This is a genomic window from Paenibacillus sp. 01T47, from assembly GCF_056398245.1.
In genome coordinates this window covers 1-230,686 of sequence record NZ_JBFTPA010000007.1, presented here as the reverse complement: position 1 = coordinate 230,686, position 230,686 = coordinate 1, and the positions used below count along the sequence as shown (strand labels likewise).

Below are 230,686 nucleotides of genomic sequence, written 5' to 3'. Positions count from 1 at the left end.
TTTGTTTCATTGTGTTGTAAAAGTTCCCTTAGCTATAAACCTGCCTGCGCTTGGGAATTTGGATCGTAAAGCCTACAGCCTCGCCCATGGATGGAAATTTAACACGGTGCAGAGCTGGCTGGTGTTTCTCGTTTCCGTCATCATTGGTTTCTATTCACATCTTTTAATCGATGCTTGCACGCACTATTCAGGTATGTTCGTTACTACATTTCCTGTTCTTCGTGAATCAATTGCCGGGATACCGCTATACAAATGGTTTCAGCGAACGCTATCCATCGTCGGTCTAGTTATAGAGGCAATGCTGTTATACCGCTTTATAAATAAAGCTAAATTGGAATCTGCTTATACAGGCGTTGCCACAAAACTCAAAATGGTATATTGGGCAATTGTTTTATTTTGTACATTGCTGACTTTAACATTAAAGCTAATCTTCACATCCAGCTCCAACTATATCGGGATAGCTGTTGTAGCTCCAATTTCAGGGTTTATGCTCGGCATTCTCCTGGCAAGCATCGTTCATCGTCTGTATAGGAGAAAATGAGTCTATCCCAATTTAGCATAAGCTCTCCTGATGAGGGCTTATTTTTTTTGTAAATAGAACCGCTATCGCATGACCTCATGCCGTAAATGATTTTTGCCATATTGGTGTAACATTCAAACTTTATGCTTGTTCTTATTCATCGTTCAGATAAACGGGAGGAACAAGTTTTGAAAAATAAAACGATCGTCGTTACCGGAGGAACAGGGTCTTGGGGGCGGGAGCTCGTAAAGCGGCTGTTAGAGAGAGAACCTAAGGAAATCCGTATTTTTTCCCGAAACGAAGCGCTTCAAGTCGAAATGATGCACGAATTTCACCATCATCCCAAGTTAACCTTCATTATTGGAGATATACGCGATAAATATGAACTCATGCAGGCCTGCCAACAGGCGGATTTTATTTATCACTTAGCTGCCTTAAAGCATGTGCCAATCTGTGAGCAGCAGCCGGACAGTGCCATGAAAACGAATGTAATTGGCACGCAAAATGTCATTCAAGCCGCGATCAAAAACGGCGTGGAGAAGGTCATTTACGTATCAACTGATAAGGCCTCCCATCCATCGAGCACCTACGGCATGACCAAAGCCATCGGCGAGAAGCTCATCGTCCATGCTAATTTAAGAGAGGGCAAGACCAAATTTGTATGTGTGCGCAGCGGCAACGTGCTCGGATCGACAGGCAGCGTGGTGCCTATTTTTAAACAGCAAATTGTACAGGGATTGCAGATCAACCTAACCGATAAAAGAATGACTCGTTTCTTCTTAGCGTTGGAAGAGGCCGTATCGCTGCTGCTCAAAGCAACGGATGAAAGCAGCGGTGGTGAGGTTTACGTCATGAGAATGCAAGGCTGCCGCATACAGGACCTCGCTGAGGTATTAATTGAGGAGCTGGCGGCATCCGACATTCCAATCCGTGAGACAGGCGCTCGCCTTGGTGAGCGTATGTGTGAATCATTGATTTCCGAACTCGAAAGCATGAGCTCCATTCATTTGGATGAGGACTATTATGTCATTTTGCCTCCATTCCCAATTGATGGACTACATGAAACTTACGCCGGTCATACACCCGTGCAATTCGATCATTATCATTCGGATCATGTACTGATGAGCAAACCTGAAATAAAAGAAATGCTGCAAAATGGCGGGTTTTTGTCATGAGAAAAACAATCGTATTGACTGGTGGAGGCACTGCGGGTCATGTATCAGGCAATCTTGTACTCATCCCGCTGTGTTTGGAACAAAATTGGGATGTTCATTATATTGGGTCAGAGCAAGGTATCGAGAGAAAGCTAGTTTCTGACTACGAAGAAGCGACGTACCACCCCATTTCTACCGGTAAGCTGAGACGATATTGGGCATGGGAAAATGTAATCGATGGATTCCGAGTTGTTCGCGGCATTTTCCAAGCTTACCGGCTCATCAAAAAACGAAAGCCTCATGTTGTTTTTTCAAAAGGTGGATTCGTGGCAGTTCCCGTTGTACTCGCAGCGAGGCTTAACAAGGTGCCAATCGTTATTTATGAACCCGATCTGAATATGGGGCTGGCTAATAAAATTTCCTATCCGTTTGCATCAACGATGTGTACGGCCTTCCGGGAGACGGGAGCAAATTATCGCGATTCAAAAGCCGTATATACAGGTCCTATTTTGAAGCAACATTTAAAGTCGGACAACGTTCAGCGTGCGCTCCATGCTTGCGGCTTTACTTCCGAGAAGCCCGTTCTTCTTATTATGGGCGGCAGCCTAGGGGCAGACAGCATTAACCAAATGGTGAAAACAACAAGGCATGAGCTGCTTGCCACCTTTCAAATCGTTCATATTTGCGGCAAAGGCAAGGTTGATCATACCCTCTCGATGGCTGGCTATAGAGCATTTGAATTTGTCAGCAAGGAGCTTGCGGATTTACTCGCGATAGCAGATGTTGTCGTTTCCCGTGCAGGCTCAAACTCCATTATGGAGCTGCTTGCGCTGCAGAAGCCAATGCTTCTTATTCCGCATACGAGAGGTGGAAGCCTCACGGGGCAGTTTATGAATGCACAATATTTTGAGCAGGCCGGCTTTGCCAAGCTGCTGCTTCAAGAGCAAATGACCGCTCAAAGCTTTGTTAAGGCGGTTATGCAGCTGTATGAGCACCGATTCGTATACGCCGAGCATATGAGCAGTTTTGAAAATGGTGAAGGTGCATCTAAAATCATGGAGCTGATTAAAGTGGCCGGGAACCGAGAAGAGCTGATCAACGAGACAGTTTTATAATAAGATGAAAATAGCTGCTTGCTTGGTTGTCTTATTTTTCCTCATTGTCGTGGTCGTATTTAGTTATGGTTTTCTTACAGCCGCTTGACCTGAGGCTCCGCTGGTATGAAACAAAAACAAGATGTACAGCTTATTCTAATAACAGGTATCATATTCCTTACGTATTCTATCTCTCTACATTGCTGGGAAGGAGCCTTTAATGAATATATTAATTGCCGATGATGAGCCCTTTATGCTCAAGATTTTAAAAGCTTATTTTGAGAAAGAAGCCTTTCATACCTTCCTAGCACAGGATGGCGAGGAAGCGCTGAACATTTTCTATTCAAACAACATCCATTTAGCTGTATTAGATTGGATGATGCCTAAAGTAAATGGTATTGAGGTATGCAAAGAAATCAAAAAACAAAGCAAAACGAAGGTATTGATGCTGACGGCAAAAGGGGAAGACGAGGATGAGCTCATCGCCCTTCAATCTGGAGCAGATGAGTATGTCAGCAAGCCGTTTGACCCGCGTATATTGATTTTGCGAGTAAAGAAGCTGCTTCATATGGACAATCAAATTGCGATCGGAAATATAAAAGTAGATATCGATAGCCAAAAAATTTTTAGAGATGAGGCCGACCTGCAGGCTACGAATAAAGAGTTTCATTTAATGAAGTACCTCATTGAAAACAGAGGGATCATCGTTTCACGAAAAGCTCTGCTCGATCGTATTTGGGGGTTCGATTATTTTGGCGAAGAACGAACTGTCGATACGCATATCCGCAGGCTTAGAGCAAAGATCGGTGATCATTTAATCAGAACACATAGAGGGATGGGCTACAGCCTGGAAGAACCGCATGAATAAGCTAAACAAAAAGTTGATTGGGCGCATTTTATTCGTGTTCTGTATCGTCGTTATTTTCTCAATTGTGATGAATTCGTTTTTCTTGCCCAAATATCTTTTGTACAAAAAAAAGCATGCCCTTGCAGCTATAACTGAGCAGCTTGATGCCATGGATACAAAGCAGTTATTGCGCAATATGGAGGCTCTTGAGAACAAATACGATGTTACCATTGTAAACACACCAGTCACAGCAAATTTGAATGCGCTAAATGAAACAATTATAGGTCTTTTAAATAAAAAAGGCATTACGTTGAGCAAGTTTTGGATCACGAATGAAAGCCTTGAGAAGCTTAACGAATATCAAATGGTCAGAAAAATTTACAATCAAGAGAAGCTGAAATCCAGCTTTCTCGTTACCTTTATGAAAAAAGATAAGATCGTTTTTGTAGTCGGTGAATCGATATCCCACTCGGCAGAAACATTAACCATCGTTAATCAATTTACCCTCTATACTTATGCAGGCGAGCTGCTGCTGCTGATCATCCTGTCAGCACTTTTTACAAGAAGCATCGTTCGACCGCTTGCCAAAATACAAGATGCAGCTGAAGGCATTTCAAGCTTATCATTTACCAAGGTTCATATTCGTACGGGCGATGAAATTGAAGCCTTAGCAGAGAGCATCAATCAAATGAGTGATAAATTAGAGCATGCCCATCATGAGCTGGAAGCGAAAAATGAAAATTTACGGCAGTTTATAGCCAACATTTCGCATGAACTGAAGACCCCGCTATCCTTAATAAAGGCTTATTCTTCAGGAATAAAAGACGGAATGGACGACGGTACCTATATTGATGTTATCCAGCAGCAAACCGATGACATTGCGATGCTGGTGGGCAAGCTGCTTGAGCTCTCCAAGCTGCAAACCGATCTTTATCGGATGAACACCTTTGATTTCAAACAGCTGCTCCATCGAACCTTGCAAAAATATCGTTTTTCCATTCAACAGGAAGCTATTCAGCTATCTGTAGATGACAGCTTGCTAAGCCAGCACCATATATTCGCTGATGAGCAGAAGATAGAGATGGTTTTGAACAATTTCATTTCCAATGCAATGAAATATTCAACCAATCAACAAATTCGTATTACTGCACTGAATAAAGATGATTTTTTACATTTCTCGATCACGAATGGGATTGAAAATGATGAACAGCGACAATGGGATTTGATATGGGAACCCTTTTACGTAATGGAGAGCTCCCGCAACAAACAGCTTAGCGGAACCGGCTTAGGCTTATCGATCGCGAGAACGATTTTGCAGAAGCATGAAGCACCGTTTGGCTTTCATATCGAAAACGAGGAAATTACATTTTATTTCTCGTTGCCTATAGATACGAGTAAGAATTAAAGGCGCTGCGACAATCCTGTTGCGGTGCCTTATTTTTTTGTCACATTGACGTAACAAAAAAGGACTATGATTGCACTTACAGATCATCATTGGAAGACATCAAAAAGGAAAAATGGAGGCATTATGCAATCAACTTCAGCACCTATGAGTAGACGGACGTTTTTGAAGAAGAGCTTGCATTTAACTTTGGGGCTGATGGGAACCGCTGGTTTATCCGGCGTATATTCGCATCTAGTTGAGCCGTATTGGATTGAGGTTAAACAGGTGAAGGTAGCCATCCCAAAGCTGCCTGCCTCCTTCAACTCCTTTCGCATCGTTCATATCAGTGACCTGCATCTCGGCTTTCATTCTAAACCTGAACTGCTGACTGAGCTTGCAGAGCAAGTTAGGCAGGCAAAACCAGACCTTATTTGCTTTACAGGAGATTTGCTCGATCAATCCACCGCGTATATGCCGGAAGCCATTGCCTACCTCTCGAAGCTCTCGAAGCTGCAAGCGCCCTTTGGGCAATATGCCGTTCTAGGCAATCACGATGCCTTCGGCAATCGAAGAGCGGTTACCAAGGGGTTATCAAAAGCTGGATTCCATTTGCTCGATAACCAGCATGTCGCGTTAACAAAGGGCTCAGCGCATCTCTATATTGCCGGGGTCGATGATCCGATGGTTGGACACGCAAATATCGATCAGGCTTTACAAGGCATTCCGGACGGTTCCAGTACCATTCTGCTCGCGCATGAGCCGGATTTTGCTGATGAGTATGCCCGCTATCCGGTCGACCTACAATTGTCAGGCCATAGTCATGGCGGACAAGTACGTATTCCTATAGTCGGGGCACTGTATACACCTCCCTACGGGAGCAAATATACTTCCGGATTATATCAGGTTCCAAACAGCAAATTGCAAGTGTACACCACTCGCGGGATAGGAATGACACGCATTCCCGTTCGTTTTCATTGCCGGCCAGAGCTTACCGTTCTTACGTTAAAGGCACAATAAAGAGAATTGGATACTAGCACCAATTCAACATGGAAATAATACGATGGAGTATGCAGCATGACATTAGCCTAGGAAGGTGTGACGGTTATGACTGGAATCATCAAAAACTTCTATGTGAACGGAAATACAGCTCGCGGCTTGACCAGCCTGTTCGACTCGTCTTTGCAAGATTTGGAGCGCTTATTTATTTTGAAAGAAGGACCTGCTTTAGAACGATCAAACCTCATTCGTTCTATAGCTGACGACATCGCGCAGGGTGGCTATGACATTTGGCTGCTGCACTCCCCCTTCGACAATGGCTCGCTAGATGGACTCATCGTTCCCGCACTCCGTCTCGGCCTTGTTGATGGAACACCGCCGCGCTTTATTGATCCCGCTTTGCTAGGAGCATCCGTTCAATACATTCATCTCGGCGAGGCCGCAGATGCAGCAGAGCTGCAAGCGCTAAAGCCAGAGATCGAGATTTTAAGTACACAAATTACGCAGGCGTACGATCAAGCTTATGCTGGCTTTGCTGAGGCGCTTCGTATTCATGACGACTGGGAGACCGTCTATATTCAGAACATGAATTTTCAAGCAGCCGATGAGCTGACAGCTTCGTACATCGATACATTTTATGGCGATAACAGGCTGGAGAAAACAAGCCGTGTTGATCACCGTTTTTTGGGCGCTGCTACAGCTAAGGGCTCATTCGATTTTGTCCCGAATCTGACGGATGGTTTAAAACGATATTTCGTTAAAGGCAGAGCTGGTTCAGGCAAATCCACCATGCTCAAAAAAATAGCTGCAGCCGGGGTCGATCGCGGACTGGATGTTGAGATTTATCATTGCGGCTTCGATCCGAACAGCTTAGATATGGTCATCGTTCGTGAGCTTGGCTTCGCAATTTTCGACAGTACAGCGCCACACGAGTACTTTCCCGATCGTTCAGGCGATGAAATGATCGATATGTATGCCAGCTGCATTACACCTGGAACAGATGAAGCGCATTCAGATACCATTACCGAAATAAAAAACCGTTACGCTGCGCAGATCAAAACATCGGTTCAGCAGCTAGCTCTAGCCAAGACATTACAAGATGAACGGGAGCAATTGTATACGCAAGCTGTTGATTACAAACAACTTGAACAAATCAAAAATGAAGCCAAGCAAGCAATCGGCAATATTTTGGCCGCTGCCGCTCGTTAACATACATGTATTTTCCATAATAAAAAGCCTGCAAAGCTCCACCAATTGGTGAAGCCTGCAGGCTTTTCTGAATAAAAGTTATGATTATTTCGTTTTGTTAAGCAAACCAATAATGAGTGCTACTGCTTCTGCTCTAGTCGCAATCTGCTGAGGAGCGAAACGGTTCTGGCCAACGCCGCTAACAAGTCCCGCCTCCACTGCGGTTGCAACGTATGGAACTGCCCATGCTGGAACAGATTTGGAATCCGCAAAGGAAAGCTTAGCATTTGGATTTACTTTTATTCCACTTGCACGAACAATCATAGCGACCATCTCTGCACGAGACAGCTCCTTCTCAGGACCAAATGTGCCATCAGCATAACCGCTAATGATACCTGATTCAACAGCCTGCGTGACAAACGATTGTGCCCATGCAGGTATTTTATCAGAGTCCTTGAAGCTTAAAGCTTTGCCTGAGTCAGAGAGATCCAGCGCACGAGCCAGCATCGTGATAAACTCTGCACGATTAACTGATTTATTCGGGCGGAACTGGCTGTCTTCATAACCCTTAACGAAACCAGCCTTCACAGCCTCATTGATAGCTGATGCTGCCCAGTGGCCTGCAATGTCCTTCAATACAACTTCCGACTCATTTCCGCCGCTAGTTCCTGTACCAGGATTTGTACCTGGGTTAGTTCCCGGATCTTTTCCTGGATTCGTTTCTGGATTTGTACCCGGACCTGTTCCTGGACCTGGTCCCGGATCTGTTTTTTCCTTCTTCACAATACCGAATTGATCTACGATAAACGGTTTAGCATCGTTCAAGGTTTGGTCAATTTCATACGTTACAGCCGTTAGCTTGTTGCCATCGATCGTGATGCCAACAAAGTTTTGTACTTGGCCGCGAACAGGGCGTGTGCTGTCGTTCGGATCTGCGCCGTATTTAGCCGCATGGTTCTCTTCCGCACGCTCGAACAGATTGTAATAAGCTTCGCCAAGTGCTGGTTTTGCATTCTTGTAGTATACTTTCGGACCTGCTGTTGCAGGAATCATGTAGATTGAACCATCCGGATTCACCGTATACTCAATCTTTTCACCGTTCAGTGTTTCAGTAATCTTCTCTGTTGCTGCTGCTGTTCCATCTTTTTTGATCGGTTTTGTACGGGCATAGATATGGTCATGGCCTTGTACTACAAAGTCAATTCCGAGCTCTGCCATAATCGGTGCGATTTGGTTTCTTACGCCGTTAGCTCCCATAATATCGCTGTCCGTCGCATGGTTTGAAGTCGTATATGGACCTTTGTGAATGTTGACAATAATCCACTGCGAGCCTGCTGCTTTCGCTGCTTCCACATCTTTTTTCAACCACTCGACTTGCGCCTCGGAGAAGTTCGCATATTTTGCCGAAGTCTCATTCGAGTTCAGCACAACAAAGTGTGCGTTGCTGTAATCGTACGAGTAGTATGCGCCCGTTACCGTTGCAGAGTTCTCTGCTTGCTTGATATTAAAATGCTCGTAGAATGCATTGTTCTTATCTTCATGGTTACCTGCTGATGGTGCAATGGTTGTGTTAAGCAGGCTTTCTTGTGAATGACCAAGCAGCCAGTTCCACTGCTCTTCTCTTGTACCCGTATCTACAATATCACCGTTGTGCACAACGAATTGTGCGCTTGGTACTGTAGCAAGTGCTTTCTCCAGCGTTTCAGCCGAAAGCTTCGCCTCATCTTCTTCTTTGGCCTGCGTATCCGCCAAGTCGATGAATGTGAATGCTCCGTTTACTGGTGCAGTTTGGAATGTTCCTACTTCACTCCAAATATTCAGTGCCGCGTCGCCCACACGGAAATTGTACGACGTATTTGCCTTCAAGCCCGTTGCTTCTGCCTTATGGACAAGCTCAGAAGGTGAGTTGGATGAAACGGTAGAACGACCTGCAAAATTAATTGCTTTTGTGAAATCTGGCGCTGCGTTCGTTTTCTCTACCACTTGCAGGTCATTGCCTTTAAGAAGCAGTGAAGTGTACCATGCAAAACCTTTCGAGCTTACTGGGTCACCGTTAAAAGTTACCGTTACTTTGCTTACTTTTTCTTTGCTGTAATCAGGCTTGTCTTCCTTTGTAATACCGAATTGATCAACGATGAATGGCTTACCTGCATTTACTTGCTGATCAATCTCATAAACAACTGCTGTAAGTTTACCTCCGTCAATGTTAACGCCAACGAAGTTCTGTACCATTCCACGTGCAGTACTTGTCGTGTCGCCATACTTGCGAGCATGATTTTCATCAGCTTTGTCGAAGAGATTGAAATACGCATCGCCAAGCCGTGCATCTTGGTTTTTGAAATAAACCTTCTCACCAGCTGTAGCTGGAATCATATATATCGTGCCGTCAGGCTTTACTGCATATTCAATCGTTTGTCCATTTAGAGTTTCTGTAATTTTTTCAACCGCTTCTGCAGTTCCATCTTTTTTGATCGGTTTTGTACGAGCAAAGATATGGTCATGTCCTTGAAGTACAAAATCAATACCTAGTTCATTCATGAGTGGAGCGATTTTGTTTCTTACGCCATTAGCGCCCATAATATCGTTGTCCGTCGCATGGTTTGAAGTTGTATATGGACCTTTGTGAATATTAACGATGATCCACTCTGCGCCTGCCGCTTTCGCTGCTGTCGCGTCTTTCTTCAACCATTCTACTTGCTCTTCAGAGAAATTCGCATACTCAGTTGAGTTCTCGTTCGAATTCAGCACGATAAAGTGAGCATTGCTGTAATCGTACGAATAATAAGCACCTGTTACCGTTGCTGAATTCTCAGCTTGCTTCACATTAAAATGATCGTAAAACGCATAGTTTTTATTTTCATGGTTACCTGCTGAAGGAACAATCGTTGTATTCAGCAAGCTCTCTTGTGAATAGCCAAGCAGCCAATTCCATTCCTGCTCGGTTGTTCCATTTTCTACGACATCGCCATTATGAACGACGAATTTTGCATCTGGCACAGTTTCCAGCGCCTTAGCGATGGTTGAGCCCGATGTTGCTGCCTCGTCTTTTTCCCTCGCCTGTGTATCTGTTAAATCAATAAAGGAGAACGCTCCGCCTGTTGGTGCGGTTTGGAATGTTCCTACTTCACTCCACAAATTCAACGATTGATCGCCGACACGGAAGAAATACGTCGTGTTTGCTTTCAACCCCGTCGCTTCAGCTTTATGAACAAGCTCTGCTAAGGAGTTCTTTGCAATTGCAGAACGACCCGTAAATGCTATTGCGTTCGTAAAATCTGCTGTATCACCAGTTTTTTCTACCACTTGCAGATCACTTTGACTAGCTCGATTCACATCCAACGGCGTGTACCATGTAAATCCTTTCGAACTGACGGGATCACCATTGAAAGTCACCGTCACTTTACTTACTTCTACCTTAGGTGCCTCTTGCAGAGCAATCAGCTTCATATCAAAGAAGAGGTCAGAGCTGCCGGCGCTTTGCTGATGAACCTCAACAGCAAGCTCATTGTTACCGTCTTTTAAATTAGCCTTTAATGCTGTTGTTAGGTCTACATCTGGATAAACAACAGGATCACTCAAATTTGAAGTCGCTAATGTAGAATACTCAATTTTGCCTCCAGGCATGCCCAGACGGACAACCTCTACTCCATTTACATAAACCACTGCACCATCATCAATGGCAAAAGTAGCTAGCAGCTGTCCATAATGATCCATGCTGTTCTTATCTACATTCAGATTCGTCCGAAAATATGTCGTCGGAGGTTTTTTACTTTTATTCGTTCCATAATCTACAATTGTTTTCAGTGCTCCAAAACCAGTTGCACTAATTATGGCGCCAGAATCCTTATAACCAAGCGGGGCACTGCCTGAGCTCCACGCCGAATCGTCATAAGTAGATCTCCATACTGTGTCTAGATCCATACCTTTATCGTAATATTTCCAAACCGAATTTCCCGGCAATAACGTCACCGGTTCATTCGTTGAAGCAGCAGCGACCGGGGATGGTGCGGCTGCTCCGAGCAAACCAAGCAATAATGCCAAGGATAACAGAATAGATAATACCTTTTTGTTGACGTAGTTCATAATAATCTCCTTTGTAAACAATTTTGACAATCCACATAAACATGACTGCCTCATCATAACAAGAAGATATCATTGCTCTATTATCTCAGGGTGAAGGTATTGTAAATATCGCTGCAACTTTTTTCCATATGGTTCCGTATAGAGAATGCCATTATTCATACAGATAACTAGGAGGACTTTAATTGTCAAACAAACCGGTTGGTGCGGCTGCTATTATCGTTGATTCTGAAAATCGTGTTCTGCTGGTGAAACATAACTATGGAAAATACAATTGGGAAATACCCGGCGGGTTATCCGAACAAAACGAGTCTGCGCAGGAGACTGCGAGAAGAGAAGTATTAGAAGAAACAGGTCTCGAGGTAACCGTAGATCGCTTAACGGGTGTATACTACGAGCCGCATTATGATATGCACCACTTTGTTTTCATTTGCAAAATCGTAAACAATCAAGCCCCTCAGCCTTGTTATAAAGAAATTACAGCCTGCCAGTACTGCAGTATTGATGATCTGCCTATACCATTGAGTGACTTTACTTATAAACGTATCCAAGATGCTTTGAATCCAGATCAGACGGAGAGCTTCCACACGATAGGGCCGAGACAATGGTTCGAATAATAAAAGGCTATGAAAAAAGTCGGTGCAGGGATTACGCCTGCACCGACTTTTTTTTATATCACATTCGACTACACTCCGCTTGTCCGAGCAATAATTTCATCAATAAAGCATTGTAATGTACTCGTTAAATAGGAATCCTTGCGCCGAATAAAAATTGTCGTAATATCACGATATGGCTCAGGTACACTATGACAGTAAACGGTGCCGTTAGCAGCCAAATCAATAATCGAGGATTCGGGAATAATCGTTATGCCTACCCCCGCTGCGACACTGCCAATAATCGTCCCAAAAGTGCCAAACTCCATAATTTGTTTTGGAATAATGCCCTCTACCTTCATCCAGCTTTCCAGTCTCCCGCGGTAACCGCAGCCTTTGTTGTAGAGCAAGAGCGGTTTTGTCGTAATGTCGTCCATCGAGAACGCATCACCCTTGGTCACCAGCACTAGCTTTTCTTGAATAACCTCTACTTGCTCGATTAAGGGATGCCTTATTGGCCCGGAAACAAAAGCGCCATCCAGCTTCATATCCAGAACTTCTTGCAGCAGCTGATCCGTCACTCCGGCTTTCAGCGATAATTCTACATTCGGATACTTGCTATAATACGAGGATAAAATATGGGGAAGCGCGATAACGGTTTCCACAATTCCGATTTCCAGGACACCGGAAGGATTTGTTTTATTGTGAAAGGTACGCTTCATTTCTTCCATTTTGGACAAGATCTCTTTCGAATGCTCGAGCAGACGTTTGCCCTCCGTATTTAAAATCATTCCGCGCTTATGGCGATAAAATAATGGCGTATCCAGTTCTTTTTCCAGCAGCTTAATTCTTGCTGTTACATTGGATTGCACGTAATTCAGCTCGAGCGCTGCTTTGCTGATACTGCCGTGTGCAGCAACGGTTTGAAAAATTTTCAAATCCTTAAATTCCAAGTGCACCCCTCCACTGCCATTCGATTCAGATGATCTTATATGTTAGATATCATTATAAATGATGATAAACTTTATTTTCAATCGTTTTACTATCGTCTTGCTACCCCCTATCATTGGAAATAGACAATAACTCGGCATAATTTCTATTAGGGAGAGAGACCACTCGTGCTTAAAAAACAAGTCATTATCGGCTCTATACTTTGCCTCGTTGCAAGTATGTCGTGGGGAGCCATGTTTCCTGTAGCCCACGTTGCTTTACAGCAAATTGATCCATTTTATTTCTCGTTTATTCGCTATTTTGTCGTTGCAATCATTCTAAGCGTGCTCTTGCTAGTGAAAGAGGGTAAATCTGCATTCCGCTTAGAGGGCAGAGGTAAATCTCTATTGTTTTATGGGACAATGGCCTTTACAGTCTACAATATGGCCGTATTCCTTGGGCAGCATCTAATGGGGGAATCAGGCACCGTCGCTGCTTCAATAATGGAAGTGCTTATGCCGATGATATCTATTATGGTAATATGGGTCACTAAAAAAACCGCACCCAAAAAATATATGCTTACGAGTGTAGCCATCGCCCTTGCAGGAGCATTACTCGTCATTACGAACGGTAAATTAGCTTTCTTCGTAATGGCTGGTCAACATATGTTCCCACTCCTGCTTATCTTTGCAGGAGTTGTTGGATGGGTGATCTACTCCATGGGCGGTACGCAGTTTAAACAGTGGTCCATACTCCGCTATTCCACGTTAACCTGTTTGCTCGGCAGCGCCGTTTCTTTTGTTATCGTTACACTTGCATCCACATTTGGCGTGCTGCCTGTACCTACTTGGGAAACGATACTTTCAATCAAATATGAAATGTCCTTTATGATTCTATTGCCTGGATTAGCCGCTTTGTTATGCTGGAATGCAGGCATCAAATTATTATCGCCGCTAAATGGCATATTGTTTATTAATTTCGTTCCGATTACTACTTTCGTCATTATGGCTTTTCAAGGCTACCACATTAGCGCTTATGAGTTTTTCGGCACCTTGCTCGTCATCTTCGCGCTTGTTCGAAACAATGTGCAGCAGAGAAAAGCAATGAGCAAAGCTAATCCGAGCACTTATGCTGCTCCGCGTCATCCCAAAGGTCAGGCGGTCAAAGCTACCTCTTAACCAAACTATAAGATAAACAACACCACTCCTGATGGAGTGGTGTTTTCGTTAACTTCGTTATTGTAAAGAGAGCAGATGGATAAACTTGCAGCTTTATCCCGTAATTTTCCTCATCAGCAGTTCAAGAGGCCCTCTTGAAAATCTCTTACGCCAAAGCACACTACATAGGATGCTAAATAAGAAAAAACAAAATGAGTATATAGAGGCGAATATCAACGATTGGTTTTCCAGTCGATTTAGTGCAATGAGAACACCGATACCAATTACCACATGGTTCACATAATGAGTCAACGTTAACTGCCCTGTTTGTACGATAACGTTTATAAACCAGCTTTTATCATATTTTCCAGTCAAGAACAGACATAGAATTAAGAAGGCAATAGCCGAGCCCGCTGCAGATAATATGTACAAAACATTCGGCAGAATCGGACCTGTGCTGAACAAAAACTCAGCACTTTCGCTGCCCATGCTCGGGATGAACAAATAAGTTAGCATTTTTGACAGCAGCTCCATCGTTATCGTGACACTTGCTCCAATGATCAGCAGCTTAATTCGAAGCGCCTTGTTATGAAGATCTATTCTTCCTATCAAGAGTCCGATGATGAAGAAACAAAACCATGGAAATATAGGATGATAGCCATTAAAAAATAAATTGCGAACAAAACCTTCCAACGTCCAAAAATCCACATAATGCATAAACGGTACAGGACCGCCCCATCCTTTAAAGGTATCGAATACAAGCTGAAGGCATTGAGCTGTTATTAATATAGCTGCGCCCAGTCCATACAATATCCTGTCTTTTACCGTAATTAGCACTGCTGCCATGAACAGATAAACACCATAATAATGTAAAATATCGCCTGTCCATTCCATAACATATAGCAGTAATCCGATTACAAACAAGAACAGCGATCTTTTCCAAATCATTTGGCGAACAACCCTAATCTTTGTTATATCGTGACTAGCAACAGCTTTCCGAGACATGAGCGAAATGCCTATGCCAGCAAGTAAAACGAATAAAGCCGAGGCTCGTCCTTGAAATAACGAAGTAACAGTAATCAACCACGCGGGGCCATTATGCTCAGCATTTGTAATAACAATAAAATTTACGATGAGCATGCCGAACAGTGCCCATGCACGGGCAAAATCCAGCCCAATCAATCGTTTACTTACTTCCACTAGCATCACTTCCTTTGAAAACGCCGCTAACAGCCTCTACCCAGATCTGTTTATAATCAATATGCTCAACCAGCATCATAAAGTTGCCAATGTTATCAAGCACTAAGGCAAGCATATGTGCTTTGGCAGCACTCGCCTGATCCGAAATAATTCCAAAATGTTTAGCTTTCTCCATCAGCATCTCAAAGCCGTGCAAATACCCTTTTTGGATCATAAGCAGCTTCTCGTGATAAAAGGGATACCTTGTTGCCATTAACATATATTCCTGCAATACGCGATTATAATAAGGGTCCTTAGCCTGCTCATCAATCATATGGAGTCCGAGCTCAACAAGCTTCTCCTCAAAATTGTCTTTTATAAAAGTATCCGCTTCAAAAAAAGTCGAGAACTGAATCGCACTGCACAAGTCTTCAAAAATTGCCGCTATGAGATCTTCTTTCGATTTAAAGTAATAATAAATGGATGGTTTAGCTATTCCAACCGCTTTGGCAATCATCGAGTAAGTCGTTTTTGTAATGCCCACCTCTGCAAATAGTTGATAGCTCACTTCTTTGATGGATGCCAATGTTTCCTCGCTTTTACTCATTGCAACTCCTCCTGTACCTTGAATTTGATTTAGAATATCACTCTTATTATTATTTTTCAACCTATCGTTAGGTAGAATTCATAAAAATGAATGACCTACTAATCCTTTTTTTATTTATCAAATGTTTTATTTCTAAATATTGACACCACCTATATCGGAGTGATATATTATGGATCGTAATATAAATATGGATATTTATTACACCTATACCCATTCTATCCTAAGTAAAATGACAAGGAGGCACATTTGCTTTGAACAGTCAGGACGTTATTTTAGGCATGCTTATGAGACGATCATTATCCGGTTATGAAATTAAACAATTGTTCGAGGATATTTTCGCTTATTTCTATAGCTCAAGCTATGGAACGATTTATCCGATGCTGCATCGGATGGAAAAAGAGGCTTTGATCACGAAGGAAAATGTGCTGCAAGAGGGCAAACCGAATAAAAATGTGTTCACCATCACAGAGGCTGGTAAAAGCAGATTTTACGAATATCTGCACAGCCCGATGGAAACGGATACGGTCAAATCAGATTTCCTGATGCGGCTTTATTTTGGCCAGCTGGTAGGTAATGACATGGTAGTTATGTGGTTGAAGCAGGCACAAGAGTATACACAGACACAGCTCGATCAGCTGCGCGATAAATACGCCTTGTATAAAAGCACCATGCAGCCTGGACATATCATATGCATTGAAATCGGAATTAAGGAATATAGTGCTAAGCTGGAAGCGATCCAAGAGGGGTTGGATCGTATGGATAAATTAGAAGAGGAAAAGAGGGTTTAGGATGGAAAAATCACGTTCAAACAATAACCTCATCATTCTTGCCATGGCACTAGGGTTATTAATGGCATCTTTGGACAATACGATTGTGGCCTCCTGCATTAACAAGCTCAGTCAGGACTTTAACATTTTCGATAAAGTCAGCTGGGTATTTACCGCCTACATGCTGGCAGCAACAAGCACGATGCTCGTGTTCGGCAAAATGTCCGACCTATTCGGCAGAAAAATGTTTTATATGATTGGTATTGGCATGTTCTTGATCGGCTCCGCCTTATGCGGTATCGCTCAGAGTGCTGATCAGCTCATCTGGTTCCGCGTCATTCAAGGGATTGGCTCCGGCGCCTTGTTCCCAATCAGCTTCACCATTATTTATACGATATTTAAAGATCCGAAGGATGCAGCAAAAATGTCTGGCGTATTCGGTGCGATCTTCGGCCTATCCTCCGTTGCAGGCCCGCAGCTCGGCAGCTTCATTGCTGAACACTTTGGTTGGAGATGGAACTTCTATATCAACATTCCCATCGGTTTGGCATCCATGATTGTTCTGATGATTGCGCTCAAAGAAACACGTTCCGAGAAAAAACCAAAAATCGATTATTTGGGAACCTTGTTTTTGATCATTACTACGGTCTCCTTAATGCTAGCGCTCGAATGGGGCGGCAAAACCTACGCATGGAGCTCCTGGCAGGAAATTAGCTTATTCACGATTTCAGCTGTAATTGGCGCTCTGTTTATTTTTGTCGAGCTGCGTGCTCCTGAACCCGTCCTTCCTCTGAGCATCTTTAAAAATAAGATGGTCTTGGGCACAAGTATTCTTTGCTTCTGTCAGGGCGTCATTATGTTCTCCGCCATTACGTATTTGCCTAGCTTTACGGTAGGGGTGTTAGGACATAGCAACTCAAACGGCGTATTGACGCCTATGATGGCCTCGTTAATCGGGGGTGCTATTCTATTTGGTTTCCTGCAATCCAAATTCGCCTTCCGTACACTCATGCTGTTCACTATGCTAATGACTATTATTGTAGCTACGCTGCTTTCTACAGTTAGCGCTCATGCTTCCAGCGGCTATATGATTGTACTTATGATTCTGCTTGGCTTTGGCGCCGTCGGTCCTCTAATGAGTGTCGCACAGAGCTCGATTGCTGCAAACGTTGATCCTAAATATATGGGCGTCAGCTCATCTATCGTCGGCTTCTGGCGCAACATTGGCGGCATATTGGGTGCATCTATTATGGCGACGATTGTAAATAACAACTTGCATCGATTAATTACGGCAGGTGCAGATAAGGCTGGCATTCCTTCTGACAAAATCAATACTCTAGCCAATCCAGAACTGCTCATGCGAGCAGGCGGTCAGCTAGACCCGCAAATACGCAAGTTTCTGCAAGAGGCGCTGGCAACAGCGATCAATCACGGCTTTATACTCAGCATTTGTGTGGGCAGCATTGGCTTAATCACCGCTATGTTTGTTGGTGCAAGCAGACTCGGAGCTACAAAAAAAACAACGACCAGCGCTACACACATATAGAGGTAAATAGACACGCAACGGTAATCTGCGATGCAAATTACCGTTGCGTGCATCCTTATTCTTTATCCGTAGGTTTATGTATACCGTCTTCATAAAAGTCAAAGATGAGCTGCTTCTTTGTCCCTCTTACCGCGTAGAAAACGTCAGATATTTTCTTCCCTTTTTTTCTCAGTTCGTTTTCCAGCCATTCCTTCGTCAGCCCATTCTCCTTCATTTCTTTTTCCAAAAGTGAACCATCCATAATCAATTCAATTGGAAACTCCTGTTTGTTTAATTGAAGCTTCATGTCCTTTTTCGTGACAAGCTGATACTCGTCTTTTTTTAATACAGACACCATGCCATTATCCTCAAGAACTGCATATTCAACCTCATCCATATTAAAAATCCCATTTTCTCTTAAAGCTTGATCCAAAGAATCCAAAGTATATCTAACCTTCTTCATATTATTCTCAAGAATCTTCCCGCCTTCAATGAGAACGGTTGGGGAGCCTGAAATCCAGCTTCTTAATTTACGGCTCTTTAAGGCAACGACAGATAACAGATAAGACGTAACCGTCATAACCGCGAGTGACAAAGTAATATGCGACCATTTCAATGTTTCATTGAATGCCAAATTGGCTGCAAGTGCCCCTATCGTAATGCCGGTCACAAAATCATGAAATGTCATGTTGGAAATCGTCTGTTTACCCAATATTCTAGCTACTAGTAAAAGCAGTAAAATAGCAACAATCGTACGTATTAAAATATCCATATAGGTATGCATGCTGTGATTCCACCTCTACTCTTATTGTTACCCAAGCGATTTGAAAAAAATCATGGAACAGCGTATCATCTTTAAAGTGAACAGATTAGAGCCCACTTCTAGTGACGATGAAGATACGTCGCTTTTGTATTGTATTTTGCTATATGACTATTTGTATTGGAGCTGAGAATGATGAAAACCGAGATTATAAACAGATTTATCACTTACGCGCAGGTGGACACACAGTCCGATGAAAGCAGCGAAACCTGCCCTTCCACGCCCGGACAACTGACGTTAGCTAATATGCTAGTAGAGGAATTGAAAGCCATCGGCATGCAAGAGGTTACGATGGATGCTAACGGCTATGTCATGGCTACCCTTCCAGCCAATACGGATAAAGAGATCCCAACCATCGGTTTCCTTGCGCATATCGATACAGCAACTGACTTTACTGGCACTAACGTCAAGCCGCAAATTATTGAACAATATGACGGGAACGACATTATCTTAAATGAAGCACAGCGCATCATTATGTCACCGAACGACTTCCCAGAGCTGCACGGCTATAAAGGTCATACGTTGATTACAACAGACGGCACGACACTGCTTGGTGCAGACGATAAAGCAGGCATAACTGAGATCATGACGGCGATGGCTCATCTCATTAATCATCCTGAGTTGAAGCACGGTAAAATAAGAGTAGCCTTTACACCTGATGAAGAAATCGGCCGAGGCCCGCATAAGTTTGATGTACAAGCCTTTGATGCGGTCTATGCCTATACAATGGATGGAGGTCCGCTGGGCGAGCTTCAATACGAAAGCTTTAATGCCGCTGGCGCTGTCATTATATGCAAGGGCAAAAACGTGCATCCCGGAACGGCCAAAGGCAAAATGATCAATGCCGCCAAAATGGCGATGGAGCTTCACGGGAAACTGCCAGCTAACGAAACACCTGAGCAGACAGAAGGCCATGAAGGCTTCTACCACCTGTCATCCATTCAAGGCGACGTCGAGCAAACGGAGCTTCATTATTTGATACGTGATCATGACCGCAACCGATTTAAAGAAAGAAAGCTGGAGCTTACTCGTATCGTAGAGGAACTGAAAGCGAAGTACGGAGAAGAACGTATTGTGCTTGAAGTCAAGGATCAATACTACAATATGAAGGAGAAAATCGAGCCGGTGATCCAAGTCGTAGACATCGCAGAGCAAGCGATGATCAACCTCGGCATTACCCCGCTAATCGAACCGATTCGCGGCGGCACAGACGGCTCGCAGCTTTCCTACATGGGATTGCCGACACCGAATATTTTCACCGGCGGAGAAAATTATCATGGCCGATTTGAATATGTGTCGGTTAACAATATGGTACAAGCCGTCAATACGATTATTGAAATCGTTAAGCTCTACGAACAAAAAGCTTAATGATCGTCATAAACAAATAGGCTGTCGTCCACATGACGACAGCCTGTTTGTTATTGGATGGTTTAGCAAAGCACATCTTCTTCCTGTTCGACGATGTCCATCTCAAGATTATTTAGGCCATTGTCTTCCAATACGGCAGCCTTATTGCCGTATTCTTTAATAATATGGATCTCACCCCATGAGCAAAGGGAGTCCAATATCGATTTTAAGCTCCATCCGTATTCACTGAGCTCATATTCAACCCGCGGCGGGACCTCATTGTAGCTTATTCGATTCACGATGCCATCTTGCTCCAGCTCTCTCAGCTGCTGCGTTAACATCTTTTGTGTAATGGAGGGCATAATACGTTTGAGATCACTCGTTCTTTTTTTGCCATGCGTTAAATGACAAAGGATTACGCATTTCCATTTCCCTCCAATAACCTCGAGGGTCGCTTCCACTGAAATATTGTATTTTTTCTTAATCATAGATATATCCTCCCCAACCGAGCTATCGCCTACTGTTCATGCATTTATTACTTTTTAGTACCTATAGCACTTCAAAGTACGTACTGTTCATTACTGCCTAAACCCATCATAATAGCACTTACCGGCCGGCAATACCATACAAAAGGGGTTATACAAATGGCATTAGATAAAAAAAGAAGTACCCTGGCGCTTCTAGCGTTAGCCATAAGCGCCTTTGCGATTGGGACAACAGAGTTCATCAGTGTAGGGCTGCTCCCGCTTATATCTGAAGACTTGAATATATCGGTTACAACATCGGCACTAACCGTTACGTTGTATGCTCTTGGGGTTACTTTTGGAGCTCCAATATTAACATCTTTAACATCTACGATTCCGAGAAAAACATTATTGTTTTGGATCATGATTGTTTTTATTGCTGGGAACAGCCTTGCGGCATCGGCAAGCGGCGTTGGTATTTTACTTACCGCACGCGTCATCTCGGCACTGGCTCATGGCGTATTTATGTCAATTGGCGCTACCATTGCAGCCGATCTCGTTCCCGAGAACCGCAGAGCTAGCGCGATCGCAATTATGTTCTCAGGACTCACTGTAGCAACCGTTACAGGCGTACCGTTAGGTACTTGGATTGGACAGCATATGGGCTGGCGTGCTGCTTTTGTTGGCATAGTTCTTATTGGCGTTATCGCTTTTATTGCCAATATGGTGTTGATTCCTTCCGATTTGCGCAAAGGAACTCGAACACCGCTGCGCGAGCAGATAAAGCTGGTTACGAATGGACGATTGCTGCTTGCATTCGCGATTACTGCTATTGGGTACGGGGGTACGTTTGTTGTCTTTACTTATTTATCCCCGTTGCTTCACGATATAACCGGATTTAAGGAAAGTACGGTAGCGGCCATTCTTTTGGTATACGGCATCGCCATCGCCATCGGCAATGTCATTGGAGGGAAAGCTGCCAATAAGAAGCCGATTACCGCCTTGTTTTACATGTTTATTTTGCAGGCTGTCATACTCTTTGTTCTTACCTTCACCGCACCGTTTAAAGTGGTTGGCTTAATTACGATTATCTTGATGGGACTGTTTGCATTCATGAACGTACCCGGCTTGCAAGTGCATGTCGTGATGCTCGCTGAACGTTATGCGCCGAAGGCGGTAGATGTCGCTTCGGCTGTCAATATCGCTGCGTTTAACGCAGGTATCGCCATTGGCGCCTATTTGGGCGGTGTCATTACGGACTCGATGGGACTTATTCATACGGCATGGGTTGGCGGATTGATGGTTCTCGGCGCTGTTATTTTAACCGGCTGGGCAAGAGCTTTAGAAAAAAAAGATGAAACAAAACACAGGAGGGCTTCACTGTGATCGCAAAGAATTTACAGGATACAACTACACTTCACAACGGTGTTCAAATGCCTTGGTTTGGTCTTGGCGTCTTTAAAGTTGAGGATGGCGCGGAGCTGGTTGAGTCCGTCAAAGCAGCGATTAAAAATGGTTACCGTAGTATTGATACTGCAGCTATTTATGGCAATGAAACAGGTGTCGGACAAGGCATTCGTGAAGCTATGGCTGAGTATAACGTGACTAGAGAAGAGCTTTTTGTCACATCAAAGGTTTGGAATGCTGATCTCGGATATGAATCTACGCTGGCGGCTTACGAAACTACACTAAATAAACTGGGTTTAGACTATCTTGACCTGTACCTGATTCATTGGCCTGTAGAAGGCAAATTCCAAGAGGCGTGGAGAGCTTTGGAGACCCTTTACAAGGATGGCCGAGTCAAAGCCATTGGCGTAAGCAACTTCCAGATTCATCATTTGGAGACGTTAATGAAAGATGCTGCCGTTAAACCGATGATCAATCAAGTGGAGCTCCATCCGCAGCTAACGCAGAAAGAGTTAATCGACTATTGCAAGCAACAAGACATTCAAATCGAAGCATGGTCTCCGCTTATGCAAGGTCAGCTGTTAGATCATCCCGTTCTTAAGGAGATTGCTGAAAAGCATAACAAATCCATTGCTCAAGTCATTCTGCGCTGGGATTTACAGCATGGCATTGTAACGATTCCGAAGTCAACGAAAGAGCATCGCATCATCGAAAATAGTAATGTATTTGATTTTGAACTATCTGAGAGTGAGCTGTCCCGAATAGACGCTCTGAACCAAAATCTTCGGGTGGGTCCAGATCCCGACAACTTTGATTTTTAATATCATAGCGGAACAATAATAGGGCTGTCCCAAACGCAGATACATCTACGTTTGGGACAGCCCTTATTTAATCGTGCCTTATTGCAGGATAATGATGAATGATATCGAAATGAATGTACGTAAACCATTGCGTAAACCATTGTCTACATATTTTTGGCGAAAATCATTCGAATAAGATTCAAGTGGAGGGTACTATGGCGAACTTAAACTTTCGAGAAGATGGCACATTCAAAATTGTTCAATTTACCGATCTGCACTGGCAAAACGGGCAGCAGGAGGATTTACAAACCTATTCTCTAATGAAGAACGTCCTGCAAGAAGAATCACCGGATTTGGTGATCTTTACCGGTGACGTTATTTATAGTGAGCATTGTACGGATAGACAAGAGTCCTTTAAAAATGCTGTCAAAGCAGCGGAAGAATTTAATATCCCATGGGCAGCTGTATTTGGCAATCATGATACCGAGGTTGGCACCACCAGAGAAGAGCTTATTCGCTTGCAGCAGGAAAGACCGCTCAGCTTAACCGAAATGGGCCCTAGCCTAGGGGATCGTGCGGGAAATTATGTGCTAGAAATTCATTCTAAAAATAATAGCAGCCCCGCTGCCGCATTATATTTACTGGATTCAGGCGAGTATGCCGATCAGCCCGTTGGCGGCTATGCCTGGGTAACTCATAGCCAGATTGGCTGGTATAAGGAGCAATCCGCTCGTTTGACGAAACAAAACAATGATGTGCCACTGCCCTCGCTTGCTTTTTTCCATATCCCTGTGCCCGAATATAACGAGGTATGGAACGAGCATACCTGCTATGGGCAGAAGCATGAAGGCGTAGCGAGTCCAAAAATCAATTCCGGACTTTTCACAGCATTTCTTGAAATGAAAGATGTCCGCGGTACGTTCGTTGGGCATGATCATATCAATGATTACTGGGGTGAGCTTCACGGCATCCGTCTATGTTATGGAAGAGCTACGGGCTATAACACCTATGGAAAAGACGGTTTTCCACGTGGTGCAAGGATCATACAATTGACCGAAGGGGAAGCTGACTTCCAAACATGGCTGAGACTAGATGATGGATCTGTTGTCGTCAATCAGCCAGAACATCTTCCTGAGAATGGTTAATGGCAACCATTAGGATATTAAACTGAAAATTTGTTACTTATGTTCTTTCCATTGGCATTCAGTAAATTTCATTTCTGTGAAAACGGCATTAAATGAAGATTCTTCTGGACTGCAAGCATAAATACCAATCTGAATATTATCTGCTCCTTCAAAAAGGTGTGCAATACGCATTTGCTTATAGTGAATGCCATCATAAGAATTTTCAATACAATAATCGCTTTCACGCCGGCTTAGTCTGTAATACATCAATTTCTTTGTTGCAGTAATATCCGTAGTTGCCCAATCAGAATATCCTAAGTTCGTTACAACACTTCCCAATCTCTGGTATTCTTCATTTTCATATTCAATAGAAGCCTTTATCCAGTTATCACTATTTTGATAGATAATTACGCCACACTGGTCGAAGCGTTGTTTACTGTCAAATTCCGTTTTTACTAAAAACGAAAAATATTTCTCATTGGTTTTCATTAACAAAGCAGGAGCATTATTGTTTTGAAAGCCATAATAGGTTCTTTGCCAAAAATCTGTTCCAGCTTCTGTTTTAATCACAATTTCTCCATCTGTAATCGTATATTCTTTAGGCTCATGTAACCAGAATAAGTGATCTCTTTGAAATGTTACATCCATTTTGATTCCTCCATAATTCTAATTTATCTATTAGCTGAATTAGCAGCAGTATCCTATTTAGGCAAATCGAAATGTAACTAACCTATTTTTCTTATTCGACGTTGTATTCTAACTGCCCATTACTTAAACGAGGCTACCGATTCATGCCGGTAGCCTCGCCATAGTGATTGTTGAGTTATAGTTACCCGTTTTTCTCCCAAAGCTCGATCAATCGACCTTCTGGATCTTCAATCCAAATAAATTTCCCAAATTCACTAACCTCTAAGTTCTTTGCAAGAGGTACTTTCATATGTTCAAGATGCTTAATAGTCTCGTCTACATTATGTACTTGGAAATTTAACAACACTTGTTGTTCTGTTGGAAAATAGCTGTCATTCTCGCTAAAAAAAGAAAAGATAGTCTCATTTCCGGATTCGGGTTTTATCATCGTCCCATTCCAATTCCCTATTTCAAGCTTCAACACTTCACTGTACCATTTTGTTATCATTTCAAGATTTTTGGTTCTCCAAAATATACCGCCAAAACCTTTTATCATTGTATCCAACTCCTGTCTGTCATTAGATTTTTAGCTATCCGATTACAGTAAATATTCGAGATTTAAATTTAAGTTCCTTTTTCAATTTCCCTGCCCGCGCACAATTTCTCCACAAACTACTACATTATATTTTTCCACTTTTGTGCTATACTAGCTTGTCAGCATTTTAGCAACAAATATTGTTAAATTATCTACTTACTCACGAGGTGCATAAATGTCTCAACCGCCAGCTAAGAAGGCGCTTTTGACTGAGCTTGAGAGCCTACGCGCATTTGGCATACTTGCTGTCATTATGATTCACGCGACATCCTCTTCAGTAGTCAATTCCGATCCTAACTCCACACTGTTTTTGATTCTTGTCCTGTTTAATACGTTATCCAAATTCGCCGTACCTCTCTTCATTCTGATCAGCGGCATATCTCTTTTCTACAATTACAATGATAAACCATTAAACAAACAAACAGCTACGATGTTCTACAAGAAACGCATCACTAAAATTATGCTGCCGTTTCTCCTATTTTCGTTTATGTATTATGCCACTATCATCTACTTCAGATACGGATTTATTAATTTCGAGCAGTTTATCTCTTATTTTCAGACTTGGGATTTTCTCGTTAAATTGCTGATTGGAAAAACCTATGCTCATTTGTATTTTATCTTTATTATTATCCAGTGTTATTTGCTCTTCCCTGTACTTTGGTATGTGATGAGAAAATGGCCGCGTCTCGTCAATTGGTTGATCACAGGCGGACTTCTCATTCAGTGGATTTATATGCTGAACGCCAAGGAAATGGGAATCAAATACGTCACCAGCGGTTTTTTCGCATACAGCTTGTACTTTTGTATCGGGGCTTATATAGGAATCAACTATACGAAATTTTATGCCTTCTGGGAGCGCAAACGCAGCAGCATTGCTTTACGAAGCACATTAATTCTAGTAGTAGCCATTTCCGGTACGCTCAACGTGATCTACTTCTTGCGTGAGGCGCAGGGAAAACTACTATTTAACGATAGCTTTTTGGTGCAAATTAAAAATGAAATTTATATTACATCGGCTTGTTTGCTGCTTATTCATCTTGCCCTTCGGATTAAGGCATCCCGCATGGAATATTTGAAATCGGTACTTATTCATCTCAGCCATGCGTCATTTGGCATGTACTTGCTGCATCCGATGTTCCTCAGATATTACCGTATGATGGATGTGAATGGGAGTCCGCTCGTTTACGGAGCATGGATTGCAGGAGGCTTCTTCCTGGCTTTAGTTGGCTCATGGATCATCGTTGCTTGGGCCGGCAAAGTGAAAGGACATTGGGTTTTATTCGGACCTATCCCCAAACAGAAATCACTCGGACAGTAGCCTAAGTCTGAATTTAAAACATTTATGTGACGCCCCTCTGCTGAAACAAGGCAAAAGGGGCGTTTTCAATAATTTCCCCCTATGCGCGCCAGATCTTTTCCGTTAAACTAGAAATTCTGGTATCGGCAGAATCAACTATACTATTGCAGGTTTACCCCTGAAAACTATTGGAGGTTTCTTTTCTAACATGCATAATGAACATCATTCCAATGTCAAAATTGTAACAGCCGACCCAAGCGCCATCGGCTTATTTGGGCTGGCTATCGTTACGCTCGTAGCTTCCTCACAGAAGCTCGGCTTAACTGACGGTCTAAGCCTCGTTATTCCATGGGCGATTTTTCTAGGCGCCTTTGCTCAGCTCTTTGCTTCTATTCAAGATGCAAAACATAACAATACATTCGGTATGACCGCCTTTGGCGCTTATGCTTTCTTCTGGATGGCGATGGCTGGCAGTTGGCTGATCAAGCTCGGTGTGTTCGGCGCTGAGCTGGCTGCAATCGCAGATAGCAAGCAGCTTGGTTTTGCTTTTGTCGGTTATCTCATTTTCTCGCTGCTGATGACTATCGGAGCAGCGGAGACCAATAAAGTATTATTCTTCATCTTCGTTCTAATTGATTTGCTTTTCCTTGGACTGAGCTTCGATGCATTCGGAGTAGCACCAGACGTGTTCCACGCACTAGCTGCCTATGCTGAGATGGGTATTGCTCTCCTATCGCTATATGCCGCAGGCGCAGCTGTACTGAACACCCATTTTGGACGTGTGTTTCTGCCAATCGGCCGGCCTTTTGGCATCTTCAAGCCTCGTTCATAATCGGAATCTCATCATTATACAATGTTAAAGCCAGCCGCTCTTCGTGCCGATCCGCGATAGAGCGGCTTTTTCTATGAAAATCAAAAAGAGGCAGAGTGCTTAACGATCGCACTCTACCTCTTTTTGTTCACCGTAAGCTTTATAGCAATTTCACAGCTACCGACGCAGCGGTGCTTTCCTTATTCCTTATTGAATCTTCATAGGTTCTCTTGAAATATTCCACATACAAAACATCGAGCAAATAAAGCTGTGAAATCTTCGCAGATAATGAGCCGCCCTGCAGAGGTCCTTCATTCGCTCCGCATAGCAGTGTCAGATCAGAGTAAGAGGTCAGCGGCGACTTAACGAACCTCGTAATCGAAATGACGGTAGCACCGCTTTCTTTGGCCCTTTTCGCTACTTCAATCGTATCCTTTGTAGAACCGGAATAAGAAATAACGACAGCGACATCCCGTTTCGTCATTAAAGCCGCTGACATCATCTGCAGATGCGAATCGATGCTGCATTCCGTTTTGTTTGTGATACGCATAAATTTGATTTTCGCTTCCATTGCCGTCATTAAGGAGGAGCCTACGCCAAAAAATATGACCCGTTCCGCTTGGAGCAAATGCTCAATCGCCTGATCCATTTTTTCGTTATCGATTAAGTTATAGGTCTCGTTCAATGCACTTATGTTGGATGACAGCACCTTAGAGGACACTTGATCCATCGTATCATTCATCAGGACCTTGTCCGTAAGCTGCGGTATTTCGTTTTCCGCGGTGATGCTATGTGCAAGGGCAATCTTAAAATCCTGATACCCTTTATAGCTTAACGACCTGCAAAACCGGAATACGCTGGACTCGCCCACTCCACAGTGATCTGCAAGATCGGTAATCGACATGTAGACGACACCTTCCGAGTTTTCCAGAATGTAGTCTGCTACTTTCCTTTCGGTATTCGTCAGGTTGTTGTATTTCGAATGAATCGTTGTAAAAATATTGATAGTGCGCAACCGATCACCTCCCTAAATCCTGTCCATTCCGCGTAGAAATAATGATGCCGCACCTAATAAGCCAGCTTTATTTCCAAGAGAAGCCTTTACGATGTTCACACCCGCAAAGCTCTCCATAATTAATGCTTTGGTTTGTTTCTCAACCATTCGAACAAGCTCATCCTGCTCCATCACTCCGCCTCCTACAATAATAGCAGGTGGATTGAAAATATGAATGAGTGAAGCCAAACCCGCGGATACTTCGGTCGTCCATGCATGCAATATTTGTTGTAATGGTTCGTTTCCTACCTGTATTTTATCAAAAAAACCTTTTCCGTCTACAATTTCAGGATCAGCTTCTTGGGCCATTCGAATTAAGGCTGTTGTTGAGGCATAGGTTTCATAAAATGATTTGCACGTGCCGCCATTCGTTTGCGACAATGGACGGGTAAACATATGACCGAATTCAGCAGCTGAGCCGCTCGCACCACGATAGATTTGACGATTCATGACGATGGCTCCGCCAATCCCCGTCCCAAACGTTAAGCATAAGAAATCAGTAAACGACTTTGCCGCTCCAAAACACGCCTCGCCTAATGCAGCTGCATTCACATCATTTTCAACCTTCACAGGCTTATGGAACCGATCCTCTACGATCTCTCTGACCTTCATGCCTGTATAGCTTGGGATATTCTCATTGGCATACAAGATGCAGCCCTCATCTGCGTTCACTTGTCCGGCCGTACTAATAGCGACAGCATCAAAATGCTGATATGACTCCATTTGGGAAAGCAGCTTTTCCATGAGATGCTTGCCGCCCATATGAGCTTCGGTCGCATACTCCTTGAACTGAGTGATATGGCCTCGTTCATCGCAAATGCCTATCTTCGTATGGGTACCGCCAATATCTGCCGCTAAAATGTTCATTCCCATGGGCTATTCAACAGCCTTTACGAATTTTTTGGTTATTTCCATCGGTCTTGTAATGGAAGATCCCACTACAGCTGAATAAATCCCTTGGTCAAATAATCGTTTTAGTTCCTCAGGTGTTGAGATACCGCCCTCCGCAATAATCGGAACGGATATCGTATTCACGAGCTTCTCTATCAACTGAAAATCTGGCAAAACATTATCTTTTGTTGCTTCCGTATAGCCGCTAAGAGTCGTCCCAATAATGTCAAACCCTAGCGCAGCAGCCTCGATAGCTTCAGCATAGGTCGAGCAATCCGCCATAAAGAGCTGATCTTTATACTTTTTTCGTAGTAAAGGAAATAATTCCGATATCGTTGATCCGTCCGGCCTCACACGATTTGTTGCATCCATTGCAATGATATCCACGCCTTCGCGGCAAAGTTCATCCACTTCCTTCATCGTAGGGGTGATAAATACGGAAGAGCCCTCATAATCCTTTTTTATAATACCGATGATCGGTAGATCTACCTGCTGCTTAATTTCCCTAATATCCTCTACGCTGTTGGCACGAATTCCTGAAGCTCCGCCTAAAAAAGCTGCATATGCCATTCTCCCCATAATAAATGGACTATGAAGCGGTTCATCCGGCAAGGCTTGGCAGGAAACGACCAGCTTTCTTCTTATCCTATCAAGTACATTTCTATTTGTATTCATTGGACTCCACTCCGCTGCTGTTTTTATTTACTCACTGACTGCCGCTGCCATCTAGGCAAAATCAACATATCATAATACCCTCATTTTGTAAATTAATTTCACCACTATTTAATTTATGAAAATTATTTTCGCCTAAGCATCAATAAAAAGGCCCGATAAGCTCTAAAGAGCCAATCGGGCCTCGCCTATACATGAATTAAAAGCAAATCCTAAATCTTCTTAACAAATTCCGACTTCAATTTCATAGCGCCAAAGCTATCGATTTTGCAATCAATATCATGATCGCCTTCAATTAGGCGGATGTTTTTTACTTTTGTGCCTATTTTGATAACGAGCGAGCTGCCTTTAACTTTAAGGTCTTTAATGACCGTTACAGAATCACCATCGTTCAGCACATTTCCATTCGCATCTTTAATTATTCTTTTATCTTCATCGTTATCGGATTCTGATTGTAAGCTCCACTCATGACTGCATTCTGGACAGATTAGCAGACTGCCATCCTCATACGTGTATTCAGAATTACATTCCGGGCAATTTGGCAAACTAGACATAAGTTCATGTCCCCCATTCCTTATTATACATTCAAGTTCTCCTTGAAGTTGCCTTACAAGTATAGGGGATATTGTCCAATCAATCCACTACCTCTGTCTATTTCTGAAGCATTATTCTTTAATAAACTCCTTCGTACTGCGAACCGTATCGATTGGACGAACTAATTTTTCGATTTCTTCACGCTTAGGCTCTAGGAAAGGAGGCAGCGATAATTTTTCACCAAGCGTCTCATAAGGCTCATCACCCATAAACCCTGGACCATCCGTTGCAAATTCGAATAAAATTTGCGGAGCCACTCTAGCGTACAACGATTCGAAAAAGTGACGGTTTACATAGCCGGAAGACGGCAATCTGAAGCTCTCTAGGCGCTCAATCCATTCATTTAATACGCCGCGGTCTTCTACACGGAATGCCACGTGGTGAACGGTGCCAAAGCCTTGATGCGCTTGTGGAAGCACAGCATTGTATTCCACAATAACTTGAGCTCCGTTTCCGCCTTCACCAACCTCAAATAGATGGAATGAGCCGTCTTGGTCAATTTCTTTGAACAACAGCACTTTCTCCAGCATCGTTTTGAAGTTCTCGAAATTAGAAATGCGAATGAAGATTGGTCCTAAACCCGTAATCGCGTGCTCTAACGGGATTGGTCCTTTTTCCCAAGGCACTCCTGAAGCTATCCCTTTATTATTTTCATCCGAAATCAATTGATAGTGTTGGTCATCAAAGTCAACGAACGAAAGTGACTTCTTGCCAAACATCTCTTGAATACCGGTATGCGTCACATCTAGACGGTTGAATCGCTCTACCCAGTATTGCAAAGCCGCATCATTCGGAATGCGGAATGAAGTTTTTGAAATTTCATTCGTTCCATGCACGCCCTTCGGAATATGTGGAAAATCGAAAAATGTCATGTCAGTGCCTGCGTTGCCTTTATCATCTGCAAAAAACAAGTGATACGTTTGAATATCGTCTTGGTTCACCGTTTTTTTCACTAATCGCATACCTAACACGTTTGTAAAAAAGTCATAGTTGCGCTCTGCACTGCTTGTAATTGCCGTAACGTGATGGATACCTTTTAATTGATTCATTATATATTCCTCCATTCAATTTTAGCTTTCCCGTGGTTCATGAATACAAATCATCTTCTAAAAAAATCTTTAATTTAATTATCTTTAATTTAAGATAAATATAACAGGTTTACTTTTCGATGTCAACAAGCCGGCATCTCACCCTAAACAAAAAAAACAATAAGCCTCGTCCGAATGACTGCGCTCATTGCTTTGTGTTTGTCGATCTATTTATTTAAAGAACACTTTTTCTACATTGTATTTCGCTCTGAATTTATTAATAAGGTATGTTTCGTAGATCTCGCGATCAACCGAATCCTCATTAACATAAACCTCAATTTTAGTAACCTCATTGCGATGATTTTTCATGACGGATACGGAATCCTCAAAATGTTTTTTGATACGGGGTCTTAGCTTCCGTGCCTTGCCGACAAACAGCAGCTCGTCCTTATCGTTGTAAAACATAAAGAAACCGCCATGCTCCCTTGTAATCAGGTGAAAATCAGTAAAGCCATAAATATTGCTCAGCTGTGGATTAACCTGCTTGGTTATGGTTACGTCCGGCGCCGGAATCGTTATGTTGATCATAATGGTTCACTTCCTTCTTAGCGTATAGGTCTATATACTATCATAAAACGACAAATGAAAACCATTAGCAATGCAAATTAGGGGCGAATGAGCCGGTATATAGGGCAGCATTGCGTTTACAGGATCATTTCCTCCATAATGGTGGTAATTAGTGAGCTCAAACAATATGAATCATAATGCCCCTATGACAGTGCAATGACAAGGGCTAAAGAGGAGATTGAATCCAATATGGTGAAACAGCCCTTAATACTCATCGTTGAGGATGAGCCTCGCATGCGGGAGCTTGTTGCAGATTATTTGGAAGAAGAGGGCTACCACATCATACAAGCAGCAAATGGCTATGAAGCGTTAGAGCATGCTCGCCATACGCCGCCTGATCTCGTTGTGCTTGATATTATGATGCCCGGTATAGATGGTTTTGAAGTATGCAAGCAGCTTCGCAGTCACTCCCAGACTATAATTGTTATGCTAACGGCTAGGTCAGAGGAAGAAGATAAGTTATATGGCTACGAATTGGGTGCAGACGATTATGTAACTAAGCCATTTAGCCCCAAAGTATTGATCGCAAAAATTAAAGCCTTATTAAGCCGATGGCATGTTCATGATGGGGTCGCAGAGCTGAAGAAGCATCATGATTTGGAAATTAATGAGCAAGCCCATGAAGTTTATCTTTACGGCAAGCTTCTCGAATTGTCGCCAAAAGAATACGAACTGCTGCTGTTCTTCTACCAGCATCCAAATATCGTATTAACAAGAGATACTCTTCTTGATCGCTTATGGGGGATCGATTATTTCGGCGATGCCCGTACAGTCGATACGCAGATTAAACGTCTACGCAAAAAACTAGGAGACAAGGCTGATTACATTCAAACCGTGCGCAACAATGGTTATAAATTTCAAAAACAAAACATGAGGTATTTATGAAGAGAGAGCGATTGGATTTCAAAATATTTTGGGTGACCTTGGTCGCTTTGATGTTATTTATCATCTTATGGATGGTGCTCCAGACTAAATTTTTCGGAACGTTTTATATCGAGCAGAAGTCGAATGAGCTATCTCAGCAGATGGAAAGCATTTATCATAAGTATGCATCCGGTGTTTACGATCTAAACGTCAAGCCAGAAGAGGTCGTCAGCTTCGAACAACGCTTTTACGGTGTAACAGCCACGTTGTACAAGCAAGGAAGTAAAATCGACGTGTATGCTGGGGGCTACAAAGCCATTCCTGCTATACCTGTGACGCCTTCCATCATCCTTAATAATGATTACGATCTATCGATTCAACTCGATCCCGAGCCTTACGTCCAGCCTCATCTGAATGATAAGAACATTAGAAGCCAACCCCTCGTACCTGCAGCTTATGTTAATCCCTACAGTAATCGGCTGTCAGACGCCATGAGCATTTGGCTGCAAAATAGCGACCGATTCAGCACACTATCCCAAACAGGACATGTGAGCGTAACGAAAATATCATCCTTTAATGCTGATAACGAAAACATGCTACTTGCCGCAGTGAAGCTGCCGAACACAGTAAACCATAGGGGTGGAGATGCGTATTTGATTGCGCTGGCTACACTCCAGCCTGTCGGCGATGCTGTTCAAGTTATGAGCCGATTTTATATGTATTTTTACGCGCTTGCTGCCATCCCTATTTTACTGTTTGCTTATTTCCTTTCACGCACCATTACATTGCCGTTGATGCAGCTGAACAAAGTAGCAAAGCGTCTGGCCAAGCTCGATTTCACAGCATTCGTACGTATGAACCGGAAGGATGAAATCGGCCAGCTCGCGGGAACGATGAATAGCCTTGCCCTTAATCTGCAGCAAACGATGGCCGAATTGCAGGAAGCGAATATGAAATTACTTGATGATATCGAGAAAGAAAAGCAGCTAGAACGCATGCGCAGGCAATTCGTAGCAAGCGTATCACATGAATTAAAAACACCGGTCAGTCTAATCCAAGGTTATGCAGAAGCGCTCCAAGACAATGTAGCAAACGGACTGAAACGCGATAAATATACGGCCGTGATTATCGAGGAATCGGAGAGGATGGCCCGTCTTGTCGCCGATTTGCTGGATCTATCCCAATTAGAGAGCGGCCGGTTTGCACTGCAATGGTCAACGGTCCCGCTTTATGAAACGGTCCAATCGGTACTAACGAAAATGGCTCCACTCTTGCATGAGAAATCCATTCGTCCTCAGCAGATTGGACTAGATGCTGAAGAACTATGGGTGCGATCAGATCGGCAGCGGCTGGAGCAAGTGCTGATCAACCTGCTTGGTAACGCTATACGCCATACCCCCGTTCAAGGACGTCTTGAAATACGTATAAAGACCGAACAGTCATCCGTACGTGTAGCGCTTAAAAATGAGGGCACGCCTATTCCCGAAGAGGATCTGCCTTATATTTGGGACACTTTCTATAGAGCTGACCATTCAGGCAGCCGTGAGCTTGGAGGAACCGGCATCGGCTTGTCCATCGTAAAAGCGATTTTACAACGACATGAAAGTGAGTACGGCGTATTTAATGAAGAGGATGGTGTCACATTTTACTTAACCCTTCCTCTTCGGGATCATAATTAACTCAGGTCATTTAGCTGAAAATATAACAAAAAAACAGTCTAAACCCCTATCATTCAGGAGTATAGGCTGTTTTCGTTTGCAACACGATATTGCCTTTTAACATCACTAAGTATTACTTCGTAATCCTTTATTTCCGAAGAGCATCCGCCGGCTCAGCAGCAATTAGTTTCCGACTAACAATCGTACTCATTAAAAGAATAATGATAAATGTTGAAATGACAGTAATCGCAATTTGCAGGGCTTGTATGATCATTCCGCCCCCTAGCAAAAGACTATATACATAACTGATGACGAAAAACATTCCAATACTAAGAATTGTTGATGTACTAGCTAAAAGGATGTTTTCAGCAGCTAATATCCCCCTGATCCATCCCTTGTTGTAGCCGAGAGCTGCTAAAATTCCGATCTCACGGTATCTAGCGTTTGTTTGTTTAGCAAGCAGTACAATGCTAATAAAAAATGCGATGGATAAAATAAGAATGGACACAGCAAGAAAAAGCTTCTTTACGCTGTTAAAGGTTTTCTCTAGAGCAGCGACTTGCTCCACAGCCGTTTTGGTCGTTATGTTTTGTTTTTCCAAACCCTCTGTTACCGGCACAATATCCGAAAAGCTTGTCGCATCATAAGAAACTGAGAATGGCTTCTCTCCTCTCTCATGCTCATACAGTGATTTCTCCACATCGGAGCTGATGAAAAAATCATCATAACCTGCGTTATAGATACCGCTGATTGTGAGAGGGAAACTTTGTCCGTTATATTTTAGCGTTATTTTTTGGCCAATGAGCTCACGAATATTATCGGTAAGTTTTCTCCCTACACTTGGCGTAATTGAAATCTCGTTCTCCCCATATCTCGGCATTATGCCGTATGACATATTTTCAGTGGCTCTTGGCATGGGTATTTTCTCTTTAAAGCTAACGATCCCTACACTTAGAGTAAGTGCTACGTCCTTGAGTACATATTGATAATATACATTTTCAATTCTATGATCCTGGCTTAATAGCTTGAATGGATCTTGTTTCTCATTTAACGCGATGTATCCATTATTGAACGCGGTGTTTTTGTCTTTAAAATCAGTAATAGACTGACTCATGATGTTGCTGGATGAGAGTGAGACAACAAACAGCGCAATTCCTATTGCAATGACCAAGCTAACTGCTATATAACGAAATAGCCGCACTCTAAAATTTTTAACGGCACGTTTCCAAAAGGAAACCTGGGCACGGTTACTCGTATGCTTTGCTTTGATTTGCTTTTGGACTATCGTTTGTTCTGCTGATGTTACTTGAGATGAAATAACATGTATTTTCCCATTTTCAATAGACAAAACTTCATCAGCCCACGAACATATCTTTTTATCATGGGTAATGACAACGACCAGCCGATCCCTTGCCACTTCCTTCAAGATATCCATAATTTGATTAGCTAACTCACGATCAAGCGCTCCAGTAGGCTCATCTGCAAATAATATTTGTGGATCATTCACAAGTGCTCTCGCTATCGCAACGCGTTGCTTCTGCCCCCCTGATAGATTTTCTACTTTTTCTTCTGCCTTCGTTTCGATGCCTAACTCTTTGATTAATGCAAATACCTTATCACGGTTTTCATGCGCTGGTTTCCCATTCAACTCAGCTGCGAGTAAAATATTTTCCATAACCGTATAGCCGCTTATTAAATTGTAACTTTGAAAAATAAACCCGATATGGTTTTGACGGAATTGACAAAGCTCTACTGATGTCATTTCTGTAATTTTCTCATCGCATACCGTAATGTTTCCTTTGTAATTCATATCGAACCCTGCGAGCAGGTTCAATAATGTACTTTTCCCACTGCCTGATGCGCCAAGAATACAGGTAATCCCTCTATTCCGAAACGTATATCCTATACGGTTTAAAATAGTTTGGTCACCATATTTTTTTGTTACCTCTTCTAAAATAATCATGCTCTGTCACCTGACTTCAACGATTTAAATGTATTGACAGTCCCAATCACCATCGTCGTTATCAAGCTGCAAAACCATGCAATGAGGATAATCAGGCCCGCTTCTATAGCATATGATTTGGCTTCCAAAACACCCGGCGAGCCAGTAATTGAATTCATAGCCATGTTGATGAGTGGTGAGGCCAACACAAATAATACAAATGCCGCTAAGCTAACAAACAAGTATTCCACGAACGTCATTTTTGTTAGATCGCTATTCCTATAGCCGTTTATTTTGAAAATCGCATATTCTCTTTTACGCATAGCTGCTGTCATAAACGAAATGGCAAGCGAAACGATTAGAGACAGAATGCTAATGACAATGACAGCTGAGCCTGACTGCTCTTTCGCCTGAGCATTTAATCGAACCATATCTTCGACCAGTTCAAATCTGCCATTCGGCACAATTCCCATCGCCAGCAGCTCGTCTTTCAATGAAATCATGTCCTCGGCGCTATTTGCTCTCATCGAGAAATTAGACGTTTTGGATTTCATGTTCGCCTGTTCGCGCAGTTCAATAACCGATGATTTACTGAAAAAGAATGAGTCGTTTACTGGATACTCCTTAATCTCACCGTTAAACTCTACCACAGCTGTTGTATCCGCTACACCAACAATTTTGACAGTCGTACCAACTGGCTTTTCAACTGGCTCACCGGAATCCCAATTAAAAAGCGTCCCACGGAGGTCAATCGTTTTGCCGATGAGATCATTATTGGAAACGCCTAAAACATCTGCCAAGCTGTTTGAGACAACCACTTCATTATGATCACCCGTAGGCATTTTACCAGCTATTAGCTTTTTGAATACAGGGACATTGTTTGAGCCCTCAATCTTGTGCTCCTTGCCATCTAAGACTACCGTAATATTATTCACTGCCTGGGCAAATACCGCGTGCTTCACACGTTCATCATTTAAGTATTTTTCATAAAGACCTGCAATGTCCTGATCCACATCGACATTTGGCTTTTGCTCTTGATCAGACTCGCTTGAACTGCCTGCGCTTATAAATTTAGATGCGATCTCAATATCAAAAAGGCCCTCGCCAATCGCAGCGTACAATTCATCAAAGCTGTTTTGACTCGTGTTTTGTATACGGCCTGATGTATTCATTAATAGGAAGCTTGTCGATACCAATATGGCAACAACCAACACCGCGTATCTGCTTATTTTACTCTTTATATTGGTCATTGAGATTGCCATGGTCCGCTTCACAGATAATGCAGGTTTTGCTGTCATCGGAGCTGGTTTTGGCTTAGCTTGTTCGACTTTCGTTTCCAACACGAGCTCACCTTTATCAAACTCAAAAACACTGCTGTTATCGTCAAGCATCGAGCTATCATGCGTGACGATAATGACTGTACGCGTTTTGGCGATTTGCTTCAATATATTAATAATTACACTGGCTGATTTCGGGTCAAGCGCGGCTGTGGGCTCATCAGCAATAAGGACCTCAGGATTTTTCATAAGCTCTCTTGCTATAGCCACCCGCTGCTTTTGACCGCCAGATAGATTTCTGACCTTCTGCTTTGCGAGCTCATTAATTTTAAGCTGCTTCATGAGCTGAGTTATTCGTTCACCTGAAATGGTATCGTTTAAATAGAGAGGCATTTTTATGTTATCCAATACCGATAAATCGTCGATCAAATTAAATTCCTGCCATACGATCCCGATTTTTTTATTGTGATACTCACTCTTATCCTTTTGGCTGAGCGTTTTTAGATTTTGCTTTTTGTAATAAGCCTCGCCTTTAAAATCCTGGTCCAAGCCAGCTAATATTTTGAGGATGGTTGTTTTCCCGCTTCCTGATGCACCTACGATAAAGTTAAGCCCACCCTTGATTTCAAGAGATATATTTTTAAGTGCATATTCCTGGCCGAATAATCTGGATACATTATGAATTTCATACATGTTTATTTCTCCTATCTTTCCTTTATTATTGATGGCAGTTTCTATACTATAAGGGGTCAATGTGTCATTCAGGTGGCGGTGCGGCAATAAATAGGACGAGATATGCAGCCCAATACAAATTTTGTTTGATGCATAGAAACAATGAAAAGAGCGTCAGCAAATAATCTATGTTTCACCATAGGTTATCCGCTGACGCTCAATTGTTTATAACGACTTATTTATTATCGATTAAATAAATGAATTGCACGAGGTTATCGTTCACTTTGCAGGCCATAATCAGCATGTAGTATCCCTTGTCCTCATACGTGCAGGGTTTACAGTGATAAATATAGTCAATAGCCCAATCGCATACTACTTTCTTTACGTATAGTTATTAGGTGAATACCTATATTAAGGAGGCAACACCTATGTTCTATTCGATTCCTTGGATATCAGATCCACGGCATCAACCCTCTTTCTTTGCAAGAAATGCTGCTTATCCAGGTACTTATCCTTATAACCCATACACATGGCAGACGAATTATATCCCCTATAGGCAAACGCCTACTCCATTTTTTAGAATGAAATGGGGTAACGTACAAAGTAATACATGTATAAGTAAAGCCGAAGTAGAATTAAACCAAACTTTCCGAACGCTCTGGGAGCAACACGTCGCTTGGACGAGGATGCTCATTATTAGTATTGTGGAAGGCTTGCCTGATGAAGCGTTAGTTACCGAGCGTCTCCTCCGTAATCCCACAGACATGGCCTCCGTTTTTAAATATTATTACGGAGATACGGTAGCTTCTCAGTTTGACCGTTTAATGAGAGAACATCTTGTTTTGGCTGCACAGCTCGTTAAAGCTGCGAAGGCTGGCAATAATCAAGCAGCTGCGGAAGCAGAAAAGAAATGGTATGCCAATGCAGATGAAATCGCTGGCTTTATGAACAGTATCAACCCCAATTGGCCGAAGTCAGCCTTGGAGAACATGCTGCATGAGCATCTTCGCATGACCAAAGATGAAGCCGTATTTCGATTATCCAAAAATTATGAATCTGACATCGAAGCCTTTGATCAAATTGAGAAACAAGCACTGGATATGGCGGATGCATTTACAGCTGGCATCGTCACACAATTCCCCCATGCATTTCAATAACTAACGGAATGTGAATATAAGCCGGCTTATTTGTTGTTAAAAATGAGAGAGCACCCGCTTGGGTGCCTTTTCACTTTAAACAAATAAGTTCTTCCACCACAGATAACGAACTTCACATTTTTATTTTAAAAGTACACGCGGACGCAGCATCCGCTCCACAATACGAAGCATTTGTTTGCTTGTTAAAAAACGAGATGCTTGAGCTGTTATGAAGTTTTTGATCCCAGCAACAGCATAAGGCCGACCAGCCTCTAATGAGCGAAGCGCCACTTGTACAACATGTTCTGGCGTATCGCGCTTTCCGACAGATGCCTCTTCTGCTCCTACAACGCTGAAGAATGGGGTTTCCGTTGAACCTGGACATAAAGCAAGAAATTGGACACCGCGTTTGCGGTTTTCTTCCCAAAGCGCCTGTGTAAACGACAGTACAAAAGATTTGGTCGCTCCATACACCGCCATATACGGATCCGGTTGAAATGCTGCAGTAGAAGCTACATTAATGACGATACCGCTCCGTTTTTTAAGCATATCCGGTAAAAACAAATGAGTAAGATCCACAACTGCAACTACGTTGAGCATCACTTCTTCATGTACTCGGCCACTAGGCAACTGATCAAACCATCCATGGCTAGCAAATCCCGCATTATTAATTAATATATCTATGCTAAGTCCACGTTTTAGGCATTCTTGATATAGCTTCGCGGGCGAGCCTTCTTTGGATAGGTCTGAGACGATAACCTCCGTTTGAATGCCATGTTTCTTGCTTAGTTTCTCAGCTAAAGCAACGAGCTTAGATTCCGAGCGTGCGGTTAAGATCAAATGGCTTCCTTTAGCAGCCAATTCATGAGCAAACGCTTCTCCTATACCCGAAGAAGCACCTGTAACCAGTGCCCACTTGTTTTGTACTTGTATCATTGTCTCAACCCTCTCAGATATTAAGTTTTCATATAGAAACATTGTTTCCTAATGAAACCATTGTATTTAATTACCCGCTTAATGTCAACTTACTGATCAAAAGTCATGATTGTTGTTAACGCGGCACCCATTTTAGTTGGTGTTATGTAATTGAAAATAGTAAAATGAATGTCAGGAAACATCGTATCTCGAAAAAATTAAAGGTCTGAGGGTGAAGTTAGATGAACAATCCTTCCGATATGCCTTTCACAGATAACCGTACTGTTAAAACCTATCAGGAAACGAGACTGCAGCATACCGAGAATTTAAGACAAAACGTTGTAGAGGCAGCTGCAAGTATTTTGCAGGAACATGGCCCAGAGGCGGTTACGGTTCGCCGAGTTGCTGAGAAAATGGAATGTTCCACTAAAATCATTTACAACTTATTTAATAACAAAGAAGGTTTAGCTAAGCAATTATTTTTGGAAGGCTGCAAGCTGTTAGCCAAGTCCTTTGACTCGGTGCCAAAACAAGCAGACCTAGAGAAATATCTTCATGACTTGAGTGAAGCTTATTGGAGTTTTGGACAATCCTATACAAGCTACTATATGTTGATGTTTGGCGGAGCTTTTAGCGAATTCAAACCGGAAGAGGAAAGTTTAAAAGCGACGATAACTGCTTTGCAACAAGTTATAAACACGATCGCTGAGGCAATAGAGCTAGAACTGATAGCCGAAAAAGACCCGATACTTGTTGTTCATGTGGTTTGGGCTTCATTACACGGAGTCATCCACCTTTACTTAGGTGGTCATATTCAAAGTGAAGCGATGGCGAAAACATTATATGACAGGACGGTATCCAATTTAATTCAGACGTTCTTTCGGCACGCTAGTTGATTAAAATAATACCTTTCTCTATTTAAGACTAGACAAAAAGTAAGGGCACCCGCGCTTGGGTGCCCTTACTTTTTAATTTATCTCGCAGTAGCCCCGCCATCGAGAATGAATTCTGCCCCCGTTGAGAAAGATGATTCATCGGATGCCAGAAAAACGACCTGCAACGGAGGAGGCATTGATGACCGACCCGCCGCCTGTCTTCGCCATAAGCGGCATAACATGCTTCATCCCAAGAAACACGCTGGTGACATTGATGCTCATCATGCGATTAAACTCTTCCATTTACTGAAATGCAAATTAGACCGCGGTGTAGCCGCCATCAACAAGCAGGCTGGCACCTGTTATAAAAGAAGCATCATCGCTGGCAAGGAACAACACGGCTTTACCGACTTCTTCAGGTTTGCCAAGGCGTTTCATCGGATGCAAATCGATAAGATGCTGCGTAATCGCTTCATTCCGCCCTGCGATGAGCGGTGTATCAATGTATCCTGGGCATATTGCATTGACTCGAATGCCTTTAGTTGCATAGTCCGCACTCAGCGACTGTGTCAAAAGCTTAACGCCGCCTTTCGCAGAAGCATACGCAGTAACATTTGCTTTGCCAACGTGGCTATGGATGGAGCCGCAATTTACGATGGAACCGCCTGTGCCTTGTGCAAGCATTTGCTTGATTGCATATTTATCACAGAGAAACACGCCTGTTAGATTGATATCAATGGTTCTATTCCAGGCATCTAAGCTTAATAGATCAGCAGGCCCGTCCTTAGCTATACCTGCGTTTGCAAACAGAACATCCAGCTTGCCATATTTGCTCACTGTCTGGGATACCATATGAATGACGTCGTCCTCGTTGGACACGTCCGTTTTTACAAACAAGGTATCAAAGCCTTCTGTATTCAACTGATCGGAAACGCCCTGCCCATGATCAGAAAAATCCGCAATGACCACTTTCGCCCCTTCTTCGGCAAATAAACGGACGGTTACTTCGCCAATACCGCTTGCACCGCCTGTAACAATAACAACTTTATCTTGGAATCTCACGTTATCAACACTCCTTCTTGTGATTCGAGCCCCTAAACGGTCTCGATTACGTTGTCCACAATCCGCCAATTTCACTCTTACTATATAAGTACGAGTATCTGTACCTTGATTTCATCTTATCATTGATATAAGTTAAGATAAATTTAAACAAATTGAATAATACTTAAGAAAAACTAAAATAAAGGAGATAGGTCATTCATGAATATCGAAAAGCTGGAGTATCTTGTTGAAGTTGTAAAAACGGGGTCAATCTCGGCTGCCGCTCAAAATCTTCATGTCACCGTATCGGCTATTAGCCAAGCGATTTCAAGTCTAGAATCGGAATGGGGGGTTGTTATCCTCAAGCGATCTCGGTCAGGAGCAGTACCAACAGCCGAAGGAATTGTCATTATAAAGAAGGTGTATGAAGTTCTTAACAAGTACAAAGAGCTAGTCGAGACCACGCAGGGCTATTCTAATTCTGTACAAGGCCATTTGCGATTCGCCACCATTCCCGGCCATGCTTTTCTGATTGAGAATGCCGTCATGGATTTTAAAAAGGATTATCCGCAAATACGAATGGAAATTTTCGAGAAGGGCTCTCAGGAAATTATTGACGACATTCTGCATAATCGAGCCGACTTGGGTTTTATTATTTTGTTTGAGAATCGCCTTGTTGAAAATATCGGACTGTCCATTGAACGCTTGATGAGTGTAAAGATGGTTGCTGCAGTAAGCACACAGTCTCCATTGGCGCTTAACAAAACGATTACGCCAGAGGAAATTATGCAGCAAACGATCGTCTTGTATAATGATGATTATGTGAAATGGTTTATGGATGACTTTCAAGCCAAATATGGCGCGGTGGATATTTTGTTTACGACAAACAACCCGAATTCGATTGGCAGGGCACTCCTAAATCATCATGCCGTAACCATCGGCCTTGATTACTCTTTTGTGAGTGATTTGTCCATTATTCGGGATCAATCGGTCATTTTGGAGCTTGATTTAACAGGCCAAGGCGCTGTTTATTTAGGTCTTATTCAGCCTGAAGGACATCACTCTACCCCGATCTCAAAGAGCTTTATTACCCGGCTTAAACATGATCTAGCGGATGTAAAAGCTAATTTTGAGTCGTAAACAACTCTCGCAAATAAGGGCTCATGAACAAATCATGAGGGTCCATTTGCTTTCTTATTTCGGCAAATTCCTGCCACATCGGATAACGCTTAATTAAATTGGCAGCCTTGAGCGTATGCATTTTACCCCAGTGGGGTCTGCCTTCATATCGAAGAAAGATTTGCTCCATCACTTCAAAATAACGTTTGTACGGCATGCCTTTATACATATGGACTGCTATATAGGCAGAATCGCGGCCATAAGCGGGACTAAGCCAGATTTCATCAGCCGCCACATACCGGCACTCAATAGGGAAATGAACATGGAATCGCTCACGTTCCATTGCCTCTTGCATTTCACGAATGACCGACGTCATGGCTTCTTTCGGCAAGCTGTATTCCATCTCATAAAAACGGACGGTTCTTTCTGTCGCAAATATGCGGTGGCTATAGTTCGCTTTCGTCGCAACGGGTACACTTGATGCACTTAACCTGCTTATGGCAGCACTTGCTGTGGGGATCATCTTGCAAAACCCTGATAGTAAGCCAAACAATGTGTTTTCAATTAGCTTTTCGTTTACATATTCAACCCATTTGTTCGTAGGTATGGGCGCATCTGTCTCATTCATCAGTTTGACCTGGCAAGTCTCCGCATAGGGAAACCAAAAAAACTCAAAATGCCGGTTATCCTCTACAAGATTCGGCAATTGCGTCAAGCAGTCCGTCAAAGCCATACGTTTGCTCTCATAGGAAAGTAGATAAGAGCTCCTTAATTGAAGCTTAACCTGAACAATAATGCCTAATGTGCCTAATGAAACCTGTAATGCTCGAAATACAGCCGGATGTGACTGCAGCGTATATTCCATCACTTCTCCTAAGCCGTTCACGACCGTTATGCCAATCACCTGTGTAGCTATACTTCCTAAGCGGAGCCCTGATCCGTGAGTTCCTGTACTAATCGCACCTGCAATCGACTGAACATCTATATCGCCTAGATTTTCCTGCGCCAGCCCTTCTTCATGCAACAGCTCGCCTAACCGCTTCAGCTTCGTTCCTGCCCAGACGACAGCCGTCTGCTCATCAGCATTTACACTCACCACTCCTTGCAGCTCGTCGAGCGATACAAGCACCTGATTAGAAGCAGCAACCGCCGTAAAAGAGTGCGCTGACCCTACAACGCGCAAATATTTGCCACTCTTCAAACACTCATGACGAACGATTGCCACTACTTCATCTATCGTCTTCGGATGCCGAATAAGCTCAGGAGCGGCAGTGACTGACCCCGACCAATTTGTCCAGCTTTTCCGATTCGCTTTCATAGGAAACATTCCCCTTCTCCGCGGTAGGTTAAGTACTCGTCAACAATGCCTTCCCCCGTTATCGCATACAGCTTCGGAAACCGTTCACATAACTCCCCAGCCTTCGCATGCCGGAAAAAGATTGGATCTCCCAGCTCGAGAGCCAAACCGCTCGGACAACGAAGCGGCGTCTGCACCTCACCCGCGCCTTCTAACGAAATCAACGTTAAGCCTTCAGGCAAATGCGGCTGCGGCGCTTTTTCCGCGCTAACAGCGCCCGAAGCGGTGTAACCCCCGCCCAAGCAGGTTACCATATCTACTCTAGGCTTCCGCACGACTTCCACCGCATATCCAGCAGCAGGCAAATACTGAAAATCAGCATAATGATCGAACAGCGTAGGACAATAAAAACCAGAGCCTACGGTGATCTCCGTTACTCCCTGCTCCAATGTGGAGCTGCTTATACTCCCAGTACCTCCAGCATTTACAAAACGCAGTTCCCCGCCTAACGCGTGAATACCTTGCAGCACTTCCTCACGCCTTTCAGCTACTTCTCGAATTGAACGCCGCTTCAGCTGGCGGATGAATGAATTTTTTAACCATTGTCCCGAGACTTGATCCCCTACCCCGGCAATTTGCGCCTCGTACCCCATTACACCATCCAGCCTTACCCATTTGGATTGCATTATCCTATCGACAATCGGCTTAGCCAGTGGCCATGAGGTTACCGGTGATCTCCATATGCCAAAATGCAGTCCGGGATAGTTTGCAGACATATCGATATCCAGACAAACGGCTGCCTGTACGCCAGTGACCGCTGCTAGCCGCTCGATATGCTCCACATGCTGAATGGAATCAACCATAAATACAACCGTTCGGCCACTAGCTGCAGCCTCTAACAGAATTGAAATTTCGCGCGGCTCCCACGCGGGATAACCAAGCAGCAAATCATCAAAACCACGCTTCAGCAGAAAAGCCGCCTCTCTTGCCGTATAACACATGACGCCTTGATATACTTTGTCTGATTGAAGAATACGTCGAAGAACCTCCACAGACCTTATTGATTTACTTGCGACACGAATTTTCTTGTCACCCGCCGCAGCCGCAATGGCTCTGCTATTCGCATCCAATAAATCAAGATTTACATAAGCAAAAGGCTTCGCTGTATGTGCAAAAATCCTTTTATATTGCTCATAGTGAGGGAGCTCGATAGGCCATTCTCCATTCTGTTTATGCATGTTTATTTTTACATTATATTCCTCGTTTCCGGTTGAAATCCTTTTTATTTGCTGGCGCTTAGCTTGGCGGGAACGTGAGCAGCCTTGCGTTTGCCGCAAATCAGATAACAAAAAAAAGAGCTGCCCTTCTCCCGCCAGCGGCGTTTGAAAGACAGCTCTTTTTGTATATTCGAAAATGATCTTACGCTTTGTTGGATGAACCAAACTCACGCATTTTGCCCATAACGGTTTGTTTGATTCCTTCGCGACCTGGAGCAAGGAATTTACGCGGATCGAAAGCTTCGGAATCTGCGCTCAACACTTCACGAACGATTTTTGTGAATGTGATTTGGTTTTCTGTATTTACGTTAATTTTCGCTGTTCCTAGCGAAATTGATCTTTTGATGTGCTCAGTTGGGATACCTGTGCCGCCATGCAATACTAGTGGCAATTTGATTGTTTGGCAAATTTCTTCCATTTCTTTGAAGCCTAGGTTTGGTTCACCTTTGTAAGGACCGTGAACGGAACCAAGCGCAGGAGCAAGGCAGTCAATACCAGTACGTTGTACTAGCTCGAAGCACTCCTTAGGATCTGCATAAATAACGCCTTCAGCAATTACATCGTCTTCTTGACCGCCAACTGTACCTAGCTCAGCTTCAACAGAAACGCCGCGCTCGTGCGCGTATGCAACAACCTCTTGAGTCGTTTTTACGTTTTCTTCAAATGGTGAGTGTGAAGCATCGATCATAACGGATGTAAATCCAGCATCGATCGCAGCTTTACATTTTTCAAAGCTGGAACCGTGATCCAAGTGGATCGCAACAGGAACCGTAATTTTCATTTCTTCAATTAGTGATTTCACGATTGCAGTTACAACTGTGAAACCTCCCATGTAACGAGCTGCGCCTTCAGAAACGCCAAGGATAACCGGGGATTGCTCTTCTTGAGCAGCGCCTAGAATGGCTTGTGTCCACTCCAAGTTGTTGATGTTGTATTGACCAACTGCATAACCTTCTTTTAACGCTTTGTTCAACATTTCTTTCATTGATACCAATGCCATATTAAAATCCTCCTTAGAGTTTAACTAACTATTTTTAATCATGTAAATGCCTGATTATATTGTGACAATTATCACTAATGCATAGTCAGGACCATTAACATTCTGAATACCCGATACTTCTTTATCAATCACCCAACTATTGTACATCTTTATCCTTTAATAAATCAACTTATTTTGCCCCTAAATAACGAACACTTCCCAGCTGCAATCGCTTACACATAGGTTTTTCATCATTTTTTTCTCGAAAATAATAAAGTGAAGCAATAAAGTAATTTTATTCATGATTTACAAGTACTGATCAACATATCAAGGGATGTTTAGAGTTTGTCCAGAATCGAATGGTATAATTAGGAATGTGCGAATTAGCATATTTTTACAAATTGATGACCACAACCAGGAGGAAAAATCATGCACGTTGATCATCTACACAAAGATTCATTTTTTAGAAGGATTTTATTAGTTGTTACTTCCTTTATTTTGGTACTCTCAGCGGCGCCGATAACGCCTGTGCTGGCGAGCTCCGAGCCGGACTCGCTGCCAATCTATGTCGGCTGGCAAAATTTTAATCATACCGGTCCTACTGCAGTTGTATCTAATGATGCGACCAGAGTGCTGAGCTTCCCGGCTATTCCGGGCCGAAATAACACCGCCACAACAGCGAACGGACGATTAAGAGTAGTGCCGGTTACGAATGATTCAAGCGGCATCGTCGTTCGTACAAATAAAATTAAGCTTGACGGCGGCTTTAGCACTTATTTTGTCATGCATTTAAATGGAAGCACTTCGTTAAATAATTTAAACTTTCCGGGACCCGCTGATGGTCTAACCTTTATTATTCAGGATAATCCGACTCCTGTTCTAGGCGGGGTAGGCGAAGGCGTAGGCTATGCCGGTATTCCAAACTCCGTAGGTGTAGAGTTCGATACGTGGAAAAACCTCGGACCTCATAAGGGAATTCAATACAATGATCCCAACACCCCTTTTAATCGCTTAAATCAATATCATCCGATAACGAATCCAACCGGCCCTACTGCCGATCATGTCGCTATTGTAATGAATGGCAACAACCATCATCAACAGGGCAGTGGCGACGTTATTGATAATTTGCAAGGAGCCAACTTCCGTTTGTACGATTACGCCGCAAGCGGTGCTTACGTTCATGTTTGGGTTGATTATGATGATAATGGACTTCTTACTACAACTTATGGTCTAAGTGATGATCGAACGAATGCGGATAACAGATCACTGACTCGTAATGTCGGCACATCCCTTATGAACAAAGAGGTATATGTAGGCTTTGGCGCGAGTACAGGGGGAGCCAACTCCCATCATGATATTCTGGCATGGTATTTCAAAAACTCCTACGTTGACGGAGGACTAAAACCCAACGGAAATTATAAGCAAGGACCAAGTGCAGTTACAATCAATAAAGTATTCTCCACAGGTGTTGGAACACAGACGGGTATTGATATCAAGGTCAACGGCATTAGCAAAAGCGATAACTTGCCTAATGAAAAGGTTGATATTTATGTTAACAATCAATTAGTAGATGGCGAGTATAGTACAAATAGTGAGGGCGTGCTTGTTTATACCTTTGATGATTCGAGTCATCTGCAGGCCGGTAATAACAATATTACTGTAATCACCAGCAACGGAGGCACATCTGCGAGCAGTTCAGCGATTATGACTGCGGCGCCTGTCGCAGATAACATTGTGTTGTCCTATACAGCTAATGGCATTGTGACGATCAATGGCGTTCCGAATGGAGTAGCTGTAACCCTATACGACGACAATCGTGAAGTCATTGCAACTTCGTCAATTGCAACGAACGGAACGGTTCGCTTGACATTGACCGACGATGGCAAGGATATACTAGCTGGCGCCAGCCAAATTGATATTTCATATGCAAAAAATGGTGAAGTAGCCAGCAACGTAACAGCAGTATCTCCTATTTTACGGAGCAGTGCGCCTGAAAAAGAGAAAATCACTACGAATGTACCCAAAAACACAGTAACCGTTAAAGACGTCTCACCGGGCTCGACTGTTAAAGTGTATGGTGACGATGACGAGCTCATCGGTACAGCAACTAACAACGGCAATGAAGAAACAGAAGTGGTAGTCACTATTGATCCGCCAACCAAGCTTCAAGAAGGTGACATCATTGAGGTTACAATTACAGAAGAAGACGGCAAGCCAGAAAGCGAACGAGTAACAAGCATAGCGAAGCTGGAGAGCGACCCGTTGGACGAGAAAAAAATCACAACAAACGCAACGAACAATACGGTAACGATTAAAGACGTACCGCCAGGTACAACCATCAACGTATATGACAAGAACGGCGAGGTTATTGGAACAGCTACTAACACTGGCACGGAAGCAGATATCGTAGTTGAAATTAAAGAACCGCATACGCTTGTGGCAGGAGACAACATTAAAGTTACAGTTACTGAGACAGGTAAGCTCGAAAGTGAGCCAGTGTCTAGCGAAGCGAAGCTTGACAGCGTGCTTGACACAAATAACGTTAAAACGAACGCAACAAATAATACCGTAACCGTCAAGGATGTACCGCCGGGTGCAACCATTCTAGTATACGACGAGAACGGTGATGTTATCGGTAAGGCTACAAATACAGGCACATCAAAAACAGCCGTTGTCGTTACTATTGAACCTACAACCGCGCTTGCTGAAGGCGATATTGTAAAAGTTACGATCACAGAAGACGGTCATCTGGAAAGTAAACCGATATCGAGCGAAGCAAAAACGGAAAGCGCGCCGCTTGAGAGTAACAATTTGGAAACAAACGCAACGAAAAACGCAGTAACCGTTAAAGATGTACCACCAGGTGCAACTATCAACGTATATGACAAGAACGGCGATGTTATTGGTACAGTTACAAACACGGATACGTCCATAGCTACCGTTGTAGTTAACATTGAAGCCCCGCATGTACTTGGTGAGGGAGACTTGGTTAAGGTTGCAATTGCAGAAGTTGGAAAGCTGGAAAGCCCATCCACTTCTAGCACAGCAAAAATAGATAGTGGCTCACCGGAAAGTTCAAAGGTTAAAGCAAGTGTATCGAATGGCAGCGTTAAGGTAGTAGAGGTGCCTGCTGGGGCGACCATTATTGTATACGACGAGAATGGTACAGAGTTGAAACGTGCGGTAAATGCCGGAGAAGAGACGGGAACCGTTGTCATCGGAGGACTTGACCTTGAGCCTGGAACCAAAATTCAAGTGACATTAACGGAAAAAGACAGATATGAAAGCAAGCCCTTGCTTATAACGGTCGAATTCACGACAGACGAAGCTATTGATGATGCACTGAGGGCCCTGCAAATCGGTTACCAAGCAAACGATACATGGGAGAGTGTTACGCTTCCTGTACTCATTGTAACAACAGGGGCAAATGAAACGATGATCGATTGGACTTCCAACAAGCCAAGTTCAATTGAAATTTCATTGCCTGAGAATGGATCAATCAAGACACTTGTTCATCGTCATGCAAAGGATGAGAGTGTTATACTCACCGCTTCCGTTTCTAAAAATGGTGTAACGAAAACCCGCACATTCCTGTTAATTGTCAAAGCCGAGAACCTAACAAAGACAACAATCGAGAATTATCGACAAGTCCCTGTTGTTGGCGGCTCAGACAACGAGGTGAGTGAGCCGGTTGGCATTAATCGTGTTATGTTATCAAATGGAGTAAAAATTGACAAAGCCATTTTTGATCCGGCAGCAGCAGCAAGGTTTATTAATGATCTTAGAACAAAAAACGGAGTATCAACTGTATTTGTTGATGAGGTTGCAGGAGACGAACCAGGTGAGATTGCTGTCGAAATTCCTGGACAATCTATAAGACTGTTAAACACCAACCAAAATACGTTGGATATACGTACAGAATATGCAACTATATCCATTGCTGCAAATGTTATTGACCGCATGGCAGATCGTTATCTTGACTTGTTTTTCCGCTTAATTCCTGTAAAAGATGCTGGTCATCAAGCGGAATTAAATACCAGCATTGTGAATGAGACAGTTGTCAGAGCAGCAGCTGGAAGCCGAAATGTTGCAGTGATCGGCTCCTCCTTGGAAATTGAAACAAACTATCGCGATTACACAACAACACTGTTCTTACCATTTGCAAAGAACGGAATCACCGTGCCTGCAAGCAACTACGACAGCTTTTTAGATTCGCTGCGAGTTTTTGTAGAGCATAGCGATGGAGAAAAAGTGGTAATGAAACCTGCCGTTGTGTACAGCGGTGATACTCCAATTGGACTAGAGATTGAAATTGACAAGTTTAGCATTTTCTCCGTTATTCAGTTAACAGAACGGTCGACAGGTGGAAGCACCGCCATACCCGCTCAGCCTGTGACGGAGCAAGTGAAGAAGACCACCATCGATCCAAAAGCGGGAACCATTGTTCTTGATCTAGTTGATGGCAGCGGTAAGGTGGACACATCAGGCTTTATAGTAAAAATTAGTGGCAAGGCAGTGGATATAAAAGACGTTAGAATGGATGGCAATCAAGTTATTATTCAGCTGAAGAATCCTATTCCCGTTGGTTATGAAGCAACCGTATCTTATAAGCCGGGCAGCGGCTTCACAGGCACTTTGAAGTCTTTCACTGACCTGAACATTGCAAACCCTGGCCATCATAATGCTTATATTAAAGGCTTCCCTGATGGCACATTCCGCCCGAATAACACGATCACGAGAGCGGAGATGTCGGCTCTACTAGCACGCAACAAAAATTTACCAAATGTTTATGAATACCAAGAGCTCTATCCGGATGTTGCAAAAGGCTTCTGGGCCGCAGCTAACATCGAGCAGCTACAAGATATTGGATTAATGATTGGCGATAAGCAGGGCAATTTCCGGCCAAATGACCGCATAACGAGAGCCGAAATGGCAATGATTGCGGCCAAATGGTTAAATGTTGATCTTAACGGACCATTCACGAACACATTTGAGGACGTATCTGATCAGCACTGGGCTGCAGCAGCTATTGCCGCTGTAAACAAAGCGGGGGTTATGATCGGTTTTGAAGACGGCTCGTTCGGTCTGAAGGAATATGTAACACGTGCGCAAGCAGTTACCATTATGAACCGTTTGCTAGGAAGAGGACCGCTTACAGGCGTAACAACACCATCATGGCCGGATGCGACTTCTGCTCACTGGGCATTCGAGCATATTGAAGAAGCTTCCAAAGATCACTATTATACGTACCTTTCGGATGGTAAAGAGCTATTATTTAAGCAATAGCACCATCCTGTCGCTATTGAAGTAGATTCAAGCTCGACAATTCATTCATACTCAAAAGCCAAGAAAATGCTGGGTTGTAACTAGCATATTTCTTGGCTTTTCTCTTACTAGGCAATCAACATGAAGGACTGTAAAGCCGTGTCAAAGTCATGATAAGCGTCATCCGTTGTTGGATTGCATTCTGGTAATCAGATTACGAACTTCATCTGAATACAAGTAAAACAGCCCGGCAAGCGTTCGCAAATCTCCGGTTTGGCGTCGCTCTTGCAGGTGCGCATAATGATCAGGTTTCATACAAGCGAATCAAAAAATAAATGCCTGATTTTCGGCTACGTTATAATTTTGAAGGCTCTATAATAAGAGCATAATCTAAGATTAGGGCGTGCAAACATGGTACCTGCAGAGCGTAACGAAGAATACTACAGGGCGTTATTAGAGAAAAGAACGGAATATGAAGGCGTATTTTATGTAGGCGTCAAAACGACTGGCGTGTTCTGCCGTCCAACCTGCCCGGCACGAAAGCCTAAATTTGAAAACTGCGAATTTTATGAGACGGCACAACAAGCACTGCTTGCCTCCTATCGGCCATGCCAAAGATGCCGTCCGCTTTCCCACCCGAACCATGTATCGGAGGTTGTTCGCCAGCTTGTTGCTGCCGTTGAGGAAAATCCTGAAAAACGATGGAAAGAACAAGATTTCAAAAACCTTTCGGTTGATGAATCAACGGCGCGGCGTCAGTTCAAAAAGCGATTTGGCATGACGTTTGTTGAATATGCTCGTGCCCGCCGCATGGGACTTGCCTTAAAGAATATTAGATCGGGTCAAAAGATCATTGATACTCAGCTATCTGCCGGTTATGAATCCAGCAGCGGTTTCAGAGATGCTTTCTCGCGAATTATGGGGGCCGCGCCTACATTAGTAGAGAATAGCAGGGTTCTGAAAGCTTCTTGGATCGATACACGGCTAGGGCCGATGATTGCAATTGGAGATGAGAGCGCACTTTATCTTCTTGAATTTGTTGATCGGCGAGGGCTGGAGCGCGAAGTAGAAAGGCTTCGTCAACGGACAAAATCCGCCATCATTCCAGGTGTCACGGAACCAATCCAATCGATTGAAAGTGAATTGACCCGCTATTTTGACGGAAAACTGACCGAATTCAAAACCCCCGTCTCATTGCTTGGATCACCTTTTCAGAAGAGCGTATGGGAGCAATTAATGAAAATTCCGCCGGGCGAAACGCGTTCCTATTCAGACATCGCCGCTGCACTCGGTAAACCATCCGCCTATCGTGCTGTCGCTCAGGCCAATGGCGCAAATCAGCTTGCGATTATGATTCCTTGCCATCGAGTCATCAACTCAAATGGTGATTTAGGCGGCTATGGCGGTGGATTAACACGTAAAAACTGGCTATTACATCACGAGAAACAAGGAGAATAATATGACGTTGGAAGAAGTGCGCTGTCCGTGCATAACCAACCGTACTTTTAAAATGAAAGACCGATCCCAGCGTTCTACACGAAGCTGAGATCGGTCTTTCATGACGGATTATCCTATAAGCTTATCCTTTTCTACAACCGTTACTTCAAGACCGCCAAACTTTGTCGCTAGCTTACTATAGATAAAGGCACTTAACATCCCAATCAAGCCGTAAACAAAAATAAGTATAACGGGCATAATAATATAAGGAATTCCTGCTGCCAGTAAGCCTGGCTTGCCAATAGCGAGTCCAATAATTGCGACTAAAAAGCCTAAAGCAACCATAATCGATAATGGAATAATAGCAAAATATAATGTCGCTTTAAAAGCACTCTTCGGCCCTATTTTTATAATTTCTATTTTTTTCATAATACTTCCCCCTCCTTTTAATTTTATTTTTGATATATTTCCCACAATAACATAATGTTACATTATTTTCTTTTTATTTTTTATTAAATTCTTGCAAATTTTCTTAAAGCTGCCCCTCACCAAATACCTCAGCCCGATACTTCTTAGGCGTTACGCCTAAAGCTCCTTTAAACACCCTGCAAAAATAAGAGGAGTTTTGAAATCCAACCTCACTTGCTATTTCACTAACACTTTTCGATGTCGTCTCCAGTAGGTGACATGCCTCTCTTAATCGCCTAGAACAAATGAACTTCGTTAGGCTGCTCCCTGTTTTTTCACTGAAAGTGTGGGACAAATAGAAGGTAGACAGATGAAGCTCGTCCGACAGGCTCTCCAGCATAAACTTATCTCTAAAGTTTGCATCCACCCAGTTGATAATCAGCTTGATCGTCAACGAGGTTTTTGGCTCAGGTGCTGGGGTCTTTATCGGCGCCAACTGCTTTTCGAAGTGACGGAGCTGCTGTAGAAAGGAAATAACGAATAATAGATATTCCTCATGCCATTTGGAGGGAGGGACATTTTTTAACCTTATATTGAGCATCTCATAGAGGTTTATAAAATCATTTTGGGCTGGTGGCATATATAGAACAGGATGAGTTAGCGTGGACTTCCATAGAACAGAAAAAAACTTGTGAAGCGATGGAAAGATCGCGAGTGCCGAAGACACAGGAAAAGGATCAAACATAAACACAGTCCGTACAAAACGCTCGCCCACCTCCAGCCGGTGCAGCTGGAAAGGCTGGAAAAGCAGCAGCGTACCCGGTTTAATTGGAAATTGGCAACCATGGATGTGGGCGATGCCTTCGCCTTCATACACATATAGGAATTCCATGCTTTGGTGAGCGTGGAACACCTCCCAGCTGCGCTGATTGCTTGTCTTAAAATAGTTAAGATGGAAAGGCTCCTTGTTCAAATTCACGTTCGTGCTAAGCTTCATACGATCCCTCCTGCATCATGAAATCTATAATGAAAGCGCTTCTAATAATTGTAGCAAAAGACAGCAACAAAATATCATTTTCTAGCAATGAAATGAAAATTGTAGCGCTTACATTTTGTTATGCTGGAAGTATGTCAGACATTTAAAGGAAGTCCTCATTCTTTTCATAAAAGGTGGTGAAGCCCTGCCCTGCATGCATGCAGCTTCAAGAGACCGAATGTAAAACGATCAATTAAAGGAGGAATGAGGATGTTTCATTTAAATTCAGCTGTAAAAGATTTAAAAACCAAACATTTTTGTACGGCTATACTCTCTTCGGTCATCATTTTCTCATCTCTTGGCCTTTCTTCCGTTGAAGCTGCTGTTGATCCCTCTTTGCCAAACTGGACTACCGCAGGCTACAAAGGCGGGCAAGCGCTGCCAACGGGCGGTACAATTATTGATCTAACCACAAAGGGCATTTTGGCTAACGACGGTGTTGATGATTCGAATGCACTCCAGCAGGTCATTAACGATATTCGTAGCGGTACACTGAAAGTAAATGGTCAAGCAGTTAGTGATTCCAATCGGGCAATTCTAAAATTCCCGGCCGGACAAATCGATCTAAATAAACAGGTTCGTGTGGATGCGAGCTACGTTACGATTCGGGGTGCAGGCAATAACGCTGCGACTGGAACAAAGATTGTTTTCAAGCCGTCAGCTACTTACTCCGAAGACCCCGCAAACCCTGGAGCCCCGTTAATTGACGGGAAGCTGTGGCCTGGTTACGCTGCATTTCGAGTCGAAGACCGCACCAAGCACGCTAACGATTCTACTTATGAAGGAAGCATTAATTTTCACTGGCTGAGCGGAGAACGAGTCGCTTCCAGCGGTGGCGGTACCAAAGGCAGTACACAAATAAAGGTCGCTTCCGGCAAAGGCAGCTCGTTTCAGGCAGGCAACACCGTATATGTGGGAGCTGCGAACACGGTCGCCTTTTATGATCAAATGCAAGGTCCCGAGCAGTATCGCTACAACGGCCATATGCGGACACAAATGTTTACGGTAGCCAGCGTCAGCGGGGATACGCTAACGCTCGATAAGCCGCTTGAATTTGATGTTCCATTCAGCAACGGCGGGCTGCTGCCTGCAGATCCTGGCGGTTCGAACGCGACCTATTACAGTAAAGTAATGAAAGTAACGACGGTAAAAGGCGTTGGATTCGAAGATTTCTACTTTACGCAAGACATTTCCTATACACCTTATGCCTCAACGATAAATGCCGACGATTATGATGCAGCATCAAATCCCGGTGGAGTCGGACTGAAGTACAAAAATGGGGCATTGGAGTATGCCCTGCACGGCATTTTGTTCAAATGGGCGCAAGACGGCTGGGTAAAGGGCATTCAGACTTATATGACAGGCTCTCATCCGATCGTAACCGAATTCGCCAAAAATATGGAGATTCGCAACAATATTATTTTCGGCTCATGGAACAAAGGCAAAGGCGGTCACGGCTACGTTCGGGGCTCCAAGCTGAATGACAGCAAAATAATCGGAAACAAAATCGACCGTGTGCGCCATCTCACGCTTCAATGGTCAGCAACAGGCAATGTTGTTCAAAATAATACACTCACAACAGATATGAACTTGCATGGCGGCTGGGAACGCAGAAATCTGATTGAACAAAATACGATTAATATCCCTTTTGAACACAGCTCATGGGGTGAAGGAGAAGGCGGTCAGGATGTGCTTGAGGGCACTTGGTACCCGATTTGGTATGGTGCTGGCCCGCACGCTACAAAGTGGTCCGGATCGACAGGTGAACAAAACGTCTTTTTCAACAACACGATGGCGAAACAAGAGACAAAAGGCGGCCCTTATGTCAGCTACGCGCCTTACAACCAACTCAATAAAATCTATCAGCTTGGATGGGATGGCACGGCTTGGGCTCATTTACAAAAACCAACAGGCACGTTCATCAGCACATGGGGCGGCAACGAAAAAGTAGATTTCACCTCTTCTTCCAATAAAGGCGTATATGCATGCTTGTCATTCACGGGTGCATCCTTGCTTGGCAGCGGCACAGCGACCAATACGTGCACAAGCCCAGAAACCCCAGATACGCAGGCGCCAACCGTGCCGACGGGCTTAACTGCAGCTGCGGTATCAAGCTCACAAATTAATTTAAGCTGGACGGCAGCCTCAGACAACGTAGGCGTCACCGGATATGATGTATACCGCAACGGTTCACTAATTGGCAGTGCAACCGGCACTTCGTATAGCAATACGGGACTCCTAGCGAGTACAGCTTACAGCTTTGCCGTAAGAGCGAAAGACGCGGCTGGAAATACATCTGCTTCGAGCAATATAGCAAGCGCAACAACACAAGCTGGCGGTGGCGGCGGTACCAGCATTACGCTAAGCCCGTCAGATGACTCCTATGTACATGAAAGCAATGGAGCAAAAAACTACGGTGACACCGCATCCATGTATGTGAAGACGGACACCTCGCAAACTCGTTATTCCCTTCTTAAATTCAGCCTCGGCTCTATAACCGGAACAGTAACGAATGCCAAGCTTCGTGTTTATGGAAGCGCATCTGCCTCGACTACTTTAACGGCATCACAGACAACGGATTCTTGGACGGAAGCCGCAGTGACTTGGGCTAATAAACCTCCAATAGGCACAGCTGTTGGTTCTGTAGTGATGAATACAACCGCTGCGTATTACGAGATTGATGTAACGGCCTACGTGCTGGCTCAAGCAGCCGGGGATGCTATTGTTTCTTTTGTACTCAGTGAATCTGCTGGGAAGTATACCACGCTCAACACCAGCGAGAACTCGTCAAATAAGCCAGAGCTCATTGTTACGAATTAATTTGTTCATCCGCAAAAACAGGTTTATTTTGAAGGAGATGAAGACGTGACTAAGTCTTTTAAGTCCATTGGTCTGTTGATTAGTATTTTTATGATGATATCGATGCTGAATGTTGGCGTCGTGTTTGGTGCCACCTCTACACTCAGTCCTACTGATGACTCTTATGTTTATGCAAGCAATGCAGCTACAAATTATGGTTCTGCTACTTCCATGTTCGTTAAGAATACTAGTGGATCAGAGCGGCTCACGTTTCTGAAATTTAGTTTAAATGGCCTTTCTGGCATTACAAGCGCTAAGCTTCGGGTCTATGCGAAAGCATCATCAACCTCTACCTTAACCGCTTCTCAAACGACAGACAGCTGGACACAAGCAGCACTAACATGGAATACCAAACCTGCGACCGGCAGCCTTATCAATAGTGCAGCTCTAACAACCAGCTTTCATTATGTAGAAATCGATGTAACTGCCTACGTGCAAGGGCAAGCGAGCGGCGATGGTGCTGCTTCCTTTGTATTATCAGAAACGGCTGGAAAATATACAGAAATAAATAGTAAGGAGAATACCTCCAATAAACCAGAGCTTGTTGTCGTCTCCAGCACCGGTGGAGGGGGAGGAGATACAATCGCACCGACTGCACCAACTGGTTTGGGCGCCTCCGTTGCTTCGAGCAGTCAAATTAACTTGAGCTGGAACGCTTCCTCGGATAATGTGGGCGTGATTGGTTATGACATCTACCGCGGCGGCAGCTTTCTCAAATCGGTAGCAGCAACCACAGCCAGTGATACTGGCTTGTCCGGATCGACAACCTACAGCTATTACGTAAAAGCAAAAGATGCGGCAGGCAATCAATCGGTTTCGAGCAATACCGTCAGCGCAACTACACAGTCCGGCGGGATAGCAGCTTGTTCCGGCGCATTAACCTCCGCAGCTGCCATTCAAGCTGCGATGATCAATGCGAGCGCTGGTACAATAATCACGATTGCGCCAGGAGCCTACTCAGGTATTCGAGCTGCAAGCGGTGATCCTAGATTGGATGCTAACGGCGTTCCAACTGGTGTTTTCTATTCGGGCGCCAGCGGCACTTCCGGCAGCCGCATCGTTTTGAAGGGTTGTGACCCAGCTAATCCCCCTATATTGCAAGGACCCGCCACCAATGATGGTTCTTACGGCATTCATCTAACAGGCGACTATTGGGAAATTCGCGATATTAAAGTAACAAGAGCACAAAAGGGGATTATGATCGACAATGGGAATTACAACTTTATCTACAAGGCCGAAATATACAATGTGGGCGACGAAGGCGTTCATTTCAGGGACGGCAGCTCCTACAATACACTGGATAACGCCAACATTTATGAGACCGGAAAATATCAAGCGGGATACGGTGAAGGCGCTTATGTAGGATCAGATGAAGGTGCTGCTTACGAGCATACGGTCATTGGCAATACTATAAGATACACCACTTTCGGCCCTGGAATAACAGCTGAGCATATCGATATTAAAGAGGGTGCTGATGGAACTCTCGTGGAATATTGCACATTTAACGGAACTGGAATTTCCGGAGCAAACTCAGCGGACAGCTTTATTGACGTGAAGGGGGTTAATTCCAAGATTTACAACAATACTGGCAGCCGCAATGGCAACAGCAGCGTAGTCGATGCGTTCCAGAATCGCACCCACGGCTCAAGCTATCCAACTGGCACCAATAATGATTTCAAAAACAATAATGTCCACTTGGACGGGGTCGGGTACATCGTAAACGCAGTAGGCGGTTCAGCTAAAGTAAAGGACAACACAAGATCCGACGGCTCTTCTAATCTGTATAAAGGAAAGTTCACCCTTTACTAAATTATTTGATATGAGAAACAGCAGCCCCTATTTGTTAAGGGCTGCTGTTTTAAGTGAAATGCTTCCTATTTAGTCGTCCCCTACCTAGTGAACGCGAACCTTGTCACCATCCTGAAGCGGATCTCTGCTCTCGAATACAATGGACTGCTGCTCGAACAGCCCATCCGTAACGGCAGATTGTGTATCATTTGAATCAACGACTGTAATGTACGCTTTGCGAACGTAAAAGGCGTTGCCTAATGGTCCACTCCTCTCCTCCATGGCAAACACATATTTTTTGTCACCCTCATCGTGAATCGCTTTATTCGGTACCAGAATGACATCATCTGTCTTCTGAGTCAGCATAACCTCGGCACGCTCTCCTCCCTGCAATTGATTATCCTTTATCGCAACAAGCAATTTCTTCATTGCCGTATGTGAGGCTGTGCTCCCGCCTTCACCTGCTGGGCTAAGAGCATCAGTGTCTTGAATTTCCACTAGGCTGCCCTCGATTTGTCTAGCCTGAGTGCCGCTCAATTGAACATCGAGCTTCGCTCCTTTTTCCAGAGGAGCCGCTGCAGCCTCGGGAACTAGTAATTCAAATTCAAAGCCAAGGCTCGTATTGGCAATCATAACAGCAGGTCCTCCTTCGGATGAAGCCAAACCCTCGACCGCGCCAACCTTGGTTACAATCCCGTCAAAAGGCGCAACCAATGTGCTCGTTTCTGCCAAATTCTCCTGCAGCTTCTGAATTCTCCGCTGCTGCATATCCCTATCTATCTCGTTTACCTTCAGCGCATGTTTGGCGCTTTCGACGCTCTTCTCATCTCCGCTTTGGGAGGCTTCGACATAGCTTTGCTCCAGCTCTTTATTGAGGAGCTGCAGCTTACTAAGAGCGGCCTGCTCGTCTAGTATTTGATTTTTTGCAGCCTTCTGATCATAAACAATCAATACCAGCCCTTTCTTAACAGGCTCCCCTTCCTTAACATTCACTTTGTTTACCCTCATACCGGGCTCACCCGACAAAGCCGTTTGCACCCGCCATTTCACAATACCGCTGCCTTGAAAGGTATGATTAAGTTCACCACGGTTTGGCGTGACTAACACGACCTTGGGTAAGGTTAAGGACATTAGCGTATTGCTAAACAGCGTAAATCCGATTAACAGCCCTATAAACAAGCCAAACAGAAGGCGAATTTTTCTTTTGCGTCCAGGCACTGCTTGGCCAGCTAGTTGTAATTCCATTAAAATCCCTCCGTGAATGGGCTAACCTTTAATTCCCGATAGCTGAACACCCTCTACAAAGTAAGACTCTGCATATAAAAATAACAGCACCATCGGAGTCATATACAGAACGGAGGCAGCAAAAGCAACGCCCCTTGCACCCTCGCTAATACGCGATAAATAGAGTGACAACGGCTGCTTGAATGTGTCCTCAAGAAATATAAGCGGCTGCTCAACCATGTTCCAATTATCAACAAATAACAAAACAATTAAAGCGGCGATTCCCGGCTTGACGAGCGGTACAATAATTTGATAAAAAATGGTTGCATGCCCTGCCCCATCTATTTTGGCTGCTTCAACGTACGTATACGGAATATGCATCATGAACTGCCTAAGCATAAACACGCCAAAAGCGCTGAATATCCCCGGCAGTATAATGGCGGAAGTTGTATTCATTAGCCCCAGCTTATCCGCAATGATATAATTGGGCACTAACGTCACTTGAAATGGCATAAGCATGGTCATCAAATATACGACAAACAGCTTATCCCGCCCCCAAAACCGCAGCTTGGCAAATGCATAAGCGGCTAGAGATGCGATCATCACTTGCAGAACAATAATGGGTACAACAATAAACACGGAATTCCAAAACATATGGAGAAACATCGGTTTATGAACCAATACTTCAGCATATTGACCGAATGATACCCAATCTGGGATCAGCTTTAAATTGATGTATCCGTCTTTTTCCCCTGCCGCAATATTAACCATCTTGCCAATGAGATTGTAGTTATAATCAATTTCGGTCTCTGTCATGAATGAGTTGGAAAATGTAACAACAATGGGGAATAGCATTGCCGCAGCAAGCCCCCCCATAATAACTGACAACACAAGCTTTTTAAATAATGGCAATCCTTTCACCACCCTTTCACCCATCCATGGAATTCCGAAAACGCCGTTCGATGGAAAGCATGACCATTACAAAAGCAAGAATACAGCCTACCATTAGAACTGCAGCGGCTGTCAGCTTCTGTACATCAAGGGATAAAAACATATTATTCATGTAATGCTGCAGCATATAGATGCGGTCATGAGGATAGTTGCCTGCGATCAGATACGTTTCACGAAACACTTTAAACGAATTAATAATGGATATAAGAACGACAAAAAACATGGTCGGCGTCAAATAAACGAGCGTAATATGAATCCATTTATGAAAAATGCCCGCACCCTCAATATCCGCCGTCTCATAATAGTCTTTAGGAATGCTTTGGAGCCCCGCCAAAAATAATATGATGTTATACCCGATGTTTTTCCACGTATATACGATGGCAAGCACACCGATTGACCATTCCGACTTCATCCAATCTATTCGCTCCAGATGCAAGCTCTGCATCCAAGCATTCAATGTCCCATTCCAGTCGAACATGATTTGCCATATCATCACAATAGATGCGACAGGCACGACTAGCGGCAGTACAAAGGCGGTCTGCAGCCAATTTCGAATAAACAGCTTTTGATTCAACAAATGCGCAAACAACAAAGACAAAGCGATAATGAGCGGTACACTAACGCCAGTAAACAGAAATGTATTGGCTGCCGCTTTCCGAAAGGATGCGCTGGCCTGCAAATCCTTGTAATTGTCCAAACCAACAAATGAGCCGTTAACGGTACTATCCTGAAAGGAATAAACAAATCCCATGGCAAACGGGACAAGATAAAATAAGGAAAAACCAATTAGGCTCGGTGCCAAAAAGCAGGCTGCCGCAGCACCATCCTTGCGCAGCAGCCTGATCAGAACACTTTTCATGCTTTTCCTATTCATTTAAAACAGTCGTCACTCTATTTTGAATTAGCTTTGCCACGGCTTCAGGTGTTTTCTGTCCGGCGAAATAAGCTAAGGACTCTTCCCTTACAATGTCATCAATATGAGTATTGTTGAACTGAACCGAATATTTGGCTCCAGTAAGGAATTTATCAAGATCATCAATATCCTTTTGGGTAATTTCAAACACTTTGCCTTTCATCGGCCCGATCGGTTGATCAGACTTAACCGTCCCTTTTTTTAATACATCCTGGACAACCCTGCTGTATGAAGCTTTACTGAGTGGGAATCCGGCACTGCCTGCTCGATGCTGCATCTCATCAGAGTGCATAAATTTCAAGAAATCCCATGCCTCCTCTTTTACAGAGGACTTTGCGTTTATGCCCAGCGTTTGATACGTTCTGAAGGAGCCGCCTGCCTGCTGACCGCTTGCGATCGGCTTTAAGTATAGTTTTGTCTTGTGGGATAGGCCTCCTGTCAAAAACTCGCTTTGTTTTATCTCACGAATATAATCGTCAGGCGAGTTAATTTGGGTGTCTCTAAATATAGGAAAACCTTTATCTCCACTCATAATTTTGTCATCGAACACGGATTTTACTTCTTTCAGCAAATCAGTAAAGGCAGCAGAGTCAAAATTAGCCTTTCCACTCTCCTTATCCACAAACGTCCCATATTGATCATTAACCAGCTGCGTAATCATATATTCTGGCTGACTTGTGCCTAATACGGATTGATTTTCATCTGTATGCTTGACGAGTTCTCTAGCCGTTTCTATAAACTGAGTCCAGTTCCAATGGCTGTCGTCAATTTTAACGCCACTTTTCTCGATCAACGTATGATTGCCGAAGAGACCATAAATAAAGAAGCCAAGCGGCATCCCATATAATCCTCCATTCACTTTCATTCCGTCCAAAATATTGCCGAAATATTGTTCCTTCTTAAAAGTTGGGTCCTTATCGATCAGCTCACTCATATTGACTAGCAGCTGTTTTTTTATATAATCCCCTGATGGCAGTTGGTCCATCTCAATCAGGTCAGGCCCTTTACCGGATAATAAAGCTGTACCTGTCGTTTTTATAAACTTCTCCAAATTGACTTCTAAATCCGCGTCCTCTGTATCGATGTATTTGAGATCAATGGTGATATTGGGATGCTTGGCTTCATATTTCTTTTTGGCTTCTACAAAGAAATCGTTCTGAAAAAAAGTCGAGAACACAATCGTTTTTTTCTCATTGCTGTTTTTCGGTTCAACCGTTTCTTCCTTAGGCGGGTTTGTACCGGTCTGCCCCTCGCTCTTTGTCTGCGTACCTCCTGAATTTCCGCCTGTAGCAGAGCTGCATGCCGATACTACCATCATCATTATCGTCAACAAAATGAACATTGCCTTTTTCATAGGTTCTCTTCCTTTCAACTGCTATCATTGTCTACTGCTTGCATTTCTATCGCTCCGAGGCATTACTTCATCAGTATAGTGACTGGATATATGATAAGTGAGATAGAGTTGTATTGAAGTTGTAAAATATAAAATTGCAAAAAAGCCAATTGCGCATGCAATTGGCTCTCTTCATCTCACTCTATTTACAGTCTAGAATAGTAGCTTAACAACGCCATAACATCCTTGCTAAACCCGACAACCTTATTTTGCCTCACATTCACCGTGACACAATATTTCAGTTTCTCGTCTTCCTTGCTCGTATAATACAATTCCACAACGCTGTCCCAGCGGGTAAAGTCCTCATTCAGCGACAAATTAGATAAGGGGTAACTTCCTTCTATATCGATAAACGCATTTGCGAGAGCAATGATTTTCTCTTGTTCACTTTGACTGCTGGAGGAAGGGGCCCGCACGGCGCCCACCTCGGAAAGTTTAATCACATCACCATCTTTGGCGTTAAGCACGATGTCATACACTTCATTAGGATCAGACAACCTAGTCAGCGTTATATAATACAAGCCGCCAGAAATGTCATCCAGTTCTGTTTGATAATCCAGCTTGGCCTTAGAGCCCTGTTCAATCACCTGCGCCCTTTCCGGTCTAGGGTCAACTCCATACTCCGCTTCATTTAGCAGCTCTCTAAATTTATGCTGGTCAATAGCCATCAGCTCGAATTGCAGCTCATCGATCGTTAGACTCTTTTCCAAATACTTATTGACTGCATTCAAACTAAGCGTCTTCACCGCCTCTTGGGACAGAACACCCTCGTATTCCACATCGTTATTGCCTGTTTCTTTCGTTATTTTTTTAACCATTACCGTGTCTTTGGGGGTCCTGTCCAATACGTTGCCACACCCCGTCGAAATGATTGCAAGCGCTGCGAGCACCATAACCAGAATGAGCTTGTTCATTCCTTAATCCCGCCTTTCGGATGACCCGGAGTGAACACAACTTCTACGATTGTGCCCTGATTTTCATTGCTTGCAATATGGATTGCAGCATGATGTACGCCTGCAATACTTTGACATATCGCAAGCCCTAGACCTGCTCCGTTACTGCTTCTTGTTCTAGACTTGTCCGCCATATAAAAAGGTTCAAATATTTTATCCTGATGTTCCTTGGCAATGCCGATGCCCTCGTCCTGTACCTGCAGAATATATTGGTTTCCGCGCCATAGAGCACGCAGTATGATGGTTTGCTGCGGGGCTGAAGCTTTCAGCGCATTATCTACAAGATTGGAGATCAACACCTTTATCAAATCCTTCTCCACCAGCAGCTCGCACGGTTCGCATTCCACGATCATTCCCACATGCTTCTCGCTCGCCATTACACTAAGCGTCGGCTTTAATTCGGCAAAAATCGCCCCTAAATCGTGCACCTCCATCTGGAAATCGTCCTCCTGCAGCAAAATCAGGTTCATGAGCTTCAATGACAACGACTCTAGGCGCTTTCCTTCCGAATAAATGACATTCAAACTATCCATGAACATTTCCTCGTTATATTTGGTTGTCCTCATAAAATTGGCATAGGCAATAATGGAAGTCAAAGGCGTCTTCAATTCATGTGTAAAATTGTTGATGAACCGCTGTTTCTCTTCATTATTTCGCTCGAGAATCGTTATTTTATCCTCAACAACAGCAGCCATATCATTAAAATTTTGAGCCAGCGTGCCAATTTCATCCTTTGATTTTATCCGGACGCGATCCGAAAAATCGCCTTCTGCAATAACCTGCGCAGTCCGGCTAAGCCGGTCAATCGACCTCGTCAGCCCTCGGCTTACAAAAAACATAATCAGCATATAGAGGATGCAGGCTGCCACATCTACTTTTGCAAAAAACTGATATTGATCTACGCGGTCCTGGTACACAGAAGTAACGTCGATCATATAGGTGAAAACATAGCTTTTATGGTTTATATTCGCAATATTTGATGTGAACAATATCGTTCGCTGATCGATATCCCGCAAAATATAACTAATTTCGTCTACGGCCAGCTTGTCCAGTTCCTCACGCTGCTTTGGGATTTGAAAATCGGTATTGTTAAAGACTGACCGATTTTTCTCGTCCCTAATATCCAAATAAACGAGCTGCTCGTTATTTTTACCAACAAATTCGTTCGCAATTCTCGTTAATACCGTTTTTTCGTAATCAATGGAGTCATAGATTCGAAGGATGGGTACAATCGCATCGACGCTGGAATGAATGCTCATGTTCTGGCTTAAAGCGTTGTTGATTTCCTGCTTAAGCATTCGATTATGGCTCCGCTCGATCACCATAATAGAGGCAGCGTTAAAAATAATGATGAAGACCAGAATAGAGAAGACATAAATTTTTTGCCAAAATTTCATCCTCTTAATCCTCCAGCCGATAACCGAGTTTATAAATCGTCTTGATATAATCCTGCAGCTCTAGCTTCTTGCGCAGCGATTTAATATGCATATCGACCGTTCTCGTCTCGCCATAATAGTCGCCGCCCCATACCTTACTAATGAACTGCTCTCTCGAGAGGGCAATGTTCTTATTTTTCAGCAAAACAACAAGCAGTTCATATTCCTTCGGCGTAAGCTCGACAACTTCCCCTTGACTGGTTACTTCTCGTTTATCCATATTGACTGTAATAGATTGAAATTGTAATACACTTTCTTCTTTGCCGTATCTTCGCAATACCGTCTCAATGCGGGCAAGCAGCTCGATAGCCTCGAAAGGCTTAACCATGTAATCATCGGCTCCCAGTTTTAATCCATTCACTTTATCGTAGACAGAGTTTTTGGCCGTCAAAAAAATAACGGGTATCTGGTACGGCTTAATTCGTTCCATCAGCGCAAATCCATCCAAATGAGGGATCATCACATCCAGCAATATAAGATCAACCTTTTCCCGCTGAAGCAGCTCCAGCGCCGCCAAGCCGTCATAAACCTCAGCCGTATCGTAATTCACAAGGTTGAGATTCATTTTAATAATTTTGGATATATGAATATCATCTTCAACAATCAAGATCTTTTTTTTCATTTCCCGAATCTCCTAACACGTATCATTAATGTATCGCTCTTAATGCTACGATAACGAAGCAACGTTAAAGATGCAATTAATTAACTTTTTTTGTTCTCTCCCAACACTTTTAAATGTCATACGTTATATTTAGTGTAATTAGAAAATGATGGGAGCGTGAAGCGTATGGAAAACGTACAGCAAGCTAATGTTCAAGAAAGAGCTCTTGAAAATATGGGTCTTCTCGATTTGACTGGAGTGAAAGCTGAGGATCTAGCTAATGTGACCTCCATTAGCAACATTGGTATTATAATTGCCCCAGAATCGCTAGCTAGTGCTTTGAATCGCATACCCCAGCAAAATATTGGATGCGTTTGTTTAGTCCCTTCTACGGCAGGCAAAGTGAAAATCTTGTCCGGGCAAGTTTCATTGGGAGGCGAGTTTTTTGCCAACAGCAATGGTGCTCCTGAGGATATCGTCGTCATTGCGGGGCAAGCGGTCATCACTTCACCGGTGGAGAAGATTGGGTTTCAAGATGTCATTTTAGCTGGACAGCTGATACTGCCTAAGGGAAGCGAAGTCGTATTAGGAAGCTCCATATCGCGCATGCTCGGTCAAATCATTTATTATTCCAATACATCCTCCAATGTGCGGTTATTTCTAGGAGATGACACGTTCTCCAACAGCTTCTTTGAATTTGTCGAGGAAAAAATGTGTATGGTGCTGATTGGAAATTTCGAAATGGATGATGATGTGCAACTTGAATTAATTAAAAGTAAAGTTTCCGAGATTGTAGTCATTGGCGATATAACAGCTTCGAAGGCTATTGTGCCTCTACTCCAGTACCTTGCTATTTCAAAAACAGGAACGATCAAAACAAGAGATGATGAATGAGAAACAAGCTATGCCGATAAACGCAGAGGCTTTGTTTCAGCAATTGTATCGTACACATTCAAGGCAAATCTATTCTTATCTGCTCGGACGAACAGAAAGTAAAGAAACGGCCTCCGACCTGCTGCAGGACGTATTCATGAAAATCTGGAACCGCAAAGATGTCGTCGAAAGTATACCCGAGGATCAGCATTTGTATTGGATATTTTCGATTGCTGCCAATCGGGTAAAGGATTATTATCGGAAATCGCAGAGCTATAAACAAGCTGTATCCAAAATCCAGCTGTATAGCTTTCCAAGTCCGAATGGTGACCTATCACAATTGTTGGCTGGCCGTGAGCAGTTTCACGAGCTTGAGTCAGCCATCCGAGAATTGCCCGAGGAGCTTCGTTCTATACTGCTCATGAAGGCTGTTGGCGGCATGAAAAGCGGTGAAATTGGCGCAGCGCTTGGGCTGCCTTCAGGCACCGTTCGCTATAAAATACTGCTGGCACGCCGTCAGCTTGCCGAAGCGCTTGGTATGCTGCCCAAAGAAAAGGCTGTAGGAAGGAAGGGAAATGGATGAGCGATTACGAGTCAGATTTGAAGCTGCCTTCGGATGTCGAGCTAATGCTGGATGAATTGCTGGATACCTGGGCTCATCATGTCCAGCTTTCTTCACAGCAAACAGATGAAATCAACACACAACTTTTTACGGTTTCGGACGATCTAGGCTGCGAATGGTGGCATTCGTTATTTAACCAAATGCCATTTCATAATAAATCCTTTATCGTCCCACCCTATTTATATAAACGCTCTGGATAATCGTCTTAACAAATGGAAAGGGACCGCCTTGGGCGGTCCCTTTTTTAAAATCTCTTTATGATGGATTCATAGGGTTATCTACTTTTTTTAAATCGATTGCTATAGCCTGAACTCCACCTGTATTAGTAATGGTGACATCGGCTTCCACACTATGCGGTTTATTAGAGGCATCACGGTATCCAACGATCCGATACTGCCCCGCAGGCGCATAGAGATTAAACGACTTCGCATTAATTTTTATAAAAGTTAATGTAGATGTTTGATTATGATAAAGCATAATATAACCGCCATCTATGGGAACCAATTCACTGCTTAACGTACCACTGACATTGAATTCAGGCAATTTTAACGTGCTCGGTGTTACCGTCTCACCTTGGATCGTAAAGTTAAAACTATGCGGTAAAATATATGTGCCACCGTCTACCGTTACGTTCACGATTTGATATTTGCCATTCGGTTCATCCACGTGAATTTGTCCAGCAGTCCAATCAACATAGGATTGCGGGCTCTTAAGATCATCCATGGAACGAAGATTTAAATTACCATTTTCAACTATGTTCCCTTTAGCATCCGTAATGCTCAGCGTTGGCAGCCCAACACGTTCTTTCTGTATGATCAGCCAACGGTTTATATTTCGCTGAACACTTAAATCATACGGTGTAGTGCCGTGTTGATTCGCTTTATAAGGATCAGCGCCTGCTTTCAGTAGAGCTTGTACAATACTGTAATTTTGAGCATGGACAGCACGGTAAAGGGAGTTGTCTATCCCCGGGTCAGCTCCGTGCTTTAATAATGTATTAACCAGAGCTGGGGAAGGATACAAGTCCTTTGAAAAAGTTCCATTCTCAGAAATTCCAATAATGCCTGATGCTGACTCCAGCAGCGAACCCGTCCTATCCTTGTGATTTGGGTCTAGACCTGACGTAAGCAGTAAATCCAGCAATTCAGCGTTCTGAAGCACAATTACACTGAAACCTATGTCTGGACCAGCATCCTTAATTGTAGCCCCGCCATTTAATAATGCACGAGCAGCATCCGTTCTGTTATTTAAGATGGCATAATTTAATGGTGTATTATCTAAGTATTCGAAGAGCAATTTACCATTCGGGTCCGCTCCCCGCTTTATCAAGCTTGTAACCGCAGCGGCATCGCCCTTCCTCGCAGCCTCAAACAAACTACGCAGTAAAGCCTTTTTCGCATCTTCAGTCAATCCGAAAACCAGTTGGCTATTTTTTGAATCATATTTCACATCCTTGCCAAGTACAATGGCAATGAATCGTGCCGGTACATAAGTACGTCCGTCCTTTACAATGGGCGGCTGTGTCAAACGAAGCTCTCGATTTCCGATATAAATACGCGTTTGATTTACTTCTGCTTTAAAAGTAACTCCCCCGTGATTCACTGTAATCCGCTTTTTGTCGAATTTCGAGCTGATTTTCAGCGCATCAAAAATACTTTTTGCGTGCAGCATTGCGCTGCCCTTAACCTCGATCGGATTAACGGGCAATTTAATCTCAGCACCATCAACAATGACCTTAATGAGTGGCTTACTGGCAGCGCTGACCGAATTCCCATACTCAAATAACGATAAAGAACTAAATATTAAGACTAGCAATATAGCATTTTTTATTAAACGCACTTCTTCAAGCCCCTCCCATTAGAAATTATTACCATTATATCATTTCTTCTAGTAAAAGTAGGCTTGAATATAGTTTACGCTCCTAAAGTGCCACTTCATTCACATCAAGAATAGTAACAAATCTTCTATTCCAAACCTTCTCATGATGTTCGATGATTTTTTGTGCAGTCAGGACGGAATTATCTAATGTACTATGGCTGTTTTTCGCTAAAATATTGTTCTTGTAACCACGGCTGTAGGCTGCCCGAATGGTGGTGTCCAAACAAAACTCCGTTTGTGCTCCAGCAAATATAAGCTGCTCAATCGACATTTCCTCCAAAGTAGAAGCCAGATCAGTATCATAAAACGAATCCCAGCTTGTTTTGCGAATCACGGTGTCTTCAGCCCTTATGTCGAGTCCATGATGCAGCTTCCAATCCGGTGAATCTACATAAAATTCATCATCTGCGTTGTCATAATCCGTATGCTGGATAAAAACGATTGGGACATTACCCTCCCGCGCGGCAGTAATCCACTCATTGATCCGCGCTACCAACTCTTCTTTTTTGTAAAGATAATTTTCCGGCAACGAAAAAAAGGCTTCCTGTACATCGATTACGACCAATGCTTTTTTCATGAAAACTTCCTCCACATTCGTTATATTCGCAAGAAAAAAACCTAAAACATAGGTATTACTGGTATAATTTTTAACTATAATCTCTGTTTAATAGGAAGACAAATATTATTTCAGCTGGCTCCCAGAGACTGCTTACTTGGAGGCTTCACCATGATTGATATCCATTCTGAAGAACGTCTGACAAAACTGCTTGAAAGATACGGCAATAACTCACACACGCATTTATACTACCTTGGTGATAAAGAATGGTTCTGGGATTCCGATTACGAGGCTTTGATCGTGTACCGCACAGCCTTAAATAGAAGAATTGTACTTGGCGACCCTGTTGGAAACCCACGGTTTACTAGGCGCGTTATTGAGCAGTTTGTAGCGGACTGCACTGAAAATAAGCAAATACCCGTGTTCTATCAAGCAAAATCCTCATTTCTATCGCTGTATGAGAAGCTTGGGCTGCGATGCTCCAAAATCGGTGAAGAAGCACAGGTCGACTTATCTACCTTTCAACTGAATGGAAAGCAATGGCTTAAGCTGCGAAATCGCATGAATAAATTTGGACGCTCCGGGTTTACCTTCGATGTTCTGCACCCGCCATATTCCGACTCATTCCTCCATCGTCTTCAAGACATTTCAGATGAATGGCTGGGTAATCGGAAAGAAAAAAGCTTTTCTGTAGGCTCTTTCGCAAAGGAGTATGTCATGCGTTTTCCAGTCGCGGTGCTTGTTGGGCCTGACGGAAATTATGAAGCGTTTGTCACCATTGCAGGGGATCATCAGCCATTTATTAATACAATGGAAGAAGAATCTGTTTTTCGGCGATTAACGGTGGATCTCATGCGTTATACAAAAGCATGTCCGCATGGCACAATGGATGTTCTATTTGTTTCCCTATTCCTTTGGGCCAAAGAACAAGCCTATGATGTTTGCAGCTTAGGCATGGCTCCGCTTGCTAACGTTACTGATTCGCACATCATCAAGCTTCTCTATAAGTATGGGAACAAGCTGTATAACTTCAAGGGGCTTTATGAATATAAAAATAAATTCGCTCCAAACTGGGAAAATGTCTACCTCGTTTCGCAGGCTACAGCTACTTCCATAAACGTTGCGCTGCTAGCATTAATCATTCATTCTAACGATTCCAATAAACAATCACCAAGCCAAATTCCGCCTAAGCATTTTATACATAAAGTGCTGTCTTCAAAGAAAAGGGCTTAGCTGTAGAGCAATGATGTCACAGCATTACTATACCGATTTTATAAGCATTCAAAAATAAAGGGCACCTTTGCGGGTGCCCTCGTTCTTTCTGGTAAGTATTACACACAGCTATTCTGCATTACACTTTTTTAAATTCGATCCATTCAATTTGCAAGCCTGGTTTGATGAATTCCAGCTTCAGTTCATAAAGACCTGCTTCCAGCTCGACTTTCACAAGCTTCTGCTTGATCCATTTGCCTTCCGTCCCATTCGTCTGAATAGTCGTCATCAATTGATCATTCAGTGTCACGTTGCAAGCACTTTGAGCCAGTTCAGGCTCAGGAGACATAATGCTGACAATAATCCGGTATTGGCCAGCTTGATCCACTTTCATAAAGCTTGATCCTGCTGCCGCTGGTTTAACTTGTGCATTCTCGGAAAGTACTTGTGCTTGCTCCGGAGATAGAGATGCATTCGCTTTGAATGTATCGACCTTCTCTTCAATGACTTGTTTTCTCGAGAATACAGGCGCATACATAATGAACTCACAAATGTTCATTGCAGAGCGTTGAAGCTCGCCCCTTGTTAACGTTCCATTCTCCAACGATTCAATCGTATTGTCATCCCAGCCATTGATTTCCGCGCCATAGTTAGGAACAACCATATACAGATCATTTTGTGCACGAACCATCCAGTTCGTATATTTACGATCCGCTGATCCTCCATTGACGACATCGTTCATGATGGCCCACCAGTCAGTCATGACAATACCTTTAAAGCCCCATTCGCCGCGAAGCACGGTAGTATTCATATCATAATTAGAAGCCGCCCAATGTCCGTTAATTGGATTATAGGAGGTCATAATCGAATTCGCGCCGCCCTCTTTTACCGCAATTTCAAAGCCTTTCAAATAAATTTCACGAAGAGCGCGCTCTGATACGATAGCGTCTACTTTACTGCGATGCTTTTCTTGGTTGTTGCAGGCAAAATGCTTCAGCGTAGCATTAGAGCCGCCTTTCATAATTCCTCGAGTACATGCTGCTGCAAATACGCCGGAAATGAGCGGATCTTCTGAGAAATATTCAAAGTTGCGGCCATTCAGCGGGCTGCGGCGAATATTGAGGCCAGGCCCAAGCAGAGCATCCACGTTGTTGCTTAACAATTCTTGCCCTTCCATAACGTAGAGCTCTTCGACCAGCTCAGCATTCCAAGTTGCCGCAAGTAAAGTGCCAATAGCAACCTGGGTCGCTTTCTGGCCACTATCCATGCGAATACCTGACGGGCCATCTGCTGTACAAGCAACCGGAATTCCGTAATTAAATAAGCTGTCGCTTACTCCGCCAAAAGCCGAAGCTGTACCCGGCGTAACAAGCGGGCTGCTCATGCCCTCTCCTCTGACAATGGCAGCCAAATCTTGATCGCTAAGCTGAGCGATAAAGGCTTCCATGCCAACCTTCTGCTCATAAACATCTCTTAATTTAAATCCTTTGTTTCCAGTTTGCTTAAGTGTTGCAGGAAGATTCTTCTCAATTCGTTCTGCTAAGGAAACGCTGCGAGTGGGTACTTCTTCCGTAATCAGCTCATATGAACCGTCTTCCTTCCGAGCGCCCGGCTTCATTCTGCTAAAGCCCTCTATTGGTGCAAGCGCCTCTTGCAGCTGCTCTACGACCTCAAGAGCTTCCACAACGTAACCGTCTTTACCTTGTACGCTTATTGCAATAAGGTTTTTAACGCTTGTTCCTACATAAAAGCGATACGTTCCCGCTTCTAGAACATAAGCGGAAGCATGCCCTGTCACACCAGCGTCATCATAAGATGCCATTGTATCTACAGGAAAACTCACTGTAAGGCGCTCTGATTCACCTGCTTGAAGCACTTTGGTTTTGCCGAATGCAGCCAAAGTTTTAGCCGGTTGTCCCAATTTCCCTTGCGGTGCTTCATAATAAACCTGCACGACCTCTTTACCCGCGTAGTCAGCTCCTGAATTGGCAACCGTTACGTCAATTTCAACGTATTTTTTCCCATCTTTAGTGGTCAATATTGCTTGCTCAGCATCGACTTTAAATGAGGTATACGAAATCCCGTATCCAAATTCATATTGAACCTTCTCTGGGCAAAATGTTTCAAAATAACGATAGCCTACATAGATATCTTCTTGATAAAAGTTTTTAAATTCATTGCCGTAGTTTCGAGTGGATGGATAATCATCGATGGAATAAGCAATGGTATCCGTCAATTTACCGCTCGGAGTCACTTCTCCGGCCAGAACATCGGCAATGGCGTTGCCGCCTTCCATGCCGCCCTGCCAAGAGTAGATCGCACTTGAAATGGGGTGGACATAACTTTCATCGTTCATCCAGCTCATATCAATAATGTTCGATACATTCAGCACTACAATGGTTTGCTCGAAGTAGGCGGTTACCTGCTTCAGCATCGCTTTTTCGTCCGAGGTCAGCTGATAGCTTCCCGGTGCATCGGCATTATCCTGATCTTCTCCCGCTGTACGTCCGATCACAATGATCGCCTTGCTCGATTTAGCTCTTGCGCTCGACACTAGTTCATCAGTTAACGGCATTTCCTTCTGGTGCCACGGCTCAGCAGCCCAGCCGCCGCCGCCATTATCGAATGGATTTTGCTCAATCCACTTTTCATAGACAGCCGCAAGCTCTTCATTGACTGTCAGGTTCTTTTTACCGCGAAGACCATCTAATAAATTCGTTGTATAAGAAACATGGACGCTCCCGCCTGATCCTGTACCGCTGCGGTAGTAATTCACTTGGGTTCTGCCAAAAACAGCAACGTTTTCGCCATCTCGAAGCGGAAGCACCTGTCCTTCATTTTTTAACAGTACCGCGCCTTCTGCAGCTACGGTTCGACTAAATTCAGCAAAACCTTCTAATGGAACTCCCAGACTCTGTGTACTCATTTTGTTTCCTCCCGGTTGTCTATTCCACACATATGGCTGGTTCGATAGAAAAGTATTTATTCTCTTTCTACATTTCTAGTTTTCACGAACCCATGCATGTTCCCTATAAAATCCTTTAAAAAATAAAAGATATACTAACAATATACAAGCACAGCTTCTAAAAAAGCAAAGTTAACAGTTTTTACCTCATTGGTGATCATGCAACAACCTTGCTATTCTTTTCACTTCAACAATGTTATTATTCTACAGTAAGTTATTTTACTTATAAATGAAGGAGGGATACTTGATGAAGAAGAGATCGATTAAATCATTATCTGTTGGAATCGGGTATTCTACTGCTGTTTTTTTCTAAAATTGATCAAGACGGGATAGCTCTGTCTACAATCATAAAAAGTTAAAATACAGTGAAATAGATAACCTATTCATAGTTATTTATTTTCCATTTATAAGGAGACGTTACAAACGATGAATTTAAATAATCATGTTGTTCATAGATATAATCCGGAAAATATAGCGAAGCCGGTTGGCAGCTATAGTCATGTAACGAAAATAAGCAGAAATGCGGAGATGTACGTGTTTTCCGGCCAAATTGGCATTGATCAGAACAACAATATTCCTACCGATTTTAATCAACAAGTAACCAATACAATGAGTAATATTGTTGATATCCTCTCTTCCCAACAATTAACTCCTGATCATGTCATTAAAATCAACATTTGGGCTACGGAAGAAATAGATTGGGATCATTTCTATTCCATTTGGGATAAAGTGTTTGGCCAAACGCCTCCCTCCATGACGGTTGCTTATATTAAAGGATTAGGTTTGCCCGAATTAAAAATTGAATTAGACGTTTGGGCAGCGGGCTAGAGCCAGACTCTTTGCACATAAATCAAGCTAAAAGAGGCTCCGCAGATGACATGATCATCTCGCGGAGCCATTTTTTTTTACACTCTAACCCTTAATAACATAGAGTTTCTCTTCTATTATTCATACTGCATCGTGACGACGCCGGCAAATTGGGACACGTTTTCCTTTGTAACTTCTAATGTATTCACTTCTGTCGTTCGCTGTCCTACAGCCTTAATGAACATATCCGCCTTGGCGAAAACAGATCTTCCTAAAATCCCTAACGCCTTCGTACTGTAATGCATCGGAATCGCAACGGTCGCTAATGCGCTCGTGATTACCCGATAATGTATCGGAAGTTTTCCACTGCTTGAAGGTTAGGTGTGTCGAGCCGGTTAATATGATTATAAAAGCTGTACGGGAATTTAAATGTGTGACCAAAATCCCAATCCGTATGTTGAAAGCCTTGCAGCCAATATTCATCTTCAATAGGCAGCCACTCTGATCGACATGCCAGTGGAAGAGGCCAACGGTCTACTGAAGAGAACAATTTTGGCGGCTGCTCCGGATTTATGTGATGACTGGTACGAAGAACTTTAACCAGCTTTTGAAGAGAGGGAATGCCTTTCAGAAAATATTCGACATGACCAAGCTCATGCAAAATTGTTAATGCTTGCGAAAAAGTTAGCATATGTCCAATTAGATCATGGTGAGCCTCTGATCTGTAAATGGTTTGAAAAGACGAAAGTTCATTTATGATAAATTCGGATAGCTGCTCTGCATTTTGAATAGCAGGAAACCGATCGCTCTCTGCTACTTCAAGCCGCTTCACGTCCGATGCCGAATACCCTAGCCATGACCTTCCGGGAATGGTTTTATTAAAAGATGCAATCAAGCTCGTAATGCCTTCAATATCATCCGCATGCCCCCAACCGTCAAGTTCTCTGATCGCCATCAAACTGATAGCTGCATAGATAACATTGTGTCCGACCCAGTGGAGCCCATCCATTGTAGGCAGTAGAGCTGCTAGAATTTGTTTTTCGGCTATTTCGGCATCCAGCTCTCCTCTGCTGCGAGCGATATGCTCGTATGCTCGACTGCGAAGCATCACGCCTGATTCTGCTGCAATTCGAGCTGACGTCTCGGCTGGCATCAGGTTTTCTTTTACGAAAAAATAGCTTGCGATTGCTGCCGCCCCAAAATGCGCCTCCCATATATCACCCGTTCGACCCTTGCACTGCGATATGATCGATAGGCCTCTTTCTAAGATGCGATTGTCCATCTCCCCACCCCACCTTTAAGCATAAACTTTATCTTTTAAATAAGGTCACGTTTCTGCGCCTATCTCAATGATCTTTTGTTCGATTGTATTCCAGCGCCACCGCGGAAAATATCCCTGCAAATGCACTCCGCCATACCACTCATCTATTCCTTTATTCGCAATCCAGTCCTCTTTTCCATCCAACACCTTTTTTCCGAATTCGGTTAACGTAACGATACAATCGCGGAATGATATCGATGAATCGAGATAAGAAGGGATCGTCTGTAATCCGCCGATTTGTATTAATGGATACGGATCTCGAGACATTTCCTTTAAAATATGCCAGTATTGCAGATCACCCATACCCAAGGCGTTGAGTTTGTTTCCAACATGCTGAAATAATTCATACGGACTGTTTATTCCCCCCTGGATCATCGCAAGCGTTATCTGCTCTACGATACCAAGCCCATTGTGGGTAGACGGGAACCGTGATAAATGAAATTGGAAGGCATCATGCGCAAATGGCAGCACGGACGTATCTTGACTTAACAATTGCTGCAACTGTTGTGGATTCTGTGACGTATAGGCTTGCCAAAACGCTCTGCCTAAGTCCAGCTCCTCTGCCCCAATCAATTTCCAAGTTCCCGATAACGTCTCCATTTGCTCCCGAGAAAGCTGTCCCAACCCGCGAAACAGTTCAATTCCTGGATATTCCCCGATGCACAATAAGCTCAGCTTTGTTTTCAGCAAAGGCTGCCCTGAGAACGAATGGAGCAAATAGCACAGCATCGTCTGATCGAACAAATCATGCTCAAACCAAAGCACAATCTCCTCATATTTATGAAAATCAGCCAACACTTTCTCCTGCGCTTCACTACCCTGAACAAACTCAGAGCGAGGGATTCCCATTGTTTGTTCCAAATATTGTGATCGTCTAGAACGATGGTCTACTGCAGCAGAATCTAAAAATACAGGACCATGAGGGTACACTTCCCGCCATACTAAAATCTCACCCTGCACGATGCCTTGCCGCAGCTTCTCTGCTACTGAATCTCCGTTTACAATATGAAGCACACCTTTTCCTCCTACATACAAATGATTATATACGGAGATCAAATCGGCTACTGGCAGAGCACCCTTCAATTTACGACGAGCATCAAAGAGCCGTTTCTTTAATATCGGAACCGAAGTGCCCACAAAGCTCGAAATTTCTTGAAGAGAATACCCTTGAATATAAAACAATTGAACCGCAATTCTCATTTTCGGTGTTAATAAAGCTATAGAATCATGAACGGACTGCTGCAGCTCTCTTTTCTCAATAATATCAGAGACACTAATTTGAGCCTCTGCCGATTGCGCTACTTCCTCGTAAGGCACGATGGGATGATGCTTTCTACGCGTAATACGATAACATTGCCGTATCACAATAGCTTTGAACCATCCCGGAAATGCTTCTCCTACTCGCAGTTTATTTAAATGCAGAAAGGCTTCAGTGAATGCTTCTTGCACTGCATCTTCCGCTAGTTGAAAATCGTGCAGCTTCTCGTACGCAACCGCGTTTGCCATTGCTGTATAGTGCCGGACAATAGATTCAAAAGCTTGCCGATCCCCTTGTTTTGCGTCTTCAATATACTGAAGCATGCTCCCGCTCCTTTCTTCCGTATGATATAGAAGTGCCTACTATCTATGGAAAGGTTACAGGTAAAGGTCAAAACAATAAAATACATATGACATTATGAGAAGGAGAGAAAAAGGCCTTCCTTTGCAGGACGGCCCTCTCTTTGTAAACATGAATCATGCGAACTATCGTTTTCACTCGATTTGTGTGATAAGGTCCAGCTTTATGGGCTCTTTAAAAGGTAGATCCATTTTGCTCCTTGGCATGTTTCTGCTTCTGCACCTGTCCCACTAACCCATAAAAGAACAACTCCATCAATTGATCCATACTCCTAGTTATGTGTTCTTGATTCGATGACTCCCAATGACGACCAATTTCATTCTTAAACATAGTGAAGTAACGCATCGACATCTCTTCTGTTTGGCCTTTATGGATATAACCCTCTTGCTTGCCAAGCGCGACAAACTTCTCAAAAAAGTGCACGACCTTCTGCTCGCTATAGCTCTCCATCATTTGCATCAATCCACTCAACTCAGAGGATGGGGCCTTTGGAAATTCATCCGCTAACATGTTTGAATTTTTGGCCTCCAACAGCATGATTTCTTTAGTTTTTTCAGGAAAAGACAGTTCCGAATCAAGAATGTTGTCATACACCACCAACTGCTTGTCCATCCAGTCCATCAATGTATCGGCATAGAGCTGTTCTTTTTTACTTATTAATCAGAATGGCCGCTTTGAGCAATCTTACGATTAATGCCGTAAATTCGGCATGCGTCATACTCGCTATTAACGGTTCCTGCCGTCAATCCGTCTTACGTTCACATTGCCATCTTTCGGTGAACGAATCGCAGAGAGAATTAATCCACTAGAATCTTAAGATCTTAATTAATGCTCTTCTCTTCCCTCATTTTGACACGACAAAACTGACAATAGTGCCTTGATTCGGAACACTCCGGATTTGCAATCCCTTGCCGTATAGTTGTTTCAATCGCCGATCCGTATTGTACAAGCCGATTCCCGCCTTTACGTCCAAGCGGCTGTCCAAGACGCGCCGTACAGTTTCCTCATCCATCCCTATACCATTATCTGTGACCGAAATTTCCGCCTCATGTTCTTTTGCGGTAATTCGGATATGAATTTCTCCGCCTTCAACACGGCTTAGCAGGCCGTGTCGTATTGCGTTCTCGACAAGAGGTTGGATGCAGAGCGGTGGAACTTGCAAATGAATTCTTGCATCCACATCCCAGCGAATCTTTATTCTGTCCTCAAAACGTTCCTTTTCGATATACAGATATGAGCGGACAAGACCAAGCTCATTCTCAAGCGGAACGAGTCGTTCCAAATTCCGAAAGTCAAAGCTTGCCCGCAAGTAATGGCCGAATTCTTCAAGCAACGCTCTCATTTTCTCATTATCGATTTCGCTGAGTGCGGCTATCGAATTAAGCGTATTGAACAGAAAATGCGGTTGAATTTGCGCCTGAAGCCAAGCCGCTTCCATGCGCAGTCTTTCGCGCACCGATTGCCTCAATTCAGTCAATGCCCGTACCCTGGATTTCAGTTCCAGCGCATCTACCGGTTTCCTCAAGTAATCGTTGGCTCCCGACAGGAATCCGGTATCTATATCTTCCGGTCGACTGCGGGCGGTCAAGAGCAGAATGGGTAGCTCCGTGACGGAAAAGCGCTCACGAATGATACGGGACAATTCGTATCCGGACATGCGTGGCATCATGATGTCGGTAATGATCAAATCCCATTCTCTCGTATTCAGTATGGCAAGTGCGTCACGCCCGTTTGCAGCCGTGACGACTTTATACTTTTCCGAAGTAAGGAGGTTGCTCAATATACTTAAATTGACAGCATCGTCGTCTATGACCAGAATGTTTGGCCGGTCTGAACCGGTCGCCGATTCCAGTTTGGAAATGTCACCGCGAAGTCCAAAGGAAGCGGAAACCACCGCTTCTGCATAAACACCCGATACCGGAGCAATCATAGCCTTCTCGTAATGTCGGATGGATGAATCGGATAACTGCAAGGTAAAGCTGAATACCGAACCATGGCCCGGAATGGAGTTAACCTCCAACGTGCTTCCGTGCAACTCCACCAACTGCTTGCATATACTTAACCCGAGCCCGAGCCCGCCTCCAATTGCCGTTATGCCAGGGTCCCCCTGCTCGTAGGGAGCAAACATCCTTTGCTGTGTCTCTAGATCTATCCCGATGCCGGTGTCGGCGACGACAATGCTCGCCTTACCGTCCTTGACCTCGCCCTTTATTATAATATGTCCTTGATCAGTATATTTCACCGCATTGTGAAGCAGGTTGAACAAAATTTGTGTAAGCCGGTTTTCATCGGCCATGACACTAGGAAAGTTGTCGGGAATGTCGCTGACGATGCGAATCGACTTGCCTTCCGTCATAAAACGAAGCATATCGGTTACACCGGAGGCGACTCCCTGAACGTGGACACTCCCTATATGCAAGCGGATGCCATTCTCCTGAAGCCGCGTCATGTCCAGCAGATCGTTAAGCATGTATGACATTCGCTTGCCTACGGAAATAAGCAGCTTCATGTTCTCTTTGTTTTTGTCGTCCTGATCTCTAATACCGTTATCCAGAACGGTTTGGGCGATGTTAAGGATGCCATGCAGCGGATTCCGCAATTCATGGGATGTGTTGGCCAGGAAATCGTCTTTCAGCTTGTCCGCTTTCTGAAGCTTCTCGGCGAGCTTCGCCGTTTGGGCGAAAGTATCGGAATAACGTTTGAACCAGAAAGACGCAAAAGCGAGGAACGCAACGATCAGGTCGATCGGATAATAGCCCATATCTAGCAGACTCTTGAGGTACCCTCCAATAATATTAGTCAAAACAGAGGTTAGACCAACGACCAAATAAATGGCGTTCTTATCGCTCTTCAGGGCCGTACGCAGCGAGAACATCAGACAGTACAAGCAAGCGAGCAAATCTATGGTGTAGTATACAGCTAATGCGCTCAGTGCGTACCTGGCTGGCAAAAACACAATCAGCAGTGTGGCAATCAAACAAAGCAAGGGGAACCAGCGGAACACTCTGTTTTCCGCATGCTCTGGCAAGAGACTTTTGGCAAACTGCAGTAGGAAGGCTCCTACTCCAATAAAGGACAGAAGAACGAGTTTAATGGACCACTCATAGTTGATGGCCGGCAGCCAAACTAGCAAAAGCTTATCATCGTCGAGCAGTGTCATGACAACGGCACTAACAACAAGCATAAAGAAGTAGATCAAAGCTTTTTGTCGGGTGCCGATCACATACAGAATAAGCGTATACAAGGCCTGAATCATCAGAACGACACATACGACTAACTGCATGTTGATGGAAAACCCTACTTCTTTGTCCACCGCAAGTTCACTGCCTAACTTGATTGATCCTACCACACCGCCTCGTATACTGTTGTCATAATTCGCAACTTGTATGACAATATCGATTTCGCCTGTATCGGCCTTGAAAGTAGCGGTATAAGGCATGCTTCGGGCTGTATACTGCTGTTTGATCTTTGCCGGCTGCCCCTCTCTCGCCAAAAAACGATCATTCACATATAGTTCAGACGAAGTACGCACGTTCGAAACGCGAATGCCATAGGTTAGATCATTATCCGGGTTGACCTTGACGCGCAGACGATAGGAGCCATAGCCGTATGGCGAGTTGTTCTCGGATAAAGACAGGTTCCACGTTCCGGGAACATGAATGAACATTCTTCCCTCTTCGGATGAGATTGTGTTCGACTCGCTTTGCATCACAAACTTGCCGGGATAGAACTCCCAATCTCCGTCTACTGTAACCGTGCGATCCTTGGTGAAGTCGAAGCCGCGCAAATCCAACTCGCCCCGAACCGCACGAGGGTGCTCTGGTGACGCCTGAAGAAAAGCCCAGATGATTCGAATTAGCAATAAGGTGATAAAGAATGACCCTGTAACAAGGACCGCTTTTCTTTTTGTCATCATAATCCAACCTATTTCGACAAAACCAAAGTAATTCCTTTGATTTTAAATATTAAATCGCGAAAAATGGAACATAAGCCTAATGATTTCAAAATTTTTATATCTCAAGCTTATTTCCCAAAAGTAGCGATCGGACCATAAATAATTATCTAATAAACGTGCATCAATTTCTTATTGCTCCAAATCATACAAGGAACGATCCACGGCTTGAATATAAGGTGTCCAATCTCCTGTCGTGTAGAGGATAAGCTGGTGCATCGCACGTGTACATGCCGTATAGAAAAGCTTGCGTTCGCTTTCCCGATGATAGGTCTGCGAAGAAGCATCGTAGATCAGTACGGCATCGAATTCCACTCCCTTGGCAAGATACGCAGGAATGACATGCACTCCATTCTCGAAGGTAGGCGTCTTCTTCGTAATGAGCCGAAGCGCCTGACAGCCCGCGTCTGTCAACGCTTCGTAGGCATCACAGCTCTCGGTCGCTGTCTTCGTAATGACGGCGATAGATTCGAAGCCTTCAGCTTGAAGGGCAGCAAGATCTGCCGCGATTCTTTCCACTCGTTTCTCACTGCTATCCGCCTTACAGAGAAGCGGCTTCTTGCCACCTCTTTCGAAGGGCACGATCGCCTCCCCGTATGGCAGCAATAACCTCGTAAATTCCACAATTTCTCGGGTGGAGCGATAACTGCGAACGAGAAAGAAGCGTTTCGTTTCTGTTTCGCCATAAAGCCGTATAAGCGGCGAATCCATCTCGTGCAAGTTCGTCGCCTGCGTAAAGATCGCCTGGCCGAAATCACCGAGCACCGTCATTTGAGCACGGGGAAACAGCTTTTTGAGAAATTCATACTGAAAAATCGAGTAATCCTGGCCTTCATCGACAAATACATGCCGAACCTCCGTATTGGTCCGAATACCCTCAATGAGTTCTTTTAAATACAAGTATGGTGTCGCATCCTCATAAAACAATTCGAGCTTGCTCAGCTTCTCTTTCGTTTGCTTGCATATTTCTGTCCAATCACTAGGCACTACGGTTTCATTCGTCATTTCCTGATAGGCATTATTATCACTAAACAATTGATCATAAATACCAACCATATCTATAAATAACAACCGTCTCACACTTTGCCTCAGCGGTTTAAAGTTTTCTTTCACAACCATTCGGCGCAGCAGCTCTTCCTCCTGCTGTGCAAAATCAAATACATCGTCCTCTTGCTGGTGCTTATTATTCATGATGTTATAGGCTTCGACATACTGCTCTGCAAACTCGAAGATCCCTTTGTCTTTACGCAAAAACTGATAGGCTGCCGCATATTGATCATTATCGAGGTAGTTGAGTTCCTCCTCCACCCAGCTCTCGTCCCGCTCCTTACGCTCCAGCATGACCAGCTCACGCATTATCCACTCCTGCAGTAAAACGACACGATTGACCAAGCGGATGGAGGGGTCGTAGCTGTAAAATTGCGATTTCATTTGCTCCGCGGTAATTAATTCACGATCTCGGAACTGAATCGCCTGAAATCGCATGCCTTTCTGGCCGAGCCATAAGGCATAGTTTCGGAGAGCTTGAAGGAAAACTTCCGACGACTTATATTGAATCCCCTTCATTCTCGCCTCGTATCCCGGATCGGATTCTTCTGTCAGCACATATTCGAGCTGATCGAACGGGTCCTCCAGACGAAATGTCCGTCCAAGCCAATATTCCAGATATTCTTGAAAGGTCGTCTGCTGCATATTTTCCTCGCCAAGCTCGGGAAGAACGGTGGCAACGTAACTGTTAAACATCGGATTGGGCGAAAAAAGCACGATTTGGTCCGCTTTCAGCCTCTCGCGGTGTTTGTACAGCAAGTACGCCACACGCTGCAGTGCCGCAGAGGTTTTCCCGCTGCCCGCGGCTCCTTGCACAATGAGCATTCGGCTATTATCATTGCGAATAATCTCATTTTGCTCCTTTTGAATGGTTGCAACGATACTTTTCATCTGTGCATCTGCGCCTTTGCCAAGCACCTGCTGAAGCAGTTCGTCACCTATAGTTAAGCTCGAGTCGAACAAATTCTGAATCTGCCCGCCTCGAATCTGGTATTGCCTTTTCAGTTCCATTTTCCCAGCGACATGCCCTCCTGGTGTTTCAAAGGCAACCAACCCTGGCGAATAGTCATAGTATACACTCGCTATAGGTGTACGCCAGTCATACACTAGGAAGCTCATACCATCTGCATCGACGAAGGACGATACACCGATATAAACTTTCTCCTTGGATTCAAGACCATCCTCATGAAAGTCGATACGCCCGAAATATGGAGAAGGCAGCAAGCGGTTCATACTCTTCCACTGCCTCTTCAGCTGCTGGTGGCTTCGTTCCCGTTCTGACAACACCGCAGACTGCTGCTTAATCGTTAAGAAGGTCTCTTCAAAATCTTCATCTGTGCTCGTATCGACCGTAACCTCTTCCCAAAATCGTTTGCGGATGTCCGCCGCCTGATCGCGAAGCTGATCCACTTCAGGCTCTAGCTCAGCGATACTTGCTTGCAGCTGTTTCGTAACCATATCCAACCGTTCCTGCTCTTGCTGCCAATCTTTTGCATTCATCATCCTCCTGAACACGCTCCTTGTTAGTTTGGTCTGGAGAAGAAAAAGAACATTTGACAAACTGTAAATCCATGTGATAAGATAAGAGTGTAGATAAGATGTAATAAATCTGTGAACTTCACAAAAACTATTCAGTGGTTCATTAATATTAACATAGTGCTTCTTTGTGCGCAATTTATTTTATATAGTTGACCTCGGCAGCGTCTGCCGGGGTCTTTTTAATTTAGCTCATAACATCCCAAGACCATATCTCTAACGAACTGTATGATGCTTATTATGCAGAAAACGGCTTCCGTTCCATTTTAACGAATCTTATTAACGTTATTGCATGCTTTGTAACGTTTTATGAGCTGCTTTTCTCGAAATAACGATTCTGGGGTTCTATACAATTCCAATCCACTACAAATGATTAAAATAAGACCTGCAAGGTTCGTAAGCTGTAAATATGCTAAGGGGAGGACATCATTCTGCCTAAGCTTCATAAAAAAATAGGAGCTGCTCCAAGCGTAGATAAATCTACTTGGGACAGCTCCTTTTCTTTTGCAACGATAAAGAACTAACTTTTCAAAAAATCCGGTTTAATGAAATTAGGATTCGGGTATTTATAAAATCCTTCTCCGGTGGCTCTTCCAAGCTTTCCTTTATCTACGTACTCTGACTTCAATAGCGCAGCCACTTTCTCAAAATTTTGATCACCTGTAGCCTGCGCTTTTGCAAATCCGATATTGTAAGCGGTATTGATGCCTACAACGTCCAAGATGGCAAACGGGCCTAGTGGCGCTCCTGTGGCTACCATCCATGTTTTATCAATCGTTTCTACATCAGCAACTTCTTTGACTAGGAGCAGCTGCGCAGCTTCCAATAGAGGAACTAATAAAGAATTCAAAATATAACCTGGCTGTTCTTTATGTAAAGGCAAAGCAACCATTCCGATGGCTTTCGCAAACGCAATAACTTCATCGAATACCTTCATATCTGTTCCCGGATGCCTCATGATTTCCGCCGTATTGTTTTTCCAAATCTCATTTGCAAAATGCAGCGCTAGAAACTTTTCCGGACGAGCTGTTGCATGCGCAAATTGGCTTGGCAATAAAGTTGAAGAGTTTGTTGCAAAAATCGTTTTGGCAGGAGCTGCCTCTCCCAACTTCTTGTAAAAATCAATTTTCATTTGTACGACCTCAGGAATGGCTTCAATGACAAGATCAGCATCTGCAACAGCTTGTGATAAATCAGAGCTGAACGAGATACGGTCATAAGCTGCATTTACCGCTTCACTCGTAGCCCCAAGATCTTCTTGATACCGCGGCTTCAAATTTACAATTCTTTCTTTGGCACGCTCTAGAGCCTCATCGTTAATGTCATATACAGATACATTAAACCCTTTGAAAGCAGTTTGGTACGCGATTTGGCTTCCTAATACGCCGCTGCCGGCAACGGTGATATTCCTGTAATTCATAACACTTCTCCTTCATTTGTTATAGGTCATATTTGCACATGCTTAATCGATCTTTAATATTCCCTAACTCAGGAAGCACATGCAAATAAAGCCTCGACCCTAACCCTGAAAGGTCATATTGCCTTCTATAAATAAACTTGTCATATGACAAAACTGATGACAACGCTCACTATTTGTCATTTGAATAATAATTTATATTTGATAGTGGCGTTAAATGATGCGGGAGAACTGCGTAAGTTTAGAGCCGCCAATCATTTTGAAATGGGAAAAGGGGAAGTAAAACGTGCGGATAGTCAAGAACATACGTAAAGGTTTAATGCTAGGTTTAGCTTTTGTGGTTATGGTAAGTTGGGGGTCTACCCTACATTCTTCAGAAGCTTACGCTGCTAGTGTATTACCTGTGAATCAACCTATTGAGTCCATTTATGAGGATGCAACCAAGATAGACTTTGATGATTGGGATGATGGTGTGTCCGGAGCTATTCCAATTGGATTTTCGTTTGATTTCTACGGGACAAAAAATGAACAGGTTTATGCTAATACCAACGGCCTCCTCATGTTCAACAATCCTACCAATGATTTCGGAACACCTGAAAGCTTAGAAGAACTGCCTTTGGAGAGTCCCAATCATTATATTACAGCTTTTTTGGCTGATCTTTCGCTAGAGCTGGATGGTACAGTCCTCTACAAAACGATTGGAGAAGCACCAAATCGGAAATTTGTATTACAATATACGAATATGCGCTTTTGTTGCAACTCTAATATGAACCCCTTCGGAACCTTCCAAGTCATCTTATATGAATCTACTAATGTTATTCAACTGCAATACCCTAATCTTATGGCCACCAATTCAGACGATAAAGAAATCAGAATCAGTTTAGCTAATAAATCATTTGGTTCAAGTGCCTTAATCGGAATACAAGAAAGTGACATTGGCGACTATGTAACGTATTCTCTGAGAGAGAAGAGCCTGACTGAGAAGCAAGCCATTCAATTTATTCCGGATGATCAAGGCAGCTATACAATGATTCGTCATGCTCAGTATGAGCCGATTTTATTGAATAATGAACTGTTTCCGGGTTATACCCACCTCATAGGTCCAGCAGATGGTACATTCGCTTCCCTATCTCCAACTTTCCAGTGGGAGACTGCTGCCAATGCCGTTTCGTATGAATTCATTTTAGGTAATGATCCTGAATTTAATTCTGGGTGGAGTATTGAACATATCGCAGAAAACAACTTAGATATGAAGGAATTCGAAATAGAGTTAAAAGAAGGAACAACCTATTATTGGAAAGTTGAAGCTATGAATGACGATGGTTATACAACTTACTCCAATACTTACCGTTTTGTAGCTTCCTCTATTCAGCCTGCAACTGTTGAAACGGACCTAGAGGTAAGTCAAATCAACTCTATGTCGGCTGTCGCAGGAGGAACAGTAACTTCAGATGGTGGCGGCGAGGTTGCCGAACGGGGAATCGTATACTCCACTCATCCGAATCCTACTGTAATAGATGGAAAATCCGCAGCTGAATTAGATGGGACAGAAGCCTTTTCTGTTCATCTCACAGGACTTCAATCCGCTACAATCTATTATGCACGTGCATATGTGATAAATGAAATTGGAGTAAGCTATGGTAATGAGGTTGATTTTAGAACATTGAGCTCTAGTGCAAGCTTGAAAACATTAACCTTAAGCAATGTGACATTAGATCAAACGGTAAGCGAAAATGTATACGCCTATACGGGCAATGTGCCTAACTCTTTGTCCAACATTACCATATCAGCTACGGTCAGTGATTCAACGTATGGCACTGTGACAGCAAGTGTATACAATAGTGCCAATGTACTTGTAGCAGGTCCGATTAGCTTAGCAAATGGAGAAACAAGCAGTGAGCTTCCCCTTAATGTAGGCAGCAATCGGATTGAACTATTCGTCATTGCTCAGGACGGCACTGGAACTAAATATACAGCAACGATAACAAGAGCTGCTCAAGACAATGGTACAGTAGAAAATGGAAATAACGGCGGTGGTTCAAGCAACAGCTCCGAACCAGTCATCTCCACGAATGGGAGCCTAACGCTTCCTATTGGAAGAGCCGGCGAGGTTAGATTGGACAATGAGCTCATTATAACCATTCCAGCCAGTGCTAGTAACAAGGAGCTAAAATTAACAATTGAGAAAGTATTAAATTCTCAAAATCTGCTTAGCAAACATGAGATTCTCGCGAGCTCGATCTATGAGGTTCTAAAAAACTTCCCTGAAAACTTCAATAAACCCGTTACTTTGACGTTTGCATTCGATTCAGCCAAACTGAACAGTAATCAAACGGTCGCAATCTTCTACTTTGATGAAGTGAAGAAGGAATGGGTGAAGGTTAATGGCGGCAAAATTAACGGCAGCCATATTGCTGTAGAGGTTGATCACTTTACGAAGTATGCTGTACTCGTTGTAGACCAAGCAACGGGATTGCCAGTATCAGACTCGTCCAACTTTAGTGATACTACAGGACATTGGGCGGAAGCTCAGATTAAACAAGCGGTAAGCAAAGGGATCGTCAAAGGTTATAGCGACGGAACGTTTAAACCAAATGCTACAGTAACACGCGCTGAATTTGCAGTTATGCTGATGAATGCGCTAAAACCTGCCGACAATGATACAAAACTGAGCTTCACAGATCCTATTGCAGAATGGGCTCAGAAGGCCATTGCGCAAGCATCCGAAGCGAAGATTGTAAATGGCTATGAAGACGGCAGCTTCCGTCCAGCAGCGAGCATATCTCGGTCAGAATTAGCGGTTATGATGGCTAGAGCTGCTAAAGCAGATACAACAGCTGCTACAGTGACAAATTTTGCTGATGATAGCCAAATTCCAGCATGGGCAAAAGGTTCAGTAGCCGCAGTGAAGGAATTGGGAATCATAAGCGGACGCAGCGGCAACCTATTTGTGCCCAACGATACGGCAACAAGAGCCGAAGCAGTAACTATCATTATCAATTTGCTACAATTAAAGAAATAAGCATAAACAAGAACATGCCTAAGACCGTCCTTTGGACAGTCTTAGGCATATTTTAAATAATAGGTAGCTACAAAGCTTTACCTATCCTCTTTTTAACAAACACCAGTACTATTCACCGCAACCACAATCTTGCGTATACAGAAAATCTAGTCCTCTTTATTCAGCTTACTATACAGGTTGGCTAGCTGCTCCCGCTCCTGCTCAGTCAATTTGTCTAATAGATTTGTACGCAGCCGTTGCCCCTCCAGCTGTGCTCTTTTAAGAATATCTGCACCTTTGTCGGTAATGCCCAAATAAATAATTCGACGATCAGACTCATCCATTAATCTGACGACTAATTTCTTGGCGACAAGTTTTTCCGATAAATAACTAAGCGTAGGCGGGGTAAGCCCTAATATTTTTGCAATGTCCGATGGCCTGCTCTTTCCGTTTTGTTTAAGATGGCCGAGCACAAGCACATGAGAAACACCTAAGTCCTCATTGAATGACTTGTTCCACTGAATAATCATTTTATTGGTGAATTTATCCATGTTATGTATGAGATTGAAGATGGTTTGCTCTTCCATAAAGACCTCCTTGGTGCACATAAATGACAGCCCTTAATTAAAATTAAGGGCTGTCATCATATTACACATTATTGAGCTGAGTATCCACCATCAATTACTAACTCAGATCCTGTAATATACGAAGAATCATCAGAAGCTAAGAACAACGCTGCTTGAGCAATATCGTCAGGTTGGCCTAAACGCTGTAGAGGTGTGGCCTGGATTAAGCGGTCTAACAGGTCCTTTGAAGTGCTTAAAGCTTGTGTCATTGGTGTTTCAATGATCCCCGGAAATAGTGCGTTTACCCGGATGCCTTGACGCCCAAAAGCTGTAGCCGCCGCTTTAGAGATCGCGCGAACTGCACCCTTAGAGGCTGAATAGTGATTAAAACCTTGGCCGATCAAAGCCGTGTACGAAGAAATATTAACGATGGAGCCTTTCTTTTGGGCTGCCATATAGGGAGTGACATGCTTCATCCCGGCAAATGGGCCAAACCCATTAATGGAGAGCATTTTCTGCCAATCCTCGATATTGATTTGCTCGTATGGTTTTTCAGAAGAAATGCCTGCGTTGTTGACGAGAATATCAATTTTACCAAAACGATCATGAACATCCTTTGCCAGCGCCTGCCAATCATCATCAGAGGCAACATTTAATTTCATACCGTAAACATTCTGTTTTTGACTTGCCAATTCAAGAGCTGCCTCATTAATGTCTGCGGCAATAACGATAGCTCCTTCTTGTGCAAACAGATTAACCATGTGTTCGCCTATACCCGATGCCCCGCCAGTAATAATTGCTACTTTATTGTCCAATTTCCCCATATCGCATTCTCCTAACGTAATTTGATTGATCTGCTATTTGTTCCTATCATTAAAACCGCATAGCGAATTTCTATAATTCATGTCAGCATATTTTGGCTGGCCGCTTCAGTCGCAATCTTCAGCTGTCATGGATGCTGTGCCAGTTTCATATATTGCTCGAAATCAGGGACGGATGGGTTTGCAATATAATGCCCTCCCTCAACCTGAATCGTCTGTCCCGTAATAAATCTGGATTCATCTGAAGCCAGGAACAGGACGGTATGTCCAATATCATCCGGTTCTCCGTGATAAGGCAGTGCGTTATATTTAGCGAAGATATCCAATACCTCCGAGGGCATATTATTTTTAGCAGCTGGCGTCAAAATCAATCCAGGTGCTACTGCATTACAACGAATGTTATTCTTCCCATATTGGGTAGCGATATATTTGGTAAGATTTATAACGCCTGCCTTCGAAGCTCCGTATGCAACCCGAACTTGATCTCCATGAAAACCCGCCATAGAAGCTGTATTGATAATCGAGCCTCCACCAGCATGGATCATATGAGGGATAGCGAATCTGCAGCCGAGTAAGACACTCTTTAAATTAACATTCATAAGCCGATCCCACTCATCCAGATCAACGTTAACAACATCTATATCCTTCTTCAGGTTTGTCGAGCCGACATTGTTGAACAGGCTCGTGATTTTACCATATTGTTGTACCGTAAATTCAACTGCTTCCTTAATGGACACTTCGTCCCCGGCATCAAGAAATACGCTTACGGCTTCGTCGCCTTGGATTTTAATATTTTCGGCAGCTTCTTTGGCCCCCTCAGCATTAAAGTCGGCAATGACTACTTTTGCTCCCTCTTTTGCCATCAAGTTAGCTGCGGACAAGCCTATGCCTGAAGCTCCTCCAGTGATAAGCGCCACTTTCTCGTTCATTCTTCCCATTATTCGTAAACCCCTTCCTTAGAGACACTCACGATAAAGTAATATGATTGCATTATATTTAGACGTCTAACTATTTGATGTCTAAATATTATCAAATTAATAATTATCGTGCAAGGGTACAATTTGGTATCGTAAATTTGCACTTGTGTGGTTGTATATTAGTGCCTTCCTCGGCAGAATAACGTCCTTTTATAAGTAAATATTGACTTTCCTGCTAGGGTAAGGTTTATGTTTATGATAAGTTATTCCGGCCGGAGTACTCTATGAAAGGATGTTCCAAATGAGAATCAGCGAATTCGCACAATTAAATAAGGTTACCGCGAAAATGCTTCGACATTACGATGAGGTAGGGCTTCTAAAACCATCAAAAATCGACCCTTTCACTGGCTATCGCTGCTATGACCCTGAGCAAGCTCATTATTTAAATTGGATCATCATACTTAAAAATCTTGGATTCTCTCTGCATGAGATCAAGGAAGCTTTAATCGCACCTACCGAAACCTCAAAAATTATTAACCAGTTGATACGCAAGCGCATTGAGATTACCTCTGCTTTAAATGAGCAAATACAGAAGAAAATCGCAATTGATCGACTCATCTTAATATTGGAGAAGGAAGGGTTTAATATGGATAAACAAGTTCATTTGCTAAAAATCGAACAAACGAGCGTCCATGAAATCAAAAAGAACATTCCCATTATGGAAATGTTTCTGGAAACAGCTGCTAGTATCACGGAATTATGCGCAGAAAATGATGATATTGCCGTTTTTCGATTTGACATCAGCCACTTCAAGCAGGTCAATGATGATTTTGGCTTTGATGTTGGTGATCGTGTCATTGTCGCTTGTTTTCAAATCATTGAATCTAATATCAAAGCTTTTTTAAGTCAGGCAGCCATTGGCCGTGCTCATGGCGATGAATTCGTTGTATTTGCCAAAGCCGGAAAGGAAGAAATCCAAAAAACTGCCCAAGCTATTATTGATGATATGATAAACTTTGATTTTTCAAGTATTGGCTGCAACAAAAACATGGGCTGCTATATCGGTGGATTAGTCGCAAATTCCAAAAATGTTACCAATATACGGAGCATTATTGAAGACTCCATCGAAGTTATTAACCATGCAAGAAAAATAGGGACAAACGCCATCGCGATAGAATCGTACAGCATATGAACGTATATCAGCCCTTTTGCTTTACGCAAAAGGGCTTTTTTAAGTCGATATGAATAGATGTTCTACTTACTATTCGTTCTCTATTGTTTTCAAAAAAGAAAGCACCGCAGCATTCATCTGCTCTAGCCCCGGTTGTTCAATTGGAAAATGGCCTGCCCCTTCTAAAGCTACATATTCCTTTTTACTTTTTATTTTTTCAAAAAATGGTTTGCTGAAGCTATACGGAGTCATAGGATCCAATTGAGGATGGACGAGCAAAACCGGACAAACATCAAAATGCTCAGGTTTTATTGCAGGTTTCATATTTAAGAACGTTCTTAATAAGCGCAAAGGGATCTTCGTTCCTGCGGCATGAGCATCATTCATAATAAGCTTGGTCAAATCGACATTGTTCGTAATTAATTTCATACGAGATACACGATTAACAGAGATATGTAAGGAATCTAACAGCTTAGGAAAACTGTCCATCGAAAATTTCCCCAACCGGCTAATGAGTTTGTTAGGAGCTAATTGATCACGAACGCTGGAATCACTCGTATCAACAAAAGTTGTTGCTATTAATCCTTTCACTTTCTTACTCTGTACAGCGGTGTGATAAGCTAACATGCCTCCTATGCTAGTACCCAGCAAGATAATCGGTTTACCGTCTTGCTTCAATTCCTCATCAATCAATGCCGTAAGGATGTCAATCCAAAGTTGATAATCTAATTGTTTTGTCGATTTTGTATAGCTTAAGCCATAAGGCGGCAGATCCGGAGATACGACTTCGTAACCGTATGTTTGCAGTATTCGTGCATACGGAGCCAGCAATCTGCCATTCCCGCCAGCGCCATGGATGAAAATAATTTTTAATTTTGCATCCGGAGCAGGCATTCGATCCAGATGAATATGAACATTGTTCCAAGTCATCCATTCTTCTTTTGGAAATCCGTTTTCATTTATCTGCATTTCTTCAGGAAAAAACTTCTGATATTGCTTCCAGTAATCCACCGATTGATTATAGGTTTGAGGCGTATTCATGAATTTAAAAATCCCTCTTCCTTGATTTAAGTCAATGACCAGTCATACTCCTCCTAGTTAAAATGAAAACAATACAGGATCTATAGGAGGCTATCTTATGACTATCACCGTACAAGAAAAATCAAATCAGCGAACTGCTGCTCTAACGGCTGGCATTTCACTCATCATCATGACTCTTGCCTCATTTTTTTCCTATGGCTTTGTCCATGGGAGCCTTATTGTGGAGGGCGATGCCAGCACCACATTCAACAACATCGTATCATCAAATAACCTCTTCAAAGGAGAAATCTTTGGCTGGGTCATCATTATGATTTCTGACATTCTAGTCACCTGGGCTTTTTATGTGTTCCTAGAGCCATTGAATAAAAGCCTTTCCTTGCTAGGTGCATGGCTCCGTCTTACCTATACGACAATACTCGGTATTGCCATTTTAAACTTGATTCTTGTATTTCTGCTCTCGAAAAATACAGACCAGTCGGTCTCATTCAACATCGAACAAACGCAATCACTTATGATGCTATTTCTTGAGGCATTCCAATCGATTTGGTCTATTGGTTTGATCGTTTTTGGCGGGCATTTGTTCATTGTGGGCTATGTGGCTTTAAAATCAAACCGTATTCCTAAAGTGATCAGCATTTTATTGCTGCTTGCTTCAATAGGCTATATCGTCGTTCACCTTAGCAAAACGTTTCTTTCACAATACGATGGGGTAATTGATGTACTTAATGTCGTATTTATGGCGCCAATGATTGCAGGAGAGCTAGGCTTTGGAGTTTGGCTGCTGCTCAGAGGAGGAAAACTTCCCAAAAGTGAAAAATAGCTTCCTTAACTATCGCTGGTGTTGACCCGTTTCTTGATTCTGCTTAGTGACTCTGGCGTTATGCCAAGATAGCTTGCCAATTGATGTTGGGGTACACGATCGACGAGATGAGGCCTTTTTCGTAATAGCGCTTTGTAGCGTTCTTCAGGTGCAGAAGCAATGAATGATGTCAACTCATCTTGCACCTCACCCAGATTTTCTTCTACCATTATGCGTACCATTGATTCGAGTTGTAAGTGTTTATTGAACATGCCTTTTTCATCATCGAGCTCCCCAACCACCAATATACAATCTTCAAGGCAAGTTAAGGTGTACGCGGACGGCTTATTTTGCTGATGACGATTAAAAATCGATACGGCTTGCTCTTCTGTGAAAAAATTCGATGTAACCTCTTTTCCCGCTTCATCTATTAAGTGCTGTCTGACAATGCCCTTCAGCACGAAATAACACTTTGTGGGAACATCTCCTTGTCTAAGGAGTACTGTTCCCTTTTTATATTCCTCGATAAGGATGTCATCAACGATAGCCTGTTGTTCCTCATCGCTAAGAGACGTGAATTTAGTCATATACTTAAACAATATGCTTTTCATTTCGTTATCCTTTCATCAGTACCGCTTTACGGTTCAGCATATCATCTAGAAAGCCAATTTTAAAGCGCACCTGCCCTTAAAATAATTCAAAGCGCCTTGCTTGCTGCAACCTTATTATTGGGGATTCGAAGCTTCCGTTTATGGGTCGTAAATAATATGAAGTACCCCAGCGTTACGAGGATACAGATTAGAATGTCAACGGCAATCAGGTTCTGATAACTCCCAAAATAATCGAAAGATAAGCCTCCGATTAATGCTCCCACTATACCGCCTCCCTGATGGAATAGAAGAAGGACTCCCGTATGTTTTCCTTTCCCTTTTGCAAATTCATTAATGACAAGGATTCCTCCGGGTACTGCGGTTAAATAAGTAATTCCAAACGCAATTGCAAATACAATGGGTGAGCTTCCCAAGTGCATAAAGAGGAAAATAAAACCCAAAATACGTATGCCATACAATATGGACATCATCATTAATTTATTGTATCGATCTAGAAAATAGCCGCAAAAGAGAGCCCCCGTAATTTCCATAATGCCAAGTATACTCATGGATAAGGCGAGCATGCTTGGTGACACTTCTGCCAACTGATGTATAGCTACCAAGTTCATTTCGACGGAACCCATATTAATACCGCAGGTAAACAGCGCAATAGCGACAACGACAAAGATAGGAAGATAGACAAATTTCTTAGGTGATGTTGTTACTTTAAACGGTATATCATGCTCTACGACCTCTACTGGATGATCCGTTTGAGCTTTATTTATATTTTGCTGTTGAGAGCTCTTAATTCCAAGCCAAATAACAGGTAATGTCACAACTATTCCTAGGGCAAAAGAAGCCATAAAGGCATCCTTCCAAGTCAGCCATCCCGCGGATACGAAAATTGGCGTAATAATCGCTAATCCTACAGAGGAAGCACTCCCAAGCAGTGCCATTGCTTTAGCACGATGATGCCTAAACCATTCAAACATCAATATATAACTTGTCGTCAGCCCAATACCAGCTAAACCAGAGATTACACCATATCCAATGAAAAACAAGATAGGCTGGTTCCCTAACACGACAACGCCAGTACCCAAGGTACTCAAGACTGCACTTATAAACAATATCCTTTTTGCACCGTAACGATCTACAAGCCAGCCACCCAAAGGAGCGCATATCGCTGTAATTAATAAATTAGTCGACCATGCCATCGAAATAAATCCCCTGCTAATCTGTAAATCCATTGCTATTTGCACCTGAAAAAAAGACATGCTGAACCTGGTCAATGCACCAATAAATCCAATAATCCAAAGAGACCCTAATCCAATCCATGCATAGCTGGATTCCTTAAACCATGTTGTGCCCATTATCGTTTCACCCCTGCCGCTCATAAAAGATACCGTTCGGTATCTTTTATGATAACATAGATGTTATGTTTTGCAAGAGTGCAAATTCGTTTGATATACTACGTGTACAAATACAGTTACGTACGAGGGGGATGACGATGGAGAAAGGTGAAAAGACACGCCATTACATCATAACGAAAGCCGCTGAACTTTTTAACCAAAAGGGATATTCGGGCTCATCCTTATCTGATATAACAGAGTTGACAGGCATTAAGAAAGGCGGCATTTATCGTCATTTTTCCAGTAAAGATGAGATTGCATATGAAGCCTTTAGTTATGCCGGGCGTATTGTTGGGGCTCAGCTTGCTCATGCAATCAGTCAGCAGGAAACGGCCTCTGGCAAGCTGCTGGCATATTTAAATATATACGAGAAAGTCGTTGAAGCGCCTCCCTTCATCGGGGGCTGCCCCCTCCTCAACACTGCTATCGAAAGCGACGACAGTCATCCAGGCCTACGCGAGAAAGCCCAGCAAGCATTGCAAGGTACGCTGGAAGCCAAAAGAAAAATTATATCCGAAGGTGTGCAAAGCGGTGAGTTCAAAGAAGACCTTGATATAGAGGCGCTGGCTACCTTCTCCCTTTCCATCATGCAGGGCGGCATTATGATGAGCAAGCTTGAAGGCAATAATCGGCATATCCGGATGAATATTAAGAGCTTTGCTGCTTATTTAAAAACAGCATGCTTACGCGAATCCAGTTAGATGATTTCAAGCCAAAAAAGAGCCTCGTGAGTAGTCACGAGGCTCTTCTTAATAATTTGTAATGAGCAAACATTTAGGAAACTTGACTACCGTTATTCCTATTTCATACTTTTTTTCTCTTCCTACGCCTCAACAGCTGTTTTTCGGTTCAGAGCTATTTTAGTTTCTTCTACTTCCTCGGCTTGCCCTACACGCTTAATGAAGAAGGAAAGCACCAGACCTACTACTCCGATTCCAATGATGACAAGATACGCATCGTTAATACCTTGAATAGAAGCCTCCATCATAATATGCTCCTTCGAAAAATTAGCCGCGTCGCCTGCTGCAGACATATCTAGAAGATGTGCCTTTGTCCGGCTAGCCATAACCGTAACAAGCAGAGAAGTACCTATTGCGCCAGCTACCTGCTTGATGGTGTTAGATATTGCAGTACCGTGCGCATTTAGTCTTGCTGGCAGTTGGTTCAGACCCGCCGTAGTGATTGGCATCAGGAACATTGCCATACCGAAGCGTCGTCCTGTGGACATCAGCACTAAATACGTATAGCTAGTCGAATCGGTCAGATTAACGAAGCCGATGGTTGTGATGATCGTAATAGCCATACCGATGATGGACAGCCATTTTGCCCCAAACCGGTCGAATAGCTTTCCTGTTATCGGCATCATTAGTCCCATTAGAAGCGCGCCAGGGAGCATAAGCAAGCCTGACTCCAAAGCGGTGTATCCACGTGCACTTTGCAAATAGAGTGGAAGCAGCATCATATCTGCATACATGACCATGGTTACAGCAATATTAATAATGGTGGTTAGGGAAAACATGCTGTATTTAAAAGCTCTTAGATCCAGAAGCGGATCCTTCGAAATCAGCTGTCTCCATGTAAACAAAATCAAGGCAACCACACCCGTAACAAGCGATGCAATCACTTCTGCGCTTGACCAGCCTTTGCTTCCAGCACTGCTGAAGCCATAAAGAACGGTACCAAATCCGACTGTTGACAGAACGACACTCAAAATATCAATTTTAGGATAGGTTCGTTCAGCTACATTTTTCAGGAAAATATAAGCAACTACAATAATGAGGACGACAATTGGAAGCATTCCATAAAACATCGTACGCCATGAATAATGCTCCATGATATAACCAGCGACTGCTGGTCCAATTGCAGGAGCAAAAATAATAGACAATCCAACCATTCCCATAGCAGCTCCGCGCTTATCCGGAGGAAATACGGTCAGAATAACATTCATTAACAGCGGCATAATAATCCCCGCTCCAGCGGCTTGAATAAGGCGGCCAGTTAGCAAAATGTCGAAGTTAGGCGCAACTGCCGAAACAATCGTACCAACGAGAAAAATGATCATGGAAGACTGAAACAGCTCACGGGTCGTAAAACGCTGCATTAAGAATGCAGTGATTGGAATAAGTACCCCGTTAACCAGCATGTATCCGGTTGTCAGCCACTGCGCTGTTGACGCCTCAATGCTAAAGTCAATCATCAACTCTGGCAGCGCAACGCTCATTATCGTCTGATTCAGAACTGCGATGAACGCACCCAGTATCATGACAAACAATAAGGGACCTTTCTTAATTGAATTACTGTCAAAAGCTAAACTTGTACTCATGATGTTCAATCCCTTCAAATTGTTCGTGAATTTAATAAACACTTTGTAGTATAATAAACTCAATGTAAAAGATTATAATTACATCGCGCCTAATTTACAAACTACAGATTTTTTGAAAATGTTTATTAGTTTACAGATCATCAGATTCTGTCGTCTATACCGAGAATAAACTACATAAATAACTATTCTTGTCGTTTAAATCATTTGTAGGGAAAGGAAATGAGTACCTATGTCAACAACATCACCGCGAATGGATCCACGTGTACTTCGCACGCGTCAATTGATTCGAGATGCCTTTGTAGATTTGCTGCAGGAGACGGATCTAGAAAAAATAACGGTGAATCGTATTGCGGAACGCGCGACCATCAATCGTGTTACTTTCTATCTTCATTACCGAGATATTCCGGAAATGCTTGAGAGATTATCAGACGACATGATTAATGAAATACATACTATTCTTCATGACATTCGAAATCAGCCTCGTTCTACTGATTTGGATTGGTCCATTCTGCTTAAAGTGCTCGAGCATATTGCTGAGAACTCTAAGTTTTATAAGGTTCTGCTCGCTTCGCAGCGCATACCAATCTTCACGGATAAGCTTTCGAATTTAATTGTTGATCTTATCACCAGCAGAAGAGAGTACCAAAACAACAACTCATCTAAACCGGCCGTAATCGTATCAAAAGATATTGCAATCTGGTACGGCTCCTCCGCCTTTATTGGTACAATTGTCTGCTGGCTTCGCAATGATATGCCTTATACGCCGCTTTTTCTCGCCAAGCAGCTTTCTCAGCTATTCCGTTTGCATCAAAATACGGACCAGCTCGTAGATCTGGAATAACTTCTCCGAAAACATAAATAAGCTCTCAGTAGAACTGATTCGTTCGACTGAGAGCTTATTTATGTTTTCAGTATTGTTGCTTTAAATGCGATATGGTTGCGAACACATCAACACTCCATCACCTTTTTGTCTTGGACAGCATGTAGTTTTACCATCGCTAATCGCGCAATGGGTTGAATGACTAAGCTCTCTGCAATTAGTACTATTAAGAAGTTTCTTGGCCAGTTGGTTAAGAAGTTGCTAAAAATTTCTGAACTTAAACCGTTTCCTACAATATGACCAATAAGCGTCATACAAGCCGACATTCCTAGTACAGTAAATAAGATACGGAACATAATTTTGGAATTAAAGCTGTCCGTAGGTTCAGTAAATTTATCAACCAATTTTTCGGCGATACGGCCAATAAACACAGGTTCCAAAATCATGACAATAATCCACATGATTGGTAACGTTTTAAGAATCATGAAGACAACTTCTCCATTAAATTCTCGGGAAGCTAAAATTATATTTAATGACGTCATAAACAGAACGGTCAATGTACAAATAATTGCACCATACAATGCTCCCTCTTTTCCGTTTCTCGGCAATCTTGTTTCTAAGTTCATTCTTTTCTTCCTTTCAAAAGACATTTCTTTGTTTAATCATTCGATAAATACAGATCAGATACAGTCAACATAACTAATTTTCTGTATTAAAGGTCTTCAATACATTTGGCAACATTTTAGCGATCGTTTTTAAGGGAGCTGATGATTTTTGCGTTAAACAAAGCAGCATAGCACCTTCGATTGTAGCAGTCATCATCAAGGCAATAGCAGCAGCTGATTCATCAGAATAACCTTCAGCTATAAGTTTCACATAGTAAATATATTGAATATTTTCATACAGCACACTGCATGCTTTGCGGACAGGCTCACTCACTGTGGCCATTTCACTGACAATACTGCTAAATGTATAACCGGTAATCGTACCTTCTGTTTCTAAGTTGTGAATTAGTTTTTCGATCATGCCTTGTGTGGCTTCTATGGTTGATGGATACCTTCTAAAAATATTTTCGATATCTGTCGTAATGGCTTCGTTTAAAGCTTGCAAACAAGCAATTAACAGTTCTTCTTTACCATTTGGAAAATGATGATACAGCGCTCCTTTTGTAACGTTGCAGACTTTTAAAAGTTCATTCAGACCTACACTTTTGTATCCCTTTTGCTGAAATAGGACGGTAGCCTTCTCAATGATTAGCGATTTTGTATTCAATTTAAAACACCTCCCCCAAAACCATACCGACTGGTCTGTTTGGTATTATAACAAAATATTTATCCCCGATGTAAGTGTTTTTTTACACTTCATTCCGAATATTTTTGCGCCGGACGCCTTTCGCTCTTCCGATATGCCTTCGGCGACATTCCATTCCACTTTTTAAATACCTTGTTGAAATAGCTTTGATCGTTGAAGTTCAGCCATGCTGCGATATCGGCAATCGGATAATCGGTCAGTGTGAGCAGCCTCTTCGCTTCCTCAATCCGTTCACGCTGGACATACTCGGAAATAGTCAGTCCAACCTCCTTCTTGAATAGGCTCGACAAGTAGTTGGGGCTAAGATTCGCACTCTCGGCTAGCCGTTCAAGAGTAATGTCACCGTATAAATGGTTAGCGATTTCGTGAAGACTATCCTGTATTGCGGGTGAGTGGTGACCCCGGCGAACCTCCGAGACCCGGTCAACGAAGTCGAACAGTACCTCGGTCATGATGGCGCTTATCGCTTGCAGCGTATCCTTCTCCTCCAGCTGCTGAATATAGAAATCACTCAGCGTAAACGCATCCTCCTCGTGCATTCCTCCTTCAATTGCAGCTCGGCAAATCAGGGCGATTCCCGTAATCATGAGGTTCTTCTCGCTTCGAATCCTGCTCCGCTTGGCCAGCACGCCAAACTCGTCCTCGGCAATGATGGATTCCATGACGAATGTTCTTATTCTCTCCCGCTCTCCGCTACGCACATAGTGCAGCATGACACGCTCATGCGACAGGTTGGCGTGTAGCATACCGCTTCGACGTCTTCGCGACAGCTCCGCATCCGGCTCTTTCTTCTCCACAACCGATTCCTGCATCGACATTGCATCCGCTAGAAGACTAATCGACGAGTCAATGAGTTGCCTGCGAAGCACATAATAAATCATTCGGCTACATGCGGCTATGCGCTCCGTGGAGAGCAGCGCAATCTCTTCGTACAACTCCAGCAAATGCCTCCGGTTATCAATGGGGAGGGAGCTTATGGTCTCGTTCCATTCACCCTCTTGCGGCTTCTCATTCATGTACGGACCGACGACAAGCGTGCCAGTAAGCTGGTTCTCATCCATCGCATTCACAAAAAAATATTGGAGCCGTGATCGGGTAAAATGAACCGGCTGCTCTGCAGCATAAAGTGCATAAGCGTAGCCCGCCACCTGTTCACGAATGGACGTAAAGTAAGGATTAGACTGAAGCGAACGGTCTACAAACTCCGCTTCAATTGTCCGACCCGGATGAATGATAAATACAGGGATTCCAATCACATCAGAGAGAAGCTGGCCAAAAACGACCAGCTCAGAGAGCTTATTCATACGAACCTCCATAGGGTACGATTAAGGTTAAAAAAGAAGATGATAAGAAAGTACTACAAATCGTTGATAAATACAATTTTCATAAATGAAAGCGCATTACAATGAAGAAAGCAAAGATCCTTTGCTATTACACTCGAAAGGGATGAACTCATATGTTGGAAAATAAAATAGCTATCGTTACTGGAGCAGGGAGCGGCATCGGCCGTGCAAGCAGCTTGAAAATGGCCAGCAACGGCGCAACGATTGTCGCTGTTGATTTTAATCAGGAATCCGGTCAAGAGACGGTTCGAATGATTCAGGAACAGGGCGGGAAAGCCATATTCGTACCGGCCGACGTGTCAAAAAGCGAGGATGTTCAGCGTTATGTAAAAGCGGCCGTCGATACTTACGGGCGTATCGATATTTTCTTCAACAATGCCGGCGTTGTACAGAAGTTCTCGAAGCTCGCGGATATTGATGAGAACGAGTTCGACCGAATTATGAACGTTAATGTCCGGGGCGTCTTCCTCGGCATGAAATATGTATTAAAGGTAATGGAGGAGCAAGAAAGCGGAACGATTATTAATACCGCTTCGACAGCTGGGGTCAAAAGTGAGCACAGCGCATCCGCTTATTCCGCAAGCAAGCATGCGGTTGTCGGCCTGACGAAAGGTGCGGCAATCGAGTATGTGAAAAAGGGCATCCGTATCAACGGCATTTGTCCGGGTGGTGTGGAAACGGCTCTGACGAAGAGCGTAGAACAGGCTTTCATGTCCGGTGGATATGTGCCAGAGGAAGTCGGAAATATGCGTATGGGCCGCTATGCTAAGCCGGACGAGCTGGCGGAGGTCGTCACATTCCTTGCTTCCGATCGCTCCAGCTACATGACGGGCTCCATCGTACTGGTCGATGGTGGGCTGACACTTTAAACGAATGAGAATGCGTCTTTGCTGAATTCAAACCGTTCAAAGTATACGCCAATAAGGTTCCCTCCATCCAGACTATAGTGAAAATAGGGCATCCCCAATACGGGTATGCCCTATTATTCTTGGCTTTACAGTTGTAACTCCGTCTATTCTTCTTCCCCCAAAAACGACCCCAAGCAGCTATTTTTTCAACTTTGATATAACCTTATGTTTGAAACTGTCATGACCGCTGGCAGCGCTGTTTCATCCACCGTCACATTGTCATACCAGCCCCCAACAGCAAGGTTAAGCACCAAATAAAAAGGCTCGTCAAAGGGCATAATACCCGGCTCCATAGGGCGCTCGGCGAAGCAATGCCCATCTACAAGCCACCTTATGGAGCCAGCATCCCATTCCAATGAATAATCACGGAATTCGTTAATGGTTCCCTGTTCAAGCTGGTAGGAGAACTCATCGGTAACTTTATGGTCCCAATCCTTCCCGTAGTGCAGCGTTCCGGATACTTGCCTCGGCAAGCGGCCTTTAGCTTCCATAATGTCAATCTCGCCAGAGGCAGGCCAAGGCCCGTATGCCTGATGCTGCGGGAGCAGCCATATGGCAGGCCATAACCCCTGTCCAACTGGCAGCTTTGCGCGAACGATAAGCTTTCCATAGCAAAAGGAGAGATGATCTTTTGTATCTATGCGGGCCGAGGTGTACGCAAATTGCCGACCGTCTTTTTCAATGGATTCACGTCGCGCGCATAGGTTTAGCCCCAATTCATCGATATATAGACTGTTAGCATGTCCGGTATAAAACTGCTGTTCCCCATTGCCCCAGCCCGGGTCTATTGGTTTGCCATCGTTATCAAGCAAATCGTTGCCAAGGCGAATGTTCCATGCGCTCAAATCGGTGTTTCTATTTAAAAAATCCTGCTCCCATAAAAGCTTGCTCATCCCATGCACACTCCCTTCATTTATTCACAGCATACTTAATTTTGACGCCCAGTCAAACAAATCCAAAAAAATGGGATAGGGTCAAAAATCATGGCCTTTTTTTCCTAGGTCTATTTTCATACGATGAAAAGGAAGGGGGCGCAGAACATGTTTCAATACAGGACGGGACAAATAAAAACTTTTTTTAGGCAATGGCAATTGCAAAGCATGGTAATCCCAGGCATTATATGGATGTTCATCTTTTGTTATATTCCAATGTTTTGGCTGATTATTGCATTTATGGACTTCAGTATCGCCAAGCCCATGCTGCAATCACCCTTTGTAGGGCTGAAACACTTTCAAGATTTTATTACGGATGACCGTTTTTGGCGCTCGATCCGCAATACTCTAGGGATGAGCAGCATCAAGCTGCTGCTAGGTTTTCCCATTCCCATCTTTTTCGCCCTGATGCTTAATGAAATACGGACGATTCGATTTAAGCGCACAGTACAAACCATTTCATACCTGCCACACTTTATTGCCTGGACCATTTTTGGCGGCATTATGCTCAATTGGCTGGGCGAGGGCGGTGTAATCAATCAACTGATGATGGCGCTCGGACTGCAGGATCGCGAAATTCTGTTTAATAGTGACGCTAAATATTTTTGGTGGATTACCTATTTCTCCGATACGCTGAAGGAAACGGGCTGGAGTGCCATCATTTATATCGCAGCAATCGCTGGCATTGATCCAGGGCTATACGAGGCAGCGGAGCTCGATGGCGCCAACCGTTGGCAGCGGATGTGGCATATTACCATTCAGAGCATACGTCCTACCATCGCAATTTTGTTCATCCTCGCTGTCAGCGGGATACTAGGCAGCAACTTTGAACAGATCTTTATGTTGAAGAACAACATGAACATGAAGATGGCCGAAAGCCTGGATTTGTACATCTATAACATGGGCTTGGTATCTGGGCGCCATTCCTTCTCAACAGCCGTTTTGTTTGTCCGCTCCATTGTGGCGTTAATGCTATTATTTTTGGCCAATTACACATCCAAGAAATTAACTGGCGACAGCATTTTTTAAGAAAGAGAGGGCAGATACATGGAAAGACGCAGAAGTTTGCGGCGAATTGGAGTATTTGAGGTGTGCAATGCGCTGCTGATGCTGGCAGTTTGCTTCATAACGCTGTACCCGATGTGGTTTGTATTTATAAATTCACTTAATGCACCGGAGCAAGCCATGCTGGGCACCGTAAACTGGTTTCCAAAGAAATTTTCACTAGCCAGCTACAGTGTTGTATTCAATGATAAAAGTCTAATGCACGGCTTCTACATTACTACGCTGCGCACGGTGATAGGAACAGCGGTACATGTGTTATTTACCGCCATTGTAGCTTATGGAATGAGCAAATCCAACTTAATCGGCCGCAAAGTCTATCTCAAAATCGCCTTGATTACGATGTTGTTTTCAGGCGGCTTAATCCCTTCCTTTATTCTGATGACAAAGCTAGGCCTTTACGACAGCTTTTGGGTATTCATCATCCCGGCTATGTACACTTTTTTTAATATGGTTATATTCATGAGCTTCTTCCGCACTATTCCCGACAGCTTAGAGGAATCCGCAAAGGTAGACGGTGCTTCTGATTATGGCGTTCTGTTTCGAATCGTATTGCCTAACAGCATGGCCGTACTGGCTACCATATCGCTTTTCTCAGCCGTCTATCACTGGAATGATTATTATCAGGGTGTAATCTACATTCGCTCGCAGGATCAGCTGCCTATGCAAACCATACTGTACAAAATCATTGCGGAGAATTCCATGTCCTTCATGCAGCAGCAAGCTATGGCTCAATTCGGCGCAAGACTGCCTGGAAACTCCATCAAATTTGCATCGATGATGGTGGCAACGCTGCCAATTCTCGTGTTCTATCCCTTTATTCAGCGCTATCTGGTCAAAGGCGTAATGATTGGCGCGATTAAAGGGTAAGTGCTGTGCGTTTCTCTAAGCGATCGTTAGCGAGGCGTATGGGACCTATAAAAAAACAGTAAAGAAAGGGTGTTCATATCATGAAGCACAACCTCATCAAGCTAAGCATGGTAATTGTTTTAGCCGTAATACTTACATTAGGCTTGGCCGCATGTACCAAATCGGAGAATAACGAAAATAAGCCGACCTCAACCCCTGCGGAAAGTACCGAGCAGCCACAAGGCGAATCAACGCCGAGCCCCGAACAGCCTGCTTGGCAGCTGGATACCAGCCCAGTCGAACTCTCGTGGTTCGTAGGCGCATCCTGGTATGCCCACAGCTGGGGAGAGAGCTTGACTTCCAAGTACGTAACCGAAAAAACAGGCGTCAATATTAAGCTCGAAGTTCCTTCTGGTGAAGCGAATGAGCATATTACCTTGATGATGACCTCTGGCAAGCTGCCAGACTTAATTTCTATGGGCTCTTGGGAAAACGCTGTCAAGAAACTATGGGAAGGCGACCATGTATATGCTTTAAATGAATTGGCAGAGCAGTATGATCCCTACTTCTTCAAGGTGGCGGGAGACGGCACACTGAAGTGGTATCGTCAAGAAAATGGCAATACGTATGGCATTCCGAATGACTCCTATAGCCCTAATCTCATGCATGAAACAGGCATGACAGCAGCCAATCAAACCTTTTTGGTGAGAAAAGATCTGTACGAGGAGATGGGCAAACCAGATTTGAGCACGCCGGAGGGCTTTCTAAATGCACTGCAGCTGCTCAAGGATAAGTATCCCGAGTATAAAGGCCAACCGATTAGTCCCTTCTTTGCACAGGGGAATGTTCCTTATGGGATGAGTGAATACCTGCAAAATCTACTCGCTGTTCCGCATGAAAAAGACGGCAAAGTATACGACCGCATTACCGATCCAGATTACCTCACTTGGCTGAAAACCTTCCGCACAGCATACGAGCGCGGACTGATTAATGTAGATTTCCTAGTGGACTCCGATACGCAAGTAGAGGAAAAAACGAACAACGCCCGCTACTTCATGATGATTCGCGAATGGACGGGAATGACGGCTGTCAATCCGATGCTGGCCGCTAGCGGGAACCCGGATTCCAACTACATTGCAGTAGATGGACCGCAGAACAGCAAGGGTGATTCTGCAAAGCTGTTCCCTGGCAACATGGACGGCTGGATGGTTACAATGATTAGTAAATCGACTAAAAATCCTGAACGTGCTATCCGCTTCCTGACGTATCTAGCTAGCGAAGAAGGCCAACGAGACTTATTCCTTGGCAAGGAAGGCGAGACGTGGGAAATGGTGAGCGGCAAGCCGCAGCTGAAGGCTGAAATGGTGAAATTGCTTGAAACTGATATTGAAAAGTTTGAAAAGGAATACGGCATTATGGATACCTACTGGATGATGCGGAACCCTGTTATTATCAACCAATGGAGACCGGAGAAAGCTCCCGTCATTAAGCAAATGGAGGACTTCGCCAATGCGCAAGCCGATATTGACAGCGGCATCTACAAAGGCTTAGATCCACTGGGTGATTCTGAGGTAGCGGTAGCCTGGTCACGCATCTCTCAAAATTGGGAGGAAGTGCTGCCTGAGCTGATTACGGCTAAGGATGAAGCAGCTTTTGATAAAATCTTTGATAATTTTCTTGCCCGCCGCGTGAGTTACGGTTTCGACAAGGTAATGGAATATCGCCAAGCCGAGCTGGATGTACGAAAAGCAAAAATGGCGGAGTAATTACATCTATACGCTATTTACTGCCGGCTGCCGAAATGGTGGCCGGTATTTCCGACTTTACTTACACATTTGTAAGTAACGCCTTGTTACCTACCAGCCGGTTTGTAATATATGGTATATTACGGAGGTAGGGAGGGCCGTTAAATGAAGTATATGCTGACCAAAATGAGAAAGCTTTACCGCAATGCCCGCATATCCCAAAAGCTGTTTCTAGCCTTTAGCCTAGTCATTGCGATCCCTGCCATTTTGGTGTCCTTTTTATTTATCCGTATACAGGAAGCCCAGTTATACAAAGACGCTATGGCCACCGGCAGCAGCCATGTCGCACGGCTGAACGAACAGCTGCGCAGCAAAATGGACATGTTTGAAAACGCTTCCTCAACCGCGCTGACACAAAAGGCATTCGTGGATTTTATCCACTCCAATATGCGCGGGGATGGCCTCCGCCTCGTGAAATTTAAACAAAATCAATTTGAGCAGATGCATAATATCATTGAAAGCCATGAGATGATCAGTGAGCTCAGCTTTTATGTCGATAACCCTAACCTGTTCGAAATTTGGCCTGAAATCTATCATTATGACAAGTTTTGGCCGCAGGATTATTGGGAGACCCTTCGAGATGAAGGCGGCGCAGCATACCGCCTGTTTGCTTTTAAGGATGGCGAGCATACGCTAGCCTATTATCGATTGGTACGGCTTCAGGGCCAGCAGAATAAGTTTCCTACCATTATGGAAATTCGTGCCGAGCACAGCGTATTTTTCAACGACCTGCTGGAGGAGAGCGGAGGAGATTTCTTCTCGGTTGTCATGGACGGAACCAACCCTTCAAAAAATATATACAATCCGCAGCATCTATTTTCTCAAACCGCTGGGGAGGGGCTGAACAGTATCCTTGGCAGTATTCATCGGCAGCTGGACGTACTTCAACAGGATAGCCCCATGAAGGTCCAAGTAGGAGATCAAACCTACTACGCGCTTTATCGTTATATTGCTCCACTGAACGCTTATGTTGTAGATATTGCTTCCCATCAAGCACTGATGAAGGGTCCGCGCAGCTGGTATGCCTTTGTGGTAGTGATTGCTTTATGTGTATTGCTCCTGATCATGCTGCTCGTATCGCATACGACCCGCCGCATTTTCCGCCGATTGGACAGCGTGTTATCTTCTATGCGTCAGGTGCGGAAAGGCCAATTGGATGCGAAGATTAATATCGGCCTAGATGAACACGAGACCGGTGATGAAATCGATGAAGTAGCCATCAGCTACAACAAAATGCTGGACGAAATTAGTCGTCTGATGACGCAGGTGGTGGATAAGCAGCTCATTGCCAAAAACGCACAGCTGCACTCGCTCCATTCGCAGATCAATTCTCACTTCTTGTATAACGCGCTGGAATCCATTCGGATGCTGGCGGAAGTTCAGCAGCAGCCTGCAATCGCCGATGCGCTCGTATCGTTAGGCTCACAGCTGCGCTACAGCATGCAGTGGCGAAGCGATACCGTCGCCCTCCGTGAGGAGCTCGCCAACATTGAAAGCTATATCAAATTCATTAACTTTATGGAGGGCGGCAGCATCGTATTGACGGCGGATCTCCCGCAGGAGGTGCTTCACTATGCTATTCCTAAAATGTGCATGCAGCCCATCGTTGAGAATGCGGTTCATCATGCGGCACCTTTAGGCGGCAGTGTACACATACAAATGACCGTACAAGTCGAGAATGACAGCCTATTACGAATTGAGATACGCGATGACGGTGCGGGTGTTGATCCGAAGATGCTGGCTAGCCTGCAAGCTGTGCTGAGCGGCGATTCAGATACGCCAATTGTGACCAGCAAAAACGGCCTCGGCCTCGAAAACGTGCATAAGCGCCTGCAGCTTCATTATGGCAAGGGCTGCGGTCTTTCAATTGAAAGTGTGCAGGGCGCTTATACCTGTGTAACCTTACGTTTGCCTTGGGAAAATGTGAATCTTGGAGGATGGTAGGGCATGATCAATATTCTAATTGTAGATGATCAAAAGCACATACGCGATGGCCTGCAGGCCATGCTGCGCCAATTTCCACTGCAGCTTGATGCTATTTATTGTGCCGCTAACGGAATTGAGGCGCTGCACTTATTGCGTCAGCATAACATTCATCTGGTGATTACCGATATTATGATGCCGGATATGGACGGACTGGCGCTAATGGAGCAAACCAAAGAAGAGCATCTCAACGTGGATTACCTCATAATTAGCGGCTATAGTGATTTTGCTTATGCCCAGAAAGCCATTGGGCTTGGGGCAAAAGGCTACCTGCTCAAGCCGGTAAAACGGGAGGATCTGCTTACCGCAGTAGAGCATATTGGTCAGGAAATAAAGGCACGGCAAGCCCTTTCCCGCAATATGGAGCATATGTCCCGCCGCGCTGAGGAGACAGACCGTAAAGAGCTTTGCATGTTTATGCAAGGCGCAGTGAACGATGAGGCATGGATTCGGCAGGTTCAGCAGCAAAACCCAAAACTTTGGCATAATTACCGTCTGTGCCTGCTGCGGGAAGAACTGTGGATCAACCAACCGGGGGCAGACAGTGCTCATAGCATCGAATCTATTGCTTACCGTGTCTATGGCAGTCAAGGATATATATGCCTGCAGCACCGCCCATACCTGATTCTTGCGGTCGATGCGGCCACAGATACGAATGCTTTGCCTGCTGCACTTAAGGCAAGTCAGATTGATGCCACAGCGGCTATGACAGGACCGCAGCAAGGTTTAAAAGGGCTGCCAGGAAGCTATACACAGGTGCTTGAACTATATCGCCATAGCTACTTGTTCCCTGATAAGATGTGTATCCTACCCGCGCATATGGAGAGGCTGGAGTCGCAATGGGAAATTCCCTATGAAGAGCTATATGCCCTGTTTCAGCTTATTGGCACCAAAAACAGCGGGAAGATTGCCCAAGGCATTTCTACGCTATTCCACAAAAATGTGCTGCAGCGTTACCATATACGGTACACGCAGCAGTTATGCAGCGCAACGGTGCAGATGCTGGAGGAGTATGAGCGGGTGATCCGTCCCTACATGGGGGAAGAGGCGCTTGATATTGAATGCTTGCGGAATCTATTCGATTATCCGGGCATTCGAGATTATATTCAGGCGCTGCAGCAGCAGCTGCTTCGGCTGAATCAGTTTTATTATGATTACAAGTGCAGCTATCGCAAAACGCAGGACTTAAATGAAGCCATTCGTTTTATACACGAGTGTTATCATAAGCCGCTGGATCTCGCGATGGTATCTAACCACGTATCGCTTAATTACGCCTATTTTTCCAACCTGTTTAAAAAGAACATTGGCAAAGGTTTTGCAGAATACCTGCGCGATGTGCGATTAGATAAGGCCCGCCGCTTACTAGCCGAAACCGATCATAAAATTATCGAGGTAGCCACAATGGTTGGGTATGAAAGCTACAAAAGCTTTACAAGGGCATTTCGCGATGTTATGAATATGCAGCCCACGGAGTACCGGCAGCTGATGCGGCGGAAGCTTGAAAGAGAAGGAAAATATCAGGGCAAAGCACTATGAGCCTTCGAAAATAATCAAAATCCAAAAAATTGGGTCATAACAAAAACAAATGGACCTTTCCAGCTGTTAATTGTATTCGATAGAATAAAGGTGCACTCCAATGTAAGCGGTTTCCTCCGAGTACTTACAGAATCAATTACCTCAAAATAAAGGAGCCGCAGGGGTAACCATATTTTATTGAAGGAGGACAATAATGAAGGTACTTCACCATTCACAGAAACGGTTTAAGCAGAAGGTACTGAGCCTGTTCTTGGCGGTAGCGATGATGGCGAGCGTCGGGCTATTGCCATTTTCGAAAATTCAAACCGTCGATGCAGCAGGCACCACCGTTACCTCTATGGCTTACTTTTCAGCAGGAGACGGGCCTGTCATTTCAAAATCAGGGGTTGGGCAAGCGAGCTACGGTTTTGTTATGCCTATTTTTAACGGGGGCTCCGCCACATGGAACGATGTTTCCGATGACGTAGGCGTAAATGTGAAAGTAGGGGGCAACTGGGTCAATATTGACAGTGCCAGCGGCTACGTCTATAACCAAAACTGGGGGCATTGGAACGACAGCGGCACGTATGGCTACTGGTTCACTCTCTCCGCAACAACAGAAATTCAGCTGTATTCTAAAGCTAATGGAACGGCCCTTAACTACACGTTTGTGTTCCAAAATATAAACAAAACAACGATTACGGCTATGACCCCTACCCAAGGGCCACAAATTACAGCAGGCTTTACAGGAGGCGCAGGCTTTACTTATCCTACCTTCAACAATAATCCAGCCATTATTTATGAAGCCGTAGCGGATGATTTGAAGGTGTTTGTAAAACCCGTAAACAGCAGCACTTGGATTGATATCAACAATAATGCTGCTAGCGGTTGGATCTATGATAGCAACTTCGGCCAATTCACCGAAGGAGGCGGCGGCTTCTGGTTTACGGTAACAGAGTCTATTAACGTAAAACTTGAATCAAAAACCTCTTCGGCTAACGTCATTTATACGATAACCTTTAATCAACCCATTCGAAATTCATATGTCATTACTCCCTACGATGGAACAACCTTTACGGCAGATTCGAAAGGCGTCATAGGCATACCGCTGCCAAAAATTGATGGTGGCGCGCCAATAGGCACTGAGCTTGGAAAATTCGTCTACCAAATTAACATCAACGGGCAATGGGTGGATATGGCGAACTCCAGCCAGAGCGGATTCTCATATTCCGGCAATGGTTACAATAACATGTCCGATGCCAATCAGTGGGGATATTGGGCCGACTATATCTATGGCCTTTGGTTCCAGCCCGTCCAGGTGAATATGCAAATTCGAATCGGCTACCCATTGAATGGGCAAGCAGGCGGAAGTGTTGGCAGCAACTTCGTTAACTATACCTTTATCGGCAATCCGGATGCTCCCCGTCCAGATGTATCCGATCATGACGATGTGGCAATCGGAACGCCAAGCGACCCAGCCATTGCCGGCATGAATCTCATCTGGCAGGATGAATTTAGCGGTACAGTGCTCAATACGAACAAATGGAACTATGAAACCGGCTATTATATCGGTAACGATCCCAACAGCTGGGGCTGGGGCAATGCAGAGCTGGAGCACTATACCAATAGTACACAAAATGTATTTGTACAGGACGGAAAGCTGAATATCCGGGCGTTGAACGATCCAAAATCGTTCCCGCAGGATCCAAGCCGATATGCTCTATATTCCTCAGGCAAAATAAATACGAAAGATCATCTATCCTTCCAGTACGGCAGAGTGGATATTCGCGCGAAGCTGCCTACAGGCAATGGTGTATGGCCCGCGCTCTGGATGCTACCAAAAGATTCAGCTTACGGTGCATGGGCCGCATCTGGTGAAATTGATATTATGGAAGCCAAAGGACGTTTGCCTGGCACAACTAGCGGCGCCGTGCACTTTGGCGGACAATGGCCAGTGAATCGATATATTGCTGGGGAATATCATTTCTCGGAAGGGCAAACCTTTGCCAATGATTATCATGTGTATACGATGATCTGGGAAGAGGATAACATTAAATGGTACGTGGATGGGGAATTCTACTTTAAGGTCTCCAGAGACCAATGGTACTCCGTAGCTGCACCGAACAATCCGAACGCTCCATTCGACCAACCTTTCTACATCATTATGAATCTCGCGATCGGCGGTCATTTTGATGGCGGTTTAGCACCAAGTCCATCTGATATTCCTGCGACGATGCTGGTGGATTATGTGCGGGTTTATAAAGAAAACGGTGGCCAAAATCCTACGAACGTGCCTGTTACCGGTGTAACTTTAAACCAGAGCACTGCACAGCTGCAAGTAGGACAGAGTGTACAGTTAAACGCCACTGTTGCACCCTCTAATGCAACAAATAAACAGGTCACTTGGAGCGTTTCGGGTGCCAGCATCGCTTCCGTAAATCAGAACGGTGTGGTGACAGGGCTCGCTCCAGGAACAACAACGGTTACGGCAACAACGGTTGACAGCAACAAAACAGCCAGCTCTACCATCACGGTTGTACCTGCGCCATCAACCGTTATCGTCATTGGCGATGCGGTGCGGGGCCTGAAAAAAGCAGGCAATAACTTGACGTTTTATGTGAATGGCGCAACCTTTGCCGATTTGCACTATAAGATAAATAACGGTGCACAGCAAAACGTAGCCATGACCTCGTCAGGAAACGGCAACTATACTTACCCTGTAAACAACCTGCAATCTGGGGATACCGTCGAATACTTCTTTACCTATAATCCGGGACAAGGCGCGCTGGATACTCCTTGGCTCACCTATATTCATGGGGTAACTCAAGGAACACCGGAGTAAACCGGAGAATCCTGGCTAGACAATTCTTTACTGGCCTGCTAGGAGTAGCACGCGAGGTCATTTGATAGGTTCTTTAACAGGCGAGGGTGAGTCTTCCCCTCGCCTGTTCACTTTGCAGCCATCTCTCTCATTGGAGGCCAATGAGCAACTAAACATGGAGCAATCTCTTTTATAGAACCGGATTATCTGTCACTTGGAGATTGCGGTTGGCTGGATGCCCTTAGAGGAAAAGCATGCAACGAACGTCAATTATATCTAAGCACTGTTCGCTGTATCACTTATTTTTTTTTGAAAAAAGGCAACCAATGGGTGCCTTTTTTATCATTCTAGATCCCAACCCGGCAGCCGTGTATCCATGCACTCATAATTCTTCAGGACTGCTCCCTGTTCGCAATCTGCTCTTGGGCGAGACGGATCATTTCCCGAACCATGGAACCGCCAATTTTGCCACCGACATGGCCCACTGATTCCGTAGTCAATTGACCATTGTTTCCTGGATGCAAAGGCACTCCAAGCTCCTTCGCCACTTCGTATTTTACGTCGTCCGGTTGATTCGGATTCACGGCATAGCCTTCGCGTTTCATTACATCTGCTTTGAAAGCTTGCATCCCCTGTTCAACCCCAGGCACCGCATATTTTCTCCTTCTTCTTGCCATCATACAACACTCCCCTCGATATTTTCTCTCTAACTTGCCCGGAAGCACAAAAATTCATCCCTCTTCCGCATCAGCACGAGAAATGCAGGACCATCAAACAGTTGATAAACTGTTGAAATTTATACGCACGACCGCAGTGGAAAATATCTTGGAGAATCTTTGTTTTCCTCTATACTCGACTTCTATTGGCCACCTACCATGAAACATAGAAATTCGACCTACTTAGAGCACAGCTCAGCTTAACGGATCAATCGTCGAAAATTATAAAAGGAGCAGCCGCAGCATGCTCCTTTGTTAGTGTTCTAATGAATTCTTACTTCATTTTGCAAGAGCTTTATCCATTCATTTCGAGACAAAGATTAAATTTATTTTTCCAATAATCTCCTCATTCAATTTGACAGATGTATCTGCTAATAATTGGAGGAGCACGGATTCAACAAATCTTTGCGGTTGGCCTTCCTCGTCCAGAAGTACTAAGTTCTTGAAGCCGTGAATGATGCTGGGGAAACTCTAGGTTAATGCTGGTGCTTTGTCGGGTTCGACGCTAATCAAGCAGACGCTCGGCTCGTCAATGTTACCATGCCAGAGTCGGGCATCCTCCTTACGTAAAAATCGCCGTCCGATTCCCATCAGAGAACGTGAATGGCAACAATTTTGGAGTCATCACGTAAGTGGCAGTCCTTTAATAGACCAATTCCGCCAGCACCTTGCCAAGCCGGTCAAGCAACTGCTCATTAGCTTCTATGCAGATCGGCTTAGATTTTTCAAACTCTTCTTTATCCTTGAAACGTTGACGGAAGGTGACTCTGGTGCTGCCTTCAATGCTCTCAAAGGCAGCCGTTATCCGAAATTCGTGACCGGACACATGATCAAGCACAATCCGCTCTGACGGTACGATTTCAACAAAGACGTTATGGTTAGGATAATCCACTCCATCCGGTCCATGCATGATGAACCGCCATGTGCCTCCCGGCCTGATATCACACACTTGATTCGTATTTGTGAAGCCTTGCGGCCCCCACCACTGGGCTATCAAATCGGGGGTTGTCCAAGCTCGAAACACGAGCTCCCGCGGGAAATAGTATTCGCGAGTAGTTATAAGTTCATTTTCAACTTTTGTCATGTTCCTACTCCCCGTCTACTGTTTTTCCAAGTGCGTCCAACATGATGTTTGTACCATGCTCCCGTATTTCTAGCGTATCGTGTCCGTCAAAGAACGCACCTTGCTCCGTGAAAATCAGCTTTGTACCGTCCTCCACTTTAATAAGCTCTATCGTTGTAATCGAGACGGAGATGCGCGTGCTTCCCGAATTCAGCGTGTACGTGTAAACAATGCGCTGCTCTGGAACAAGCTCCTGATAGTAGGCGTCAAAGGTAAAAACTGGCCCTTCCGGCGGCCCGCCGCTGCTGTACTCACGCCCGCCGACCTGAAAATCGAAGATCTCTGGCTTCGAAAACCACTTCGCTTTGACAATTGGATCGGCCCATGCGTGATAAACCCTCTCCGGTGAAGCAGCATAAGTCCGCTCGACGACAAAAGTTCCATGTTTGACAAATCGTTCGTTCATTGATTTTCCTCCTTATGTTTTGGACTTCCACTCTCTTTGGCAAGAAAGTCCCCTAACAGGCTCAAATGTCGCTCCCAACTCATTTGCCGTTCAATGACCGGTTTCTCGAACTCCATCTTCATCGCTTGCAGAAGGCTCGTGAAATCTTCAACTGTTAATTCCGCTTGACCTTGCATAAGCTTGGATACATGTCTTAGCTGCTCCAATAGTTTCTGCTGTCGTTTGATCTGTTCTTTGATTTGATTGATCTGCAGGTTGACGATCTCAAGCGGGCTGATCTGCCCGCCACTTAAGGCCAGCTTAATCTCCTCGAGAGATAACCCCAGCTCCTTAAGCGATAATATCTGGTGCAAGCGTGATAAATTCGATTCACTATATAGCCGATGACCCGATTCTGTCTGGTCAGATGGCGATAACAAACCGATTTGATCATAAAAGCGCAGCGTTCTTACGGTCAACCCCGTCAGGTTGGCGAGATCCCCGACCTTCCAATGTTGCTTCATTAACCATCTCCGATCTTTGGCGCTAGCTATATACCGGTAGCTCTATTGTAAAACATTACGTTACGTAAGGTGCAAGTGGAATTGTATTTCTCTCCCAATCTTTTTTGCGTCGATGATTTTGAACACAGGTTATTTTGTCTAATGGCGAAAACTCCGCCGCGGCGCTATTTTATGCAATTGTAATAAAAAAATACGCTTGGGGTTCCAAGCGTATTTTTGTGTTTTTTTATTTTCTCTCTGCTTCAGACGAATATCGCTGCCGCTCGTTCCGCTCGATTTACTTCTGACTTTCCTGTTGGTTCAGCAAATAAAACAGATAATCGGTCGGGAACCCCGCATATCCTTGCTGCCTCAGCATCGCGGTCACATTGCCCCGATGATACGTCCCGTGGTTGACCACATGCTGCAGAATCTCAGAGAACCGCGTATTGAGACGACCGTACTTCGGATGCTCGATCGTCATCTCCTTGTCCGGGTCTGGCGTTCGCTGCAGCAAATCTCGGTACTGTTCGGCGACGCCGGCGAACAGCTGCCGTGTCTCGTCCACTGTTTTGCCTTGCGCTTGCTCCGCCCAGACCGACATCCTCGGAAAAATGTTCTCGTTCGAAACTCCCGCGAGCACACACAGATAAAGCTGTTCGAACAAGTACATATGCCCGAACGTTTGTGACACGGACGGGAAAACGCTCGTCACTTCCGCATGGAACACATCCTTCGGAAGCTGCTCTAGATGTCCGAATAAACGCTCGTTCGCCCAAACGTGATAATCGTACAATTGATGCGTTTGTTTAAGCATGGGTGAATCCACCTTCCTTTGTTCATCGTCGTTCGGCTGCTGCAGCCTTTCCACTATCATACACCGGGTTCGCTGACAACTGTTGTCAGCGAAGTACAATCGGAATCGTCTGCATAATGCTTTGCGATTCCTATCGCTAATTCCTGAATGCGATATTTCAGATCCAGCGGCTCCCGAATGCGAATGGCCGTGCCGAACGTCATCAGATACATTGGAAGGTACTTGTTCATTGTTGGGATATCGAGCAGGAACTGCGCCTCTCGGTCGGTCCGTTCCGTCAAATAGTGGCGCATATGCCAGTGTCCGCAAACTGCGTTCAACGTGACGGGGTCCCCCTCGATGCGAATGACTGTCAACGGTCCGTCCGCTTCTCGTTCTCGCTTGGACTGGTCATGGAAATAGGCGGACGCAGAGAAGTGCTCCGGTTTTTCGAACCGCATATCGGTCGGCTCCAGCCGTGCGATACGATCCACGCGGAACGTCCGAGCCGCTTGCGCACGATGGCAGAACGCGACAGCGTACCATTCGTTTCGGACATAAGCCAGCCCGTAGGGATCGATGTTACGTTCGTCGGCCTGTTCCGTATTTGGTTTGCGATAAGTGATGCGCATTGTTTGTCCGTCATCCGCCGCCTGCTCCAGGTCTCGCAACAACGGAACGACGGAAGGTGGACGCGACGGAGCAATCACATCCATGCCGCTCGTCTGACGGGTTAGATCGTGAAGCTGATCTTCGTGCAGCCCGTTCTCCACTTTCTTCAACGCGCTTTCCAGCTGTTCTGTATACGGATAGCCAGCGCCTTGCGTAAATTTAAACGCGTCTACAAGCGCCTTCAGCTCTAAGGGATTGAAGAACAATGGTGTCTCCTTGAAGCTTTCCATAATGCGAATGCCGCCGTCATGGCCCGATTCCGCGACGACCGGCACCCCGCTGGCGCATAGTGCGTCGATATACCGGTACACGGTGCGGACGCTGATCTCCAAACTGTCTGCAATCTGCGCGGCGGTGAGCTTCCTTCCGGATCGCAGCATCCATAGCATAGACAGCATGTTATCCCATTTTGCCATAGTGACAGCCTCTTTTCATCGCGTAATTGAACCTCATTTCACTTTGTAAAAACTAAATATTTCGTTCCTCATACTCAAAGGGTTCTTCGCAAGAGTACATTTCATGAAAAAACCCTTTGTACGGGATATCGTCTTCCAAACATTTTATAAGATACGACAGCTCCTCATCACACTTTGGTTCCTCACCGTTGTTCTGCATGACCTCGAATGCGTCAATAATATTTTCCAAGAGATTTACTTTGATAAATAAAGGCACCTTATCCAACGCCGAATCTTCGAGCTTGGTCTCGGATCTGTATCCCGCGAGGACTGTTTCAAAATAATCATCCATAAACTTTTTACGTTTACCGGCGTCTGGCTCAAATTGTATCCAGCCCACTCCGCTTGTCCAAAGGCCTGCCAAGTCAAACATATACCAACCGAAACATGAATTATCGAAATCATATACGGTTATTTGTCCGGTATCAAAATCGATGGAATAATTCCCATCGTTGTAATCAAAATGGAGCATTCCGAAAGTATCCTCGTTGCTGTCCAATCCTTTTAAGGTATTAAGGAGCTCTACCAGCTTCTCTTTAAGCAGAGGTAAGGAGTCTGGTATCCGCTTATCAATATATTCAGCATTGTATTTGTCAAAAAAACTATGCCGACGATGAACAGGCATATACCCTTTCGATATTTGATGCAGTTTTCCCAGGACTTTGCCGCAATTATAATAACATTCGGTAATTGGAGCTCCTTCTCGGTACTGATAATTATTTTCTACAAGCATTTTTCCCTTAGCCTTTTCAAACAGACAGACAAAAAAGGTGTGGTTATTATGTGTAATCTCCTCCAGCAGATTCCCATTCCGGGAGCTGATTACATTTGAGACACTTCCCCCATGCTCGAATAAATATCTAACATACTCAACTTCTCCCAGAAAATCTTCCCGGCTTCTGTCAGGTAAAAAAGCGATTCTAAGGATTTTTGCGTCGGCGCCCTCTTTCACACAGGTATATACGACATTCCTTCCTCCAGCATGTGCCGGAATCAGCTGAATTTCATAGCCTTCTAATCCGAACAACTCCGATACTACTGTAAGCAAATAGGTATCACCGATTGAAACAACCTCGTTATAATTCATACAAGTTCCTTTCCGCACAAACATTTATTTTTTCTTACTCTATAAAAAGAACGTACCACAATAGCGGCACGCTCAATGGACTTTTTTGATCATTTTACTCTGATGGGCGCAAACCATTCCATCTGACAGTACTCGCCATCGTATGCATCCGTGTCGATTTTTTCTACGAAAAATTCGCGATCCAGAAGCTCATATTTCCCTTCGTTCTCCTTTGCAAGCCTATTGATAGCATGATATAGCGCCTCTGCGCGCAGTTCACTAATCTCCTCATAATGATGGTTCCCTATATAACGAAAGCCGACGCATAAGGAAGCAGGGACGGTGTCACCTGAAAAGCCGTCAGGAATATCGTTCAGATTCTGTACGCGTATAGACGGTAGATAGTGCGTCCAACTAAGTGATGGATCAAGTGTCTTTGTTAGACCATAATAAATATTGGGTTCTACTGGATTTGGCACTTTATGCCGATTGTTCCACCAAAACTGCTTAGCAGCCTCGGGCGCTTTTGTCGGCGCTTCAGCAATTTCAATTCGATACATTTGCCCAATTAAATGAAACGATGGCATCATGACCATATTCGGCCCGTATACCAAGTTTCCGCAAACATTGTTTTTCGGAAATAGATGAAGAGGAGCTGTTATATGAATGTTTCTTCCGGAATGTCTGCATTCGCCAGGCGTAAGCCCATATTCGCGTTTAAACGCGCGTATGTAGGTTTGCTCATGTTCATAACCACATTCGATTGCAATGTCGAGAATTCGTTTCTCGGTAAGCATCAAATGCTCCAAGCTCGCGGCAAGCTTTCGAGAGCGGATATAGCTTTGTAGCGGCACGCCGAAAGCGAACTTGAAGAGTCGACGCAAATGAACAATGGAAATCGGGAGATCGACCAGATATTCTGCCTCCCTAGTACCAGAAACATTTTCTTCTATTCGTGATAGAAGCTCAGACAAAAGCTTGTATAATTCCATGCAACACTCCTAGAATTTGATTGTTCCTTATCATTAAAATACATAAGGACTATTAGCAAAATTATACCATGATATGGAAAACGTTGTTGTTTTCTGCATATAAAAAAGGGGCTGTCTCAAAAGTCATTTTGCGATTTTTTGAGCACTACTTAGAACTTATTTTCATCGAGAAAAAGAACCTCAAGCTCCACTATACAGTGGAATTTGAAGTCCTTTCATTTGAAAATGGGGATGTTCCCCTGTCATGCAAAGACTTTTGCGGCAGCGTCTGCAGCAGCTTCATCTAAGTGCAGAAATGCACTTATTTAACCAAATCTTCTTCAAATCTGCTCAATTAGAGGTATTTGTACACCTATTTGCAACATTCCAATCTTGTTTGTTAAAAACAGGTGCACTTTTACACTTATTTACTCTCCACTATTGGTTCGCGCACATTACAATCATACGACGATCATCGCTGATGCCGGATATGGTCAGTCTGAGTTATTATGCGCTACAAGCAGCAAGCAAGGGAAAAACTGAGCTGCGAGGAAGGATATTCGCTGTCGGTAAGACGAATGATTAAACCCGAAAGTGTTCTAGGGCAGATAAAGAATAACCAAGGATTCCGGCGTTTCTGCTTCGCAGCTTACCTAAGGTAAGTCTGGAGGTCGGGTGGCTTTCGCTTGCCCATAATCCTATGAAGCAAGCAACCATAGACCAGAATAGAAAATAGCAGTACAGGAATAGCTCTCCTGTACTGCTATATATTTACCAATACACCCGTTCAAAGTGAGCTATTCCTCAGCGAGCTTGATGCTTATGGGACAGCCCCTAGACATTCTTATTACTATTCGAGCTTACAGGCCTCAAGCCCTATACAGTCCAAATTTTCGCTGTTGCTTATTTAATATTCTTTTTTAATTACAAAAAACGAACCTCGGATTGTTCCAGCTAGTTTAGACTTCTGCCTCGCAAACTTAAACTTTCCTTCTAACTCCATTGGTACTTCCATCCCCTCAGAAAGCTTAAAGCCAACGGCCCGCTTCTTAGCGTCATCAACCGTATACATGACGTTGATTCCAAGACCATCCTCATAAAAAACGTAAGCAAATTTAATATTCTCCACTTGAAAACGCGACGTTTCTAAAGGCTTGGCCGCAAACGCAATATCACGCTCTTTCAAAACTTGGTTCACATAATCAAGTGTATCCTGACTTTCGCTAGCCGGCACAACCGTAAATTCATGTTTGTATTTATTCATAAAGTAACGGGCTTCATTAGCGCGCAAACCAGCAAGCGCTTCTGCTACAGGTGAAGACTCTAAACCAACTGTAGATACATTTTTAAAATCAACGATATAAGACATGCCCATCTCTCCTTTTATAACATTATTTCCAACAAAACTTGTCATTATTTATAATATCATTCCTTATCCCCACCGTTCTACTACGCAAAGCGGAGAAAACAGAAATGATAGGCGGTACGGGTTCAAAAGCCTTCTTTACCTGCTTTGGTTCATAAATATGGACGAATCGTCACTTATGCTGATCACTAATTTGACTTAGAATTACCGTATAAGATTGAAAAAGGCTGTGACTAAAATGTTAATCAAAAGAGACAAATGGTTGCAATATCGCATCTTTCGCAGCAGGTCCTCTCTCGCCGGACGGTTGCCACAAACACAGTTACTTAAGAAGAACACCTTATCGAAAATGCTGCTTCAATATCAAAGCGTCGTACTGAAACCTCGCAACGGGAGTTATGGAAGGGATATCGTGTTCATCAAACGGAACGGTACGAATGTCTATCGTATTCATAACGAGCAGAATGCAGTCACCATGAGAAACACTGATAAAATACTCAAATGGCTCCGTAAAAAAAACAGTGCTCATGGATATATTGTCCAAAGACGTCTGCAGCTTGCTCAAATAGGACACAAGCCATTCGACATTCGCATAATTACACAGCGGAAAAAAGGCTCTTCATCACCCTGGAACGTGACAGGCTCATACGCAAAAGTAGCGGCGCAAGGATATCTAGTCACAAATGTGACTAGCCGCACCATTCCAGTGCTTGAAGCGCTAAAATTAGCCCGAATCGGAGATCGGAGCTTGCTTGTCAAAGCGGAACGGATCGCACTATTGGCTGCCAAAAGACTTGGAGAGTGTTACCCCAAGCTTAGACAAGTCGGGTTCGATATAGGCATCGACAGAAAGCATCGAATTTGGATCATTGAAGGCAATTATCAACCGGACTTGCGCCCTTTTCGGCTCTTGAAAGATTCCTCGATGCAGCGCAGAATATCATGGTATAAGAAACATTAGAGCGAAAAAAAGACGACCAGCCTTTTATCCTTGGCTTGTCGTCTTTTCATTTTTATAACCTATTCTTGATCATGCCCCGTTTGGGATTTTACTTGCGTCTACTTGTACTTACAACACGCGTCACTTGGAACTTATTTACCCCTACCTGTATAATGGCAAACTTGCTGAAAGAAGTGCCGGAAGAAGTATACGGCTCCGCCTCAATATTTCCACTCGGTGTTCTAACCGTTGCGGTGATTCTAGTCACCAAGCAAACTCCACGGCTAGAAGCCGTCCAAGTCTCATCACGCTGAACCGCATAATTGTCGTCACTACAAAAGATGGATGCATATTCAACTTTTCCAAACGCATTAAACGATGTGGAGTTAAATATCTGAACAGGGTCGTAACCCGTAGGTCTTCTATTTCCCATCTCCAAAACCTCCTTGATATTGGTATCGTTCATTAAATGCAAATTAATAGATTTTGGTAAGGTATAAATGTGGACAAGGAAAAAAAAGCACGTTTGTCCAATGGTCGCGAGGATACGGCAGCATATGATGATGCACCTCAAACAAAAAAAAGAACCACCCTCGTAGTTAAACAGGTGGTTCGAGACTATAGGTTTAATACAGCGAGCGCTATTACTATGCTTCTCTTAATCACCACTCATAAAAGTTTTCCTCGACCAGCAACTCAAATGAATCCGTTACTAACTTGATCTCCCCGGTATCGTGGTAACAGATGAATACCTTTCCTGACCGATCGATGATAATCGGGTCGCCGGAACCATCCATAGAAATGACATAACTAGTTCGTAAAACCCCTGCGCAGGGAAGCTCCTTGAATTGCTCTCGGAACTCCAGCGTCAAATCAGTAACCGTTTCATTTCCGAGACTAGACCCATTAGAGAATGCATGTACCGCAAGACCTGCATATGCTCCGCCAAACGTCCTTATAAAATGTACGTAATCTTCATGAAAGCTTACATTCAGCCGTTGCTGTGCCTTAGCAATTTCCTCTTGGCTCGCCGGAATGCCTACTAGTGTGCTATTATCCTCCCGATGAAGGAAATTCTTTAATCTTTCCATTAACGCATCCTTCATAAGTTAATCTCCTTTGTACACTTTCTCTTCTACTAGTGTGACAAATAGCTATAACTCTCCCTCAAGAAACTTAATGAGGTACATTTCAGGCTGCACGAGGAACTCTGTAAAGCTGCACAAATCCGCATACTCCTGGTGCTCCACGTCATAACAGCCTACCAAGCCTTTTTTCTTCGGATTCCACACTAGCTGCAGACCAGAGTAATTGTCGATATCGGCTGACAGACGCAACAGCTTTTGCCTGCCAACTTTCATCTCAATCGTATCAGTTAATGTAAAAAAATCGATATACCCGATTTTATATTCATTTTGAGCTAGCTCAAGGCGCAGCTTGTCTCCAGTAAGAAAGCTGACCAGTTCATCGGTCAGTTTATATTTTTTTAGCTCAAACTTTTTATTTTCCATATTATGAAGCTCTGCCGGCTCCAGCGATTTCAAATAGTCAGCCAAGATTGTATTCTTATTGCTGACCGCAATCGTATACGGGCGCTCACCGTCCTTTTCTGCAAAAGTCACGTCCGCACCGTGTTCAATCAAAAATTTGACCATGGCCAAATTACTCATGCGCGCGGCAACGGTTAACGGAGTCGCTTGATAAGGATAGACCATATCCGGTTTATTATAGTTGATGTCCACCCCATGATCGAGCAAATAGGTGAGTGTCTTATAGTCATGATCCGATACAGCTTGACGCAATACAGCACCACCATGCAACTTTATATCTAATCCCAGCTCATGAATGAGCCGGATATTGCTTTTGTTGCCATAGTAGGCCTGTGAATAAGCGCCAGACCCGATTTGATTGAGCTTGTCCAGCTTGGCTCCTTGCGCTGCAATGTAGCGAATGATGTCTTCCTTGCAATAGCGAACTGCTCGCAAAAAGGCCGGATTATGTTTGACATTCAGGTTGACGCCATGCGCTACCAGCAGCTTTACAACATCCATTTGCTGCAATATAAGCGCCAGATCAAGCGGACTTAACGTGGTATAATTGCTAAGTATGATGCCAGCTTCAATATCCCAGCCTGCTGTAATTGCAGCTTGCAAAGCAGGAATATTTCCTTTGTAAATGTGCATCGCGATTTCCGGCAGATCCTCGAACTTTCCAATATCTTTTAGATTTATCATTCACTAATCGCTCCTACACCTAGTTCAACTGTTATTTTCTGAAATTGCTTCGCACCCTTTTGACAAGAGCCACTGCTTCATAACGGCAAACGCCTGTTGTACATCCTGTTCATAGAAAACAGCCACCTCTTGTTGGTAGGCATAATTCAATCGTACATAGCCACCTAGTTGCCGGTAGAACAGGAAGCATGCATATGGGGTCTCAATGGACAAATCCGGTGGAAAATCTGCTTGGCACATTCCGGCCAGATCGGGCAACGAAAGTCGGTTCTGCCCTTGTGGCAAACGTAAAAAGAGATGGCTCCGAGTGCCCGTCCACGGTTCATAATAGACAGCCTCCTCTTGACTAATTCCATACACCTGACGATATATTTCGTCCAGCACCAAGGCGTACATCCCTTCGTCTTCCTGCTCCCGTTCCTGCAGTGAAATCGCCTTAACGTGCTCCGCATGCCGAGGCAGCCAGAGAAGTAAAGCCGTCTGGGGATGCACGGCCAGAAAATCACCGTCCACTGTTGTGCCTATAACGGTACACTCACCAATCTGTTGCTCAGTAATGGGGCTGTCTTCGTCATGCTCCCATAACCCGTACTCAGCAAAGGGTTTAAGCACCTCCGTATCCGGCAGCTGGACATTCAACCACCCTCTGTAAGTCCCTTCGCCAAATCGCCGCAAAAACCGGAGGTAGCCCGGTGGATAAACAGCGGCGTCTTCCTTCGCAAGTGCTTGGTTTTGACCATCTGACAGCGGTTTTGGCCGAGATACAATGTACATAAATACTCCCCCCTATTTGGACTATTAAGTCTGCCGCTGTTGGCAGTCGGATTTACTTCATGGAAAATTCTTTTCAAAATTCATATGTCCCAAATTGTTTTCTGAGAGATTCTTCGTGCGGTATCCACTCGGAATCACTCCATAAAGACATTTTTACGAGTTCTGACAGCTTATCTACGGCTTGTACTGGACTCGTAATGCTAATGAAGTCGTCAAAATCCTCATTACGAATATCCAACGTTATCCGCAGGTAGTCATCATTAATACGCTCTTCTTTGAGTTGTTCATATTCATCCCTCATCCACTGTTCACAAAAGATTTTTTCGGCCCTAATATCTCCATTCTCGAAAAACGACAACTCGAATAATTCCTCATTCATATATCCGGCGGTCATCACTGGCTCTTCGATAAGCCGGGACAATGTTTTGCCAACCTCCTTCACCGTACCCCATACAAAATAATCGTGGAGCACGCTGATCCAGTTTTCATTGCTTTTGCTTATGTACATGACGACTTTGATCTCTTGAGTCTCATTATTTGGCTCGCCTAATACTGTGGCATACCCTTCACTTAGCTCTCTTAATGCATCGACAGTCTTCTCAAGGTTTTTCGACTTAATATGCAAATTCGCAAATGATCTTCCCACGAGATCGCCTCCTCTAATCGCTTTCTTACTCAGTCTGATTTTTTTATATCTTATAGATTGGTTCTATATATGTATCTTATTTCCATTATAGTGATCGCATGTCCTGAGTCTACCTACTTTTCACCTGAATTTTGGAAATAAAGTTTCCTACAATACTCTCCAACTTTCCACAACAAAGTTTTTCGCCGTCACATATGGCATGGTTCCCCGCTTTGTCTGTAACGGCCAGCTTTTGAACAAAGACCATCCCGATAAAAGGATGGTCTTTGGAATCTCTAATTTATTTTAATTGCCTCAATATAAAGTTCGATTATCACTTCATTTCCGACAATAATTCCACCCGTTTCAAGAGGCGAGTTGAATTTCAAACCAAATTCATTACGATTAATACTGGCTGTTGAATGAAAGCCTACACGTTCCCGGCCGCGAGGGTCTTTGTTTAGTCCTTCAAAAACGGTATGAAAAGTGACAGGTTTGGTTACTCCATGCAGAGTTAGATTGCCCGTAAGTTCATACTGCCTTTCGCCAGTATAGACGCAGTTGGTGCTTTGAAACGCAATAGTTGGATACTTGTCAGCATGAAGAAAATCGTCGCTCCTCAAATGTTCATCTCGTTGTGCTTGACGAGTTGTGATACTATTTGCTTCTATGGAAGCCTGGATACCCATGGTTGTTAACTCGTTGGGATCAAAACTTATAATCGCTTGGAAACGCTCAAATACTCCTTTAATTTTATTAATCATTAAATGCGTCACCGAAAATTCGACGGAGCTGTGGTCCGGATCCACTTCCCATTTGATATTACTCATGAATAAATTCCACCTCTATAATAAGATTATGAGAAAGGTCACCCTATCTCTAAAACACTGCGCTATTCTCATACACCTAATATACAAAAACGCTACTGACAACGTAATGTCAGTAGCGTTTCAGCATTTTTTCGGCTTCCTCGTAAATCCGATTTCGGAATGATTCAGGCTCTACTACCCTTACGTTCCCTCCCCAGCTCAGAACCCATTGCATCAAATCGTCCAGATGACGAACGCGTAATACTACATCCAATCCATCCTGATGCTCTTCCATACCCTCAATAAATCGATTATTCGATTCCTTCACTTTATCTACGACATTATGATTAAATCGGAGGTGCACTCGCAGATGTCGATCATCTGTAGGGCGATACTCCCTTAAGTTAAAATGGGCAGGCGGTTCGAATCGATCTTCCAGATCGACAAGTTCGGTTATTCGGGATAAACGGAAATGGCGAATGTCTTGGCGTAAGTCGCAATGCGCCACGAGCATCCATAACCCTTCAACGAGTACGAGGCCATAGGGAGCGACAGTACGATCGCTATGGCGATTCCCCGTGGAATCCGTAGTTCCTTTCGAATAATGAAATCTGATCTTTCGCCCATCTAATATCGCTCGGCGAATCTTATCGAGGTTTTCCTTTTCATTTGACGGAGCTGCCTGTTTGCCTGGAGCGAGCAATCGCAGCGCCCTGCGTATACGGGAGGTCTCATTGCGTACACCGTCTGATAGAATGGCCTCGATTTTCTTCTTAGCGGCTTTAGCTCTGTCACGATAATCATCATCAAATCGTTGCTCGATAAAGTCCGTTCCTATAAGCAAGGTCACGGCTTCCCCTATCGTGAAACTGATCGGCGGTAGAAAATATCCCTCCATTAAGGAATACCCTGTGCCTGTAGTGCCTATAATCGGCACGCCCGCTTCGCTGAGTGCCTGAATATCACGATAGATCGTCCGCACGCTAATTTCAAATAGGGCCGCCAAATCTTCGGCACGTACCACTTGTCTACCTTGCAGCTCCAGCACGATGGCTAATAAACGATCTGTTTTGTTCATTGACTGCCCCCTTGAAACGTAGTGCTGTACAACAGATACTTACCCCTACTTATGGTACGGTTCAGCATATCACAAGTAAGGCGAAAATATTAGGAGTTCATCGCCGCTTATAACTCCAAATTTCGAACTTATTACTCAGTCAAATTTTATCATTAACGTTACTGTTAAGAATGATGGGCTATTCCTTATAAATATAATCGCTTAAAAAGCCAAAAGCCTGCCATTTTGGCAGGCTTCTTTCATTATGACGTTACTTTCTCTAGGTTCACAATTATTATTGGCCCTCGTTTTCTCATCAAATCTACAAGTTTATTTAAGCACCTGTAAGAGACTCTGTCCAAACTGCGGCATTTTCAAATTAAAGTTATCTGCAACCGTTGCCCCAATATCCGAAAATGTCTTACTTACTGGAAGCTCACTTTGCTGAGTGAAACTCTTGCTGTAGATGAGTAAAGGAACATATTCACGGGTATGATCTGTACCCACATGAACAGGATCATTGCCATGGTCTGCTGTAATCATGAGAAGATCATCTTCGCTCAGCTCGGCAAGAACTTCATTTAATCGATCATCAAATTGTTCTAGCGCTTTCCCATACCCGATCGGGTCTCTACGATGTCCATAAAGTGCATCAAAGTCAACAAGATTCAGAAAACTAAGTCCTGTAAAATCAGTATGAATGGTCTCCATGAGTTTATCCATACCATCAATGTTTGATACTGTGCGCAATGACTTGGTGACACCTTCACCATCATATATATCTGAGATTTTGCCAATCGCTAATACATCGAACCCAGCATCCTTGAGCTCATTCATCACGGTTCTTCCATAAGGCTTTAAGGCATAATCATGACGGTTCGATGTTCTCTTGAATTTACCAGACTCTCCGAGGAATGGCCTGGCGATCACTCTGCCTAACATGTATTCCTCACGTAGCGTAATCTCTCTGGCTATCTCACAGCTTTGATAAAGCTCTTCCAAAGGAACAACCTCTTCATGAGCCGCAATCTGAATCACTGAATCTGCTGAAGTATAGACAATGAGTGCACCAGTGTTCATATGCTCTTGCCCTAGTTCATCGAGAATAGCTGTACCGCTAGCTGGCTTATTCCCAATAACCTTTCGACCCGTTTTTTGCTCTAATTCGTTAATTAATTCATTTGGAAATCCTTCAGGGAACACTTTGAAAGGAACATCGATTTTAATGCCCATAATCTCCCAGTGCCCAGTCATCGTATCCTTCCCGTTCGACGCCTCCTGCATTTTGGTGAAATAAGCTAAAGGCTGCTCTACTTTGGGTACTCCGGGTATTTGGTCAATATGGCTTAACCCTAACCTAGATAAAACAGGAACATGCAGCCCATTCATTTTTTCTGCAATATGCCGTAATGTATGTGATCCTGTATCCCCAAATTTTTCAGCATCCGGAGCTTCACCGATGCCTACAGAATCCATAACGATGACGAAAATCCGCTTAAACCGAGGTGTTTGTTTCATGTTAATGCTCCTTCTATTTTAGCTGTGCTCAACTAAAATATGATTCCGATAACGATGGCTGATAAAACGCTTACAAGTGTCGCACCATATAACAACTTTAATCCAAATCGAGCAACCACATTCCCTTGTTTTTCATTCAAACCTTTTACGGCACCCACGATTGTACCAATGGATCCAAAGTTAGCAAATGAGATTAGAAATACAGAGACGATGGCTGTCGTACGATCACTAAAGCCGTCTTGAATTTTTACAAAATCAAGCATAGCCACAAATTCATTCGCCACTAATTTGGTCGCCATGATACTGCCTGCACTAACAGCCTCAGACCATGGTACACCCATAACAAATGCGATTGGTGCAAAGACATAACCTAATGCTTCTTGGAACGAGATACCGAATATTCCAGCGAATACGCCGTTAATTAAAGCAATTAACCCAACGAAACCAACCAACATAACCCCAACCACGACGGCTACCTTAAAGCCATCCATGATATACTCGCCCAGCATTTCGAAAAACGTCTGTTTTTCTTGTTCCTGAACTTCAACGATATCCTCTTCAGGTTTAACCTCATATGGGTTGATGATGGATGCAATAATAAAACCGCCAAATAGGTTTAGTATTAATGCAGCTACAACATATCTAGGCTCCAGCATCGTCATATAGGAACCAACGATTGACATGGATACCGTCGACATTGCTGATGCACATAATGTGTACAGACGCTGCTTAGACAATAATCCGAGTTGGTTTTTCACCGAAATAAACACTTCATTTTGTCCGACAATGGCAGCCGCAACCGCATTATAGGATTCCAATTTCCCCATACCATTTATTTTACTTAAGACCAGACCAATATACTTTATAATAAACGGCAGTATTTTATAATGTTGCAGAATCCCGATAATCGCTGACATAAATACGATAGGCATCAATACAAAGAGGAAAAACGTGTGTGCCCCTTCATTTGCCATTCCACCAAAAATAAAGTTAATCCCTTCATTTGCATATCCCAGTAATTTATCAAAACTATTGGCAAAGCCCTTAATTAACAATTCCCCTATACTCGTTTTTAGTAGAAGTATTCCTAAAACAATCTGAACAACAATCATGACAATAATTGGTCGATATTTAATCTTTTTCTTATCATTACTTGCAAGCCATGCCAGTATTAGTACAAGAATTAGACCAGCAACAGAGATGAGATAATGCATCTTTACCCCTCCAAATTTTTGTTTATTGTTTTACTTTACTCCGCTGTTTTCCCCTCCACATGAACCCCTGTTCCAAAATAATCGCTAACAGGCTTCCGCATATTAACCCATTATTTAAAATGGCGATCACGATCGGAGATAAATGGATTGTGGCTGATGAAGGGATAAACATTAAACCCACACCCACTAGCAGGGAAACTCCACTAACAATAAAAGGTCGCTCTTCATGAATGACCTTTCGCAATTCCCTCAACGATATTCCAACCATCTTCACAAAAATAACGAATGTAACAGCATAGCCAATCGGAGCTGGAATGCCGGATATGACATTCATAATTGGCGGAAACAAGGATAAAACGATCACTAAGCTGCACCCTATTAAGAACGGCCTACGCTCTCTCATACCTGTCTGTTCAACATATCCCGCTGCTCCCGAAATAGGCACCGAGCCAATCGCTCCTAAAGAGCCGCCAATAAAATGTGTAACCCCGGAAATAATTCCAGCACGCCAATAACGGCGATGATCCGTGGATTGCTTTTGCTCTATCACGGTTTCCATCAACCGGATGGATGCAATCGCATTGGTTATTAACAGCAGTGTTAATAACAACGCAGTAGTAATGGTCCCACCGTCAAATCGCGGCCATCCAAATGGCAACATTTCGGGTAGATTAACTAGGTTTTCAGCTTGTGAAAAAACCGGCATATGACCAAAAACTATAAATAATAGCCAACCTAACAATATACTAATGATCACCGAAAATTGTCGAAGTAACGCAATGCGGCAGCTCCCTAACCAAAAGGTAATGCAAACCACAATCACACTAAGCAAAAACACTTTAACATCTAACGTCGTATGGCTAGATGTAATTCCCATCATCCCTTTCATAAAAGAACCGCTTAATTGAAAGATCAATAACAGTAAATATATAAAAGTGATGGTTGGTGTAAATAATCGGGCTATTTTATCCATTAGCTTAAAGGCTGAAATTAGAATAAATAACACACCGCTAATGATCATTCCTCCACTTAAAGCTTGCAGAGCATCAATGTTAGAAGAATATAATACCCCCACTAAACTCGCGTAAATGGTAAAAATGCTCCACCATAACCCTGCCGGACCTTCATGAATAGGAAGTTTATGACCAATCAGGCCTTGTAAAAAGCCCGCTATCCCCAAAGTAATAATTGTACTCTGGATGAGTCCAGCAGTCTCAATGGGTGTTAAGTTATATAAATCTGCGATAGCAATTGGTGCAGCAATTGCGCCTGCGATCATAAAAATCATCCACTGCAATCCGGACAGAATTACTCTCATTTCTTTCTCACTCTCTTTTCCTAACCCTTAAACCTATAAACTAGTGTCGTCAATGATTGTATTAAGAGCTATTTCTACCATTTCATAAAAGGACTGTTCACTTTCTTGATGAGTTAAGTGCTCCTGCGTTAATAATTGACTGCCCACGGTCAAAATGGACAGTGCTTTTACACCATATTTAGCAGCCAAAGTATAGAGCGAGGTGCTTTCCATTTCTACTGCTAATACGCCAAAGTCCATAAATTTGTGAAGTCGATCCAACGTTTCACGATAAAATTCATCAGAATTATAAATGTTGCCAACAAAGACTTTCGCTTGCTTACTTTGTGTGTGTTGATATGCTTTCATTAGCAATGAGAAATCCGCCGTAGGCGCATAGTTACAGCCATGGAAAATCTTCTCTGTCAGATTGCTGTCTGAAGACACTGCTTGGGCTAATACAATATCACGGATATTTACTTCTTCTTGCATCGCGCCACATGTGCCAATGCGAATCAATTTCTTCACTTCGTAATCGATGATCAGTTCCGTTGCATATATGCTCATCGATGGGTTACCCATCCCTGTCCCTTGAACCGATACGGGCACACCTTTGTATAACCCAGTGTATCCATACATACCTCTTACTTCGTTATAGCAATAGGCTTCCTCTAAAAAATTCTCTGCTACAAATTTTGCACGCAAAGGATCTCCTGGAAGCAAAACACGTTCTGCTATTTCTCCTTTTTTTGCACCTAAATGCCTGCTCATATGGTTTCCTCCAATAATCTGAATACTGCACTCAGATTTTCCGAAATCGCTTCCATTTACCGACGGGAAAATAGATGCTTTAGTATTTTCCAAACGAATTTCCTTAAGGAAGGTCAGCCTTAATCGTTTAGAACCTGCTTTGAGCATAAGGTTTTTTATCATCGCAAACTAGACCAAAATCTTACGTAGGGTACGGAAAATAATTGGTCAAATTATAAAAGTAATTCTTTACGAATATTGTCGAGATCTCTTTTAGATGGAATCGTAGAAATCGTAACAACAGGTACTGTCTTTAATAAAACCGGGAAATTACTAATGACGAAATCGATTTGATGATGCTGCACCATTTCGTCGGTTAGTCCTTTCATAATGGAAGTATTAACGATCAACTGATCCCCAATTTCCTTTTTAATCAAATCCGCTATGTAATGACGAATTGAAAATTCTTCACCAATCACTAAGAAGGCCTTTTTTCTTTTATAACGCAAGCTTGAACGAACAATTAAGGTTAGTTTTGTTAAATGGAAATCATTATACAGGACAGACGGATATGCTTCATTCCACGTTTTCATGCAGTCTTGCAATTGTTGATATATCTGCTGGCACTCTTTTTGAACATATGTCGATAAATTGCTTTTTGAAATCATCATCCATTCAGGAATGGCATTATCCATTAAAAGCTTGTCAATGAAGTCATATACCTCCAATGTAAATCGTTCTTCCATATCCATATTCGGATATACTTTTGCCAGTAATGTAAAAAGCAGATTACCCATTTGATACTCTTCTTTATCCTTGTATAATTCGAATTCTTTTATCGGTGTCATTTCCGATCCTTCGTAATAATGGTATTGGCTGAGTCTCACGCGTGATTGCATAAAGAATATTTCACTTTCAGGAAATTCTATAGAAAGCTGTTCTTCTAGACTCTTCGCAAGAGCTTTCACCGGCAAATAAAACATCCCTTTTTCCCAGGGATATCTGACCTCATCGACTTTTACACATTTCCCTCTCGTAACTCTATCTACTACAATCGCCAGCAAAAAGGATAATTTCCTTTTGGAATTGATAAAATAAACTATATTTTTCTCATTCTCTATATTTGTGATTAACTCATTAATATAAGCAAAGTCAATATTCTCAAAGGGCCATCCTGTAAAGTCATAGGCATCACAATACAACTTCCAATAAAAATACCGTATATTCATTTCATTCCCTTTGATCTTAGGGCTGGAATAAGTAATGTGCAGCTTATACGGTTTCAGATCATTATTATTTAAATATACAATCAACTTCTTCAAAGACGAGGTGCTCATAAACATTTCACCAGCAAGCTCCTCCACTGAGAATCGTCCGTCAGTGGTAAACAATAGATTCATCAGCCGATAAAAGGTGGTTTGTCTGAGCATAAAAGAAACCACTTCACTAATCGTCTTCCCTCGTCCATCACGTCGAAGAAATACTCCCTTTCCTCTTGTCACCTCAATGGTAATATCAGGTGGCAGTTGCTTGCTTATCTCTTCAACCATCTTACGTATGGTTTTATCTGAGATTCCTAAACTTTTCTCAACTTCGGCTAAGGTAAACCACCTTTGTTCCGTATCAAGCAGTGTTAATAATTGGCTGGCTAATTTATATTCCTTATCCATACTCCCACCCTATTTCAATTTAATTTGAATGTTATAGGATAAAACAAGGACAATTTCGCTTGCCCTTTTTGATGTTCTTTTTCCGTAATTCCAACAAGCCCCCTTAACGAAAAATCGATTCTCCCAGAAGGAAGAATCGGCTTTTTGATCTGTTTGAATATTATCTATGTTAAGTCTCACCCTAACCCAATTTTGCTATTCAGTATCAAACAGGAATTTTGTTCAAAATAATTCACCTTACTTATGATACGGTTCACCGTAGTGTATCTAAAGGAGATTTATTTAAACATTGATTTGATCGCTTCTTCAATTGTACTTTTTGTTTGAATAATTCTTTCGAAATAATTTAATATGTAGCTAATCAACTCTAAACCAGTCAAATTCTTAGTGTTTACATATTTGTAATAGAATTCATTAGAGTAGGTATTAAATTCACTAGATTTAGATGTTGGATATATAACACTGTCAAACTGTTCAACAGTGTTTAACATAGCAAAATCAAACCATAATTCTTTCCTGTCCAGTTCTTGTGCTATCTTTAATGCATATTTTTTTGATGTTTCTATAAAAAGCCTAAATTGTTTACCTTGTAATTGTATTCCTACTATTACTGGCACATCTTCAATTTTGGTAACTACATACTTAATTTCAGTAATGCCTGATTTATTTGTAAATCCAGATCCAGTAAAACACTGTTTATCCTCTGCCTTTTTCCAATTTTTCAATTCAACTAAACTGATTTCATTAAATTTCCTTTTAACACTCATTTTTAACTCAGATTCCAAAATATGATGTACTAGTTTGAGATAAAAATCATGTAGCCTAATCTGTTCTAGATCCTTTATTAACTTATTTTCTTGGGAATAAAAATTATATTCTTTTTCTACCACATATTCATATACAATGTCTGTTATGTTATGTAAATTATCTATAAAATTTATATAATCATTTACAGCATTAGTTTGATAACCCTCGGTTTCAATATTTAGTATTTTATCCCTTATTTCTGTGGCTAACTGACAGTAATTAAAATAAATCCATTCTTTCCCCTTAACTTCAATTGTTTTTGTTTCATTATCTACAAAACTAGGCTTTACTAAACTCAATAATAAATAGTATTGATTACTGTCATCAGTAGTATATCTTTCTAACTGTTCATAATCAGGTATACTTTTAACCTTATTTTCAATAACTAAAGAAGCATGTTCACCAGAATTATTTTCAAATTGCACTACAATATCTCTATGTTTAGACTCCCGTTTAACATCTACTATATTCTTTATTGGAATGTAACCTTTTAAAATCTCCACAAAAGCTTCTTTGTAATTTTCAATTAACCATGCGATAAAATTAGAGTGAAATAACTCCTTAGACGATAAAGATAATTGAAACATAATAGATTTCTTTAATTCACTAATCTCTTTAGTAAACATAATTACCTCCAATTAATTCGATTATTTCACATAAATTATAACACTATATGACCAAATACACACAAAAAGAGGAAGAGAAGTCATCCAAATAGGATGATTCCCCTTCCTCTTGCGTTAGCAGATGCCTAGCTACATCTGAGCTTATCTTAATCCGTAAACTCTCTACGTTTTTATTCGCATCAATCGTAATTTCATCAATAAGTAAATGTAATAATTGCTTGCGTTGCTCCCTTGTCATCGCTTGCTGAAAGGCTTGTTGAAACTTCATCATAATAGCTTGAACTAATTCTTCCGTGACATGTTCACTTCCCTCATGGGTGAGTTTAGCTTCAACAGATTGTATTCTGGCTTTCATTTGTTCCCCTTCATCCATTAATACTGCCATCCGTTTACGAATAGCGACTAGGTCAACCCCTCCCATTTCATACAAACTAAGTAGTTTTTCTTTTCGCTCCTCAAGACCACGAAGTTCAGTGGTCAAACGCTCATGCTCATCTCGAATAGGTTTGCTGTCGACATGGTGACGTTGATTTAACCTTTTTACTACGTTTCTAATTAATCGCTCACTCTCAGCTAGTACATTTATCTTTTTTAGTACGTAGTCATCAATACGTTTAATCAATAAGCCATTGGAGTGACAAACCATTTTACCTTTATTTTTCCATGCTCCACACACATAGTATTCGCGATATCCACGCTCACCACTTTTGAGCTTGTACGAATTTCTACCGAGTACCATCCCTGCACCGCATTCAGGACATTTAAGGATACCCGTAAGTGGGTGTTCCCCACTGTGAATACGATTCGGTTTACTGCTCCTTATACTCAGAAGGTGTTGTGCCTTATTCCAAACTTCTTTAGATAGAATTGGCTCATGTTGTCCTTTTTCCATTACTGGCTGCTCATTGATATTATTTCTGCGTTTTTTAGTCCAATCTTGACGTACATTGTAACGAATCATACCAATATACACAGGATTAGTAAGTATTGTTTTAATGGCATTAATAGAGAATGTATTGTTCTTTTTACTACGATGCCCTTCTTCATTAACAAGGTTAGCAATGGACCTATACCCATGACCACTAATATACAATTCAAAGATACGTCTAACTGTACTTGCTTCCTTTTTATTAATGACAAGCTGCGTTTGCTTGCGTTTACCTTGAATGGAGATAACTTCACTATCATAACCAAGGACAATGCCTCCATTCCATTCCCCTTTACCAGCACGAGCAATCATCCCCATCTTTACATTTTGAGCAATGGTATCTCGCTCCATTTCAGCAAATAGAGCGGTTAGATGTAATTGTGCTTTTCCTGCCGTTGTACTTGTATCAACAGTATCATCAAATGGCTCTAACGTAATTCTCCGCTCATCCATTAAAGCTACAATATTTAAGATGTCCTTTACATTCCGTGCTAGTCTGTTTAGTTTCCAAACATACACGACGTCAAATTTTCTCTGGTTAGCATCTTCAAGTAATTGCTTTAGGGCAGGACGATCTTTTATATTTTTACCACTGATTCCTCTATCCACATATTCATCGAATACTTCAAAACCTTCTCGACTACACTTTTCACGAAGTAATCTTACTTGTTCATCAATACTGTAACCTTCCCTAGCCTGCTCAATAGTAGAAACCCTAGCATAAATAGCTACCTTACATACTGCTTTATTAATTGTATTCAACGTTATATTTCACTCCATTCTGTATAATATAAGCTACTCAGAGGTAGACTCTTTAACTAAATATCCTTCGATCATTTCAGCAATAAGATCAATAAGTAATTCATACTTGTACTCTTCCTGATTAGGTTCAAACATGCTGTAACCTCCAACTATGGATAATATACACAGTTATCCATGTCAAAATTATAATATTTATTTAACTTTTCTTTTATTACATCTTGTCCCCCACGTCCCCCGATTTTTCACGAAACAGATAGCGAAAAAAAGGTGGGAAAACATCCTTACGCTTGATCTGTTTTTCAGACAAACATTAGGGTGTTTTCTGAAAAAGGTGGTGCTATCCCTTCAAAAAATTGGGGGATTGGGGGACACCCTACAATGCCAACTTCTGAATGGCTGCTTGTCCTTCCTCTTGGAACAAATGGACGTAGCCACTGGTTGTTTTGAGGTTAGCGTGTCCCAAAAAGTCTTGGATCGTAAGAAGGTTCACCTGCTCCTTTAGGAGGGCTGAGGCAAACGAATGCCTCAGCACGTGGCAGGTTACCTTCTTGTCCCAACCTAGTGTTAATGTTGCTTCCTTCAAAAGCCGATTGACGTAGCTGGGTGAGAGTTTATTGGATCGTGAAGTATAGAATAGTAATTGATGTTGACTATGCTTAGCCATCCCTAGTAGATAAGCTATCAAAATACGCTTCAATTGAGGATGCAAAGGAATGCTTCGCTGTTTATTACCCTTCCCTTTACGGATAAGTATCTGATTACCCTCAACATTGATATCTTGTATCTCTACAGAGAGACATTCAGTAATTCGCATACCTGTTAGATATAACGTGATGACTACCGTACGAACAACTCGATGTTCAATTGTTTTAACTAATTGCTGTACTTCTTCCTTGGTTAAGATGACTCGCTTTACCTGCTCTTCTGGTAATCGTTCGAGGTAAGCTGCACAATTCTCTGTCACCCAGCCCTTTTTATGACAATACTTAAAGAATGATCGCAAACTATTCATCTGACGGTTACGTGTTGATGCCTTAGCTCCTTTATCGAGTACAGCCTGAAGATACTCCTGCATGTCTAGGGAAGTAACATCCTGAACGGTATCTATAGATTTATTGCTAAGAAAGGTAACAAAATGACCCAAATCCTTTTGGTATTCACGAATTGTGCCTACACTTTTATGTTGCTTTTGTTGCTCGTGTTGATAGCATGTCATAGCATCCTTAATATTCAAGTACAACTCCCCTTTACATATCATCTATAGAGATAAAATCATCTTCAATTTCAGTTGCGCTAGATAGCTTACGATTGTGCTTAGGTAAGCTAAATGATGAATATCCCTTCTTTACACCGATAAAATCTTCTTCGAAAATAACACAGTATACCATGACTCCTTTCTGTTTCTCAGGAAGTTGGTCCCGCTCATTTGGAGCAAGGATTTGTTTTTTGGTCAGAAGTTTTCCTTTATCAAATTTTAGACAGTTCCAGCTTTTTAGTTCATCAAGAACAACTCTGGCACTACTAAACCCAAGCTCCTTACAAATGTTCCTAAAAACAGCAGGCAATATATAGCAGTAAAGTTTTTCATCTACCGTTTCAATTTTTCCAAACTGTAACTGGTTAGAGGTAAAGTTTTCATTATTCACCTTGAAGTGACGTAGATGCTCAATGATGTAATCCTTTAACTCTTTCATAAACTTTTTAGCAATATCCCGATCTTCAAATACTGACTTTTCTTGAGCTACAAGTACTTGTTGGATCGCAGAAAGATTCAAGGATAGACCGAGTGAGTGATTAATGAATTTGGCACTTGTTAAGATCAAGGCAAATTTTTCAGCTATTCTTGTACGATATTGTGTTTGTGGAAGGTCTTGCTGAATCTCTAGGCTGAACTGTTTCCACACTTCGCGCACCTTTTCAATCCCGACTTGAAGCAAAGCCCTGCTGAACACAGCGCCAGCGTGCCCGAAATGTTGCGTGAACCCCTGCTTGATTGACTCCGAGTGCTGGGCGTCCGTTGTCCATTGCACGTGGTGGAAATCAAAAATTCGGACACGCAATCCTACGTTACTATTGGCTTGATCCAAGATGGAAGATTCCCCTGTAAAGAAAATCGTACTTGCCCACGTTTTCAAATCTTTTAATTCAGATTCTTTGTTTAATCTAGCCTTTTCTTTATTCTGAGCTAAGGAATAGATTAAGTTAGTCAGTTGCGATTGATTCATGTCAGTAGCACTTGTTTCATCAAACACAATCGGAACCCCAAAATTTCCATTTAACGTAGATTGAATGGCATTGATGGTTCCATTACAGGATTGAATTAAGCCATTTTGGTTCATTAATGGGCTACCGAATGCGGATACAGCAACGTAAGCGGCTGTAGTCTTACCTGTTGTGGAATTACCGACAATATTAATAAGCAAGGTATCTACGCTGTCAGAACCATTTACATTGAGTAATCCGACAATTGCAGCTGAGAAACCTGCTGCCATTATCATCTCAAGTTCGGCATGCCCCAGAATTTGTTGTTTAACCACTTGTTTCCATGACTCTAAGTAACCTCGTGGCTCTAATGCAAGGTTGCCCACGTACTCAGATTCAATGGACTCTTGGCTGGAAATCATCTGATCTAAGCGGTAAGCTGACTGTCCTAAGTAATTGTGCCAACCAATGTGTTGATACGTGTAATAATGTCTCGCCCTTTTCTCACTTAGTAGCAGAAATTCAAGCACATCATCTACATTCTTTGCATTGATATCTAATCCAATATTAAGGAGCCCTTTCATTTCACTTTTTAACAGCTGACTACGGGCGATTTCTATTTCAAACCAGCTATTGAAATTATAGAAGGCTAGAATTAACTGATATTCATCCGTGTCCAAGTTACTCTTTACTCCTACAATGCGACAAGCATTGACTATTCGAATATCTATAGGTTCTTCACCCTTTTTCTGAATCGTCTTAAAGAGGGACTTTTTAGTTAAGAAGTAAGGCTTCATTCTAAACGCTCCCAGCGGTGGGATGATTCGTTTCATTGGGTTCTGCTCCTTTCTTATGGGAGAATGACCGTTCGTGGTCATTCTCCGCTCTATGGTTATATTAAGAAATAATTGCAAATACCTGTGATTTATGTTTTTTATATTTCACCTGTGAAAACGAAATGGATGTTTGTTCAGCAAACGACAAGCCTAGTATCTCCGTTAGCTGTTCAACAAGTTCCTTAGAGTAGACGACCCGTCGTTTTTTACCAGGCTTAAGTTGAAACGATCCTTCTGCTGAGGAAGCAGTAGTAATGATAATTTGATTAGCTCTTGTAGCTATCTTCACAAACTGTTCTACACCTAACTCTTTAAGCATCTCATTGGAGATAGAAACCCTTCTACCGTGTTTTGCCGTATTAACGATGCTAAGCAAACTATCGGACACCCGTGCTTTAATCCGTTGCTTGGCTGAAATCCATTCTACATCTAGGTCAAATTCCTCTAATTCCCCTTTACCATTATCTGGACCATCCTCTTCGTAATCAGGATTATCATCAGCTAGATCACCATCCAAGTAATCTGTTTCATCATCTAGCTCGTACTCTTCTTCATCGTCTTGATCATCACCATCCTCGTACTCTGATTCATCATCTAACTCTTCCTCTTCTTCGTACTCTGATTCATCCTCCAGTCCTTCGCCTTCCCCGTAATCCGCTTCATCATCTAGCACGTCTTCTAGCTCGTACTCTTCGCAGTCGGATTTATAGACATTATCGCTAAGATCCAGTGTATTGATTTCTACATTTTCCACCTCCTTTGAAAACTGGTTTCTATTGCGTCTTTGCCCTCTTATCATTATCAACCTCTCCTTTGCGTAATTTTGTAACCTCTCGGCTATGTAGATATAGGATACAAAATTAATAGATTCCAAGCTTCGGTCAATTTTTGACTTGAAAAAATGACCATAAACCTAAGAAAAATTAAATAAACCCTGTATTCTATTTAGTAGAGCTTTCTCTACAATAGTTAGAATACAAGGCTTTAATTATTAATATCGTTCAACTCTAAATCTGGCTAGAACTCACACATTATATCTTCGATGGGTTGTAACCTAACTTCTTCATCTTCTGAGACTCTAATATCATTGACTAGTGAGATCATCGAAGAATGCTGGACCATTATTGACGTCAATTCACTATATAATTCGTGTAACAGAGCATCCCTATCACCTTCCAGTAAATTCGGAAACTTCCTCTTAGAGTAAATATCTACTACTATCTTCGATAGGTCCTGATTCAACGCTTCCCAATATTGTTGCTTTAATTGCAGTTGTTCGTTCTCTTTATTGATTTCTCTTTTCACATCAAACAATTCTAGAACTATTTGACGCTTATGTTTATGTAATTTCACATCCTTTTGTAAGGATACTATTTCCTGTAAATATCTGTCCTTATCATCACCATTGAAATGTGATTCCACAATTTCTTCTAAATTTTTATAGTATTTATCCATAATATCCAAGTCTAGTAAATCATACGATTCTTTATCTATTTTTTTTATACTTTGCTTAATATTCAACGCTTCAAGTTGAATTAGCTTATGTGCTGTTTTCTCACTAAATTTGTATTTTTTATCTGTTGATTTAAATGCGTCTAGGGTTAGTTTAATTCCAGATAGTTTTGAGTTACAATTTCTAATAAAATTCGATTGTTCATTACTTACTGTACTGATGTCATATTCATATTCTCGAAGGTATAGTTCAAGTTTTAGTTTAACCACATCAGACAAGTTTAAATTCTCCATCTACTCACTCCTAACTATAAATATCTTACCTTTTTTATTTATTGTAAGCACTATTTGATTTATAACAACACTTTTCGAAATTTATGAAAAGTGTATTGTATTTAGAAAAAAAAGAAGCAGATATTCCTACCTCTTTTAATATCAATAAATAATGTTAATCATTATTTATTTTTAGTTTGCTCATTAATAATCGCTGAAGCGACTGCAACAATTGCAGTAATCACAACTTTTTTCCACATTATTATCACCTCCATTAATGAACATCTATAGTCCATGTTTGATCTACAATCTCACCATCTTGTGTACAAACTAAAAAGAGTGGACGATACGTTATTGCTTCTACAGCAACAGCGATCATCCACTCTTTATCATTTTCGTATGTATAGGTATAGTACAATGATGGATCTTGTAGTTGTTCTAAAGTATCCTTTGGAATTAGCTGTTCATCAATTTCATCGTGGTACAACTGAACGGCTTCCATTCCCACTTGTTGAGGATTAACTTCTACATCAAATCGTTCCTTCATGTAAATGACTAGATCATTTAACTCGAACCTCTTCTGATTCATTTAGATGTACCCCTTTTCCTTTAATGAGATGTATGTGCCGTCACCGATAATAAGGTGGTCTAACAAAGGAATACCCATGATGTCCCCAGCATCTACTAATCTTTCCGTAATTGCAATGTCTTCTTTGCTCGGATCACAGATACCTGATGGATGATTATGAGCATTGATGATGGTAGCAGCATTACTTAGAACTGCTGTTTTCATAACCTCACGGGGATGTACAATGCTTGCATTTAGACTTCCAATGTGACAGACAGAAATGTTGGTTGGTTGATTCTTGATGTCTAAGCAAAGTACAACTACATGCTCTCGGTCTGCATTCTCAAGAAAATGACTAATGACTTCGTATCTATCCTTTGGGCTGCAAATGCGTCGTTGTTGGTAAAGAAAGCTTGATTCTTTGACTAGCTTGATGCCGACTATGTCTACTCTTTTAGCTTTATTCATTACTTTCCTTCAAAATATATGAAAGAGGCAGTAGCAAATTTATTATTGCTACTGCCTCTTTTTAAATAGTATACATTTAAGTTTTACTTTAATGCATTGTATACGAGTAATTCATCAATAACTTCAAAACTGTTTCGATATTCTTTTTCAATTTGATCGTACATTTTTTGAACTTCTGCTCTTACATCAATTAACCTTCCTTTAGCACTTTCAAGTTTGTTGGTAATATTTTTTTGCATTTCTAATGAAGGCAAAGGAATTTTGCAATTTAACAAACTATTTGAAGATATTCGAGGTCTCCCAATACCGGTTACTTTTCCTATCACCTGACCATAAAATAAGTCACTCCGGAAAATCCATGCTAAATAATCAGCTGAAATTCTTTCACTATATTTTTCATTGATATACATAACGGCACATTCAGAAGAACAAATTCCTTCTTTTACATCTGAACCAATTACTGCTACTTTTCGTAACTCTGGTCGCATTCTGGCAAAAATAATGTCACCTAAATAGAATTTATTACAAGTACTCTTAATATCATCACCAAAAACTTCTTCTACTTCTATTACTCCAGTTTCTTTTTCCATATTAGCTAAACCAATATATTTGAAAACTTCATTTGGAAAATTAAATGAATTAACCCTTTCAGATCTGATAGAGACTACCTCTTTTAATAAAATAATATTCTCAGCCTTATTTAGGGCCTTATTAGAAAGTTTTACAATCGGATGATAAGGTAACATATCCATTCGAGAGGCTTTCCAATCACTTAATCTATTCTCTTTAGCACTAGAAATAAAATCTACTTTGTTCACGAGGGTGAATTTTTTTGAAGTACTATCTAATTCCTTATTACTCAAATAATCTTTAAATACATCAAAAGCTCCTTCAAAATCATTATTTACATTTTTTTCGCCTAGATTATTCTTCACATAATCAATATCTCCATTTGGTTTGCGTCCAGTATTTACAATTTCATAAAACAATGTAGATTCATAATTATCTACTTCATGATTTAGTACCTTTTCAAGAACAACTATTGAAGTTTTTACAGTAGCATATGGTAAAAATGCACCATCTGGAAGACTAAACACAGCCTTCAGTTTAGCACTATTTCTAATATATTTTCTTACATCAATGGTTTTTTCTGAATTAAGTACACTCTCATCAATTACCATCACTAAGATACCACCTGGCTTTAATAGCTCTAGATTACGTTCCATAAACAAGATACTTCGTCTACGTGAATTTTTATCACCTAAATTATACTGTTTTAAAACTTCATCATTTGTTATATCAGAACCAAATGGCGGATTAGAGAGAATTAAATCAAATAATTCACTTTCAATAAAACTTTCTTCTTTATTTAAAGATCCTCCTATGCAATTTGCCCATGCTATTTTGCCATGTTGTTGAGTGGATAAATAGATATTAATAGCAGATAACCATGCCATCTTCTCATCATAATCTGAACCAAAATATTCAATTTGAAAATTTTCATTAAAACTATTTGATAACTTACTTAATTGAAGTAATAATCCTCCAGTTCCAATTGCTGGGTCACACGCTGAGATTTTCATTAACCCTTTTCTATTTATTAGTTCTAAGCCCAATTTAGCCATAAATTCTGCACATTCAGATGGAGTGAAAAACTGTTGGTTCTCATTTTTATCAAATGTATTCTTTAAAATTTCCTGAAAAGCTGCTCCTTTAATATCTTCAAAGGATTCTTTAAATTTATATGATCCCCATATTTTGGATATATTGTAAATTCCTTCACGATCTGTTGAAAGTTTTTTTTGAGATTCCGGATAAAGATCGCAGAAGTTAGGAGAGTTTATATTCCTTTTAAAAAGATCCAGGAGTCTCATGTATACACTATCAACATCATCTTCATTTGAAATTTGAAATTCATACTCACACTTAACTCCAGATTCGACTTCAATTTCATCGTAAATTTTCAAGATGACCAGCTTTACTATATCGTCTAATCTTTGCATGATACCGCTACTTCTAGAATTTCTTAAAGCATCATTAGCATTTTTGATAAGTCTTATTGTTTGCTCACCAGATAAAACTTCTAAATCTTTTTGGTTTAAATAATTCATTTTACTACTCCTTTTTGTATGAAAATTTAAGCAACACGTAACTGAGAAATATTTATCTCTAGTTTTGATTACTTATATCAACAATTACTTTATAATACTAGGTAAGCGTAATTAACGTCAAATCTAAAGGAGAAAACTTGATAACTTATGGCAAATCAATTTTCATTACCTTTTAATAACGTTGTAACTATTAAAAAATCTGGTAATATTGAAGCTGAATTTTTGATGGAAAGTACTAAGGACTATATAAATGATGGGATTTGTATAATTTTAAAAGAAGATGACTCAAATGATTTAGAAGGTGGTTACCTCTTTAATTTTATAAGCAATTCGGAAGGGTTAATAGATATTTATTCAATTAATTCGAGAAAAATGGTTTCTTTAAACAATTATGAAGAATTAGAAAAATTTATTAATCATCATTCTGGTAGAAATTTCAATAAAGAACAATGGCTAATAAGTCAACAATTAAATTTCCTTTTATTTAATGAAGAAATAGCCCCTAATTAATTTAAAGGGGCTACTGTCATATATAAGCTCTGAGGTTTATTACCCTCTTCAAGTTTTAATATCTCTGTTAATGAGATTCTGAATAAAGTCCAATCAAATTTTTCATTCATAATTACAACATATGTTGATTGTATTTGTTTCTCTCTCAACACATCTCTGGTAATATTTGTTATTTTTGTTTTACTTCTTCTATTACCGGCTAAAATTAATATACTTACATCTTCTTTAATTTCGTGATATATTTTTTGAACTTCATTACTATCATATTCGTTAGAATCGAATATTATTTCTTGTTCATGTCCTGAAAAAAGTCTTACACACTGCTTTACAATCTGCTGAATACCAAATAGCTGAACCTCTTTTTTGAATTTTTCATATAAAATTGCCGCAGTATTTTCTTGGTTAGTATTAATTCTTAATATTTTCCCTATATTTCCTTCTTCTTGTTTAAATGTTGTTGTATTAATGGGAACATAAACACCCGATACGTCAATAATTTTATTACCTAATTGACTTGAAATATTTTTTAGCCATCCACAATCTCTCATTTTAGCAATTTCATATGCATCAAATAGATATATCTTTGAAATTTTGGGGTAATCTAATTCTGTTTGTTTAGATTCAATTGACTCCCATTCCCAAAGAATTATACATAAGAGATCTGCGTTTTTTTCAATATTTCGTATAAGTGCATCAAAATTTGCTGATTTCTCTTCAGAAATTCCTTGAATAGACTTCATTTCAATTCTTAACACTACCTCATGTAATTCGTTTCGTATAACTAAGTCTGGGTATTGATTAGCTAAAACAAAACCCACATCGTATTCTCTTAGATAATATTTATCTTTAAGTAGATTATTTAATTCAAAAGCAAATTGGTATTCTAATAGTGTTCCTATACGTGTTCTAGCATCTGTTAAATTTCTCTGATTAGTTGGTAATAATTCTGTTTTAAGTTTGGATGACATTTTATGAAATCTGCCCGTATTAATCTTTATTTGCACTTCTGGTAGAATTGTATTTTGGAATATATCTATAACTTCTTCAAAGTTCGCACTTCTATTTTCTATAACATCTTTTAAATTCATTAATCTAACCCCCTTGTAAAAATTATAACTTAAATTTGAATTTAGAAAAAGCTCATTTACTTATGGTACGGTTCCCCCCGATTTATCTTCACTCCGCGATAAATCTGCTCAATCAGCACCAGACGCATCAGCTGGTGCGGCAAGGTCATGCGCCCAAAGCTCAGCTTCTGCTGGGCGCGCTTCATCACAGCGGGAGACAATCCCGTACTCCCGCCAATAACAAAAGCCACGTGGCTGCGCCCATACGTGGCTAATTTATCGAGCTGGCCCGCGAGATCCTCGCTTGACCAGAGCTCGCCATCCAGCGCGAGCGCGACAACATGCGTATCAGGCTTAAGCTGCGCTAGAAGCCTCTCGCCCTCTCGCTCGCGCACAATCGCTTCCTCCGCCGCACTCATCGTCTCCGGCGCCTTCTCATCGGGCACTTCCGTGAGCGTAAGCTTCACGTAAGGCCCTAACCGCTTGGCATATTCCGCTATGCCAAGCACTAAGTACTTTTCCTTCAGCTTACCAACAGCAGCTATCTGTATATGCATTTCTACACCACCAAAAAAGTAGCTGGTTCTTCACAAAAATCACATTTGCGCGGTGGATCCCAGTCTGCAAATTGTGTTTCCTTCAGATCTACTACGTCTGGTGCATCCTCATACTCATCTACAAAACGGTCCAATGCTTTCTCAATATGCTCTTTACATACACAATACATCGTCTGCACGCTTCCTATCCCTAGTTGATGGTCGTCCTTATTGTCTATACACAGCATATCAGAAAACGCCTCTCCATGTGAAGACGACAATTTTCGTATTATCTCCGCACGATCCCTTTCCCAGTATGCTCCCCACATCCACGCACAAAAAAAACCGCAGCACACAAATGGGTTACCATTTGCATACCGCGGCTCCTTCGAGCTATTCCTAAGATTCCAGCTCAATAAGCTTGAACTAACCAATCTTTATCCAGCTTATGCACTCGAACTTATTCCTCATCTGTCTTCTCAGCCAGCTTAAACTTCGTAACCTTCAACTTCCCATCACGGTAAAAGCTAATCTCAATCTCGTCACCAATCTTCTTCTGTTGGTACAAATATTTGCGAAGGTCCATCGTACTGCTGATCGGATGACGATCCAGCTTAACGATCACGTCATTGAACAGCAAACCTGCATCCTTAGCAGGACCAACCGCTTCAAGCACGATTACACCATCGTAAACCTCGTCTGGCAGCGTAAGCTTCTGTCCGCCCTCAAGAATCTGATCATCGCCTGGGTCAGCCTCTTCTTCGTCATGAGGGACATCGCCCTCCGGCAAAATCCCGCCTTCGCCAGGATTGCTGTACGCATCCTCAAAGTCCTGCTGCTCCCAATATTGCTCCAAATCCATCGTGTATACGCCAAGATATGGACGCGGCACATGGCCCAGCTTAATTAAGCTTTCAACAATCGGCATAGCCAGATTGATTGGGATAGCAAAGCCAATGCCCTCTACGCCAAGATCAGCTATTTTCATACTGTTGATGCCAACTACACGTCCATTCAAATCGATAAGCGGTCCGCCGCTGTTTCCTTGGTTTATGGATGCATCAATTTGAATAACCTCTTGTTCCCAGTCGTATACTCCATCTTGATTAAGTGATACCGGCACAATTTGTCTTGTCTTGCTCACGCTGCCCGTTGTCACAGACTCTCCGAGTCCGAGCGGGTTGCCGATCGCAATAATATATTCAGCAGGGCGAAGCGCAGACGAATCGCCAATTTCTGCAACGACTTCGATTCCTTTTGCGTCAATTTCCAGCACTGCAAGATCCGTAATTTGATCTTTACCGACAATACGTGCCTCACGCGCTTCTCCATTCATCAGTACAACCTTTACCGCTTGTGCCTGATCAATGACGTGATAATTCGTAATAATAATCGCTTTGCCATCCTTCTTGCTAATGATGACACCTGAGCCCACACCCGCTTCGCGAAGCGTACCTTTGCCTTCTTCTTTTTCCGGCTGCGATTTGTCTTTTCCAATGCCAAGAGAGAACATTTGCTGATTAATGACGCTTACGACGGCCGGTCTTACTTTCGCTGAAGCCTGTATAGGACGCTCAAGCGGATCAATCACTTGTATACCACCCGTTACCGGTGCGCCGCCGCCGCCGCTGGTCGTACCACTGCCTCCGCCGCCAAACACAGCACCGAACAACAACGTTGCAGCTACCGCGCTCGTAATAGAAGATACAAATGCAATACGAACGTTGGACCACTTGCGTCCACCGCTCTTATATCTAAATGCAAAGTCTCCTTTCTTACTCTCGCGAGCAGCACGCTTGGATACTTTGGTTGAATAAAAATCGTCGTCGAATAAGCTCATTACTATCGCCCCTCTCAATGCCTCGGACATCAAGACTATTTTTTTGAATCTAGGAATGTTTTCGGAAGAAATGACTAAAATAATAATAGAATCATGCGATGCTTATCAGAAGTTTTTTGTTGCGCTTCAAAAGTCGTTCCACTAAAGGAGAAATGATATATGAAATCCAAAACGCCTGTCGCTTGGGAACATGTTCAGCTTGCTGCAAAGCTAGCAGATTTAAAGGATGATCACTACCGTACCGTTCTCACCTTAAGTGCGATGCTAGAATTGTTTATCGATAAGGGCATACTTACTAGAGAAGAGCTAAGTGCTAAAGCGGATGCGCTTGATGCACAGCTGGAATCCCTTATTTCTGCTTCACTACATCCCATGACGTAGGTCGGTCGTGATAGGTTGCGCGTAGAGGGTGTTCTTCTTTCTTATAAAATATTCCATGGTCCTCTAATATAGTATTCACGGTCAGCATTGCCAAATCCATTAAATTATGGTCAAGGCTCAAATGAGCCAAATAAACGCGTTTTGTTCGATCTGTCATGAGCTCTAACAGCGCTTCGCCTGCAGCTACATTGGATAAATGGCCAACATCACTCAATATCCGGCGCTTCGTATTCCACGGATATCGCCCCATACGAAGCATTTCCGTATCATGATTGGCCTCAAGCACAAGCACATCGGAATCAATAATTTGACGTTTGACCTTTTCACTTACATACCCTAGGTCAGTAGCTAGGCTTAGCTTCTCGCCATTCTCTACAAAGCAATAACCTACAGGTTCTGCTGCATCATGCGAGATTGGATACGATTGAATGGCCATTGAACCGAGGTTCACCTCTTCACCTGTCTCCATAAACACTCGCTTCTCTGGTGCAATCGTGCCAACATGCCTCTCCATTGCAGCCCACGTTGCCTCATTGGCATAAATGGGCAAATCATATTTCCTTGCAAAAGCACCCAATCCCTTAATATGATCGGAATGCTCATGTGTGACGAACAGCCCGTCCAATTGATGACCCATTACTCCGCGCTCGCGCATGAGTTCATCCAGCTTCTTCGCGCTCATACCGGCATCTACAATGACCATCTTATCATTCCCTTGCACGATGGTTGCATTGCCGGTCGATCCGCTTCCTAGTACTGTGAATCGAAGTCCCATAATTGCTTTTTCCTGTCCCTTCTCCTGCTCCCGTTAACGTAAACCGTTCGCTGCCGCTTCCCCTTGCTCATCATCCGTTGCAACCTCGCCGCTGATGGCATGCACGTAAAACTGATGGCCGTCCTCCAGCATAACACGCCATGACGGCACCGACACTTGACGCTCCGAATCAAAGATTTGTCCTTTATAGCCAAGCTGGATATCGGTAATGACCGCACCATCGGGTAAATAAGTTTCAATTAAGCTCGCTACCACCTTGGCAGCTGGCAGCACCTGCTTGGCTTCACCAGATCCGAGCAGCTCTACGCGATCCTGCAAAAAAGAAGTAATCTTCTGATCCTTAATATAAAGCTTCAGCTTCACATCAAACATCGGACGTCCCTCTACTACCCGATAAAAAACAGACTCGCCTACGCTGCTGTTCAGCAAATCAAATGCATATTGATCAAGCTCAGGAATACGATCTCCCAGTGTCTTTATTAATTCTTTTTTGGAATAGATGATCGTACTATCCACCGGTTCTTTCAATATGACTGGTTCCGCATTTTTGCGGCTGTCAGAGTGGAGCAAATAAGTTAAGTCTTTGAGCTCAGGTGTTTCCAGCGATAGATTGGCTTCTAACGAAATTCGCTTCTGCTGCATGAGCAGTAACTTATCCTGCGGCAGCTCCGCCGTATTTACATTAATGTTCAACTGTTCCCTGATATCCAGCCATAGCTGATAACCAAGTAATACATTGAGCAGCAAAAACGAAATAATAAGCACGTTTTTCGCTCGTCCCCAATCCAATCGCCTTCACCTCCTGCTTTTGCATCCCATTTCTATGGTCCATTAAGCGAACGAATTTGGCTCGCACCTGCTGATAAGCTTACCGCTCCTGCAGCTTTAGCTGCTGTTGCTGTCGTATCATTTGGCTTCTCTGAATTGCCATCAGCCTCGCCTTGCACAGCGTCCTCATCCTTCTGCTCAGGCGGTGTAAATCCGCTTCGATAAGCCTCTACCAATATTTCTTCCGTACCGTCTTTCAAGCGAACAGCCCATACCGGTATGAACCGAAGTCTGTTCTCATCGATTGGAGCAGCTTGCAGCGCTGGGAACAAAGCTGTCACTTCGCTGCGTCTATCGTAATTACTGAGCGTTTTCTCCAGCTCTTCCCCGCCTGACAACCAGCGAACATTCCTCGATTCCGACTGCGCTCCAAGTGTAATAAGTGTCCTCGAATATTCGGTTACGACACCTTGCTGAAGCCTTAATCTCATGTACCCATAGCGGAACGGCTTCGTATCCATAACAGGATACTGCTCGACATATTGCTTAAATCTAATATCCTTGCCTTCGCTGCCTGGCATAGCATTCACAAAACGATGTGTGCCGTCCCATCCGCCATGCTGATTGACAAAATCTACTGAGGCATACACATTGTCGCTAAGCAAGTTTTCCGTAATTTGCGGAGCGCTTGGATCTGTATAGCTGATCCACTTGCCGTTCTGTTCTACCTGCAATCCCCGCTTGCCGTCTGTATAAATTTGCGAACCGCCTCGGTCTTCAATTGCTCTTGTTGTGCTTTGATCGAAAAATAAGCTTCGTTTCATCAAATCCGGCGAATACGTCTCGTAAGGAAATACGATTTCCGTTGACTGAATCGGCGCAACCGGAATATAAAGGCCGTCTGCTGTCATGGTGTACTTAGGCTGGAACTGCCCAAACCCCACATAGTCCTGCACATCGCGTACCGTCAGATCCGCACGAACGGACTCATAAACCATCTCGCCATCAGCGCTAAAAAAGAACGTTCGAATTTCCTCGGTGCCCGACGTCTTGAAAATCCAGATGCGGTCAATTGTTTCGTTCAAGAACAGCAAATCACCTTCCAGCTTAAGCAGCTTCTGCAGCAGCTCTACTGGAATGCCGTTATCAAAGCGAAGCTCGATACCGATATCATTTTTGCGAATTTCTTCCCAGTTGAGCACATCCGAAGGGCTTCGCTGGAACCCTTTAAATTCTCTACCCTGAATGCGCTGGTTAAGAATCATCTCGTAGAACTGTGTCCCCGGATAGATGATGGTATGCTTATTGCCGCCTAAGTGGATAACTAACGCTTCTGGAAAAATAACACTCTCTACGCTTGTCGGTTTTCCTATTGGCTCCGAATTAACATAATCCTGATCGCTTCTTACCGTAGCGCCAAGACCAGGCATGCTGTATGCAAGCAAATAGCTTTGAAGGAGACTAAGCACGACTAGCAGGATAAGCGTTGTTGTCTTTATTTTTTCTTTCATGCCAGCTCGCCCCCTTCCTGTAGAAGTGGAAGAGTAAATGTAACCGTAGTTCCTTCATTTAGCTCGGAATCAAGTGAAATCGTACCGCTATGTGCCTTCACAATTTCCCGGGCAATCGAAAGCCCAAGGCCTGTTCCGCCCATATTGCGTGAGCGAGCTTTATCTACACGATAGAAGCGGTCAAAAATACGATTCAAATCCTTTTTCGGAATTCCAATGCCAGTATCCTTCACACTAATTGAAAGTGATGCCGAATCGGCCGGCTTCTTCGCCGTTAATTCAATCGTTCCACCGTCCAGCGTATATTTGATTGCATTGGAGAATAAATTATCAAGCACCTGATCAATCTGATCGCGATCCAGCCAAGCGGACTCCAGCCCTTGATCAACGCTCACTGCGGCTTTAATCGACTTCTGCCTAAGCTGAAATGAGAAACGATCTGCCACTTCATCAAGCATGTCATGAACATTTGTCTGTCTGCGGCGCAGCGGCGCTTGGTTTGAATCGAGCCGCGACAAATGCAGCAGATCTGTGACGAGCCGAATCATCCGCTCCGTTTCATTGCGAATAACGCCAACAAACCGCTCGGATAACTCCCGTTCATCCAGTGCACCGTCATTAAGTGCTTCTGCATAACTCTTAATTGTAGTAAGCGGTGTACGCAGCTCATGCGATACATTCGCGACAAACTGACGCCGCGATTGCTCAAGTTTCTCTTGTTCTGTCACATCCTGCAAGACAGCTATCGTTCCGGTAATGCCCTTATCCCGACGATGAATAGGCGTAAATGTTACTTTAAGCAGCCCTTCATCATTATCGTTCATCTCCTGCCCATCCTCATCACGTTCAATAAGCAGTGTCTGACCGCGTCCTTGCTGCAGCTCTTCGAGCCGTTCCTCGGATAGATCGAACAGCTCGGACAACTCAAGTCCTTCACAGGAGCGTACGTCGAGCAGTTCTAGCGCTCTCCTGTTCCATACGATGACCTTGCCATTCTCATCCGCTGCAACAACGCCATCGCTCATGTTGGAGAGAACGGAATTCAGCTTCTCATTTTCCTCTTCATTTACCGATAGAGCTTCTTTAAGCCGAATCGTCATATCGTTGAAGGCAACGCTCAAGCTGCCAATTTCATCATCACCAAGCACGGGCACCTGAAGATCGAATTTCCCTTGTGAAATCGCCTCTGCTTGCCTCGTCAGACCTTGAATCGGGCTCGTAATGGTATGAGCAAGCAATATGCCAAGCACTCCCGTGAGCCCAAGCGCAATAAGTGTCCCTGAGAAAAAGATCTGATTGACCCTGTTGACGGTCTCATACAGCTCGTTCATCGACGCAACGACATATACAACCCCAACCACCTTGTTGTCATTAATCGTCACTGGTTGGGCAATCATCTTTTTGCGTGTATTATCATCATCTATAATTTCTTGCTCATTGTCTGTAATGTTCTGAAGTGCCCGGCTTACAGCAAGCGATTTGTTCTTCTGGCCAATATAGGTCTCGTTGCTTTGAACGGACGTCGCTACCATCTTCCCGTTCGAATCAAGCACCTGCACCTCGGCGCCGCTAATGCTGAACAGATTGCGAACGACCAAACTAAGATCCTCTGTCGTGCTTTCCGCAGAATCACCCTCAGTATCTGGTTTAGCCGCTAAGCTCGGAGCTGCAAACTTAGATAAAATATCCGCTTGCTCCTTCAAATTTTTCGTGAAGCTGTCAATTAAGGAGTTTTTGACCGTACTTATAAAATAAACACCGATCAACTGCATAGCCACCAATATAAGCAGCAAATAGATGATGACCAGCTTTACTTGGATTGTGCGAAAAAAACTTTTGCCCTTCATCCTGGGCCGAAGCCTCCGGACTTGGAGTTGCGCATCATATAGCCAAGGCCGCGCCGTGTCATAATGTACTCAGGGCGACTTGGATCATCCTCAATCTTCTCGCGCAATCTTCTAATCGTAACATCAACCGTTCGCACGTCTCCGAAATACTCAAATCCCCATACTGCTTGAAGCAAATGCTCCCGCGTCATCACCTTGCCGCTGTTGCGGGCCATATAATAAACGAGCTCATACTCACGATGTGTCAGATCAAGCGGCACGCCGTCCTTATAAACGACATACATATCTGTATCCACAAATAGGTTGAACAGCTTAAAGCCCTGCTGCTCCTGCTCGGCGGAATGATCGGCAGTGCCAGCATGATCACCGCTTGCAGCTTCTTCTGTCTTTTGCTGCCTGCGCAGATGCGCCTTCACTCGCGCAAGCAATTCCCTTGTGCTAAATGGTTTTGTCACATAATCATCAGCGCCCAGCTCAAGCCCAAGCACCTTATCAATTTCCGTATCCTTAGCCGTCAGCATAATGATTGGCATTTGCAGCTTGGCACGAACCTCACGGCATACATCCATACCGTCCTTTACAGGCAGCATCAGGTCCAGCAAAATAAGATCAGGAAGCTCCTCGAACGCAAGCCGTACCGCCTCACCGCCATCGAAAGCGCAAATAACTTGATGCCCTTCCTTCTCCAAATTAAACTTTATAATATCTGCAATCGGCTGTTCGTCATCGACCACTAATATTTTTCCGTGCATCGCTACACCCGCCCGTCGCTTGTCCTTTTTATTACCTTCTATTTTAACACTGTTATCCCTTGCTTCACAATGAAACTTCCCTCATGTTGAAAGGTTTTTCCTCAGTCCGCCATCACTGCATGAATCAGTTAAATACTCCATGTCCATACACATCATTTATATACGCAAAAAAGAGAAACACTTCGCTTATAGCAAAAGTGTTTCTCTCTAGTAAATTATGGGTATATGTTATAAGTACTTTAATGGATTTTGCAAGACGCCGTCCTTGTGTACTTCAAAATGCAAATGAACGCCAGTAGAGTTTCCTGTACTGCCCATGATAGCAATCTTTTCACCCTTCTCAACAATATCCCCTACTTTGGTATTGTAAGAACTAAGGTGACCGTATACGGTTTTGTAGCCGTTCTTATGATTGATAATAACCGTCTTGCCTAGTCCTGGCTTCGTACCAACAAACTCAACTTTTCCTGTATCGGATGCAAGAATGTTCTTGTTGCCAGTAAGGTCAATACCGTTATGCATGCGTCCCCAACGTTTCCCGAACTTACTTGTCATTCTAGATCCGGAGACAGGCATTGCAAAACGTCCTGATCCTTCTCCCAAAACAACCTTCGTTCCTCGTTCAACAATCTTTGGAGTCGCTTCTTTAATTACTTCTTTCGTGAGAAGCTCTTCGGATACGACGTAACCGTTTTGCTTCACGATACGATAAGTCATTCGTTTAGAGCCAGCCGTACCATTTGCTATCGTCTTCGACTCGCCAACACGCATGCTCGCATTTTTCTTAATTTCAACAGGTGGTTCAATCGTTTCTACTTCAACTAAATTCTCGGTTGTCTTTACTGTCAGCTCCGGTTGGAGCACCGTTAGATCAAGAACATCGCCAATCGTTATCTTATCATCTTTAATCCATGCGTTATTCTTATAAATAACCTCTGGGGAAATATCAAATTTCTGTGCGATACAGCCAACGCAATCGCCTGCTTGTACCGTATATTTAGTTGGTTGAATACTGCCTTGAACGAGCATCTTATAAATGGCTTCTGCTTCCATGATCTGTTCTGGATCGGTATCGATTGATTCCATCATTACCGCTTCGATGAATTCAACTTCTGTCACTTCACGCCCAGGCTGCTTAGAGGCTGCCTTCGAATCAAGCGCTGGCGGCTTTGCATCTTTTGCATTGAACGAAAGCGACTTCACTTCCTTTGCTTCCTTCTTCGCTGCGGCAAGCTTCGGTGCAAACTTGCTTTGCACGCGCAATAAAACTTCATCTGCTGTCTGTTGGTCTTTCACTATGCCGATGACTTTTCCATCAACCTTCACTTCGACACCAACCGCATGAGAGGTAAACAACCCTTCAAGCTTGTCCAGCGTACCAGCAGTTTCTGGAGTTCCTTTGAATGCATGATCAGGCTCATAGGTAATTGTTCCTGTATCAAGCACCATGTTAATGCCCGGGTTAGCTTGCTGAACCTCTTCGGTTTCCAGCAAAACTAGCTGCTCTACTTCTTGTGGATCACTTACGGTTCCAACGGCTGTTCCATTCATATATACGTTATAAAATTCGACTGTGTTTGCTTGAACATATTGGATTCCGCTAAATCCGGCTACTGTGAGGAGTACGAGCGCCCCGCCCGCTAACTGAACCGGCTTTTTTCGCCAAAACGGCTTGTTTGCCTGATCACTTGCGGATTGTTGCTGTGTCTTGCCATCCAGTTGTTGCGATCGGTCATGCCGAAAGTACTGAATCGCTTGATTCCATACTTTCTGAATCCGACCCTTGTCCCTGAAAACGGTCATGATTGTCTCCTTTTCGCGCTAATGCAACTTTTTTTCCGATTTCCGACATAAAAAAAGACGAATTATCCTGTCGGATCGTTCGCCTAATACTGTAACATATGCCCAACAATTGGAGCAACCTTTACACCCTATTCACAATATTAATATTTTTTCAGAATCTCCATCATTTGCCCATATTCGGTCTTGTCGAGGTGTTGTGCCATTATTTGTTGAATCTCTGTCAACTCTTGTTCTGTCAGCCCGTTTTCGATATATTGAGAGATTGTTTGCCACGATTCTTGCGGTAATTTTGTCATAAGCAGACTGAATAGTTTTTCCTTATCCTCATCGCTCATTTGATCCTTTACTTCAGTCAAATCATCCGTTGTCATCGCTGTTTCGGTATCATCAACACCAGCTGTTCCCTCTTCAACACTGCCATCTTCAGGTTTTGCGCCACTTCCTGCTTCGGTGCCCCCGCCAATGCCCATATCGGTAAGCGGAGCATCCGTTGCTTGCCCAAAGGCGTCGATGGCTGCCGGTGGATCAGTCTGCTCATTTTCACCTGCATCTGTTGCTGGAGTATCCTCACCATCAGCTATAGTCTTCTTCTCTTCTTTATCTGCAATATCCGTCGTTACTAGCGGATCTGCTCCCCATAGTTTGCCCCATACGCCTGACATTGCCATCGGCGGCACTTCAAGCGGTAAATTGAATTGTTTTAATATCGTTTCCACATAGCTGGTTACAATATATCCCGTCGTCCAAATGGATAAGAAACTTACGATTAATCCTGCTGCTACAATTTTCGCCAGCCATTCTACTTTTTTCAACATTGCCGCACCAATCCCTTCGTCCAGCAGCTGACAAATTGTTATTTAGCAGCTGCACTTTCCATAATCTGTTATATACCATTATGGTCAACATTAGGGACAACCATTCTTCTACACTCTATTAATTTCCTATAATTTACGTGTTTTAAAGCAGGTTTTCATCATTTTTATATACAAAAAAAAGGATGGCCCGCAGGCCACCCTTTGTAAAAAACATTTTATTCGTAAATCGGACGAACCGGATTTGTTTGCTCGCGGTTACGGCCAACGGAGAAGATCGCAATTGGAATACCTGTAAGCTCGGATACACGGTTCAAGTAATTGCGAGTATTCACTGGAAGATCCTCAAGTGTTTTCGCGCCAGAGATATCCTCTGACCAGCCTGGGTGCTCCTCGTAAATCGCTTCGCACTCTGATACCATTTTGAGGCTTGCTGGGTAAGTATCAATCACTTCGCCGCGCAATTTGTAGCCTGTGCAAATTTTAACTGTTTCAAGGCCTGTAAGAACGTCTAGCGAGTTCAGAGAAAGACCTGTAATACCGCTAACGCGGCGTGCATGACGAACAACTACCGTATCGAACCAGCCAACGCGGCGTGGACGACCTGTTACTGTACCGTATTCATGGCCTTTGTCACGAATCATTTGACCGATTTCGTTGTCTTGCTCTGTTGGGAAAGGACCATCGCCTACACGAGTTGTGTATGCTTTTGCAACACCAATAACTTGCTGAATTTTTGACGGACCAACGCCAGAACCGATACAAACTCCGCCAGCTGATGGGTTGGATGATGTTACGTACGGATAAGTTCCTTGGTCAATATCGAGCATAACGCCTTGAGCGCCTTCGAACAAAACTTTCTGACCAGCATCGATAGCATCGTTTAGAATAACTGAAGTATCTGTTACATATTTGCGAAGCACTTCTGCATAACCAAGATAGTCGGCAACGATGGAATCCGCATTAAGATGCGCTCCGCCATATACTTGCTCAATCAATTGGTTTTTCTCGATGATAATGCTGCGAACTCTGGATTCAAATTCCTCAGCATCCATCAAATCAGCAATACGAATGCCATTGCGTGCCGCTTTATCCATGTAGCAAGGGCCGATCCCTTTGCGAGTTGTGCCGATTTTATTATCGCCTTTACGATCCTCTTCAAGACCGTCAAGTACAAGGTGATAAGGCATAATGACATGAGCGCGATCGCTAATTTTCAAATTATCAGTAGAGAAGCCATTTTCGTGAATATAGTTAATTTCGTCAATCAGAGCTTCCGGATTAATAACCATTCCGTTACCGATGACGCAAGTTTTATCATGATTGAAAATACCCGATGGAATCATCGTCAATTTATATTTTTTGTTATCAATAAGGATGGTGTGTCCGGCATTGTTTCCTCCTTGGTAACGAGCGACGACGTCGGCTCCCTCTGCCAAGTAATCAGTGATTTTGCCTTTACCTTCGTCTCCCCACTGTGTACCAACTACAACAACCGTAGACATAATTATACCCCCGTCCGGTGTTTATAAGCACCGAAAATTACCGTCCCAATGCTTTATACACCAGCAAACCTTTTATAAAAGGGCCCGTGTCACAAGTCAAAAGACAGCATTAATAGTGTAGCAGTCCAACATCGAGAAGTCAAACGAAAAACGAACAATTGCATAACTACACATACAATTGTTCGGATATTCACGACGCTTGCATCGGATCTTGATGCGCGCGATCGATACTTACGAATTTATTGTACTTTTTGAGAAACACGAGCTCAACCGTACCTACCGGTCCATTCCGCTGTTTAGCGATAATGATCTCGATAATATCTTTTTTCTCAGACTCTTTGTCATAATAATCATCCCGGTAAAGGAACGATACGATATCAGCATCTTGCTCGATAGATCCCGATTCCCGAAGGTCGGACATCATCGGACGTTTGTCTTGCCGCTGCTCAACGCCCCGGCTCAGCTGAGAAAGTGCAATAACGGGAACTTCAAGCTCACGCGCAATTTGCTTCAGTGTACGTGAAATTTCGGATACCTCTTGCTGCCTATTCTCGCCCGCTTTACCGCGGCCGGAGATCAGCTGCAAATAGTCTATCATGATCATGCCTAGCCCTTTTTCCTTCTTCAAGCGACGGCATTTGGCGCGAATTTCTGCGACCGTAATGCCCGGTGTATCATCAATAAAGATTTGTGCCTCCGAAAGCGATCCAATCGCCATCGTCAGCTTTTCCCAGTCATCGCCTTCGAGGTGCCCTGTCCGCATCCGCTGGGCGTCTACATTTGCTTCTGCGCAAATCATACGCTGTACAAGCTGTGCCGCTGACATCTCCAGACTAAAGATCGCGACGGTCTCGCGTGCGCGAACGCCAACATTTTGTGCAACGTTAAGCGCGAATGCCGTTTTACCTACAGAAGGACGGGCAGCAACGATGATCAGGTCGCTTCGCTGGAAGCCGGCCGTCATCCGATCCAGATCGGTAAATCCGGATGGAATGCCTGTTGTGCCGCCTTTATCCTGGTACAGCTGCTCTACCTTCTCGAATACCTCCATCAATACGTCTCTAATGGAGATGAACCCGCTACCAGAGCGGCGGTTCGATATTTCGAGAATTTGTTTCTCTGCATCTCCGAGAAGTACACCAACATCCTCTGAATTCGCATAACCATCGGATACGATGTTTGTTGCTGTGCGAATAAGGCGCCTCAGCATCGACTTCTCTTCTACAATTTGTGCATAGTAGTCAACGTTTGCTGCGGTTGGCACCGAGTTGGCAAGCTTCGCCAAATAGCTGACTCCACCAATTTCCTCAAGCAAATGCTGATCCTGCAAATGCGCTGTCAAGGTCACGAGATCAACCGGCTGGTTGTTCTCTGCGATTTCAACCATCGCCTCATATATTTGTCTGTGAGGACCGCTGTAGAAGTCTTCACTGCGCACGCGCTCCATCGCTGTAATCAAGGCTTCTGATTGCAGCAATATCGCTCCGATAACAGCTTGTTCCGCTTCTAAGTTTTGCGGTGGAACACGATCAAACATCAATTCAGTGCTCATGGGCCCCTCCTAAAAGGTTTGCATAGCAAACCTACTTCGTAAGCATACGCTAAGGTTTTCGAAGAAAACCTACATCGTAAGCATATAGCTAAGTCTTACATAAAAGCCTACTTCGTAAGCATAAGCCAAGGTTCTGTAACAAACCTTGGCTTATACTTTAGACTGCTCTATTCTTCAGACGCCTGCACGTTCAGCTTTGCTTTCACTTCAGGGTGAAGCTTCACAACGACTTGTGTAACACCTAGCGTACGGATTGGATCATCAAGCTCGATTTTGCGTTTATCTACTTTAATGCCTTTCGCCGCTAATGCTTCGCCAATTTGTTTGCTCGTAATGGCACCAAATAGTCTGCCGCCCTCGCCTGCTTTTGTCTTAATTACGATGGTCATCTCTTCAAGCTTCTTGCCAAGTTCTTGCGCGTCCTGCTTTTCTTTATCCTTGCGCTTCTGTTCAGAAGCATGCTGTACTTCAAGCGTCTTCAGGTTGCCGTCGGATGCCAGCTTCGCAAGCCCTTGCGGCAATAGAAAATTACGTACATACCCTTCGGACAGATCCTTTACTTGCCCTTTTTTCCCTTGTCCTTTAACATCCTGCAAAAAGATTACTTTCATTCAAATAACCCCTCTTCCTTTTCAATTTCTTCTAACACTTGTTTCAAACGTTCCGCTACTTCCACCACAGAGCCTTCCAGCTGAGCGGCAGCATTCGTCAAATGTCCACCTCCGCCCATTCTCTCCATGACGACCTGTACATTCATATGGCCTAGTGAACGCGCACTAATGCCAATAAGTCCATCTTGGCGCTCTCCGATAACGAAGGAAGCAAGTATATCCGTCATATTCAGCAGCGTATCCGCTGATTGCGCGATGAGCAGCTGCGAATATTTACGACCGCTTTCGGTTACTGCAATGGCGACATGCTCATAAAGCACCTCAGCATGCTTAATAATTTCGGCCTTGCGTACGTATTCCTCAAGATCCTCTTTCAGCATCCGCTGAATCATCATCGAATCTGCCCCATTACGGCGCAGGAACGATGCCGCTTCAAACGTTCTCGCACCAGTGCGAAGCGAGAAGCTCTTTGTATCTACCGTAATACCGGCAAGCAAAGCTGTTGATTCCCGTACATCGAGTACAACTCGATCATGAATGTATTGCAGCAGCTCCGTTACGAGCTCACATGTTGATGAAGCGTAAGGCTCCATATAAATTAATATCGCATTCGCGATAAATTCCTCACTGCGGCGGTGATGATCGACAACAACAATACGGTCGGTCTGTGTAAGCAGCTTAGGCTCCTTAACCATCGATACTTTGTGCGTATCAACAACGACTGCGAGCGTCTGAGGTGTGATCAATGCCGAGGCCTGCTCTGGTGAGACAAAGCGTTTGGACAGCTTCTCGTCTTCGCGGATGAGCTCCATCATTTTCTGAATGGCTGGATTTACGCCTTCTAACACAATATAAGCTTCTTTGCCGAACAGCTGCGCCGCCTTCATAACACCGATCGCTGCTCCAATCGCATCCATATCGGGCATTTTGTGCCCCATAATGACTACGTTATGGCTCTCGCGTATCAGATCACGTAATGCATGTGCGACCACCCGTGCGCGCACGCGTGTCCGTTTCTCCACCGCATTCGACTTGCCGCCATAGAAGGATTGCCGACTGCCAACCTTCACCGCTGCTTGGTCGCCGCCTCGTCCGAGCGCGATATCAAGACTCATATGCGCCCATTGACCGAGCTCGATTATATGCTCAGCCCCTGCCGCAAAACCGATGCTCAGCGTAACCGGAATTTTGTGATCGCCGGTAATATCTCTAACCTCGTCCAGCACGACAAAACGAGACTGTTCAAGCTGCTTTAACGTTTTTTGATCCGTCACGAGCAGAAAACGATCCGACGTGAGCCTCTTCAAATAAATATGATACTTTTGAGCCCACTCGGTAATTTCCGTCGTCACCTTCGAGAGCATAGAGCTGCGCTGGTGATCGTCGAGACCTTGCGTAACTTCTTCAAGATTATCGATCATTACAATGCCGATAACGAGCTTCTCATCATCGTATTTGCGGCCAAGCTGCCACAGATCCGTAATGTTCTTCACATAAAGAATACGTTCCTTCTGTTTGAAGATCAGCTGGTAAACTTGCGAGCCTACTGTAGCTTCAATCGTTCCTTCGCGTTCCTTCACTTGCTGCAATGACGGGAAAAGCTCCGCAAGCGGAACGCCAATGACGGTTTCCCGCTCCACCATATTAGCAATATAAGGATTATGCCATTCCACCATACGATCTTCGTTATATAAAATAATTCCGAAAGGAAGCTCGCTGACGACATCGTTTCCTGCCTTTTTAACCCGGTAGGACAACGTGCCTAGATACGATTTCAAATCTTTGCGGAAAGCACGTTCTGCCATTATGGTATAAAACAATACCAAGGCCGTGAGCAGTAATCCGAGCAGCCCAAGCAGCCACTCGAACCATGCAAGTCCCACTGACATGAGCACCATCAATGCAAAGGCCCACATTTGATGCATTCCGTGCCATCGTGTAACCAAAAACTTCGGCATTTCCTATCCGCTCCTGTGCTATGGTTTCGTAAACGACTTGCGGATTGGAAAAGCAGTATCCAGCACGCCGATCAAGCTAAGCGGCGGGATCAATAGCACCGGAATCGCAATAAGAATCGGTACCGCTTTGTTCCATCCTCGCTGATGAGCAAGGAAAAAGAAAAATCCGACAGCCTGAAACGCAAAAACATAACTAAGCAGAGGTACCAAGTTCATCAAAGCCACTGCAAAAAAAGAATCGCTCGTCGTCGACGAGAACAGCTCGATTACATAAGTAATTAAATAAAGCACAACGAGTATACGAGGCAAACGCCAATCTTTGGCACGCGTAAACCTAGGCACTTCCGGGCCGCCGCTCCACTTTACAGCTCTGCGAGCTATAAATTGCGATATAGCAGTGAGTACGAAAGCGATAATAATAAAGGTTACAGGAATAGAATTGACCATCGTACGAGCAACAACCTCAGTTAGATCCGAATTCCATTCTGTAGGAAGCAGCTGCTTTGTCATCAGTTCATCGACTGTTGACCTTATAAATGTTCTGAGCTCTTTAATGAGCGAAATATTCAAGAACGCCTCGAATATGATCAACTCAAGCATTAACTGAGCAAGAACGACGACGCTGACCGTCCGAAGAACCTTTGAGGCAGGCGCTTGTTTCATATACAAGTGGCCCATCACAATAGACGGTATGAGGAAAAATAATCCGATAATAAGTGTAGCTGGCCCGCCGATAATAAATGCCAGCGCCCATACCGGAAGCAGATGCAGCACAAAAGATTTTGGCGACAGTATCGTATACAGTACGACATACGGCACCATAAGCAGCAGCATGGTAATTACGTTAAATAGCGGTACTAGAAGGGACAATAATAAAAGGAGTGCCGCAAAGCTCCACAGCACTGGTTTCAAGCCGGTTCTCAAACCGTTCACCTCTTGCTTATATAATCTGGTTTCTTACGAAACTTTTACAACTCATTATAGCATAAAAGCTAAACATATCACTCACATTCCAGCAGGCTCACTCTTTAGTCGAACTGTCCGCTTAGGCGCTTCCTATAAAAGAAAAAGACGGAACAGCAAGCTTATTCCGTCTTATTGCTTATTATATTGCCCTGCCTAGTTTGAAAATAGTACCTGAAGACGATCCCAATCGCTGCCGTTTCTTATTTATCCTGAAGCACATTATGCTGCTCCATAATAATTTTTTGGCAGTAATCAATAATTTCGCTTCTGCGTACAATGCCGATAAAACGATTCATATCATCGACAACCGGTACAAAGTTTTGCACCTTCGCCAGCGAGATCAGATCATCCATATTGGCATCAATTCGTACCGTCTTGTTGTTCATTCGAAGCGGTACATCAATTAGCTTCACCTTGTTGGTTTGTTCCAGTGATAAGTCAGCATGATTTTTAAAATACCATAACAAATCGCCTTCCGTAACCGTACCTGCATAACCGCCATCATCATTAATGATAGGAACCGCCGTATAGCGATGATACTCCATACGCTCTAGCGTTTGTCTTAACGTTACATCCTGAGTAACACACACAACCTCTTGCTTCGGCAACAAAAAAAACGCGATATTCATTTTTCTTAAACCACTCCGATCCGTTTGCTCTTTCCATTCCCATTGGTCCTAAAGCAGCAAGACGGAGCGGAGCAAGCAGCATTAAGGCTGCTTAGTCGTCGTTTCGCTGCTTGATAATGCACCTACATCTTTGACCTTATCTTCATTGTACTTATCAGGCAATATTAAGCTGGAAGCAGGTGTATCTGCATCTAACCAGTTTTTGATCATGGTCTGTACTTTCGACAAATCTTCTTCATCGGCAAAATAATACCAAGCTCCGCCGCTCTTCAAGCGATGTCCATCACCAAGCAGCGAATGGCTGTAGATTTTGCGATCCTTCGCCATGAGCATGATTTGACCTAAATCGACTAGCTGCTGCGGACGCATATCTGTACTGAAATTATCGCCCATAATATCCATAAGCTCAGGAATTTTGGACCATTGATTCATTTGTTTCGCTTTATCCATAAGAAGATTCAAGAAAATCTGATGACGCTCTGTACGATTGATATCGCCGCCAGCATCCTCACGATAACGAACATAGTTCAGTGTATCCTTACCGTTGTAAGTGTCCTGGCCTGCTTTAATGACAAATTTCTCATGATCAGCATCTTTGTTCACAATATCCTCTTCGATAGGAAGCGAAATTCCGCCAAGCGTGTCGATCACGTTACGGAATCCTTCGAAGTTAATTGAAGCGTAATATTGAATAGGTGTGTCTAGAAACTTCTCAACCGTGTTCATTGCCATTCCCGCACCGCCAAAAGCGTATGCATGCGTAATCTTGTCCTCTTTGTTTTTACCGACGATATCTACATACGTATCACGGGGTATGGAAACCATGAGCATCTCGCCGTCATTTGGACGAACGACCGTATAGATCATCGTATCCGACCGTCCAGTCTCCTTGCCGCGTTGGTCAATGCCGAGCAGCAGGATGGAGAATGGATCTTGTTTCTTATTAATTGTACTCACTGGAACGGGTTCCCGTCCATCGATAGGTTTATAAGATTGCTCGAGCTGCTTCTTTACCTGACCTTCCAGAAACCAATCAAACCCTAGCATAGCCAATGTTCCTCTGTTGAAAAAACCAACAACACCAAGAAGCACTACTGCAGCTGATGCAGCAATTAACCATCTGCGTTTATTCATTTTATTCATAATATGATGACTTCTCCTATCTTATCAATTCTTTTATAAATACGCATTCTTTAGTTTAGACGATAATTTGTCGAAACAGGTTACAAACCTTTTACAAAGTTTTGATACCAATTTTGGATAATATTTTATAAAATAAAGAGGTCTACTGAAAATGTATGACGAATACAATCATTGCAAGTATAGGTAAAATAGAAAGGGTGAATCTCTTGAATCAACCTCCATCCTTACATCCAGACAGCTCATCAACGGGACTTGATCCGAAAGTAGCAGGCTTGCTTTGCTACCTGGCAGGTTTTATAACCGGCATTATATTCCTTGTGCTAGAGAAGAAGAGCCGCTTCGTTAGATTGCATGCTGTACAGTCTATCGTCTTATCGGTCGCTTTCATCGCCGCTAATATTTTGTTAGGCTTTATCCCGATAATTGGTTGGCTGCTAGGGATATTGCTCGGTCTAGCCGCTTTTATTGCATGGATTGGCCTCATGCTGCTCACGCTGCAAGGGAAGCTGAATAAGCTGCCTGTCATCGGTGAGTGGTCAGAGCAGCAGGCAAATAAGTTTTAATAACGACTAGACTACGAAATATAAGGTAAGTAACAGTAAATCATATCCTTTCTTATATTTCAAAAAAAATGGACGGCCTGCTGCCGTTCTTTTTTTTATTCATTTCGAGTTCATAAGAACTATTCATTAAACCAGACAAATAATCTCGTAATCGCTAGGTATCGGCTAATATTGTTCTACTGGCTTCTCTAAATCGGTAAAATTGAGCTTTTGCAGCCGTATAACCCTCTTTCAGCGGTTTGATGAATTGGCAGAAAGTTCGTACTATTAAATAACATCAATTAAATACGAATAAGAAGGATTGTGAACATTTATTATGGGTATAGGACTTAATCTGCTCTTAGTTGCTTTACTAATTGTGTTAACCGCTTTTTTCGTAGCTACTGAATTTGCAATCATTAAGCTTCGTTCCAGCCGTGTCGACCAGTTAGTCGTTGAAGGCAAGAAAAACGCAATTGCCGTTCAACGTGTTGTAAGCAATTTGGATGGTTACCTATCTGCCTGTCAGCTTGGTATTACAATTACAGCGCTCGGACTTGGTTGGTTAGGAGAACCTACCGTTGAAAAACTGCTTCTCCCTCTATTCGAGCAATGGAATCTAAACAGTAATTTGAGTCACATTTTGTCATTTCTAATCGCCTTTTTATTCATCACATTTATCCATGTGGTCGTTGGTGAGCTTGCTCCTAAGAGCATTGCCATCCAGAAGGCAGAGCTTGTCAGCTTCACTGTCGTAAAACCGATTATTCTTTTCTACAAAGTCATGTACCCCTTCATCTGGGTCTTGAATGGATCTGCCAATGCGTTGGTTCGTTTGTTTGGCTTAAAGCCAGCGAAGGAGCATGAGAACGCCCATTCCGAAGAAGAAATTCAAATTATCTTAACAGACAGCTTAGAGAGCGGTAAAATCAACAATACGGAATATGGTTACGTAAATCGAATCTTTGCTTTTGATGAAATTTTAGCTAAAGAAATTATGGTTCCGCGTACAGACATGACCGTCTTATATAAGAACAATACGCTGCAAGAAAACATGGATATTATTCGCAAGGAACAGTATACCCGCTTCCCTGTTGCCGGCGACAGCAAAGACCATATCGTCGGGATGATCAACACAAAGCAATTGTTTCTTCAATATCAAGTAAACAAAGAAATTGATTTGCAAACACTTATACAGCCTGTCATGTCCGTATCCGAGGTGATGCCTGTCAAGACATTGCTAAAACGGATGCAGCAGGAGCGCGTACACTTTGCGATCGTCGTAGATGAGTATGGCGGCACTTCCGGCCTTGTAACGATTGAGGATATTTTGGAGGAAATTGTCGGCGATATCAGAGATGAATTTGATGCCGATGAACGCAAAGATATCGAGATGCTGTCGGATACATCTTATATGCTGGATGGCAAGGTATCGCTCACTGAGCTAGGCGACCTCATAGGAGCCGAGCTTGAGCATGAAGAGGTCGACACGGTCGGCGGCTGGCTGTACAGTGAAATGGAAGAAGCTAAGCCAGGCAAACAATTTGGCTTTCATAATTTGACCTTTACCGTTCGTGAAGTAAGCAAACATCGCATCAATAAAGTTGAGCTGACGATCGGTCCACCTATTCGACTGCTCAAACCTGAGGTAGGTTAAAACAAAAAGGAAGGCGCACTTGGCGCCTTCCTTTTTTCTTTTTCACGCATGCTGATCTGGATTCAGGACATTCTAATAAAAAATGTTCAAGAAAGGAACTTATAATGCTTATCAATATTATATTTGGGTTCTTTGTTCCTTGGATTGCCGGTATATATTTGGGCATAAAAAGCCCCAAAACCTTGCTTCTTATTTTCCCTATCGGAGCGGTCTCCTCTTTAGTCATCAACTCAATTGGTTTTCAATTAAAGTTTTGGGACTTCACGCCTCTTATCCCCAATGACGAGTCCGTTTCCGCCTTGCCGCTTGATATCGGTCTTTACCCGCTACTAGCATGCTTTATGATCTGGCTGATCAATTCACGCCCCGTATTAACCGTGCTAATCTTGTTCTTGTTCATACTGGGCACTACACTGCTTGAGTTTATGGCTCTAATCTATGGCAAAGTATCCTACGGCAACGGCTGGAATATAGGGTATACCTTTTTATCCTACCTGCTGGCTTTCGGTATTGTATTTATATATTTCAAGCTGCTTAAGCGAAATCGGTTATTATAGCATGTTTTCGCCTTTCTTATCTGCTTCATAAAGAATCGAGCGGCTTCTAAACCATTCGAACAGATGAATCACAACGACCTTGATGACTGCATAACCCGGTACCGCGAGTACAATCCCTCCAAGGCCAAACAAGTTGCCTGCAGTCAAAATAACAAAAATAATGGTAATCGGATGGATATGCAGCGTTTTGCCCATGATTTGCGGCGAGATGAATTTGCCTTCGATTAATTGAACAATCGTCCATATAACCACCATCTTCAGGAGCATGACAGGCGAAGTCACCATAGCGACAATTAAAGCTGGTGTAATCGCAATGGCAGGCCCTAGATACGGAATAACGCTTGTGCACGCAGCTACCAGCGCAAGCACAAGTGAGTACTCAAGGCCAATAATTAAGTAACCGATATATAATAGCAGCCCAATACAGAAGCTTACTATAATTTGACCTCGGATATAGCTGCTGACTTGTCCGTTCATCTCTGCCATAATTCGTTTCGTGTGCGGCTGAAGCTTATTAGGCAGGACACTAACGATCGTTTCCGGCAGCCTTTTCCCGTCTTTTAGCAAATAGAACAATATAAACGGAAGCGTCAATATCGCAAGAATAACCTCTTTAAGTGCTCCCACAAAGGAACCCACGCTTGTTAACGTTCCATTCAGAATGGATGTGGCTTGCTCTGTAATATTCGACGTCAGCTTCTCCGGATTTAAATTAAACCACTCTTGTACCTGAATAAATCCAGCGCTATCCATAAACTGCTCAAATTTAACCCGCAATTGCTCGCCATATTTAGGGAAGCTGTTCACGAAGCTCACGGCTTGCCCATTTAATAATGGAATGACGATGACCAGCAAAATTGTAATCAGTCCTGCGCCAACCAGAAACAGCATAATAATAGAATATATCCGTTTGACTCCCTTTCGTTCTAAGAAGTCGACGACTGGATTAAATAAGTAATAAGCTATTCCCGCCAATATGACCGGCAGCAGCAAGGTCTTGAGCAGCACGGTTAAAGGCGTGAAAATGTATGAAATTTTCGTCAGCACCATAATATTCAGTCCAACAAGCAACAAAACAAGCAGAAATAATACGAATTTATTGTTCAAAATAAATCGCTTAAACCGCTCCGTTCCAGTTTTGCTATTTTCCATGGTTATGCTCCCTCTTTTCTTCTCATACAGGTGATCATTTTGGTTTATTGTAGCATTTCTTTAAATATAAACGCGAATGGCAGCGATTCTGCATTTACTTGCAACGACTCGCTTGCTCTTCGCGTATTATGACTTATGCGTACTACGATTCTAGGAGGGATTTCATTGTCCATATTTAAACGACTGCGTGATCTAACTTTATCGAATGTATATGCTCTAATTGAGAAAGCGGAAGACCCTGTTAAGTTGACCGATCAATATATTCGCGACATGCAAGAGGATCTAGCCGATGCCGAGAAAGCAGTCGCAGCACAAATTGCCATTGAGAAAAAATTCAAGCAGCTTTATGAAGAGCAAGCACAGCTGGTAGAGAAGCGCAGTGAGCAAGCCCATCTGGCAGCACAAGCGCAAAACATTGAGCTCGCTCGTCGTGCCTTGGAAGAGAAGAAAACAGCCGAACAAAAATCAACGGAGTACAAAACGAGCTTCGATCAGAATAAATTGCTCGCAGACAATCTGCGCGGCAAGCTGGATGAGATGCGCCAGCAGCTCACTGAGCTTAAAAACAAACGTGAGACACTCGTCGCTCGTTACAATGCAGCCAAGGCACAAACGGAAATTAATAAAGCAATGTCTGGCTTCGGTACCGATTCAGCTGCTTCAGGCATGAAGCGTATGGAAGAGAAGATGCTGCAAATGGAAGCGCAAGCTGAAGCAAGTAACGAATTGAGCGCCAAAGGAAAGTCGCTTGATGCTGAGTTTGAGAAGCTCGGCAAGGATAAAGCGGTCGATGATGAGCTTGCCGCCTTGATGAAGCAATACGAGAAACAGTAATAGCTTAGTCACTTCATAAATATTATCTAGTGTGGCCGCTTATGTTACGAATCGGAGGACCGGTTTTAACGGAAGCGGTCTTTTTTATAAATTGAACCATTGGAGGAACTGACGATGTCTTGGATTGACCTTATTCGAATTCCGATTTGGACAGGTGCTGGAGCAATTTTATTAATCATCATCATGTTTTTAGACTCGCGTTTTACGAAGTACAACGATTTGCAGGAAATTAAAAAAGGAAATACCGCGGTAACGACTCGCTTTGTTCTCAAATTATTTGCTCAAGCGTACATATTGTCCCAATCCATCAGTAAATCAAGTGAAATGTGGGAAGCTCTACTCATTTCGCTCATCTCCTTTGTGCTGCTGCTCATACTGGAGTGGATCGTAGAGAAAATCGTCATCGCTGTCAGCGGTATGAAGCTGGAGCAAGGTATTCATGAGGGTAAAGTCAACTACGCGTTATTCGCAGGCTCTCTTCATGTTGCAGGTGCACTAATTATCGGGTCTATCTAATTATTCAGAAGGAGTATATACGATGAGCTTGTTCAAACGGATCAAAAACCTGATTGCTACTTCTCCGCCGCCCATTGCTGAGAAGAGCATAATGACATTGTCACCTGGCGATGCTTGCGAGGTTTCCTTAACGACTTATAACGTCACAGGCAGAACTCATAATCGTGCACGCAACGCGATTGTCCTCACTCTTCAGGATGGCATAACCATTCGTTATTTAACGATAGAGGAGCGAGAAAGAACCGTATTCACACTGTATGACCCTATAGACGGGCGCTTGGAATCAATTGACGAGGTGCCTACCATTTTGGAGCTGGATGAACGTACTTATCATATGGAGGAGCAATTCTCCGGTTTAATTACGGCGACCGGCAAAACGCCATACATGCAGGGAGGCGAACAGTCTGTCTGGCAATATCAATCGGATGATATGAAGCTGCTTCGTATCGAATGGCAAAACGGGCGCTTCATGCTCTATGAAGGAGAAAGCGTGCTGCCTGCAGATGTTCGCGTGCTGCGCGGCGGCTAGGAGGATAACGATGAACAAATGGTGGCATCAATCTTTGAAATACCTGCTTCTGCTTAGCTTTATCATCCCGCTTCTCACCGCATGCACCATTTCAGATACGGTTAAGGAGCAGTACCCGTTAGAATCAGTCAATGGCTCTGGCAATCAAACCTCTTACGTCTATCGTGCCGCAAATCGTTCCGTTCCTGATGTCGCTTCGGATTTTAACGAGCAGCGTAAACCGAAGCAGCAGAGCGATACAAGTACAGAGCGGATGTTTCTCGTCTATTCCGATGAAGTCATCGATTTGCAGCAGGCTCCTGATGCACCGGAAGATACACTGATCGAAATTAACTCAACGGAATATGTACGTCAGAATTATAGCTCAAGCTTTCTCCAAGCCTATTTAATCGCGAGTGTTCTTGATGATCTGTTTGATAAGGGCAAATACGGCAGCGGCAAATACCGAGGTTATTCGTCAAAGGATACATACAAGCCGAAGACAACGTACCGCATACCTACCGTTGATGATAAGAAGCTTGCACCACCAGTTACCGTTAATCGTACCGGCTCGGTCATGAGACGCTCCAAAGAGGCGGGTGTTTCCTCCTCCTCCAAAGCAAGCACGAACACAATCACCACAAAGCCAGCGACCAAGGGCAAGATTGTGAAAGACAATAAGCAAAAGAGCAGCTCAAGCAAAGTATTCACCAAGCCGCGAACGTCTAAACCTTCCATTAAAGTTGGCAAAAGCAGAATTTCACGGCGACGCTGAAGCTAATAGTGGCCGCTTTGACAGAGAAATATAAGATAACAGCAGCAAATGATCTGCTTTCTAAAATTTCAAAATAAGGGCAGTATCCTCTACTTGGGTACTGCTCTTTTATTATGCTTGACTGAAATCTCCTTTATCGCTTATTGTGAATATAAAATAAAATTATTCATAAAATCATAAAAAAAGAAAAGAGAATCCCTATGCCCAAAAAATTCAGTGAGCAAGAGAAACAATGGATTAGCAAAAAGCTGTTCGAAGAGGGCAAACGCTGCTTCGAAGCTGCTGGTCTTCGCAAAACAAGCATTGAGGATTTAACGAAAGCTTGCGGCATTGCACAAGGCTCCTTCTATATGTTCTTCAATTCGAAGGAGGAGCTCTTTTATCACATTCTGCTTGAAGAGGAGGCTTTAATTCGCAACCGTCTGCTTGCTTCGTTAAATCGGAGTGAACTCGTAACCAAAGAGAGTATTCATCAATTTCTTATTGAATCCTTCCGTCTATTAGGCGAAAGCCCTATGGTTCGTCAAATGTATTTGGAAGGTGAATTTGCTCAGCTTGTACGCAAGCTGCCTCCAGAGCTCTTGGAACATAATTTCTCGGATGATGCAGATGCCTTAATGCCAATTATTCATCATTGGCAAGCAGCTGGCATTCTCGCTCATACAAAGCCTGAGCTTATCGTCAGTATGATTAGAGCGCTTGTCCTTCTTACCTTGCATAAGCAGGAAATCGGGCCCGGCATTTATTCCGATACCATTTCATTTATGCTTGATATTGTTGCGGAAGGTATGTATGCAAAGCGTGATTTAGGAGGCGAAATTATCAGATGATCGAAGTGAATCAGCTTGAGTACAGGTATCCCGGTACAACAAATACGATTCTGCACGGCCTTACCTTTTCAATCGCACCGGGAGAAGTATTTGGTTTTCTCGGTCCATCAGGTGCTGGAAAGAGCACTACGCAAAAAATATTAATCGGTGCACTCAAAGGTTACGCAGGCAGTGTGCGCGTTTTGGATCATGAAATCAAGAGCACTGGTCCCGACTATTATGAACAAATCGGCGTTGCTTTTGAATTCCCCAACTTCTACAGCAAGTTTACAGTCCTTGAAAACTTAAAATTGTTTCGTTCTCTTTATGCAGGCGTTACCTTGGACCCTATGCATCTCCTCTCCCAGGTCGGACTGCAGGATGCGGCGAATATGAAGGTTTCACAGCTATCCAAAGGCATGAAGATGAGGTTGAATTTTTGTCGTGCATTGCTGCATCAACCAAATATTTTGTTTCTCGACGAACCGACCTCCGGCCTTGATCCCGTAAATGCAAAGCGGATGAAAGAGTTGATTTTGGAGAGGAAAGCTGCAGGTACTACCATCGTCATCACAACGCATAACATGCAAGCTGCCGAGGAGCTTTGCGACCGTGTTGCTTTTATTGTCGATGGTCAGATTAAGCTTATTGATTCTCCTAGAGAGCTAAGACTGCGACATGGCCAAAACAGTGTTCGAATTGAATATTTAAAGCAGCATGAGCTGATAACCGAACATTTTTCTATGGCTGGGCTTGCGGGGAATCAGCAATTTATGAACCTTATACGTCATGAAAAAATCGAAACGATTCATTCCTTAGAAGCAACTCTTGAACAAATATTTATTGATGTGACAGGCAGGGCTTTAGTATGAGAATGTGGATGACCGTATGTCATGATCTTCGTTTCCAGTGGCGCCATAAATTTTACTTGATCTACATGCTCGTCTGCACAATATATCTCCTATTGCTCCACTCTATTCCCACAGAATACAAAACAACCGTTGCTCTATTGCTTACCTTCTCTGATCCAAGTGCGTTAGGGTTAATTCTAGCCGGCGGCATTGTCTTGCTTGAGAAAGACCAAGGCATTCATGACAATCTGTTCGTAACACCACTTCGTGTAACCGAATATTTGCTTGCCAAAACCTGTTCTCTTGCCTTGCTCTCGATTTCATCTGCCTGGGCTATACATCTATTTTCCATTGGTGTACCCGCTTCACCCTTTCATTTCACGATTGGCATCCTGCTTACATCCAGCTTTTTCACCTTGTTATCCATTGGCGTAGTTGTACGCTCGCAATCGGTAAACGGTTTTATTCTACGCTCACAGCTCTATGCTCTGCCGTTTGCGCTTCCTCTACTCGACTTCTTTCACATTGGCAATCAATATTTATACATGATCATCCCTACGGAAGGAACCCTCTTGTTGTTAAAATCGATGATCAAACAGCCCACTGTCGCAGAAACGTTGTATGCTATTTTCATTTTATTATTGGGCAACACACTCGTTTTTTTATGGGCTAAACGGTCATTTCAGCAGGTCATTCTTATGAAAATAGGAAAGGGGGATTCATGATGATACTTAAAATTAAAGCTTTTATGAAAAATGATGCGAGGCAAATTAGGATGGATCCTATGCTTATGGCCAGTTTATTTGGTCCCCTAGCCATTATCGTGGTTGCACGTTATGCCTTCCCTCCATTATCCGATTGGATACAGGAGCAGTATGGCTTTTTATTGATGGATTATTCCAATTTCGCGGTAACGTTCCTTATGCTTGTCATACCGCTGCTTCCAGGGACAATGGCTGGGCTTCTTATGCTCGATGAACGGGATGAAAACATGATTGCTTATTATGCGATTACCCCTTTCACACGTAAAGGCTATTTTTTGTATCGATTACTGCTGCCATGCGCACTTGCATTAAGCTTATCCAGTTTATTCATCCTATTATCGGGCATGGCAAAGATTCAAATCGAAAGTTTGTATACCATTGTATTGCTAACCCTAGAGGCCCCATGTTTGGCTTTGTTTCTAGCGACTTTTGCTTCTAATAAGGTCGAAGGCTTAGCCTTGTCCAAAATAAGCGGTTTACTTTTTGCAGGGCCTATTATTGCAGCCTTCACCCCCTTGCCATGGCAATATTTAGGCGCATGGATTCCAAGCTACTGGCCTGCCAAATGCTATTTATTAGGCATAGCAGGCGAGCCTTCAGCAGCTTTAGGGGTATTTGGCATCGGGCTCGCCTATCATCTTATTTTATTAAAGATCATGTTTCATTCCTTTTTGAAGCGGATCGATTAGAAAGGTATGCTGTCCTTTGTTGGCAATTATCCCTGTTCCTCTTTAGAGGCGTCCTTCAAATCATCCTGTACGCTTTTATTCCATAGCGGTACGCCTGAACGATAGGCCGCTCTTCCATTCAAATGTCCGGCTACCGGTCCCGTGATGAATACGAACACAATACCTAACAGCAGCTTGGCGCTCGTATGCTCCAAATAAATCATAAAGTATAGGAAAGCGGCTACCAAAATGAACAACACCCCAAGCGTCGCGCTTTTGGTTGCCGCATGTGATCGTAAATAAACGTCAGGAAGCCGAATTAAGCCAAAAGCACTTAGAGCACCAATTAATGCACCAAACAGAACCATCAGACCAATAATCAGCTCTCCTGCTTTACTTATCATCTCCATGTTCAAAGACGACACCCCTTTCAATATATCTTGCAAAAGCGGTTGTCCCGATAAAGGTCAATATGCCGATCAATAATATGATATCGAAATAATTTTGTGTTTTTAACAGCATGCAAATGACTGCAATCATCGATAATAAAATGACGCCAATCGTATCCAAAGCAGCAATCCGATCCGTTATGGATGGACCTTTGAGCAGCCTGTACATACAGCCCAAAATAGCTAGTGACAGTATAACTAATGATGCAATAAGCAAAGTGGACAGCATTACCGAGTCACCTCCATAATCGCTTTTTCAAAAGAATCCTTGATCTGCTGTGAGAGCAGCTCCGCATCATCCATATCCATCGCATGAATATATAATGTTCGTCCATCCTTGGACACGTCGAGCGTCAGCGTCCCTGGTGTCAAACAGATTAGGCAGGACAGCACTGTGATTTCCCAGTCTGTTTTGAGCTCGGTTTGCAGAGCAAAAATCCCTGGACGTATGGCGAGCCTAGGACGAACGATTAGTCCAATCACAACGAAGCTGGATACAAACAATTCTTTTATGAACAGGACAAGCAGCTTAAAGATTGCCCATACTCTCTTCATATAAAAGTCATGCGTCCAAAAGCGGCTGAGCAGCCCTATAAATAAAATACCAATGATATAACCTACGATAAACCGCGGAGCCGACCAGTCATTGTGAAGAAACATCCATACGAACGAAATGATTAAGTTTAATAAGATTTGCAACGCCATCTCATCTACTCCTTTAATACGGCATCGATATACTGCGCCGGATTGATAAGCGTATGCCCTGCTTCAGAAACGTATTGGTACACCCATTCCGATCCTATGCCCATCGCAACGACGATCAAGCATAACCCTGCTGTGGAAACAATAAATCCTTTATTAACGGCAGGCAGCGATTCGGCGTTTTTCATTTCTGCACCCCAGAAAGCCGCCATAAATATTTTGATCAAGGAATAGAGCACGATGAAGCTTGATGCTAGCGACACAGCTGTAAGCCAGAAATATTTTTCCTGAAAGCCGCCCATAATGATCAGCAGTTTTCCTGTGAATCCACTAAGTGGAGGAATGCCTGCAATGGCTAACGCTGTGATAAAAAACATCCAGCCCATAAACGGATAACGCTTGATCAAGCCTCCCATTTCCTTTAAACGCCCCGTACCAGCAATATACATAAGCATTCCTCCAATGATAAAAAGGAGTGCCTTGGCAACCATATCGTGCAGCAAATAGAACACGACTCCATCTAGCGCTTCCTTTGAGCTCACTGCTAACCCAAAAGCTAGAAAACCAACGCTGATGATGACATTGTAGTTCAAAATACGGCCAATATCGGAATAAGCGGCTGCCCCGAAAGCGCCTAAAACCATCGTTGCAGCGGCCATCCAAGCCATCCAATGATGCGTAATCGCAGGTTCATGATAAAAGATAAGCGTAAATGTCCGTATGAGAGCATATAAGCCTACTTTCGTGAGCAGCGCACCAAACAATGCGGATACCGCTGCCGGAGGCGCACTATAAGAGCCGGGCAGCCAGAAAAATAGGAACAGTCCCGCCTTTAAAGAAAATACGATCATGAACAGTATCGCTATGACGTTCAAGACGCCGCTCTGACCTACTTCAGCTATGCGCTGTGATAGATCCGCCATATTCAAAGTGCCTACAACTCCGTACAAATAGGCGACTGCTGCTACAAATAGTGTTGAGGATAAAATATTAATTAATATATATTTCAACGTTTCGCGGAGCTGCTTCTTCGTCCCTCCAAGCACGATAAGCGCATAGGAGGAAATGAGCATAACCTCGAAGCACACAAATAAATTAAACAAATCTCCCGTAAGAAACGATCCGCTCACACCGACGAGCAGAAACTGATAAAACGGATAAAAATAATATTTTTCTCTCTCCTTGCCGATCGTTCCGAATGCAAAGAACAAACAGAAGGTGCCGACAATCGAAGTAGCCAAAACAAGCAATGCGGCAAGCATATCCCCAACGAACACAATACCATATGGCGGCAGCCAGCCTCCCATATGCAGCGTTTGAATGCCCTCCGTTTTTACTTGATAGATAAGGACAATAGCTGCAGCCAGATTAAAAAGCATACCAATCACACTTATCCAGCGCTGCCCGATCACACTATTTTTAAAAAACAAAAGAATAACTGCCGTACACAAAGGAATGAGAAGCGGGAATACAAGCAGATTATTCATCGTCATTCCCCCTTAACTGCTCCATATCGTCAGTACCCAGCTTCTGATAAGCCTTATACGCGAGTACAAAGAAAAAAGAGGTTACGCCAAAGCTAATGACGATAGAAGTTAGAATCAGAGCCTGCGGCAGTGGATCAACATACGTTTCCGCCTTTTCGCCAAGCAGCGGCGCAGCTCCTGTTTTCAGCTTGGACATCGTAAGCAGCAGCAAATGAACACCATGGGTAAGGATAGAGGTTCCCAAAATGATACGCAGCAGGCTTTTGGACAAGATCAGATACACCCCGACTGTAAAAATAACACCGATTGCGAGTGACATATACAATTCCATAGCTACTTATCCCTCCCTATCGTTAAAATGATGGTCATCGTCACGCCAATAACGGTCAAATATACCCCTAAATCAAACAGCATTGCCGTAGCAAGCTCCGTATCACCCAATAGCGGCAGCTCGAAGTGACCAAAGGCATGACTGAGGAATGGTGCATCAAATATAAAAGATCCTACTCCCGTCAAAATAGCAATCGACAGCCCAATCGCTGTTAATACTCGGAAATCGATAGGAATGACCTCTCGCATCGTCTGCAATCCAAAGGCCATCGTAAGCAAAATAAATGCAGCCGACGCCATTAATGCCCCGATAAATCCTCCGCCTGGGTGGTTATGCCCTGCGAACATCAAATACACTGAGAACGTTAATATAATGAAGATAACGACTTTCGCTATCGTTTTCAGAATAACATCGTTGCTTCTTACTACTGGAAACGCCAGCTTTCCTCTATTGCTTTGCTTAGGCAGAAACACTCTTTCATCCTCTGTATCCAGCTTCAGCTTAATCATGGAATAAATACCTAACGATGCGATGGCAAGGACAACAATTTCAAGCATCGTATCAAAGCCGCGGAAATCAACGAGGATGACGTTAACCACATTTTTGCCGCCCGCTAATTCGTAGCTCTCTTTTAAGAAAAAGTCTGATATAGAATCAAACGCGCGATTTCCGCTTGCACCAAGTGCAATTAAAGTCATTATAATCCCCACACTAAGCGCAATAACGAAATTAGATAGTCGAAAACGCAAGGCGGCTATTTCCTTGCTCAGCTTCGGCAAATGATAGAAACATAAGAGGAACAGCGTCACCGATACTGTCTCGACGATCATCTGAGTCAAAGCTAGATCAGGCGCCTGTAGGATGACAAAAAACAAGGTGACCATATAACCTGCCGCACCCGTTAAAATGATAGCCATCATTCTCGACTTCGTAAACGGTATAGCAATAACCGATATGACTAAGACGATAATAATAACCGCCTCATATACGGATATTGGAGCATAATCCGAGAACTGAAACACATTCACTTTCTCTTGAATCATCGTTAACCCAAGCGACACAATTAGAAATACAAAAATGTACATCAAGTAGTGGCGAATGGAACCCGTCATATAACGGTTGGTCAACCGATTGGAGCCTCTATCCAATACTCGAAGTCCTCCATCATACATTTGGTTCAATGAGATGTGCTGGAAGAGCGGTTGATTGATCCACTGGATACGTTGATGAAACTTGAACAAAAGTGTCCCTGCAATAACAACGCCCATCGTCATAAATATTTCAGTTGTCCAGCCATGCCAGAATTGAATATGCACGAGGAAACGCTCGCCGGGCAGCAGCACATTCGGATGAATCGCAGCCATGGCAGGTTCAATTAAAGAGTACGCAAGCAGATTTGGGAACAAACCGATAACGACAGCTAAAGAAGCAAGAATGACCGGGGAAATAAGCATGCCGAGCGGCGCTTCATGCGGCTTCTTCGCCAACTTCTCAAACTGTGCTGGTCCCATAAACGTTCTAAATAGCAAAATCATGCTGTATACAAATGTAAATATACTTGCAACCCATGCGATAACGGGAATGATAGCCAGCATAAATGAAACGTTGAAAAAGTCCAGCTGCCTAATATTAAGAGCCGCTGTAAAAAACATTTCCTTGCTCAAAAAGCCATTAAACGGTGGCAGGCCCGCCATCGAGAAGGCTCCAATAAGCGCAATGGGGAAGGTTATTGGCATTAGAGCCATAAGACCGCCTAGCTTGCGAATGTCTCTCGTCCCTGTTTCATGGTCAACGATCCCGACAACCATGAACAAAGCACCTTTAAACACAGCATGGTTGATCAAATGAAAGATGGCTGCCATCGTAGCTTTTGCATAAAAGAGTGAATCTGTACCTCCTGTATAGAAAGCCGCCGCCGATCCAAGTCCAAATAAACTCATCAGCAAGCCGAGTTGGCTAATCGTTGAGAACGCGAGTAATGATTTTAAATCCGTCTGCTTCATCGCTCGGAAAGAGCCATAAATCATCGTCACAAGACCAAAGAACGAAACGAGCCAGAACCAAGCCGACTCTCCAGAGAAGATTGGACTGAACCTTGCGACTAAATATAAACCTGCCTTAACCATCGTCGCTGAGTGCAGATACGCACTTACAGGGGTTGGAGCCTCCATCGCATCGGGCAGCCAAATATGGAATGGAAACTGCGCCGATTTCGTAAACGCTCCGACTAGAATAAGCAGCATTGCGGGCAAAAACAATACATGGCCGCTTAGCGTATCAACGCTGCCGATGATCTCACGAATGCTAAAGGTGCCTGACATCACATATAGCAGTACAAAACCAGCCAGCATAGAGAGGCCGCCGAATACTGTAATAAGCATAGATTTTAATGCGCCATATCTCGATTTCTCTCTATGGTTCCAGAAAGCGATCAGCAAGAACGAGGAAATACTCGTCAGCTCCCAGAAACCATACAGCACAATAAGATTATCTGATAGGACAACCCCGAGCATAGCCCCCATAAATAGAAGCAAATAAACATAAAAGGATGTTATCGCTTCCTTATTTTTATCCAAATAATAAATCGAATAAAGGACGACTAACGCGCCAATTCCCGTAATTAATAAGGCAAATAATAAACCTAAACCATCCAAATAAACGGTGAAATTGACTCCTAATGAAGGTATCCATGGGATGGTTGCCGTTATGGTTTCACCGCTTTGAATCGCTGGTATTTTCCATAGAAAATAACTAAACAGCAAAATTGGCAAAGGCAGAATAATCCAACCCGTATGAAGTCCATGCAGCAGCTTTCGCAGCAAAGGACTAATAGCAGCCATAATAAATGGTAAAATGATGATGACAGATAGCAAAAACACTCTCCCCTTCCTCTACATATGACTTCCATAGCTTTTCCCTATTTCTATAAAAGTACTTCCATTTCTGCCGGAGCCTTAAAAAAACGCAAAAAGAGCCCGCTGTTGGCAGGCTCCTCCGATAAAAAAGTTAATTTAGTTGTTTTTTGACTACACTTTAGTATATCGTTCAAGTCTAAAATTGTCAAAAGAATTGAGATGACAAAGCGGGGAGAATGAAAATAGTTAAAATGGGGATTACTCTTACTAAAGGAGTGATCATCATGCGGCGTACAAAAATAGCGATCAGCTCATTCATTTTCATTCTGATTTTAACTGGCGCATGGCATTTGGATCAGCAAATGGATCAGCAGCGAAGCAAACAGGTGCTGCAGCCTGCATCCTTACTGCAATACAAAATATATTCTGCGCATGATTCTATCCATCATTTAGAGCCATATTCCCCTTATTTACCTCGTGAATATATGCGTATCATTCGATTAGAAATACAAAAAAAGCCTACTGAGAAACCTCAGTAGGCTTTTTGATTCCAGACATCAACCTATTCAGTCGTGTAAGGAAGCAATGCGATTTGACGTGAACGTTTAATTGCGATTGTAAGCAAGCGTTGGTATTTCGCGCTTGTACCAGTCACACGACGTGGCAAGATTTTGCCGCGCTCGCTAATAAACTTTTTCAACAAATCAACATCTTTATAGTCAATTTTAGAAATTTTGTTTACAGTGAAGAAACAAACTTTACGGCGTTTGTTGCGTCCGCCTTTACGTCCGCTGAACTTACGTTCTGGACGCTCGTCGCCACCGTTATCTCTTTGCTTGAAAGCCATGATAGGTATCCTCCTTATCGTTGAAAATATTACAATTACACAACAGCTAAAGGCTGTGCAACTGCTCCATTGACATGTGCAGCCTGAGCTACACCATTATCAAAATGGCAAATCATCCTCTGATATATCAATCGGGCGTCCGTCATCCTGAAACGGATCACGGCTGTCGTTACGTGAGTTATTACCAGATGGACGGTTACCGCTGCTTTGGGACGCATTGCCGCCGAAATTGCTTCCGCCGGTGCTTGTACCGCCGCTGTAGCTGCTTCCACCCTCTTCACGCGATCCACCGCCATCTTTGTTGGATTCCAAGAACCGAACGTTATCAGCGATAACTTCCGTCACGTAGACGCGTTTGCCTTCGTTGTTCTCGTAATTCCGAACTTGAATGCGACCTTCAACCGCTGTTAAGCGGCCTTTGCGCAAATAGTTGGCGCAAGTCTCGGCCAGTTGACGCCATGTTACAACCGGAATAAAATCCGCTTCACGCTCACCTTGACCACCGCTTGTAAACGGACGATCTACTGCTAACGTAAATTGTGTAACTGCGACACCTGCAGGTGTATAGCGAAGCTCTGGGTCTCTCGTCAATCTACCAATTAGTATAACACGATTCAACATCGTTTCTGACCTCCCAATCGAACAATCCAGCTTGGATTAAGCGGCGTCTCTGACGATCAACGAACGGATAACTTCATCCGTAATCTTCATGATACGGTCAAGTTCATTTACAACTTCAGTAGTTGCATTGAAATGAACGAGTACAAAATAACCATCACGAAGCTTGTTGATTTCATACGCAAGACGACGTTTTCCGCTCACATCTTGCTTTGTGACTTCTCCGCCATTGGAGATAATGCCATGGAATTTGTCAACGATCGCTTGCAAGGCTTCTTGCTCAACGTCTGGACGAACGATGTACATTACTTCATATTTGCGCATATTGTTTCACCTCCTCTTGGACTAACGGCCCCATAAATGGAGCAAGGAACGAGCTTCTGCTCGCATCTCTATACTATATCAAATCTGAACGCCTATGACAAGCGAAAATAGATGATGGTGCTGCTCAGGCAACTTCTGGCGATGATTCATCCATTTATAGCCGTTATCTGCTACTCATGCAAATTCCATTGCCCGCTAATACTACAACATGAAGGGATAGATCATGTGCATTTATCTATCCGCTCTAAATATAAGCTGGAGGCTGATCATAATGGGTGAAGGTACAATGTTTTCGCCGGGCGACAAAGCTCCGAATGATGGCACATACATCGAGGACGGTGTGAACTCATTTCATATGGGAATCAATAATCCGAAGAAGGTCAAACTCAGCAAAGGGCAGCGTTTTCCTGACACCTCTAACCACGAGCGTAAATGGAAACGAATGGGCCATTAATTTTTCCACATGGTTTTGAATAATAAAACATCAGTTTGGCCATTCTAATTTTTGACGGTGCAAGAGAGGTGTGGTTCCATTGAACCATTTCGGCAAACGCGGAGACACTATACCCGTCTAAAAACGGATTAGCTCTCATCGCGTGAGGATTTCGTCCACTCAGGAGAGAAGCGGAGGGTTGTGCCAAAGACACTTGTCTGTAACACACGCGCATTCGAGCATTGATACACGTTACCGTTCAATCGGCCGTGTATGATTGTGCTCAAAAGGATTTAATGAAGCTTTAGCTGATTTGTTCCGATTGACGAATGATGTTTCAACAGCTTGCAGTGAGAATTGATCGACTCAGCCATTATTCACCGTCAGGAAGAGAGCTCGCAAGAGCTCTCTTTTCTATATTATTTATTCCTTTGTATTTCCTAATCTATTAAAAAGACATAAAAAAACGGTTCCTCTGAAGGAACCGTAAATGTTTAATATAATGGCGGAGAAGGTGGGATTCGAACCCACGCACGGTTTGACCCGCCTAGCTGATTTCGAGTCACGTTGTCGATACGTTATGCGCGCTAAAGCCCCGTAATATATACGTTTGCTTGCGTCCACATTACGGACTGATTCGGTTACCTCTACGTTTATTAAATTAGTTTCTACTATTATATAACACGTTTAGTGCCGTAGCAAACTGTTTCCCATCGATCCCTAATTTATCCATTAACTTCTTTGAAAAGCTTTCATCTTTATAAAGTAACTTAGCAAAACTAATTGAGAATTCTTCTAAAACGTCAATAAAATCAGCAATAAAATCATCACCTAAAACGATTTTCCCATCAGCGACAGTAAAATCATACAAACTTAATATTTGTACTACGCTTTTATTACTTTTTCCATCCTCATGTACAAAGCGATTTCTGATTTTCATCATATCTGATATGTATTCCCAGTTAGAAATACCGTTCAATTCTGAGTGACCTTTACTAAGTAAAAAACTCTTAGCATTTTGAATAATACTCATTTTTTTATGTTTTCTTTTGTAATTTGTGTAACTCTTGTCAGTATCATAAGCAAGACAAGAGGTTGTTATAACCATCTCAATAAATGCACATAGTGAGGTCAACAAGGATATTCTCATTATGTTTCCAAATGCATTGTATTTTAGTATTTCGCTATGATAACTCAAAAGTTCCATTGTCAAATTTTTAGGCTCGTTTTCAACATATTTATGATTGTCATCTAACAAAGTTTTATCGCTAGTTATAGTGCTATTAATATAATTGTTGTAATCTCTGAAGTATTTTAGATTCTTAAGTACTGGATAGGATTCTGCGGCCATGGTTATTCTCAAATTATTATTAATTTCTTCAATGCTTTTTCCCAATCTGTCACTTCCTTTTAGTTTCTTTTGTAAAATATTTGAATGCCTTCATAATATCACAACGTTAGTTTTGATGTTAGGAGCGTCTTTATCATTCGTTTTCGTACTCCGAGCCTCCCGAGTTCTAATGACAACGTGGATACTGCACGCGGTTGTAGAAGACAATACGACAAGGGCCCTTGGGGTCAACGTTACTCGTGACGGCTACTTATGCATAAATATTCACGTACATACCTAGCTGATTGATAATCATCACGGTGTCGAAAACGGTCGCGATCGTAGAGTTTACGCGGATATCCATACGAGGGCGGGCGTGGCGTCTTTTATACAGCGTAATCATGCGCAATTTATGCATATTTAACGTATAATTATGCACGCTGACCCCCCGAAATTTTAAGACCCCTCGCGCCAAGAGACGTCAGCAGGTAAAATGCACTATAACTCCGGTATACTCCGGTATAAAAATCGCTATCATCCCATATGCCGCGTGGTATTACGGTCATTTCACGTCATCGGAGTCGTATGTAGCCCCACGTAGCCTTCATATGTACGGATTTGTCCGGCAATTAACGCTGAAATACCGCGTCACGCATGCATTTACGGACTCTCATACGCTCAGACACGATTATTTAACGTTTGGCTACATACGTACCCCTCGTATTGTTCAAAACGTAACCTTACGTTACTTTAGTTTCATCACGTGAAACCGCGTAAAACTGCGTAAGAATGCGTATACGTACGATAATACGTGATTACGTAAAATTCCCCCGTAAGGTTACATTAACGCAAAAAAGGACCGCTCCTCCACGTAGGAAGAACGGTCCTTTTCGTTATTCTGCGCGAAGTTGAAGCGCTGCAATACGAGCTCTAAGCGTCTCAACGTCCACGGCTTCTTTAACTTTCGCTTCAATCCGGACTTGATCGACGAGAATATCGTTCGCCTGCAGTATTAACTTCGCTGCGGCCGCTGATTTATGCGTAATTGCACTGTCTGCCATCGCGTTAAGTATATCCGGTAGACGATCGCCGGTATGACGAACCATTTCGCGCTTCAATTCCTGTTGAAACTCGTCATCGCGGCGCCATTGCCACAACGTTTTACGCGTCACACCGCACAATTCCGCGATTTCGTCCTGCGTCTTGCCTCCGTTCTTTACTTGCGCGAGCCATTCGATTGCGACCCATTGCCCTGCGTTTAGCATATAATCACGTTCCTTTCTATTTTTGCACGTACTCACACGTTAAATCCGATCTATTACGAAATACCTCTGCCCCTCGCTTGCTTGTACGACGATAACGCGGTCATCAACGCGCAATCCGCTCTCGATCGTAACCTCTTCGCTGATACCATCCGCGCGCTTCAACGTCACGGTATAGTTCGTCAATCGCTCCGCAACTACGAAATCATTCGCATCGATATCGATCTTCATGCCATCAATGCGGATAAGTAGCGGCGAAACAGAGATAACCGTAGCAAATTCGTATTTATCAAATGGGTTCGCGCCGATCCTTCTTATTAAGCCGTGGAGTTTGGACGCGGCTCCGCCTTCATCAATCATTTTAAAAAACCTCCCGTTACATTATCGCAGCTTCAACGCGATCTCACGCCCCCCCCCCATTGCTTGATCTGCGCTATTAATCATGCGATATAACTGCGTTGCGATTTCGTTTACGTCCGATTCCTTGCGTACGTTTAAACCGCCGTTAACGATGATATTCACGCCTCCGCCTGATCCCTCGCCGTTTCTATACTCGCGAGCTTGTCCGCGGTTTAATACGGCTTCGTCCTTGTGGAGTATGGACGGAAATCCGTTATAGGGGACCCGTGATAGACCGCCGGATTCCTTATGTTTCGCGAATAATCCCTGCAGACCCGTTTTTCCATCCGGAAACTGCGCATTATCGCCGCTGACAAACGGAATAGAAGGAATCGAATTCCAAGCCTTCTGCATATATCCGTTTAGTTCCTGCCCGATTGAACGAGTAGCTCCTTCGGTTGCGGTAACGGCAGCAGCTCCGAGTTTTACGGGAATCGGTCCTGGCGTAGCTGCGCCTACTATCATACCGCTAAGGAATGGGTGATCCTTTAACATGCTATTAAGACCCGACAAGATTCCGGTACCTACCGATTGACCGAGTTTAAGTCCTATCTCCGCAATAGTTCCTACGGAATTTCCTAACGAAGCTAACAACGTCGCCGTAATGTTCTCGGATACCGCCGTAAACGTCGCCTGACCGGAGCTCGCCCACCACGTATCAAATACGCTTTTGACATCCGCAGCTACGACCTTAACTTTATCCGCGAAGTTTAACGCCATGAAATCGTCATTTTCGAAGTAGTTCGTATTAATGAATGTACGTAGCTTCTCCATCGCGCTCGACATGGCTGCGGTAATCTGCGGAGTGTACTTTTCGACCGCATCAGCCGCCATCGTCGCGAAGTCTTTAATAATCGGCATCGTCGGTAACAGTGCCGCAATCTGCAACGTCTCAATAGCGCCCTTAAACTGTTCGACCGCACCGGCTGCGTTATCCATTTTCTTCTTCGCAACGTCGAGCGCGGTTACTTGCGACATTTCCTTCCGGAATTTCTTAACTCCGTCAGCGCCTTCGTTGTACAGGATATTACCGGCACGCACCGCATCTGAGCCGAAGATCATTTCTAACGTTAGCGACCGTTGTTGATTCGTAAGTTTCTTCAACGATTTCTGCAACGTTCCGGATATGTCGTCGAGCGATTTAATATTACCGTCCGCATCGTAGAACGCATTAGCGCCCTTAGCCGTCATCAATCCGAGTTTCTTAAATAGCGCGATCTGATCCTTCGTCGTCGGCTGTAAATTCGATAGCATCGTTTTCAGCGACGTACCAGCATCGGAGCCTTTGATACCGTTGTTTGCGAATAGACCGAGCGCCACGTTCGTATCTTCAAACGTAAATCCTACGCCTGCTGCAACCGCTGATACTGCCGCCAATGAGTATCGCAACTCGTCGACGCCCGTAGCGGATGCGTTCGCTGTACCCGCGAGTATGTCCGCAGCTTTAGCGGCGTTTAATCCGTCTTTCTTATACGAGTTAAGCGCGGTCGACATGATCTCGGCAGCATCCGCAAGTCCGAGTCCGCCTGCCGTCGCCAAGTTGAGCGCCGCTTCTAGTCCGCCCGCTTGTACGGTCGCTGGCGTTAAGCCCGCCTTTAACAACTCTTCGATACCTTGCGCTGCTTCTAACGCGTTATATTTCGTAGCCGCGCCCATCTTAAGCGCAAGCGCCTGCATCTTCGCCATCTCATCGTTACTTGCGCCGGTCAGCGCTTGGATTGACGAGAATTGCGATTCGAAGTTCATCGCTTTTTTAATCGAGTCCGACGCGACGGCCACTGCCGATACTCCGGCCGTTAACGCTCCGAGTCCTGCGGAAATCCCCGTCAACTTCGCACCGAAACCGACTATATTTGACGTTGCTCTACGTAGCGGACGTGACATATCGTCTACTAACCGCAAACGTGCCATTAAATCAAATGCCATTACACTCCAACTCCTTTCATTCGGTCTTTGTACGCATGATCAAAATACTCTGCACTCGATTTCGTTGCTCGCGTATAGAATTGCTCTGCCGTTTGCCACGCTTTTGCATCGCTACCAGCTGCGCCTTTGATCGACGCCGCGATACCGTGACGAAACGATTGGAAGCCGCTAATAAGCTTCGCTAGTGCTGCGCGCTGTGCCATTCGTGAGAACCGGATCGCCTTAAGGTCCGCGATCGCCTGCGCGAATTTATCGTCAGCGATGCGCATATCTTGCGTGAACCTTTCTAGCGTAATCTCGCCGGTGCCCAACGCTTTGACGCGGATCTCTTGATAAGTCCCGCTGTACGGTAAAATGCTGGCGCAAATGACGCTCACTTTCACGTATTGCTCTGTCATCCGATCACCTCCGTTATTTTTCTTCGTTATCCCAATAATCGACGGTCGCCTTATAAGACTTGTCGAAGTATTTATCGCTTACTTCCCAACGCTGCTCGCCGCTCTCCGCAGTCTTAATGACCGCAGTTAAACCGTGCCGGAACTCGCCTAGCCCTTCGATTAATTTAGCGAGCTCGTTGCGTTGGGATTCTTTCGGAAAGCGTATAAGGCGTAGCTCCGCGATTCCATCCGAAAAAACATCATCCGCAATGAGCATCGCGTCAACAAACTGACGGACCGTAATTTGCTTGAAATGCAGCGCCCATGCGTTTTTCGAAAAATATCCGCCACTATGGTCCGAGACTGGCCCGAGAATTTCGCTGACCTTTTCGTAAAGTTGCTTCGTGTCCATCCGTCACCTCCTCCGTTTAAATTAAAAAGACCGACGCAGTTACGCGCCAGTCCGTTGATCCTCGATTTTTGTTTTCAGTGCTACATAAGCTACTCGGTCGGTAATAAGCCCTGTCTTTTTCGCCTGTACTCGCGCTGCCTCTACTTCTTCCACGGTTACCGATTCTGCCGGCGCTGGCGGCTCCGCGGGCTTGTCCGGACCATCGCGATGAATACGTTTGGCTTCCGCAAACAGGGCGCGATGTTCAAGACGTCCGGTCGTTGCGGCTGCCTTTGCCATTTGCTCGACGTCCGCTTCGCTAATTTCGGAGCCGTCCGCTAGTTTACGCTGAATGCCGCTAAGCGTGGAAACAATGTCGCGCTGATCCATTACTTTGCACCTCCGGTTTTAATACGCTTAATGCCGTCCGGTAATTTACGGTACTCCTCGATATTAATAAGGTCTTCGCGTAGAATGTTCGGAAGTTGCACCCCGCTGTCGATCATGTGTACAGAGCGGTGATCGCCTGGGCGGGTCTTATCGTCCTCATATCCAAGGTCAGCTATGAGTTTATACATTGGAGAGTAGTCCGCCATCAGCTCATAATAGTCGAGAACTGCGTTATAGTAGGCCGTTTTTGCCTCTGCCATACGGTCGAGAATCGGCTGCAACTCCGTCTCCTGTATCACGCGTATATGCGGACCGTTCCAGTCGAGCACAAGGTCGCGTACGCTAATACGGTCGACCGCGCCTGCCTGACGTCCGTAATCGCTCGCCTGCCGCCATTCCTCTTGCGCGGTTACATGATTACGCTCGGCTTCCGCTAGTTTATCGCGATTAGCTGCCTTCTCCGCGCTCAGATCGACGCCTTCCGCAAACTCACGTTTAAGCAACGCGGACTGTGCGAATTTAGCTTCTGCAACAAGTTCGTACGCGTCAACCACTTTAAGCCGGTAACCCTCGATCACCTTATGGAATCGCGCATCCTGCTCTGTGTATTTCTCGTATAAGTCCCATTTTCTCATCGTTTATTGCCCCCGTTTGATTAGTTTTATAATTACATTTAGGATTCGTCGCCAGAAAGTCGGACGTGTTATTTCCGGTTCCGCAGCCGTCACTTCCGGAAACCATAGATCGCTAAGGCTCGGATACTCGTCCGAATCCTTTTCAAACACGCGGTACAACGATCCTAGCTCCGAAGCCGGTGTAAATGAAACGTTAATTCCCACTAACGGGAGAAACGTCTTAAACACGTCGTCACAGTCCGTTAGCATGTCGACCGTATCGATTTTGTGTGTGGCCAGCAGATCAATAACGGCGTATTTGACGATATGATCGTCCATAGCTGGAAGGATCAACTGGTCTATGCGTTGGCCGCGGTTATCGTATAGGTGCGCGACCATAAAACGAATTCCGTTCGTGTCCGTCAGCACTAATTCAATAAGCGGCCTCATTAAGTACGCTCCTTTACGAGCTGTACGTCGACCGCGCACAACCTACCGTGCCTGTCCGTACCTTCTTCGTACGCCAGTGTCACACCTTCGCGGACGAACGACGCGTTACCGTCTACGACCGCGCTGATATGAAAGAATACGCCTTGCTCGCCGATCTTTCCGAATTTCTTTTCAGCGTTATAGTAACGGACTTTATCTACGTGCTTTGATGAGCTTACCGGTTGATAGTCCGGACCTTGACGTGTGACCTCCGGCTTGCGCTCACTGAATCCGAGAGACGGGCCGATCCTCGCGTATACTTCGGTCATTTCTTCCAGCGGTTGTCCATTCCATACGTTCATCATTCATTGTCCCCTCCGTTTGGTTACTTACGTTTTCGTCGCGGTTGCTTTACGACACTCAGCGCTCGCATTTTTATTTGATGTTCCGTAACGCTGTCCCCGTAAATTAATTCCGTAATGAAGTCGGACTCCGTATCGCAAATCACTACACGGCGTTTGTACGCACTGACCGTTTCAATCGACGATATGAATAACAGCGCAGTCACCTCCGGTTTTTAATGACGCAGAGTTCGAAGTATCGGCACGTCTCTCCGCTATCGTCACGCCAGTATCGGCAACGCGGGTCCGTCTCCGTATTAAGCAGTTGCATGAGCGTACACGTTCGATCCGGATGAATATATCCGCAATATCGCGTCGCTTGATCGGCCCTATCGTTGATGTCGTTCACCTCCGTACGTTTTACCGTGTTTTCGCCGTGTTTAAGACGCACAAATAAGCGCCGAGTAGGATAACACCCTCCGCGCCTGCAACGTCTAAAATGACGCTTAATCTACGCCATGTTGAACGAACGTTTTTTCGTTGATCGAATACTCATTCGGCCAGTTGCCGGCGCTGATTGCCGCGCTAATGAAGAAGTAGACGGCGCCGCGAATCTCCGGCTTAGTCACGCCCCAGTTCGTCGTCGGCGAATACTCACGGCAGCATAGCGTCGATAGCCGTTCGATCATCGCCCAAAAGTTCGCCGGCTCCATGCGCGCTAAATGTTCCGGTGCGTTGGACTCCTTTTCAACAAACCCGTTTATGCGCGATAACTGGACGCCGCGTTCATGGCTGTCGATTACGTATACGGCGAGTTTAAGCGGCCTTTTATCCTCGCGGTACGTTATTAAAGTGATTCCATTGTCTTGTGCTACGGTTATCATTCCGTATCATCCTCGTCGCGTCCGCTGCGGTTTGCGTACGTCTTCGTATTGGAGCCCGCGTGAAGCCCGACCGTTTAACGTCAGCTCGTAAGACTCATCATGCTATCGCGCTAGATCCGCCGAGTATCGGGCGCGTTCAATCGCTTCAATAATCTCGTCACCTATACCGACCAATTGCGCAATCTTGATCTGTAGCTTCAGACTGACTACACGCAATCCGGCCTCAACGCTCGCGATTAACGACCGGCTGACCCCTAACTGTGCGGCGAATTGTTCTTGCGTGAAGCCAAGTTTAATACGTATCGCCCTTACCGCTGTCGAATCCATACACTTCTGCCCCTTTCTGTATTAGAATGTCACCTATAATAATCCCGCTTGGACTGTCGTTAACAGTCCTTCCTACTTATACTTTTTTGTCGCCACTTAAAGTTAATCATCGTTCGGGCTACCGTTGCCCTTCTTTCGATTTCCTGGTCCGTGGATTTGTTGTTGCGCGCTAATGATGTCTAGTTTTTCGAAATCCGTAGGGACCTCGTACTTCCACGACAGTTTTAACATCTCGTATTCATCGAGCCAGAACGGATATTCCAGCCACCACACGTAGTTTAAGTCGCGCTTTGTTTTCTTTTTTACCTTTCCGCTCAGTAAAGCTTTTTCTGCCCGCTGCCGTGCTCGTTGCTCCGTCTTAAGCGAGGTTTTGCATTCATCGCAGCACGTCCGAGACGTATTACGCAGGCTTCCGTCACGCCATAGACACCCGCAATAGTCACAGTGTTTAACGCGCCTATCCTCCGGTGTGTGCGTTTGAATAACTACCGCAGCCTTCTCGCGTGTGAGGCCGACGGTTAGGTTGCGCGCATACTCAGTTGCTCCTGTGCCTGGATTAGCGTGTTTCATTGTTTAATCGCCCTCCACTTGTCTATTTGATTGTTATGTGCTATATTTGACAAATAAAGATAATGGGATAAAAATGTACGTTTTGCCCTATAAGAGGTATATTTATTCTTTTAGGATGTCTATGCCTCCGCTAATACCGCCTCACTCTGTCTCCGTGGTAATAACGCACGTATCTCCTTCTCCGTATAAAAGTACCTTATACTCTCACCTACATCGGTATCGCCCGTTATTGTAAATACTCGCGCGTCCTCGATTATGTCACTCTTAAGCGTCATCCGATAGAAATTCGGTTTCTTCTTAAACGTGCCTTGTTGCTTCTGATTCCGGCTTACGATTTCTACAACGCCTAACTTTTGAAGCTGATTAATTTGCCGCCGCGCCGTTTTTTCGTCTACGCCTACCGTTTCCTCCATCTGCTTATACGTCATGTAAAAAACGCCACTCTCGTTCGCCAGCCTTTTCGAATGTATCAGCATCGCAAACGTTAGCGCCTTTTGATTCTTCCGCGGACAGTTCCGTATAATAGCGTCGACCTCCGCAAACGTTACTGTCAAATCGCGTTGCTCGACGATGAGCGTCTTATCATGATCGTATACGTAATCGACACATTCTCGTAAATCACGTACACAAAGACTCCACTCCGTCGAATAAAACCGTTCGTCCTGCCATCCGAACCATTCCGTTATTGAATCTACCGCGTCGGCTCGCTCAACTCCGTTATGATTCATCAGTCGCGCAAGCAGCAAGAACGATTTATGACGCTGGCCTGGACCGGTCAATCCCGTATAGTAACGATCGGCTGCGTATGATAGCGTGTAGCTCTCCGACTGATCGTATATTACTAGCGGTTTATGGCGGCTGATCGCGTTCTCCATGTCGCCTGCAGCGCGATTGTCATATGCTTGATTTCCCGCAATAATGGCGAGGATAGCGGCGTGAGCCGTCTTCTTTAGCGCGAGAAAATATGCGGCCGACTCTTCTCGGTCCATAACACGCAGACCGTCTTCGACCGTACAGAATCCGCAATAGTTGCCGGACTTCTGATTGATGCCGAGCGGAAGCTTAACTCCTTGTGTCGCGGATGGCCGATACTCTATTTCTCCTCCGGTTGCCGCGGTCAAATCCGCTTTATGCACGATATACTCGAAAAACTGACGCGACGCATCGACCGATATCGCTTTATCGTAGAATAATTCAACGTGGTAACCCTTAGTACCACTAAATGATACCGCGTAATTATGTAGACCGTGAGCATCCAGCGTCTGCGCTATCTTATATGTCACCCATTGTGCCGTATCCGGATCGCGATAATCTATATCGAAGCAGATAAACTTCGTCAGATAGGCGCCGGCGAACGTGCCGACCGGCAGCTTTCCGTTAAGGTGGCTCTGTAGATGATGCTGACGTAGCGGCTTACGGCGATCATTTCGCGTTATATAGCTGCCGTCCTTCATTTGAATAAGGTAATGGTAATGCTGGATGAGGTACAAATCGAAAATCCTGTCTACTATCCGCAGCATTGTTTAATCGCGTCCTCTCCGCTATTTAATCGGCCCTAGTGCCGCGGACAGTTCCGGCGTCTGTTCGTACAGCCAAAACATGCGGCAAGTATTCGGATGGACAGCGACCGTAATATGACGGATACCTTTAGCGCGAAGCTTACGGCTCAACCCCGCGTCGTAGCAAAAGAAATACGTTTTCATAGTGCACAACTCTCCTATCGAAACTAGTAAAATTATGTTAATATAATAGTGTTCCATGGCGGAGACGCATCGCTTAATCCAAGCTGGATTGTTCGATTGTAAAGGAGGTGACCTGATGAAGGTTACCAAAACTACTTTCGAAATAAGCCCACGAGCCATTGCGATAATCCTCGGATTCGTCGCGTGGGTAATCAGCTCCCTTCACTAGGGGGCTTTTTGCGTTCAGCCCCGCCAGTTTTTGATGGAGCCGTTGCGCAGCCTATACTTATATAGTCGCTGGCCGATCACGTTTCGCACACATTGGCGCGAATTAATTTCGTCTTATACTGTTTATACGAACTGCAAATTCAATCTCGCACACTTTTACGTAAACTTTTTTCGCTGATACTGTATTATTCGGAGGCACTTTTGCTCTCGCACATTTTCCCGCTGTTACTTTATTGACGACGACCGATTGCATCTCGCACACTTTTGCGCTGATTAATTTTAACCTCCCTATAATAGAAAGTACCTAGTATCATGAAATTGGGACATCGTGACAAAAAATAATTTAAAACTTTTGAAACCATGCGCACATGTGTTCGTATTATTAGTCAAAAGGAAGCGCCCGACAACGTTTGACACCGCATCGAGCGCCCCACACTTCCGGTATATCGCGTGTGCCTATCCAGTGTTGCCGCACCGTCAGCGACCGAGCCGCCACGCAAGTACCGTACATATATGAACCGGCCGCCACAGCCGAGTACAACCGATGCCGCCGAGACGTTGCAGCGAATCGACGGCGGAGTAAAGCACGATTGCGTTTGCCGCCACAACCGTTTAAAGCCGTTCGCATGGCGCTCCATATCGTTTCCGCGAAATGGTACGAACGTAAAACAATGACGCTGAGCCAGGTCGGGTACGCTCCGCTGAAATGTTAGCGCAAGACAGCGGACAAACTAAAATAACGGAATAACGCATGTGGGAGCATAGGTTATCCGCGACGAATTACCTGCGTTAAATACAGGCTATTCGTTTCGACCGGTAACCAGCCGGCACTTATTCAAGCGGAACGTTAAATGCATCGTACTCTTCGACATAGTAGCATGTAAGCAGCTCGTAGGCGCTAGTCTCCGTCAGACGACGGTACAGGTCCGCAATGAACTCTGCGTCCTCTTCGGCCTCAATCGAGACGACGAACGCTTCTCGTAATTGTGTGTACTGATTATTCGCTGAGGTTACCGCGATAAGAAAGGCAAATCCTTCCGAAACGTACAGGGCGTGTGCGGAATCCGGCAGAAGGAATCCGTCATAGTCCGAAGCATTAATGCGAATCTTAATCGGAGTCAACATACGCCGGCCTCCGATCGGATACGCTTGTACAACGCAATCTTATACAGTAACAAACGTGATGGGCGCGTTGCGGGCGGCTTCCTAGCGGGACGGCCGCGGAGTATATCGAAGCGCGCTCCGTTGTAATCGTTGACTTTACGGAGATAAAACGCCATACGGTGGACAGTCGTTTTCATCGCGGAAACACCTCCAAGTAAATGCGTGTGCGTTCGATCTTGACGTACTCACCATAAACGTTCCTGTGACGCGTTCGGCCGTTTAACCATGGCTGAGGACCGTTATAAACCGGAAGAATCTTAAAGCGACGTTTCATCGAGACATCAATCCTCCTACGAATCCGGATAAAAGCTCGGCACACAGCGCGCCAATGACACGAGCAATTAGACGACCTTTAACAGAACGACGACGGATTTGTGGATTAGGCGCTGATTGTAACGCGAGAATCATGTACGGTCACCTCCTCGAGGGAAGGTATAACGCCAAGCATACGGAGTTGAACATGGTCGATAGTGGTGCTACCGAGAACAGTACGTGGATGGAGTTCGAGCAGGCTGCGAAGAAACGGGGCTTGTACGACTAGGCTGCGGCCGGAATCAAGTAACGTGATATGTGCGAGACGATCTGGTGTGATTACGAAGCGGATATCGGTTAATTTGGGCATTAATAAAACCTCCACTGTACGCTTATGCGTACGTCATTTGTTTTGATTATATTGTACGCTTATACGTACAGTCAATACTTTTTTTAATGGAGGCTAAACGAATGGGCAAAACAGTAACCGTAACCCTTGGTAATACGCTTAAAGAAAGGGGAATTTCGCTCTTTGAACTTTCAAATATGACAGATGTAAGGCGCGCTGCTATTTCAGAGTTAACTAACGGAAAACGAGAAAATATAAACTTTTCCCACATTGCTAAAATCGCGGAAGCACTTGAAATTACAGATATTCGTGAGATTCTTACGTTAGTAGACACGGAGGATTGACAGAAAATACTCGTTAACTCATAAGAAAAAACGGTCACCTTACGCCGCAATGACGTAGAGTGACCGTTTTTTATTCGTATTCGCCTTGAGTTACTACTAATATCGTCCCATAACCGCTAGGGCCGTCCTCGTGAATTTCTACGCGATGAAATCCTCCTACTCCCATAAACGTTGTGGACAACGGTTTAGCTTCGCTTATATCAATCCGCTCAATACCTACAAGTGTGAGCATCGCGGAACGATCGTACTTACTATACTCGCCTTTTATGAGATTAACGCGAATCCAGCGAGCTCCGTTGTCAGCGAATATTATTTCTACGCGACCAACTTCGGCGCCCTCTTCGTCATCCAACATCGCGGAGTAATAATTCTTCGTGACAGGTAATTCCGTCTTGTCCGGACCCATTGCGAAGTCAAAAGTTTCACTGAATAACGGTTCACCCAGAACAGTAGCAACTTCCTCTGGTGTTTTGTCTGCAACGTCGCTTACATTTACATACGAATCCATACCTGGTTCACCAAATACGTATGTCGTTTGCACTAACGCGCCCTCATAGTTATTTCCACAAGCAGTCAACAACGTAAGTACAAATAGCGCAAATATTATCTTTTTCATTGAAAAGTCCCCCTATTATGTTTACAACGCGCTATGTTTATTTTCGCAGATAATGGAAATAAGCACAATGAATAAGAGCATCGTGAAAGTCGGCGGACACGGCGGCTATAACGCAGAATGAACGTAAAATCGGCTTATACCGCGAGCTCTGCGCTACCGGACGATGGCAGGCGAAGAACGGTCCGTTCCCGCAGATTATGTACGTTACAGTGAGCAAGTACCGGCAGAAGCGGTTGACGGCGTTGTTGGACGGGATGGACGCGAAGGTGCTTACAATTGCGGATTTATGACGTTTGATGCCCGCTGATTATGGCGGGTTTTTCACTTCCCAATATGTGGTATAAAGCATTATACTATTCTATAGATAAAACATCTCTGAACGGCAAATTGACGGATAAAAACAATACATACGGGGGTTGAATAAATGGACAATATTCCTAAAGTAAAAGACGGTGATAAGACCGCACTCAGAAACAAGCGAAGCTATGAGGAAATTGCGGAAGCTAACGCGAAATCTACGATTAACTTCTTCAATATTGCGGGTACAATCGTAGTTATAGCTGGTCTAATCGTAGGTTTGTTATCGAGCTGGAATGCGTTAATTACGAATGTCTCTTTGGGAATTATCATCATCGGTATCGGCGAAATCTTACGTTACATGAACAAGTTTAATAACAATACCCGAGGAAATGAAAAATGAAATATAAAGGATTCCGCCAGATGACCGCACCAGTCCACTTCTATACGGCCGCGCTCGATCAATCCACGATCCTTGCGTTCCAGGATAACGAACTAATTGGTAGCGGGTGTATTGTCGAAATTACGGATGAAACGGTGAAAATACGCGAGGAACGATTTATGATCGCTAATTGTACGTTTGTATACGCTAAACATACTGGAGGTGTTTAAAATGTCAGGGTTTAACTGGATTACATTCGTAACAACAATATTCGGAGGTTTGATTCTATTCATTGTTAGTCAGTTGTGCCTTAAAGTTATAATCGAGCCTATAGTCGAGTTGAAAAAGATTATTGGCAAGGTAGCACGTACGCTACTACTCTACGCAAACCAATATCATAACCCTGTCGAACTAACAGAAGAAAATCTAAATAATGACCTGCTTGCTTCTGAAAGACAAAGAACAAGTTCAGAAATAAGATCAATGGCTGGTGAGTTGTTAGGCGCTGTTCAGGTTATACCTGGCTATCGAATGTTTTCCTTTCTAGGACTGGTTCCGAGCCTAAGTAAAATTAAAGATGCAAAAGCGAGTTTAGTTGGATTATCAAACTCTTTATGGAAAACCAAAAGCAACGATAACGTATACGAACATGTCCAAAAAACTGAAAAAGAACTCATAGAATCACTTAGAATAAAAGCCTTTCGTTGATTAATAGCATCTTCCCCACTCTAGATCACTGACTATTCGCATTGACCAACGAACGCTTGTTCGCATATAATAAGCGTGAGGTGAGTGGATTGGCTAACAAATTAACCGGCAACGGAATGTGGGAAGCATCGCGCATGATGTTACCAGAACATAAAGTACGCATAAACGAATATAACCGCGAGTTAAAAGCGAAAGAAAAACCAATACTTGACGCAGATGCCGTTGAGGATATCGAACGCGTGATATCGGCCTCGTTATCGGATCGGACTCTGCTTACATTGCGGATATACGACCGCTTCGAGGACTTAAACGTAATCGGCGTTGTTGACCGTATTGATACGCTCAAACAACGCGTAATGGTCGACGGTGAATGGTTCCCTATGGCGGACATACTAGGCGCTGTACCCATACGCGAAGAATAAATAATACGAATATATTACGTCCACCGACTAGATCGGCGGGCGTTTTTCGTTTGCGTTGAAATGCGTTGAGGCTTCGTTAGATATGCGTCGGAAATTCGTTTATCACTGTAAAGCGTTAAAGTTTATGCAAATATATACCGATATATTAATAATACATAATCTAAGGAGGCGTGTTCTTGTCAAATTACTTTTTAGCTGATGCTTTCACAATATTCTACAATGCAAAGATATCGGAAGGGGTTCGCACTAGAACAGCCCAAGTCTACATTATTAATTGGGGATATTTTATCGATTGGCTATCGGAAGACTGCTTAATTAGCACCATAACGGCGGCAAGGATTAGAGAATATGTTAACTTCATGTTGGACAAAACAAAGTTCAGCAATGCGACCGACGGTAGACGGAAGTCGGGTAACTTATCTAGGCAAACCATCATCTCTAGATTAAGCACTATACGTACGATTTTCAATTTTTTAGCTGATGAAAACTACTTAACTACAAATCCTGTTGCTAAACTTAAATTACCACGCTATGACCGCGAAGATAGAATCACGTTTACAGACGATGATGTACGAAAACTGCTTAGTGCACCAGACACAAACACACCCACGGGGCTCCGTGATCGTACGTTGATGCTACTACTAGCTGACGGCGGCTTCCGCATACAAGAGGCGATCCGCTTAACCTTAGATCTCCTTGATGTAAAAGCTCGTTGTATCCAATTACCTGGTTGGATGAATAAGAATCGTAAACCGCGCGTCATACCTTTATCACAAGGAACTATACGCGAGCTATTAGCGCTAATTAAAAGGAATAGGACATACTATGACTCAGACTTTATTTTTTTATCACAAAACGGAGAGCCCTTGAAAACTGATCGATTTCGCAAATTATTAAAAGAATATGCATTAAAGGTCGGTGTTGATCCTAAACTAGCGTATCCGCACCAGTTCCGGAGCTATTTTTGTACAACATACTTACTTAACGGTGGATCGTTGTTCACACTTCAGCGTATAGTGGCTCATGCCGACATAGAGACAACACGGGGCTATGTCAGGGTGAATGACGAACATGCACGTGAACAGCATACGTTATATTCTCCCTTAGTTCGATTAGGACTTTCCACATTGTAACTAAACGAAAAAAGGCACGGCCACCAACGGAACCATCTCCGCTAATAACCGCGCCTTTTTACATCCTCTGTCCACTAACTCTCCGTAGCTCATCCGCCAGCCGCTTATACTCCGCTCGACTAGCGTTATCATTCGCCGCCATGTATGACGCACTTGCCCGCAGTATATTCATGTAGCGTATCTATATGATACGTGATAATAAATTATTGCTATCAATACAGAGGTCAAGTAAAATAAAGATAGGAGAAAAAACTACAGACGCTGGAACGTCTGCAGCTTTTCCTTTGGGTAAGCATGATTTTTTCTTTTTAAGAGTAGCTGAACCTTCGCGGGATAACGGCTACTTTTTCTTTTGTTCAACATTCATTTTGATAAGTACAACTACAAAACCTAATACAGAAATCAATAATCCACCAAACCCACATAAAATATCTAATGATTCATAAACAGTAATAAACAATCATCCTCCGTATTGCTTACCCACTTATTATTATATCATAATTTTTGGTATGTACAGGTGAATTACCTTATCGTTTTAGAATGCGCCCAAGCGGGCTATAACGCTTATGTTGATCCGCGATCGACTCCGAACTAAGCTGCACGTACTTACGTGTTGTGGCGATTTCCGCGTGCCCCATAAGCTTCTGCAGATGGAATACGCTCATACCGTTCTCTGCTGCCATTGTCGCGAAATTGTGGCGCAGTACATGCGGTGAAACGTTCCGGCCAAGCTTCGCCCGTTCCGCGTAGTTATCAAACGATTTCTGTATCGTCTTCTCACTCAATTGCTCGCCATAGTTCGTTGTGAATACGTATGACGACTCAAAATGCTGCGCTGATTCCGTTATTAGCTGCTTTAGAAGGCGCATCGTCTCCGTAGACATTGGCAGAACGCGGCTCTTACGGTTCTTATTCTTCGATGCCGGCAACGTAATCTGTTTGCGCGCGAAGTCTATCTCGTGCTTTTCTAACGCACATATTTCGCCGAGTCGATATCCGCCGTCTAGGATCATTATCATGATTACGTAATCTCTCCATTGCGCCCATTGACGCTGATCGGGCGCCTTCATAAACCGCCGGAGCTCCTCCTCCGTTAACGGTTGGACTGTATCGACGTCCTGACGCATCAAAGACACATTTAACGCCGGATTACGCTCGATCACCTCTTCCGCATAGAGAACCATGAAGAAAGTCCTTAGAACACGTATACGAACGTTAACGGATGCCGGAGATAAACCGCGCCGATCCTTATTATAATCCGCTTTAAACGGATGGCCGCCGTAATACTCCTTCTCATCCGCGCACCACAACACATAATCGCGTAGAATAGCCGCTGTAACGTCCTGGACCGGTAAATCCGCGCTGTACCTCTCCGTTACCCAATCGATGAAGTAACGCATGTTCTGAACGTATCCGTCGAGCGTACGTTCCTTTAGGTTCTTTGCGCGCTTCACCTTCATAACGAACTCTACCGCTTCTTCTAACGTGAATGACGGCAACCCTACCTCCGCGATAGGTGTACGCCCATTTACCGTTTTACGTCCTGTACGCTTATCCATAACAAAAAATCCCCCTACGCATTATTAACGTAGGAGGATCGAATCAGTTAGGCGCTAATGAATCAGCTAGCGTTCTAACGTATGTATTTCGGGATGCTTACGTACCACATATCGTACTGAAATCGTAGTCACACCGCGTGTTTGCGAGTAATGGCGGAGAAGGTGGGATTCGAACCCACGCACGGTTTGACCCGCCTAGCTGATTTCGAGTCAGCCCCCTTGGGCCTCTTGGGTACCTCTCCGCATGTAAAAATTATTGTATCACAGTGCTTGTCAACGCGCAAGTATTTCCTTAAAACCCATCAGCCGTTCATACTTCTGCTTACGTTAAGCCTTCTTCAGAGGCTTTGGAGCGCAGCACCTTTTTCATGTTTTTTTCAAATTTAGCTCTAGGGATTAGAACGCTGTGCTTACAACCGACGCATTTAATGCGGATGTCCATCCCCATTCGAATGACTTCCATTTCATTAGAGCCGCATGGATGCTGTTTTTTCATTTGAACAACATCACCTAGCTCAAATTGCTTACGCTCCATCTTTTTCGCCTCCCTTTCCATTGCGATGATAAGTGACCATTCGAGGATACGGAATTTCAATACCACTCGCATCTAATGCCTTTTTCAGCTCCATATTTAACTTACGTGATACGATCGGATGCGTATTCGGTCGACACTCAGCAATCACTCGAAGCGTTACCCCTGTTGGAGCAATAGCCTGAATACCAAGCACTTCCGGTGCATTAATTAAATTTTCATCCTTCATCGTGATCATCGTATGTCGAATGACCTCTAGCGCACGATTGACTTCTTCCTCAAAAGCAATCGAAATATCAACAACCGCGATGCTATTATTAATCGAGAAGTTTGTAACCTCATTGATCATGCCATTGGGAACAATATGAACCTCCCCGGTCCAGCTCTGAATACGGGTTGTCCTAAGTCCAATGACTTCTACGGTCCCTTTGAATTGCCCTGTCTGAATCACATCACCTACAGCGAATTGATCTTCGAGTACAATAAAAAACCCCGTAATAATATCCTTCACCAGGCTTTGCGCACCAAACCCGACAGCAAGTCCAAGTACACCTGCTCCTGCGAGCAATGGCCCTAAATTAATTCCGAATTCAGACAATATGAGCATAATGGTTATAAAATAGACGACGTAAGAAGTTACATTTTTCATCAGCTTGCCTACGGTTGTCATTCGCCTTGTGTGATTGATCAACATCTTGTTCTCACGCTCTAAAATAATTCGATCAATGGTTTTATGGATTACCCATACAACTACACGGCCAATGAATAAGAACATGACGATTCGCAGCGCAGAACTACCAAATGCTTGCCATAATTCATTGTTTGTCAACCAATCAACAAATTCATCATATCGTTCTCTGATTGACATCACAATTCCTCCTCATTAACTTTGAATATATTTACATGTCGATTTGCTCATAACCGGCTTCAATCGGCTTAAATATACCTCTAACTTCCACGTTTTCCTGCACAATAACTTCCTTAACCGTTATCAAATCTTCCTCAGGAAAATGAATAGATAATGCGCAGCCGGCTGTAATTTCCTTCGGCGTGGGACATATGTCAATTTCAATATCTGCGTATTCGAGCAGCATTTCTGCACGCAATGCTTGCTGAGTTGAATCGAAGGCAATTAACACAAGCAAGACCTCCATTAAATTAGCATGACAAACTTTCTTGGCAAACAAAATATCAAAACTATCTGACGTATAAAATGGTTGTCCTATCCATATACTAGTAGCATATCGGTATAATCGGAGGGATTCTATGAAGCTTTCATTTATTAAAGAGACGCCTTTGAAGGTACCCTACACCACCGCAAACGTAATTGGCATGCTAGTAAATCGACTTACAGCCATGCTCGAAGAAATGGCTGCTGCACGCCCCATCGTAGTTGTCTGCGTAGGCACGGACCGTTCAACAGGAGACTCTTTAGGACCGCTGATTGGAACCTCACTATCGAAATACCGCAGCCCTCATTTTTCACTATTTGGCACGCTTGAAAATCCGGTTCATGCTATGAATTTAGATGATACCCTTATCGAGATCAATCGGCGGTTCCACAAACCATTTGTGATTGGCATTGATGCCTGCCTTGGTCAAGTATCCAGCGTAGGCAGCATTCAAGTTGGTGTAGGCCCTGTGCGTCCTGGTGCTGGCGTCAACAAGGACCTTCCTCCTGTTGGCGACATTCATATTACTGGTATCGTTAATGTAGGCGGATTTATGGAGTATTTTGTGCTGCAAAACACTCGTCTGCATCTCGTTATGAAAATGGCCGACATTATTTCGCTCAGTTTATTTACTGCTATTGCGAACAATGCGCATATCACGACCAGCGTTCTTGAACAAACCGCAGCTTCGGATAATATTTAATAACAAATAAATTTCCTATTTTGCTTCCAAAATAGCTTTATGCTCTTCAGGGGTTAAAGGGTATACTGATTGGCCTTTTTCAAGAGGTTTTGCATAGACATAAGTATTCTCCCTGCTATGAATACCTGAAAATACGGCTCCATCTTTCTCATCATTGATAATTGCGATTGAAAAGCTGAGATCACTGCCCTGTTCAGCAAAAGCATTATAACGAATGACGCCTACTTTTCCTTTTTGCTTTGTTACAGTAGATTGCATATCAATTAGCTGAGCCTTCAGCTCCGTATTCGCTTGCTGCTGCTCGGCAAGGCCTTGCTTCAATTCAACAATGACATCTTCCATATTCGTCACACCTGTATTCCCCATAACCGCTGTATATTGCTTTCTTAGCTTTTTCAGCCGCCCGCCTAAAACCGCTATCCAAATGAATAATACGATGGCAAATAACGCAATGCCCACCGTAACTGCATTCATCGGATTTGATGTCCAATCTTCCATCTTAGCTACTCCGCCCCCAGTTCAATGCTAAACGCCATATTGCTGTGCAATCTCTCTGATTGCACCTGTTAACGCATCAATTTCTTCATTCGTTGTAAATACACCGACACTTGCTCGTATAGCTCCTGTTTCCAATGTTCCTGCACAAGCATGTGCGAGTGGAGTGCAATGAAATCCAGCTCGCACAGCAATTCGGTAATGCTGATCCAATATGAATGATAATTCAGAAGGATCAACGCCCTCTAGGTTAAAAGCTACAATACCTGTTCTTTGTTCCCCAAGCTCTGGTCCCAGTATTTTGACTCCCTTTACTGGTTCAAGGCCTTGCATTAATCTCTGAGTAAGCATCCATTCCTTAGTATGGATATTGTGCACCGTCTCATTCAGAACATACTGTACACCGGTTTTGAGCCCTGCCAAGCCCGGTGTATTTTGTGTTCCCGCCTCATAACGATCTGGCCTCACTTGAGGCTGCTCTACTGCCTCAGATTGGCTTCCTGTCCCACCATGCAATAAAGGCACCAAGTCAAGCTCAGGATCGATGTACAGCCCTCCTGTGCCTTGTGGGCCGAGCAACCCTTTGTGTCCCGGGAAAGCCAGCATGTGAATGCCCATTGTTCTTACATCTATAGGTAAAATACCTGCACTTTGCGCGGCATCAACTAACAATTTTATTCCATGCTTCCTTGTTAGTTCAGCTATATCTGCAACAGGCATAATTGTTCCTAACAGGTTGGAACTATGATTAACAATAGCAAGTGTTGTGTTAGAACGAATAGCTGAGGCAACATCATCTATGTTAATCTTTCCACGTTCATCTGATTCTACATATGTCACTTCAATACCGATTGTCTGTTCCAGATAATATAATGGTCTTCTTACTGAATTATGTTCAACTGAGGTTGCGATAACATGATCACCAGGCTTCAACCAACCTTTTATCGCCATGTTTAATGACATCGTCGTATTAGAGGTGAATGCTATGTCATTCGGGTTTTTTATGTTAAATAGTTTAGCCAATTGTTTACGCGTTTCAAATAATATTCGACTTGCTCGCACAGCCATAGCATGACTGCCTCTTCCCGGATTAGCAGCGTCATTTAACATAGCATTAACAACTGCTTCTGTTACTGCAGGCGGCTTAGGCCAAGAGGTTGCCGCATGATCCAAATAAATGAGTGATTGGTTATGATTGCTCACGAATTTCACACCTTTCCTAGCTACCTGCTCACAACAATGGCATACCTTAGTTTAATCTTTCAAAAGCAAGATTACAACTAAGGTATGCCATTGTTTGGTATAGTCTATGCCATGTATTGAAGCAATTCTAGCAAACGTTCCAAATCCTGTTTACTATAGTATTGTAGCTCAATTTTGCCTTTATCTTTTTGCTGTTTAATTTTCACTGTCGTTTTAAATCGTTCACGAAGCGACTCCTCTAAATGGTCAATATACGGATCGCGTTTTTTCTGATTCGGCTTCGCTGTATCTTCCGGCTGCTTAGAATCAAGCTTCTGAATCGCCTCTTCAAGCTCGCGGACACTCCACTCTTGAGAAACGGTAAGATCTGCTAATTCCTTTTGCACCTTATCATCTTTAATGCCGACCAACGCTCTTGCGTGACCCATAGAAATTGTTCCACGTGAAACATTATCTTTTATTTCAGTTGGCAACGAAAGCAACCGAACGAAGTTGGCAATATGAGAACGGGACTTTCCGACCTTCATGGACAACTCTTCTTGCGTAAGCTTGAACTTATCGATAAGCGCCTGATAAGCAATTGCAACTTCAATTGCATTCAAATCCTCGCGCTGTAGGTTCTCAATTAAAGCAATCTCCATAACCTGTTGATCAGTAAACGATCTTACTACAGCAGGTATAGTCGCATTTCCACAATATTGTGAAGCACGGAAACGTCTTTCACCTGCTATGATTTCGTAACCTTTCAATACAGTACGAACAATAATAGGTTGAATGATGCCATGCTGCTTAATGGATTCTGCTAATTCTTTAATCGAATCCTCATCAAATGTTTTCCTAGGTTGATACGGATTAGGCCTTAGTTGGGATAAGGTAATTTCAATCACTTTATCATCGTCATTCACAGAAAGCGATGGGATAAGCGCATCCAGCCCTCTACCTAGCCGCTTGCTCATACATAATCACTTCCTTTGCGAGTTCAAGATAAACTTCTGCACCTTTAGAACGCGGGTCGTATGTGATAATAGCTTGTCCATGTGATGGCGCTTCACTTAAACGTACATTACGTGGAATAATCGTTTGATACACTTTTTGTTGGAAATACTTTTTCACTTCTTCAATAACTTGAATTCCCAAATTCGTTCTCGCATCAAGCATGGTCAGAAGAACACCCTCAATTTGAAGCGATGTATTTAAATGCTTTTGAACGAGTCGAACCGTATTAAGCAGTTGACTCAAACCTTCAAGAGCATAATATTCGCACTGAATAGGAATAAGAACAGAATCAGCTGCGGTTAACGAATTTATCGTTAATATCCCAAGTGACGGAGGACAATCAATAAGCACATAATCGAAATCATCCTTAACCATATGCAAAGACTTTTTCAAACGCAGCTCTCTTGATATCGTCGGCACTAATTCGATTTCGGCACCAGCCAATTGAATCGTTGCTGGAATGATTTTCAGACCTGGAACAGCCGTCTCAAACATTGCATCTTTTGGATGGACTTCATTAATAAGCACATCGTAAATACAATTGGTTACGTCCCCTTTGTTAATACCGAGACCACTTGTTGTATTCCCTTGTGGATCAATATCAACTAGCAGCACTTTTTTACCAAGTGATGCAAGACAGGCAGCTAAATTGACAGACGTTGTCGTTTTTCCGACACCGCCCTTCTGGTTGGCTATTGCAATTATCTTCGACAAAACCGGCTCACCTCTATGTGTACAACTTTTATGTGCTATTTTCTTAAGATCCATTAACGTAAAAATGCTAATAACATAAAACTAGTTAATTATCATGAATCATACATGTACAGCACATTTAATAAAAAACTAGCTACAAATGGCATCGCCGCCCTCAGTGAGGACGGCACAAATAAGCATTAAATTATACTATTTTAAGATATAACTCTATCTTTTAGGGATCTGGATCGTAATTTCATAATGATCTTCATGATCCTTTTCATTCGTCTTAATTTGCAATCCAGATCCAGAAACCATTTCAATGGATTGTCTGATTGTATTAAGGGCCAGACGTACGTCCTTAGTAAAAGAAATACGTTTCGCTTTCTTGAGTTTGGTTGACTCTTTTAGGAAAGCGATTCTAACCTCAGTCTGCTTAACATTCAAATCTTTAGTTATGATTTCATCTAATACTTTAAGCTGCAACTCTTCATTATCGAGCGACAACAAAGCCCTTGCATGTCGTTCCGTAATTTTCCGTTCCATTAAAGCCATCTTAATCGTATCATTCAACATTAACAATCTTAATTTATTGGCAATCGTCGATTGACTTTTCCCTAGACGCTGAGCCAAGCTTTCCTGTGTTAATTGATGAAGCTCGATTAATTTTTGATAAGCTATCGCTTCCTCAATTGCTGATAAACCTTCTCTTTGAAGATTCTCAATTAATGCAATGGAAGCTGTTTGTGAATCGTTGAATTCACGAACAATACCAGGGATCGTATCGTAACCTAGCTTAGTAACAGCACGCCAGCGACGTTCCCCTGCTATGATTTCATATCTTCCATTACGCATACGAACAACGATAGGCTGAATAACACCATGCGTTTTTATCGTTTGACATAATTCTTCAATTCGGTCATCATCAAAAATCGTCCGCGGCTGAAATGGGCTTGCGTCGATTTCTTGAATCGGTATTTGCCGAACTTCTTCTTGCGGTATGCGCTGCTCGGACAGGCCGAACAATCGAGAAAATTGTTCTTTCATATCGATAATTACCACCCGATCATGAGATAAACCTTGTTTTTAATCACTTCAAAAGAAATCATAACCCCCATCATAGTAATGGGAAGCATGCGTTTCACACAAAATGTCAGCATTAACACTAGTAAACTAGGAAAATGTCTCCATTCTATTAAAAAGCAATTACAAGGTTTTTGCAATAAATACGCTTCAGCAGTAAGATTGGTTCATTGCCAATTGGATTATTTCGGTTACTAGAACCTCTCTCAGGTAATAATCGTCAACTGCACGGCGAACATCCATAACAAAATTCATTCGGAAATGATAGGAGAGGCTTCAGTTAAAATATAATCAGGTATGGCTGTAAAGCTTGATACGATGCTTATATTTGCCCGTGATACGAACTTCAATGTGTCTTATGAAGACGTTTATTGGTTCGTCTATGTAACGGTATCGTCCAGTCTCTTCATCTACTATAATAATTCGACTATCACTGGACGATCTCCTGCTTGACATCATTTTAGAACAAATAATTGTTATAAGAAAATGGAAGTTCTTTTCCCCAAGTAACCATTTGCAAAATGTTTCACGTGGAACATTAGATGCCAGCTACATAAGTGGCTGTTTTAGTGGAGTGCCTGCTTTTCTAGGGTATTTACGCGGAGTAGCATCTAGCTTCTCTATTAAAACAATATGTCGCTCTGATTGCTCGTTTGGAAGTGATAACTGATGCTGTGATTTAATTTTTCCTTTGAGCTCTCTTAGGCTTAAAGCTGCCTCCCGAACTTCTTCATCCGATTGCGAGCCTTTCATAGCAGCAAACAATCCACCTTTTTTTACGAAGGGCAAACAAAATTCATTTAATACATTTAATCTCGCAACTGCCCTTGCCGTTACTAAATCATACTTGTCACGGTGGTCTGGCAATTGTGCAATATCTTCAGCCCGGCCATGCAAGCATAAAACCTGATCTAAACCAAGCTGCTCTTTCAGATGCGTTAGGAATTGTATTCTTTTATTCAAAGAATCAACAATCATGATTTGCAAATGAGGAAAACAAATTTTCAAAGGAATACTAGGAAAACCCGCTCCTGAGCCTATATCAGCAAGCTTACGAACACTGTCCATCTTCGTATAAAAAGAAAGCGATACGGAATCATAAAAATGTTTCTCGTATACAGCATCTCGTTCGGTAATGCCGGTCAAATTCATTTTCTCATTCCACTCAACGAGCAGGCGATAATAAGTTTCGAACTGTTCAAGCTGAAAGGGAGAAAGCGGAATGCCGCTCTCCTCCATTCGTTTTGTAAACCATTTTAAAGTTTCGTCCATATTATGATCCTCTCGCTGCAGTAACACGGTTGTAATGTTCCAAGTAAACAAGCAGTATAGAAATATCAGCTGGTGTAACACCGGCAATCCTTGACGCTTGACCAATAGATAGCGGTCTGATAACAGAAAGCTTTTGCTTCGCTTCAGATGCTAAGCTGCGAACATCACTATAATCAATGTCATCAGGAATACGTTTTTTCTCCATTTTGTTCAAACGTGCTACTTGCACAAGCTGCTTCTCAATATAACCTGCATATTTAATTTGAATTTCAACCTGTTCCTTCATTTCCTCTGTCATTTCTGGAACGGAAGGTACAACCGTTTCCAGCATCGCATAAGTAACTTCCGGTCGACGAAGCAACGATAACGCATCAGTGCCATGCTCCATTGGCGCTGTACCCGCTGCTATCAGCATTTCATTTGCTTGATCAGGTTTTACTTTAGTTCCGCGTAGACGTTCAATATCCATTTCAACCAATTCTTTTTTACGCAAAAATTTATTGTAACGTTCTTCCGAAATAAGACCGATTTCGTAGCCAGTTGGCGTTAGACGATAATCTGCATTGTCGTGGCGAAGCAGCAATCGATATTCCGCTCTTGAAGTGAGCAAACGATAAGGATCGTTCGTCCCCTTCGTAACAAGATCGTCGATCATTACACCGATATAGCCATCTGCACGACCGATAATAATCGGTTCTTTCCCTTGTACTTTGCGTGCAGCATTAATGCCAGCCATAACGCCTTGTCCCGCTGCTTCCTCATAACCAGAAGTTCCGTTTATTTGTCCAGCTGTGAATAAACCGTCAATCACCTTTGTCTCCAAAGATGGCCACAGCTGTGTAGGAACTACCGCATCATATTCGATCGCATATCCGTTACGCATCATCTCAACTTTTTCCAAACCTGGTATAGAACGTAAAATTCCAAGCTGTACATCTTCCGGCATACTTGTGGAGAGACCTTGTACATAATACTCAGAGGTATTTTTACCTTCTGGCTCTAAGAAGATTTGGTGTTTTGGCTTATCAGCAAAACGGACGATTTTATCTTCAATAGAAGGACAATATCTTGGGCCCGTTCCCTCAATTGCACCTGAGAACATTGGCGCACGATGAAGATTGTCATTGATAATTTTGTGCGTCGCTTCAGATGTATATGTTAACCAGCAAGGCAATTGCTCGTTTGTGGAAGATTCCGTCTCATGCGAGAAAAACTTCGGTTTGTCGTCGCCAGGTTGAATTTCTGTTTTCGAAAAATCAATCGTATCTTTGTGAACACGCGGAGGCGTACCTGTCTTGAAACGTACAAGCTCCAAACCATGCTCCTTCAAGCTTGCCGAAAGTCTGACTGACGGCTGTTGATTATTTGGTCCGCTCTCATACATCAGCTCGCCCATAATAATTTTGCCGCGCAAATAGGTGCCCGTTGTAACAACCGTTGTCTTTGCACGATACTCAGCGCCTGTTTTTGTAACGATTCCTAAGCATTTACCATCCTCAACAATAAGCTCTTCAGCCATACCTTGTCTCAGAGTCAAATGAGGTGTTTCTTCAATTGTCTTTTTCATTAAATGCTGATAATCAAACTTGTCAGCTTGCGCACGCAGTGCATGCACCGCTGGACCTTTACCTGTATTAAGCATCCGCATTTGAATGAACGTTTTATCGATATTACGTCCCATCTCACCGCCGAGCGCATCAATTTCACGCACCACATGGCCTTTTGCCGGTCCGCCGATAGATGGATTACATGGCATAAAAGCAACCATGTCTAGATTTATTGTAAGCAGCAGCGTTTCGCAGCCCATACGTGCAGCCGCAAGTGCAGCTTCACATCCTGCATGCCCCGCTCCAATGACGATCACATCATATTCACCAGCTATATATCTCATTGTCCTTTACCCTCCTAAAGGTTTTCATAGAAAACCACTTCGTAAGCATAACCGAAGGCTTTCATTGAAAACTTTCTTATGCCCCATCATTTCAGTGAAACCTATATGCTGAATAGAATAACGATTAGCTCGATATTCTATTTCCTTAATTAACACTTAGAGCTGCGCTAATCTTAAATCACAGAGACAGCTGGAAACTCTGCCTCATTAGCAAAATCACTTTTTAGCAGCGAACTAACTTTACTTCTTCATTAAAACCACATGTTGTAAGTTTAATTCATATCGGCTGCAAAAGCCTACTTCCATCTATTTCCCTAAGCAGAACTGCGAGAAAATTTGATCGATTAATGAATCTCCAGCCTCATCACCCAAAATTTCACCAAGCGACTCCCACGCGGATCTGGCATCGATCTGAATAAGGTCAATCGGTATTCCTGTATCAGATGCTTCTATTGCATCGACTAGCGATTGCCTTGCCCGCTTCAATAAAGCAATATGTCGAACATTGCTCACATATGTCAGATCACCTGATTCAAGCTGGCCTTCAAAAAACATCTCGCTAATCGTCTTCTCTAAACGGTCTAACCCATCTTCCTCAAGAACCGACATTTTAACGATGGAATCGACCGGAATCGACTCCTCCACCACCTCAATTTCTAATTGACGCGGCAAGTCAGTCTTATTTATGATCGCAATGACTGGGCGACCCTTCATTTGCAACAAAAGTTCCCGATCATCAGCTTGCAACGGCTCATTATAGTTCAGCACTAGCAAAATGAGATCCGCTTCTTCAAGCGCATTGCGAGAGCGCTCCACCCCAATTCGCTCAACAACATCCGTTGTTTCACGAATACCAGCCGTATCGAGCAGTCGAAGTGGAATTCCGTTTAGCGCTACAAATTGTTCAATGACATCACGAGTCGTACCTGGGATATCGGTAACGATAGCCTTATTCTCCTGCGTCAGTACATTCATAAGAGACGATTTACCGACATTGGGACGCCCAACGATTGCTGTTACAATACCTTCTCTTAGTATCTTGCCTTCGTTTGCGGTTTTTAACAGACGATCTATTTCATTAATAGCAGAATCGCATTGGTCACGAATAAACGAGCTCGTCATTTCCTCTACGTCATGCTCCGGATAATCGATGTTTACTTCTATATGGGCAAGCAGCTCAATGACCGTCTGCCGCAAAGCTTTAATCCGCTTCGACAGAACGCCCTCCGCTTGTTTGCGGGCAACGGAAAAAGCTCGATCAGATTTGGAACGAATCAAATCGATAACAGCCTCTGCCTGCATAAGATCGATTCGACCATTCAGGAAGGCACGCTTCGTAAACTCGCCTGGCTCCGCTGTGCGATAGCCGTCCAGCTGCAATACGACATCAAGCACCTTTTTAACAGCAATAACGCCGCCATGTGCGTTAATTTCGACAACATCCTCCGCGGTAAACGAACGGGGGCCTCTCATCAGCGTAACAAGTACTTCTTCAACCTCTTCTCCAGACCTCGGATCGAGAATATGACCATAATGCAGCGTATGTGTATCCGCATCATTTAGATTTATTTTCGAACGAAAAACACTCGCGATACCTGCAATTGCCTCAGGTCCGCTTACTCTTATTATTGCGATTCCGCCTTCTCCGACTGCTGTGGAAATGGCAGCTATCGTATCATGTACCATTGCTGTCAGCACCTCTCAAATGGAAAAACAGCAATGACCATTATGAGCCATTGCTGTGGATAGCGTATTGATTCGTATACATTTATAATGTACAGCTTATTGTCTTAATGCAATAACGACTCGCCGGTTCGGCTCATCGCCTTTACTAAACGTTTTCACCTTAGGGTGGTTCTGCAACTGCGAATGAATAACTTTGCGCTCATGCGGCGACATCGGCTCCAAGACAACTTCTTTCCTTGTGCGGATAACTCGTCCCGCCAAACGGTCGGATAAATCCGCTAACGTTTTGCGGCGGCGCTCCCGAAAATCTTCTGCATCAAGTACGATACGCAAATGACTGTCTGAATAACGATTAGCCACAATATTAACCAAGTACTGTAATGCATCCAACGTTTGTCCGCGACGTCCAATCAGCATGCCAAGATCTCCACTGCCTGTTACAGCAATATGTATACCGTCTCTTGTTTGCTTTCGATCGATGTTTACTTGCAATCCCATCGTGCCAGCCACTTCACGGAGGAAATTCTCCGCTTCAAGCATGGGATCGGGAATAAGCTCAAGCTCAACTTTCGCTTCCTTTGCGCCGAACAGTCCAAAGAAACCTTTGGTTGGCTGCTCAAGCACAACTTGTTTAACGCGGTCTTCAGTTACTTGCAATTGTAATAATCCGTTACGTACAGCATCTTCTACCGTTTTCCCCGATGCAATGATTTTCTTCATTTCGCAGGGGCCTCCTTACCTTTGTCAGATGAACGAACGTATAGGAAGTAGTTTTGAATGATTGTGTAAATGTTGCTGTAAACCCAGTACAAAGGAAGAGCCGCTGGGAAAGAAAGTGCCATTACAAAAATGAGCACAGGGAAAATCGCCAGCATCATGCCCATACCTGGCATTGTTTGTGTTTGCTGCTTCTGCATCATCTTTGACTGAATGAACGTTGTAGCGGCAGCGAGAATAGGAAGAATGTAATACGGATCTTTCTCTCCAAGCTGAAGCCACAGGAATGTATGCTCACGAATATCAGGGTTTTTGTAGATTGAATTGTACAAAGCGATAAAAATCGGCATTTGTACAATTAGAGGCAAACAGCCCGCCATCGGATTTACCTTATGCGTTTGGAAAAGCTTCATTGTCTCTTCTTGCTGCTTTTGCGGATTGTCTTTGTGCTTTTTCTTAATTTCAGCCATTTGCGGCTGTAGCGCCTGCATAGCTTTGGAGCTGCGGTACTGTTTTAGCGTTAACGGCAAAATCAATGTTCTTACAATGATCGTCAGGAGCAATATCGCAAGTCCGTAGGAGTCGCCAAACCAGCCTGCGAACGTATCAAGCGTTAAGGCAAAGTAATAAACGACGTTCTTCTCCCAGAAGTTCCCCTTCAATAGATCAGCAGTCTCGGTTGTCTCTGTTGATGGAGCGCCGCATCCTGCCAGCACACCCATAAGCAGAACAAGACCGAACACTAAAATCATTTTCTTGTTTTTTGTCCAAAACAACAACTTTAAAACTCCTCTCTGAAAGCCATTACATCAAGCGTCAGCGGCAATAGCCGTGCTCTTGCGGCGCAGCATATGTTTCGTGGAAAAATACAGGCATTGTATGACTAATACAATCTTATATTTTCAATCTAGACTATACCATAATTTATGGGACAAAGAAACAACGAGACTATCCATGCATCCGCTTTCTTGGCGCATGCTGTATCACGTTTTTTAGGCATGCGAAGCAAGCCGGCAAAATATCGTTAATCTGCCTGCTTCTCTTTTGAAATACTCGTGCTTTTCAGCAAACCGGCCTTCTTCAATACATGAAGAACGCTCTTCTCCATATCCTTCATCTTCATCAATGTAGCAGGCTTTCTTACTATTAGTATGAAGTCGGTTCTGGGAACGATTCGATTGGCTTGGTGACGAACAATTTCTTTAATCATTCTGCGCATGCGATTACGTACTACCGCATTGCCTATTTTTTTGCTTGCCGATACACCGAGGCGAAATGGTTCCGCCGATGGTTGTTTCGACCAATAGACGACGAATTGCCCATTCGCAAACGATTTGCCGCCTCGATAAATCCGGCTGAAGTCTTCACGATTGCGAAGACGCAATTTTCTATGCACGACTGTTGGCCACCGTTCTCTTGTTCATCTTCTAAGTATAGTCAGCAAGCGAGCAGCCTAAGCTGCTGCTCACTCACTCCTCATCCTCACAAGCAAAAAAAAAAGACCACCGGACGTGGTCTTCTGCTTATGCGCTCAGTACTTTTCTTCCTCTTTGACGACGCGCTGCCAAAACTTTACGTCCGTTCTTCGTGCTCATCCGTTTGCGGAATCCATGCACTTTCGCGCGTTTGCTTACATTAGGTCTAAATGTAGGTCTCATCGTTCTGCACCTCCTATACTGCGTGTTTCCAATCAAGCGTAAACGGCTCTCGCCGTCATAGTTTGACGGAGCAGCATCGTTTCGCGGTGTATATAAGCAGCATTATAAGCATGCACCTATAACGTCTTATATTTAAAAAAACGCTTTTTTTATTAAACCATGCCCAGCCCCAAAAGTCAATGATCAGCTCCAGCACCCTCTTGTTGATAAAAATAATTTCAAGTCAGCTGTGGATAAACGCATGAATTGACTTCATTTTTCAAAAACTAATAACATGTGCACAATCCACAGGCGGGTTAAACGAACTTTGTCGAAATCTTAACAAGATATAAACAATATGTAGTGGTGTAGATAACTTTTATGCACAAGCAGTTGAGAATGTGGATAAAATATGCGATTTCGTTGAAATATAAGGCATCTTTTGCTATGATAATTATGTTTTCACTGTGGATTAGATCAATATTGCCTCAGTTTTATCAACAGCCTGTGGATAACATTGTGAACAAACTCATCCCCTATTTATAACTCATTCACTTATTTCTCTTCATAATGTGGATGCTTTCGTTATAATACCCTTGTTTTCGACATTTTTTCTTGCAACTGCGCCACTTGTGGCGATTTGGATAAGGAGTGACAGTCTGTGGACAGCCATACCTATGATTTATGGCAGCAAGTGTTGTCGATCATACAGACGAAATTGAGCAAACCGAGCTTTGACACTTGGTTCAAAGCAACGAAAGCTAATTTTGTTGATGATTCCATGCTTGAAGTAACAGCGCCGACAACATTTGCGGCCGAATGGCTGGAGGGCCGTTATACGAAGCTAATAAGAACGACACTGTTTGAGTTTTTGGGCAGACAAGTCGATGTTCGCTTCTCTATTGAGGAACCGAAGGGTGCGGAGCCCGCATATATGTTCCCACCGAAAGCGGTGCATTCCCCTGTCATGAATGAGGAAGCGACACCTACTCATATGCTTAACCCGAAGTATACGTTTGATACATTCGTTATCGGTGCTAACAACCGTTTTGCGCATGCAGCATCGCTTGCCGTAGCGGAAGCGCCGGCCAAAGCTTACAATCCATTGTTTTTATACGGTGGAGTTGGGCTAGGCAAAACCCACTTAATGCATGCCATTGGCCACTACATCATGGATCACAACCCGAATACGAAAGTTCTTTACATCTCGTCTGAGAAATTCACCAACGAATTCATTAACGCTATCCGCGATAATCGTGGTGAAAGCTTCCGTACAAAGTATCGCAATATCGACGTTCTGCTCATTGACGATATTCAATTTCTAGCCGGAAAAGAACAGACGCAGGAAGAGTTTTTCCACACCTTTAATGCGCTGCATGAGGAGCGGAAACAAATTGTCATTTCAAGTGACCGGCCTCCAAAGGAAATTCCTACGCTGGAAGAAAGGCTTCGCTCTCGCTTTGAATGGGGACTTATTACCGACATTCAGCCGCCGGATCTGGAGACGCGGATTGCAATACTGCGCAAGAAAGCACGCGCTGAGAATCTAGATATTCCTAACGAAGCGATGATCTATATCGCTAATCAAATCGATACAAATATTCGTGAACTGGAGGGTGCCCTTATTCGGGTAGTCGCCTATTCATCCTTGATAAATGCAGACATTACGTCGCATTTGGCAGCAGAAGCGCTTAAGGATATCATTCCTTCCAGCAGACCTAGAATGATTACGATGCATGATATTCAGACGAAGGTTGGGGAGTTCTACGGGCTGCGGCTAGAGGAATTCAAAGCGCGGAAACGAACGAAGGCGGTAGCCTATCCTAGGCAAATCGCAATGTATCTATCCAGGGAGCTCACCGATTTCTCGCTTCCGAAGATTGGCGAAGCTTTTGGCGGGCGTGACCATACAACCGTTATCCACGCACATGAGAAAATTACACAGCAGCTTAAAATAGATCAGGACCTGTACAAAATCATTCAAAACCTGACCGAAAAGATCAAAAATCATATGTGAACAACTAAGCAAGCCTATGCACAAGCTATGCACATGTGGATAGGCTTGCTTTATCGGTCTTCCAAGGGGTTATCCACATATTCAGTGCCCCTACTACTACGACTACTAAAAATCTTTAAAAAAACATCATCAAATACGGCAAAACGGCTGATGCCAGCCTTTACAGGCAAATGCTCGCTTCGCAGTCAAGTATAAGGTTTGTATAACGTTTAAAATAAACACGAAATCATCAAAACATAACCCATTTACGCCGTTTTCAAAAAAATCGTTTGTGAGAGCTCATACTTGGATGAATTTATAAGAACGCTAGGAGTGAAATCATGAAATTAACAATCTCAAAAAATGAATTAAACGATGCGATCCAGCAAGTAGCAAAGGCTGCTTCCTCACGTCCTGCTATACCTATTCTCGGCGGTATCAAGATTGAGGTTACTCATCTTGGGGTAACACTTACAGCAAGCGATACCGATATCTCTATTCAAAGCTTCATCCCTGTGGAAAGAGATCAATTCGTTATTGCACATGTGGATAAACCGGGAAGCGTCGTTTTGCCCGCAAAGTTTTTCGTGGAGATTGTAAAAAAACTCCCATCCGAGCAAGTCGTTATCGATGTGAGCAATACTTACCAGACGATGATCCGTTCGGGCTCTACTGAAATACAAATGGTCGGACTTGATCCGGAAGAATTTCCAGTACTTCCTTCCATCGAACAAAACGATATATTGCAAATGCCTGGCGATCTATTAAAAGCAATGATTCGTCAAACTGTGCTTGCAGCCTCAGCAAGTGAACAAACGCCTATTTTGACAGGTGTACTTTGGAACTTGCTTGAAGGGGAATTGAAATTTGTAGCAACGGACCGCCACCGTCTAGCAAGCCGTACGGCACAAGTTGAAACAGAAGCACAGCTCAAATTCAGCAATGTCGTCATTTCAGCGAAAACACTAATTGAGCTATCCAAGCTCGTTCCAGAGCAAAATGCTCTTGTCGATATCGTTGTAACAGACAACCAAGTGTTGTTTAAACTCGGAAATGTATTATTTTATACACGTATCCTTGATGGAACTTATCCCGATACTTCTAAAATTATTCCGCAAACGTTCAAAACAGAACTTGTACTTGATACAAAAAATGTGATGGACGCGATTGATCGTGCCTACCTCATGTCTCGTGAGGAAAAAACGAATATCGTACGCCTTATGACGCTTGAAGATGGAACGATTGAAATTTCATCCAGCTCGACTGAGCTTGGACGAGTAACGGAGCAGCTTGAAGCAAAAGAATTTAATGGTGAGCCTCTTCGAATCGCATTTAACTCTAAATATATGCTAGACGTCCTTAAAGTCATTGATAGCGAGCAATTGTTTATTGGCTTTACAGGCGCAATGAGCCCTATTATTATTCGTCCTATGGATCATGCATATAGCATGTATGTCATCTTGCCTTATAGAACAACGGGCTAAATCTCAAATATAAGCAAGAAAGGGCTGACCTATTTTCATGAAAGAAATCGCCATCAAGACGGAATATATAACGCTTGGCCAATTTTTGAAGCTTTCTGATTGCATTCAAACCGGCGGTCATGCGAAGTTTTTCCTTCAAGAAAACACTGTCGTTATTAACGGAGAAGCGGATAACCGCAGAGGAAGAAAATTGTATGCTGGCGATAAAGTAGAAGTTGAAGGCTGCGGCGTCTTTACGGTAGGTAGAGAGTAACGCACCAACGGACCGGGAGGTCAAAACGTGTTTTTAACGAGCATACAGCTGCAAAATTATCGGAACTACAGCGAGATTGACTTGCAAACGCCGAATAAGGTCAATATATTTCTTGGGCAAAATGCTCAAGGCAAAACTAATTTGCTAGAGGCTATATTCGTACTTGCTTTAACGAAGTCTCATCGTACCTCTAAGGATAAGGAGCTTATTGGCTGGCAAGAAAGCTCCGCTCGCATTACTGGTGAGGTCGATAAGAAGTACGGAGCGATTAAGCTGGATCTCCTTTTCTCAGCGCAAGGAAAAAAAGCGAAAATAAACGGACTTGAGCAGCGTAAGCTCAGTGATTTCATCGGTTCGGTAAATGTCGTCATGTTTGCGCCAGAGGATCTTGAAATTGTAAAAGGAACGCCGGGAGTGCGAAGACGGTTTCTCGATATGGAAATCGGACAAGTACAGCCCGGCTATTTGTATACACTCCAGCAATATGGAAAAGTGCTGCAGCAGCGCAACAATTTTTTGAAAGCCTCCTATCCTGGGGGGGCAAATCAAACGATGCTTGAGGTGTGGAATCAGCAGCTCGCAGAGCATGGTGTTAAAATCATGAAAAAAAGGAAACACTTTATACATAAATTACAAACGTTTGCAGAACGAATACATGCAGGCATAACGAACGGGACTGAGCAGCTCACGATTGACTACCGTCCTTCTTTTGATACAGATGCCCAGCAAGATGAATCTGTTTTATTTGATCAATTTATGATAAAGTTAACACAGGTGAAAGAACAGGAGATTCGCAGAGGTGTTACGCTCGTGGGTCCGCATCGCGATGATTTGGCGTTTTTTATCAACGGCAAAGAAGCGCAAGTCTACGGCTCACAGGGGCAGCAGCGAACAACGGCCCTGTCTTTAAAATTGGCAGAAATAGAACTCATTAACGAGGAAATCGGTGAGTATCCGATTTTGCTGCTTGACGATGTGCTGTCAGAGCTTGATCAGAACCGTCAGACACAGCTTATTGAGACATTTCAGAGCAAAGTACAAACCTTTATTACAACGACCGGCCTTGAAAGCGTGAATGTGAGCAGGCTTCAGGATGCCGGCATCTATCATGTGCATGACGGCCGAGTGACACGTTAAATTGCGAATAGGAGAGGTGAGGAAGAGGACATGTACATCCATTTGGGCGGCGAGAAAATAATTCGGGCTGCGGAGCTCGTGGCCATCTTTGATATTTCTATCGAGCAATCCTCTAAACTATCCAAGCAATTCGTTGCGGGAGCACGCAAGCGTAAGGACGTTGAAACGATAGGCGAGGAAGAGCCAAAATCGATCGTTGTAACGAAGCAAAAAATATATTATTCGCCTATTTCATCCTCTACGCTTAAGAAAAGAGCCCATCAGTTTGTGGCTAACGGCTAGAGCGAAGGCGATCAGGAACAGCAGTTGAGAGGAGCAGTGAAGTTGCATGTCTTTGGAACAGCATACGTATGACGAGAGTCAGATACAGGTCTTGGAAGGTTTAGAGGCGGTACGCAAACGTCCGGGGATGTATATTGGCTCCACTAGTGGCAAAGGTCTTCACCATCTCGTATGGGAGGTTGTTGATAACAGTATTGACGAGGCTTTGGCCGGTTATTGCTCAAAAATCGAAATTATCGTGCATGAGAATAACAGCGTAACGGTTATCGATAATGGACGCGGTATCCCTGTAGGAGAGAATGCGAAACTGAAAAAATCGACGCTAGAAGTCGTTATGACTGTTTTGCATGCGGGAGGTAAGTTCGGCGGAGAGGGCTATAAAGTATCCGGCGGCTTGCACGGGGTCGGCGTATCTGTCGTAAACGCACTGTCCGAGCTTGTCATTGTTCAAGTAAAACGCGAAGGCAATATCTATCAGCAAGAGTACCGCAAGGGTGCTCCGCAGTATGATATTAAAATTGTCGGCGAGACAACGGAAACAGGTACTCAAGTAACATTTAAGCCTGATACAGAAATTTTTACGGAAACGACCGTATACGACTATGAGACGCTGCAATCGCGTATTCGCGAGCTTGCGTTTTTGAATAAAGGCATTGAAATTGTGCTTAGTGATGAGCGTACTGGCGTATCCAATACGTTTAAATATGAGGGCGGTATTATCGAGTTTGTAAAATACTTGAACCGCAATCGCGAACCTTTGCATGAGCTGCCAATTTATGTGGAAGGCTCGAAGGATCATATCCAAGTAGAAGTCGCTCTACAGTATAATGACAGCTACACCGAGAATATATACTCTTTCGCAAATAATATTAATACACATGAGGGCGGTACGCATGAGTCGGGCTTTAAGAGCGCACTTACGCGTATTATTAACGATTATGCCCGCAAATCAAATCTCATCAGGGATAATGATTCGAATTTCTCCGGAGATGATGTGCGTGAGGGCTTGACGGCTATTATTTCTGTCAAAATCCCGGAACCGCAATTTGAGGGACAAACAAAGACTAAGCTTGGCAACAGCGAAGTCCGCGGAATTGTAGAATCATTTTTTGCCGAGAAGCTGCAGGAATTTCTAGAAGAGAATCCTTCTGTTTCGCGTAAAATCGTAGAAAAAGGTCTATCTGCTGCTCGTGCTCGTGAAGCAGCGCGCAAAGCGCGTGAGCTGACTCGCCGTAAGAGCGCTCTGGAAGTTGGCTCTCTACCTGGTAAGCTTGCTGACTGCTCATCCAAGGATGCATCGATCAGCGAACTGTACATCGTAGAAGGTGACTCTGCCGGTGGATCTGCCAAGCAGGGCCGCGATCGTCATTTCCAAGCCATTTTGCCGCTTCGCGGTAAGATTTTGAACGTAGAAAAAGCGCGTCTCGATCGTATTCTTGGCAATGCTGAGATTCGGGCAATGATTACAGCGATGGGCACCGGTATAAGCGATGATTTCGATTTAACTAAAGCACGTTATCACAAAATCATCATTATGACCGATGCGGATGTCGATGGCGCTCATATTCGTACGCTCATCTTAACGTTCTTCTATCGCTATATGCGTGAAATTATAGACGCTGGCTATATTTATATTGCACAGCCTCCTCTATTCAAGATCGAGCGTAATAAGGTCATTCGCTACGCGCAAACCGAGAAGGAACGCGAGAAGATTTTGGCTGAATTTGGAGAAGGCGTAAAAGTAAACGTTCAGCGCTATAAAGGTCTTGGAGAGATGAACGCTACTCAGCTTTGGGAGACAACGATGGATCCTGAAAGCCGTACGATGCTCCAGGTAACGATTGAGGATGCAATTGAAGCGGATATCGTGTTCGACACGCTTATGGGCGATAACGTTGAACCGCGCCGCGAATTTATTCAAAAATACGCTAGATACGTAACGAATCTAGATGTTTAAAATAAAGGATCTCGTAAAGAAGCAGCCGCCCATTATGGACGACTGCTTCTTTTTTTAAATCGGCCATAGGCGACTGCATAACGATATACTTTATGAAAAACATTTTGGTCAGGCAGCTTTCGAAAGATAAATGGGTCGGGTAGTGTATTGACTTCCAAAATCCATGGATGCAGTTTTGCATCAATTGCGATGTCCACGCCTAGCTCTTTTATATTGGGGTAGGCACCTTGTAACTGGTGGGCAATCGTAATGCTGACTTTTCTTAATTTGTTTTTGAAGGCAGCAAGTTCTGAAGCATTAGCATGATCGCCCATGAGCCGCTCAAGAGCCATCGGAGTCCCGCCGCTGTGATAATTGGTTACTATTTTCGCAGGATGGGCGAGTCTACCGATAATGCCAGTGGCCTCCCATTCGTTATGAGGGTTTTTCTGAACCATAACGCGAATATCGAAGCGCCGCTTTTGATGTTTTAGCAAATGGATACCTTTTTGAACAAGATAGCTTCGCTTCTTCGTTTGTTGAGCTAGCTTATGGTATAACTGGTCGAGTGTTGAGAAAAACAAGATTTTTGTCCCTAGCTGATAGCGATATCCGAGAGCAGGTACAGTAGTTCTCTCCACGCGGATGACGCCATTGCCGAACGTACCGTTTATCGGCTTGACGTAGACCATACCATATTCACTAAGCATTGACTGAAGGCTGCCGCGTCCGAATAGTTTTGTTGGGGGCATATAAGAGCGCAAATAGTCAGATTTCAACATGACTTTTGTTTTGGCCCATTTGCTCGTAACGCGTTGTATACTCAACGATTTTTCTCCTTTCAAAATGCTGCTTTTACAGGTCATCGATTTGAAATGATGCAGGAGACAGACTTTCGATTGAGTGGTATAATGAAAGTTGGGTCTGTTTATTTTATGGCAGGATTTCATGTATGGAGAGCGGTAATTCACCTATTTTTAGCAAGTAAAGACGAAAGTTTCGCAGGAATTCCAAAAGCATGAGCGCAAAAGGTTTATATGCTCGCTTTTTGAGAAAGTAATATAAGAGTTATGTTGATTTAAGAGTAGCTATAGATGGCGTCAGGGAGGTAAATCATGGCGGAAGAACAACGTATGTCTGTAAGAGATCGAGATATTGGTACGGAGATGCGGGATTCCTTTATGGATTACGCAATGAGTATCATCGTAAGTCGCGCTCTTCCCGATGTTAGGGATGGACTTAAACCAGTGCATCGACGCATATTGTATGCGATGTCTGAGCTAGGCATGTCACCGGACAAGCCACATAAGAAGTCAGCGAGAATTGTAGGAGAAGTAATCGGTAAGTATCACCCGCATGGTGATTCCGCAGTTTATGAGTCGATGGTACGGATGGCACAAGATTTCTCCATGCGTTATATGCTCGTAGATGGACATGGTAACTTTGGTTCAGTTGATGGTGACTCTGCAGCTGCCATGCGTTATACGGAAGCTCGTCTTTCGAAGATGGCAATGGAGTTGCTGCGCGATATCAACAAGGAAACGATTGATTTCATTCCTAACTATGACGGTGAAGAGTCGGAACCAGTTGTATTGCCAGCACGTTATCCAAACCTTCTCGTAAACGGGGTTACTGGGATAGCGGTTGGTATGGCTACGAATATTCCACCTCATAACTTGAATGAGGTTATCGATGGAGTACAGGCGCTTATTGTTAATCCTGACATTACACCACTCGAACTCATCGAACACATAAAAGGTCCGGATTTTCCAACAGCCGGTTTTGTAATGGGCCGTATGGGGATTCGTCAAGCTTATTTGACAGGCCGCGGTTCGGTAACAATGCGAGCAAGGGCGACGATTGAAGAAAATAACGGCAAAGCGCGCATCATTGTGCATGAACTGCCTTATCAAGTCATTAAAGCTCGTTTAGTTGAGAAAATTGCCGAGCTCGTTCGCGAGAAGAAAATTGAAGGTATTACTGATTTGCGAGATGAATCGGATCGTAACGGCATGCGCGTAGTCATTGAGCTTCGTCGTGATGTTAACCCGAGCATCGTACTTAATAATTTGTACAAGCATACACAGCTGCAATCCAACTTTGGGATTAACATGCTGGCACTCGTAAATGGTGAGCCTAAGACGCTTAACATACGCGATATGCTTTATCATTATTTACAGCATCAGATCGAGGTTATTCGTCGTCGTACGGAGTTTGATCTCAAAAAGGCTGAAGCTCGCGCACATATCTTGGAGGGCTTGCGAATAGCGCTTGACCATTTGGATGAGGTCATTGCACTCATTCGCGCTTCCCAAACAGCTGATCAAGCTCGTGAAGGCTTAATTACAAGATTCTCGCTCAGCCATGAGCAGGCGCAAGCGATTTTGGATATGCGTTTGCAGCGCCTGACTGGTCTGGAAAGAGATAAAATAGAAGCAGAGTATGCAGAACTTATGCGTAAAATTGCTGAATATAAAGCGATTCTAGCTGATGAGCAGCTTGTGCTCGATATTATTAGCACAGAGCTTGCTGAATTGAAGGATCGTTTCGGTGATGAGCGTCGTACGGAGATAATGGCAAGTGATGAGGAAATTCTCGATGAGGATCTTATTCCTCGTGAGGATGTTATCATCTCCATTACTCACACGGGCTATATCAAGCGTTTGCCGGTTGGCACTTACCGCAGCCAGAAGCGCGGCGGCAAAGGCGTTGTCGGCATGGGTACTAAGGATGATGACTTTGTTGAGCATCTATTTGTATCCAATACGCATCACTACCTGCTGTTCTTTACGAACAAAGGTAAGGTGTATAAGCTGAAAGCCTATGAGATTCCTGATCTTAACCGTACTGCACGCGGTACGCCTATTATCAACCTCATTCAAATTGAACAGGGTGAGACAATCAATGCGGTCATACCTGTACAAGAATTTGATTCGGAACATTACTTGTTCTTTGCTACAAGGCAAGGGGTTGTGAAGAAGACTCCGCTTGATGACTACGTCAACATTCGGAAAGTCGGATTGATCGCAATCTCACTTCGTGAGGACGATGATCTAATTGGCGTTAAGCTGACTGACGGTAACCAGGAAATTATTATGGGAACTGCGCAGGGCATGTCCATACGTTACTCTGAGCAGGATGTCCGTTCTATGGGACGTTCCGCTACAGGCGTGAAAGGTATCCAGCTTGATGATGAAGATACCGTTATTGATATGGATGTTATTGTACCGGATAACGATATCCTGATCGTTACCTCCAAAGGTTACGGCAAGAGGACACCAGTGGCCGATTATCGTATTCAGAACCGTGGCGGTAAAGGGATTAAGACGCTTAACGTAACCGATAAGAATGGACCGATCGTCTCACTCAAAGTGGTTGAGAATGATGAGGATCTTATGATTATGACTTCATCTGGCACGATGATTCGTACCAGCATGGAAGGCATATCTACGATGGGACGGAATACGCAAGGCGTAAGGCTGATTAATACACGCGAAGATGATACGGTAGCGACTGTTACACGTGTTGCTCGCAGTGAAGAGAATGAAGCTATAGATGAAAATGAAGAGCAAGATGGCGGCGAAACGACGCAAGAATAAATGAAAGCAGACGCAGCTGACTCCGTCGCATGACGGGTCAGCCTAGGTTTGCTTTATTTATGGGAGTACATAATTACTATTCAGGCACAAGGGGAGAGGACTCTCGTGGCAGCAGTAACATTATTACATCTCAAATTAGGCGACAAAATCATTGAAGATGTCCTCACCCCACTTGGCAGTGTTTTATTTCAAAAGGGAAAGATCGTTACCCCAAAAGAAATAGAAATATTGCAAGCATTTCTCGTCACAAGTGTCGAGATTGAATCGAATATTGATTTGAGCAAGACAAAAGAGGATACCGATGAGGATGCAAGCCAAGAACCGAGTTCAGCATTAGTCGCATCTCCCCTTCATGAAGAGTACGACAAAATGATTATTGTTTTACGCCAAGTATTTAACACTGTTGCAGCGGGTCAAGCCATGCCGATCATGGATGTACGCAAGCAACTTGAGAAAATGCTGGAGCACATAAAGAGCTACAACTTGCTGACCTTTGTACCGCGTCAATTTTTGGAGAAAGACTATTTGCTTCATAACAGCATTACGTCTGCATTAACCTCCTATCAAATTGCACAGTGGACTGGCTTTCCTCAAAAGGATTGGATGCAAATTGCATTTGCCGGTTTATTGCATGATATCGGCAACGTCCGAATTGACAAAGCAATCTTGACGAAGCCTAATACATTATCAACAGAAGAAAAAGAAGAAATGATGCGTCATACGGTTCTTGGGTACCAATTGCTCAAGAATGTATCTGCTCTTAATGAGGGTGTAAAGATGGCGGCGCTTCAGCATCATGAGAAGGTTGACGGAACAGGTTATCCGCTCGGCATTGATGCGACGAAGATAAACCCGTACGCCAAGATCGTAGCGATTGCTGATATATTTCATGCAATGACTTTGAACAAGGCATATAGGAAAGCTGCATCTCCGTATCTCGTATTGGAACAAATCCAAAGCGATTCCTTCGGGAAGCTGGATCCTACTTATGTCCGTACATTTGTAGAGAAGGCTACTCAGTTCCATAATGGGACGGTCGTTAAGCTTAGCGATGAACGTATTGGAGAGATTGTATTCTCGGATCGTAATTATCCGACTAGGCCTTGGGTATCCATTGAAGGTGTCATTGTAAACTTAATCGTAGACAGGCATCTTCATATTAAAGAAGTGCTCAGATAAGCGAATTCGTCAAAACTTTAAGTAAGTACAGTGTAACGATAAGGAGACTAAACGAAGTCTTCTCACCGTAACATTGTACTTACTTTTTTTATTGTATTAGAAGAATAATTAATGAAAGTTAGGAAATTATATAATATGTTGTAGCAAGTTATATTGTTTAAACAAGCCATTATGGCAAGCTGCAAAGGTGAAAAGAAGGTATGAAATGCTAATGCAAAAAGTTTTTCGCAAATAATGAAAAAAACACTTGCAATGCCATAGGCGCCTATGATATATTATCTAGGTCGCCAACGAGATACACGGTCGACAAGAGAGAAAAGATTGCTCTTTGAAAACTGAACAACGAGTAATAACTGCCTCGCAAATCCTTCGGGATAAGCGAAAAAAGCGATAAAAAAGTAATGAGCATTTCAAACACCAATTTGGAGAGTTTGATCCTGGCTCAGGACGAACGCTGGG

The 230,686-nt window shown here is 43.5% G+C and carries 220 protein-coding genes, 1 tRNA gene and 4 pseudogenes (1 of these 225 cut by a window edge); 77 read left to right on the top strand and 148 right to left on the bottom strand.

Annotated features, from left to right (window positions below; genetic code table 11):
• From AC1DOV_RS16825 to AC1DOV_RS16795, 7 genes are all read left to right on the top strand, one after another.
• Nucleotides 1-541, top strand: partial view of a DUF4184 family protein gene (locus AC1DOV_RS16825; protein WP_477550520.1) — the 3' portion only. The gene continues 203 nt to the left of window position 1, outside the view; the window shows 541 of its 744 coding nt (coding positions 204-744); its start codon lies off the left edge, out of view; it ends in the stop codon at nt 539-541.
• Between the two features lie 167 nt (nt 542-708).
• Nucleotides 709-1,695, top strand: a complete 987-nt coding sequence (locus AC1DOV_RS16820) for an SDR family NAD(P)-dependent oxidoreductase (protein ID WP_477550519.1) — start codon at nt 709-711, stop codon at nt 1,693-1,695.
• The gene (locus AC1DOV_RS16815; RefSeq protein WP_441878354.1) at nt 1,692-2,789 is read left to right on the top strand and encodes an undecaprenyldiphospho-muramoylpentapeptide beta-N-acetylglucosaminyltransferase; all 1,098 of its coding nucleotides are present in this window, start codon (nt 1,692-1,694) and stop codon (nt 2,787-2,789) included. The genes AC1DOV_RS16820 and AC1DOV_RS16815 overlap by 4 nt, the downstream gene beginning before the upstream one ends.
• 199 nt (nt 2,790-2,988) lie before the next feature.
• Complete coding sequence (locus AC1DOV_RS16810) at nt 2,989-3,636, top strand: response regulator transcription factor (protein WP_477550518.1); 648 nt, start codon at nt 2,989-2,991, stop codon at nt 3,634-3,636.
• A complete protein-coding gene (locus AC1DOV_RS16805; protein WP_477550517.1) occupies nt 3,629-5,020 on the top strand; it encodes a sensor histidine kinase in 1,392 nt (463 codons plus the stop codon). Before AC1DOV_RS16810 ends, AC1DOV_RS16805 begins: the two co-directional genes overlap by 8 nt.
• Before the next feature lie 123 nt (nt 5,021-5,143).
• A complete protein-coding gene (locus AC1DOV_RS16800) occupies nt 5,144-6,016 on the top strand; it encodes a metallophosphoesterase (RefSeq protein WP_477550516.1) in 873 nt (290 codons plus the stop codon).
• Between the two features lie 87 nt (nt 6,017-6,103).
• Entirely contained in the window at nt 6,104-7,204 is a 1,101-nt protein-coding gene (locus AC1DOV_RS16795) for a PRK06851 family protein (RefSeq protein WP_477550515.1), read from the top strand.
• Between the two features lie 84 nt (nt 7,205-7,288).
• Here AC1DOV_RS16795 and AC1DOV_RS16790 read toward each other — a convergent pair whose 3' ends face one another.
• Nucleotides 7,289-11,266: an S-layer homology domain-containing protein gene (locus AC1DOV_RS16790; RefSeq protein ID WP_477550514.1), complete on the bottom strand. Its 3,978-nt coding sequence runs from the start codon at nt 11,264-11,266 to the stop codon at nt 7,289-7,291.
• 182 nt (nt 11,267-11,448) lie between these two features.
• On the opposite strand from AC1DOV_RS16790, the gene AC1DOV_RS16785 reads away from it, so the two are divergent.
• A complete protein-coding gene (locus AC1DOV_RS16785; RefSeq protein ID WP_477550513.1) occupies nt 11,449-11,880 on the top strand; it encodes an NUDIX hydrolase in 432 nt (143 codons plus the stop codon).
• Nucleotides 11,881-11,948: 68 nt separating this feature from the next.
• Here the strand turns inward: AC1DOV_RS16785 and AC1DOV_RS16780 are convergent, their stop codons facing one another.
• Nucleotides 11,949-12,809 carry a LysR family transcriptional regulator gene (locus AC1DOV_RS16780; RefSeq protein ID WP_477550512.1) on the bottom strand — a complete coding sequence of 287 codons (861 nt, stop codon included), beginning with the start codon at nt 12,807-12,809 and terminating at the stop codon, nt 11,949-11,951.
• Nucleotides 12,810-13,025: 216 nt separating this feature from the next.
• Between AC1DOV_RS16780 and AC1DOV_RS16775 the strand changes: the two genes are divergently transcribed.
• Complete coding sequence (locus AC1DOV_RS16775; RefSeq protein ID WP_477550585.1) at nt 13,026-13,964, top strand: DMT family transporter; 939 nt, start codon at nt 13,026-13,028, stop codon at nt 13,962-13,964.
• A 93-nt stretch (nt 13,965-14,057) separates the two neighbouring features.
• Here the strand turns inward: AC1DOV_RS16775 and AC1DOV_RS16770 are convergent, their stop codons facing one another.
• Both AC1DOV_RS16770 and AC1DOV_RS16765 read right to left on the bottom strand, forming a co-directional pair.
• Complete coding sequence (locus tag AC1DOV_RS16770; RefSeq protein ID WP_477550511.1) at nt 14,058-15,143, bottom strand: DUF418 domain-containing protein; 1,086 nt, start codon at nt 15,141-15,143, stop codon at nt 14,058-14,060.
• Nucleotides 15,130-15,729, bottom strand: a complete 600-nt coding sequence (locus AC1DOV_RS16765) for a TetR/AcrR family transcriptional regulator (RefSeq protein ID WP_477550510.1) — start codon at nt 15,727-15,729, stop codon at nt 15,130-15,132. Before AC1DOV_RS16765 ends, AC1DOV_RS16770 begins: the two co-directional genes overlap by 14 nt.
• Nucleotides 15,730-15,980: 251 nt before the next feature.
• Between AC1DOV_RS16765 and AC1DOV_RS16760 the strand changes: the two genes are divergently transcribed.
• Nucleotides 15,981-16,517 (top strand): PadR family transcriptional regulator, encoded by a 537-nt coding sequence (locus AC1DOV_RS16760; RefSeq protein WP_477550509.1) that lies wholly within the window; start codon nt 15,981-15,983, stop codon nt 16,515-16,517.
• A gap of 1 nt (nt 16,518) precedes the next feature.
• On the top strand, nt 16,519-18,042 hold the full coding sequence (locus AC1DOV_RS16755) for a DHA2 family efflux MFS transporter permease subunit (RefSeq protein WP_477550508.1): 1,524 nt from the start codon (nt 16,519-16,521) through the stop codon (nt 18,040-18,042).
• Between the two features lie 55 nt (nt 18,043-18,097).
• On the opposite strand, the gene AC1DOV_RS16750 is transcribed toward AC1DOV_RS16755, so the two are convergent.
• Nucleotides 18,098-18,805, bottom strand: a complete 708-nt coding sequence (locus AC1DOV_RS16750; protein ID WP_477509539.1) for a DUF421 domain-containing protein — start codon at nt 18,803-18,805, stop codon at nt 18,098-18,100.
• Nucleotides 18,806-18,976: 171 nt separating this feature from the next.
• On the opposite strand from AC1DOV_RS16750, the gene pepT reads away from it, so the two are divergent.
• Entirely contained in the window at nt 18,977-20,209 is a 1,233-nt protein-coding gene (gene pepT / locus AC1DOV_RS16745) for a peptidase T (protein ID WP_477550584.1), read from the top strand.
• A 62-nt stretch (nt 20,210-20,271) separates the two neighbouring features.
• Here the strand turns inward: pepT and AC1DOV_RS16740 are convergent, their stop codons facing one another.
• Nucleotides 20,272-20,676 carry a winged helix-turn-helix transcriptional regulator gene (locus AC1DOV_RS16740; RefSeq protein WP_339205642.1) on the bottom strand — a complete coding sequence of 135 codons (405 nt, stop codon included), beginning with the start codon at nt 20,674-20,676 and terminating at the stop codon, nt 20,272-20,274.
• Nucleotides 20,677-20,832: 156 nt separating this feature from the next.
• Between AC1DOV_RS16740 and AC1DOV_RS16735 the strand changes: the two genes are divergently transcribed.
• From AC1DOV_RS16735 to AC1DOV_RS16725, 3 genes are all read left to right on the top strand, one after another.
• Nucleotides 20,833-22,038 carry an MFS transporter gene (locus AC1DOV_RS16735; RefSeq protein WP_477550507.1) on the top strand — a complete coding sequence of 402 codons (1,206 nt, stop codon included), beginning with the start codon at nt 20,833-20,835 and terminating at the stop codon, nt 22,036-22,038.
• Between the two features lie 47 nt (nt 22,039-22,085).
• Nucleotides 22,086-22,880 (top strand): aldo/keto reductase, encoded by a 795-nt coding sequence (locus AC1DOV_RS16730; RefSeq protein WP_477550583.1) that lies wholly within the window; start codon nt 22,086-22,088, stop codon nt 22,878-22,880.
• A gap of 194 nt (nt 22,881-23,074) precedes the next feature.
• Complete coding sequence (locus AC1DOV_RS16725; RefSeq protein WP_477550506.1) at nt 23,075-24,004, top strand: metallophosphoesterase family protein; 930 nt, start codon at nt 23,075-23,077, stop codon at nt 24,002-24,004.
• Between the two features lie 33 nt (nt 24,005-24,037).
• On the opposite strand, the gene AC1DOV_RS16720 is transcribed toward AC1DOV_RS16725, so the two are convergent.
• Nucleotides 24,038-24,631, bottom strand: a complete 594-nt coding sequence (locus tag AC1DOV_RS16720; RefSeq protein ID WP_477550505.1) for a DUF1349 domain-containing protein — start codon at nt 24,629-24,631, stop codon at nt 24,038-24,040.
• A 181-nt stretch (nt 24,632-24,812) separates the two neighbouring features.
• Nucleotides 24,813-25,166 carry a VOC family protein gene (locus tag AC1DOV_RS16715; protein ID WP_477509546.1) on the bottom strand — a complete coding sequence of 118 codons (354 nt, stop codon included), beginning with the start codon at nt 25,164-25,166 and terminating at the stop codon, nt 24,813-24,815.
• A gap of 214 nt (nt 25,167-25,380) precedes the next feature.
• Between AC1DOV_RS16715 and AC1DOV_RS16710 the strand changes: the two genes are divergently transcribed.
• Entirely contained in the window at nt 25,381-26,523 is a 1,143-nt protein-coding gene (locus tag AC1DOV_RS16710) for an acyltransferase (protein ID WP_441878318.1), read from the top strand.
• Nucleotides 26,524-26,710: 187 nt separating this feature from the next.
• Nucleotides 26,711-27,334: an acetate uptake transporter gene (locus AC1DOV_RS16705; protein ID WP_430056472.1), complete on the top strand. Its 624-nt coding sequence runs from the start codon at nt 26,711-26,713 to the stop codon at nt 27,332-27,334.
• 139 nt (nt 27,335-27,473) lie between these two features.
• On the opposite strand, the gene AC1DOV_RS16700 is transcribed toward AC1DOV_RS16705, so the two are convergent.
• The 6 genes from AC1DOV_RS16700 to AC1DOV_RS16675 form a co-directional block, all read right to left on the bottom strand.
• Nucleotides 27,474-28,328: a MurR/RpiR family transcriptional regulator gene (locus AC1DOV_RS16700; protein ID WP_441878316.1), complete on the bottom strand. Its 855-nt coding sequence runs from the start codon at nt 28,326-28,328 to the stop codon at nt 27,474-27,476.
• A gap of 12 nt (nt 28,329-28,340) precedes the next feature.
• Nucleotides 28,341-29,240 (bottom strand): ROK family protein, encoded by a 900-nt coding sequence (locus AC1DOV_RS16695; RefSeq protein ID WP_477550504.1) that lies wholly within the window; start codon nt 29,238-29,240, stop codon nt 28,341-28,343.
• A gap of 3 nt (nt 29,241-29,243) precedes the next feature.
• Nucleotides 29,244-29,933, bottom strand: coding sequence for an N-acetylmannosamine-6-phosphate 2-epimerase (locus tag AC1DOV_RS16690; protein WP_477509548.1), 690 nt, complete (start codon nt 29,931-29,933; stop codon nt 29,244-29,246).
• 209 nt (nt 29,934-30,142) lie between these two features.
• Nucleotides 30,143-30,484 carry a zinc ribbon domain-containing protein YjdM gene (locus tag AC1DOV_RS16685; RefSeq protein ID WP_054025674.1) on the bottom strand — a complete coding sequence of 114 codons (342 nt, stop codon included), beginning with the start codon at nt 30,482-30,484 and terminating at the stop codon, nt 30,143-30,145.
• Nucleotides 30,485-30,595: 111 nt separating this feature from the next.
• A complete protein-coding gene (locus tag AC1DOV_RS16680; RefSeq protein WP_477550503.1) occupies nt 30,596-31,573 on the bottom strand; it encodes a ring-cleaving dioxygenase in 978 nt (325 codons plus the stop codon).
• A 210-nt stretch (nt 31,574-31,783) separates the two neighbouring features.
• Nucleotides 31,784-32,140, bottom strand: a complete 357-nt coding sequence (locus AC1DOV_RS16675; RefSeq protein WP_076266468.1) for a nucleotide excision repair endonuclease — start codon at nt 32,138-32,140, stop codon at nt 31,784-31,786.
• A 228-nt stretch (nt 32,141-32,368) separates the two neighbouring features.
• Between AC1DOV_RS16675 and AC1DOV_RS16670 the strand changes: the two genes are divergently transcribed.
• Nucleotides 32,369-33,064, top strand: coding sequence for a response regulator transcription factor (locus tag AC1DOV_RS16670; protein WP_477550502.1), 696 nt, complete (start codon nt 32,369-32,371; stop codon nt 33,062-33,064).
• Nucleotides 33,061-34,722, top strand: a complete 1,662-nt coding sequence (locus AC1DOV_RS16665; RefSeq protein WP_477550501.1) for a sensor histidine kinase — start codon at nt 33,061-33,063, stop codon at nt 34,720-34,722. The genes AC1DOV_RS16670 and AC1DOV_RS16665 overlap by 4 nt, the downstream gene beginning before the upstream one ends.
• A 127-nt stretch (nt 34,723-34,849) precedes the next feature.
• On the opposite strand, the gene AC1DOV_RS16660 is transcribed toward AC1DOV_RS16665, so the two are convergent.
• Nucleotides 34,850-36,664: an ABC transporter ATP-binding protein/permease gene (locus AC1DOV_RS16660; protein ID WP_477550500.1), complete on the bottom strand. Its 1,815-nt coding sequence runs from the start codon at nt 36,662-36,664 to the stop codon at nt 34,850-34,852.
• The gene (locus AC1DOV_RS16655) at nt 36,661-38,613 is read right to left on the bottom strand and encodes an ABC transporter ATP-binding protein/permease (RefSeq protein WP_477550499.1); all 1,953 of its coding nucleotides are present in this window, start codon (nt 38,611-38,613) and stop codon (nt 36,661-36,663) included. Before AC1DOV_RS16655 ends, AC1DOV_RS16660 begins: the two co-directional genes overlap by 4 nt.
• A gap of 407 nt (nt 38,614-39,020) precedes the next feature.
• On the opposite strand from AC1DOV_RS16655, the gene AC1DOV_RS16650 reads away from it, so the two are divergent.
• A complete protein-coding gene (locus AC1DOV_RS16650; RefSeq protein ID WP_477550498.1) occupies nt 39,021-39,749 on the top strand; it encodes a LysM peptidoglycan-binding domain-containing protein in 729 nt (242 codons plus the stop codon).
• Between the two features lie 120 nt (nt 39,750-39,869).
• On the opposite strand, the gene AC1DOV_RS16645 is transcribed toward AC1DOV_RS16650, so the two are convergent.
• On the bottom strand, nt 39,870-40,664 hold the full coding sequence (locus AC1DOV_RS16645) for an SDR family NAD(P)-dependent oxidoreductase (RefSeq protein WP_441878299.1): 795 nt from the start codon (nt 40,662-40,664) through the stop codon (nt 39,870-39,872).
• Nucleotides 40,665-40,885: 221 nt separating this feature from the next.
• On the opposite strand from AC1DOV_RS16645, the gene AC1DOV_RS16640 reads away from it, so the two are divergent.
• Nucleotides 40,886-41,539 (top strand): TetR/AcrR family transcriptional regulator, encoded by a 654-nt coding sequence (locus AC1DOV_RS16640; protein ID WP_477550497.1) that lies wholly within the window; start codon nt 40,886-40,888, stop codon nt 41,537-41,539.
• Between the two features lie 156 nt (nt 41,540-41,695).
• On the opposite strand, the pseudogene AC1DOV_RS16635 reads toward AC1DOV_RS16640, so the two are convergent.
• Together AC1DOV_RS16635 and AC1DOV_RS16630 are read right to left on the bottom strand one after the other, a co-directional pair.
• Nucleotides 41,696-41,809, bottom strand: a pseudogene (locus AC1DOV_RS16635) (SDR family NAD(P)-dependent oxidoreductase); the annotation flags it as partial.
• Between the two features lie 27 nt (nt 41,810-41,836).
• Nucleotides 41,837-42,580 carry an SDR family NAD(P)-dependent oxidoreductase gene (locus AC1DOV_RS16630; RefSeq protein WP_441964029.1) on the bottom strand — a complete coding sequence of 248 codons (744 nt, stop codon included), beginning with the start codon at nt 42,578-42,580 and terminating at the stop codon, nt 41,837-41,839.
• A 198-nt stretch (nt 42,581-42,778) separates the two neighbouring features.
• Here AC1DOV_RS16630 and AC1DOV_RS16625 point away from each other — a divergent pair, with 198 nt between their 5' ends.
• The gene (locus tag AC1DOV_RS16625; RefSeq protein WP_441878293.1) at nt 42,779-43,699 is read left to right on the top strand and encodes a LysR family transcriptional regulator; all 921 of its coding nucleotides are present in this window, start codon (nt 42,779-42,781) and stop codon (nt 43,697-43,699) included.
• On the opposite strand, the gene AC1DOV_RS16620 is transcribed toward AC1DOV_RS16625, so the two are convergent.
• The 3 genes from AC1DOV_RS16620 to AC1DOV_RS16610 are packed head-to-tail and all read right to left on the bottom strand — an operon-like array spanning nt 43,683 to nt 47,252.
• Nucleotides 43,683-45,005, bottom strand: coding sequence for a D-arabinono-1,4-lactone oxidase (locus AC1DOV_RS16620; RefSeq protein WP_477550496.1), 1,323 nt, complete (start codon nt 45,003-45,005; stop codon nt 43,683-43,685). The genes AC1DOV_RS16625 and AC1DOV_RS16620 overlap by 17 nt on opposite strands.
• Nucleotides 44,993-46,423, bottom strand: coding sequence for an amino acid deaminase/aldolase (locus tag AC1DOV_RS16615; RefSeq protein WP_477550495.1), 1,431 nt, complete (start codon nt 46,421-46,423; stop codon nt 44,993-44,995). The genes AC1DOV_RS16620 and AC1DOV_RS16615 overlap by 13 nt, the downstream gene beginning before the upstream one ends.
• Complete coding sequence (locus AC1DOV_RS16610) at nt 46,395-47,252, bottom strand: class II fructose-bisphosphate aldolase (protein ID WP_054025684.1); 858 nt, start codon at nt 47,250-47,252, stop codon at nt 46,395-46,397. The genes AC1DOV_RS16615 and AC1DOV_RS16610 overlap by 29 nt, the downstream gene beginning before the upstream one ends.
• Before the next feature lie 408 nt (nt 47,253-47,660).
• On the opposite strand from AC1DOV_RS16610, the gene AC1DOV_RS16605 reads away from it, so the two are divergent.
• Nucleotides 47,661-52,517 (top strand): S-layer homology domain-containing protein, encoded by a 4,857-nt coding sequence (locus tag AC1DOV_RS16605; protein ID WP_477550494.1) that lies wholly within the window; start codon nt 47,661-47,663, stop codon nt 52,515-52,517.
• A 390-nt stretch (nt 52,518-52,907) separates the two neighbouring features.
• Nucleotides 52,908-53,954 carry a bifunctional transcriptional activator/DNA repair enzyme AdaA gene (locus tag AC1DOV_RS16600; protein WP_477550493.1) on the top strand — a complete coding sequence of 349 codons (1,047 nt, stop codon included), beginning with the start codon at nt 52,908-52,910 and terminating at the stop codon, nt 53,952-53,954.
• A gap of 108 nt (nt 53,955-54,062) precedes the next feature.
• On the opposite strand, the gene AC1DOV_RS16595 is transcribed toward AC1DOV_RS16600, so the two are convergent.
• Both AC1DOV_RS16595 and AC1DOV_RS16590 read right to left on the bottom strand, forming a co-directional pair.
• Nucleotides 54,063-54,362, bottom strand: a complete 300-nt coding sequence (locus AC1DOV_RS16595; RefSeq protein WP_477550492.1) for a hypothetical protein — start codon at nt 54,360-54,362, stop codon at nt 54,063-54,065.
• A 103-nt stretch (nt 54,363-54,465) separates the two neighbouring features.
• Nucleotides 54,466-55,338 carry a helix-turn-helix transcriptional regulator gene (locus AC1DOV_RS16590; RefSeq protein WP_477550491.1) on the bottom strand — a complete coding sequence of 291 codons (873 nt, stop codon included), beginning with the start codon at nt 55,336-55,338 and terminating at the stop codon, nt 54,466-54,468.
• A gap of 249 nt (nt 55,339-55,587) precedes the next feature.
• Here AC1DOV_RS16590 and AC1DOV_RS16585 point away from each other — a divergent pair, with 249 nt between their 5' ends.
• Both AC1DOV_RS16585 and AC1DOV_RS16580 read left to right on the top strand, forming a co-directional pair.
• On the top strand, nt 55,588-58,197 hold the full coding sequence (locus AC1DOV_RS16585) for a CBM96 family carbohydrate-binding protein (protein WP_477550490.1): 2,610 nt from the start codon (nt 55,588-55,590) through the stop codon (nt 58,195-58,197).
• A gap of 45 nt (nt 58,198-58,242) precedes the next feature.
• Nucleotides 58,243-60,045, top strand: coding sequence for a CBM96 family carbohydrate-binding protein (locus AC1DOV_RS16580; RefSeq protein ID WP_477550489.1), 1,803 nt, complete (start codon nt 58,243-58,245; stop codon nt 60,043-60,045).
• A gap of 84 nt (nt 60,046-60,129) precedes the next feature.
• Here the strand turns inward: AC1DOV_RS16580 and AC1DOV_RS16575 are convergent, their stop codons facing one another.
• The 7 genes from AC1DOV_RS16575 to AC1DOV_RS16545 form a co-directional block, all read right to left on the bottom strand.
• Nucleotides 60,130-61,269 (bottom strand): efflux RND transporter periplasmic adaptor subunit, encoded by a 1,140-nt coding sequence (locus AC1DOV_RS16575; protein WP_477550488.1) that lies wholly within the window; start codon nt 61,267-61,269, stop codon nt 60,130-60,132.
• Between the two features lie 21 nt (nt 61,270-61,290).
• Complete coding sequence (locus tag AC1DOV_RS16570; RefSeq protein WP_475449817.1) at nt 61,291-62,124, bottom strand: carbohydrate ABC transporter permease; 834 nt, start codon at nt 62,122-62,124, stop codon at nt 61,291-61,293.
• 52 nt (nt 62,125-62,176) lie between these two features.
• Complete coding sequence (locus AC1DOV_RS16565; protein ID WP_477550487.1) at nt 62,177-63,058, bottom strand: carbohydrate ABC transporter permease; 882 nt, start codon at nt 63,056-63,058, stop codon at nt 62,177-62,179.
• Between the two features lie 7 nt (nt 63,059-63,065).
• Nucleotides 63,066-64,466: an ABC transporter substrate-binding protein gene (locus tag AC1DOV_RS16560; protein ID WP_477550486.1), complete on the bottom strand. Its 1,401-nt coding sequence runs from the start codon at nt 64,464-64,466 to the stop codon at nt 63,066-63,068.
• A 185-nt stretch (nt 64,467-64,651) separates the two neighbouring features.
• Nucleotides 64,652-65,419, bottom strand: coding sequence for a hypothetical protein (locus AC1DOV_RS16555; protein ID WP_477550485.1), 768 nt, complete (start codon nt 65,417-65,419; stop codon nt 64,652-64,654).
• Nucleotides 65,416-66,855 (bottom strand): sensor histidine kinase, encoded by a 1,440-nt coding sequence (locus AC1DOV_RS16550; protein WP_477550484.1) that lies wholly within the window; start codon nt 66,853-66,855, stop codon nt 65,416-65,418. Before AC1DOV_RS16550 ends, AC1DOV_RS16555 begins: the two co-directional genes overlap by 4 nt.
• Nucleotides 66,856-66,859: 4 nt before the next feature.
• On the bottom strand, nt 66,860-67,516 hold the full coding sequence (locus tag AC1DOV_RS16545) for a response regulator transcription factor (protein WP_076266487.1): 657 nt from the start codon (nt 67,514-67,516) through the stop codon (nt 66,860-66,862).
• Between the two features lie 165 nt (nt 67,517-67,681).
• Here AC1DOV_RS16545 and AC1DOV_RS16540 point away from each other — a divergent pair, with 165 nt between their 5' ends.
• Genes AC1DOV_RS16540 through AC1DOV_RS16530 form a run of 3 tightly spaced genes read left to right on the top strand, consistent with a single transcriptional unit; the run spans nt 67,682 to nt 69,190 of the window.
• On the top strand, nt 67,682-68,389 hold the full coding sequence (locus AC1DOV_RS16540) for a hypothetical protein (protein WP_477550483.1): 708 nt from the start codon (nt 67,682-67,684) through the stop codon (nt 68,387-68,389).
• On the top strand, nt 68,379-68,951 hold the full coding sequence (locus tag AC1DOV_RS16535) for an RNA polymerase sigma factor (RefSeq protein ID WP_339205702.1): 573 nt from the start codon (nt 68,379-68,381) through the stop codon (nt 68,949-68,951). Before AC1DOV_RS16540 ends, AC1DOV_RS16535 begins: the two co-directional genes overlap by 11 nt.
• A complete protein-coding gene (locus AC1DOV_RS16530; protein WP_477550482.1) occupies nt 68,948-69,190 on the top strand; it encodes a hypothetical protein in 243 nt (80 codons plus the stop codon). The genes AC1DOV_RS16535 and AC1DOV_RS16530 overlap by 4 nt, the downstream gene beginning before the upstream one ends.
• A 55-nt stretch (nt 69,191-69,245) precedes the next feature.
• On the opposite strand, the gene AC1DOV_RS16525 is transcribed toward AC1DOV_RS16530, so the two are convergent.
• Together AC1DOV_RS16525 and AC1DOV_RS16520 are read right to left on the bottom strand one after the other, a co-directional pair.
• Nucleotides 69,246-70,829, bottom strand: a complete 1,584-nt coding sequence (locus AC1DOV_RS16525) for a stalk domain-containing protein (RefSeq protein ID WP_477550481.1) — start codon at nt 70,827-70,829, stop codon at nt 69,246-69,248.
• A gap of 82 nt (nt 70,830-70,911) precedes the next feature.
• Nucleotides 70,912-71,445, bottom strand: a complete 534-nt coding sequence (locus tag AC1DOV_RS16520) for a cysteine hydrolase family protein (RefSeq protein WP_477550480.1) — start codon at nt 71,443-71,445, stop codon at nt 70,912-70,914.
• A 150-nt stretch (nt 71,446-71,595) separates the two neighbouring features.
• Here AC1DOV_RS16520 and AC1DOV_RS16515 point away from each other — a divergent pair, with 150 nt between their 5' ends.
• Nucleotides 71,596-72,657 carry a phosphatidylglycerol lysyltransferase domain-containing protein gene (locus AC1DOV_RS16515; protein WP_441878253.1) on the top strand — a complete coding sequence of 354 codons (1,062 nt, stop codon included), beginning with the start codon at nt 71,596-71,598 and terminating at the stop codon, nt 72,655-72,657.
• Between the two features lie 118 nt (nt 72,658-72,775).
• On the opposite strand, the gene AC1DOV_RS16510 is transcribed toward AC1DOV_RS16515, so the two are convergent.
• The gene (locus AC1DOV_RS16510) at nt 72,776-75,562 is read right to left on the bottom strand and encodes a glycoside hydrolase family 3 C-terminal domain-containing protein (RefSeq protein ID WP_477550479.1); all 2,787 of its coding nucleotides are present in this window, start codon (nt 75,560-75,562) and stop codon (nt 72,776-72,778) included.
• A 465-nt stretch (nt 75,563-76,027) separates the two neighbouring features.
• On the opposite strand from AC1DOV_RS16510, the gene AC1DOV_RS16505 reads away from it, so the two are divergent.
• Entirely contained in the window at nt 76,028-76,429 is a 402-nt protein-coding gene (locus AC1DOV_RS16505; protein ID WP_441878249.1) for a RidA family protein, read from the top strand.
• Nucleotides 76,430-76,745: 316 nt separating this feature from the next.
• Here the strand turns inward: AC1DOV_RS16505 and AC1DOV_RS16500 are convergent, their stop codons facing one another.
• The 6 genes and pseudogenes from AC1DOV_RS16500 to AC1DOV_RS16475 all read right to left on the bottom strand — a co-directional run bounded on the left by AC1DOV_RS16500 (nt 76,746) and on the right by AC1DOV_RS16475 (nt 87,302).
• Nucleotides 76,746-77,690 (bottom strand): hypothetical protein, encoded by a 945-nt coding sequence (locus AC1DOV_RS16500; protein ID WP_477550478.1) that lies wholly within the window; start codon nt 77,688-77,690, stop codon nt 76,746-76,748.
• Between the two features lie 45 nt (nt 77,691-77,735).
• Complete coding sequence (locus tag AC1DOV_RS16495; RefSeq protein ID WP_477550477.1) at nt 77,736-79,310, bottom strand: sigma-70 family RNA polymerase sigma factor; 1,575 nt, start codon at nt 79,308-79,310, stop codon at nt 77,736-77,738.
• Nucleotides 79,311-79,521: 211 nt separating this feature from the next.
• Nucleotides 79,522-79,995, bottom strand: a pseudogene (locus tag AC1DOV_RS16490) (TetR/AcrR family transcriptional regulator); the annotation flags it as partial.
• Between the two features lie 196 nt (nt 79,996-80,191).
• Nucleotides 80,192-83,263 carry an ATP-binding protein gene (locus AC1DOV_RS16485; protein ID WP_477550476.1) on the bottom strand — a complete coding sequence of 1,024 codons (3,072 nt, stop codon included), beginning with the start codon at nt 83,261-83,263 and terminating at the stop codon, nt 80,192-80,194.
• A gap of 168 nt (nt 83,264-83,431) precedes the next feature.
• A complete protein-coding gene (helD, locus tag AC1DOV_RS16480) occupies nt 83,432-85,846 on the bottom strand; it encodes an RNA polymerase recycling motor HelD (RefSeq protein WP_477550582.1) in 2,415 nt (804 codons plus the stop codon).
• A gap of 556 nt (nt 85,847-86,402) precedes the next feature.
• On the bottom strand, nt 86,403-87,302 hold the full coding sequence (locus AC1DOV_RS16475; protein ID WP_477550475.1) for a 3-hydroxyacyl-CoA dehydrogenase: 900 nt from the start codon (nt 87,300-87,302) through the stop codon (nt 86,403-86,405).
• A 400-nt stretch (nt 87,303-87,702) separates the two neighbouring features.
• Here AC1DOV_RS16475 and AC1DOV_RS16470 point away from each other — a divergent pair, with 400 nt between their 5' ends.
• On the top strand, nt 87,703-90,321 hold the full coding sequence (locus AC1DOV_RS16470; protein ID WP_477550474.1) for an S-layer homology domain-containing protein: 2,619 nt from the start codon (nt 87,703-87,705) through the stop codon (nt 90,319-90,321).
• A gap of 146 nt (nt 90,322-90,467) precedes the next feature.
• Here the strand turns inward: AC1DOV_RS16470 and AC1DOV_RS16465 are convergent, their stop codons facing one another.
• The 3 genes from AC1DOV_RS16465 to AC1DOV_RS16455 form a co-directional block, all read right to left on the bottom strand.
• Entirely contained in the window at nt 90,468-90,887 is a 420-nt protein-coding gene (locus AC1DOV_RS16465; RefSeq protein WP_339205714.1) for a MarR family winged helix-turn-helix transcriptional regulator, read from the bottom strand.
• Nucleotides 90,888-90,955: 68 nt separating this feature from the next.
• On the bottom strand, nt 90,956-91,690 hold the full coding sequence (locus AC1DOV_RS16460) for an SDR family NAD(P)-dependent oxidoreductase (protein ID WP_441878232.1): 735 nt from the start codon (nt 91,688-91,690) through the stop codon (nt 90,956-90,958).
• Between the two features lie 125 nt (nt 91,691-91,815).
• Entirely contained in the window at nt 91,816-92,625 is an 810-nt protein-coding gene (locus AC1DOV_RS16455; RefSeq protein ID WP_441878230.1) for an SDR family NAD(P)-dependent oxidoreductase, read from the bottom strand.
• 280 nt (nt 92,626-92,905) lie between these two features.
• Here AC1DOV_RS16455 and AC1DOV_RS16450 point away from each other — a divergent pair, with 280 nt between their 5' ends.
• Entirely contained in the window at nt 92,906-93,796 is an 891-nt protein-coding gene (locus AC1DOV_RS16450; protein ID WP_477550473.1) for a diguanylate cyclase domain-containing protein, read from the top strand.
• Between the two features lie 69 nt (nt 93,797-93,865).
• On the opposite strand, the gene AC1DOV_RS16445 is transcribed toward AC1DOV_RS16450, so the two are convergent.
• On the bottom strand, nt 93,866-94,816 hold the full coding sequence (locus AC1DOV_RS16445; protein WP_477509582.1) for an alpha/beta hydrolase: 951 nt from the start codon (nt 94,814-94,816) through the stop codon (nt 93,866-93,868).
• 97 nt (nt 94,817-94,913) lie between these two features.
• On the opposite strand from AC1DOV_RS16445, the gene AC1DOV_RS16440 reads away from it, so the two are divergent.
• Nucleotides 94,914-95,636 (top strand): DUF4386 domain-containing protein, encoded by a 723-nt coding sequence (locus AC1DOV_RS16440; RefSeq protein ID WP_477509583.1) that lies wholly within the window; start codon nt 94,914-94,916, stop codon nt 95,634-95,636.
• 5 nt (nt 95,637-95,641) lie between these two features.
• Here AC1DOV_RS16440 and AC1DOV_RS16435 read toward each other — a convergent pair whose 3' ends face one another.
• Together AC1DOV_RS16435 and AC1DOV_RS16430 are read right to left on the bottom strand one after the other, a co-directional pair.
• Nucleotides 95,642-96,226, bottom strand: a complete 585-nt coding sequence (locus AC1DOV_RS16435; RefSeq protein ID WP_441878222.1) for a Crp/Fnr family transcriptional regulator — start codon at nt 96,224-96,226, stop codon at nt 95,642-95,644.
• 86 nt (nt 96,227-96,312) lie between these two features.
• Nucleotides 96,313-97,575, bottom strand: a complete 1,263-nt coding sequence (locus tag AC1DOV_RS16430; RefSeq protein WP_477550472.1) for an MFS transporter — start codon at nt 97,573-97,575, stop codon at nt 96,313-96,315.
• Nucleotides 97,576-97,712: 137 nt separating this feature from the next.
• On the opposite strand from AC1DOV_RS16430, the gene AC1DOV_RS16425 reads away from it, so the two are divergent.
• Nucleotides 97,713-98,315 (top strand): TetR/AcrR family transcriptional regulator, encoded by a 603-nt coding sequence (locus AC1DOV_RS16425; protein ID WP_441878217.1) that lies wholly within the window; start codon nt 97,713-97,715, stop codon nt 98,313-98,315.
• Nucleotides 98,316-98,437: 122 nt separating this feature from the next.
• On the opposite strand, the gene AC1DOV_RS16420 is transcribed toward AC1DOV_RS16425, so the two are convergent.
• Nucleotides 98,438-99,937 carry a DHA2 family efflux MFS transporter permease subunit gene (locus AC1DOV_RS16420; protein WP_477550471.1) on the bottom strand — a complete coding sequence of 500 codons (1,500 nt, stop codon included), beginning with the start codon at nt 99,935-99,937 and terminating at the stop codon, nt 98,438-98,440.
• A gap of 229 nt (nt 99,938-100,166) precedes the next feature.
• On the opposite strand from AC1DOV_RS16420, the gene AC1DOV_RS16415 reads away from it, so the two are divergent.
• Nucleotides 100,167-100,778 carry a TetR/AcrR family transcriptional regulator gene (locus AC1DOV_RS16415; protein WP_441878213.1) on the top strand — a complete coding sequence of 204 codons (612 nt, stop codon included), beginning with the start codon at nt 100,167-100,169 and terminating at the stop codon, nt 100,776-100,778.
• A gap of 107 nt (nt 100,779-100,885) precedes the next feature.
• Here AC1DOV_RS16415 and AC1DOV_RS16410 read toward each other — a convergent pair whose 3' ends face one another.
• The 3 genes from AC1DOV_RS16410 to AC1DOV_RS16400 form a co-directional block, all read right to left on the bottom strand.
• Nucleotides 100,886-101,383: a DUF2798 domain-containing protein gene (locus tag AC1DOV_RS16410; RefSeq protein WP_477550470.1), complete on the bottom strand. Its 498-nt coding sequence runs from the start codon at nt 101,381-101,383 to the stop codon at nt 100,886-100,888.
• 73 nt (nt 101,384-101,456) lie between these two features.
• Nucleotides 101,457-102,029 carry a TetR/AcrR family transcriptional regulator gene (locus AC1DOV_RS16405; RefSeq protein WP_477550469.1) on the bottom strand — a complete coding sequence of 191 codons (573 nt, stop codon included), beginning with the start codon at nt 102,027-102,029 and terminating at the stop codon, nt 101,457-101,459.
• Nucleotides 102,030-102,118: 89 nt separating this feature from the next.
• Nucleotides 102,119-103,372, bottom strand: coding sequence for a helix-turn-helix domain-containing protein (locus AC1DOV_RS16400; RefSeq protein ID WP_477550468.1), 1,254 nt, complete (start codon nt 103,370-103,372; stop codon nt 102,119-102,121).
• A 152-nt stretch (nt 103,373-103,524) separates the two neighbouring features.
• On the opposite strand from AC1DOV_RS16400, the gene AC1DOV_RS16395 reads away from it, so the two are divergent.
• The gene (locus AC1DOV_RS16395; protein WP_477550467.1) at nt 103,525-104,280 is read left to right on the top strand and encodes an SDR family NAD(P)-dependent oxidoreductase; all 756 of its coding nucleotides are present in this window, start codon (nt 103,525-103,527) and stop codon (nt 104,278-104,280) included.
• Nucleotides 104,281-104,465: 185 nt separating this feature from the next.
• On the opposite strand, the gene AC1DOV_RS16390 is transcribed toward AC1DOV_RS16395, so the two are convergent.
• Nucleotides 104,466-105,212, bottom strand: a complete 747-nt coding sequence (locus AC1DOV_RS16390) for a glycoside hydrolase family 16 protein (RefSeq protein ID WP_477550466.1) — start codon at nt 105,210-105,212, stop codon at nt 104,466-104,468.
• 147 nt (nt 105,213-105,359) lie between these two features.
• On the opposite strand from AC1DOV_RS16390, the gene AC1DOV_RS16385 reads away from it, so the two are divergent.
• The 6 genes from AC1DOV_RS16385 (at nt 105,360) to AC1DOV_RS16360 (ending at nt 115,307) form a co-directional block, all read left to right on the top strand.
• Nucleotides 105,360-106,280, top strand: a complete 921-nt coding sequence (locus AC1DOV_RS16385; protein ID WP_477550465.1) for an ABC transporter permease — start codon at nt 105,360-105,362, stop codon at nt 106,278-106,280.
• 18 nt (nt 106,281-106,298) lie between these two features.
• Complete coding sequence (locus AC1DOV_RS16380; protein WP_477550464.1) at nt 106,299-107,183, top strand: carbohydrate ABC transporter permease; 885 nt, start codon at nt 106,299-106,301, stop codon at nt 107,181-107,183.
• A gap of 80 nt (nt 107,184-107,263) precedes the next feature.
• Nucleotides 107,264-108,928 (top strand): extracellular solute-binding protein, encoded by a 1,665-nt coding sequence (locus AC1DOV_RS16375; protein ID WP_477550463.1) that lies wholly within the window; start codon nt 107,264-107,266, stop codon nt 108,926-108,928.
• 144 nt (nt 108,929-109,072) lie between these two features.
• Nucleotides 109,073-110,911 (top strand): sensor histidine kinase, encoded by a 1,839-nt coding sequence (locus tag AC1DOV_RS16370; RefSeq protein ID WP_477550462.1) that lies wholly within the window; start codon nt 109,073-109,075, stop codon nt 110,909-110,911.
• Between the two features lie 3 nt (nt 110,912-110,914).
• Nucleotides 110,915-112,486, top strand: coding sequence for a response regulator transcription factor (locus AC1DOV_RS16365; RefSeq protein WP_477550461.1), 1,572 nt, complete (start codon nt 110,915-110,917; stop codon nt 112,484-112,486).
• A gap of 193 nt (nt 112,487-112,679) precedes the next feature.
• Nucleotides 112,680-115,307, top strand: coding sequence for a family 16 glycosylhydrolase (locus AC1DOV_RS16360; protein WP_477550460.1), 2,628 nt, complete (start codon nt 112,680-112,682; stop codon nt 115,305-115,307).
• Between the two features lie 371 nt (nt 115,308-115,678).
• Here AC1DOV_RS16360 and AC1DOV_RS16355 read toward each other — a convergent pair whose 3' ends face one another.
• From AC1DOV_RS16355 to AC1DOV_RS16315, 9 genes and pseudogenes are all read right to left on the bottom strand, one after another.
• On the bottom strand, nt 115,679-115,966 hold the full coding sequence (locus tag AC1DOV_RS16355; RefSeq protein WP_477550459.1) for an alpha/beta-type small acid-soluble spore protein: 288 nt from the start codon (nt 115,964-115,966) through the stop codon (nt 115,679-115,681).
• A 438-nt stretch (nt 115,967-116,404) separates the two neighbouring features.
• A pseudogene (locus AC1DOV_RS16350) lies at nt 116,405-116,536 on the bottom strand (tryptophan synthase subunit beta); the annotation flags it as partial.
• Nucleotides 116,537-116,645: 109 nt separating this feature from the next.
• Nucleotides 116,646-117,086 carry an SRPBCC family protein gene (locus tag AC1DOV_RS16345; protein WP_477550458.1) on the bottom strand — a complete coding sequence of 147 codons (441 nt, stop codon included), beginning with the start codon at nt 117,084-117,086 and terminating at the stop codon, nt 116,646-116,648.
• Between the two features lie 4 nt (nt 117,087-117,090).
• Nucleotides 117,091-117,531, bottom strand: coding sequence for an SRPBCC family protein (locus tag AC1DOV_RS16340; protein WP_477550457.1), 441 nt, complete (start codon nt 117,529-117,531; stop codon nt 117,091-117,093).
• Complete coding sequence (locus tag AC1DOV_RS16335) at nt 117,528-118,034, bottom strand: MerR family transcriptional regulator (protein ID WP_477509596.1); 507 nt, start codon at nt 118,032-118,034, stop codon at nt 117,528-117,530. Before AC1DOV_RS16335 ends, AC1DOV_RS16340 begins: the two co-directional genes overlap by 4 nt.
• Nucleotides 118,035-118,311: 277 nt before the next feature.
• On the bottom strand, nt 118,312-118,830 hold the full coding sequence (locus AC1DOV_RS16330; RefSeq protein WP_477550456.1) for a DinB family protein: 519 nt from the start codon (nt 118,828-118,830) through the stop codon (nt 118,312-118,314).
• A 56-nt stretch (nt 118,831-118,886) separates the two neighbouring features.
• Complete coding sequence (locus AC1DOV_RS16325) at nt 118,887-119,897, bottom strand: helix-turn-helix transcriptional regulator (RefSeq protein WP_477550455.1); 1,011 nt, start codon at nt 119,895-119,897, stop codon at nt 118,887-118,889.
• Between the two features lie 52 nt (nt 119,898-119,949).
• Nucleotides 119,950-121,023 (bottom strand): phosphotransferase enzyme family protein, encoded by a 1,074-nt coding sequence (locus AC1DOV_RS16320; protein WP_477550454.1) that lies wholly within the window; start codon nt 121,021-121,023, stop codon nt 119,950-119,952.
• An 89-nt stretch (nt 121,024-121,112) separates the two neighbouring features.
• The gene (locus AC1DOV_RS16315; protein WP_477509600.1) at nt 121,113-121,994 is read right to left on the bottom strand and encodes a helix-turn-helix domain-containing protein; all 882 of its coding nucleotides are present in this window, start codon (nt 121,992-121,994) and stop codon (nt 121,113-121,115) included.
• A gap of 244 nt (nt 121,995-122,238) precedes the next feature.
• Here AC1DOV_RS16315 and AC1DOV_RS16310 point away from each other — a divergent pair, with 244 nt between their 5' ends.
• Together AC1DOV_RS16310 and AC1DOV_RS16305 are read left to right on the top strand one after the other, a co-directional pair.
• Complete coding sequence (locus AC1DOV_RS16310) at nt 122,239-122,559, top strand: hypothetical protein (protein WP_477550590.1); 321 nt, start codon at nt 122,239-122,241, stop codon at nt 122,557-122,559.
• A pseudogene (locus AC1DOV_RS16305) lies at nt 122,483-122,709 on the top strand (transposase); the annotation flags it as partial. The gene AC1DOV_RS16310 and the pseudogene AC1DOV_RS16305, both read left to right, overlap by 77 nt.
• Before the next feature lie 171 nt (nt 122,710-122,880).
• On the opposite strand, the gene AC1DOV_RS16300 reads toward AC1DOV_RS16305, so the two are convergent.
• Complete coding sequence (locus AC1DOV_RS16300; RefSeq protein WP_441963360.1) at nt 122,881-123,342, bottom strand: phage tail protein; 462 nt, start codon at nt 123,340-123,342, stop codon at nt 122,881-122,883.
• Nucleotides 123,343-123,577: 235 nt separating this feature from the next.
• Between AC1DOV_RS16300 and AC1DOV_RS16295 the strand changes: the two genes are divergently transcribed.
• Nucleotides 123,578-124,300 (top strand): YheC/YheD family protein, encoded by a 723-nt coding sequence (locus tag AC1DOV_RS16295; RefSeq protein WP_477550453.1) that lies wholly within the window; start codon nt 123,578-123,580, stop codon nt 124,298-124,300.
• 88 nt (nt 124,301-124,388) lie between these two features.
• Here the strand turns inward: AC1DOV_RS16295 and AC1DOV_RS16290 are convergent, their stop codons facing one another.
• From AC1DOV_RS16290 to AC1DOV_RS16190, 21 genes are all read right to left on the bottom strand, one after another.
• The gene (locus tag AC1DOV_RS16290; RefSeq protein WP_076266536.1) at nt 124,389-124,712 is read right to left on the bottom strand and encodes a hypothetical protein; all 324 of its coding nucleotides are present in this window, start codon (nt 124,710-124,712) and stop codon (nt 124,389-124,391) included.
• 229 nt (nt 124,713-124,941) lie between these two features.
• Entirely contained in the window at nt 124,942-125,385 is a 444-nt protein-coding gene (locus AC1DOV_RS16285; protein ID WP_477550452.1) for an SMI1/KNR4 family protein, read from the bottom strand.
• Nucleotides 125,386-125,433: 48 nt separating this feature from the next.
• A complete protein-coding gene (locus AC1DOV_RS16280) occupies nt 125,434-126,513 on the bottom strand; it encodes an ankyrin repeat domain-containing protein (RefSeq protein WP_477550451.1) in 1,080 nt (359 codons plus the stop codon).
• A 24-nt stretch (nt 126,514-126,537) separates the two neighbouring features.
• Nucleotides 126,538-127,287 carry a hypothetical protein gene (locus AC1DOV_RS16275; RefSeq protein WP_477550450.1) on the bottom strand — a complete coding sequence of 250 codons (750 nt, stop codon included), beginning with the start codon at nt 127,285-127,287 and terminating at the stop codon, nt 126,538-126,540.
• 73 nt (nt 127,288-127,360) lie between these two features.
• Nucleotides 127,361-127,933: a hypothetical protein gene (locus tag AC1DOV_RS16270; protein ID WP_477550449.1), complete on the bottom strand. Its 573-nt coding sequence runs from the start codon at nt 127,931-127,933 to the stop codon at nt 127,361-127,363.
• A gap of 275 nt (nt 127,934-128,208) precedes the next feature.
• Nucleotides 128,209-128,742: a YceI family protein gene (locus AC1DOV_RS16265; protein WP_477550448.1), complete on the bottom strand. Its 534-nt coding sequence runs from the start codon at nt 128,740-128,742 to the stop codon at nt 128,209-128,211.
• Nucleotides 128,743-128,851: 109 nt separating this feature from the next.
• Complete coding sequence (locus AC1DOV_RS16260; protein ID WP_477550447.1) at nt 128,852-129,799, bottom strand: helix-turn-helix transcriptional regulator; 948 nt, start codon at nt 129,797-129,799, stop codon at nt 128,852-128,854.
• A gap of 309 nt (nt 129,800-130,108) precedes the next feature.
• Nucleotides 130,109-131,296: a phosphopentomutase gene (deoB, locus tag AC1DOV_RS16255; protein ID WP_477550446.1), complete on the bottom strand. Its 1,188-nt coding sequence runs from the start codon at nt 131,294-131,296 to the stop codon at nt 130,109-130,111.
• A gap of 32 nt (nt 131,297-131,328) precedes the next feature.
• Complete coding sequence (locus AC1DOV_RS16250) at nt 131,329-132,510, bottom strand: NupC/NupG family nucleoside CNT transporter (protein WP_475445258.1); 1,182 nt, start codon at nt 132,508-132,510, stop codon at nt 131,329-131,331.
• Nucleotides 132,511-132,532: 22 nt separating this feature from the next.
• Nucleotides 132,533-133,828 carry a purine/pyrimidine permease gene (locus tag AC1DOV_RS16245; protein WP_477550445.1) on the bottom strand — a complete coding sequence of 432 codons (1,296 nt, stop codon included), beginning with the start codon at nt 133,826-133,828 and terminating at the stop codon, nt 132,533-132,535.
• 33 nt (nt 133,829-133,861) lie between these two features.
• Nucleotides 133,862-134,578, bottom strand: a complete 717-nt coding sequence (deoD, locus tag AC1DOV_RS16240) for a purine-nucleoside phosphorylase (RefSeq protein WP_477550581.1) — start codon at nt 134,576-134,578, stop codon at nt 133,862-133,864.
• A gap of 212 nt (nt 134,579-134,790) precedes the next feature.
• On the bottom strand, nt 134,791-136,227 hold the full coding sequence (locus AC1DOV_RS16235) for a helix-turn-helix domain-containing protein (RefSeq protein ID WP_477550444.1): 1,437 nt from the start codon (nt 136,225-136,227) through the stop codon (nt 134,791-134,793).
• A 278-nt stretch (nt 136,228-136,505) separates the two neighbouring features.
• Nucleotides 136,506-137,660 carry a PDDEXK-like family protein gene (locus tag AC1DOV_RS16230; protein WP_477550443.1) on the bottom strand — a complete coding sequence of 385 codons (1,155 nt, stop codon included), beginning with the start codon at nt 137,658-137,660 and terminating at the stop codon, nt 136,506-136,508.
• A gap of 43 nt (nt 137,661-137,703) precedes the next feature.
• Nucleotides 137,704-139,350, bottom strand: coding sequence for a recombinase family protein (locus AC1DOV_RS16225; RefSeq protein ID WP_477550442.1), 1,647 nt, complete (start codon nt 139,348-139,350; stop codon nt 137,704-137,706).
• 373 nt (nt 139,351-139,723) lie between these two features.
• Nucleotides 139,724-140,584, bottom strand: coding sequence for a tyrosine-type recombinase/integrase (locus tag AC1DOV_RS16220; protein ID WP_477550441.1), 861 nt, complete (start codon nt 140,582-140,584; stop codon nt 139,724-139,726).
• 13 nt (nt 140,585-140,597) lie between these two features.
• Complete coding sequence (locus AC1DOV_RS16215; protein ID WP_477550440.1) at nt 140,598-142,385, bottom strand: DUF927 domain-containing protein; 1,788 nt, start codon at nt 142,383-142,385, stop codon at nt 140,598-140,600.
• A 64-nt stretch (nt 142,386-142,449) separates the two neighbouring features.
• Entirely contained in the window at nt 142,450-143,187 is a 738-nt protein-coding gene (locus tag AC1DOV_RS16210) for a hypothetical protein (RefSeq protein WP_477550439.1), read from the bottom strand.
• A gap of 218 nt (nt 143,188-143,405) precedes the next feature.
• The gene (locus AC1DOV_RS16205) at nt 143,406-144,134 is read right to left on the bottom strand and encodes a hypothetical protein (protein ID WP_477550438.1); all 729 of its coding nucleotides are present in this window, start codon (nt 144,132-144,134) and stop codon (nt 143,406-143,408) included.
• A gap of 253 nt (nt 144,135-144,387) precedes the next feature.
• Nucleotides 144,388-144,702, bottom strand: a complete 315-nt coding sequence (locus AC1DOV_RS16200) for a hypothetical protein (RefSeq protein ID WP_477550437.1) — start codon at nt 144,700-144,702, stop codon at nt 144,388-144,390.
• Nucleotides 144,703-145,149 carry a RadC family protein gene (gene radC, locus AC1DOV_RS16195; protein ID WP_477550436.1) on the bottom strand — a complete coding sequence of 149 codons (447 nt, stop codon included), beginning with the start codon at nt 145,147-145,149 and terminating at the stop codon, nt 144,703-144,705. It abuts the gene before it with no gap.
• Nucleotides 145,150-145,232: 83 nt separating this feature from the next.
• Nucleotides 145,233-147,260, bottom strand: a complete 2,028-nt coding sequence (locus tag AC1DOV_RS16190) for an N-6 DNA methylase (protein WP_477550435.1) — start codon at nt 147,258-147,260, stop codon at nt 145,233-145,235.
• A gap of 147 nt (nt 147,261-147,407) precedes the next feature.
• Here AC1DOV_RS16190 and AC1DOV_RS16185 point away from each other — a divergent pair, with 147 nt between their 5' ends.
• Nucleotides 147,408-147,770, top strand: coding sequence for a hypothetical protein (locus AC1DOV_RS16185; protein ID WP_477550434.1), 363 nt, complete (start codon nt 147,408-147,410; stop codon nt 147,768-147,770).
• On the opposite strand, the gene AC1DOV_RS16180 is transcribed toward AC1DOV_RS16185, so the two are convergent.
• The 4 genes from AC1DOV_RS16180 to AC1DOV_RS16165 all read right to left on the bottom strand — a co-directional run bounded on the left by AC1DOV_RS16180 (nt 147,767) and on the right by AC1DOV_RS16165 (nt 151,213).
• Nucleotides 147,767-148,858, bottom strand: coding sequence for a hypothetical protein (locus AC1DOV_RS16180; RefSeq protein WP_477550433.1), 1,092 nt, complete (start codon nt 148,856-148,858; stop codon nt 147,767-147,769). The two genes, AC1DOV_RS16185 and AC1DOV_RS16180, sit on opposite strands and share 4 nt — an antisense overlap.
• 56 nt (nt 148,859-148,914) lie before the next feature.
• Nucleotides 148,915-149,394, bottom strand: a complete 480-nt coding sequence (rlmH, locus tag AC1DOV_RS16175; RefSeq protein ID WP_477550432.1) for a 23S rRNA (pseudouridine(1915)-N(3))-methyltransferase RlmH — start codon at nt 149,392-149,394, stop codon at nt 148,915-148,917.
• Between the two features lie 2 nt (nt 149,395-149,396).
• A complete protein-coding gene (locus AC1DOV_RS16170) occupies nt 149,397-149,564 on the bottom strand; it encodes a CxxH/CxxC protein (protein WP_063847536.1) in 168 nt (55 codons plus the stop codon).
• 269 nt (nt 149,565-149,833) lie between these two features.
• Nucleotides 149,834-151,213 (bottom strand): S1C family serine protease, encoded by a 1,380-nt coding sequence (locus AC1DOV_RS16165; protein ID WP_475445278.1) that lies wholly within the window; start codon nt 151,211-151,213, stop codon nt 149,834-149,836.
• 159 nt (nt 151,214-151,372) lie between these two features.
• On the opposite strand from AC1DOV_RS16165, the gene AC1DOV_RS16160 reads away from it, so the two are divergent.
• Entirely contained in the window at nt 151,373-151,594 is a 222-nt protein-coding gene (locus AC1DOV_RS16160) for a hypothetical protein (RefSeq protein ID WP_076266549.1), read from the top strand.
• On the opposite strand, the gene AC1DOV_RS16155 is transcribed toward AC1DOV_RS16160, so the two are convergent.
• The 14 genes from AC1DOV_RS16155 to AC1DOV_RS16090 all read right to left on the bottom strand — a co-directional run bounded on the left by AC1DOV_RS16155 (nt 151,563) and on the right by AC1DOV_RS16090 (nt 168,226).
• Nucleotides 151,563-152,369 (bottom strand): MBL fold metallo-hydrolase, encoded by an 807-nt coding sequence (locus AC1DOV_RS16155; RefSeq protein ID WP_076266550.1) that lies wholly within the window; start codon nt 152,367-152,369, stop codon nt 151,563-151,565. The genes AC1DOV_RS16160 and AC1DOV_RS16155 overlap by 32 nt on opposite strands.
• Before the next feature lie 33 nt (nt 152,370-152,402).
• Nucleotides 152,403-153,158 (bottom strand): two-component system regulatory protein YycI, encoded by a 756-nt coding sequence (yycI, locus tag AC1DOV_RS16150; RefSeq protein WP_076266551.1) that lies wholly within the window; start codon nt 153,156-153,158, stop codon nt 152,403-152,405.
• Nucleotides 153,159-153,190: 32 nt separating this feature from the next.
• The gene (locus AC1DOV_RS16145; RefSeq protein ID WP_477550431.1) at nt 153,191-154,648 is read right to left on the bottom strand and encodes a YycH family regulatory protein; all 1,458 of its coding nucleotides are present in this window, start codon (nt 154,646-154,648) and stop codon (nt 153,191-153,193) included.
• Entirely contained in the window at nt 154,645-156,495 is a 1,851-nt protein-coding gene (walK, locus tag AC1DOV_RS16140; protein ID WP_076266553.1) for a cell wall metabolism sensor histidine kinase WalK, read from the bottom strand. The genes AC1DOV_RS16145 and walK overlap by 4 nt, the downstream gene beginning before the upstream one ends.
• Nucleotides 156,492-157,247 carry a response regulator YycF gene (gene yycF, locus AC1DOV_RS16135; protein ID WP_441878116.1) on the bottom strand — a complete coding sequence of 252 codons (756 nt, stop codon included), beginning with the start codon at nt 157,245-157,247 and terminating at the stop codon, nt 156,492-156,494. The genes walK and yycF overlap by 4 nt, the downstream gene beginning before the upstream one ends.
• A gap of 228 nt (nt 157,248-157,475) precedes the next feature.
• The gene (locus AC1DOV_RS16130) at nt 157,476-159,050 is read right to left on the bottom strand and encodes a LysM peptidoglycan-binding domain-containing M23 family metallopeptidase (protein ID WP_477550430.1); all 1,575 of its coding nucleotides are present in this window, start codon (nt 159,048-159,050) and stop codon (nt 157,476-157,478) included.
• A 140-nt stretch (nt 159,051-159,190) separates the two neighbouring features.
• Nucleotides 159,191-159,865 carry a hypothetical protein gene (locus AC1DOV_RS16125; RefSeq protein WP_441878112.1) on the bottom strand — a complete coding sequence of 225 codons (675 nt, stop codon included), beginning with the start codon at nt 159,863-159,865 and terminating at the stop codon, nt 159,191-159,193.
• Between the two features lie 215 nt (nt 159,866-160,080).
• On the bottom strand, nt 160,081-161,367 hold the full coding sequence (locus AC1DOV_RS16120; protein WP_076266557.1) for an adenylosuccinate synthase: 1,287 nt from the start codon (nt 161,365-161,367) through the stop codon (nt 160,081-160,083).
• A gap of 190 nt (nt 161,368-161,557) precedes the next feature.
• Entirely contained in the window at nt 161,558-162,919 is a 1,362-nt protein-coding gene (dnaB, locus tag AC1DOV_RS16115; RefSeq protein WP_076266558.1) for a replicative DNA helicase, read from the bottom strand.
• A gap of 167 nt (nt 162,920-163,086) precedes the next feature.
• Complete coding sequence (gene rplI, locus AC1DOV_RS16110; RefSeq protein WP_076266559.1) at nt 163,087-163,530, bottom strand: 50S ribosomal protein L9; 444 nt, start codon at nt 163,528-163,530, stop codon at nt 163,087-163,089.
• The gene (locus AC1DOV_RS16105) at nt 163,527-165,488 is read right to left on the bottom strand and encodes a DHH family phosphoesterase (protein ID WP_076266560.1); all 1,962 of its coding nucleotides are present in this window, start codon (nt 165,486-165,488) and stop codon (nt 163,527-163,529) included. The genes rplI and AC1DOV_RS16105 overlap by 4 nt, the downstream gene beginning before the upstream one ends.
• A gap of 18 nt (nt 165,489-165,506) precedes the next feature.
• On the bottom strand, nt 165,507-166,412 hold the full coding sequence (locus tag AC1DOV_RS16100; protein ID WP_076266561.1) for a DUF2232 domain-containing protein: 906 nt from the start codon (nt 166,410-166,412) through the stop codon (nt 165,507-165,509).
• 242 nt (nt 166,413-166,654) lie between these two features.
• Nucleotides 166,655-167,083 carry a CBS domain-containing protein gene (locus tag AC1DOV_RS16095; protein ID WP_076266562.1) on the bottom strand — a complete coding sequence of 143 codons (429 nt, stop codon included), beginning with the start codon at nt 167,081-167,083 and terminating at the stop codon, nt 166,655-166,657.
• Between the two features lie 81 nt (nt 167,084-167,164).
• On the bottom strand, nt 167,165-168,226 hold the full coding sequence (locus AC1DOV_RS16090; protein WP_256710808.1) for an LCP family protein: 1,062 nt from the start codon (nt 168,224-168,226) through the stop codon (nt 167,165-167,167).
• A gap of 197 nt (nt 168,227-168,423) precedes the next feature.
• Here AC1DOV_RS16090 and AC1DOV_RS16085 point away from each other — a divergent pair, with 197 nt between their 5' ends.
• From AC1DOV_RS16085 to AC1DOV_RS16075, 3 genes are all read left to right on the top strand, one after another.
• The gene (locus AC1DOV_RS16085) at nt 168,424-168,789 is read left to right on the top strand and encodes a DUF4870 domain-containing protein (RefSeq protein ID WP_477550580.1); all 366 of its coding nucleotides are present in this window, start codon (nt 168,424-168,426) and stop codon (nt 168,787-168,789) included.
• A gap of 316 nt (nt 168,790-169,105) precedes the next feature.
• Nucleotides 169,106-170,425, top strand: a complete 1,320-nt coding sequence (locus AC1DOV_RS16080) for a hemolysin family protein (RefSeq protein ID WP_076266563.1) — start codon at nt 169,106-169,108, stop codon at nt 170,423-170,425.
• 104 nt (nt 170,426-170,529) lie between these two features.
• On the top strand, nt 170,530-170,982 hold the full coding sequence (locus AC1DOV_RS16075; protein WP_477550429.1) for a CBO0543 family protein: 453 nt from the start codon (nt 170,530-170,532) through the stop codon (nt 170,980-170,982).
• Here AC1DOV_RS16075 and AC1DOV_RS16070 read toward each other — a convergent pair.
• The gene (locus tag AC1DOV_RS16070) at nt 170,977-172,134 is read right to left on the bottom strand and encodes an AI-2E family transporter (RefSeq protein WP_477550428.1); all 1,158 of its coding nucleotides are present in this window, start codon (nt 172,132-172,134) and stop codon (nt 170,977-170,979) included. The two genes, AC1DOV_RS16075 and AC1DOV_RS16070, sit on opposite strands and share 6 nt — an antisense overlap.
• 165 nt (nt 172,135-172,299) lie before the next feature.
• Between AC1DOV_RS16070 and AC1DOV_RS16065 the strand changes: the two genes are divergently transcribed.
• The 8 genes from AC1DOV_RS16065 (at nt 172,300) to AC1DOV_RS16030 (ending at nt 177,880) form a co-directional block, all read left to right on the top strand.
• Nucleotides 172,300-172,968, top strand: coding sequence for a PspA/IM30 family protein (locus tag AC1DOV_RS16065; protein ID WP_076266566.1), 669 nt, complete (start codon nt 172,300-172,302; stop codon nt 172,966-172,968).
• A 114-nt stretch (nt 172,969-173,082) separates the two neighbouring features.
• The gene (locus AC1DOV_RS16060; RefSeq protein WP_076266567.1) at nt 173,083-173,484 is read left to right on the top strand and encodes a DUF350 domain-containing protein; all 402 of its coding nucleotides are present in this window, start codon (nt 173,083-173,085) and stop codon (nt 173,482-173,484) included.
• Between the two features lie 22 nt (nt 173,485-173,506).
• Nucleotides 173,507-174,013 (top strand): DUF4178 domain-containing protein, encoded by a 507-nt coding sequence (locus AC1DOV_RS16055; protein ID WP_477550427.1) that lies wholly within the window; start codon nt 173,507-173,509, stop codon nt 174,011-174,013.
• Between the two features lie 10 nt (nt 174,014-174,023).
• Nucleotides 174,024-174,767 carry a DUF4247 domain-containing protein gene (locus AC1DOV_RS16050; RefSeq protein ID WP_477550426.1) on the top strand — a complete coding sequence of 248 codons (744 nt, stop codon included), beginning with the start codon at nt 174,024-174,026 and terminating at the stop codon, nt 174,765-174,767.
• Nucleotides 174,768-174,967: 200 nt separating this feature from the next.
• The gene (locus AC1DOV_RS16045) at nt 174,968-175,597 is read left to right on the top strand and encodes a TetR/AcrR family transcriptional regulator (RefSeq protein WP_339205802.1); all 630 of its coding nucleotides are present in this window, start codon (nt 174,968-174,970) and stop codon (nt 175,595-175,597) included.
• The gene (locus tag AC1DOV_RS16040) at nt 175,594-176,448 is read left to right on the top strand and encodes an ABC transporter ATP-binding protein (protein ID WP_477511800.1); all 855 of its coding nucleotides are present in this window, start codon (nt 175,594-175,596) and stop codon (nt 176,446-176,448) included. The genes AC1DOV_RS16045 and AC1DOV_RS16040 overlap by 4 nt, the downstream gene beginning before the upstream one ends.
• Complete coding sequence (locus tag AC1DOV_RS16035; RefSeq protein ID WP_477550425.1) at nt 176,445-177,152, top strand: fluoroquinolone export ABC transporter permease subunit; 708 nt, start codon at nt 176,445-176,447, stop codon at nt 177,150-177,152. The genes AC1DOV_RS16040 and AC1DOV_RS16035 overlap by 4 nt, the downstream gene beginning before the upstream one ends.
• The gene (locus AC1DOV_RS16030) at nt 177,149-177,880 is read left to right on the top strand and encodes a hypothetical protein (protein WP_477550424.1); all 732 of its coding nucleotides are present in this window, start codon (nt 177,149-177,151) and stop codon (nt 177,878-177,880) included. The genes AC1DOV_RS16035 and AC1DOV_RS16030 overlap by 4 nt, the downstream gene beginning before the upstream one ends.
• 26 nt (nt 177,881-177,906) lie before the next feature.
• Here AC1DOV_RS16030 and mnhG read toward each other — a convergent pair whose 3' ends face one another.
• The 6 genes from mnhG to AC1DOV_RS16000 are packed head-to-tail and all read right to left on the bottom strand — an operon-like array spanning nt 177,907 to nt 183,707.
• Complete coding sequence (mnhG, locus tag AC1DOV_RS16025; RefSeq protein WP_477550579.1) at nt 177,907-178,269, bottom strand: monovalent cation/H(+) antiporter subunit G; 363 nt, start codon at nt 178,267-178,269, stop codon at nt 177,907-177,909.
• The gene (locus tag AC1DOV_RS16020; protein ID WP_339205809.1) at nt 178,253-178,537 is read right to left on the bottom strand and encodes a Na(+)/H(+) antiporter subunit F1; all 285 of its coding nucleotides are present in this window, start codon (nt 178,535-178,537) and stop codon (nt 178,253-178,255) included. Before AC1DOV_RS16020 ends, mnhG begins: the two co-directional genes overlap by 17 nt.
• Nucleotides 178,537-179,013, bottom strand: a complete 477-nt coding sequence (locus AC1DOV_RS16015; protein WP_477550423.1) for a Na+/H+ antiporter subunit E — start codon at nt 179,011-179,013, stop codon at nt 178,537-178,539. The genes AC1DOV_RS16020 and AC1DOV_RS16015 overlap by 1 nt, the downstream gene beginning before the upstream one ends.
• Nucleotides 179,014-179,018: 5 nt before the next feature.
• A complete protein-coding gene (locus AC1DOV_RS16010; protein ID WP_477550422.1) occupies nt 179,019-180,497 on the bottom strand; it encodes a Na+/H+ antiporter subunit D in 1,479 nt (492 codons plus the stop codon).
• On the bottom strand, nt 180,490-180,828 hold the full coding sequence (locus tag AC1DOV_RS16005; protein ID WP_054025754.1) for a Na(+)/H(+) antiporter subunit C: 339 nt from the start codon (nt 180,826-180,828) through the stop codon (nt 180,490-180,492). The genes AC1DOV_RS16010 and AC1DOV_RS16005 overlap by 8 nt, the downstream gene beginning before the upstream one ends.
• 2 nt (nt 180,829-180,830) lie before the next feature.
• Nucleotides 180,831-183,707, bottom strand: coding sequence for a Na+/H+ antiporter subunit A (locus tag AC1DOV_RS16000; protein ID WP_477550421.1), 2,877 nt, complete (start codon nt 183,705-183,707; stop codon nt 180,831-180,833).
• 260 nt (nt 183,708-183,967) lie between these two features.
• On the opposite strand from AC1DOV_RS16000, the gene AC1DOV_RS15995 reads away from it, so the two are divergent.
• The gene (locus tag AC1DOV_RS15995) at nt 183,968-184,222 is read left to right on the top strand and encodes a hypothetical protein (RefSeq protein WP_477550420.1); all 255 of its coding nucleotides are present in this window, start codon (nt 183,968-183,970) and stop codon (nt 184,220-184,222) included.
• A gap of 23 nt (nt 184,223-184,245) precedes the next feature.
• Here the strand turns inward: AC1DOV_RS15995 and rpsR are convergent, their stop codons facing one another.
• The 3 genes from rpsR to rpsF form a co-directional block, all read right to left on the bottom strand.
• The gene (rpsR, locus tag AC1DOV_RS15990; RefSeq protein ID WP_054025756.1) at nt 184,246-184,530 is read right to left on the bottom strand and encodes a 30S ribosomal protein S18; all 285 of its coding nucleotides are present in this window, start codon (nt 184,528-184,530) and stop codon (nt 184,246-184,248) included.
• A 99-nt stretch (nt 184,531-184,629) separates the two neighbouring features.
• Nucleotides 184,630-185,151, bottom strand: a complete 522-nt coding sequence (gene ssb / locus AC1DOV_RS15985; protein ID WP_054025757.1) for a single-stranded DNA-binding protein — start codon at nt 185,149-185,151, stop codon at nt 184,630-184,632.
• Between the two features lie 36 nt (nt 185,152-185,187).
• On the bottom strand, nt 185,188-185,472 hold the full coding sequence (rpsF, locus tag AC1DOV_RS15980) for a 30S ribosomal protein S6 (RefSeq protein ID WP_054025758.1): 285 nt from the start codon (nt 185,470-185,472) through the stop codon (nt 185,188-185,190).
• Between the two features lie 271 nt (nt 185,473-185,743).
• Between rpsF and AC1DOV_RS15975 the strand changes: the two genes are divergently transcribed.
• Complete coding sequence (locus AC1DOV_RS15975) at nt 185,744-185,926, top strand: YjzC family protein (protein WP_076266580.1); 183 nt, start codon at nt 185,744-185,746, stop codon at nt 185,924-185,926.
• Between the two features lie 640 nt (nt 185,927-186,566).
• Here AC1DOV_RS15975 and AC1DOV_RS15970 read toward each other — a convergent pair.
• From AC1DOV_RS15970 to AC1DOV_RS15885, 18 genes are all read right to left on the bottom strand, one after another.
• Nucleotides 186,567-187,301 carry a hypothetical protein gene (locus AC1DOV_RS15970; RefSeq protein ID WP_477550419.1) on the bottom strand — a complete coding sequence of 245 codons (735 nt, stop codon included), beginning with the start codon at nt 187,299-187,301 and terminating at the stop codon, nt 186,567-186,569.
• Between the two features lie 827 nt (nt 187,302-188,128).
• Nucleotides 188,129-188,500: a phBC6A51 family helix-turn-helix protein gene (locus AC1DOV_RS15965; RefSeq protein ID WP_477550418.1), complete on the bottom strand. Its 372-nt coding sequence runs from the start codon at nt 188,498-188,500 to the stop codon at nt 188,129-188,131.
• A gap of 39 nt (nt 188,501-188,539) precedes the next feature.
• The gene (locus tag AC1DOV_RS15960; RefSeq protein WP_477550417.1) at nt 188,540-188,857 is read right to left on the bottom strand and encodes a DUF2577 domain-containing protein; all 318 of its coding nucleotides are present in this window, start codon (nt 188,855-188,857) and stop codon (nt 188,540-188,542) included.
• Nucleotides 188,858-188,878: 21 nt separating this feature from the next.
• Nucleotides 188,879-190,822 (bottom strand): phage tail tape measure protein, encoded by a 1,944-nt coding sequence (locus AC1DOV_RS15955; protein WP_477550416.1) that lies wholly within the window; start codon nt 190,820-190,822, stop codon nt 188,879-188,881.
• Nucleotides 190,822-191,220 carry a hypothetical protein gene (locus AC1DOV_RS15950; protein WP_477550415.1) on the bottom strand — a complete coding sequence of 133 codons (399 nt, stop codon included), beginning with the start codon at nt 191,218-191,220 and terminating at the stop codon, nt 190,822-190,824. The genes AC1DOV_RS15955 and AC1DOV_RS15950 overlap by 1 nt, the downstream gene beginning before the upstream one ends.
• Before the next feature lie 13 nt (nt 191,221-191,233).
• Nucleotides 191,234-191,611, bottom strand: a complete 378-nt coding sequence (locus tag AC1DOV_RS15945) for a hypothetical protein (protein ID WP_477550414.1) — start codon at nt 191,609-191,611, stop codon at nt 191,234-191,236.
• A gap of 39 nt (nt 191,612-191,650) precedes the next feature.
• Nucleotides 191,651-191,980 carry a hypothetical protein gene (locus AC1DOV_RS15940; RefSeq protein ID WP_477550413.1) on the bottom strand — a complete coding sequence of 110 codons (330 nt, stop codon included), beginning with the start codon at nt 191,978-191,980 and terminating at the stop codon, nt 191,651-191,653.
• Nucleotides 191,980-192,615, bottom strand: a complete 636-nt coding sequence (locus AC1DOV_RS15935; protein WP_477550412.1) for a hypothetical protein — start codon at nt 192,613-192,615, stop codon at nt 191,980-191,982. Before AC1DOV_RS15935 ends, AC1DOV_RS15940 begins: the two co-directional genes overlap by 1 nt.
• Nucleotides 192,616-192,618: 3 nt before the next feature.
• On the bottom strand, nt 192,619-193,044 hold the full coding sequence (locus AC1DOV_RS15930) for a hypothetical protein (protein WP_477550411.1): 426 nt from the start codon (nt 193,042-193,044) through the stop codon (nt 192,619-192,621).
• The gene (locus AC1DOV_RS15925) at nt 193,044-193,388 is read right to left on the bottom strand and encodes a cold-shock protein (RefSeq protein ID WP_477550410.1); all 345 of its coding nucleotides are present in this window, start codon (nt 193,386-193,388) and stop codon (nt 193,044-193,046) included. The genes AC1DOV_RS15930 and AC1DOV_RS15925 overlap by 1 nt, the downstream gene beginning before the upstream one ends.
• Nucleotides 193,389-193,870: 482 nt before the next feature.
• On the bottom strand, nt 193,871-194,248 hold the full coding sequence (locus AC1DOV_RS15920; protein WP_477550409.1) for a hypothetical protein: 378 nt from the start codon (nt 194,246-194,248) through the stop codon (nt 193,871-193,873).
• A 102-nt stretch (nt 194,249-194,350) separates the two neighbouring features.
• Nucleotides 194,351-194,575: a helix-turn-helix transcriptional regulator gene (locus AC1DOV_RS15915; RefSeq protein WP_477550408.1), complete on the bottom strand. Its 225-nt coding sequence runs from the start codon at nt 194,573-194,575 to the stop codon at nt 194,351-194,353.
• Between the two features lie 102 nt (nt 194,576-194,677).
• On the bottom strand, nt 194,678-195,145 hold the full coding sequence (locus AC1DOV_RS15910) for a hypothetical protein (RefSeq protein ID WP_477550407.1): 468 nt from the start codon (nt 195,143-195,145) through the stop codon (nt 194,678-194,680).
• A gap of 119 nt (nt 195,146-195,264) precedes the next feature.
• The gene (locus AC1DOV_RS15905; protein WP_477550406.1) at nt 195,265-196,665 is read right to left on the bottom strand and encodes a TOTE conflict system archaeo-eukaryotic primase domain-containing protein; all 1,401 of its coding nucleotides are present in this window, start codon (nt 196,663-196,665) and stop codon (nt 195,265-195,267) included.
• Between the two features lie 21 nt (nt 196,666-196,686).
• Entirely contained in the window at nt 196,687-196,848 is a 162-nt protein-coding gene (locus tag AC1DOV_RS15900; RefSeq protein WP_477550405.1) for a hypothetical protein, read from the bottom strand.
• A gap of 1,038 nt (nt 196,849-197,886) precedes the next feature.
• The gene (locus AC1DOV_RS15895; protein ID WP_477550404.1) at nt 197,887-198,180 is read right to left on the bottom strand and encodes a cupin domain-containing protein; all 294 of its coding nucleotides are present in this window, start codon (nt 198,178-198,180) and stop codon (nt 197,887-197,889) included.
• A 172-nt stretch (nt 198,181-198,352) separates the two neighbouring features.
• Nucleotides 198,353-198,493, bottom strand: a complete 141-nt coding sequence (locus AC1DOV_RS15890; RefSeq protein ID WP_477550403.1) for a hypothetical protein — start codon at nt 198,491-198,493, stop codon at nt 198,353-198,355.
• Nucleotides 198,490-198,627, bottom strand: coding sequence for a hypothetical protein (locus AC1DOV_RS15885; RefSeq protein WP_179089762.1), 138 nt, complete (start codon nt 198,625-198,627; stop codon nt 198,490-198,492). Before AC1DOV_RS15885 ends, AC1DOV_RS15890 begins: the two co-directional genes overlap by 4 nt.
• 315 nt (nt 198,628-198,942) lie before the next feature.
• Between AC1DOV_RS15885 and AC1DOV_RS15880 the strand changes: the two genes are divergently transcribed.
• Nucleotides 198,943-199,164, top strand: a complete 222-nt coding sequence (locus AC1DOV_RS15880) for a helix-turn-helix domain-containing protein (protein ID WP_477550402.1) — start codon at nt 198,943-198,945, stop codon at nt 199,162-199,164.
• A 70-nt stretch (nt 199,165-199,234) separates the two neighbouring features.
• Here the strand turns inward: AC1DOV_RS15880 and AC1DOV_RS15875 are convergent, their stop codons facing one another.
• Complete coding sequence (locus AC1DOV_RS15875; protein WP_477550401.1) at nt 199,235-199,780, bottom strand: hypothetical protein; 546 nt, start codon at nt 199,778-199,780, stop codon at nt 199,235-199,237.
• A 163-nt stretch (nt 199,781-199,943) separates the two neighbouring features.
• On the opposite strand from AC1DOV_RS15875, the gene AC1DOV_RS15870 reads away from it, so the two are divergent.
• The 6 genes from AC1DOV_RS15870 to AC1DOV_RS15845 all read left to right on the top strand — a co-directional run bounded on the left by AC1DOV_RS15870 (nt 199,944) and on the right by AC1DOV_RS15845 (nt 202,722).
• Entirely contained in the window at nt 199,944-200,087 is a 144-nt protein-coding gene (locus AC1DOV_RS15870) for a hypothetical protein (RefSeq protein WP_477550400.1), read from the top strand.
• A 117-nt stretch (nt 200,088-200,204) separates the two neighbouring features.
• Nucleotides 200,205-200,480 carry a hypothetical protein gene (locus AC1DOV_RS15865; RefSeq protein WP_477550399.1) on the top strand — a complete coding sequence of 92 codons (276 nt, stop codon included), beginning with the start codon at nt 200,205-200,207 and terminating at the stop codon, nt 200,478-200,480.
• Nucleotides 200,477-200,689, top strand: coding sequence for a hypothetical protein (locus AC1DOV_RS15860; RefSeq protein WP_477550398.1), 213 nt, complete (start codon nt 200,477-200,479; stop codon nt 200,687-200,689). The genes AC1DOV_RS15865 and AC1DOV_RS15860 overlap by 4 nt, the downstream gene beginning before the upstream one ends.
• 1 nt (nt 200,690) lies before the next feature.
• Nucleotides 200,691-201,167 (top strand): hypothetical protein, encoded by a 477-nt coding sequence (locus AC1DOV_RS15855; RefSeq protein WP_477550397.1) that lies wholly within the window; start codon nt 200,691-200,693, stop codon nt 201,165-201,167.
• An 89-nt stretch (nt 201,168-201,256) separates the two neighbouring features.
• On the top strand, nt 201,257-201,589 hold the full coding sequence (locus tag AC1DOV_RS15850; RefSeq protein WP_477550396.1) for a YolD-like family protein: 333 nt from the start codon (nt 201,257-201,259) through the stop codon (nt 201,587-201,589).
• 176 nt (nt 201,590-201,765) lie between these two features.
• Nucleotides 201,766-202,722, top strand: a complete 957-nt coding sequence (locus AC1DOV_RS15845; RefSeq protein ID WP_477550395.1) for a tyrosine-type recombinase/integrase — start codon at nt 201,766-201,768, stop codon at nt 202,720-202,722.
• Nucleotides 202,723-203,062: 340 nt separating this feature from the next.
• Here AC1DOV_RS15845 and AC1DOV_RS15840 read toward each other — a convergent pair whose 3' ends face one another.
• From AC1DOV_RS15840 to AC1DOV_RS15815, 6 genes are all read right to left on the bottom strand, one after another.
• Complete coding sequence (locus AC1DOV_RS15840; RefSeq protein WP_477550394.1) at nt 203,063-203,182, bottom strand: putative holin-like toxin; 120 nt, start codon at nt 203,180-203,182, stop codon at nt 203,063-203,065.
• A gap of 67 nt (nt 203,183-203,249) precedes the next feature.
• Nucleotides 203,250-204,281, bottom strand: coding sequence for a tyrosine-type recombinase/integrase (locus AC1DOV_RS15835; RefSeq protein WP_477550393.1), 1,032 nt, complete (start codon nt 204,279-204,281; stop codon nt 203,250-203,252).
• Nucleotides 204,282-204,432: 151 nt separating this feature from the next.
• Nucleotides 204,433-204,523 (bottom strand) — tRNA-Ser (locus tag AC1DOV_RS15830).
• Between the two features lie 80 nt (nt 204,524-204,603).
• Complete coding sequence (locus AC1DOV_RS15825) at nt 204,604-204,816, bottom strand: DUF951 domain-containing protein (RefSeq protein WP_054025760.1); 213 nt, start codon at nt 204,814-204,816, stop codon at nt 204,604-204,606.
• The gene (locus AC1DOV_RS15820; RefSeq protein ID WP_076266582.1) at nt 204,806-205,681 is read right to left on the bottom strand and encodes a mechanosensitive ion channel family protein; all 876 of its coding nucleotides are present in this window, start codon (nt 205,679-205,681) and stop codon (nt 204,806-204,808) included. Before AC1DOV_RS15820 ends, AC1DOV_RS15825 begins: the two co-directional genes overlap by 11 nt.
• A gap of 31 nt (nt 205,682-205,712) precedes the next feature.
• Complete coding sequence (locus AC1DOV_RS15815) at nt 205,713-205,967, bottom strand: putative Se/S carrier protein (RefSeq protein ID WP_076266583.1); 255 nt, start codon at nt 205,965-205,967, stop codon at nt 205,713-205,715.
• 112 nt (nt 205,968-206,079) lie between these two features.
• Here AC1DOV_RS15815 and yyaC point away from each other — a divergent pair, with 112 nt between their 5' ends.
• Nucleotides 206,080-206,688 (top strand): spore protease YyaC, encoded by a 609-nt coding sequence (gene yyaC / locus AC1DOV_RS15810; RefSeq protein ID WP_339205822.1) that lies wholly within the window; start codon nt 206,080-206,082, stop codon nt 206,686-206,688.
• 15 nt (nt 206,689-206,703) lie between these two features.
• On the opposite strand, the gene AC1DOV_RS15805 is transcribed toward yyaC, so the two are convergent.
• The 12 genes from AC1DOV_RS15805 to rpmH form a co-directional block, all read right to left on the bottom strand.
• Nucleotides 206,704-207,186: a DUF4446 family protein gene (locus AC1DOV_RS15805; protein ID WP_477511808.1), complete on the bottom strand. Its 483-nt coding sequence runs from the start codon at nt 207,184-207,186 to the stop codon at nt 206,704-206,706.
• A 27-nt stretch (nt 207,187-207,213) separates the two neighbouring features.
• On the bottom strand, nt 207,214-208,386 hold the full coding sequence (locus tag AC1DOV_RS15800; protein ID WP_477511809.1) for an aminotransferase class V-fold PLP-dependent enzyme: 1,173 nt from the start codon (nt 208,384-208,386) through the stop codon (nt 207,214-207,216).
• Nucleotides 208,387-208,490: 104 nt separating this feature from the next.
• Complete coding sequence (locus AC1DOV_RS15795; protein ID WP_441878064.1) at nt 208,491-209,342, bottom strand: ParB/RepB/Spo0J family partition protein; 852 nt, start codon at nt 209,340-209,342, stop codon at nt 208,491-208,493.
• Nucleotides 209,323-210,096 (bottom strand): ParA family protein, encoded by a 774-nt coding sequence (locus AC1DOV_RS15790; RefSeq protein ID WP_076266588.1) that lies wholly within the window; start codon nt 210,094-210,096, stop codon nt 209,323-209,325. The genes AC1DOV_RS15795 and AC1DOV_RS15790 overlap by 20 nt, the downstream gene beginning before the upstream one ends.
• A 207-nt stretch (nt 210,097-210,303) precedes the next feature.
• Entirely contained in the window at nt 210,304-211,122 is an 819-nt protein-coding gene (noc, locus tag AC1DOV_RS15785; RefSeq protein WP_076266589.1) for a nucleoid occlusion protein, read from the bottom strand.
• A 585-nt stretch (nt 211,123-211,707) separates the two neighbouring features.
• Nucleotides 211,708-212,430 carry a 16S rRNA (guanine(527)-N(7))-methyltransferase RsmG gene (gene rsmG, locus AC1DOV_RS15780; protein WP_477550392.1) on the bottom strand — a complete coding sequence of 241 codons (723 nt, stop codon included), beginning with the start codon at nt 212,428-212,430 and terminating at the stop codon, nt 211,708-211,710.
• A gap of 1 nt (nt 212,431) precedes the next feature.
• A complete protein-coding gene (gene mnmG / locus AC1DOV_RS15775; protein WP_076266591.1) occupies nt 212,432-214,321 on the bottom strand; it encodes a tRNA uridine-5-carboxymethylaminomethyl(34) synthesis enzyme MnmG in 1,890 nt (629 codons plus the stop codon).
• A 306-nt stretch (nt 214,322-214,627) separates the two neighbouring features.
• The gene (mnmE, locus tag AC1DOV_RS15770; protein ID WP_339205832.1) at nt 214,628-216,007 is read right to left on the bottom strand and encodes a tRNA uridine-5-carboxymethylaminomethyl(34) synthesis GTPase MnmE; all 1,380 of its coding nucleotides are present in this window, start codon (nt 216,005-216,007) and stop codon (nt 214,628-214,630) included.
• A gap of 96 nt (nt 216,008-216,103) precedes the next feature.
• Nucleotides 216,104-216,727, bottom strand: coding sequence for an RNA-binding cell elongation regulator Jag/EloR (gene jag, locus AC1DOV_RS15765; RefSeq protein WP_076266593.1), 624 nt, complete (start codon nt 216,725-216,727; stop codon nt 216,104-216,106).
• Complete coding sequence (locus AC1DOV_RS15760; protein WP_441878478.1) at nt 216,724-217,476, bottom strand: YidC/Oxa1 family membrane protein insertase; 753 nt, start codon at nt 217,474-217,476, stop codon at nt 216,724-216,726. The genes jag and AC1DOV_RS15760 overlap by 4 nt, the downstream gene beginning before the upstream one ends.
• A gap of 272 nt (nt 217,477-217,748) precedes the next feature.
• A complete protein-coding gene (rnpA, locus tag AC1DOV_RS15755; RefSeq protein WP_076266594.1) occupies nt 217,749-218,120 on the bottom strand; it encodes a ribonuclease P protein component in 372 nt (123 codons plus the stop codon).
• Nucleotides 218,121-218,247: 127 nt separating this feature from the next.
• Nucleotides 218,248-218,382 (bottom strand): 50S ribosomal protein L34, encoded by a 135-nt coding sequence (rpmH, locus tag AC1DOV_RS15750; RefSeq protein ID WP_054025773.1) that lies wholly within the window; start codon nt 218,380-218,382, stop codon nt 218,248-218,250.
• 640 nt (nt 218,383-219,022) lie between these two features.
• Between rpmH and dnaA the strand changes: the two genes are divergently transcribed.
• The 6 genes from dnaA (at nt 219,023) to gyrB (ending at nt 225,470) form a co-directional block, all read left to right on the top strand.
• Entirely contained in the window at nt 219,023-220,378 is a 1,356-nt protein-coding gene (dnaA, locus tag AC1DOV_RS15745) for a chromosomal replication initiator protein DnaA (RefSeq protein WP_076266595.1), read from the top strand.
• A gap of 320 nt (nt 220,379-220,698) precedes the next feature.
• Complete coding sequence (dnaN, locus tag AC1DOV_RS15740) at nt 220,699-221,841, top strand: DNA polymerase III subunit beta (RefSeq protein WP_076266596.1); 1,143 nt, start codon at nt 220,699-220,701, stop codon at nt 221,839-221,841.
• A gap of 37 nt (nt 221,842-221,878) precedes the next feature.
• Complete coding sequence (gene yaaA, locus AC1DOV_RS15735; protein ID WP_339205835.1) at nt 221,879-222,094, top strand: S4 domain-containing protein YaaA; 216 nt, start codon at nt 221,879-221,881, stop codon at nt 222,092-222,094.
• A gap of 27 nt (nt 222,095-222,121) precedes the next feature.
• Nucleotides 222,122-223,231, top strand: coding sequence for a DNA replication/repair protein RecF (gene recF, locus AC1DOV_RS15730; protein WP_477550391.1), 1,110 nt, complete (start codon nt 222,122-222,124; stop codon nt 223,229-223,231).
• Between the two features lie 30 nt (nt 223,232-223,261).
• Nucleotides 223,262-223,513, top strand: coding sequence for an extracellular matrix regulator RemB (gene remB / locus AC1DOV_RS15725; protein ID WP_054025778.1), 252 nt, complete (start codon nt 223,262-223,264; stop codon nt 223,511-223,513).
• A 46-nt stretch (nt 223,514-223,559) separates the two neighbouring features.
• Nucleotides 223,560-225,470, top strand: a complete 1,911-nt coding sequence (gyrB, locus tag AC1DOV_RS15720) for a DNA topoisomerase (ATP-hydrolyzing) subunit B (RefSeq protein ID WP_076266599.1) — start codon at nt 223,560-223,562, stop codon at nt 225,468-225,470.
• A gap of 32 nt (nt 225,471-225,502) precedes the next feature.
• On the opposite strand, the gene AC1DOV_RS15715 is transcribed toward gyrB, so the two are convergent.
• Entirely contained in the window at nt 225,503-226,276 is a 774-nt protein-coding gene (locus AC1DOV_RS15715) for a YheC/YheD family protein (protein ID WP_477550390.1), read from the bottom strand.
• Between the two features lie 288 nt (nt 226,277-226,564).
• Here AC1DOV_RS15715 and gyrA point away from each other — a divergent pair, with 288 nt between their 5' ends.
• Nucleotides 226,565-229,048 carry a DNA gyrase subunit A gene (gyrA, locus tag AC1DOV_RS15710; RefSeq protein WP_477511813.1) on the top strand — a complete coding sequence of 828 codons (2,484 nt, stop codon included), beginning with the start codon at nt 226,565-226,567 and terminating at the stop codon, nt 229,046-229,048.
• A gap of 105 nt (nt 229,049-229,153) precedes the next feature.
• Nucleotides 229,154-230,227, top strand: a complete 1,074-nt coding sequence (locus AC1DOV_RS15705) for an HD-GYP domain-containing protein (RefSeq protein ID WP_477511814.1) — start codon at nt 229,154-229,156, stop codon at nt 230,225-230,227.
• Nucleotides 230,228-230,686 lie beyond the last annotated feature (459 nt).

What these genes read in the sequence shown, in the direction of transcription:
- AC1DOV_RS16815 (WP_441878354.1), top strand. Translation starts at nt 1,692, where the DNA reads ATGAGAAAAACAATCGTATTGACTGGTGGAGGCACTGCGGGTCATGTA.
- AC1DOV_RS16810 (WP_477550518.1), top strand. Translation starts at nt 2,989, where the DNA reads ATGAATATATTAATTGCCGATGATGAGCCCTTTATGCTCAAGATTTTA.
- AC1DOV_RS16805 (WP_477550517.1), top strand. Translation starts at nt 3,629, where the DNA reads ATGAATAAGCTAAACAAAAAGTTGATTGGGCGCATTTTATTCGTGTTC.
- AC1DOV_RS16800 (WP_477550516.1), top strand. Translation starts at nt 5,144, where the DNA reads ATGCAATCAACTTCAGCACCTATGAGTAGACGGACGTTTTTGAAGAAG.
- AC1DOV_RS16795 (WP_477550515.1), top strand. Translation starts at nt 6,104, where the DNA reads ATGACTGGAATCATCAAAAACTTCTATGTGAACGGAAATACAGCTCGC.
- AC1DOV_RS16790 (WP_477550514.1), bottom strand. Translation starts at nt 11,266, where the DNA reads ATGAACTACGTCAACAAAAAGGTATTATCTATTCTGTTATCCTTGGCA.
- AC1DOV_RS16775 (WP_477550585.1), top strand. Translation starts at nt 13,026, where the DNA reads ATGTCGTGGGGAGCCATGTTTCCTGTAGCCCACGTTGCTTTACAGCAA.
- AC1DOV_RS16765 (WP_477550510.1), bottom strand. Translation starts at nt 15,729, where the DNA reads ATGAGTAAAAGCGAGGAAACATTGGCATCCATCAAAGAAGTGAGCTAT.
- AC1DOV_RS16755 (WP_477550508.1), top strand. Translation starts at nt 16,519, where the DNA reads ATGGAAAAATCACGTTCAAACAATAACCTCATCATTCTTGCCATGGCA.
- AC1DOV_RS16750 (WP_477509539.1), bottom strand. Translation starts at nt 18,805, where the DNA reads ATGCATACCTATATGGATATTTTAATACGTACGATTGTTGCTATTTTA.
- pepT (WP_477550584.1), top strand. Translation starts at nt 18,977, where the DNA reads ATGAAAACCGAGATTATAAACAGATTTATCACTTACGCGCAGGTGGAC.
- AC1DOV_RS16740 (WP_339205642.1), bottom strand. Translation starts at nt 20,676, where the DNA reads ATGATTAAGAAAAAATACAATATTTCAGTGGAAGCGACCCTCGAGGTT.
- AC1DOV_RS16735 (WP_477550507.1), top strand. Translation starts at nt 20,833, where the DNA reads ATGGCATTAGATAAAAAAAGAAGTACCCTGGCGCTTCTAGCGTTAGCC.
- AC1DOV_RS16730 (WP_477550583.1), top strand. Translation starts at nt 22,086, where the DNA reads ATGCCTTGGTTTGGTCTTGGCGTCTTTAAAGTTGAGGATGGCGCGGAG.
- AC1DOV_RS16725 (WP_477550506.1), top strand. Translation starts at nt 23,075, where the DNA reads ATGGCGAACTTAAACTTTCGAGAAGATGGCACATTCAAAATTGTTCAA.
- AC1DOV_RS16720 (WP_477550505.1), bottom strand. Translation starts at nt 24,631, where the DNA reads ATGGATGTAACATTTCAAAGAGATCACTTATTCTGGTTACATGAGCCT.
- AC1DOV_RS16715 (WP_477509546.1), bottom strand. Translation starts at nt 25,166, where the DNA reads ATGATAAAAGGTTTTGGCGGTATATTTTGGAGAACCAAAAATCTTGAA.
- AC1DOV_RS16710 (WP_441878318.1), top strand. Translation starts at nt 25,381, where the DNA reads ATGTCTCAACCGCCAGCTAAGAAGGCGCTTTTGACTGAGCTTGAGAGC.
- AC1DOV_RS16705 (WP_430056472.1), top strand. Translation starts at nt 26,711, where the DNA reads ATGCATAATGAACATCATTCCAATGTCAAAATTGTAACAGCCGACCCA.
- AC1DOV_RS16695 (WP_477550504.1), bottom strand. Translation starts at nt 29,240, where the DNA reads ATGGGAATGAACATTTTAGCGGCAGATATTGGCGGTACCCATACGAAG.
- AC1DOV_RS16690 (WP_477509548.1), bottom strand. Translation starts at nt 29,933, where the DNA reads ATGAATACAAATAGAAATGTACTTGATAGGATAAGAAGAAAGCTGGTC.
- AC1DOV_RS16685 (WP_054025674.1), bottom strand. Translation starts at nt 30,484, where the DNA reads ATGTCTAGTTTGCCAAATTGCCCGGAATGTAATTCTGAATACACGTAT.
- AC1DOV_RS16680 (WP_477550503.1), bottom strand. Translation starts at nt 31,573, where the DNA reads ATGAATCAATTAAAAGGTATCCATCACGTTACGGCAATTACAAGCAGT.
- AC1DOV_RS16675 (WP_076266468.1), bottom strand. Translation starts at nt 32,140, where the DNA reads ATGATCAACATAACGATTCCGGCGCCGGACGTAACCATAACCAAGCAG.
- AC1DOV_RS16670 (WP_477550502.1), top strand. Translation starts at nt 32,369, where the DNA reads ATGGTGAAACAGCCCTTAATACTCATCGTTGAGGATGAGCCTCGCATG.
- AC1DOV_RS16665 (WP_477550501.1), top strand. Translation starts at nt 33,061, where the DNA reads ATGAAGAGAGAGCGATTGGATTTCAAAATATTTTGGGTGACCTTGGTC.
- AC1DOV_RS16660 (WP_477550500.1), bottom strand. Translation starts at nt 36,664, where the DNA reads ATGATTATTTTAGAAGAGGTAACAAAAAAATATGGTGACCAAACTATT.
- AC1DOV_RS16655 (WP_477550499.1), bottom strand. Translation starts at nt 38,613, where the DNA reads ATGTATGAAATTCATAATGTATCCAGATTATTCGGCCAGGAATATGCA.
- AC1DOV_RS16650 (WP_477550498.1), top strand. Translation starts at nt 39,021, where the DNA reads ATGTTCTATTCGATTCCTTGGATATCAGATCCACGGCATCAACCCTCT.
- AC1DOV_RS16645 (WP_441878299.1), bottom strand. Translation starts at nt 40,664, where the DNA reads ATGATACAAGTACAAAACAAGTGGGCACTGGTTACAGGTGCTTCTTCG.
- AC1DOV_RS16640 (WP_477550497.1), top strand. Translation starts at nt 40,886, where the DNA reads ATGAACAATCCTTCCGATATGCCTTTCACAGATAACCGTACTGTTAAA.
- AC1DOV_RS16625 (WP_441878293.1), top strand. Translation starts at nt 42,779, where the DNA reads ATGAATATCGAAAAGCTGGAGTATCTTGTTGAAGTTGTAAAAACGGGG.
- AC1DOV_RS16620 (WP_477550496.1), bottom strand. Translation starts at nt 45,005, where the DNA reads ATGTTTCCTATGAAAGCGAATCGGAAAAGCTGGACAAATTGGTCGGGG.
- AC1DOV_RS16610 (WP_054025684.1), bottom strand. Translation starts at nt 47,252, where the DNA reads ATGGCATTGGTATCAATGAAAGAAATGTTGAACAAAGCGTTAAAAGAA.
- AC1DOV_RS16605 (WP_477550494.1), top strand. Translation starts at nt 47,661, where the DNA reads ATGCACGTTGATCATCTACACAAAGATTCATTTTTTAGAAGGATTTTA.
- AC1DOV_RS16600 (WP_477550493.1), top strand. Translation starts at nt 52,908, where the DNA reads ATGGTACCTGCAGAGCGTAACGAAGAATACTACAGGGCGTTATTAGAG.
- AC1DOV_RS16595 (WP_477550492.1), bottom strand. Translation starts at nt 54,362, where the DNA reads ATGAAAAAAATAGAAATTATAAAAATAGGGCCGAAGAGTGCTTTTAAA.
- AC1DOV_RS16590 (WP_477550491.1), bottom strand. Translation starts at nt 55,338, where the DNA reads ATGAAGCTTAGCACGAACGTGAATTTGAACAAGGAGCCTTTCCATCTT.
- AC1DOV_RS16585 (WP_477550490.1), top strand. Translation starts at nt 55,588, where the DNA reads ATGTTTCATTTAAATTCAGCTGTAAAAGATTTAAAAACCAAACATTTT.
- AC1DOV_RS16575 (WP_477550488.1), bottom strand. Translation starts at nt 61,269, where the DNA reads ATGGAATTACAACTAGCTGGCCAAGCAGTGCCTGGACGCAAAAGAAAA.
- AC1DOV_RS16570 (WP_475449817.1), bottom strand. Translation starts at nt 62,124, where the DNA reads ATGGGGGGGCTTGCTGCGGCAATGCTATTCCCCATTGTTGTTACATTT.
- AC1DOV_RS16565 (WP_477550487.1), bottom strand. Translation starts at nt 63,058, where the DNA reads ATGAAAAGTGTTCTGATCAGGCTGCTGCGCAAGGATGGTGCTGCGGCA.
- AC1DOV_RS16560 (WP_477550486.1), bottom strand. Translation starts at nt 64,466, where the DNA reads ATGAAAAAGGCAATGTTCATTTTGTTGACGATAATGATGATGGTAGTA.
- AC1DOV_RS16555 (WP_477550485.1), bottom strand. Translation starts at nt 65,419, where the DNA reads ATGAACAAGCTCATTCTGGTTATGGTGCTCGCAGCGCTTGCAATCATT.
- AC1DOV_RS16550 (WP_477550484.1), bottom strand. Translation starts at nt 66,855, where the DNA reads ATGAAATTTTGGCAAAAAATTTATGTCTTCTCTATTCTGGTCTTCATC.
- AC1DOV_RS16545 (WP_076266487.1), bottom strand. Translation starts at nt 67,516, where the DNA reads ATGAAAAAAAAGATCTTGATTGTTGAAGATGATATTCATATATCCAAA.
- AC1DOV_RS16540 (WP_477550483.1), top strand. Translation starts at nt 67,682, where the DNA reads ATGGAAAACGTACAGCAAGCTAATGTTCAAGAAAGAGCTCTTGAAAAT.
- AC1DOV_RS16535 (WP_339205702.1), top strand. Translation starts at nt 68,379, where the DNA reads ATGATGAATGAGAAACAAGCTATGCCGATAAACGCAGAGGCTTTGTTT.
- AC1DOV_RS16530 (WP_477550482.1), top strand. Translation starts at nt 68,948, where the DNA reads ATGAGCGATTACGAGTCAGATTTGAAGCTGCCTTCGGATGTCGAGCTA.
- AC1DOV_RS16520 (WP_477550480.1), bottom strand. Translation starts at nt 71,445, where the DNA reads ATGAAAAAAGCATTGGTCGTAATCGATGTACAGGAAGCCTTTTTTTCG.
- AC1DOV_RS16515 (WP_441878253.1), top strand. Translation starts at nt 71,596, where the DNA reads ATGATTGATATCCATTCTGAAGAACGTCTGACAAAACTGCTTGAAAGA.
- AC1DOV_RS16510 (WP_477550479.1), bottom strand. Translation starts at nt 75,562, where the DNA reads ATGAGTACACAGAGTCTGGGAGTTCCATTAGAAGGTTTTGCTGAATTT.
- AC1DOV_RS16505 (WP_441878249.1), top strand. Translation starts at nt 76,028, where the DNA reads ATGAATTTAAATAATCATGTTGTTCATAGATATAATCCGGAAAATATA.
- AC1DOV_RS16500 (WP_477550478.1), bottom strand. Translation starts at nt 77,690, where the DNA reads ATGGACAATCGCATCTTAGAAAGAGGCCTATCGATCATATCGCAGTGC.
- AC1DOV_RS16495 (WP_477550477.1), bottom strand. Translation starts at nt 79,310, where the DNA reads ATGCTTCAGTATATTGAAGACGCAAAACAAGGGGATCGGCAAGCTTTT.
- AC1DOV_RS16485 (WP_477550476.1), bottom strand. Translation starts at nt 83,263, where the DNA reads ATGATGACAAAAAGAAAAGCGGTCCTTGTTACAGGGTCATTCTTTATC.
- helD (WP_477550582.1), bottom strand. Translation starts at nt 85,846, where the DNA reads ATGAATGCAAAAGATTGGCAGCAAGAGCAGGAACGGTTGGATATGGTT.
- AC1DOV_RS16475 (WP_477550475.1), bottom strand. Translation starts at nt 87,302, where the DNA reads ATGAATTACAGGAATATCACCGTTGCCGGCAGCGGCGTATTAGGAAGC.
- AC1DOV_RS16465 (WP_339205714.1), bottom strand. Translation starts at nt 90,887, where the DNA reads ATGGAAGAGCAAACCATCTTCAATCTCATACATAACATGGATAAATTC.
- AC1DOV_RS16460 (WP_441878232.1), bottom strand. Translation starts at nt 91,690, where the DNA reads ATGGGGAAATTGGACAATAAAGTAGCAATTATTACTGGCGGGGCATCG.
- AC1DOV_RS16455 (WP_441878230.1), bottom strand. Translation starts at nt 92,625, where the DNA reads ATGGGAAGAATGAACGAGAAAGTGGCGCTTATCACTGGAGGAGCTTCA.
- AC1DOV_RS16450 (WP_477550473.1), top strand. Translation starts at nt 92,906, where the DNA reads ATGAGAATCAGCGAATTCGCACAATTAAATAAGGTTACCGCGAAAATG.
- AC1DOV_RS16445 (WP_477509582.1), bottom strand. Translation starts at nt 94,816, where the DNA reads ATGAATACGCCTCAAACCTATAATCAATCGGTGGATTACTGGAAGCAA.
- AC1DOV_RS16440 (WP_477509583.1), top strand. Translation starts at nt 94,914, where the DNA reads ATGACTATCACCGTACAAGAAAAATCAAATCAGCGAACTGCTGCTCTA.
- AC1DOV_RS16435 (WP_441878222.1), bottom strand. Translation starts at nt 96,226, where the DNA reads ATGAAAAGCATATTGTTTAAGTATATGACTAAATTCACGTCTCTTAGC.
- AC1DOV_RS16430 (WP_477550472.1), bottom strand. Translation starts at nt 97,575, where the DNA reads ATGGGCACAACATGGTTTAAGGAATCCAGCTATGCATGGATTGGATTA.
- AC1DOV_RS16425 (WP_441878217.1), top strand. Translation starts at nt 97,713, where the DNA reads ATGGAGAAAGGTGAAAAGACACGCCATTACATCATAACGAAAGCCGCT.
- AC1DOV_RS16420 (WP_477550471.1), bottom strand. Translation starts at nt 99,937, where the DNA reads ATGAGTACAAGTTTAGCTTTTGACAGTAATTCAATTAAGAAAGGTCCC.
- AC1DOV_RS16415 (WP_441878213.1), top strand. Translation starts at nt 100,167, where the DNA reads ATGTCAACAACATCACCGCGAATGGATCCACGTGTACTTCGCACGCGT.
- AC1DOV_RS16410 (WP_477550470.1), bottom strand. Translation starts at nt 101,383, where the DNA reads ATGAACTTAGAAACAAGATTGCCGAGAAACGGAAAAGAGGGAGCATTG.
- AC1DOV_RS16400 (WP_477550468.1), bottom strand. Translation starts at nt 103,372, where the DNA reads ATGAATAAGCTCTCTGAGCTGGTCGTTTTTGGCCAGCTTCTCTCTGAT.
- AC1DOV_RS16395 (WP_477550467.1), top strand. Translation starts at nt 103,525, where the DNA reads ATGTTGGAAAATAAAATAGCTATCGTTACTGGAGCAGGGAGCGGCATC.
- AC1DOV_RS16390 (WP_477550466.1), bottom strand. Translation starts at nt 105,212, where the DNA reads ATGAGCAAGCTTTTATGGGAGCAGGATTTTTTAAATAGAAACACCGAT.
- AC1DOV_RS16385 (WP_477550465.1), top strand. Translation starts at nt 105,360, where the DNA reads ATGTTTCAATACAGGACGGGACAAATAAAAACTTTTTTTAGGCAATGG.
- AC1DOV_RS16380 (WP_477550464.1), top strand. Translation starts at nt 106,299, where the DNA reads ATGGAAAGACGCAGAAGTTTGCGGCGAATTGGAGTATTTGAGGTGTGC.
- AC1DOV_RS16375 (WP_477550463.1), top strand. Translation starts at nt 107,264, where the DNA reads ATGAAGCACAACCTCATCAAGCTAAGCATGGTAATTGTTTTAGCCGTA.
- AC1DOV_RS16370 (WP_477550462.1), top strand. Translation starts at nt 109,073, where the DNA reads ATGAAGTATATGCTGACCAAAATGAGAAAGCTTTACCGCAATGCCCGC.
- AC1DOV_RS16365 (WP_477550461.1), top strand. Translation starts at nt 110,915, where the DNA reads ATGATCAATATTCTAATTGTAGATGATCAAAAGCACATACGCGATGGC.
- AC1DOV_RS16360 (WP_477550460.1), top strand. Translation starts at nt 112,680, where the DNA reads ATGAAGGTACTTCACCATTCACAGAAACGGTTTAAGCAGAAGGTACTG.
- AC1DOV_RS16355 (WP_477550459.1), bottom strand. Translation starts at nt 115,966, where the DNA reads ATGATGGCAAGAAGAAGGAGAAAATATGCGGTGCCTGGGGTTGAACAG.
- AC1DOV_RS16345 (WP_477550458.1), bottom strand. Translation starts at nt 117,086, where the DNA reads ATGACAAAAGTTGAAAATGAACTTATAACTACTCGCGAATACTATTTC.
- AC1DOV_RS16340 (WP_477550457.1), bottom strand. Translation starts at nt 117,531, where the DNA reads ATGAACGAACGATTTGTCAAACATGGAACTTTTGTCGTCGAGCGGACT.
- AC1DOV_RS16335 (WP_477509596.1), bottom strand. Translation starts at nt 118,034, where the DNA reads ATGAAGCAACATTGGAAGGTCGGGGATCTCGCCAACCTGACGGGGTTG.
- AC1DOV_RS16330 (WP_477550456.1), bottom strand. Translation starts at nt 118,830, where the DNA reads ATGCTTAAACAAACGCATCAATTGTACGATTATCACGTTTGGGCGAAC.
- AC1DOV_RS16325 (WP_477550455.1), bottom strand. Translation starts at nt 119,897, where the DNA reads ATGGCAAAATGGGATAACATGCTGTCTATGCTATGGATGCTGCGATCC.
- AC1DOV_RS16320 (WP_477550454.1), bottom strand. Translation starts at nt 121,023, where the DNA reads ATGAATTATAACGAGGTTGTTTCAATCGGTGATACCTATTTGCTTACA.
- AC1DOV_RS16315 (WP_477509600.1), bottom strand. Translation starts at nt 121,994, where the DNA reads ATGGAATTATACAAGCTTTTGTCTGAGCTTCTATCACGAATAGAAGAA.
- AC1DOV_RS16310 (WP_477550590.1), top strand. Translation starts at nt 122,239, where the DNA reads ATGCAAAGACTTTTGCGGCAGCGTCTGCAGCAGCTTCATCTAAGTGCA.
- AC1DOV_RS16300 (WP_441963360.1), bottom strand. Translation starts at nt 123,342, where the DNA reads ATGTCTTATATCGTTGATTTTAAAAATGTATCTACAGTTGGTTTAGAG.
- AC1DOV_RS16295 (WP_477550453.1), top strand. Translation starts at nt 123,578, where the DNA reads ATGTTAATCAAAAGAGACAAATGGTTGCAATATCGCATCTTTCGCAGC.
- AC1DOV_RS16290 (WP_076266536.1), bottom strand. Translation starts at nt 124,712, where the DNA reads ATGGGAAATAGAAGACCTACGGGTTACGACCCTGTTCAGATATTTAAC.
- AC1DOV_RS16285 (WP_477550452.1), bottom strand. Translation starts at nt 125,385, where the DNA reads ATGAAGGATGCGTTAATGGAAAGATTAAAGAATTTCCTTCATCGGGAG.
- AC1DOV_RS16280 (WP_477550451.1), bottom strand. Translation starts at nt 126,513, where the DNA reads ATGATAAATCTAAAAGATATTGGAAAGTTCGAGGATCTGCCGGAAATC.
- AC1DOV_RS16275 (WP_477550450.1), bottom strand. Translation starts at nt 127,287, where the DNA reads ATGTACATTGTATCTCGGCCAAAACCGCTGTCAGATGGTCAAAACCAA.
- AC1DOV_RS16265 (WP_477550448.1), bottom strand. Translation starts at nt 128,742, where the DNA reads ATGAGTAATATCAAATGGGAAGTGGATCCGGACCACAGCTCCGTCGAA.
- AC1DOV_RS16260 (WP_477550447.1), bottom strand. Translation starts at nt 129,799, where the DNA reads ATGAACAAAACAGATCGTTTATTAGCCATCGTGCTGGAGCTGCAAGGT.
- deoB (WP_477550446.1), bottom strand. Translation starts at nt 131,296, where the DNA reads ATGAAACAAACACCTCGGTTTAAGCGGATTTTCGTCATCGTTATGGAT.
- AC1DOV_RS16250 (WP_475445258.1), bottom strand. Translation starts at nt 132,510, where the DNA reads ATGCATTATCTCATCTCTGTTGCTGGTCTAATTCTTGTACTAATACTG.
- AC1DOV_RS16245 (WP_477550445.1), bottom strand. Translation starts at nt 133,828, where the DNA reads ATGAGAGTAATTCTGTCCGGATTGCAGTGGATGATTTTTATGATCGCA.
- deoD (WP_477550581.1), bottom strand. Translation starts at nt 134,578, where the DNA reads ATGAGCAGGCATTTAGGTGCAAAAAAAGGAGAAATAGCAGAACGTGTT.
- AC1DOV_RS16235 (WP_477550444.1), bottom strand. Translation starts at nt 136,227, where the DNA reads ATGGATAAGGAATATAAATTAGCCAGCCAATTATTAACACTGCTTGAT.
- AC1DOV_RS16230 (WP_477550443.1), bottom strand. Translation starts at nt 137,660, where the DNA reads ATGTTTACTAAAGAGATTAGTGAATTAAAGAAATCTATTATGTTTCAA.
- AC1DOV_RS16215 (WP_477550440.1), bottom strand. Translation starts at nt 142,385, where the DNA reads ATGAAACGAATCATCCCACCGCTGGGAGCGTTTAGAATGAAGCCTTAC.
- AC1DOV_RS16210 (WP_477550439.1), bottom strand. Translation starts at nt 143,187, where the DNA reads ATGATAAGAGGGCAAAGACGCAATAGAAACCAGTTTTCAAAGGAGGTG.
- AC1DOV_RS16205 (WP_477550438.1), bottom strand. Translation starts at nt 144,134, where the DNA reads ATGGAGAATTTAAACTTGTCTGATGTGGTTAAACTAAAACTTGAACTA.
- AC1DOV_RS16200 (WP_477550437.1), bottom strand. Translation starts at nt 144,702, where the DNA reads ATGAATCAGAAGAGGTTCGAGTTAAATGATCTAGTCATTTACATGAAG.
- radC (WP_477550436.1), bottom strand. Translation starts at nt 145,149, where the DNA reads ATGAATAAAGCTAAAAGAGTAGACATAGTCGGCATCAAGCTAGTCAAA.
- AC1DOV_RS16190 (WP_477550435.1), bottom strand. Translation starts at nt 147,260, where the DNA reads ATGAATTATTTAAACCAAAAAGATTTAGAAGTTTTATCTGGTGAGCAA.
- AC1DOV_RS16185 (WP_477550434.1), top strand. Translation starts at nt 147,408, where the DNA reads ATGGCAAATCAATTTTCATTACCTTTTAATAACGTTGTAACTATTAAA.
- AC1DOV_RS16180 (WP_477550433.1), bottom strand. Translation starts at nt 148,858, where the DNA reads ATGAATTTAAAAGATGTTATAGAAAATAGAAGTGCGAACTTTGAAGAA.
- rlmH (WP_477550432.1), bottom strand. Translation starts at nt 149,394, where the DNA reads ATGCATATACAGATAGCTGCTGTTGGTAAGCTGAAGGAAAAGTACTTA.
- AC1DOV_RS16170 (WP_063847536.1), bottom strand. Translation starts at nt 149,564, where the DNA reads ATGTATTGTGTATGTAAAGAGCATATTGAGAAAGCATTGGACCGTTTT.
- AC1DOV_RS16165 (WP_475445278.1), bottom strand. Translation starts at nt 151,213, where the DNA reads ATGAGCTTATTCGACGACGATTTTTATTCAACCAAAGTATCCAAGCGT.
- AC1DOV_RS16160 (WP_076266549.1), top strand. Translation starts at nt 151,373, where the DNA reads ATGAAATCCAAAACGCCTGTCGCTTGGGAACATGTTCAGCTTGCTGCA.
- AC1DOV_RS16155 (WP_076266550.1), bottom strand. Translation starts at nt 152,369, where the DNA reads ATGGGACTTCGATTCACAGTACTAGGAAGCGGATCGACCGGCAATGCA.
- AC1DOV_RS16145 (WP_477550431.1), bottom strand. Translation starts at nt 154,648, where the DNA reads ATGAAAGAAAAAATAAAGACAACAACGCTTATCCTGCTAGTCGTGCTT.
- walK (WP_076266553.1), bottom strand. Translation starts at nt 156,495, where the DNA reads ATGAAGGGCAAAAGTTTTTTTCGCACAATCCAAGTAAAGCTGGTCATC.
- yycF (WP_441878116.1), bottom strand. Translation starts at nt 157,247, where the DNA reads ATGCACGGAAAAATATTAGTGGTCGATGACGAACAGCCGATTGCAGAT.
- AC1DOV_RS16130 (WP_477550430.1), bottom strand. Translation starts at nt 159,050, where the DNA reads ATGACCGTTTTCAGGGACAAGGGTCGGATTCAGAAAGTATGGAATCAA.
- AC1DOV_RS16125 (WP_441878112.1), bottom strand. Translation starts at nt 159,865, where the DNA reads ATGTTGAAAAAAGTAGAATGGCTGGCGAAAATTGTAGCAGCAGGATTA.
- AC1DOV_RS16120 (WP_076266557.1), bottom strand. Translation starts at nt 161,367, where the DNA reads ATGTCTACGGTTGTTGTAGTTGGTACACAGTGGGGAGACGAAGGTAAA.
- dnaB (WP_076266558.1), bottom strand. Translation starts at nt 162,919, where the DNA reads ATGAGCACTGAATTGATGTTTGATCGTGTTCCACCGCAAAACTTAGAA.
- rplI (WP_076266559.1), bottom strand. Translation starts at nt 163,530, where the DNA reads ATGAAAGTAATCTTTTTGCAGGATGTTAAAGGACAAGGGAAAAAAGGG.
- AC1DOV_RS16105 (WP_076266560.1), bottom strand. Translation starts at nt 165,488, where the DNA reads ATGCCGAAGTTTTTGGTTACACGATGGCACGGAATGCATCAAATGTGG.
- AC1DOV_RS16095 (WP_076266562.1), bottom strand. Translation starts at nt 167,083, where the DNA reads ATGAATATCGCGTTTTTTTTGTTGCCGAAGCAAGAGGTTGTGTGTGTT.
- AC1DOV_RS16090 (WP_256710808.1), bottom strand. Translation starts at nt 168,226, where the DNA reads ATGAATAAAATGAATAAACGCAGATGGTTAATTGCTGCATCAGCTGCA.
- AC1DOV_RS16080 (WP_076266563.1), top strand. Translation starts at nt 169,106, where the DNA reads ATGGGTATAGGACTTAATCTGCTCTTAGTTGCTTTACTAATTGTGTTA.
- AC1DOV_RS16075 (WP_477550429.1), top strand. Translation starts at nt 170,530, where the DNA reads ATGCTTATCAATATTATATTTGGGTTCTTTGTTCCTTGGATTGCCGGT.
- AC1DOV_RS16070 (WP_477550428.1), bottom strand. Translation starts at nt 172,134, where the DNA reads ATGGAAAATAGCAAAACTGGAACGGAGCGGTTTAAGCGATTTATTTTG.
- AC1DOV_RS16060 (WP_076266567.1), top strand. Translation starts at nt 173,083, where the DNA reads ATGTCTTGGATTGACCTTATTCGAATTCCGATTTGGACAGGTGCTGGA.
- AC1DOV_RS16055 (WP_477550427.1), top strand. Translation starts at nt 173,507, where the DNA reads ATGAGCTTGTTCAAACGGATCAAAAACCTGATTGCTACTTCTCCGCCG.
- AC1DOV_RS16050 (WP_477550426.1), top strand. Translation starts at nt 174,024, where the DNA reads ATGAACAAATGGTGGCATCAATCTTTGAAATACCTGCTTCTGCTTAGC.
- AC1DOV_RS16045 (WP_339205802.1), top strand. Translation starts at nt 174,968, where the DNA reads ATGCCCAAAAAATTCAGTGAGCAAGAGAAACAATGGATTAGCAAAAAG.
- AC1DOV_RS16040 (WP_477511800.1), top strand. Translation starts at nt 175,594, where the DNA reads ATGATCGAAGTGAATCAGCTTGAGTACAGGTATCCCGGTACAACAAAT.
- AC1DOV_RS16035 (WP_477550425.1), top strand. Translation starts at nt 176,445, where the DNA reads ATGAGAATGTGGATGACCGTATGTCATGATCTTCGTTTCCAGTGGCGC.
- AC1DOV_RS16030 (WP_477550424.1), top strand. Translation starts at nt 177,149, where the DNA reads ATGATGATACTTAAAATTAAAGCTTTTATGAAAAATGATGCGAGGCAA.
- mnhG (WP_477550579.1), bottom strand. Translation starts at nt 178,269, where the DNA reads ATGGAGATGATAAGTAAAGCAGGAGAGCTGATTATTGGTCTGATGGTT.
- AC1DOV_RS16020 (WP_339205809.1), bottom strand. Translation starts at nt 178,537, where the DNA reads ATGCTGTCCACTTTGCTTATTGCATCATTAGTTATACTGTCACTAGCT.
- AC1DOV_RS16015 (WP_477550423.1), bottom strand. Translation starts at nt 179,013, where the DNA reads ATGGCGTTGCAAATCTTATTAAACTTAATCATTTCGTTCGTATGGATG.
- AC1DOV_RS16010 (WP_477550422.1), bottom strand. Translation starts at nt 180,497, where the DNA reads ATGAATAATCTGCTTGTATTCCCGCTTCTCATTCCTTTGTGTACGGCA.
- AC1DOV_RS16005 (WP_054025754.1), bottom strand. Translation starts at nt 180,828, where the DNA reads ATGGAATTGTATATGTCACTCGCAATCGGTGTTATTTTTACAGTCGGG.
- AC1DOV_RS15995 (WP_477550420.1), top strand. Translation starts at nt 183,968, where the DNA reads ATGCGGCGTACAAAAATAGCGATCAGCTCATTCATTTTCATTCTGATT.
- rpsR (WP_054025756.1), bottom strand. Translation starts at nt 184,530, where the DNA reads ATGGCTTTCAAGCAAAGAGATAACGGTGGCGACGAGCGTCCAGAACGT.
- ssb (WP_054025757.1), bottom strand. Translation starts at nt 185,151, where the DNA reads ATGTTGAATCGTGTTATACTAATTGGTAGATTGACGAGAGACCCAGAG.
- rpsF (WP_054025758.1), bottom strand. Translation starts at nt 185,472, where the DNA reads ATGCGCAAATATGAAGTAATGTACATCGTTCGTCCAGACGTTGAGCAA.
- AC1DOV_RS15975 (WP_076266580.1), top strand. Translation starts at nt 185,744, where the DNA reads ATGGGTGAAGGTACAATGTTTTCGCCGGGCGACAAAGCTCCGAATGAT.
- AC1DOV_RS15965 (WP_477550418.1), bottom strand. Translation starts at nt 188,500, where the DNA reads ATGCTAAACGCAGGGCAATGGGTCGCAATCGAATGGCTCGCGCAAGTA.
- AC1DOV_RS15960 (WP_477550417.1), bottom strand. Translation starts at nt 188,857, where the DNA reads ATGATTGATGAAGGCGGAGCCGCGTCCAAACTCCACGGCTTAATAAGA.
- AC1DOV_RS15955 (WP_477550416.1), bottom strand. Translation starts at nt 190,822, where the DNA reads ATGGCATTTGATTTAATGGCACGTTTGCGGTTAGTAGACGATATGTCA.
- AC1DOV_RS15950 (WP_477550415.1), bottom strand. Translation starts at nt 191,220, where the DNA reads ATGACAGAGCAATACGTGAAAGTGAGCGTCATTTGCGCCAGCATTTTA.
- AC1DOV_RS15945 (WP_477550414.1), bottom strand. Translation starts at nt 191,611, where the DNA reads ATGGACACGAAGCAACTTTACGAAAAGGTCAGCGAAATTCTCGGGCCA.
- AC1DOV_RS15940 (WP_477550413.1), bottom strand. Translation starts at nt 191,980, where the DNA reads ATGGATCAGCGCGACATTGTTTCCACGCTTAGCGGCATTCAGCGTAAA.
- AC1DOV_RS15935 (WP_477550412.1), bottom strand. Translation starts at nt 192,615, where the DNA reads ATGAGAAAATGGGACTTATACGAGAAATACACAGAGCAGGATGCGCGA.
- AC1DOV_RS15930 (WP_477550411.1), bottom strand. Translation starts at nt 193,044, where the DNA reads ATGAGGCCGCTTATTGAATTAGTGCTGACGGACACGAACGGAATTCGT.
- AC1DOV_RS15925 (WP_477550410.1), bottom strand. Translation starts at nt 193,388, where the DNA reads ATGATGAACGTATGGAATGGACAACCGCTGGAAGAAATGACCGAAGTA.
- AC1DOV_RS15920 (WP_477550409.1), bottom strand. Translation starts at nt 194,248, where the DNA reads ATGATAACCGTAGCACAAGACAATGGAATCACTTTAATAACGTACCGC.
- AC1DOV_RS15915 (WP_477550408.1), bottom strand. Translation starts at nt 194,575, where the DNA reads ATGGATTCGACAGCGGTAAGGGCGATACGTATTAAACTTGGCTTCACG.
- AC1DOV_RS15910 (WP_477550407.1), bottom strand. Translation starts at nt 195,145, where the DNA reads ATGAAACACGCTAATCCAGGCACAGGAGCAACTGAGTATGCGCGCAAC.
- AC1DOV_RS15905 (WP_477550406.1), bottom strand. Translation starts at nt 196,665, where the DNA reads ATGCTGCGGATAGTAGACAGGATTTTCGATTTGTACCTCATCCAGCAT.
- AC1DOV_RS15900 (WP_477550405.1), bottom strand. Translation starts at nt 196,848, where the DNA reads ATGAAAACGTATTTCTTTTGCTACGACGCGGGGTTGAGCCGTAAGCTT.
- AC1DOV_RS15895 (WP_477550404.1), bottom strand. Translation starts at nt 198,180, where the DNA reads ATGTTGACTCCGATTAAGATTCGCATTAATGCTTCGGACTATGACGGA.
- AC1DOV_RS15890 (WP_477550403.1), bottom strand. Translation starts at nt 198,493, where the DNA reads ATGAAACGTCGCTTTAAGATTCTTCCGGTTTATAACGGTCCTCAGCCA.
- AC1DOV_RS15885 (WP_179089762.1), bottom strand. Translation starts at nt 198,627, where the DNA reads ATGATTCTCGCGTTACAATCAGCGCCTAATCCACAAATCCGTCGTCGT.
- AC1DOV_RS15880 (WP_477550402.1), top strand. Translation starts at nt 198,943, where the DNA reads ATGGGCAAAACAGTAACCGTAACCCTTGGTAATACGCTTAAAGAAAGG.
- AC1DOV_RS15875 (WP_477550401.1), bottom strand. Translation starts at nt 199,780, where the DNA reads ATGAAAAAGATAATATTTGCGCTATTTGTACTTACGTTGTTGACTGCT.
- AC1DOV_RS15870 (WP_477550400.1), top strand. Translation starts at nt 199,944, where the DNA reads ATGGCAGGCGAAGAACGGTCCGTTCCCGCAGATTATGTACGTTACAGT.
- AC1DOV_RS15865 (WP_477550399.1), top strand. Translation starts at nt 200,205, where the DNA reads ATGGACAATATTCCTAAAGTAAAAGACGGTGATAAGACCGCACTCAGA.
- AC1DOV_RS15860 (WP_477550398.1), top strand. Translation starts at nt 200,477, where the DNA reads ATGAAATATAAAGGATTCCGCCAGATGACCGCACCAGTCCACTTCTAT.
- AC1DOV_RS15855 (WP_477550397.1), top strand. Translation starts at nt 200,691, where the DNA reads ATGTCAGGGTTTAACTGGATTACATTCGTAACAACAATATTCGGAGGT.
- AC1DOV_RS15835 (WP_477550393.1), bottom strand. Translation starts at nt 204,281, where the DNA reads ATGGATAAGCGTACAGGACGTAAAACGGTAAATGGGCGTACACCTATC.
- AC1DOV_RS15825 (WP_054025760.1), bottom strand. Translation starts at nt 204,816, where the DNA reads ATGGAGCGTAAGCAATTTGAGCTAGGTGATGTTGTTCAAATGAAAAAA.
- AC1DOV_RS15820 (WP_076266582.1), bottom strand. Translation starts at nt 205,681, where the DNA reads ATGTCAATCAGAGAACGATATGATGAATTTGTTGATTGGTTGACAAAC.
- AC1DOV_RS15815 (WP_076266583.1), bottom strand. Translation starts at nt 205,967, where the DNA reads ATGGAGGTCTTGCTTGTGTTAATTGCCTTCGATTCAACTCAGCAAGCA.
- yyaC (WP_339205822.1), top strand. Translation starts at nt 206,080, where the DNA reads ATGAAGCTTTCATTTATTAAAGAGACGCCTTTGAAGGTACCCTACACC.
- AC1DOV_RS15805 (WP_477511808.1), bottom strand. Translation starts at nt 207,186, where the DNA reads ATGGAAGATTGGACATCAAATCCGATGAATGCAGTTACGGTGGGCATT.
- AC1DOV_RS15795 (WP_441878064.1), bottom strand. Translation starts at nt 209,342, where the DNA reads ATGAGCAAGCGGCTAGGTAGAGGGCTGGATGCGCTTATCCCATCGCTT.
- noc (WP_076266589.1), bottom strand. Translation starts at nt 211,122, where the DNA reads ATGAAAGAACAATTTTCTCGATTGTTCGGCCTGTCCGAGCAGCGCATA.
- rsmG (WP_477550392.1), bottom strand. Translation starts at nt 212,430, where the DNA reads ATGGACGAAACTTTAAAATGGTTTACAAAACGAATGGAGGAGAGCGGC.
- mnmG (WP_076266591.1), bottom strand. Translation starts at nt 214,321, where the DNA reads ATGAGATATATAGCTGGTGAATATGATGTGATCGTCATTGGAGCGGGG.
- mnmE (WP_339205832.1), bottom strand. Translation starts at nt 216,007, where the DNA reads ATGGTACATGATACGATAGCTGCCATTTCCACAGCAGTCGGAGAAGGC.
- jag (WP_076266593.1), bottom strand. Translation starts at nt 216,727, where the DNA reads ATGAAGAAAATCATTGCATCGGGGAAAACGGTAGAAGATGCTGTACGT.
- AC1DOV_RS15760 (WP_441878478.1), bottom strand. Translation starts at nt 217,476, where the DNA reads ATGATTTTAGTGTTCGGTCTTGTTCTGCTTATGGGTGTGCTGGCAGGA.
- rpmH (WP_054025773.1), bottom strand. Translation starts at nt 218,382, where the DNA reads ATGAGACCTACATTTAGACCTAATGTAAGCAAACGCGCGAAAGTGCAT.
- dnaN (WP_076266596.1), top strand. Translation starts at nt 220,699, where the DNA reads ATGAAATTAACAATCTCAAAAAATGAATTAAACGATGCGATCCAGCAA.
- yaaA (WP_339205835.1), top strand. Translation starts at nt 221,879, where the DNA reads ATGAAAGAAATCGCCATCAAGACGGAATATATAACGCTTGGCCAATTT.
- remB (WP_054025778.1), top strand. Translation starts at nt 223,262, where the DNA reads ATGTACATCCATTTGGGCGGCGAGAAAATAATTCGGGCTGCGGAGCTC.
- gyrB (WP_076266599.1), top strand. Translation starts at nt 223,560, where the DNA reads ATGTCTTTGGAACAGCATACGTATGACGAGAGTCAGATACAGGTCTTG.
- gyrA (WP_477511813.1), top strand. Translation starts at nt 226,565, where the DNA reads ATGGCGGAAGAACAACGTATGTCTGTAAGAGATCGAGATATTGGTACG.